The sequence below is a fragment of the Bacteroides sp. genome (genome assembly GCF_030151085.1).
Taxonomy (GTDB): Bacteria; Bacteroidota; Bacteroidia; order Bacteroidales; family Bacteroidaceae; genus Bacteroides.
The window spans coordinates 173,015-352,694 of record NZ_JASLER010000056.1 but is presented as its reverse complement, the minus strand read 5'-3'; the positions used below and the strand labels follow the sequence as shown (position 1 = coordinate 352,694).

Sequence of the window (179,680 nt, the reverse complement as noted above, 5' to 3'; positions counted from 1 at the left end):
TGGCACTCGTTCTGAAACCATAATATAGTGCTCCGATACAAACGCAAACAGCAATAGCGATTATTGCTATCCATCTTATTTTCTTTGTACTCCAAGAGTTGGGTTTACTTTTCAAATAACGTTTTAAGCGGTCGATAGATGCATCGAAATATTCATGTCCCCCGGCTGCAATGCTTTGATATTCATTCAATCCTTTCAGCTCTTCCGGCATTACTTGTGGCCATGTAAACCCGTTCAACATCACGGGAATAATGTTTTTGTTATGTTGCATGGCACAAAGCACTTCCAGACGCAGCCAGTCCCCTTCATTGGCACACCGCTCCAGCCCATCTTTAGGAAGTATTAATATAAAGTCCGTGCACTGCTCAATAACCGCATACAATTGCTCATTGAACTTGCCCGAACGCAACGATTCTACATCCAGGAAGACTTTGTAACCAGCGTTTCGCAGTTTCTCGGCTATGAGACTGGCGGTTTCAAAAGCTCCATCACGACGGTAGCTGATGAAAATATTATAGGCTATTATCATTTTTCTGTTGTCTATAAGTGCTTATTATTTGTTGCTTTTCGTTTTCTGATATAGATCGGATATCAATACCATACTTTATATTTTTATCATTTGGCAAATTTTCAATAATTTCCCCATTTAACATTAAAAGTATATCCTGAAATTCGTCAGTGGTGGTAGCTATATAGGGGAATAAACTATTCTCACTTTCACAATCCCAATCTTTATATTTGAGTATATAATATATGTTGTTGTCATAAACTGTATTGTCTTTTCTTTGTAGTGTTAAAGTGAAAATTATGTTTTCTTGTATAGGAATTTGTTTGAATGAATTGTTCCTTATTTTATTACTGATTTGCTCTAAAGTATTTAAGAAATCTTTGCTTGTAGTGATGGTATATAAAGGAGAATCTTTTAAATTATCACCTACGGTTCCAAGAGCATCACAATAGTAATTTATTGCTTTTTCATATCCTCCTAACTTGAGATAAGCATTTGCTATATTTTCATAAACCGCTATAGTATTAGGGTTGTTTTTCAATTTGGAACTACAAATTTGTATTGACTTTTTGTAATACTCTATAGCATCTATAATGTTGTTGTTTTTATAATAAATATTTCCTATATCATTATATGTAAAAGCATTTTCTATATTCATAGTATCTAAAAAGTTCTCGCGTATTTTTAATGCCATTGAATAGTTCTTCAGCGCTTCTGTATAGTTCCCTTGCATAGAATAAACTGAACCTATGTCATCATATGTTGCTGCGATATTGGAATGGAAAGTTCCTAATTTTTTCTTTTTTATTTGTAAAGATTCAGTGTAATATTGTAAAGCTTCATCATATTTTTTTAATGTATAAAGTTCTTTTCCTATATTATCCAATAAAATGGCTATATCAAGATGATCAGTACCTAAATATCTTTTTTTTATTGTTAATACATACTTATACAGATCTAATACCTCTCTTTCCTGTAACTGATAAATTGATGCTAAAATTCCGCAAATATTTGCAATTTTCAAGTTGTTATCAGTAACTCTTATGCTATCAATTTTTATTTCTTGATTGCCCCATACTTTATATAAGTGTATAGAGTCTTTTAGTGCTTGCTTAAAATAGACGGCACTTATATTACTACCTGTAAATATTCTGTTATTTTCATTGTGTTTCATTTCAATGATTTGCTTATTTTCAATGATTGATAGCTTTGCATTTTGTTGTGGAGTGTATTGATATTCTTTTTCTTGAATCTTTTTTTTAAGAATATTCTCTGATATTTCTGAAGCTTTATCAAAGTATTCCAGCGCTTTTGTATAGTCTCCACTGCTGTGCAAAACATTTCCAATATTACTATAGGTAATAATGATATTTATATAAGGTAATGTAGAGTTACTTTTCAATTCATGTAATACTTTATTGTAATAAGATAAAGATGTTGAATTATTTTTGTCTAAGTAGTAGCAATATGCTAGCTTATCATAAAGTTCTATGATGTGTTGTTTACTTAAATGCTCTGTAACTAGTTTTGTTTTTGTTAATAAACATGTATATGTATTTATAGCTTCCTTAAAATTAGAAGTGTTATTGCACAACCAATCAGCATAGCTTATGGAATAATCATAATTATCGGGGTCTAAAATTACTCGTTTTTTTAGATAAGTGGTAACAGAATCGTTAATATATTGTAATGCAAAACCGTCTGCAATATTTTTGTAGCGTTTAATCAGAAAATTGCGATACTCCTTTTGTCTTTTGAATTTTGTTTTTTCTTTTTGTAATGCAATTTCTAAAGTGTTAATATTCCCTTCCAAAAGATTAATGTTGTCCGTAATCTTATTTATAATTTTATCTTCATATTGTGGTAAGAATATTTTGTTTAATTCTACTAATTCCCTTCCTTTCCCGGCTTTACGAAGTTCAATGCTTTTTAGCTCTATGGAATCTAAAGATTGATAATCTGTACGAGCTAATTCTTCGGCTTCCTTCTGGATCAGCTTATCAGATTGGTAATATTGTGCAGAGAATTTTAGGTATGCAGTATAAATACTATCACGTTCATTTAGTAAAATTCGGTAATGCTTATTCTTATCTATCAATTGTGATAGAATTGAATCTTTCTGATGAATCGTTTTAAGATACTCATTAATTTCTTTTTGTTTCTGATTTCGAATTGTTTCTTCTATCCGTAGTCGTTCTTCATACAAATCTTCATTCCTGGCCAAGATGATTTCTGTTTTTGTTTTGCTATTTAAAGGAATTGCACTTTGAAGTTGAGGGGCGACAAGTGTGTATCCTGTTTTTATTATATAGTCGAATGTAAATGTATTATTTTTGTTATAGGCGATACTTAAAAGAAAATTACCGTTTTCATCACTTTCTGTCTCTACTTCTGCTTTAATCCTTACTCCTTTAATAGGTTGATTTTTATGCTGTTTACTATAAGTAATAGTACGTACAAATCCATGTTGTCTAACGGCTTCTTGCTGATACTGAGCAAATAAACTTAGAGAAAATGATATTAATAAATTTAAGCAAATTATTCTGTGCATAACTATTCAATATATAAGGTGTTTATTCTTATTTCATCATTCAATGTCGGATATGTATCTCTTGGAATTTGGTATGTCTTGTTTTTCCATTTTAGAATAGTTTTATATCTCCTTTTTTGTAAGGCAACTGGAATACATAATTCAAAATAGCCATTTTTGTTTGTTTTTGTTGTCTGATTTTCAATGTATACCGTTACATCTTCAAGAACTTTGTCTGTTTTTAGATTCTTTATATAGCCTCTTACTTTACTATATGCATTATTTCTTCTAATATTTATATTCATATTAGGAAGTAATTGCATTACTGTATCTATATTTTCATATCCAGGCATTGTAAAAAGAATGTGGTAATTATGTTTCCTATATTTACCAGCAATATTATTGAAATATACAGTTTGTTTATAATCAGTGATAGAATGCATAATAGTTTCTTTTTCAATAATAAGAGTAATATTGCCACCTTCGAACGGTAGGTTTGCATTATGGTCAGTTGTTTCATATACTTTTACCTGTGCATCAAATGGTTGATTAATGAACCATATCAACACCAGTGCAAAAATAAGACTAAGAGCAAGAATACCATATGAAATTACTTTTTGTATGAAGTTACGACGGTATCGGTTCCAAAGACTATCAAAACTCAGATTTAGCATCCCAGCTATTACTCTGATAAATGCTTTCTCTCGTTTTATTAGTACATTTTCATTTCCCTCTTCATGTATATTAGCTCCCAGAATTTCTGGAAAATGTTTTTTGATTACAGAATGGCAACATTCTGTTTGGATATGATTACTGTAAGGAATACCATCAATAATAAACAAGATTATCTGTTCCTTTTTGCCCATTGCAATAAACTCTTCAATTTCTTTACCTACCCAATCGGATTGAGCAGAATGAGGCGAACATACGACAATCAGATACTTCGACTTTTCCAGTTCCTCATGAAGAATCTGTTGTAGGGAAGTACCTATACGTATATCCGTCCCATCCCTGAATATCTTGAGTTTCTTAGGAATATCAGGATACTGCTTTCTTACTATACTTGGAAGGCGATAGGATTCTAATTTTCGTTGAAGCCATTTAGCCCATTTCTTATCATCCCAACTATAGCTGATAAAGGCATAATATTCGTAATCTTGTTTCATTTCAATTTACAGCTTATTCCCGCATCCACAGCAAAATACCGCATCCGCCACATTCTCCTTCCCGCATTTTGTACAGAATTTGCCTTTTGCTTTTCCACCCGAATTACCACCATTCTGATAACTTTCACGTGCAATTGTATCACCGGCTATTTCCATTACCCGATCATCCATTTTAGCCTGTGAGATCATGCCTGATATTTGTGTAATAAGTACCGGCCAGAAGAAAAACATGGATATGACGGCAGGAATAGCTTGCTGGCCAAAGATTCCGATACCGGCATTAATCTGAATGTAATTCCCGCTGGGCAGGATCTCTACTTTTAAAGCAGTTTTCATGCCTAATACAGCTTTGAATACTCCGCCTTTGGTAATGGATATATCATATCCGCCGCTTAGCAGATTGTCCGATTGTACCTGATAGCCTTCATTGGAGAAAATGGTACTGATATCTTGTGCGATAGTCGGTATTAATGCCGGCGATGCGAAAAATGTCTTGGTAGATTTAAATGTTCCCATGATGATAAACAATTAATTAGTGACGTAACTCTTGTAACTCCTTATATTGGTTGGCGGCATACAAAACACTGGTTTCCGCTAGTAATTCTTCCACTTGTTTCAATTGTTCCGGCGGAAATGTTTCTTCTATACGTTTCAGTATAGATACTACTAGGTTTGCCTGCTCTTCCAATTCGGCATCTGTTACTACTTGGTCTTCCATAATTTTTTTGAATGTGGGTCGCTCTGCAACCGCTTCGTCTAAACGTAACATTCCATTTTCATCGAAAAACATACTTGTTCTATTTATTTAGGATTATACTTATTTCAATTTATACCCGCACTCTTTGCAATAGATCCATGATTCTTCTACTGCTTTGTTGCAATTAGGACAGATCAATCCTTTTTCTTCCAACTGAACAATATCTTTTATTCTGTGCCATTGTTCGGTTTTCCCCCATTTTAAAATCTCTCTTACCCGAATGGCGGCATAAGGGTGACTGGATTCTAGGATAGACCAATTCTGAAGGAATTTATCCCAATTATTATCTTGCAAAGTATCGTAATAATCTGCCTGTTTTACAAATTCGTCAATATTTACGTCTTTTGTAATGCTTGCAGGACCACCAGCCAAACGAATTTGTACTTCTACCATTCTTTCGATACTGCCAAGAGCTACAGCTCCGGCTCTATCTGCCGATAGCTCACTTCTTCTGCTCCAATACTGCAATGCCCAGAATATGGGCGTGATGGCATCTCCCAAAAGCCCCATATTGTTGATGTTTTGAAGAAGTAGTTGCGCCATAGTGTAATACAGCATGTGGCGGCAGGCAATATGTCCGCATTCATGTGCAATAACGGCAGAAACTTCTTCATCTGTAAGATATTCTAATAATCCGGAAGTGACTGTTATCATAGTGCGTGTATCTCCCATAGCGTATGCATTAGGGAAAGGGCTCATTTCCAGATAAAACTCCGGCTCTTTAATACTTAGCTTTTTGCAAATAGGAGGGAGTTTCTCATAAATTTTAGGCAATTGTTTGGACGAAAGCCTGATTTTATTGGCCATATTAAGCCCGTGAAATAATTGCTCACTGTAGTAGCGCATGAACAGTTTCATTGCTGCAGCAAAACCGGGAATAGCTTCCATATTTCTTCTGGCAGCTTCATCTTCGGGATGGATGTATTCGATAGGTCGTATCATTTCTATAAGTATTAGTAGTTGTTAATCAAAAGAAAAAGCCGGGAGTAATAATCATTCCTACAAAAATAAGTTATTTTCCTGTAAAAAAGAAATATACTAATTCTAATAAATTGCTATAGAACTGTATTTATGTGTTATTGGGCTGAAATAGCGAACTATTCTGCTGAATTTAACTTCCATAAATAAATTAGGAACGAATTATAAACTTTTGGTTCTATTTCCCCCACTTTTATTCCCTAATTCCCTGAATTTAACTACCTTTGTCAGCGATAATACTTCGTATAACAATTGTCTACTTTTCGTATGATATATGTCATACGAAAATAAGACATACGTCATACGAAAAGTAGACAACTGTTATACGAAGTAAAAGTCCTACTTTACTATTTATAAGTCCCAAGTTATTAACTTAATATTGCCACTATATACCTTAAATATCCATGAGTGCATACTATGATTTATACCAAACGCCCGATCCTTCGGGCGAAGAAGACAAAAAGAAACTGCATGCCCGTATCTTGCCTAAGGGAACGATCACTGCGGATAAGTTTTTTGAGATAGTACATAATGCTACAGGTTTCAGTCAGGCTATACTGGACGGAACCCTGCAAGCCATCACAGACGAGTTGCAACGTTGGTTGGAAGATGGTTGGATTGTAGAGGTAGGCGAACTGGGTTTCTTTTCCGTGTCTTTGAAATGTGACCATTATGTGCAAGATCCTAAAGATATACGTTCTCCTTCCATAAAGTTTCAAAATATGAATCTGCGCATAAGCAGTAAGCTACGTAAACGCTTTGTTACGATGGCATTAGAAAGAAAGGCATCTCCGTATATATCCCATTCTTCCTTGTCTGTAGAGGAAAGACGTAAACGGTTGCAACAACATTTAGATAAATATGGTTGCATAACTCGCGCAGATTATGAAGTATTGACCGGAAAAACCAAACAGCAAGCTGTAGCTGACCTGAATAAATTTGCAGAAGAAGGCGTCGTACGCAAATATGGCAGTGGACGGACAGTAGTTTATTTGAAAGGAAGCGGGATATGAAAAAGATAGCAATTGTTCTTATAATTCTGATTACCTGCACCTATTGTCAGAAGAGAGAAACGGATATATCCGAAGCTCAAGCTTTCGAAGCTTTCTACCGTGCGAATGGTGATTCAGTTGCCCTTGCTCCCCGCAAGGTGAGGGCAGAGGCTTTTCAAAAAGTGAAAGAAGTAAAAGATAGTCTGGTGAAGTATCGCTACTTGTCTATGACTTTGAAAACCTATCTGATTACCTCGGAACTAGATTCGGCAAGGATTGTTATCCGCCAGATAGAAAATTTTATAAAGAAACAACCTGCGTCAGAACGAGATGCCGATTTGACGTCGGAATGTTTCAATATGAAAGGAAATATATTTGCGCGGACCGGATATTTGGATTCTGCGGAAGTTAATTTCAGGAAAGCATACGAGCAAAGGATGCAGGGTACAAATATGGAAGTTGTACCGGATATTCTGATGAATCTGGCTGATGCCAATAATCGACTGGGAAAACTGGATGTGGGAGCTGCTTGGTATCGAAGGGCATTATTGCTATGCGATTCTCTGAATCTGACCTCGGCAAAGAAACCTCCTATTTATTACGGGCTGGCACAAATCTATGTCACTATGCGTGATTTTGAGCAATGTGATTATTACTACAATCTTGCTGCTAAGAGTTTTGCAGAAATGCTGCCATACGAGAAATATATTTATTTGAACAATAGGGGAACTTCTTACTATTATCGCGAAGATTATCAGGCGGCAATGGGGTACTTTAAAAAAGTGCTCGACTTAACAAAAGGATACCCTGATATGAGCTTTGAACAGAATCTGAGCAGACTGAATTTGGCAGATTGTTATCTCCAGTCGAATGAAGGGGATTCTGCCGCCCAATGTATTGATAAATGCAAACTTTTCTTCGAAGAAATGGGAGTGACCACTGCCTTATATTACATTGATACACAAAATATAGAGCTGGCTTTGTTACAAAAAGACCTTTCCAAAGCACGTCGTTTACTGGCAAAGAGCGTTACTCCTCGGGATATTGATCCTGATATGGTGCATATCCGTAATAAATACCTTCAACAATTCCATGAAGAGGCGGGTGATTATAAGCAAGCTTATTTCTATATGAAAGAGAATAATCAACTGGATGACTCCATTCGTAATGAGCGTGTTAAAATGCGAACTGCCGATCTTGCTTTGCGCTACCAACAAGACTCCACAGTGATGGCACAGAATGTTTTTATCCAAAAGAAAGAAAATGAAGTGCTTGAACTACAACAAACCAGGACACTATGGATTGCGCTTTTTATTATAACTTTTCTGACTGTTGTCTTTGTTTATATGTATAGTAAGAAGAAACGTGCTTTGCTGCTTGCCAAGAATCGGCGTACTGTTTCAACACTTCGTTTGGAGAATATCCGTAACCGTCTGTCTCCTCATTTTATATTTAATGTTCTCAATCAAGAAATGGCGGGGCGAAAAAATGAGGAGCAGTACGAACTGTCATCTTTGGTTAAACTGATGCGTCGCAATCTGGAACTAGCGGAACAACTGTGTGTCACGCTTACCGAAGAACTGGATTTTGTAAAGACTTATATTGATTTGGAGCGCCGTTCACTAGGTTCAGCTTTCTATTTAGTGATCGAGATAGGAGAGAATGTTTATCCTGACAGGACACTATTACCCTCCATGTTAATACAAATTCCTGTTGAAAACGCAGTGAAGCATGCTTTGAGAGACAAAGAAGGGGAACGGAATTTATGGATAACGGTATCTCGTCAAGAAAATAGTACCTGCATTAGGATAACAGATAATGGTGGAGGATATCGTCCGAATAGTTCGCATCGAGGTACCGGTACTGGTATGAAAGTTATTATGCAGACTATCCAGATTCTGAATATGAAAAACAAAGAAGCTATTGACGTTTCCATACATAATATATCTTTACCAAGTGGAGAAACTGGATGTCAAGTAACATTCTTATTACCTGATAAATATAATTATGAAATTTAAGAATGACTACTTAATCTCGTTTTTTATGAGGATAAACCTCTAAATGGTACAAATGGTACATAAATAGGCTATACCTGTTTTGTATAGAAAGAAGATAATCCCTATATTCGCAAAGAAAACATAAAATGACATGGATAAGTACAAGGTTGTCATAGTTGATGATGATGAAGTGGCTCTTGAGAATCTGAGCTTCGAATTAAATAAAGATGCTCGCTTCTCATTGGAAGGGACTGCTCGGAATGGTAAGCAGGGAAAGAAACTTATAGCTAAAGTACAGCCTGATTTATTGTTTCTGGATGTTGAAATGCCGGATACTACGGGCATGGAGATGCTGCAGGATATACGTGATAGTATATCATGGAGTATGCGGGTAGTCTTCTATACGGCATACGACAAATACATGGTACAAGCTATTCGTGAGGCTGCGTTCGATTATATGCTGAAACCTTTTGAGGAACAAGACCTGAAAGATATTCTTGCACGTTTTGTGAAACAAGTGGAAGCAGCGCAACGTGTACCGTTATCGGTTGGATTGCCTTTGCACACAGGACAGACTTTTATCGTATTTACACCAACGAATGACATGCGTGCTTTACGTCCGGCTGAAATAGGTTTTTTCCGTTATTGTTCCGATCGTAAGCAATGGGAAGTGATATTGAATAACCAACCACCATTGGTATTGCGTCGTGGAATGACTGCCGAGCAAATAACCCAGTATTCACCTAGTTTTGTGCAGATACATCAATCCTATATTATCAATATTGACTATTTGATGCTTATTAAAGATAACAAATGCATCTTATATCCACCTTTTGATAAAGTTACGGAATTGCTTGTTTCAAGAAAATATAAAAAAGAATTACAAGACCGATTTTGCTTGTGAAAGTAGAGGGACTAATATAAAAACTGGTTAGAGAGTTGGCATCGTATAACTGGCGGTGTTGACATAAAAGAAGGGCATTGAATATAGATTCAGTGCCCTTTTTATCAATTAGTGAAATACGAATTTCGCATTTAATCAGAAGTGAAATTTATTTCACTTCGATACCTTTGTTCTGCAAGGTAGCATTCAATACTCTGGCATAATCAGCGTACTGCTTTTCGCTCAAAGTCTGCTTCATCAACTTTAAATTTCCGTAAACTGCATTGCGAAGAAGTTTCTCTTGGTCTTTTCTTGACTTTGTAGCGCGTTCCATCTGCTGATCGAAGTATTCGCAAATGTTAGCGACTTCTTCATGCTGACCAGCATTTAATTTCAAATATTGACTCAACTTAGTTACGTTGATGTTACCTTCCCATTTTGCAGTTGTAGGTTGGTTCCCTGCTGCGAATGTCGTAGCGGTCAGACACAATGCTGCCACTAAAGTTAATCCTAATCTTTTCATAATACCTACTTTTTTAATTTGTTATTCCTAAAAACTAATCTAATATATAAGCTAATACCTATTGAAAACTATCAAAGCATTTAGCTTTTCTTTTTACCTATGCAAATATAGAAATATGTTTTATAACACAAAAATAAATAATATAGAAAGTGTATTATCTACTCTCATTTCTTGATTTAGATCAATTTTTAGGTGTGAAAATGACTGTTTTATTCCATTTATGTAATACGAATGTAATATTTAGTAGGTTTAAAATTGTTCATTCTGATAGGTTAAATGATGTTTTGCAGACAAAAAGATATAGTAGAATGGTTCTCGTTAATCCCAACGTGACTTTTCCGGAAACTCCATATTTACTTTTGCTTGGGCTGAAATTCCTACAAAGCCTAATCCACCTTCGACGTTGGATGGGAGACTGACAGGTTCCATGAGTGTGGTATCGTAATCGTCATCGTCCATGCAGTTAAGTCCCTTCAAGTAGAGATACTCTTCTTTGCTGATACTAAGCAGACGTACAGTCAGGGATAGGAGGGTTGAATGTACACTATCGTATCCGCTTAAGTAGTCCAGACTGAGTGCGGTATACACTTTTAGCGTAGCGGAAGAATTGGTGAATTGATTGTCTGTGAAGATGTTGTACTTGTTGCTGATGCTAGGAAACATTTCATTGTCTTCATCTTGATCGGAGTGAGAGATGTGACCATCTGTCAGGATAATGTCTTCACGGTTTATCAGTTCACGATCTGTATAGTTGAAGACAGTGTCTTTGTACCAATAAAGGAACGAGCCGTCTTCATCGGTTTTTTGGCTTCCATCTTCGTTCAATGAAGGAAGGGGGTATCTGGCATTTACATGATAGTTATTCTGTATATCTAGGCGATAGCAATTTTTCTCATTTGGAAGATCGTTCAGGGTAACCAGTATTCTACGGTAGCTTCTCATGCTATTCCATTGGAAAATCTTTGTAATGCATGTATCTACCTGTATATTTAGTACCGGTTTGGGAACGACAACTTCGGAGCTGACCTTATATTCCCCATCTTCGGCTGTAGCTTCCAGACGGATGTGGTCACCAGGCTGGAACTGTGTACGTAAGCGAAACTTTTTGAATTTGATATTTTTAATTATTTGTTCATATATGTCTTTACCGTAGCTTTCTTCGCTCAGGCCTTCGTAGATTTCTTGAGGAGTCATCGGTTGAGGTTCTTCCGTTAGCTGCCCGTTTACGTAGAGAGAAAGTGTGGCTCGGTTTACTCGTCCGATGCTGTTGCCTTCGCTTAGATGGAGATATACAAAGTTTTCTGTCTCTCCCGCATCAAGCAGTGCGTTCATCACGATTAGTGGCTTCCGGTTCCCGGAGTTATAGGGAATCTCATTCTCGCAGCTCGTTAGTAGCAGAGCGGCTACTGCATACATATATATAATAAGGTGTAATTTTGCTTTTCTTGTTTTCATATCTTGTATAAACTTTATCTGTATCTTTAGAACCTGTAAGTATATGTCACGGACGGTATGCAAGGTAATATTGTCAGTTTCTTGACAACGCTTTTGCCTTCTTCACTTATTTGTGGAATGTCTCCCGGTTTCCCATTGTAGTAGTTATTGTAATAGCCATTCAGGTAGTTGCTCGTTGTTTGCCATTTGCTGTACACGATATTCGGATTCATTGCGTTGTAGGCGTTGTATACGCTGATATTCCAGGTCCGAATGCCATGCTTTGTTTTTTTGTTGAAATTGATACCGATGTTCAAGCGATGGCTGGCGGGTAAGCGGTAGTTGTTTCGTTGTGAAATATAAGCTCCTGATTCTGTGCTGCCATCGGGGCGGATGATGATGGTAGTCCGTTCGGGTACGGTGATGCAGCCCCCGGTATTGAAAATCCAAGAGGCGCCTACGTCTATGCGTTCGCTGAACTTATGGTTCAGGCAAAGACTGATGCTGTGACGGCGATCGTATTTATAAGGAAACCAGCGTCCTTGATTGATGCTCCCATCCGCAAAACGATGTTCGGTTCTCGATAGCGTATATGCTAGCCAGCCGGTAGTACGTCCTATATTTTTTTGCATCATTATCTCTAAACCGTATGAACGTCCCTGGCCGGTTTCTACCTTCTCTTCCCAATTGGTGGAGGTTCCGAAGAAAGATACACCATCTTGGTACTCCAGTATGTGCCGCATTTGCTTGTAATAGCCTTCTACGGAGAATTCCCAACCAGGTAATCCTGTATAGTAGCTGCCTACGGAGTATTGATTGGCGTACATCGGGCGTATATTTTTCGTAATGGGTACCCAAAGGTCAGTAGGCATGGAAAGAGGAGTAGATGAAAGTAGATGTACATACTGGCTCATGCAAGTATAAGAGGCTTTTGCCGAAAATCCACGTCCCAGGTCATAGCGAGCTGACAGACGTGGCTGGGCTGAAAAGTAGCTCTTATCCTGTGTGTGAAACATTGAGAATCTTACTCCGGCATTCAGACTAAGACGGTCGCTGAGAACAAAATTGTCTTCGGCGTATACAGAGAGCTCCTGTCCATTCATATCGCGGCTGGTACTGGTGTTGTAGAGGGTATCGGTCTGTGCTATGCCATTTTCTACTTCCTGCATCTTCGACGTAGACACGCCAGGACTGAATGTATGATAAATGAATTCTCCTCCAAACTTTATATGGTGTTCCGGCACAGGTGTGTAATCGAAGTCCATCCGGGCACTCCAGTCACGAATACCCGAATAGAATTTCGAGGCGTAGTGGTTGCGGTCCTGCAATACGTTGTTCCTGTGTGTCACATCGTCCATGCTACCTGTCAGTGTCATTTGGTAACTGTTGTAGGAGACGGTTGTATTGCCGAAGAGTTGATTATTGAATACATAGTTCCAGCGAGCATAGCCAATCATATTTCCCCAATTCAGGTGACTTTTGCTGTCATAGTATCGCACTTCTTTATATCCGGAATTATCGGGATAGTCATCTCGTGTGTCCATGTGATAATGATCTTTGCCCCGGTAGAAGCCGAGGAAAAGACGGCTGCGATCGTTGAATTTGTGATTCAACTTGGCGTTCATATCATAGAAGTAGTAGTTGTATTTGTCAGCGTAATGTACATTAGGCGAATCATCATCCTTGTCTACGATGAGATTCTTGAAGAAAGCAGTAGGCATAGCCCGTGCGCTGAGGCTGAAAGATGTTTTCCCTTTTATGATAGGACCTTCTATATGCAGCTTGTCCGTTAGCAGGCCTATGCTGATTGCGCCGTGATACTTTTTCATGTCTCCATCATTGGTCCGTACATCCACTATAGACGAAAGACGCCCGCCGTAGCGGGCGGGAAAGCTGCTTTTAAACAATGTTACGTTCTTCACTGCTTCGGGTGTGAAGATGGAGAACACCCCCAACAAGTGATCGGCATTGTAAATAGGGATTCCATCCAGTAACACAAGGTTTTGGTCGGGTCCTCCGCCACGTACGTACATGCCGGAAAAGCCTTCCATGCCTGCTTGCACACCAGGCATCAACTGGATGGTTTTAAGCAAATCAGCTTCACCAAGAATGGAGGGGGTATTCTTAATTTGTGCTATTGGAATTTCATTGGCTCCCATGGTGGTACTCTCTATGCCTGCTTCCCGTTTATCGGAAAGCACCACCACTTCTTCCAGCTGATTATTACTATTCAGACGGATATTGAGTAAAGTATCTCTGTCCAGTTCGAACAGTTTGTGAAGAGTTTCGTAACCGAGATAAGAGAAGGTTAGTTCGGCATTTCCTTCGGGCAAAGTAAGCGTATAGAAACCGAAAGGATTGGTGGCAGTACCTGTGGAACGACGACTCTCAAGGATATTGGCACCAATCAGCGTCTCGGAAGACGCCCCGTCTGTCACGTATCCGCTGATCGTGAATTTTCGGCTTGCGGATTTCTTCGGCGTAAGCCGCTTGTAAAGTAGAATATGCTTTCCGGAAATCTCAAATCGGATGGGTTCATTCTCGAAGGCTCGTCGCAGTATTTCATAAATTGTCTGCTTCTTAGCCTCAAAGGTGATGCGGCGGGATAATTTCACTTCTTCTCCATAGATAAAAGAGAAGCCGGTGGCATTTTCCAGTTGCTTGACAAAGCTTTCCAGGGTTGCATTACGGAAATTCAGGTTTAGGCGTGCTTCTTTATTTTGCGCATAAAGCGAATTGGTTAAAAGAACCACACACATCAGAAGTGTGACTCTGATGTGGTGGTGTGAACAGCTTGTAGAATAGTACATAGTAGTTTAGTTAAGCTTAGTAATGGTAATAGTTTCGTTTGTTTTAGTATAAGTAAAGTTACCTGCTGCATTTTTCAGCAGATCGAGGATTTGAGTCAGCTCTTCACCATCCTGGAAGGTAGCGGTCATGCGATAGTTCTTCAGACTTTCGTCTTCAATGCTAATCTTCGTATGGAATCTTTCGGAAAGTTGACGGACAATTTCCTGAAGCGGTTGTTGACGGAATACCAAAGTATCGTGGTGCACAAGTGGTGCTACGATATGGGTATCGGCAGGTGCCGGTGCAGGTTTGGGTGCTGTAGGAAATATGGCATAATAGGCTGCCCAACTTGCTACGCACAACACGACTACAGCGGCAGCACTGGCGGCACGCAACCAGAATCTACGCAGGCTACGGTGTCTATGCATGTGTGCTTCCAATTGTTTCCAACTGTTTTCTGCCAAGTAGCGTCCGCGTGGCGAGCGGGTAGACGCAATCAGCTTATTTAGTACCTTGTCAATATCCTCGTTGTTAACTTTCATCTTTTTTTATTTAGCCACTAACCTTAGTGTTAGCCGGGATTGTTTTACCTCTTTATCGTTAGGTGAACAGATCAGATATATTTCACTGGAATTCTTTATCATCTTTGGATAAACACGGATGCGGACAGTGGCTGACTTCTTTTTTGCCGGAATTACCACTTTTGTATCCAGAAGTTTGAATACTGGTTTTTCTTCAGGATTCCATTTACCTGTGAGACTCACTTCTCTATCCACATCTTTCTTATCGGCAGCGATAATCTTAATACTGATATCCTGTTCATCTACCTTTTTATCCAGAGCATAGTTTTCTTCGATTTTGTCGAAACCTACGTATCCATCCGGATATTTGTCGTTACTGTTACTACATGCACTCAGGCAGAGCAGGAAAAGCAATAAGCTTCCTCCTTGTTTACAAATCATTTTCATAAGTCTAGTTCGTTTAGTTTTCATAGGTAAAGACAGGAACATTTGAGAAACTCCCTACGCTTATGTTGCAAAATAATGTTAAAGATAAATTGGACCTCATACAATGTCCAAAGTGATGAGCAATGTAAATTTAGTCCGTGAGAAGTATTTCTTTCAGTCGGGTAATCGCTTTTTGTAGTTGGGCATCTACGGTTTTTACGCTGATTTCTAACTCGTCCGCTACTTGTGCATAACTTTGTTTTTCTTCACGTATGCGGATGAATACTTCACGACAACGTTCGGGCAGACGGTCGAGAGCTTTAACATAGCGTGCAAAAAGTTCTTCGCTAATAAGGACTTCTTCCGGAGAGTTAGCCTGATCAGGAGGTTCGGGAAGTTGTTCGGAAGGTTGTGTGGTATGTCTGCTCTCTTTTTCCAGATAGTTGAGTGACGCATTTTTGGTCAGGATAAAGCAATAATCTTCTATATTATTAATTTCCGGTAATTTAGTGCGTTGTTCCCACAGACGCATAAAAACATCGAGTACAATTTCTTGTGCCCAATCTTCATTTTTTACATAATAATATGAAATACGGAATAAACGGTCATAACATAGGTTGTAGAAATCATGAAAAGCTCGTTCAGAGTCTTCCTCTTTCATTTGACGTAAATATCGTCTGACTTCTTGTTCGGTCATGTTACTATTCTCTGATTGTGGGCAAAGATAGAATTTATTCTTCAATAAACATCAGGTCGCTCATAATGTCGTCAGAAACGAAAACACCTTTGCGGGTGAGGCAAAAATGGTCGTTTTGTATTACTAATCTGCCATTGTGAAGGTGTGGCGTAGTCATCTTTTGAAAGTACTGCCAGAGTTTAACGCCGAAGTTTTGTTTTATATGTTCGGTAGAAACACCCCATACGGTACGCAATGAGGTCATGATATACTCGTTATAGCGGGTGTTTAGATGCAACTCTTCTATTTCGTAGGAACGATTTCCTGTTTCGATGGAGGTTATATATTCTTCCAGTGAAGACACATTCCATTCTCTTGTCATTGTGTCGAAAGAGTGCGCCGAAGGTCCGCAACCTAGATAGGGAATACCTTTCCAGTAAGAGGTATTGTGGCGGGAGTACATGCCGGGCTTGCAGAAGTTGGATATTTCGTAATGTTCGTAACCGGCGGCACTAAAAGTATCTATCAGAGTGGAGAAGAAGCGGACACTACTGTCTTCATCTACCTCACGAATGTGATGGGCTTGTAACATTTCATAGATGCGGGTTCCTTTCTCGTAGGTCAGATGATAAGCAGAGATATGCTCTATGTCGAGGCTGACGGCTTGATTGAGGTCGCGCTGCCAACGCTCGTCTGTTTCACTCGGAAGGCCGTAAATAAGGTCGATACTGATATTCTGAAAACCCGTTCGACGGCAACGTTTTACTGCTTCTATGGCTTGCTTGGCGTTGTGCCGGCGATTCAACAACTTTAAAGTAGAATCATCAAAAGTCTGAATACCCATGCTGATACGGTTGAAAGGCAGGGTGTGCAGCATATTTACATACTCTTCCGTTAAATCATCCGGATTGGCTTCGAGAGTGATTTCTTTAGCGGTGTCCATTCCATAGACCTCTTGAATGGTTTCAAATACTTGCCGAAAGTCCTCTTCAGCAAGTTGAGAAGGAGTGCCGCCACCAAAGTAGATGGTTTCTATGGGTTCGCCTTTCAGATAGTCTTTACGCGATAGCAATTCCTGGCACAAAGCATTGATGTAACGCTGTTTCAGTTCGCTACGCGTGGTAGAGTAGAAGTCGCAATAAATGCAACGTGTCTTACAGAAAGGAATATGGATGTAGATGCCTGCCATAAGTAATTATGTATATAGACTGCAAAAGTAAGCTTTTGATAGTAGAAAGAAACTGATTTCAGAACTTTTACGTATATTTGCCATCATCTAATACACATCTTTTAGCTAAACAGCTGCACTATGAAACAGAAAATCTGGATCGCTTTCTTTGGAATCCTAATCTCTATGGTATGTCAGGCTACCGTTTTACCACAATCTTTGTCGGGTACGTTCAAGACTTTGCCAGCTCTGAACAATCTGCCAAGTAAAGATGTGCAGTCCATTTATCAAGATCGGGATGGCTATATATGGATATCTACCCGCAACGGACTTTTTCAATACGACGGTTATTCTATTACTTCTTATAAATCTAATCTTTACCGCCCGGACTTACTCACTAATAATAATATCTTTTGTACTGCCGAAGATGCTGACCATCACCTATGGATTGGTACTTATAGTGGGTTAAATGTGCTCGATAAGCGTACTGGAGTAATTCGTAAACTCGATAAACCAGAAATGGTAGGTAATGGTGTATCTGCCATTGCCGTAACAAGAGACAATCGTATTTGGCTAGGAACGGAGCGTGGATTATATGAGTATCTTGCAGACCGTGACAGTTGCTTGCTTTATGAATTGGAAAATACGAATAACATCTTACCTTACACTACTATTAAGTCATTGTTTGAGGATGATCGTGGCGATATTTGGATTGGTACATGGGATAAAGGACTATACCGATATGAGTATAGCACTGGTAAATTCATCAAATATCCTCAAATGAATTCAGGTAACTCTGCACACGTTATTTTTCAGGATAGTAATAAGAATATATGGATAGGTACCTGGGGAGCAGGATTGCAATTATTGCATAATGCATACGAACCTTCGAAAGTCAGCTGGACTACCTTTACACACGATGAGAACCATACAGCCAGTATCTCGGACAATTTGATTTATGCCATCTTTGAAGATATAAACAATCATACTTTATGGGTAGGTACGCGTAGTGGGCTTAGTGTGCTTCCCTTGAATCAGAATTATACCTCTGCCTCTTCTTTCAATAACTATTATTCCGATGAAACTGACCGTTCCATTACCAGTAGTGAAGTAGCATCATTGATGCGTGATCGTCAGGGTATTCTTTGGATAGGCATGATTGGCGGTGGAGTTAATATGGTGAATACACGTAAACCTGATTTTTATCTGGACCCTTTGACAGATGCGAAGCAAAGTTTGAAAACAAACTCAGTCCGTAGTATGATGGTGGACGATGAAGGATTGCTATGGTTGGGTATAAGTACTTACGGTTTTGGTGTAAAAGACCGGAAAACAGGCAAGTTCACCCACTTTACTCAAATGCCGGAGTTTGCTTCTTATAAAGGAGTTTCTTCTGTAATGTCTATTCTCCAGTCGCCTACAACGCATCACATTTGGTTGGGTGTGTATAACGGAGGTGTATATGAGTACAATAAAAAAGCTCCAGTTGGACAACGAGTGAGATTATATAATGCAGAGAATACTCCCTGGCTCACTAATTCGTGTGTCTATCATATCTTCGAAGATTCTCGCCGGGATCTTTGGTTTGCTACGCGAGCCGGGATTTCGATGCGCTTGGCTGATGGCACAGCTTTGAGATTCGACTCCTTACAAGTAGTAGACAATGTCATAATGAAGGATGTGGTTGCCATGCAGATTGCAGAAGGGAATAAAGGTGAAATGTGGGTGGCTTCCAATACGCACGGGATTATCCGCATTCAAGGTCATGGCAGCAAATTGAGTGGATATAAACTTTCAAGCTATTCATCTTCTAACGGTAAATTGAATGGAAATTATGCCAACTGTGTCTATAAAGATATTGATGGACGAATTTGGGTAGGTACGGGAAGTAATGGGCTGAACTTGTATGATGAAGTAAATGATACATTTCTGTCAGTGCATGCTACCTGGAATTTACCAGGCGATGTTGTTAACAGTATTTTGGGGGATATGAACGGTAACCTTTGGTTGGGTACCAATGTCGGATTGGTGAAACTTTCTGTTCCACTTGATTTTGAACATATCAGTTTCCGTTTATATACTACAGCCGATGGATTGCAGGATAATATTTTTGTTCGTGGTTCTTCTACAGCAACACTCGATGGTGAATTACTGTTTGGGGGACATAGAGGCTATAATAGCTTCTATCCGGCAAAACAGAAGGATCAGGATTTCTCTACTCCGGCAGTTATTACTGATATAAAGATATTCAATCAGTCGTGGGATAAACTTCAGGGTGGTGAGCGTGAAGAAGTTTCCTTGTTGTCTCCCGGTTTCACTGATGAAGTCAGACTAGACTATCGCCATAATAACTTCAGTATTGAGTTCTCGGCATTAGAGTACGCCAACCCGGAGCGTAACCGCTATGCTTATAAGCTGGAAGGATTTGATGCTGACTGGCAGTATGCTGATGCTGCCAAACGTTTTGCTTATTATAACAACTTGAAGCCGGGTACTTATACCTTCTATCTGAAAGCTTCCAATTCCAACGGAATCTGGAATGATGAAACTCGTAAACTGCAAGTCGTGATATTGCCTCCACCTTGGCGAACTTGGTGGGCTTATACTATTTATATAGTTTGCTTTCTGGCGGTTGCCTATTACGCTTATTGCTTGGTGCGTAATCGCATCCGCCTACGTAATGCCCTGCATCTGCAAGAGATGGAGAAAGCGAAAGTGGAAGAAGTGAATCATGCCAAATTACAGTTCTTTACTAATATTACTCACGAATTACTTACTCCGTTGACCATTCTTTCGGCCTCAGTAGACGAAATGAAACAGATGGCTCCGGGTTATAAGGATCAGTATAAGGTAATGGCTAATAATATTAACCGATTGATACGACTGTTGCAACAAATACTTGAATTCCGCAAAGCAGAAACAGGTAATCTGAAGCTAAGGGTATCAGAAAGTGATTTGAGTCAGTTTGTACAACGAAGTATCGAAAGTTTCCGCCCATTGATGAAGAAGAGGGATATGCAGTTCAGTCTGTCTTGCTCTCTACACCCATTCATGGCATATTTCGATCCCGATAAAGTGGATAAAATATTGTATAACTTGTTGTCCAATGCTTCGAAATACAATCGTCCGGGGGGAATGGTCGGTGTAGAATTATCCGGAGAAATAGAAGGCTTTGCCCGACTGGTGATAAAGGATAATGGTCCCGGTATTTCACAGGAAGCTCAGAAGAATCTGTTTAAACGTTTCTATGAAGGTGATTACCGGAAATTCAAGACAATAGGTACAGGCATTGGTTTATCATTGGTGCGCGATCTGGTACTGCTACATCACGGAACTATTACAGTAGAAAGTGAAGAAGGGCAGGGAACGACCTTTATCGTCACCTTTCCTATTCTGGCATCATCTTACGAAGCCGAAGAAATAGAAGTAGGAGGAACTACTACCGAAGAATCAAATCTTCCAACTTCTTTTGTTGAGACTGCCGAGAGAGATGATACTGTTATTAGTGAATTTGAAGATGTGGAAGGCGAAAATATAATAACCGAAAGCCAACATACTTTATTAATAGTAGAAGATAACGAGGACTTGCTGCAATTGATGGTGAAGCTCTTGGGCACAGAATACGAAATATATACGGCAACCAATGGGAAAGAAGCACTGGAAGTAATAGAGCAGGAAGAAATCGATTTGATAGTCTCCGATGTAATGATGCCCGAGATGGACGGCATCGAGCTCTGCCAATATATCAAAAATAATATAGATACCAGTCATATTCCCATTATCCTCCTCACTGCCAAGAATAAAGAAGAAGATAGGGTTGAGGCTTATGAATCGGGTGCCGACGGCTTTATCAGCAAGCCTTTCAATCTGAGTGTGCTACATGCACGTATCAGTAATTTGCTACGTAGCCGCCTGCGTATAATGAAGGACTTTAAGAAGCAACTGGTCTTCGAAGCAAAAGATTTGAATTATACAACTCTTGATGAAGAATTTTTGCAGCATGCTATAGAATGTATCAACCGTCATTTGGATGATGCCGACTATGATCAAACCCGCTTCCTCGAAGAGATGCACACCACGAAGTCTACCTGTTTCCGTAAACTGAAATCGCTTACCGGTTTGACGTATGTGTCGTTCATCCGTAACATCCGCATGAAAGCTGCCTGTCGCATTATGGAAGAAAAGAAGAATCTTCGCATCTCTGATTTGGCTTACGCAGTTGGATATAATGATGCACGATATTTCAGCAGCAGTTTTAAGAAAGAGTTTGGTATGCTGCCTTCGGAGTATATGGAGCGGTTTACTACAGAAGGGGGAACTGTGGAAGGATAATAATCTCTGGTTCCAAAGTCCCATTTGCTTCAAAGTTGTCATCTACCTTCATCAGCAGTTAGAAAAGAGTATATCGGATTATCTTAAATGATTAACAAGATTATAATTGTGCCACCCTATAGTAACAAGTAAGTCTATTGGGTGGCACATTTGTGTGTAATATGTAGAAAAATCATTCAAACAATGTGGATGAATGTTTCATGCACTAATTTTCTACATGTTTGAAACCTTAGATTCAGGTTACTATAATTCATTGTTTTATGTTTGCGGTGCGAACAGAGATAACGCATGCACATCTTGTTTCGCAATGAGTGTTATTTTGTGATTTATTAATTATCTTAAATTTATATGATGGAAAAACAGAAGATTTCTGCAAGGGCAGGGATGAGTCGGGTACTTTATACCTTAGCTATCTGCATGGCTCTTATCCTGAATGTTCAGTTCGTGAACGCTCAGAAAACTACTATCAATGTAAGAGGTGTGGTGAACGATGCAATGGGACCGGTTATCGGTGCTAGTATTGTGGAAAAAGGTAACACCGGCAATGGAACAATTACCGATATGGATGGTAATTTCTCTCTCAAGGTGCCTTCAAACGGTGCAATTATCGTTAGTTTTATTGGTTACAAAGCGCAGGAGATTCCTGTAAATGGAAAAACGTCATTTAATGTCAATTTGAAAGAAGACAGTGAAATGCTTGAAGAAGTGGTGGTAGTAGGTTATGGTACCATGCGCAAGAAAGACTTGACAGGTTCTGTCGTTCAAATCCGTCCTGACAAACTTGCTAATGAAGCCCCAAAAACCATACAAGATGTATTGCGTGGTACTCCAGGTTTGAATATCGGTTACAATGCTGATGCCAAGGGTGGTGGCACTATGATGGTGCGTGGACAGCGCTCTGTTTATGTGACCGATAAAGATAATCCTGCAAATGATACGCACAACACACCGCTGATTATCCTTGACGGTATGCAGTTCTATGGTGAACTTTCTGAAATCAATCCCGAAGATATTGGTCAGATAGATGTATTGAAGGATGCTTCTGCTTCTGCTATTTATGGTGCTAAAGGTGCCAATGGCGTTATTGTAGTAACTACAAAGAAGGGTAAGATGGGTAAGCCGACTATCAATGTCAGTGCAACACTCGGTATCAATACGAAGAGTGCTTACCGCGATGTATTCAATGCTTCTGAATACATGCAGTATCGTGAAGATTGGTATAAAGTATCTACGTATGGAGTGAATCCTACAACAGGTAAGTATGAAGCTTACCAGACTGGTAAGACAAGTCCTGGCTATTACGATCGTCCGGACAATTTGAGCGGTTATGGAATAACACAGGATCAATGGATGGCTTATAGCAAAAATGAATCAGGAGAATCAGCTCTTAGCGTTTACGCCAAGCGTTTAGGATTGGAAGATGCTGTGTTGCGCAACTACTTATCAGGAAATACACACGATTGGTATGACCAAACTTTCCGTACCGGTATCAATCAAGATTATAATGCCAGTGTATCCGGTGCCAGCGATCGTATGAGCTATTATATGTCTTTCGGTTACCAGAAGAATGAAGGTGCTGTGAAGGGTAATGACTATAGTGCGATGCGTGCCAATTTGAAAGTTTCGGGAAAAGTGACTAACTGGTTGGAAATTGGTGCTAATGTGAACTTCCAGGATCGTACAGATGGTGATATTACCGTTAGTTTAGGTACTAACTACTGGGATGCAAATATGCTTCGCAACAGCCCGTATTCCAATTACCGTGAAGAAGATGGTAGCCTGTCGCAGTATCCAATGGGTACTATTGTAAAGCGAGGTTACAACTATGAGTTCGATCGCCAATATCTTGATTTGGATAAAGGTTACACGGTATTGAATACTATATTTAATGCTAAGGTAAAGTTACCGTTTAATATTACGTATGACTTTAACATTGCTCCACGCTATGAGTTTTTTCATAACTACTATTTTATGTCGGCCGAATTACCGGATAGTAGCCCTACAAGCCGTGGTGTAGACCGTGAAAGCCGTAAACGCTTTGATTACTCACTGAATAATACCATTACTTGGGATCAGACTTTTGCTGAAAAACACCACGTAATGTTGACATTGGCGCAGGAAGCTGAAGAACGTCGTTACTGGAGTGATAAAATTGAAGCTCGTAATATCTTGCCTTCAGATGCATTGGGTTTCCATAATACTCAGAATGGAACAAAGGATAACAGCAGCTTTAATACAAATGATACACATGAAACGGCTGCCGCTTATCTGGGACGTTTGTTCTATTCTTACGATGATCGGTATATGTTTACTGGTACTGTACGTCGCGATGGTTATTGTGCTTTCGGTGCCAATAATCCATGGGCTACCTTCCCGTCTCTTTCTGTGGCATGGTCATTTGTTAACGAGAAGTTCTTCAAGTGGGAGCCGATGAGTACCGGTAAATTACGTATATCTTGGGGTAAGAATGGTAACCGCCAATTGGCAAACCCTTATCTGGCTTTGGCAAACTTGGCTTCCGGTACGGGAGGAACGATGGGCTATTACACTGGTTCGGATTATGTTGATATGAAATACCTTAGCGTAGATCGTTTGGCTAACGCCAACTTACGATGGGAAAAAACTTCTTCCTGGAACTTCGGACTTGATTTTGGCTTCTTAAATGACCGTATCAACGGTAGTTTGGAGACTTACTTCATGAGCACCAAGGATATGATTATGAGTCAACGCCTGCCTGGTTTCTGTGGATTCGGTGAAGTAACAACCAACTTGGGTGAAGTACAGAACAATGGTTTTGAATTCTCTTTGAATACAGTTAATATCATTAATCGGAATTTTGAGTGGCGTACAACTTTTGGTTTTGCTTATAATAAAAATCAGATTAAACACCTCTATAATGAATATGAAGATGTTTTGGACGAAAACGGTAATGTTATCGGTCGCAAGGAACAAGATGATACAAGTAATAATTGGTTTGTAGGTAAACCTATTGGCGAAATCTGGAACTATAAAGTTACAGGCATTTGGCAAACAAATGAAGTCGAAGAGGCAGCTAAAGTAGGTCAAAAGCCTGGTGATCCCAAAGTTGAAAACTATTATACAGCCGATGACAAGATTAATGCTGATGGTAGCCGTACACCGGTGTATAACGATAAAGATAAGCAGTTCTTGGGGACTACGAATGCTCCTATTCGTTGGTCATTGCGTAATGAATTTACTATCCTGAAGAATATTGATTTCTCTTTCAATCTTTATTCTTATATGGGACACAAGAGTCTTGAAGGCTACTATCTGAATGGCGACAATGGTGGCTCATTGATGACTTACGGATTCAATACCTTCAAGAAAGAATATTGGACACCAGATAATCCAAGTAATACTTATGCACGTCTTGAGGCACAAGGTCCCGATGGTGCAGGTAGTCCAAAGCGTCTGTATAACCGCAACTTCATCCGTCTGGATAATATTTCACTAGCTTATACGTTGCCACAAAAGTTAACCAAGATGTGGCAGATTGATCGTGTGAAACTGTATGCTACCGTACGTAATGTAGCAACTTGGGCTGCTGATTGGGAATATGCTGATCCTGAAACCGGTGGTTTGGCTACACGTACCTATACTTTCGGATTAAACTTAACCTTCTAAAAACTTGAAACAATGAAAAGTTATATCAAAAATAAACTCTCTAAGGGTATCTTGATTCTTACAGGAGCTGCACTATTGTCGGCTTGTACAGATGATTTCTTGAAACCTGACCCACTGTCGTTCTATGAACCGGAAACGACGTTTGCAACCGAATCCGGTCTGCAATCTGTATTAGCTATGTGTGACCGTCACCTGCGCTTATACTGGACCAATTACGAAGCCAACAATATCCGTGTACCTATCGGAACCGAATATTTGTTTTCGGATGTTGCTATTTATGGCAAAACGGATAATGTAGGTGGAGCTTATGGTACATGGGCTACGCGATTGACTCCTACAAGTGGTATAGCCAATGGAGATGATAACCAGATTAAATATTTCTGGGATCAACATTACTCCGGTATCAAATATGCCAACACAATATTGAGTTATATTGATGCTGTAGAAGGGATGGATGAAGGTGTAAAGCAAGAATATAAAGGTCGTGCTTACTTCCATCGTGCTTATCGTTATTTGGCTCTTGTATTTCAGTTTGGAGATGTTCCTTTGGTAACAAAGATTCTGGATGGCCCGAAGCGTAACTATAAATCTACCAAGAAAGAAGCTATTTTGGAGATGATTACTCAAGACATGGAGAAGGCTGTAGAATGGGTACCGGAACAAGCAAAAACGAAATATATTGGTATGGTGAATAAAGGGGCATGTCGTCAGTTGCTCATTAAGTGCTACTTGGCAACCGGTCGCTTTGCAGAAGCGGAAGCACAAGCAGACATCTTGATCAATCAGTCGGGTTACTCATTGATGCAATCAACTTTTGGAACTTTCAATGATGGTGGAGAACCGGAAACCTGGAAAATCACGGATAATGTGATTTGGGATTTACATCGTCCGGAAAATAAACTGATTACTGCAAATAAGGAGCTGATTATGGGAATGCCTAATAATACGGTAGATTCTCACACTGACTTTTTGACAATGCGTATCTTTGGTCCTATGTGGAATGATAATTCTTATCTGAAAGCTCCTGACGGAAAATCCGGTGCAATGAACTATGCACGTAATAACAGCAACTATGACAAGAGTCTTGACCTTGTACGCGCTTTTGGTCGCGGTATTGCTACCGTCAGTGGTGCCACTGACTTTCAGCAGCACGGCATGTGGGTAGTGAATGGTGTAGAAGATACAGAAGACCTGCGACACAACCATGAGGTGGGTAACTGGGTACGGATGGAAGATATGAAGTACAACAATCCGGAATCAGAGTACTATGGCAAGAATTTCCAACTCTATGATGATGAGGGTAAAGTTCTTTGTACAAACCAAATTCGTGACTGGTTCGACTATCCACACTATAAAATCTTCTTGGATGATGCGACAGCGGAGGCTAACCAAGGTGCCAATCAGTTTAATGGTGCGACTACTGGAAGTAATGCAAACTGGTACCTCTATCGTCTGGCAGAAACCTATTTGCTACGTGCCGAAGCCAAGTATTATCAAGGAAAGGATGCTACATCGGATGTAAACGAAGTACGTATGCGTGCTAAATGTTCACAACTTTATACTTCTGTGACTATCGGTGATATCGCTACCGAACGTGCTCGCGAACTGTATCTTGAGGAGTGGCGTGCTATGGAATTAAAGCGTATCTCTTATTGTCTTGCACTGAGTGGTAAAGTTGATGAGTGGGGAAATACATATAGTAAAGACAACTGGGATATGCAGTCGGGCACTGACGCAACAGGCGGTAGCTATTGGTATCAACGTTTGACGCACTATGCTCCATACAACCAAAATCCTAATGGCATTACGTCTGGTCCGAATACTTTGTATTTCACCTTGGATAAGCGCAATGTTTACTGGCCGATACCTAATGATGCTATTACTGCGAATAATAAAGCTCAGTTAGCTCAGAACTACGGTTACGACGGCTATGATGCTAACATTTCAGTGTGGGATAACTGGGAAGATGCTGTTGCTGATGAAAATAAGACTGAATAGGGAATTTGTGATTAAGTCTTTCATTTCTCAATAGGTAGATATAATTTGAACCCACTCTTTAGATAAGAAGGGTGGGTTCTTTGTATTTTGAAACTTAGTAAGTTATGGAAAAACTGTTTTGCTTTATCTTGGTATAAGATATTCAAGGAAATACTTTTCTTTAGTAAAATACACAAATTATTTGCGTATGAAAAATTTGAAATTGTTTTTCGTTCTGCTTTTTGCTTTGGGAACGACATTGGGACTTTCCAGCCAAAATACCGAATCAGCAGAAGATATTATAGGTATTATTCATAAAGTAAACCGTTACTGGCAGGAAAATAATTCGCCGCAAGTACGTTCTTTTTGGGATAATGCAGCCTATCATACAGGTAATATGGAAGCTTATACTTTGACAGGGGATAAGAACTATTTGAAGTATTCTATTGATTGGGCGGAATATAATCAATGGAAAGGTGCTACCTCTGATAATAAGGCTGAGTGGAAATATAAGTATGGTGAAACCCCTCAGTATGTACTCTTTGGAGACTGGCAATGCTGCTTCCAAACTTATGCTGATTTGTACAATCTAGCTCCGGCTGACTATAAAATAGCACGTGCACGTGAAGTAATGGAGTATCAGATGAGTACGGATAATAATAAATATTGGTGGTGGGCTGACGGATTGTATATGGTGATGCCTGTGATGACTAAGCTATATAAGATAACTGGAGATTCACTTTATCTGGATAAGTTGAACGAGTATTTTTCGTATGCTGATAGTGTGATGTACGATGCAGAGGTCGGTTTGTATTATCGGGATGGAAGCTTTGTATATCCCCAGCATAATATCCTGGGAGGCAAAAAAGACTTTTGGGCACGTGGTGATGGATGGGTTTTTGCTGCTTTTGCCAAGGTGTTGCAAGACTTGCCCGGCAAAGACAAACACTGCGAACTATATACAGATCGCTATTGTGCCATGGCTAAAGCATTGGCTCAGTGCCAGCATCCTGATGGTTACTGGACACGTAGCTTGCTTGAACATAATTTTGCTCCCGGCCCTGAAACAAGTGGTACAGCTTTTTTTACCTATGGCTTGCAATGGGGAATCAATAATGGGTTACTTGACTGGGCAGTTTATCAACCGGTTGTGGATAAAGCTTGGAAATATCTTACGACTATTGCTTTGCAAGCTGATGGTAGAGTAGGATATGTTCAACCTATAGGAGGAAGTGCTATTCCTGATCAGGTTCTAAGTTCTAACTCTACTGCTAATTTTGGTGTGGGTGCATTCTTGCTGGCTGCTTGTGAGAGATATCGTTATCTCAAGAATAACTGGACGGACGTAGATGGAAATTACATCAATGCCCATGGTGGTGGCATTCTCTCATACAATGATAAGTATTATTGGTTTGGCGAGCATCGTCCCGACAAAGGTTTCTCCACCCAAGTTGGTGTGACCTGCTATTCATCGTCCGATTTGAAGAATTGGAAATATGAAAGTGTGGCTTTGGCTGTTTCCGAAGAAGAAGGTTCGGATATAGAGCGCGGTTGTATCATGGAGCGTCCCAAGGTGACATACAATAAGAAGACTGGTAAGTTTGTAATGTGGTTTCATTTGGAATTGAAAGGGAAAGGTTACGGGCCGGCACGTGCGGCGGTTGCGATCAGTGACAAGATCGAAGGCCCTTACCGCTTATTGAAGTCGGGGCGTGTCAATCCGGGAAAATATCCGCAAAATATGTCTGAAAAAGAGCGGAATGCAGTTTGGAATGATGATAAATATAAGGAATGGTGGACTCTTGAATGGCGGAAAGCTGTGGAGCAGGGGATGTTTGTGAAACGTGATATGAAAGGTGGGCAAATGTCTCGTGATATGACTTTATTTGTGGACGATGATGGTAAGGCTTATCATATTTATTCGTCAGAAGAAAACCTTACTTTACAGATTGCCGAGTTAACGGACGATTATATAAGTCATACGGGGCGATATATCCGTGTTTTTCCCGGTGGTCATAACGAAGCACCTGCTATTTTTAAGAAGGGAAAGACCTATTGGATGATAACTTCCGGTTGTACCGGTTGGGATCCTAATGCAGCACGTTTATTTTCAGCTTCTTCCATTTGGGGACCGTGGAAGCAATATCCTAATCCTTGTAGGGGAGAAGGGAGTGAAAAAACGTTCAATGCCCAAAGTACGTATGTACTTGAACTTCCGGGAGATGAATTTCTCTTTATGGGCGATATTTGGAAGCCTAAAAGCCTGATGTATTCGGGGTATCTCTGGCTTCCTATCCAGTTTGATGAAAAAGGAATACCGTATCTGGAACAGAATAATGACAGATAATTACTCCTTTTTGAGACATTTGTATCCGTTGTCCTATTCGAAAACGGGATATATTTGCAACAATGAAAAACTAAAGAATATCATGAAAACAAAAAGTTATATAGGGCTGCTTTTAATAGTAGCCATGTTGATACCCATTCAAGCGGTATCAGCCAAAAAAAAGATTGAAAAAGAAGTATCCGACCGTGAGTTGTGGGCAGGAGTACTTTATCAGATGGCTGCTCCGGTACTTAGCAGTATGAGTGAAGGAAAGTTACAGGAGAATATGCTGGTAGAACTAAGCCCTACGTGGGACGGACGTGACAAACGAGTGACTTATATGGAATGTTTCGGACGATTGATGTCCGGTCTGGCTCCTTGGCTATCGTTACCCGATGATGATTCATTGGAAGGAAAACAACGGAAGCAGTTGCGTGAATGGGCTTTGAAGAGTTATGCACAAGCTGTTGATCCGGAGAGTAAGGATTATCTGTTATGGCGTAATGAAGGTCAGCCATTGGTAGACGCTGCTTATGTTGCCGAAAGTTTCTTGCGGGGATATGACGCTCTTTGGTTACCATTAGATAGTGTGACAAAACAACGGTTTATAACCGAATTTACCCAACTGCGTCGTGTAGACCCTCCTTATACCAATTGGTTGCTTTTTTCATCTACAGTTGAATGCTTTTTGAGAAAAGCAGGTGCTCAGGCTGATAATTATCGGATTACCTCTGCACTACGTAAAGTAGATGAATGGTATGTGGGTGACGGATGGTATAGTGATGGCCCTGGCTTTGCCTTTGATTACTACAATAGTTTTGTTTTGCATCCGATGTATGTAGAATGCCTCGAAGTCATGACAAATGGTGGCAAGAATAAAATATGGAATGTAAGTGGTGGTGATTTTGCCAAAGCAATGAAGCGTATGCAACGCTTCGGAATGATACTTGAACGTTTTATATCTCCGGAAGGAGCATTCCCTGTATTTGGACGCTCCATTACTTATCGTACGGGTACGCTTCAACCTCTAGCCATGCTGGCTTGGCGTGAATGGTTACCGAAAGAATTGCCTAACGGACAAGTACGTGCAGCTATGACCGCCGTAATTAAACGAATGTTTGGTGATAATCGGAACTTCAATGAAAAAGGCTTTCTTACCTTAGGCTTTAATGGCTCACAACCTAAAATATCCGATTGGTATACTAATAATGGTAGCCTTTACATGGCATCATTGGCGTTTTTACCGTTAGGATTACCTGCCGACCATCCATTCTGGACGGATGCTCATCAAGCATGGACTTCTAAAAAGGCTTGGGACGGTGAAGACTTTCCTAAAGATCATGCTTTCTATGAATAAATAAAGAATACGGAATGAAAGAATCTGCAAAACGCTTAGGTTTGTTCGTTGGGTGTATGGTAGTTTGTAGTGTAGCACTGTATGCCCAAAATATCACCTCTTTTTCTCCTAAGTCCCATTTAGTTGAGGTAGGGAAGGGGTATAGTCAAACCTCTGTCAATACTACCGTTTTTCGTAATAACTCATTGGTGACACAAGGAGACGAACAATACATCAGCTATTATGATACAGATAGTTTTCTTGTTCTTGGAAAACGGAATTTGAATGCAGAACAATGGACTTTGCATCGCACACAATATAAAGGAAATGTAAAAGATGCCCATAATATTATCAGCATGATGCTGGATGGAGCAGGTTATATTCACGTTGCTTTCGATCATCATGGCAATAAACTGAATTATTGCCGGAGTATTGCTCCGCACTCTTTGGAGTTGGGAGAAAAAGAAGCGATGATAGGAGAAGGTGAAGAAGACGTGACTTATCCGGAGTTTTATCCATTGACAGGAGGAGATTTGCTATTTGTATATCGCTCGGGCGCTTCAGGTCGGGGTAACTTGGTAATGAACCGTTATTCTGTAAAAGATAAAAAATGGATGCGTGTGCAAGATGTATTGATTGATGGTGAGAATAAACGTAATGCTTATTGGCAACTGTATGTAGATGAACAAGGTACGATACATTTATCTTGGGTTTGGCGTGAAACATGGTTGGTTGAAACTAACCATGATTTATGCTATGCCCGCTCGTTCGATAATGGAATCACTTGGTATAAATCGAACGGAGAGAAGTATGTATTGCCCATCTGTCTTGCTAATGCAGAGTATGCATGTACTATTCCACAGAATTCAGAATTGATAAATCAGACCAGCATGAGTGCCGATGCAAAGGGTAATCCGTATATTGCTTCTTATTGGCGCGATGCGGATAGTGACGTTCCTCAATACCGTATTGTTTGGAATGATGGGAGTAAGTGGCATAGCCGCCAGGTGTCCGAGCGTAAGAATCCTTTCTCCCTAAAGGGAGGAGGAACGAAGATGATACCGGTGTCCCGTCCTCGCATTGTAGTGGATAATGGAGAAATATATTATGTCTTTCGGGATGAAGAACGGGGCAGCAAGGTGTCTTTGGCATATACAAAGGATGTAGCGAATGCCCAATGGACTACTACCGATTTGACTGATTTCCCGGTAGATGCTTGGGAGCCTTCGCACGATACCGAACTTTGGAAACAGAGAAGAAGCTTGCAACTATTTGTGCAACATACCAAGCAAGGTGACGGTGAACGAACGGTAGAGTTTGAACCTCAACCGGTATATGTATTAGAAGTAATTAAATGAAGCTTTAATCAATAAAGAAATGAAATTAAAATACTTTATTCTGATGCTTTGTGTGAACTTCGTCTCATGCACAGCCCAAAAACCGAAAATAGAAGATGTTATCGGCATAATAAGTAAGGTGAATAATTATTGGCAACAGACACACCCTGAACACGAACGTGCCTTTTGGGATAACGCTGCCTATCATACCGGTAATATGGAAGCGTTCTTCCTGACCGGTAATTCCGATTATTATGACTATTCCGAAGCATGGGCCGAACACAATGAATGGAAAGGTGCCAAGAGTGACAATAAATCGGAATGGAAGTATAGCTATGGCGAAAGCGATGACTATGTTCTTTTTGGTGATTATCAGGTATGCTTCCAGGTTTATGCTGATTTATATAACGTGAAGCCCGATTCTCAGAAGATAGCCCGTGCCCGTGAAGTTATGGAATATCAGATGAGTACAGATAAGAATGATTATTGGTGGTGGTCAGACGGCCTTTACATGGCTATGCCGGTAATGACGAAGCTGTATAAATTGACTGATAATCCGCTTTATCTGGAAAAGATGCACGAATATTGGACGTATGCCAACGGCATTATGTATGATGCCGAGGCTGGTTTGTACTATCGTGATGCCAAATATGTCTATCCCAAACACAAGAGCGTGAATGGTAAGAAAGATTTTTGGGCACGTGGTGATGGTTGGGTACTTGCTGCATTAGCGCGGGTATTGAAAGACCTGCCCGAAACAGATCCGCACCGGCAGGAATACATAGAACGTTTTCAAACATTAGCCAAAGCAGTAGCTGCCTGCCAACAACCCGAAGGTTACTGGACCCGCAGTATGCTTGATCCTGAACATGCTCCGGGGCCTGAAACCAGTGGTACCGCTTTCTTTACTTACGGTCTGCTGTGGGGAATGAATAATGGATTATTGGATAAGGCAACTTACCAACCGGTTGCTCTGAAAGCATGGGACTATCTGACTACCGTAGCCTTGCAACCCAACGGACGCATCGGTTATGTGCAGCCCATCGGTGAAAAAGCGATTCCCGGTCAAGTTGTTGATGCCAATTCTACCTCGAACTTTGGTGTAGGTGCTTTCTTGCTTGCATCTTGTGAGATGGTGCGTTTTTTGAATTAACATTAATCTAAGGTGATAAATAAGTGTATATGTTACACAACATATACACTTTTATTGTATAATACCTGATAAAGTGTTATTTTTACACCATCTAATTAGTTTAATATAAAAAGATTATGATTATTAGAATGAAAAACACTTTTCAGATGAGTTTTCTGGCAATAGTATTGTCATTGTTTTCACTTCGCGGCTATTCTCAGCAGATGCCTTTCCCCGAGAAGGATTATGTAGCATACTTGTTCACTTATTTTACAGGTAATCATATAAGTGAAGAAGCTGTTTGCTATGCAGTTAGTATGGACGGATATACGTACTGGGCATTAAATAATAACAAACCTATACTCGACTCCAAAGTGATTAGTTCGACTGGCGGAGTACGCGATCCGCATATCTTGCGTTGCCAGGATGGTAAAACTTTTTATATGGTGGTGACCGATATGGTTAGCGACAATGGCTGGGATTCTAACCGGGCTATGGTATTGCTGAAATCTACTGACTTGGTGAACTGGTCACATTCGGTTGTCAACATGCAGAAACGTTATGCCGGACAGGAGAAATTAAAACGTGTATGGGCACCACAGACTGTATTCGATCCCGAAGCAGGAAAATACATGGTCTACTGGTCAATGAAATATGGAGACGGTGCGGATGTAATTTATTATGCTTATGCAAACGAAGACTTTACCGACCTGATAGGTGAACCTAAACCTCTCTTCTTGCCCGAAAATGGAAAATCGTGTATCGATGGCGATATAGTATATAAGGACGGTGTTTTCCATTTGTTCTATAAGACAGAAGGACATGGCAATGGCATTAAGGTGGCTACCACCCGTTCGCTTACCTCGGGCAAGTGGACAGAAGAACCCGATTACAAACAACAAACCACGGACGCTGTAGAAGGTGCAGGTACCTTTAAACTTATCAATCAAGATAAATATATATTGATGTATGACGTATACATGAAGGGCAAATATCAGTTTACTGAAACTACCGATTTGCAAAACTTCAAAGTCATAGATGCCGACGTGAAGATGAACTTCCATCCACGTCACGGAACTATTATTCCTATTACACGTGCTGAATTAAAACGTATTACCGACAAATGGGGCAAACCGGCTGAATTAGGAGAAATTCCTAATAATCCTGTATTGCCGGGCTTCCATGCCGACCCTGAAATATTGTATTCACACCAAACACAGAAATATTATATATATTCCACTACCGATGGACAGCCGGGCTGGGGTGGATGGTACTTCACTGTGTTTTCATCTCCCGATTTGAAGGAGTGGACGGACGAAGGTATCATGTTAGATCTTAAATCCGAGCAAGTGCCTTGGGCGGATGGTAACGCATGGGCACCTTGCATTGAAGAAAAGCTTGTTGATGGTAAATACAAGTATTTCTTCTATTATAGCGGCAACTGGACCGAAGGCGGAGGCAAGCAGATAGGAGTGGCTGTGGCCGATTCTCCTACCGGACCTTTCGTTGATTTGGGACATCCCATCATTACAAAGTCCCCCGCTGGCGGAGGGCAACAAATTGACGTGGATATATTTACCGATCCGGTATCAAAGAAGTCTTATCTGTATTGGGGCAATGGCTATATGGCTGGTGCCGAGTTAAATAAGGATATGCTTTCTATCAAAGAAAAGACAATTAAAGTAATGACTCCGCAAGGAGGAACATTGCAGGATTATGCCTTTCGGGAGGCTGCATACGTGTTCTATCGCAACGGACTTTATTACTTCCTGTGGTCGGTAGACGATACGGGGTCGCCCAATTATCATGTGGCATACGGCACTTCCAAATCTCCATTAGGACCGATTGAAGTAGCAGAGAAGCCTGTTATCCTGATTCAAGACCCGGCAAAAGAGATATATGGCCCTGCGCACAATGCAGTTTTACAAATTCCGGGAACGGATGAGTGGCTCATCGTTTACCATCGTATTAATAAAAACTACTTGAAGGATAGTCCCGGCATTCATCGGGAAGTGTGTATAGATCGTATGGAGTTCAATACGGACGGCACAATAAAACCGGTAGTACCTACACGTTAAAATACAAATCTAAAAAACTTTATAGTATGAAAAACAAACTTACAGGACTTGCTTGTTTAATGCTGATGGCAGTGATGCCGCTTGCAGCACAAAACGTAGTAGTGAAAGGACCTGATGGAAAATTACAACTTACAGTATCATGCCCGGAGAGTGGAGAGGCATCATACACTATTGATTACAATGGCAAACAAATGTTGGCATCCTCACCGTTGGGGCTGGAAACGAATGTTGGCGACTTTGCCAAGTTCCTGAAACTGACCGGACATACCGAGAAGGCGATAAACACTGTTTATAATCAGTCGCGCATTAAAGTATCTCAGGTACATTATACGGCTAATGAGTTGGTATGTTCCTTTGCCAATGCCGCAGGCCAGAAGATGGATGTAACCTTCCGCATAAGCAATAACGACGTAGCATTCCGCTATACCTTGTCCCGCCAGGGCGAACGTGGTAGTGTAACGGTGAACCAGGAAGCAACCGGTTTCCGTTTTCCGCAGCAGACTACTACTTTCCTTTGTCCGCAAAGCGATGCCATGATAGGCTGGAAGCGTACAAAGCCCAGTTACGAAGAAGAATACAAAGCAGATGCACCGATGAATGTGCGTTCGCAGTACGGACATGGATATACTTTCCCTTGTTTGTTCCGGATAGGAGATGATGGTTGGGTGTTAATTAGTGAAACCGGTGTTGACAGCCGTTATTGTGGTTCACGACTGAGTGATGCACAAGACGGCATGTACAACATCGCTTTCCCTATGCCCGAAGAAAATAATGGCAATGGAACCTCTGCGCCCGCTTTCTCACTGCCGGGTTCTACACCTTGGCGCACGATTACAGTAGGCGAGACTTTGAAACCGATTGTGGAAACTACCGTCCCCTGGGATGTGGTGGAACCACTTTATACGACACAACACGACTATAAAATGGGACGTGGTACATGGAGCTGGATTCTTTGGCAAGATAACAGTATCAATTACGATGACCAGGTGAAATACGTAGACTTGGCAGCTGCTATGGGTTATCAATATGTATTGATAGACAACTGGTGGAACACTAATATCGGTCATGAACGCATGACGCAATTCATTAAATATGCCAATTCCAAAGGTGTGGATGTATTCTTGTGGTACAGTTCGAGCGGTTACTGGAACGACATCGTGCAAGGACCTACCAATATGATGGACAATGCCATTGTGCGCAAACGTGAGATGAAGTGGCTGCAACAACAAGGTGTAAAAGGTATCAAGGTCGATTTCTTCGGAGGTGATAAACAGGAGACGATGCGCCTCTACGAAGATATTTTGAGTGATGCCGACGACCACGGTCTGATGGTGATTTTCCACGGTTGTACCATTCCTCGCGGGTGGGAGCGCATGTATCCCAATTACGTGGGCAGTGAAGCCGTCTTGGCATCGGAGAATATAATCTTCAACCAACACTTTTGCGATGAAGAGGCTTTCAATGCTTGCCTGCATCCTTTTATCCGCAATACAATAGGTAGTATGGAGTTTGGCGGTACTTTCCTGAACAAACGTATGAACCGTGGTAATGATGGCGGAACAACCCGACGCACTACAGATGTATTCCAGTTGGCAACTGCCGTCCTTTTCCAAAACCCGATTCAGAATTTTGCTTTGGCTCCTAATAACTTGACGGACGCACCGCAAGTCTGCCTCGACTTTATGAAACAAGTACCCACTACATGGGATGAAACTCGCTTTATCGACGGTTATCCCGGCAAGTATGTGGTTCTTGCCCGCCGCCATGCCGACCGTTGGTATATAACTGCTGTAAATGGTAGCAAAGAAACTCTGAAACTAAAACTCTCTTTGCCTATGCTGGCAGGAAAGACGGTTTCTTTCTATAGCGATGACAAGCAGCTCCAACCGCAGATGAAATCACAGAAGATAAAGGCTGATGGTAGCTTCCAATTGATGATACAACCGCAAGGCGGAGCAATACTTGTTGCTGACTGATATAGTATATATATTTTACTTCAAATACCGAATAAGCACCATGAATAAGTTATTTTACTTCTTTGCTACCTGTTTGTTTCTATCTTGCACCACGATGTTGCAAGCTAAGACAACCAAAGTAACGAATGAACCCGATTCCGTTTTCTTCTTCTCTTACGCTGATGCAGAAGGACAAAGTGGACTACGATTTGCCTGGAGTCCGGAAGGTACTCAATGGTTTTCCATTGCCGATGGCTACGATTATGTAAAATGTGATTTCGGTCCTTGGGGACGCCAAAAGAAGATGTTTCGTCCGCAATTAATGCAGAACCGTGCCGACGGTCATTGGCATTGCCTTTGGACAGCCACCCAAAGTGGAGAAGTATTGGCACACGCCGCTTCTGCCGACCTGCTGAAATGGGGACCGCAGAGTTATTTCACATCAGCAAACCGTGCCCGGTATTTGCCTTCAAGTATTATTCCCGCTATTGAAAAGAAAGTCATAGTGAATGGTAAAGAAGAGAATGGCTGGATGCAGCGCGTACCTTATTCTACCATCGAGCAACTGGTTCGCTTTGCCGAACATAGGAAATATCGCCAGTCGCTTTATGACGAACGTACCGAGCAAGATCCCGTCCGCTTTGCCGGATTGAAACCGCTCGAAGCTACTATCAACGTACAAACCTCACAAGCAAAACCTATCAGTGAGCATCTCATTGGTGTGTTCTTCGAAGATATCAACTATGCAGCCGATGGCGGACTATATGCAGAGCTCATACAGAACCGCGACTTTGAATATTCCTCAAAAGACGGTTCCCGCGAAGGTTGGGATAGTAATTATGCCTGGTCAGTGCGGGGTGACGATGCTACATTTACCATTGCCACTGCGAATCCTATCCATGAGAATAACCCTCATTATGCTGTGCTCAACATCGCCAAACCGGGTGCATCGTTTCAGAACCCCGGTTTTGACGGCATCACATTGAAGAAAGGTGAGAAGTATGATTTCTCCCTCTTTGGTCGAGTATCCCAGGGCAGTAAGGGCGGCAAGGTACTTGTGAAACTGATTAATCATGATGGTAGCGAAATAGCTTCTTCATCTGTAAATGTATCTTCTAAAGAATGGAAAAAATACAGTACTGTACTTACCGCTAATGCAGATGTGCGTTCTGCCGAACTGGCGCTTGTGCCGCAGGTGCCCGGTACCTACGAGCTCGATATGATTTCCCTCTTCCCTCAGAATACTTTCCGTGGACACAAGAACGGATTACGTGCCGACCTTGCACAAACACTTGCCGATATGAAGCCCCGCTTCGTCCGTTTCCCCGGTGGTTGTGTAGCTCATGGCGATGGGGTAGACAATATCTACGATTGGAAAGGCTCCATCGGCCCGCTCGAAGCCCGCAAGCCTTTGCGTAACCTATGGGGTTATCATCAGACTCGTGGACTGGGTTACTTTGAATACTTCCAGTTCTGTGAAGATATGGGTGCCGAACCTGTGCCTGTACTAGCTGCCGGCGTGCCTTGCCAGAACTCCGGTTCTTGCAGCCACCACTCCAAAGGCGAACTGGGATGCAACGGTCAGCAAGGAGGTATCCCGATGGAAGAAATGGGAGCTTATATACAGGATGTGCTCGACTTGATAGAATATGCCAACGGCGATGCTAAGAAAACAGTATGGGGACGAAAACGAGCCGAAGCCGGACACCCAAAGCCTTTCAACCTGAAGTTTATCGGCATTGGTAATGAAGATTTGATAACCGATATTTTTGTAGAGCGTTTCACGATGATTTTCAATGCCGTCAAAGAGAAATATCCCGAGATAACGGTGATTGGCACTGTAGGTCCTTTCTACGAAGGTACTGATTATGACGAAGGTTGGGCACTTGCTTCCAAACTGAATATACCAATGGTGGACGAACATTACTATGTTGCTCCGGGCTGGCTCATTCATAATCAGGATTATTACGACCGTTACGACCGCAATAAATCAAAAGTATATCTAGGTGAATATGCAGCCCATCTGCCCGGTCGTCCTAATAATATAGAAACGGCATTGGCAGAGGCTTTGTACCTCACTTCTGTAGAAAGAAACGGTGATGTGGTATCCATGACTTCATACGCTCCCTTGCTTGCCAAAGAGAATCACACGCAATGGACTCCTGATTTGATCTACTTCAACAACGAGGAAGTGAAACCTACCGTCGGTTACTATACCCAGCAGATGTACGGTCAGAATGCAGGTATCGAGTATGTTGCTTCCTCAGTCAACTTGAATAATAATGGAGACGCAGTGAAGAAACGTGTCGGTGTTTCGGTAGTGAAAGATGAACTTACAGGCGATTATATTGTGAAATTAGTAAACCTGCTTCCGGTAGAAATCACTTCTCAGATAAAACTGGATGGCGCTGCTTTAGTAAATCCTACGGCTACGAAGACTATTTTGTCGGGTGATCCGAAGGATAAGGAAGCTAAATCAGTCTCTTCTGACTTTGAAGTGAAAGGAAATGACTTCCCTTATACAATGCCGGCTTACTCGTTTACGGTGATACGTATTCATCAAAACATAGCAAAGAAGAAGTAATCTAGAAGATAATAACCATGAAAACATTAGTAACCTTGGCGCTTGTCGCCACTTTCGCGGGTAGTATGTCGGCTCAGAAAAAGCAGACTATTCATTCGGGATATCCTATTGATCCCGTATCTTTTACCGCAGTTAAAGTAACGGATGGCTTTTGGGGTCAACGTCTCGACGCCAGTCGTAAAGTAACTATTCCTCTGGCCTTCAGCAAGTGTGAAGAGACTGGCCGTTATGAGAATTTCATAAAAGCGGCTCATCCCAGTGATGACTATAAGGTCGAAGGATTTTCCTTTGATGATACCGATGTGTACAAGACAATTGAAGGTGCCAGTTATTCTCTTCAGACTTATCCGGATAAGAAGTTGGAAAAGTACATCGACAGTGTATTGGTAATTGTAGCCGGGGCACAGGAACCGGATGGCTATCTTTATACAGCTCGTACTATGAATCCTAAGCATCCGCATAACTGGTCGGGACCGGAACGTTGGTCGGAAGTGGAGAACCTGAGTCATGAATTCTATAACTTAGGTCACATGGTCGAAGGTGCAGTAGCCCATTATCAAGCTACCGGCAAGCGTAATTTCCTCGACATCGCCATCCGCTATGCCGATTGCGTATGTCGGAATATAGGCGAAGCCAACGGGCAGAAGCGAGTTATCCCGGGGCATCAGATTGCAGAAATGGCATTGGTGCGCCTTTATACGGTGACGGGAGATAAGAAGTATCTCGATCAGGCCAAATTCTTCCTCGATGCACGCGGCACTACGGCACGCAAGGATATGTATTTGCAGTCGCATAAGCCGGTATTGGAGCAAGACGAAGCAGTAGGTCATGCCGTACGTGCAGGTTATATGTATTCCGGCATGGCGGATGTAGCTGCCATCACGGGTGATAGCTCCTATATCAAGGCTATTGACCGGATTTGGGAGAACATTGTCGGCAAGAAGATATACATTACCGGTGGTATCGGTGCCCGACATGAGGGTGAAGCCTTCGGTGACAACTACGAGTTGCCCAATCTGACCGCTTATAACGAAACTTGTGCCGCCATCGGCAATGTTTATATGAACTATCGCCTCTTCTTGCTGCACGGTGACGCTAAATACTTTGATGTACTGGAACGTACTCTTTACAACGGTCTTATTTCCGGTGTATCGCTGGATGGCGGGAAGTTCTTCTATCCCAATCCGCTGTCATACGACGGTAAGTATCACTTCAATGCCGACCATACGATAACGCGTCAGCCTTGGTTCGGCTGTGCTTGTTGCCCCAGTAATATCAGCCGTTTCATTCCTTCCTTGCCGGGTTATGTCTATGCTGTAAAGGATGACCGTGTCTATGTAAACCTTTTCCTCTCCAACCGTGCGGAACTGAAGGTAAATAATAAGAAAGTAACGCTTCAACAAGAAACTGCCTATCCTTGGAATGGAGATATCCGTTTGACAGTAGCACAGGGTAATGCACCGTTTACGATGAAGATTCGTATTCCGGGATGGGTACGTAATAACGTATTGCCAAGTGATTTGTATGCGTATGCCGACAATCAGAAACCTACTTACCGTGTTCGTTTGAATGGTCAGGAAGTACAGGGGAAACTGACGGATGGTTATCTGGATATCAACCGCAAATGGAAGAAAGGAGATGTTGTAGAAGTGCACTTCGATATGCTTCCCCGTGTAGTAAAAGCGAATGATAAGGTAGAAGCCGATAAAGGTCGTGTAGCCGTTGAACGGGGTCCTATTGTATATTGTGCCGAATGGCCGGATAATAACTTCAATGTGAATACTGTCTTACTGAATCGTAATCCTCAATTCAAGGTCGTTGAAAAACCTGATATGCTTTACGGTATCAACGAACTTGTAACGGATGCTCAATCTTTGAGTTATAATGAAGCAGGGAAGTTGGCTGCGAAAGATGTTCAATTGACATTGATACCTTATTATGCTTGGGCTCATCGAGGTGAAGGCAATATGGATGTTTGGTTGCCGATGGAGGTAAGTGCTGCTTCCGCTATGCCTCAAAAGGGCGAATAAGCAGGAGGACAACGGGTTCTTTAAAAAATTAGAAAAGATAAATATATCAAAAAGAGAATTCTTAAAAACGTCTTGCTTGGCAAGTATGTGCTTTTGCGGGTTTGGACGACTTATGGGAGCCGAGAACATTCAATTGAACAACTCCGATGGGGCTGATACATTAACTTCAATGTCTAAAGGATGGATTAAGGAACTTTTGACAAATCTTGATACTAACCTGAATGAAGAACAGCTTCGACTATTGGTGAAATCAGCATCAATAGCACATTTTAATTTGCTTGAAATGGAAACTAAATTAATTCCTTTTAAAGGTAAACTAAATGAGTATATAGCCTATATTGAAAAAGAGTGGGGGTGGAAATGCCATTTTGAAGACGCAGGTAAGGTTCTAATAGCAGATGAAGCAAAGCCTTATTGTGTCTGTCCGTTGATTGATCAAGAATCTAATAAGCATTTACCTGCTCTTTGTTATTGCTCAGAAGGTTTTGCTGAAAGGATGTTTTCAGTAGTATGTGCACACCCCGTCAAAGCTCGAATAATTTCTGCTGTATTGCGCGGAGATGATAGATGTATGTATCGAATAGAATTATAACAAAATAAAAGATGAAACAATGAAAAAAATAACCACCTCTTTACTGGTATTATCCCTTACCTTTGGCATGCAAGCCCAGCAGCATATAATGACGGTAGACGTCGCAAAGCCAATAACCAAGATTAATCCTGCTATGTATGGCATCTTCTTCGAAGATATTAACTTCGGAGCTGATGGCGGACTGTATGCCGAACTTGTGAAAAACCGTTCTTTTGAGTTTCCTCAATCTTTTGTAGGTTGGGTACCTTTTGGAAATGTGACGGTTAATGAAGAAAATCCTTGTTTTGACCGTAATCCGCACTATGTACGTGTTGTTAACGACGGTCGTTTGCTGCGTGCCGGACTTGATAATGAAGGTTTTCGTGGTATTGGCTTAAAGCAAGGGGAAGATTACCATTTTTCCGTTTATGCCCGTACTCCGGATACCAAGCCGATGAAACTTTCCATTGAATTGGTAAACTCCAACGGTCAGAATCTTTTAAAGAAGGAACTCGAAGTCAGTGGCAATAACTGGCAGAAGCTCACTGCTACTTTGAAATCTCCTTTCACCGATGCCCATGCCCGTCTGCGTGTTGTATTATCGACGAAAGGTACCGTGGACATGGATCATATTTCCCTATTCCCTGCCAATACCTGGAAACAGCGTGAGAATGGTTTGCGCAAAGATCTTGCCCAAGCGCTCTATGACCTCAACCCCGGCGTATTCCGTTTTCCCGGTGGCTGTATCATCGAAGGTAACAATCTGGCTACTCGCTATCAGTGGAAGAACAGTGTGGGTCCCGTAGAGAATCGTCCTTTGAATGAGAATCGTTGGAATTATACTTTCACACACAAAGCATTCCCCGACTATTTCCAAACACTCGGTCTGGGCTATTACGAATACTTCCTCTTAAGTGAAGACCTTGGTGCAGAACCTCTGCCTGTATTAAGTTGCGGACTTTCTTGCCAGTACGAAAGCAATGAAATAGTACCTATTGCCGAGCTTGATCCGTATGTGCAAGATGCTCTTGATCTGATAGAGTTTGCCAATGGTCCTGCTACCTCTAAATGGGGCAAAGTACGCGCCGATATGGGACATCCGGCTCCCTTTAACCTCAAAATGATTGCTATCGGCAACGAGCAATGGGGTGAAGTTTATCCCGAGCGTCTCGAAGTATTTATAAAGGCTATTCGTGCCAAATATCCTACTATGCAGATCATAGGTTCTGCCGGTCCGAATGCCGATGGCGATAAATTTGATTATCTCTGGCCCGAAATGAAGCGTCTCGGTGCGGACTTAGTGGATGAACATTATTACATGGCTCCCGATTGGTTCTTTGCCAATGCCGCCCGTTATGATAACTATGACCGCAAAGGTCCGAAGGTGTTTGCCGGTGAGTATGCTTCGCACGACCATCCTACAGGTAAAGCCAATAACTTCCTCGCTGCTCTGTCCGAAGCCGCCTTTATGACGGGACTTGAACGCAATGCCGATGTTGTTCGTCTGGCTACATACGCTCCGCTCTTTGCCCATGTAGACGCATGGCAATGGAACCCTGACCTGATATGGTTTGATAATCTTCGTATGATGCGTACACCTAATTATTATGTACAACAGATGTACGGCATGAACCCCGGAACCGACGTGCTCTCTTTAAAGATGAACGGTAAGCCTGTGACCGGACAAGACAGCCTCTATGCAACTGCTGCACTGGATGCTCCGACAGGAGAAATCATCTTGAAGCTTGTCAATGCAAGCGCTCAGCCTGCAAAGATAAAGATTGACTTCAACGGATTGAAGAAGCAACAAATCGTATCGGGTACTTGTACTTATTTGCAGAATTGTGATTGGAAGGCGATCAATACATTAGATCAAGAAACAATAGTGCCTCGTGTCCGTCCGGTAGATATAAATGCTACTTCTTTGGAATTAGAGGTACAACCACGTTCATTCGGGGTGTATCGGTTACAAATGAGTAAATAGCCGCCCTTTTTGAACGATAATTCCTCTTGAATACGTTATAACTTTTCTATCTTTGTAGCGGTATGTGAGCTTCGTTTGCATGCCGCTACAAACATTTCATAAACATATTACCATGAAGAAACATCTCCTTACCGGACTGTTTGCCGCTCTGGCTCTTACTGCCAACGCACAGTCCTTTAATGAATGGCAAAACCCTGAGGTCAATGCCATGAATCGTGCCCCGATGCACACAAATTATTTCGCCTACGAATCGGCTGATGCAGCCGCCCGTGGTGTAAAAGAACAATCTTCCAATTTTATGACGCTGAACGGTACCTGGAAGTTCTTTTGGGTACAAGATTCCGATTCCCGTCCTACCGACTTCTGGAAAGTTGGTTACAATGACAAAGGTTGGAGCGAAATGCCTGTTCCCGGTGTTTGGGAATTGAATGGCTTTGGCGATCCTATCTATGTGAATGTAGGCTATGCATGGCGCAATCAGTTCAAAAACAATCCTCCGCAGGTGCCCACACAAAATAACCATGTAGGCTCTTATCGTCGTGAAATCACGGTTCCGGCTGATTGGGGTGGCAAGGAAGTCATCGCACACTTTGGTTCTGTTACCTCTAATATATACCTGTGGGTAAACGGCCGTTACGTGGGTTATAGTGAAGATAGTAAGCTCGAAGCTGAATTCAATTTGACTCCTTACTTGAAAGCAGGTCAGAAGAATCTGATAGCCTTTCAAGTATTCCGTTGGTGCGACGGTACCTATCTCGAAGATCAGGACTTCTTCCGTTACAGTGGTGTAGGTCGTGATTGCTACCTTTATGCCCGCAATAAAAAGCGCATTGAAGACATCCGTGTTACTCCTGACTTGGATGCCAATTATCAGAATGGTTCATTGCGTGTAGCGCTCAGCCTCAAAGGTAGCGGTAATGTCAACCTCGAATTACTTGATGCAGCAGGCAAGTCTGTTGCCACAGAAACTGCCCACGGCACTGGTACAGTCGTAATTAATATCGAGAATCCTCAAAAGTGGACTGCTGAGACTCCTTACCTCTATACTTTGCGTGCCACTCTTCAGGGCAGCAATGAAGTTATCCCCGTTAAAGTAGGTTTCCGCAAGATCGAACTAAAGAATTCTCAGATATTAGTGAACGGTCAACCCGTTCTCTTCAAAGGTGCCGACCGTCATGAGATGGATCCGGATGGCGGTTATGTGGTATCTCCCGAACGTATGATACAGGATATTCAAGTGATGAAGCAATTCAACCTGAATGCTGTACGTACTTGTCACTATCCGGATAACAATCTGTGGTACGACCTTTGCGACAAATATGGTATCTACGTCGTTGCTGAAGCAAATATTGAATCCCATGGTATGGGTTATGGCGATGAAACGCTTGCTAAACGTGCCGATTACAAGAAGGCTCACTTGGAACGTAACCAACGTAATGTACAACGTAGTTTCAATCATCCTAGCATAATCTTCTGGTCACTCGGTAATGAAGCCGGATATGGATCTAACTTTGAGGCTGCTTACGATTGGGTGAAAGCCGAAGACGGAAGCCGTGCCGTTCAGTATGAACAAGCTCGTAAGGATGGCAAGACTGATATTTTCTGCCCTATGTATTATGGTTATAAGGCTTGTCAGGATTATTGTGAAGATGCTTCTATGACCAAACCTTTGATTCAATGTGAATATGCGCATGCTATGGGTAACTCGCAAGGTGGCTTCAAAGAATATTGGGATTTGGTTCGTAAATATCCTAAGTTCCAAGGTGGTTTCATTTGGGATTTCGTAGACCAATCCGTGCGCTGGACAGGCAAGAATGGCAAGACGATTTATGCATACGGTGGTGACTTCAACCGTTTTGATGCCAGTGACGGTAACTTCTGTGACAACGGACTTATCAGTCCCGACCGTGTTCCTAATCCGCACATGTACGAGGTAGGTTATATCTATCAGGACATCTGGACAACTCCCGCTGATCTTCAGAACGGAGAAATCAATGTATATAATGAGAACTTCTTCCGCGATCTTTCTGCCTACTATCTGGAGTGGGAAGTACTGAAAGGTGGTAAAGTAATTCGTACCGGTCGTGTAGAAAATCTGAATGTTGCTCCTCAACAAACAGTCAAATTGAAACTGGATTTAGGCAAGACTTGCCAATGCGCAGAATGGTTACTGAACGTAGCCTACAAGCTGAAGAATCGTGAAGGCTTGTTGCCTGCCGGTTATGCCGTAGCTAAGGATCAGCTTACATTGGTTCCTTACAAAGCAGCTGCCATGGATTTGAAGAACCTGGAACAAAGCAATATTGCTGTTACCGCTCCTGCCGTACAAGAAAATGACTGGACATTCCTTATTGTTACCGGCGATGCTTTCCGTCTTGAATTTAATAAGCACAATGGCTTCTTGTCTAAATATGATGTAAACGGTCAGGATCTTATCAAGGAAGGTGAAGCCCTGAAACCTAACTTCTGGCGTGCACCTACCGATAATGACTTTGGTGCCGGTCTTCAACGTAAGTATGAAGCATGGAAGAATCCCGAAATGAAGTTGACTTCCTTCAATCAACGTACTGAGAACAATCAGGTAATTGTAGAAGCTGCTTACGATATGCCTTCTGTATCTGCCAAACTGAATCTGACGTATGTTATCAATAACGAAGGTGCTATCAAAGTCACTCAGAAACTGACTGCTGATAAGGATGCCAAAGTAGCTAATATGTTCCGCTTCGGTATGCAAATGCCTATGCCTCGCAGTTTTGAGATTGTAGAGTATTATGGTCGTGGTCCGGTTGAAAATTACAGTGACCGTAATCATTGCACTGATCTGGGTATCTATCGTCAGAGTGTTGCCGAACAATTCTACTCTTATATCCGTCCGCAAGAGAATGGTACTAAGACTGATATTCGTTGGTGGAAGATGTTGAGTCCGATGGGCAGTGGTATCAAGGTGGTATCTGCCGCTCCGTTCTCTGCATCAGCATTGCACTATACTATCGAGTCTTTGGACGAAGGTTGGAACAAGCAGAACTGGCACTCTCCCGAAGTGGAAGAGGCTGACTTGACTAACTTCTGTATTGACAAAGTACAAACTGGCTTGGGTTGTGAAGATAGCTGGGGACGCATTGCCCGTCCGGAATATCAAGTGCCATACGGTGATTATGAGTTTACATTCATTCTCTCGCCGGTAGAACAGGGTATTGATATAGAGTAAAGAGATTAACTAAGTGATTTTTAGGCATGGATTATACGGAGTCCACGGATATTTAGTAAGATAAGGTCTGTGAAATCCGCATAATTCGTGCCTAAACAATTTTATATCTAATAGAAACACATATGAAAATACTATGAGAAGAAAAGAATTCCTTTTATTGTTTTGTCTGTTATTCCCTATTTTCTTGTCGGCTCAACAAAAAATATCCGGTCGTTTTCGTATCAATATACCATTAGATTCTATTCGTCTGAGCGATCCTTGTATCCTTGCCGACAAGAATACTAACATGTACTATATGACTGGTACCGGTGGACTGTTGTGGAAAAGTCCGGATCTTGCTTCATGGGAAGGCCCTTACTGTGTAACAGAGATTGATACCACTTCTTGGATGGGACATAAACCCGAAATCTGGGCAACTGAGTTGCACGAATACAAAGGCAAGTACTACTACTTTGCCACTTTCACAAATAATGCCATCCGCATAGATTCGGTAAAAGGAAATGTAATACCCCGTCGCGCTAGCCATGTGCTGGTAAGTGATGCTCCCGATGGTCCTTATAAACCCATGAAAGATCCTGCTTATCTTCCTGCAAATATGCCTACTCTCGATGGAACTTTTTGGGTGGATAGTGATGGCAAGCCTTATATGGTATATTGCCATGAATGGCTACAGAATTGGAATGGTACTATCGAAAAAATAGAATTGAAACCTGATCTGAGCGGATCTGCTGGGAAAGGGCAGATTTTGTTTCGTGCCAGCGATTCCCCCTGGAGTCGTGAGATGGTGGATGGCAAGGTACAACCGAATCGTGTGACCGATGGTCCCTGGTTATTTCGTACTGCTACCGGACGTTTGGGCATGATTTGGACAAGTTGGATATATTCTACCTATACCCAAGGGGTAGCCTATTCTGTGAGTGGGACTTTAGATGGTCCGTGGATACAGGAAGCGTCTCCGATTACTCCGCCTGACTTCGGCCATGGGATGCTGTTTCAAACCTTGGATGGTAAATGGTTGATGTCCGTACATAGCCATAAGGATGTGAACGGCCGATATATCCGTATTCCACATTTATTCGAAGTGGACTTGTCGGGCGATAAATTAGTAGTAGGCAAGTCTTTATAGAACATACATAACTATGTAAAACTAGAGTAAAATAAGATGATGAAAAAAAGAAATATACTGTTATCTATCTGCTTGTTGTGCACTGTATTTGTATCTGCCCAGCAAAAGCAGATCCCTTCAGAAAAAGATATGGGGGCCTATCTGTTTGTATTCTTCAGTGATCCTACCCATAGTCTTTTCATGGCAACGAGCCATGATGGCTATACTTTTACTGCGGTTAATGACGGTCAGCCCATCATTGCTGGAGATACGATTGCCGAACAACGTGGTATTCGTGACCCGCACATCACCCGTGGTCCTGACGGTGCATTTTATCTCTGTATGACCGATTTGCATATCTTTGCTAAGCGTGTAGGGCTTCGTGATACGGAGTGGGAGCGCGACGGAGATAAATATGGTTGGGGAAACAATCGTGGTTTGGTACTGATGAAATCTGTAAACTTCCAATCACCTAAACATGGCTCGGTAATTCAGATTACAAAGGATGAAGCGGAAAACTTGGAGAAGCATTGGAAAAAATAAGAGCAATGAATAAAACAATTATCCTTCTTTTATTAACCTGCTTGCTGGTGGCTTGCTCCGATGGTTCGGTAAGTTATTATTTGGATGCTACTAACGGTAATGATAGTAATAGCGGAATGTCATCGAAAGAAGCTTGGCAAAGTCTGGATAAGTTGAACCGGGCAGTATTGAATCCCGGAGATAAAGTCTTATTGAAACGTGGTGATGTTTTCAATGGTGAGTTAGAAATCTCGGCACAAGGTACACCCGAACGTCGCATCTATGTGGAAGCGTATGGTGAGGGAGATGTGAAGCCTTGTATTGTAGGTCATGATACGTCGATGTATGCTGCCCGTATTTATAACTCAGATTATGTGACATTCCGGGATATTGAGATAATCAATACCGGAAAGCAACCTGTACCTTCTCGTTCGGGCTTGAAAATAGAGTGTACGAATTATGGTATTTCGCATAATATTGTAATTAATAATGTTACGGTAAGAGATGTGAACGGTTCGCTGGTAAAAGAAAAAGGTGGTGGGTGTGGCATCTATGTAGTCAATAGTGGTAAAGATCAAGTTTCGGTATTCGATAGTTTGACGATAGAGAACTGCCATATTCTACGCTGCACTCGTAACGCTATGATTTGGTCAGCATATAGCAGCCGTGGAGATTGGCATCCCAGTACGCATACTTTGATACGGGGAAATCTGATAGAAGAGGTTCCGGGCGATGGCATTGTGCCTATTGGTTGCGACAGTACGGTGATAGAATACAATGTGATGCGTAATTGTCCTGAATTACTTCCCGAAACCGAAGCTGCTGCGGGCATCTGGCCCTGGAGTTGTGATAATACGTTGATTCAGTTCAATGAAGTGAGCGATCATAAGGCTCCTTGGGATGCGCAAGGCTTTGATTCGGACTGGAATTGTACAGGTACAGTGATTCAATATAATTACAGTCATAACAATTATGGAGGACTGGTACTTGTCTGCAACTCAGGAGAATCATCCGCTTCTTTCAATATTGGTAATGTGGGAACACAAGTACGTTACAATATTAGTATCAATGATGGTATCCGTCCCGGTCCGACACGTGCCGGAATGTTTTCACCTATTATCCATGTGGCTGGTCCGGTGAAGGATACACACATCAGTCGGAATATTATACATGTTAATAAAAAGCCGGCAGCAGATATTGACCGCACTATGATGATGTTCGATTCATGGGGAGGATATTCCGATAGTACATTTGTTTCGGATAATGTATTTTATACTCCCGAAGAAAACTGTTTTAACTTAACTAAGTCTACGAATAACTTCTTCAATGGAAATTATTATCTAGGCAAATTCAATACATTGCCCGAAGATGGCAAAGCCCGTTTGGTCTCAGATATTTATATAAATAAGATCTTGCTCGTTGATGAATCGGGATTTGGTGGCTTGGCACAGTTAATGGACACGGTGGAAGTTGCCGGAACGAAAGGAGTATTTGTTAATAAAGAAGCAATCGAGGCCTTTTTCAACCAAAAAGACATATAATTCTCCCTCTTATAACCGGAAACTCACTATTTTTGTCTTCATCCAAAAGTCTAATGATATGAAGAGAATAGAGAGTTTCCTTTTTTATATATATATTGTTTGGTGTGTATTTTTCTCTATAGCAGCAAAAGCGACAAATACAGACATCATTTCACATCTGAACTTCAAGCAAATAACCACTTTCAATGGACTCCCCACTGATGAAGTCCAGAAGATCTATCAGGATAAGGAAGGATTTATCTGGCTAGCTACCCGCTATGGACTTGCTAAGTATGACGGTTATCAGGTTACTGTATATAAATCCAATCTGGATACTCCAGGATTGCTTACGAATAATAATATTTACTGCTTGGCCGATGATTATGATGGTAATTTATGGATCGGCACACAAGAGGGCTTGAATAGGCTCAATAAAAAGACGGGCGAAATGCATCCCTATAGTTTGCCCATTATTCCTAATAATACTGTTTCTTGTTTACTTGTTACAAAAGACAATATGGTGTGGGTGGGTACCGATTATGGATTATGTAGATATTCCCCTACCAATGACTCTTTTATTGTATATGACAATCTACAGGATAATGGTGAATTGGCGCAGGCAGCCATTAAATCTTTATTCGAAGACTCCGAAGGAGACTTGTGGATCGGCACTTGGTCTAGCGGACTTTACCGTTACTCTCCTAAGGAAAATAAGTTTTATGCTTATCCCAGGATAAACGAACGCAATTCGGCACATGTCATTTATCAGGATGCCGACGAACGCATTTGGGTTGGAGGCTGGGACTGTGGTCTGTTCCTGCTGAATCATCCTAAAGATTTGCTGAAAGTTTCTTATACCCGCTATGCCCATAAGTCCGGAGATGACTCTACTCTTTCGGATAATATAGTTTATGATATTGTAGAAGATTTGAATACCCATACTTTGTGGGTTGGTACCCGTTCGGGATTAAGTATCATGGAGCATGATAAGCCGGGAAGGTTTGTTAATTATAAGTCGAGACGTTCGTCCTACTACCTACCGTACGACGAGATAAATTCATTGTTGCGCGACCGCTTTAATAATATTTGGTTAGGTTCTATTGGTGGAGGCGCTCTGATGGTAGATACGGAGCAACCGCCCTTTACCAGTCATTTACTGAATGTAAAAGAAGATGATGTGCCCACTACTGCCGTGCGTGCCGTCTTTGCTGATTCGGATAATGACCTTTGGCTCGGAACGGGCAGCTATGGTGTGGCTCGTAAAGACTCTAAGACCGGTGAGCTAACCTTTTATACCCGTATTCCCGAATTTTCTGAAGTGAAGAGCGTTCCTACCGTCAATATGGTTATTCAGCGTGCTAATGGAGAACTTTGGTTTGGTACTTACGATGGTGGTATCCTCATCTATCGCAAGGGAGAGAAGGTAAAATTACTGACGGATGCTGACACTCCTTATTTATATTCTGTCTGTGTGTCGGCATTGTGTGAAGATAGCCGGAAGAATTGTTGGGTAGGATGTCGCGGAGGAATGGGAGTAAGTCTGGCAGGTGGTGGTTATCATAAATTCAGTGTACTGTCTTTTGAGAATGGTGGCGTTGCCGACTGGTATCATGTGAAAGATATCCTGGAGGATATTGATGGCAGCATTTGGCTTGCTACAGCCAACTGTGGTATTATACATATTCGAGGTAATGTAGCCCAAACCGAAACACTGAAATATAATAATTACAGCCTGAATAACAAGCAACTGGCAGTAAACTCCGTCTTATGTATGCATGTTGATAAGTCCGGCAGGCTGTGGGCAGGAACGGAAGGGGGAGGGCTGTATCTTTATGACCGCAAGCAAGACTCTTTTGTAGAAAAGAACCATTCTTACAACATTCCCGGTGACTTGATAGGCTCTATCGAAGAAGATAAACAGGGAAAATTATGGATGGGAACGAACGTTGGTTTGATACAGTTAAATGTTCCGGTAGATGAATCCTTAACTACAGTCCGTGTATTTACTACAGCGGACGGACTGCTTGACAACTTTCTTTTAGCACTATCTTCGTGCAGCCGGGGCGATGAACTTTTCTTTGGAGGAAATAAGGGATATAATAGTTTCTTCCCGGCTTCTCTGACGAACACCAACAAGAAAGTACCTTTTCTGATTACAGATATAAAGATATTCAATCGTTCTTTTGCTTCACTTGATCCCGAAATTAAAACTGAGATTTCTACTGTGATGCCTTCGTTTACCGAAAGAATCGAACTACCTTATTCCTACAATAATTTCAGTATCGAGTTTGCTGCGTTATCTTTTAAGAATCCGGAGTTGAACCGATATGCTTATCAGTTGGTGGGCTTTGATGACGATTGGCAATACACCGATGCCGGACGACGATTTGCATACTACAATAATTTGAAGAGTGGCACATACAAATTCCGCCTTAAGGCTACCAATGAGAATGGTATATGGAGCAGTGAGATACGTGAACTGACTGTAGTCGTTTTGCCTCCTTTCTGGGCTACATGGTGGGCGTACGCTATCTACACCCTGATTCTTGCCACGTTATTGTATTTCATTTATCGCACAGCCCGCAACCGTATGGTATTGCGCAACGCCCTGCGCCTGCGCGAGATAGAAAAGTCGAAAGCCGAAGAACTGAACCATGCCAAATTGCAGTTCTTTACTAACATTACCCATGAATTACTGACACCGCTCACCATCATTTCGGCTACGGTGGACGAACTGAAAATGCAAGTTCCCGGTTACGATGACCTTTATACGGTGATGACTAACAATATCCGCCGTCTCATCCGTTTGTTGCAGCAGATACTGGAATTCCGCAAAGCAGAGACGGGCAATCTGAAACTACGTGTCTCGCCCGGTGATGTGGCTGCTTTTGTGAAGAATGAAGCTGAATCCTTCCAACCGCTCATCAAGAAACGTAAGATTCACTTCTCTGTGCTTTGTGACCCGGAGTCCATTGCTGGTTACTTTGATACTGACAAGCTTGATAAGATATTATATAATCTTCTGTCCAATGCGGCGAAGTATAACAAGGAAGGTGGCTACATACAAGTAACGCTTTCGTATGCCGAAGATAAAGACTTCATCCGCTTGCGTGTAAAGGATAACGGTTGCGGCATCTCCAAAGAAAAGCAGAAAACTCTCTTCAAACGATTCTATGAAGGTGATTACCGCAAGTTCAATACTATAGGGACGGGTATCGGTCTTTCGTTGACCAAGGATTTGGTAGAGTTGCACGGTGGAAATATCTGTGTAGAGAGTGATGTAGACCAAGGTGCCGAGTTCATCATAACCTTGCCTATCGACCGTTCCTACTTTACCGGAGAACAGATTGATGAAGAGGCTGTATTGCCGGTGCAGAAAACTATTACATACGACGGCAACTCAACTACAGATTATATCAGTAATCAATCTATGGAGGAAGCTAAGCAGCATACCCTTCTGGTAGTAGAAGATAACGAAGAATTGCTTCAATTAATGATGCGCTTGCTTCAACGCGATTATAATGTATTTACTGCCGAGAACGGACAAGAAGCTGTTACGATAGTCGATAATGAGGATATTGACTTGATAGTGACTGACGTTATGATGCCCGTAATGGATGGCATCGACTTGTGCAAGTATGTAAAGACCAAACTCGAAATCAGCCATATTCCTGTTATTCTCCTCACTGCCAAGAACAAGGAAGAAGATCGTGCTGAGGCTTATGAAGTGGGAGCTGATGCTTTTATCAGCAAACCTTTCAACTTGGCTGTGCTTCATGCCCGTATCCGCAATCTGCTGAAGACCAAAGAACGTACAGCGCACGATTTCAAGAACCAACTGGTTTTTGAAGTGAAAGACATGAACTTTACGAGTCTTGACGAAGACTTCATGCAGCGTGCCATTGATTGTGTGAACCGTCACTTGGAAGACAGTGAATTCGACCAACCTCAGTTTGTAGATGAGATGGGTACCAGCAAGTCTACTCTTTATAAAAAACTCAAATCTCTTACCGGGCTGAATACTTCAGCTTTTATCCGAAATATCCGTTTGAAAGCTGCCTGCCGCATCATGGAAGAGAAAGGCAGTTCCGTTCGTATTTCCGATTTGGCTTATGCCGTTGGGTTCAATGATCCGAAATACTTCAGCTCCTGTTTCAAGAAGGAGTTTGGTATGTTACCTACTGAGTATGTAGAACGGTTTGCACAATAAAACTCAAGACACGAATCAAATATCCCTATCCTTGAGGTAGAATTATGCATCAAACATGTCTGAAAACTATAATTCGACCAAGCGGAACTATTATTGGAGTCATGTTTATTGGTTGTACTCTTATATTTGCATTGGTATTCACGACACGATATAACGTGAACTTATAATATACTAATGTTTAATCTTAAATGATGTTTGTACAATGAAAAGACAGAGATTCGTTGAAGAACTCGGACTGAAAACGTATAGCGCTTTGGCAGTTTGTTTGATTCTTCTGTTGAATGTTCAATTCTTGAATGCTCAAAGTTCGACAATCCAGGTAAAAGGTGTAGTTAACGATGCAATGGGACCGGTGATTGGTGCCAGTATCGTGGAGAAAGGCAAGGCTACCAATGGAACCATTACCGACATGGACGGTAACTTCTCATTAACCGTTCCCGCAAATGCAACCTTAACGGTCAGTTTTATCGGTTACAAAACACAAGATGTGCCTGTTGCCGGAAAAACATCTCTTAGTATTGCTTTGAAAGAAGATACGGAGATGCTGGACGAAGTGGTAGTAGTAGGTTTTGGTACACAGAAGAAAGTGAACCTGACAGGTTCCGTAGGTATAGCTACCGCTAAAGAAATTGAGTCACGTCCGGTAGCAAACGCTACACAAGCCTTGCAAGGTTTGGTTCCGGGTTTGCAAATCACAACCAATACCGGTGAATTGGACAAGAACATGTCCATTAATATTCGTGGTAATGGTACCATCGGTGATGGTTCGAGCGGCAGTCCGCTGATTTTGATTGACGGTATGGAGGGTGATATTAATACGGTGAACCCGCAGGATATCGAAAACATCTCCGTACTGAAAGATGCTGCTGCATCTTCTATTTATGGTTCGCGTGCGCCATTCGGTGTTATTCTGGTAACTACAAAGAAAGGTCGCTCAGGCAAGGCAACTATCAATTATAACAATAGCTTCCGTTTCAACAGTCCGGTGAATCTGCCGCAATCAATGGACTCTTATACTTTTGCCAATTACTTCAACGAAGCTGCTCGTAATGGTAATCAGGGGCAACAATTCTCTGATGCCGTGATGCAGAAGATGCTTGACTTCCAGGCAGCCGGTGGTACCAACACAGGTGGTTTGCCTACCGACGGCAATGTATGGGGTAAGCCAGCCGGCGACCCTTATACCGAGGCTTATGCCAATACCGATTGGTTCTCAGAATTCTACAAGGATAGCAGTTTTTCACAGGAACATAATCTCAGTATGAGTGGGGGGGGAGATAAGTACAATTATTATGCTTCATTGGGTTATTTGGATCAGAACGGATTGTTGCGCCACGGTTCCGATGAACTATCACGCTTCAATGCTACGGCAAAGTTTGGTGCTGAACTGACTAAGTGGTTACGCTTCAACTACAGCTTGCGTTATGTACGCCAGGATTTGTCACGCCCCACTGCTTTCGGTGGCGGACTGTACGAGAGTATCGGACGTCAGACGTGGCCCAACCTCCCGGTTTACGACGAAAATGGATATTATCATAACAGTAACGGCGGTGGTCCGGCTATGTCTCTTGCTTTGGGCGGTGATCGTGGTGTACAAACCGACAAGACCTACCAGCAGGCAAGCCTTGTATTCGAGCCAATTAAAAACTGGATTACCAATGTTGAGTTCAACTATAGTACCAATACTATAGATACCCGTGAAGTATCTCTTCCTTACTACAATCATGATGTGAATGGTAATATTGTAGATACGAATGGGGATACCAGTCTCTATCAGGACTTCAAGAAAGAGAACTATATGAACTGGAATATCTATTCAACCTATGGATTCTCCATCAACGATGCTCATAATATTAAGGTAATGGCAGGTTTCCAAACCGAAGAAATGCGTCAGAAGTTCTTCAGTGCCAAAGGCTACGGCTTGCAGGTAGAAGATTTGCCGGAACTGGACTTGATTTCCAACATTGACGGAGCAGGTAAAGACAAAGTTCCTGAAGTAGGTGGGTATCGCAACGAATGGGCAACTGTCGGTTTCTTCGGTCGTGCCAATTACGACTACTTGGGTCGTTATCTGGCCGAATTCAATCTTCGTTACGACGGTGCATCCCGTTTCCGTCGTGGCAATCGCTGGCAACTTTCTCCTTCGTTCTCTTTAGGCTGGAACGTAGCACAAGAAAACTTCTGGGAAGACTTCGCTGATGTTTGCAACCAATTTAAACTCCGTGCTTCTTATGGTGAATTGGGAAATATGAATACCAACGAGTGGTATCCCACCTATCGCTCCATGACATTGGGACAAGCCAATGGTAAATGGTTACAAAATGGTCTTAAACCGAATACTGCTTATGTAGGTGGCCTTATCAGTACTGCTCTGACTTGGGAGAAAGTACGTACCTGGAACATCGGTGTCGATCTGGGTTTCTTTAATAACCGTTTGACGGCTTCATTCGATGCCTATGTACGTTATACCGATAATATGGTCGGACCTTCTGTAGAACTTCCCGCTACTTTGGGTATTGCTTCTCCTAAAACAAACAACTGTGACTTAAAGACCAAAGGTTGGGAACTCACCCTCGGTTGGCAAGATCAAACAAGATCGGGCTTTGGTTATGGAGTGAAGTTTAATCTGGCAGATGCCCGTACATACATTGACAGCTATCCCGGTAATCCGACAAATTCTATCAGTACCTACATTGCCGGTCGCGAAATCGGTGAGATATGGGGATTTGAAACTGTAGGCATCGCCAAGACGGATGCTGAAATGCAAGCGCATCTTACTAATGTCGGAGGTCAGGACGCTCTTGGAAATACATGGGCAGCGGGTGACATTATGTATGCCGACCTTGATGGCAAACCGGGTATTACGAAAGGTGCACAGACTTTGGAAGATCATGGTGACTTGAAGGTAATTGGTAACAACACCCCTCGCTTCCAATTCGGACTAGACTTGAATGCGAATTATAAAGGTTTCGACGTACGTCTCTTCTTCCAAGGAGTAATGAAACGTGACTACTGGCAAGGCTCCAACATGTTTTGGGGAGTAGGTCAGTGGGGCATGTGGTGGTCAATGGGCTTGAAAGAGCACGAAGACTACTTCCGTAGCGAACCTATCGGACTTTCCGGTCACGAGATAGCTGCTAATACAAATGCTTATTATGCACGTCCGCGTTTTGATAGCACACAGAATCAGGAAACACAGACCCGTTATTTGCAGGATGCCAGCTATATCCGTTTGAAGAACTTCCAACTTGGTTATACTCTTCCCAATGCGCTTACTCGTAAGATCGGTATCAACAATTGCCGTATCTTCGTATCCGGCGAGAACTTGTGGACAGGTACGAAACTATCCAAGTTGTTTGATCCTGAAACCATCAATGGAGGTAACACCGATACTAATGGTTCTGCACCTATCAAGAGTGGCGGTAACTCTTACCCGCTTTCAAAAACTTGGTCTGTAGGACTCAGCGTTTCACTTTAAACCCTTAAAAAGAATAATCATGAAATCGAAATATATAGTCAAAGCTTTCCTTGCGGCAACCATTGCCGTTGGAACTACTTCTTGTGAAGATTTTCTCGATAGAGAGCCTATGTCAAAAATCTCTCCCGAAACTTATTATTCAACGGCAGCCCAGTTGGAAGCCAACCTGAATGATGAATATCCTAATATACTTCCTTCGTACGGACAATGGACATACGGTATCTTCGGCGAAGATAAAGGAACCGACAACCAGATAGAGGTGAATGCCAATGACCGCTATACCGCCGACCGATGGAAAGTAGCGCACAGTGAGAGTGACAATTGGAAGTTCGAACGCATTTATCGTGTTAACTTCTTCTTATCCGAAGCACTGCCTAAATTCGGTGAAGACATGAGTGGAGCACAAAATACAATATCCGGTAGTGTGGCAAATATCAAGCATTATATAGGTGAGATGTACTTCCTTCGTGCTTATGAATACTTCAAGAAGCTTCAGCTTTTCGGAGATTTCCCTATCATAGATAAACCGCTTACAGACGATATGGCGGCACTTCGCGAAGCCAGCAAGCGTTCACCGCGCAATGAAGTGGCACGGTTCATTCTTTCGGATCTTGACAAAGCTTATGCTTATATGAGCGATGTAGATATGGCAACTACACGTATCAATAAAGATGCTGCGATGTTGATTAAATCACGTGTGGCACTGTTTGAAGCCTCTTGGTTGCAAAACTTTAAAAGTACGGCATTTGTACCTGCCGGTGAAGGTTGGCCGGGGGCTGCCTTGTACAGCGGTTATCAGTATCCTAGTGGAAGCATTGAAAATGAAGTGAAATATTTTTTGGAACAAGCTACGGAAGCTGCTAAGATCGTTGCCGATAAATACAAGGGAAGTTTGACTGTGAACACTGGAGTAGTACAGCAATCTGCTACGGATGCTGCCAATCCTTACTTCGATATGTTCGCCCAAGAAGATCTCTCAAATGTTCCGGAAGTACTTTTGTGGCGTCAATATGCCCGTGGTCTTTCTACCCATAATATCAACTCGGCTGCCGGTCGTGGTAACTACCGTATCGGTCTGACCCGTGGATTTGTACAAAACTTCCTGATGAAAGATGGTACTCCGGTATATGCTCATGGCAATTATGCCGATGGTGATGGCTACTATATGGGTGACAAGACCATTGCTGATGTGCGTGCCAATCGTGATCCTCGTCTGAGCATCTTCTTGAAAGAACCGGGACAGAAGAACATTCTTTTTGAAGTGGATAATAATGAAGGTACTGAGGTGGTAATGGAAGAGCCTTATCCTTCTATTACCAATGGCGATGGTGAACGTGGATATGCTACCGGTTATGCCCTTCGCAAAGGAGGTTCGTTCAACCGCAAGTACTATGCTAATGGTGGCGGATATACCGCAGCCGTATGCTTCCGTGCTGCCGAAGCTCTGCTGAATTATATGGAAGCGAGCTATCTGCTTAATGGATCATTAGATGGTACTGCCCGTGATTATTGGACTATCCTTCGTCAGCGTGCTGGTATCAGTACTGACATCGATAAGACAATTGCTGCTACAGATATGAGCAAGGAAGCGGAAAACGACTGGGGAGCTTATACTGCCGGCACTATCCTTTCGGACAAGACACTTTATAATATCCGTCGTGAACGTCGCAGTGAGTTCCTAGCCGAAGGACTTCGTTACATGGACCTTTGCCGCTGGCGTTCAATGGATCAGCTTATCACTACACCCAGCCACATGGAAGGTATGCATTTGTGGAACACACCTATGGAAAGCTGGTATCTGGATGATAAAGGAACGACAACATTGGTTGCCGATGGTTCAGACAAGTCGAATGTGTCTCCCAAAGATAAGAGCGAATACCTCCGTCCTTTCGAAAGAACCAGTTCACAAGCCGGTTATAACGGTTGTACATGGAAGATGGCGCACTATCTGAATCCTATTATGGTGAAACAGTTCCAGTTGACGGCAACTTCGGGCGCAGATGTATCTACTTCGATACTCTATCAAAACCCGTTCTGGCCTGTTGTAGCGGATCAACCTGCTGAGAAATAGAAGTATCGTTCAATAGGTATTTACTTAAGGGGACTAGGATACACTTTTCAGTGAGAAGACATCCTATCCCCTTTTTATATATAATTAAGATATAAACATGATGAACATTAATTTTAGAATGATAGTTGTCTGGCTTCTTTGTTCTTTTGTAATCAGCGCACAGGCACAAGACAAGTTTAAAAAGAAACAGGTAGAGATTGTCCCTTCCGGAGTGTGGAATGATGTGAACGGTGAATATATCAATGCACATGGTGGTGGCATACTTACCTATGGGGACAAGTATTATTGGTTTGGCGAGCATCGTCCTTCAACAGGTTTTGCCACAGAAGTAGGGGTGAGTTGCTATTCTTCTACAGATTTGTGCAACTGGAAATATGAAAATGTAGCTTTGGCTGTATCACAGGAGCCAGGAAGTGAAATTGAGAAAGGATGTATTATGGAACGTCCTAAAGTGATCTATAATAAGAAGACGGGGAAATTTGTATTATGGTTTCATCTCGAACTGAAGGGTAAAGGATATGAAGCGGCGAGGGCAGGAGTTGCAATTAGTGATACTCCGACGGGACCCTATCGTTTTGTTCGTTCCATGCGTCTCAATCCGGGGATTTATCCGTTGAATATGTCGCAGGAGGAAAGAAAGATGCAATGGGATTGGGATAAATACAAAGAGTGGTGGACTTCCGAATGGCGGAAAGCTATAGCCGAAGGATTATTTGCGCAACGTGATTTAAAAGATGGCCAGATGTCTCGTGACATGACTCTGTTTGTTGACGATGATGGCAAGGCCTATCATATCTATTCTTCTGAAGAAAATCTAACCTTGCAGATTGCCGAACTGACTGATGATTATCAAGCTCACTCTGGAAAGTATATTCGTATTTTCCCCGGAGGACATAATGAAGCTCCAGCACTTTTCAAACACAACAATATATATTGGATGATAACCTCCGGCTGTACCGGCTGGGCGCCTAATGAAGCACGTATGTTTTCGGCTCCTTCCATTTGGGGACCTTGGACACAGCATCCACATCCGTTTGTCGGACCGGGAGCTGAAAAGACATTTGGCGGACAAAGCACTTATGTTCTTTCTTTGCCCGAAAACAAGTACATTTTTATGGCGGATGTATGGGAGCCGGATAGCCTGATGTATTCGCGCTATGTTTGGTTGCCTATCGACTTTGATAAAGCCGGAATGCCCGTAATCGAGTGGAAAAATAGTTGGAAACCCCCATTTTGATTGTGATTTGTGCTTTTTTATGACGGAGTTACGGTATGATTAAATAGCTATATTACTGTGTCTTTGAACTGTTAATAGTATGTAGGTTATTAAAATAAAGGTATAAGTTAGGGTATAGAAAGATTGTTTTTAAGAGGAACTTATTCCGTGATGGGAGTAAGCTCCTTTTTTCATATATAAAGCAGATTTGTATGAGACATTCGTGAGTGTCTGTTCTCTAATACAAGCGGATTTACTATCTTTGCGCTCTCTTTTTAAAATAATGTCATTATGACACAACTGAAACTAACTATTCTCTTTCTTTTCCTTTGTCTTTTGACAAGCTGTTCTAAAGATACAGTCATTAACTATATCGATCCTCCCGCACCCGAAGATCGCATTCAGGGAGTAATAAGGGTAACAGCCGAAGACTACACGCCGGATGTATCTATATTGATGCTGCAAGATGATGAGCCAGAAGAGGTACGCTTTGATGCTACTAAACGGAGCTTTCGTGTCAATGTCCCATTGCAGGTATCTATTAATGAGAAGCAGGAATTATTTATCCGCTTCTTCTGTCCGCGGGCCATCAGCAATGTAAAGATATGGGGAACGATTACGGGTTATGAGGAAGAATTTCTGTTGGCCGATTTTGCAACTATCCCAGGCTTCGTAGAGTTTCATAAAGTACTTCCAATGGTGTTTGAAGATAAGGAATATAGAACGGCTTCCGGCAAAACCATCGTGATAAAGGCTAATTCGAATATAAGTGCTACCGACTTGAGTCTCAGAATTGATTGTGATGATCTGCTTTATAAGAAGATGATCAGTGTGATTCCTGCTTATAAGATATCTTTCTCGGCTTATAGTCGGGACGGTAGTTGGGCATATCCCATACGTCCTGCGCATTGTCGGGAAGCAGTGGCTTTAATACTGAATTTGGCTTATGCTTTTTCTACACAGGAGTTCACCGATGAACTAGAGAAGTATAGAGGCAAACTGCACAGTGACAACAATAAAACCATCGTAGATGTCGATAAACTGAAACAACAGGTGTTGACGCATGGTGCCTATATGTTCGGGCATGTCAGTGGGGTGAACGGACTGGGAGGAGGTGCTACTATGGGATTGGCAGAGTGGTGTTTCTTGCAGCACTATCCCGATGATGAATACAATATACATACGGTTTTCCATGAAATGGGACATTGCCTGGGCTATGGTCATGCGGGCAATATGACATACGAGGAGACAGGACCCGGATGGATTACTTTAGGACGTGCCGTTTATCAGAAGTTGGCATTGGAAAAGCGCTTGCCTGTTTACTCCCGTCGCTTTATGCAAACTCGTAAGACAGCTACCACCCTTTATGGCAGTGCTCCTTATGTAGCATCCAGCTTTATTATTGAAGACCCTGAACTGGACGCTATCGATGGCGGCTTGGGCTTTCATCCCGTAGAAGATAGTGAAGATACCGGTGCAGGTACTCCTTTATCGTTTTCACTGACGGCTTCGGATGTACCGGGAGCTACGGCAACTACTTTCACTCCCAAGGACGTCATGGCTTATAATAACCGCATCTATGTGGTAAACAATGCCACCGGAAACTACAGTGTGGAAGTCTTCGATGAGAAAGGAGGAAAATTGACTCATAGTGGAAGTATCAAAACATGGACTCGTGCAGGTAAATCGGAATCGTTTGCCGGAGAACCGAATGGCATTACTGCTGCTCATGGAAAAGTCTACGTTACCAATACCGGTAGCCGGACGGATGTGTTCGATGCTTCTTCACTCGATTTCGTTACTTGCATTGGTACCGGGCAATGGGGAGAGGGCAGCTATCAGACGGTGCATGCTTTTGAAACATTGATCCGGAACGGTGCCGTGTTTATCCGTGACAAACGTCGTGTATGTGTGTTTATGGAGAAAGATGTGACAACTGCCAATGCCATGCGAATTCCTAACTACTGCCGTTTCAAAGGTTTTGGTGAATCGATGGGCACTTACGGGCTAGCCATTGACAAAGACAACATACTTTATACTACGCATATAAATATCAGTGAAATATATGCCTATAATCTGGCCGATATGCGTGAACAGACCTCTTTGACCCCCATGCGTACCTTGCAACTACCGGCACCGGCATACGATGTTGTTTCCTTCGACGGGCGTATGTTCGTTACATTGAAACGGAAGACGGGCTGTTTTGTAGAAATCAATCCGCAGACCGGAACCATCGTGAAGGACTTCTCCGATCTGAAAGGCGGTATCTTGAAAACTCCCGAGAAGATAGCTTTTGCCCGTCAGACCCTCTTCATTGTCGACCGGGGGACAGGAACAGTTACAGGCATACCCGTAAAAGACTTAAAATAGGAGGAAAAAGAAGATGATGAAACTTATCTATATAGCGGCAATGACAGCACTTCTGGTTGCCTGCACAAAAACTGAGTATCAGGATGTGATTCGCGAAGTGGAACCGGAGAAACCTTCGGCTGTGCATTATTACTATTCATACAAAGCAGCAGAGGTCGTCGATGCTGTAAAACTGGGATATGCTTCGGATGAATTTATCCCCGGTTCTACCTATATATATGGAGATACACTGTTTATAGCCAATACGCAAGCGAAGCATTTCAGTGTGGAACTTTACAGCCTGTCTACCCGTAAAAAGATAGGTTCACTGAGCCAGTGGACGTATAAGGACGAGACGCAGGTATTCAATAATTATGTAGAAGCCATTACGGTATCAGACGGCAAGTTGTTCCTGGCAAATATCGGTTCGTGCATCGATGTTTTCGACGTAAGTACTTTGGAGTTTGTCACCCGCATGGGCAATAGGAATTGGGGAGAAGGCAATACACAATTCCTGCATACACATGCCATGGCAATTGTGGGAGATTACATCGTTGTGCGTATGAAGAATCGTCTGCAAGTAATGCTGAAGAGCTCGGTTGTTGCTGATAAATATCAGAATATCCCTTTCTTCTCTCGTGGCAGTGCTGCCGGTTTTGATACAAACAATGGTTTCTATTCGCATCAAATGGCAGTAGATTCATTAGGCACTATCTTCTTGGCTGATTATGGGCAGTATGGCAACCATAAGATTCAGGTGATAGATACAATTCTTATAAAGAAAGGGGATAATATCGTGATGACCGATGACCAACGAACAATGTCTCTCGACTTCAATCCAAGAGGAATTGCTTTATACAAGAATATGATGTACATCTCTGCTTCCGACGGTAGTATTCGCATCTATGACAGGAAGAAGGAGAAGTTCTTGCAGACAATCCAGTCGGTCATTGGATATACTTTCCGTGGTGCTCAAAAGATGTCGGTGAAGGGAAGCAGGCTTTGGGTAACGGATGTTGTTACCAAAGAGGTGGTCGGGGTGGATATTATTCAGAATGTGATAGAAGAGTATAACTGATTCGTGCAAATGCAAGGGTTACTCGCTAATACGTCTGATGCGATATGATGAAATCTACATTCTTTTAGTATTCACTATATTTGGTGCCCACCGATTTTAATAAAGCAGGAATGCCCGTTGTTGACTGGAAAAACAGTTGGAAACTCGTATTTTGATTGAATTGTGCTCATTTATGACACAAATGTGGCATAAATGAATATCATTGTTGTCGTATCTTTGTAACATTGATAATGAATTAATAGAAAGGTTAATTAGAGCATTGTTATTTGGATGTTTTCAATAGGTTAAAAAAGGAGAGGAGCTTGTACCAATGATGGAACAAGCTCCTCTTGCTATAAATATCTTGCTTAGTATTTAAAGTTCTGCTGCTTCACATAAACCTTAAAGTCCTTGATACCGCCCGGAACTTCACTTTCCATTCTGGGTAAATATTGCAATCCGGTTAATGTATGTGTACCGCCTAGGTCAATCACAATCGCATGTGGATATTTACTGTCTTTCGACGTGCTCCAATAGGTGGATTCTTGTAAGTCGAATATCTTGTCGGCTGAGCAGTTGGCACGGGATACATCCTCGCTATCGGCATAGTTCACAATCCATGGTTCGCGTGACAGACGTTCGTTATTCTCGTTTACGAGATACATTTCAGCGATGCAAGCCAGATCTTTACCATCAATAGCATTGAGGGCTTCGAGGCAGACGTAACGACCTGTAACCGGTTGGTCGAACTTGACTTCTTGCCAGCCGTTACCCGGCTTGAAACTGCCTGAGATGACTTCCTTTTCAGATGATAAGTTCAACTCTTGACCTTCGGAACGATGGATAAGAGGTTTGGTTACAAGTAGTTGGTCAAGCAGAGGTTGTTTCAGACCTTCGGATTTGGCTTCACGAGGACCGATAATGTCGAATACCAGTACTTCGTTCTCGCCTTTATTCAACCAACAGCCGGGTATGTAGAGTGTTTGCTGCGGGCCGATTTCCCAAATACGTCCCATAGCATGGCCATTGACGTATACCAGTCCTTTACCCCATGTTTCGAAGTTGAGGAAGGTATCACTTGGCTTGTTCACCTTGAAGGTTGCACGGTAACAACCCGGAATGCGTTGTCCAAGTTCGTCTTTCAGCGACTGGATGGGCTGAAATTTCATACCTTTATAAAAGTCGTAGGTATCTTCGAGGTTAAATACTTCCCAGTCTTTCAAGTCGCAAGTAAAGGGACGACCTTCTACGTCGATGGTGAGTTGTACGTTTTCGGTGATACCTTTAAAGTCTTTAATAGCACGTCCAAAGTTGATGCGTCCCATGGCTTCGACGAGGATGTCAAGTTGTGCACCCTTGCGGCAGGCGGGGAATGCCAGTTGTTTTTCCCCATTGCGGCGATCTAGTTTGCCGATGTATTTGCCATCGAGGAATATCTGTGCAAAGTCGTGTGCATCGTTTACGGTGAGTACTGAGGCCGACTTCATTTCGGGCAAGGTAGTGCGGTAGAGGATGCTTCCGAAACCTTGGTCGTACTCTTCCATGGTGCGGATGTTGCGGTCTTTCTTGGCAGCCGGCAGGTTTTGGAATAGCGGAGCCATTTCGGTAAATTGGAAAGCTGGAATGCTGATGGGTTTAATCAAAGCCGGAACTTTGGCCATCTTCTCGCCATTCATATACTTCTCCATTGCTTTGCGGAGTTCCCAATATTTGGGGGTAGTTTGACCAGATTCACTGATCGGGGCGTCGTAGTCGTAAGAGGTTACGTCCGGGGCAAAGCCGGGAGAGTTGGCGCCTGCCCAGTGTCCCCAGTTAGTACCGCCGTGAGTCATGTAGAGGCTGAATGATATATTCTTGGATAACATCTCGTCGATACCTTTAATCATATCGGCAGCAGGGCGTGTTTCGTGGTTGGCACCCCATTTGTCGAACCATCCGCTCCAAAATTCCGAGCACATCAAGGGGCTGTCCGGACGGAGTTTCTTGAGTGGAGCGAACTGCTGGTCTACATTAGCGCCTGTACCGAAGTTCATCGTCCAAACCAGATCATGAAGCCCGTTTTTGGTAAAGTTCGATGCCCAGTCGCATTGGAAGAGGGTCATTCCCGGGTAGTTAGCACGTATCATGTCGCGAATCTGCGATACATAACCTTTATCTTCGCCGTAAGAACCGTATTCGTTTTCTACCTGCACCATGATGATGGGGCCACCGTTCTGAATAGCCAGATCGGCCACTTGCTCCGCTACAGCCTTTTCGAAGATGCTAACTCGCTCTATAAAATAAGGATCGGATTCGCGCAGGCGTATATCCTTCTTCTTGAGTAACCACCAAGGCAGACCGCCCATTTCCCACTCAGCACATACATACGGACCGGGACGAAGGATGACGTACATGTCGTTTTCTTTGCACAGACGGCAGAATTCTGCCAAATCGTTCTGTCCCTCGAAGTTGAACTCTCCCGGACGGGGCTCATGGGCATTCCAAAATACATAGAGACAAACGGTGTTCATCCCCAATGCCTTACACAGTTTGATACGTTGATCCCAGTATGCTTTCGGTATACGGGGATAATGCAGTTCAGCAGCTTTCACTACGAACGGCCTACCATTGAGCAGATAAGTACCTTTTCCGGCAGTGAAGTCACCTTGCCCTTCCCATTGGGTAAGAGGGCTCCAGCTTTCACGCCAGGGAATTGTGATCTTTCCGTCTTTGCCGAACTCCAAGGGGAGCCATACGTAACGGGAATCTTCGAGATCCTTCTTCTTCCAACGGTCGAACATAGCGATGTAGGCGTTGCCTTTACCTTGAACCTGCTGTACGTAGGTGCTTTGGGCATAGAAAGTTTTATCGGCATCAAGCCCTGTGCAGGGATTACCAATGGTTTTCCATTCACCCATGATGGAGTCGGCTACGGCTAGCTCGGCTACGTTAGGATCCCAACCGGTGCAGCCGGATGAAAGTAAATAATATTTGCCGTTGAATTTGAACACTGCGGGGGCTTCACGGCTCATCTTTATGAAATTGCGGGTGAAACGTCCGGTGGTATTCAGATAATCGTCGGTCAACTCATTAATATATAAAGTGGCATTGTGCTCAGCTGAGGCAAATTGATAGGCCCTGCCGTCATCATCTACAAAGACGGTTTGGTCGCGGCTCATGGCTCCGTTGGGACGGAAGCTGCCTTGATAGGTGAATGGTCCGGTAGGGGAGTCGCTAACGGCTACTCCGGCACAGGCTTTGCTATAGTCGGCACTCTCTACGTGAGCCCACATTACGAATTTCTTCGTTTTGGTATTATAGATAACTTTAGGACGTTCCAGTACTTTGCTGGGATGAAGGTCATGTTGGACGTCATCTTTCACGGCAGGCAGGACAATACCTTCGAACTTCCAGCTCAATAAGTCTTTGGAAGAGTAGCAACTGACACCGGTTACGTCGGTGCGGTAACACTCCCATGTGGCCCATTCGGGTAACACGGTTTTACCTTTTTTGTATTCGCCGTACCAGTAGTAAGTACCTTCGTGGTAAAGCAGACCACCACCGTGAGCGTTAATGGGATTACCATCGGTGTCTTTCCATACCTCCCCGGGTACGATCGCATTTTGGGATGTTTGTGCTTTGGCGGAAGACAAACAGAGGAGGCAAGCTACTAGGGCGAGACTCCAGATAAATTTTCTTCTCATTTGAATAATTGGCATTAGAAATTAATATTCAGTTTATGTTTGACAGCAAAGTTAAGCGAAAGTAAAATACTTGAAGGTAGGTAAATGTGTCAAAAAGGAGAGATTATAGCTCTAATCCCTCCTTTTTATGATGTTTTTCTGTCAGATCTATTTCGTTTGTACTTGTTTCATGACCCGAAGGAAATTTCCGCCCCAAATCTTGGCAATATCTGTCTCTGTAAATCCATGCTCTAGCAAGCGGGCAGTTATATTGATGAAATCATTGTCTCCGTTACACCCTTTCACGCCGCCACCGCCGTCAAAATCGGAACCGATACCAACATGGTCTATACCTGCCACTTCAATCATGTGAAGTAGGTGATTCATAAAATCGCTGAGGCTGGCATTCTTTGCAACCGGATTTAGAAATTCATCTACCAGACATGCTTGTGCTACTCCACCATGGGCAGCAAGGGCACGTAGCTGTTTGTCAGTTAAGTTGCGGTCGTGTTTATAAATAGCACTTGCAGAGGAATGGGAAGCTATGATTGGTTTTTGGGAATATTTCAGGGCATCCCAAAAGGTACTTTCTGCTGCGTGAGAAAGGTCGATCATAATACCCAGACGATTCATCTCTTTTATGACTTTCTTCCCGAAAGGACTGATTCCTTTCCATAAAATTGTGCTATCTGATGAACTGTCGCAAATATCATTATTACGGGTGTGGCACAGAGTGATATATGTTACGCCTAAATGATGAAAGCGCTCTATGTTTTTTATGTCTTTACCAATACCGTAACCGTTTTCAATACCGATATAAAATGCCTTTTTACCTTCTGCCTTGAGTTTGGATAAATCATCGGGAGTACGGGCAATAGCGCATTTTTCATTGTTTATTTCTACTTGATGGTAAATACCACGTAATAGTTCATCCACCCGGTCTACTGCTTTTTGGCTGTTTGCTTCATCGCAAAGGTCTTGGCGAACCCAACATGCCAGATATTGTCCGTCTAGTTTTCCTTCCTCCATTTTAGGTAGGCAAACTTGGCTTTTCGCGCGCGTACCTATATTATAGTTAGCATCAAAATCAAGTGGAGTATCTGTGTGCGTATCAATTGAGAGAATCCGTTTATGAATTTCTTTAGCCTGGTGATAAGTGTTTGCCTTTTGAACCAGAAAATGGAAAAACTTAGCGAAAGTACTATTACCTGCTACAGTCAGTATTTCAGGATGAAACTGGACTCCCCATATAGGATATTCGCAGGTAGATTCAATTGCTTCCGGAATGCTATCTTTGGCCCATCCAGTTACTCTGAAACCGGGAGCCACTCGTTTAACTGCCTGATGATGATGACTATTAGTGAACAGTTGTGTTTGACCGGTTATTTGAGCAATTGCAGATCCCGGCAATAAGTTGACCACATGTGTAGGAATATGACCTGGTTCCTTTTGTCCATGCTGGATAGTAGTGTCTGGATACTGACTGGGGATATCCTGGTACAGGGTACCGCCAAAAGCCACATTTATTAATTGTTCGCCTCGGCATATACCCAACATTGGTATATTGCGATTGGCAGCCATACGTATAAGTGATATATCATAAATATCACCCAATGAATCGGCTATTCCTGATTGTTCGATAGGAGATTCATTATAATAAGAGGGAGCAATATCACCTCCGCCAATCAGAATGATACCATCCAGACGGTTGATGATGTCTGTTAAGACAAGGCTGTCAGCAGTTATCGGGATAAGCATTGGTGTTCCGCCTGCTTGGATTACAGACTCCGTATAAGTCATTCGGGTGGATGAATAATCATCCGGATGTGAGCAAGAGACACCAATAAGAGGGTGGCTTTTATAAATTCTTGGACCTGATTGTCCCATAATGAAATATGGGCAGAGTGTTAGTAGAACAGTAAATAATAGTTTCAACATTATTTTGACGGTTATATTTTGCGGGATAAAATTAATAAATTCTTTTAAAAGTGACTTGTCTTTTCGGGAGAAATATAGCTCTGAGTGAGTATATAAAATATCAATGTGTTACATAACATTGTTTAGTAACACTGCCGATTAATTGCTTTTCTTTTGATTAATGTCTAATTTGCGCCTCACAAAAGTTAATGGCATCCGCAAGCATGCTTAGTTATTCACTTTAAATCCTAAAATATCATGAAAGTATATCAGACGAATGAAATCAAAAACATTGCCCTCCTTGGCAATGACGGCTCGGGTAAAACCACTCTCACAGAAGCGCTGCTCTTTGAGAGTGGTATTATAAAACGTCGTGGCAGAATTACTGCCAAGAATACAGTCAGCGATTACTTCCCGGTGGAGCAAGAATATGGCTATTCTGTGTTTTCCACCGTTTTCCATGTGGAATGGAACGGAAAAAAGCTGAATATTATCGACTGCCCGGGTAGTGATGACTTCGTAGGAGCTGCTATGACAGCACTCAATGTAACTGATACTGCTATCTTATTATTGAATGGACAATATGGTCCTGAGGTAGGTACGCAAAACCATTTTCGCTATACGGAAAAGTTGGGTAAACCGGTTATCTTCCTGGTAAACCAACTGGATCATGAAAAGTGCGATTATGATATGGTATTGGAACAGTTGCAGACAATTTACGGTCCCAAGGTAGTACCCGTGCAATATCCGTTGGCTACAGGACCAAACTTTAACTCGTTGATTGATGTACTTCTGATGAAGAAATATTCGTGGGGTCCCGAAGGTGGTGCACCAACGATAGAAGATATTCCTGCTGAAGAAATGGATAAAGCAACCGAGCTTCATAAAGCATTGGTTGAAGCTGCTGCTGAGAATGACGAAAGTTTGATGGAAAAGTTCTTTGAACAAGATTCTTTGACTGAGGATGAGATGCGTGAAGGTATTCGTAAGGGGTTGGCTTCTCGTGGCATGTTCCCGGTTTTCTGTGTTTGTGCAGGCAAAGATATGGGTGTACGCCGTCTGATGGAATTCTTAGGTAATGTTGTTCCGTTTGTAGATGAAATGCCGGCGGTACATAACACACGTGGGGAAGTGGTGAAACCTGATGCTAATGGTCCTACTTCTTTATATTTCTTTAAAACAGCTGTTGAACCTCATATTGGGGATGTTCAGTATTTCAAAGTTATGAGTGGTAAAGTACATGAAGGCGAAGATTTTACCAATGCCGATCGTGGTTCAAAGGAACGTATTGCGCAGATTTATGCTTGTGCTGGTGCCAATCGTATTAAAGTAGAAGAAATGATTGCCGGTGATATTGGTTGTACCGTGAAATTGAAAGATGTACATACTGGTAATACTTTAAATGGAAAAGGTACTGAAAACCGTTTCAACTTCATTAAATATCCGAATTCTAAATATTCACGTGCTATCAAACCGCTCAATGAATCTGATACAGAGAAGATGATGGTTGCTTTGAACCGTATGCGTGAAGAAGATCCGACTTGGGTAGTAGATCAATCTAAAGAATTGCGTCAGACTATTGTTCATGGACAAGGTGAGTTCCATCTGCGTACATTGAAGTGGCGCTTGGAGAATAATGAAAAACTCCAGATTAAATTTGAAGAACCAAGAATCCCCTATCGTGAAACTATTACAAAAGCTTCTCGTGCAGATTATCGCCATAAGAAGCAATCCGGTGGTGCCGGTCAGTTTGGTGAAGTACACTTGATTGTAGAACCTTATTATGAAGGTATGCCGATGCCTGATACTTATAAATTTAATGGTCAGGAGTTCAAGATAAACGTCAAAGGTACCGAAGAAATTCCATTGGAATGGGGCGGTAAACTGGTATTTGTTAATAGTATTGTAGGTGGTTCTATCGACCTCCGTTTCTTACCGGCTATCCTGAAAGGTATTATGGCGCGCCTGGAGCAAGGTCCGTTGACTGGTTCGTATGCCCGTGATGTACGCGTTATTGTATATGATGGTAAAATGCACCCGGTTGATTCCAATGAAATATCTTTCATGCTGGCAGGACGAAATGCATTCAGTGAGGCATTTAAGAATGCCGGTCCGAAGATTTTGGAACCGATTTATGATGTAGAAGTATTTGTTCCGTCAGACAGAATGGGTGACGTAATGGGTGACTTGCAAGGACGCCGTGCTATGATTATGGGTATGAGTAGCGAAGCCGGTTATGAAAAATTGAGTGCTAAAGTACCTTTGAAAGAGATGTCTTCGTATTCTACAGCCCTTAGTTCATTGACTGGTGGACGTGCTTCGTTTATTATGAAATTTGCTAGTTATGAGCTTGTTCCATCTGATGTACAAGACAAGTTGATTAAGGAATTTGAAGCTAAGCAAACCGAAGAATAAAGATTTCACTTCGTCTGTTTTTATAAATTGTTAAAGCCGTTGTTACCTCATAATGGGGGAATGACGGCTTTTTTTATTAACGCTGATTAAGAACATAAGGAATTGTGAATGTGAATGATTAATTTTTTATTAAATTTGCAAACCAAAGGTCTTTCTTTTTGTTATAATGCTCGTAATACAACTTAAAAAAACGCCTTCGGTTAATTAACGAGAACGTCCGGTTAAATCAGGTTAATTTGTTAGGAGTGTTAATTAGGGAGTGTTAATTTTGTGACTATGAAAAAGTCAACTATATGGATATTAGGCATCGTGATGGGTCTTTCCTTCCTTAGTTTGCTGTATTTGCAAATCAGCTACATAGAGGAAATGGTGAAGATGCGTAACGAGCAGTTTGATGAATCTGTGAAGCGTGCATTGATGGCTGCTTCGAAAGATGTGGAATCTGCGGAGGTTGAACGCTGGTTAAAGGAGGATATCTCCGATGCAGAAAAGAAGGCATGGGAACAATCTCAAGGCGGAAGTGGAGTGGTACAGACACAACGTTTTGTGATGACATCGCCTGATGGTTCTGTCAGTTCTTCTGCAGAACTGAAGATTTATGGAAATGAGCCTTCGGAACTGCCCAGAGCAATGATTTCACGCAAACATGGAGCGAAAACTATTCCTCAAACTTCACGCACACAGGTAGAGATGTTAAAGAATCGTTATCTCTATCAGCGTGCATTGATGGACGAGGTGGTTTTACAAATGGTTTATTATGCCAGTGACAGACCGGTAGAGGAGAGGGTTAATTTTAAAAATTTAGACCAGTATCTTAAATCGGGTTTGATTGACAATGGTATTGACCTGAATTATCATTTTAAAGTGATTGACCGTAATGGTAGGGAAATTTACCGATGTTCGGATTACGTTGATGAAGGGAACGAAAGTTCCTATTCGCAGCCTCTATTCTTGAACGATCCTCCTGCCCGCATGAGTATCGTAAAGATACACTTCCCGGGTAAAAGAGATTATATTTTCGACTCGGTCAGGTTTATGGTGCCATCGATGATTTTCACTTTTGTGCTGTTGATAACTTTCATCTTCACGATTTATATCGTGTTCCGTCAGAAGAAGTTGACGGAGATGAAGAATGACTTTATCAATAACATGACGCATGAGTTCAAGACACCGATATCAACGATTTCGTTGGCGGCACAGATGTTGAAAGATCCAGCTGTAGGCAAGTCGCCGGCTATGTTCCAACATATATCGGGTGTCATCAATGATGAAACGAAGCGGTTAAGGTTCCAAGTCGAGAAAGTGCTTCAGATGTCGATGTTCGACCGTCAGAAGGCTACTTTAAAAATGAAGGAACTGGATGCCAATGAGTTGATTACAGGGGTTATCAATACGTTTACGCTGAAAGTGGAACGTTATAACGGTAAAATTGAGTCAGAGCTTAATGCAACCGATCCGGCTATCTTTGCTGATGAGATGCACATTACCAATGTTATCTTCAATTTGATGGATAACGCAGTGAAATACAAACGTCCGGATGTAGACCTGCAATTGGTGGTGAAAACCTGGAATGAGCCGGGTAAACTGATGATTTCGATTCAGGATAATGGTATTGGTATCAAAAAAGAGAATTTGAAAAAAATATTTGAAAAGTTCTATCGTGTGCATACGGGTAATCTGCACGATGTAAAAGGCTTCGGCTTGGGATTGGCTTATGTAAGAAAAATCATTGTGGAACATAAGGGAACCATCCGGGCAGAAAGCGAACTTAACGTAGGAACTAAATTTATAATTGCATTACCTTTATTAAAAAATTGATTGATATGGACGAGAAACTGCGTATTTTATTGTGCGAAGATGATGAAAATCTTGGCATGCTTTTAAGAGAATATTTACAGGCTAAAGGTTACGCTGCTGAGTTATTTCCTGATGGAGAGGCTGGATACAAGGCTTTCCTGAAGAATAAGTATGACTTGTGTGTATTCGATGTGATGATGCCGAAGAAAGACGGTTTCACATTAGCACAAGAAGTGCGTGCAGCAAATGCTGAAATACCTATTATCTTCCTGACTGCAAAAACGTTGAAAGAAGATATTTTGGAGGGATTCAAGATCGGTGCTGATGATTACATTACTAAACCGTTCAGCATGGAAGAGTTGACTTTCAGAATTGAAGCTATCTTGAGACGTGTTCGTGGCAAGAAAAACAAAGAAAGCAATATCTATAAGATTGGTAAGTTTACATTCGATACTCAGAAACAGATTTTGTCTACTCCTGACAAGCAGACTAAGTTGACAACTAAAGAATCTGAGTTACTTGGCTTACTTTGCGCTCATGCAAATGAAATTTTGCAACGTGACTTCGCTTTGAAGACTATTTGGATTGATGATAACTATTTCAACGCTCGTAGTATGGACGTGTATATCACAAAACTGCGTAAGCATTTGAAAGAAGATGAATCTATTGAAATCATCAATATACATGGAAAAGGATATAAACTGATTACTCCGGAAGTTGAGTCTTGATAAGGCTCGATCCTTTGGAGGAAAGAAATAAAAAAGGCGGTTGTGTAATGCAACCGCCTTTTTTATTTCTTGCTTTTTGATATCAATCTGCAATTCTTTTGTTAATAGCAATGTAGCTGATTAATCCTACAACAATTAAAGCGGCTGAACCACCTAAAATAGTATTGTTGTTAACATTACCGGTAGCAGAACATGCAACCAGAACTACAGCTCCTACTAAGATTAATATCAATCCCAGATTTTTTAATAAGCCTTTCATGTGTGTGTATTTTAATAGTTATTATATTCTTTCATATTCTTGTCACAAAGAAAAGCATAATTCTTTAACAAGCGAAATTATTTTTGCAAAAAAACTATTATTCAACTTAAATAGTTGGTTTAATAGTCTTTCTATAGATTGTTTAAGTTAATCTTTAGTATTGAAGAATATTTTTCGTAGTACCTCTTGGCTTATACTTAATTCTTCAACAGTGATACCATGCAGAGCCTCTTTGAGGGTTTGATTGGCAATGACACGTGCTCGTTCTTCTAATTCCTTTCCGTCTTTAGTGAGATGAATCAAATTGGTGCGGCGGTCTTTTTTGTCAGAGATACGTACTACGTAATGCTGGCGCTCCATATTGTCGATGAGGCGCGTCATGCTGGGTTTGTCTTTAAAAGTTGCATTACACAACTCTTGTTGTGTAACACCATCCTTTTCCCATAAGAATATAAGCACAGTCCATTGTTCCGGGGTAATTTCCAAGCCATTCTGACGGAAGTTACGGGACAGTTTACGGTTTATAGCAGCCGATACTTTACCATTTAGTATGGCAAATATGAGTCGGATGTCAAAGTTGAATTGCTCTATCATGAAATTATTGTTTAAACAACTTTGCAAATATACTATAAGCAAAAGACAATACAAAATAAGCTGGCATATTTTTGTAGTTCAAAATAAAATGCCTACCTTTGCACCGCATTTTAAAAAAGAATAATTTATTTATTTAATTAAATGAGTATGAATCATTACGAAACCGTTTTCATTTTGACTCCCGTTTTGTCTGATGTTCAGATGAAGGAAGCGGTAGAAAAATTCAAAGGCATCCTCACAGAAGAAGGTGCTGAAATTGTAAATGAAGAAAACTGGGGACTGAAAAAGCTGGCTTATCCAATCCAGAAAAAGTCAACCGGTTTCTATCAACTGATTGAGTTCAATGCAGAACCTACTGTTATTGAAAAGTTAGAAATTAACTTCCGTCGTGACGAACGCGTTATCCGCTTCTTGACTTTCAAACAAGACAAGTATGCTGCTGAATACGCTGCGAAGAGAAGAAATGTGAAATCAACTAAAAAGGAGGATTAATCATGGCACAACAAGTTCAATCAGAAATCAGATATTTAACTCCGCCCTCAGTAGACGTTAAGAAGAAAAAATACTGCCGTTTCAAAAAAAGCGGTATTAAGTACATTGATTACAAAGATCCTGAATTCTTGAAGAAATTCTTGAATGAGCAAGGTAAAATCCTTCCGCGTCGTATTACCGGTACTTCTTTGAAGTTCCAACGTCGTGTAGCTCAAGCTGTGAAAAGAGCGCGTCACTTGGCGTTGCTTCCTTATGTAACTGACATGATGAAATAATAGGAGGAGGAAAGTATGGAAATTATATTAAAAGAAGACGTAGTAAACTTGGGTTATAAGAACGACATCGTAACTGTTAAGTCTGGTTATGGTCGTAACTTCCTTATCCCGACTGGAAAAGCTGTCATTGCTTCTCCTTCTGCAAAGAAAATGTTGGCTGAAGATTTGAAGCAACGTGCTCACAAACTGGAAAAAATCCAAAAGGATGCTGAAGAATTGGCTGCTAAGTTAGAAGGTGTATCTTTGAAGATCGCTACTAAAGTTAGCTCAACCGGTACTATCTTTGGTTCTGTTGGTAATATCCAGATTGCTGAAGAATTGGTTAAATTGGGTCACAACATTGATCGTAAGATTATCGTTGTTAAAGATGCAGTAAAAGAAGTTGGTAGCTATAAGGCTATCGTTAAACTTCACAAAGAAGTTTCAGTAGAAATTCCTTTTGAAGTAGTTGCTGAAGAAGCATAATCAAAATATTCCTAATATATTAAAAGCCCGGTTTCTTATGGAAGCTGGGCTTTTTTGTGCTCTCATGATATGTTACATTCTTTTTTTTAGAAATGATTCTATTGTTTAGACATTTTCTCTCTTGATGAAATTGATTACTTCATTGATGTGTTTCAGGCGGTTCTGGTATATTTCGATACTTTGTATTTCGGGTATTCTTTGTACAAGCTGAATACCTTCGGGGTATTTGAAGTAAAACTTCCAAATATCTCTGATATTTGTCTTTTGGGTATTCCAATGCATGATGTTTGGGATATTGTCTAAATTCTTTTGAAGTTCCTTTTTTGTTTCTGTGTATGCAGAAAAGGCTTTCTCGACTTCTTGGATTTCGGTATAGATAGTGAGGATTTGTAGAGCAAGCTCTTTATTTTCTATTTTTTGGATTAGTCCCGATGCCTTTAGCATCTCCATGGCATTGTTGCTGAAGGTGATATTTATAAACTGCAAGGGGAGGTTTGCATATTTTTTTAAAGAATCTATGGGCATTTCATTAATTCTGTCTTTGTATTCCAGTAAATATTTGGCACTTTGCTGTTCTAGTGTAATACATTCTATCAACTTTTGTATTGTCTCCCGGTTTGTCTGCATTTCTACATTTACTAGCTGCAAGGCATCTTTTATTTCTTTCTTTGTCTTTCGATTTTCCATCCAGTCGCTACCGGCAAAGGTGATGGCAATACCCAATATTACGGCGAGGAAGTTGCGGAAGAAATCTCCGATTTTGTATTCTGTACTTATTTGCTTTATCTTTTCTATCGTTTTCATATCTTAGTGGTATATAAGATTGCTTAGTCAAAGATATAAAAAAGAATGTAAATGTCAAAAGAGGTATAACCTGTATTTAGATTATACCTCTTTTTATTCTCAGTCAATAAGCACTTTTTAGTTTTTGGGCAGCGCTTCTTTTACTACCATTTGACGGCCTACATATTCGGATCCGTTCAATTCGGTGATTGCGTGTTGAGCTTCAGAAGCTTCCGGCATATCTACGAAGGCAAAACCTTTTGATCTTCTAGTATCACGGTCAACAATCAGTTTCACGGTTTCTACTGTTCCATACTCTTCCATTACTTGTCTCAAATCTGATTCCTTAACATTATAGCTAAGGTTTCCAATATACATATTCATAAATAAAAAAAATAAAAAATTGATAATTCAATAATGGGGAATCTTAGGAAATTGTAGTCAGAAATGAAAATTCTTAATGTGGTTAATCAAGTAGAAACATTATGAAAAGCAGATCATAATAAACCTCTTATTGTTTTGTTGATGCAAAGTAAGGGCTTTAATTCGGATATTGTACTATACTTTGTTTCTTTTCTTTCGGTTTATACTCTTTTTTGCGAAATAAGGTCAATACTTAACATTTATATGGGCATAAAAAAAGTCTGGTGTGCTTTCGCACGTCAGACTTTCAATTCTCTCAGTGTGTTGTTCTGAAATTATTCAGCTACAACTGCTACGCTATCAGCTACTACAGTATCTGCTGCTGCGGCTGCTGCTGCTTCTGCTGCTGCTGCTTCTACAGCTGCGATTGAGTCAGCGATACGGATTGAATCTTCCTGAGCTTTTGCTGCGTCAGCTGCTTTGTTACCACAAGATGCGAATGATACTGCTACGATAGCTACGGCCATCAAAACTAATTTTTTCATTTTCTTTACTTTTTAAAACGTAATACAATCAATTGCTTTATTAAAACGATGCAAAGGTATGTACTTTTTCAATATGTTGTTCTCGAAAACCCAACTTTTTTTATATTTTTTTTTGAGGATAGGTACTTTTTGTACTTATTTATATGTTTTACAGCATGTTATTCTTCGGCGATGCTATTGTATAAATACCTCTTTATACTTCTTTTCGGGGTTTTTTCGAACTCAGTAGGATAAAGTTGGATTTGACTTACTTTCTCATAAGCGGCAACACTATTGTTCAGGTTCTTAAGATTCTCGTCCATAATGGTTTTCAGATTATCCGATTGATTCAATCCTAAGGAGTCCAAAGCCTCATAATCGGCATAAACCAATGCTACTAATTTTTTGTTACGCTCAATCACCAGACTTTCCAGAACAAAAGGCATGTTGTTAAGGCGGGCTTCTAATTCTTCGGGGAAGATATTTTGTCCACTAGAGCTGAGAATCATAGTTTTACTACGTCCACGAATAAAGAGATTGTTATTTTCGTCTAATGTGCCCAAATCGCCGGTACGCAGCCATCCATCTTCGGTGAAGACCTCTTTGGTAGCTTCGGGATTTTTGTAGTACCCTGCCATTACATTTTCACCACGTACTTGTATTTCACCAAGTTTATCTTCCGGATTCTCTTTATAGATGCGGGCTTCCATAATATCGAGCACACGTCCGGAAGAAGTTGGTACAAACTCATTCCAAGGTGCATAACTGATTAGCGGGGCGCATTCGGTCATACCATAACCTATTGTGAACGGAAATTTAATACGATAAAAGAATTCTTCCACTTCCGGATTTATTGCCGCACCTCCAATAATAACTTCTTTGAAACGTCCTCCCAAGGCATCAATCAGCTTTTTGCGTATCTGCCCGTAAATCTGTCCATCCAGTAAAGGGATGCTGAGAGCCCATTTCATGGACTTCTTATTAATGATAGGTTGGATTACATTCTTATATATCTTTTCGATAACAAGTGGAACGGTAATTATTAAGTTTGGTTTTACTTCCTCAAAGGCTTTCATCAGAATTTTGGGAGAAGGAACTTTTCCTAATAGGGTGACATGTGTACCTACGGCAGTGGCTGTCAGAAAATCGAATGCACAACCGTAAGCATGCGCCAAAGGTAGGAAGGAAAGAACTTTATCTCCTTTCTTTAGTAATTCTGTACGGATGCCGAAGGTGACATTTCCTGCTAGGTTGTTTCCGGTCAACATGACTCCTTTGCTGAATCCGGTAGTGCCGGAAGTATAATTCAGCAACATAACCTTATCGTTGGAAAGATTTGTATAGACTACATCCTCTTTTTGGAAGCCTTTGGGATAGAGTGTAGATATTTCCCGGTCCCAGCGCATGAGGAAGCGTTGGATGGTTTCTCCATCACGTTGATAGAGGCAGCGGAAGTCTGTAAGAGAAAATACACCGCGTAAGCCAGTGAGGCGTTCTTCTTCCAGATGTTCCCAAATGGCGTCACTGGTAAAAAGAAATACCGATTCGGAGTGGTTTACAATATGGTGGACATCGTTGGGATTGAAATCTTGCAAGATGGGGACTACAATGCCGCCATACGTGATTGTAGCCATATATGCAATGCACCAACGGGCATTATTTTTGCCGATAATCGCTATTTTATCCCCCCGGCGCAGGCTGCAATATTTGAATAGAAGATGCAATTTTGCAATCTCTTGCGCTACCTCACCGTATGTATAACTTTCGTTATCTTCATAATCGGTGTAACAAGGGAGGTCCCAATTTTCGCGAAAACTATTCTCATATAGTTTGATGAAATTCTCTTGTATCATTGCACGTTTTTTGATGATTTGTGCAAAAGTAGGAAATTTCTAATAATATGCGTAACTTTGCATCGTAAAATGTGTTTATAAACTCATGATAGATACCAATATATTTCAAGATAAGACGGCGGTTTACTATACGCTGGGGTGCAAACTGAACTTCTCAGAGACCTCCACTATAGGTAAGATTTTGCGGGAAGCAGGCGTGCGTACGGCGCGTAAGGGAGAGAAAGCGGATATTTGTGTGGTTAATACTTGTTCGGTAACAGAGGTCGCAGACAAGAAATGCCGGCAGGCTATCCATAAACTAGTGAAACAGCATCCCGGAGCTTTTGTGGTAGTAACCGGTTGCTATGCCCAACTTAAGCCGGAAGCCGTTGCAAAGATAGAAGGTGTCGATGTAGTGTTGGGTGCAGAGCAGAAGAAGGATTTACTCCAATACCTTGGCAATCTGCAAAAACACGACGTAGGAGAGGCATATACTTCAGCTTTAAAAGATATACATTCATTTGCCCCTTCTTGTTCGCGGGGCGACCGGACTCGCTTCTTTTTAAAAGTGCAGGATGGTTGTGATTACTATTGTTCTTATTGTACTATACCCTTTGCCCGTGGTCGTAGCCGTAACGGAGATATTGCTTCCATGGTAGCACAAGCTCGCCGGGCGGCTGCTGAGGGTGGAAAAGAGATTGTCCTGACCGGAGTTAATATCGGAGATTTCGGTAAAACTACCGGAGAAACTTTCTTTGACCTGGTTAAGGCACTGGATGAAGTAGAAGGCATTGAGCGTTATCGTATTTCTTCCATAGAACCTAATCTGTTGACGGATGAAATTATAGAATATGTGTCTCATTCACGCCGTTTCATGCCTCATTTCCATATTCCATTGCAGTCGGGCAGTGATGAAGTCTTGAAATTGATGCGTCGTAGATATGATACGGCTTTATTTGCTTCGAAGATAAAGAAGATAAAAGAAGTAATGCCCGACTCTTTCATTGGCGTGGATGTTATAGTTGGTACTCGTGGCGAGACGGAAGAATATTTTGAGCAGGCATACCAATTTATAAAAAGCCTGGATGTTACGCAACTCCATGTATTCAGTTATTCCGAACGCCCCGGTACGCAAGCTTTGAAAATAGATCATGTGGTTACTCCTGCAGAGAAGCATCTTCGGAGCCAGCGATTGTTGGAAATCTCGGAGGAGAAAACACGGGCTTTTTATTCACGGCATATAGGTCAAACCATGCAGGTTTTGTTAGAACGGTCTAAGCCGGGTATGCCTATGCATGGTTTTACTTCAAATTATATTCGTGTGGAAGTGCCGCATGACGATGCTCTGGACAATCAAGTTGTTGCAGTTCGTTTGGGCGATTTCAATGAAGACGGTTCGGCACTTTCGGGTCTTGTAATTTGTAACTCGTAATTTGTAATTGAAAAGTGAAATCAAAGATTATCTATTGGTTAACCTATGCGGGCATGTGGCTTTTGGCACTGCTGCCATTCAGGATGATGTATATCCTTTCTGATGGTTTGTATTTCCTGATGCGGCATGTGGTGCACTACCGGAGACGGATAGTTCGTCGTAATCTTCATAATTCTTTTCCGGAGAAAACGGAGGCGGAGTTGCATGAGATAGAACGAAAATTCTATCATTATATTTGTGATTATATGCTCGAAGAGGTTAAGATGCTGCGAATGTCTTTCGAGGAACTTTGTAGTCGTATGGAGTATGACAATACCGAGGAGTACCTTGCGATGACTGAGAAACATGGGGGGATTGTTGTACTTATACCCCACTACGCTAATTTCGAATGGCTGATAGGCATGGGGAGTATCATGCGTCCCGAAGATATGCCGGTACAAGTTTACAAACCCTTGCGCAACGTATATATGAACGAGATGTTCAAATTGATTCGCGCCCGCTTTGGCGGATATAACGTGCCGAAACACTCTACTGCCCGTGAAGTAATCAAGTTGCGTCGTGAGGGGAAGCGCATGGTTGTGGGATTGATAACCGATCAGTCGCCCAATATCAGCGAAGCCCACCATTGGACTACTTTCCTTCATCAAGATACGGTGTTCATGGATGGCGGCGAACGTATAGCCAAGTTGATGAACTTCCCGGTCTTCTATTGCGAGCTGCAAAGAACGAGTAGGGGACATTGTAAAGCCAGTTTCGAATTACTGACCGAGACACCGAAGCAAACAGCTGATGGCGAGATCACCGAACTCTTTGTCCGTCGCTTGGAACAAACCATTCGTCGTGAACCTGCTTACTGGTTCTGGTCTCATAAACGTTGGAAAATAAAACGTGAAAATACAGTGCTACATGGATAAAATAGCCGTTGTCATATTGAATTGGAACGGATGCGAAATGCTTCGCTCCTTCTTACCTTCTGTTGTACGCTTTTCTGAGGCTGATGGCGGCGTTGTGTATGTAGCCGATAATGGTTCTACGGATGCTTCTGTAGAAATGCTTCGTCGTGAGTTCCCATCTGTACACCTTATTGTTTTAGAGAAGAATAATGGTTTTGCCGACGGATACAATCTCGCATTGAAGCAGGTGAATGCCGAATATGTTGTGTTACTAAACTCCGATGTCGAAGTGACAGAGCACTGGCTTGCACCGCTTGTTGACTTTATGGATATTCATCCCGAAGTAGCAGCCTGTCAACCGAAGATACGTAGCTGGCGGCAAAGAGAACAGTTTGAATATGCGGGAGCTGCCGGCGGATTCATTGACCGTTACGGATATCCCTTCTGCCGTGGACGTATTCTTGGGGTAGTAGAAACTGATAAAGGGCAATATGATACAGTGATACCGATCTTTTGGGCCACGGGTGCTGCCCTGTTTATTCGTTTAAAGGATTATTGGGAAGCGGGAGGATTGGATGGTCGATTCTTTGCTCACATGGAAGAAATAGATTTATGTTGGCGACTTCGTTCCCGTGGGCGCCAGTTGGTATGTGTACCTCAGAGTGAAGTATTCCATGTAGGTGGAGCTACTTTGAAAAAGGAAAATCCGCATAAGACCTTTCTTAATTTCCGAAATAATCTTGTAATGCTTTACAAGAATTTGCCGCAAGAAGACTTGCTTCCGGTTATGCGTATGCGTGCTGTACTAGATTACATTGCGATGTTAAGTTTTGTACTGAAGGGGCAGATTCCTAATGCTTTAGCAGTGCTTCGTGCATGCCGTGATTACGCATCTCTTAGACCTTCCTTAACTGCATCCCGTGAAGAGAATCTTAAAAAAACTTGCCTTACTGTGATACCCGAACGGACAAAAAGTAGTATCTTGGCACAGTTTTATTTGCATGGCAAGAAGTTCTTTTCACAATTATAAGAACTCTTGCTTGCTTCAGATTGTTTACCTTTAAAGGTATTTACTTATGGAAAAATTAGTTAGAAAAATTGGATTAGTGGCACATGATGCCATGAAGAAAGACCTTATAGAATGGGCACTTTGGAACTCGGAATTATTAATGGGTCACAAATTTTATTGTACAGGTACTACGGGTACTCTTATCCTTGAAGCTCTTAAAGAAAAGCATCCTGATGTAGAGTGGGACTTCACCATTCTGAAATCCGGTCCTTTGGGTGGTGACCAGCAGATGGGTTCGCGTATTGTAGATGGAGAGATTGATTATCTTTTCTTCTTTACCGATCCGATGACCCTCCAACCACACGATACGGACGTAAAAGCCCTGACCCGTCTTGCCGGAGTAGAAAATATCGTTTTCTGCTGCAACCGAAGTACGGCTGACCATATCATCTCCAGTCCATTGTTCGTTGATCCTGCTTACGAACGTACTATTCCCGATTATACCAGCTACACCAAGCGTTTTGCAAACAAACCGGTGGTTGCCGAAGCGGTAGAATCAGCGAAGAAGAAGAAAAAGAAGAAATAAGTTTTTATATTCAGAACAAAGCGAGGCCCTTTTTGGGTAAAGGTGCTTCACTCTGTTCTGAATACTTTAGTCTAGTCGTTTTTTAGTTTAGAACAGATAGCCTACAGATAGTTGGTAACCATAATTACGCAAGCCGCATTGCTTTTGAACTTTCATTATAGATTCATAATATTGCAGGGAAACAGTGTAATGACTGGCTATCACAGCTTTTACGCCACCTATGGCTCCATAAGACCAATCCCGAAAGGCATTTAATTTTGCTTCATAGTCATGAGGGAGGTCAGACGGAACGGTATAAGAATACCCATTCATCGGCTTCCATTTATCCGATATATTTCCTGATGTTGCTTTTAGTGAACAATTTCCTGCACTGAAGTTAAGCGAACCGTATATTCCGATGAAAGGAATCAGATTTATGTTCTTGCAAAGTGGAATGTCATAACCTACTTTAATCGGTATGAACAAATGATTTAACTTGATTTCAGTATTAGGAAAGTAGAATACAGAAGCATCTATGAGTTCCATTTTACTTTGAGTTTGCATAAAAGACACTCCTGACATTAACATCCAATGGTGCTTGAACTCGTAATCTACCGTTCCTCCGATTTGGAAGCCTGCTCCCATGCCACCTTCCTTTTGAGCATGATTTTTGCTACTTTTATAGTGCGATAGGTTAGCACCTGCTTCTACGCCAAACTTTACTTGCTGGGCAGAAGCCGGAATGTTGAAGATGAGTATAGATAAAACTATTGTGACGATTGCTTTCATATTCCAATTGTTTTATTGATTTATGTCGGCAAAGTTAGGGCGAATAAATGTTATGGGAAAGGATTTATAATCACACTTTGTTTCTGTAATTAATTGATTATTAATTATATATTACTGAATCAAGTCACACTTTACATATTTGCTCTATTCATTCTTTCTTTTATTCTATATTTCCGTTGATTAATGGTGTGTGTGTCATGGTAGCCGAAGCAAAGAGCAATAGTTTGTGAGTTTACCTGAGCTTCTTGCAAACAAAGATAAAGTAAATCATCTTCTACTAACTTTGGATATTGTTCTTGCATCTGCATAATATAGTCGGCGTAGATGTCGAATATGGTTTCCTTAAGCTTCTTTAGTTCAGAGTTTGTCATCACTTTCATTTCCTTTTTGTCGGATGCATTTTGCTTAGAAAGAGTAACAATATTTTTATAAATGTCACTCTGGGTGAAAAGCCAATTTCTTAGTGCTTGCTTTTCCATGCTTAATTTTTCTATGATGCTTTCCCTATCTTCAATCTCTTTAGATTTATCTTCTTTTTCTTGCATTAAACTGTCATGTTCCTTTCGTAGAAGAGAGATAACATGTAGGCTTTCTTCCATTTTCTTTTGCATGGAGAATAGTTTGCTCTGAGTCTTATTTAAAGTTTGTTGATAAATAAGCTGGGATTTCTTTTTCTTATTTATACGATATTGATAGTATATTACAAGGAAAGAACAACCGAAAATAAAGTAGGTAATGGCTAATCGCATCTGGCGGCGTCCTTTACGTTTCTCTTTTTTGATTTGTTTTTCTGTGTTGTAGTCATAAATAAGCTGTTGTATCTCAGTGGCCTTCTCGGCAGCCACTATAGAGTCCATATTGGCAATGTACTCCTCTAAATAGTGGTGGGCTGCTTTAAAATTTCCTTTTTCTTTTTCGAGATCGCTTAGGCTGAGCAGAGCCGTAAATCTTCCCGTAAAGGATGAATCTTCCATACATTTGTTTATGCAAAAGATTATGCTGTCTCTGCTGATTTCCGTTTCTAGTAACAAGCTCGCCAAGTTGTTGTAATATCTGCCTTTAGGCTCTTTTTGTGGTGCGTAAACAAGTGCTTTCCGGGCATAATACAGTGCCGAGTCATTTTTGTCGAAATCGTAGAAACTAAGACTTAATCCTAATATGGAAGCAGCTATTTGTACGGAATCTTTTGATAAAAATGCGTATTCTATAGCTTTGCGTTGCGTTATAATAGTCGAATCTTCTGCTTCCGTCATGCAATAATAGGCACTGATGCCATTCAGCGCAATGGATTTGTCTTTGTCCGTCACGCAACAATCGTATAATTCCGTGCACATTTTGAAAGACTCTTCATAATACCTCGCATTAAAATACAAATTTCCCAGTGAACTTAGTATAAGTCTGCGGGTTTCAATCTCTTCAGGGAAATTACTGAGTATGCTAAGTCCTTCTTGTAAATATGCGATGGCATTCTCTGGATTATTCATTTCTTCTTCCAGCCGTCCTTTATACAGCAATCCTACGGCTCGTTCTTTATCATCTTTGTCATAATATTGTAGTGCTACATTCAAAAGTGAATCACAGGGAAGCAATGGCTTCACTGCTTTGTCCGTTGCACGAGCTAGAAGTAGGGCATAGCGTGCACACTCTTTTTGAAAGAGGTCTTGCAGATGGGGCAAAGAATGGAGCAACTGCAGTGTACTGTCGGGATATTCTTCTATGATCGATTCGGCTTGCAGAAACAATGTTTCAGTCTGCTTATCGGGAGTACAGGAGGAATGTAAAAGTATATATAGGAATAGAATAATATAGCTTTTGTTCATGGGTCACACTTTTTCATTGGTTGACTTGCGCTGCAAAGGTAACTAAAAAGTCTTTGATATAATAGTCAAAAGCTATATCATGTTTTGAAAAGCAAGTGCTTTGGTTGCTAATAATATAAGCTTTTCTTCTTTCAAAGGTTTAGTCAACCTAGAATAGAGATTAACGAAAACTGAGTCAACCTGAGTCAGGAATAGTAAATCATAAGGTCAACCACTGCTAGGGTTAGTAATCTTTCAAGTCAACCTATAGCAACAATAAGAAATAAGCAAGTCAACTGTAATCAGAGAAGTACAGCATTATCCGATTAAGAAATTGCATTTATTAAGAGCTTACAATAGTTAGCCTTTAAGCTTACAATAATCAATAGATAGGCTGACTAATGTGAACATAAAGGCTGACAATTGTAATTATACAATTGGAAACGGGGATTTATCGAATGATATGTATGGCTTTTAAGTACTTTGCACAAGGCATTGTCGTATCAAACACAGTCATGGGAGATATTGAACTCAGGGGAGGCAGTACACATTCATAATCAAAATGATACAAACCCATTAACTTGTTTTCGGGTCGATACAGTGGGTGTAGGCAAATTTTGCCTACACCTTTTTTATTTGCTTACACTATATCTGTAATGCCTATGAATAGGGGAATGTGTAAAACTGGTGGCAGAGTGTAGGCAGAACGCACAAAACTCTGTTTAGTTTTTATTTTAAAAGGAATGTTTTTAGAAGGGCAGTCCGGTTTTAGGGTCTATGTATGGTCTTGTACTTTTTATTTCCACACCAGCTGCTTCTATATCCGCTCCCATAGGAGGGTTACGCTTCATCAGCTTCATTTTGATTTCTTCTATCTGTGGGAAGTCTTCGAACAATCGATTCATAATACGTCCGCTGACGTGCTCCAACAACTTGGAGGGAACTGACATCTCTTGTTTTACAGATTCGTAAATATCGGCGTAGCTGACAGTATCTTCTACGTTGTCCGTCTGCATGGCTTGTTCTATATTCACCTTCAAACGAAGACTGACGGTAAATTCATTGCCGACTAGGGTTTCTTGTGCGCCTACGCCGTGACGGGCGAAGAAGCGGAGATTATCTAAAAGAATATAACTTTTCATACTATGGGGATTTGTCTTTTGTGCAAACTTACTGATTATTTGCCTATTCGACAAGTTTAAAGAAAAAACAAAGGGAAACGCATCATCAATCTGTGCGTTTCCCTTTCTATAAATTATTTTAGTTACTTTTCTTCTTATCGTCCGGTTTGCTCAATCAATCCTTTGATCTTCTCATTCATGCTTTCTGCTTTCATCAATTGTTCCAGCGTGAGATGCATGCGCCAACGCCAATAGTGTCGTGGGTTAGCCGGAATATTGATACGCTCTTCCTGTACATTCGGGTTACGCCATTTGCCATCTATCGACAACCAATCTTGCAAAGACAGAATGCAGAGCATGGAGTTACTGCTGAGGTGTTTGCGTACAATCTCCTCGCAAATTTCCGGTGTCGCTACGGCTGGTGCAGCACCGTAATGCCCGAGTACTGCATTGAAATATCGCTGTGTCTGCTGGAAATCTTCTTCCCACCAACCACGCAACGTTGACATATCGTGTGTGGAGATGGTACAAACAGAACGGTATGGGTACCAGTCAGGATAACCGAATTCTTGAGTCGGGTCTTTGGGCATACGTTGTATTTCCAATGAAAGGATACGCAAGTCGTTCATAACCCATGCTACACAATCGGGTATCATACCTAGGTCTTCACCACATACCAACATGCGTGTGGATTGTGTTAATTGGGGTAACTTCTTCATAGCTTGTTGTCCCCAGAAGTCATTGTGACGATGATAGTAATATTGGTCGTACAGACGATTGAAAGCAGCTTTTTCCCAATCGTTTAGTGCACGATAGACGTAATCGTGTTGTACACCGATACGTGGATGATATTTATTCGCATCGTGGCGATCGGGTACAAACAATACATTGCTGATAAGGGCGTACAGGCCATCTCGAATCCAAATACTATCTTCATCGGTTTTTCTGGCAAAGTAAGCTTCTACTTTGCGTTGAGTGTCGAATTCGGGACGCATGCGGTAGATTTCCCAAGTTCCGGTTGGTTCAATGAATGTCTGTTTTACAGTTTCGGTATGCGGACCGAACATCTGTCCCAGGAAATACTCATGAATATAAGGTTTCAAGAAGAAATCTTCACGAAACGCCAGCCCGTAATTTTCTATCTCTTCGCACGTCATAGGCAGGGCGGGAACGAATTGTCCCAGCAAGCCATGTACTGCATGCATCGGTATTTCCCAAATACGGAAGAAACCGAGAATGTGGTCTATGCGATAGGCATCGAAGTATTCGGACATTTTGCGGAAACGCTTCATCCACCAGGCATAACCATCTTTCTCCATTACGTCCCAGTTGTAGGTGGGGAATCCCCAGTTCTGACCATTTACAGAGAAGTCATCGGGTGGTGCACCGGCTTGACCGTTCAGGTTGAAATAATGCGGTTCTTTCCATGCTTCTACGCTGTTGCGGCTGATACCGATAGGTATATCGCCTTTCAATACTACACCATTTGCACGCGCATGCTCGGTAGCGGCAAGCAGTTGCAGGTGGAGGTTGAATTGGATATAATAGTAAATAGCGATGTGCGGATAGTCGGCAGAGTCGGGTTGACAAAGCTTTTCTATCTCTTTGGCATTGTAAGCGGTGTATTTAGGCCATTCGCGGAAATTCGGAGTCTTGTAGACATCGCGTAGATAGCTGAATACAGCGTAAGGTTGTAGCCATTCTTTGTTTGCCTCGAAGAAATCGCGGAAAGCATCCGATGCTAATACTTTTTCTCCTTCTTGCTTAAAGATAAGATGGAAATACTCCCATTTAATTTGGTTGACAGCTTCGTAATCTACGGTAGGCAGTGCATTCAACTCTTTCTGACGCTTATTGAAATCTGCCATCAGTTTTTTATCCTTCAAGGTGCCCAACTGCTTCAGGTCGGTGTACATCGGATGGAAAGCATAAATGGAGATGCTGTTGTAAGGATAAGAATCCGTCCATGTATGCGTCATGGTCGTGTCGTTGACAGGAAGAATCTGAACGGCTTTTTGATGAGTGGCGCTTGCCCAGTCTATCAAACGTTTCAGGTCGCCAAAGTCACCTACGCCAAAGCTCTTTTCAGAACGCAAGGAGAATATGGGAACTGCTACACCGGCACCTTTCCAACCGGGAAGGTCGAAGTAAACATAACGGTCGCCTATGACAAGTGTCTCATTCGAACCGATTTGTGGGTCTGCCATATAGCGGTTGGGGTTATTTTCCCACGCTACAGTGCACTTCTCTTTCTTATTATAAAGAACGAATTTATATTCCAGCGGGAAATTGATCTTGGTGGCATCTAGCTCTACTTGCCATTCAGGGAAATCCGCATCGCTCATCAATATAGCTTTTTCGGGATTCCAATCGCCTAATGCTTTTTGATTTCCACATATAGCCAGGCAATGATCACTGTCAATGCAAGGTGCGTATGCTTTTATTGATAAGCCTTTCTTATAACTTTTAGGGGCGGCACTGCGTTCGCGATGCGCCAGTAAAGATTCGGTAAATGCTGAGGTGTAGAAATACTGTTGTTCGGGTAAGTTCTTCCAGCAATCTTCTATACGATAGCTCTTTTTAGGGTTATCTGCTACGTATAGGGTGCGGGGGAAACTGTTCCATTCTGTACGTATGGATTTTCCGTCGCGATAGATGTGGTAACTGTAATGTATGTTTCCATTTTCCGGCATTTGTACGTCCACTTCTGCTGTCCAATGAATTCCGTCTACGGTATGCAGGGGAGTGGCTTTGTCGGACTGGTTATTGCCAAGTTCGGGAATGGAGCCCGATACCCTGACTTCTTCGCCCCAACTGGTGCGGTACTCGATATTAAATAGTAGTATCATATATATTAGATTTAGAAATAGCTGCAATGATTATGCAAGTATAGAAAATATTCCTCATAATCATGCAGCTATCAATATCTAAGTCATTTAAATTCCTATGCAAACGTTTGTGCTTGTTGCAATCTTATCCGCAACGCGAGGCTCCACATGTTTTGCAGATAAGGCAACCTTCTTGATAAACAAGGGTTTCGTTACCGCAATTCGGGCATTTCTTGCCTTTGGCTTCTGTGCCGTCAGTTACATATTTCTTCAAAGCACGCTCTACACCGTTCTTCCAAGTGTTGATGTTTTCGCTGTCCAATTGCAGAGAAGCTACTAGCTTCATTACTTGCTCGATAGGCATACGATAACGCAACACACCTGAAATCAGTTTGGCATAATTCCAGTATTCTTTATTGAACTTCTCCGACAGACCTTCGATGGTAACCTTGTATCCGCGTTTGTTCTCGAATTGGAAGTCATAACGTTTGTTTCCATGTTCATCTACATTCTTGATGATATGACCGGAAGTTACATTCTTCGGCAATATGATTCCTTCATCATCATCCAGCACACCGGTGAAGATTTCATACGGATGATTATCCAGAAGACCGACAAATGCTACCCACTTCTCTTTGTTGTTCTGGAAGCGTACAATGTCTGCATCCAAAACTCTGGGGCGAGTTTCAACAACCGTAGGTGGTTTGCATGGAGGAAGATCTTCTTTCTTGTCACTCTTTGTTGAGATAAGCACGCCTGAACGAGAACCGTCACGATACACTGTACATCCTTTACAACCGGACTTCCAGGCTTCTACATATAAACGGTTCACTAAGTCTTCATCGACATCATTCGGTAAGTTGATGGTCACACTGATAGAGTGGTCCACCCATTTCTGAATGCGTCCCTGCATCTTGACTTTCATCAGCCAGTCTACATCATTGGATGTTGCTTTATAATAAGGTGACTTTTCTACCATGGCATCCACTTCTTCCTGAGAATATTTCTTTGCAGGATTGTAGCCTTGTGCTTCCATCCAGGTTACAAACTTGGGATGGAATACGATGTATTCTTCAAAAGCGTCACCGGTTTCATCAACGAAATCTACATGAACGTTCGTGTCGTTCGGATTTACTTTACGACGACGTTTGTATACAGGCAAGAATACCGGTTCGATGCCGGAAGTTGTTTGAGTCATCAAACTGGTGGTTCCGGTCGGAGCAATAGTAAGACATGCAATGTTACGACGACCATACTTCTTCATATCTTCGTACAATTCCGGATCAGCTTCACGCAAACGGTTGATGAAAGGATTCTCCTTTTCGCGATCTGTATCGTAGATTTCGAAAGCACCGCGTTCCTTGGCCATTACTACAGAAGAACGATAAGCGTTCAAGGCAACCGTCTTGTGTACTTTTTCAGAGAATTCGGTTGCTTCTTCGGTACCATAACGCAAACCCAATGCTGCAAGCATGTCACCTTCGGCAGTGATACCAACACCGGTACGGCGTCCCTGACCACTCTTCTTATATATCTTCTGCCACAAAATACGCTCGGTATGTCTTACGTCTTCACCCTCCGGATCAGAATCAATCTTATCCATGATACGTTCGATCTTCTCCAACTCAAGGTCGATGATGTCATCCATGATGCGTTGTGCCAAAGCTACGTGCTTGTTGAATAGTTCGAAATCGAAATAAGCATCTGCCTTAAATGGATTGACTACATACGAATATAAATTGATAGCGAGCAAGCGACAAGAGTCGTACGGACACAACGGAATTTCTCCACATGGATTAGTAGAAACTGTACGATAGCCTAAATCTGCATAACAATCGGGCACGGATTCTCTGAGGATGGTATCCCAAAAGAGAACACCCGGTTCGGCTGATTTCCATGCATTGTGTACGATCTTTTTCCACAAATTAGCTGCATCGATCTCTTTCTTGAAAGTGGGTTCCGCTGCATCAATAGGATATTGTTGTACAAACGGTTTGCCTGCAATAGCCGCTTCCATGAAAGCGTCGGCTAACTTTACAGAAACATTAGCGCCTGTAACTTTGCCTTCTGTCATCTTGGCATCAATAAATGCTTCAGAATCAGGATGCTTGATGGAAACACTCAACATTAATGCGCCACGACGTCCGTCTTGGGCAACTTCACGGGTTGAATTCGAATAACGCTCCATGAATGGTACCAGACCGGTAGAGGTCAATGCAGAATTCTTTACCGGAGAACCCTTGGGGCGTATGTGTGACAAGTCATGTCCAACACCACCACGGCGCTTCATTAATTGTACTTGTTCTTCGTCTACTTTAAAGATAGCACCGTAAGAGTCAGCTTCACCATCCACACCGATTACAAAACAGTTGGATAGAGAGGCTACCTGATAGTTATTACCAATTCCAGTCATCGGACTTCCTTGCGGAACGATGTACTTAAAATGATCAAGCAAACCGAAAAGTTCCTCTGAACTCAATGGATTGGGATACTTAGCTTCAATTCGAGCTACTTCATTGGCAATTCTCCAATGCATGTCTTCCGGAGATTTCTCATATATATTTCCGAAAGAATCTTTGACTGCGTATTTGTTTACCCAAACTCTGGCAGCCAACTCGTCACCTTGGAAGTATCGTAAAGATTCTTCGTAGGCTTCGTCATAAGAATAATTTTTCTTTTCCACGATGCTGAAATTCTTAGATTTAGTTGCAAATAAGTAAATTTGTAGAAGTCATACTTATCGTTAACAAATGAGATTGCAAAGCTAGGAAGGATTTTCAATTTGGCAAAATAAAAATGAAGGTTTTTATTAACCGATTGAAAGTTTTCTAGTTTTAGTTGTTAATTAGTTGTCTTCTAGTAAATTGTACTTTTTGAAAAACAAGAAAGTTTCCCAAAAAGTATTTTATGAACAAATAGCGACTGGAAAAAGTTTTCTCGATAATGAAAAGTATACTCTATTTTTATAGAGTACTTAAATGACAAATTGTGATTCTTTTCATATATTTGCAGAAAAAAGAAAGAATGGAAAGCTTGAAACAAAGGAGAACTATCCGAAAGTATCAGCAGAAAGAAATTTCTTCTGATTTGTTAAATGATTTGCTCGAAACATCTTTCCGGGCTTCTACAGTTGGAAATATGCAAATCTATAGTGTGATTGTAACCCGTGATGCAGAGCGCAAAGCAAAATTAGCTCCGGCACATTTTAATCAACCGATGGTGCAAACGGCTCCGGTAGTGCTTACTTTTTGCATTGACCTACGCCGATTCAGTAAATGGTGTGAACAGCGTAAGGCGGAACCGGGATATAATAATTTTGAGTGGTTTGTAACAGGTTCCGTGGATACTTTGTTAGTTGCCCAGACTTTTTGTGTTGCAGCAGAAGAAAAAGGATTAGGCATTTGCTATTTAGGAACCACCACTTATAATCCTCAAATGATTATTGAAGCTTTAGAATTGCCGGAACTAGTCTTTCCTATTACCACAGTGACAGTAGGATGGCCTTCCGAAGTTCCGCCCCAAGTAGATCGTTTGCCTTTGGAGGCTATTGTTCACGACGAAACTTATCATGATTATACTCCTGAGGATATCGATCGCCTGTATGCTTATAAAGAATCATTGCCCGAGAATATACAATTTATCTTAGAAAATAATAAAGAGACATTGGCTCAAGTTTTTACGGATGTTCGCTATACAAAGAAAGATAGCGAAGCTATGTCGGAAAACCTTTGGCTAGTTATGAAAAAACAAGGATTCTGAGTTAGTGATTAGATATTAGTGATTAGTGATTTGCTTGTGTTTGTCTTTGATAAGCAAATTACTAATCATTAACCGCTATTTTTTCAGTGTTGCTTGAATCTCATCAATTTCCGACCGGAAAGATTTATCGACTTCCCTCAGTTCCTTAATGGTCTTACATGCATGCAATACGGTAGCGTGATCTTTGTTGCCAATCATAGCTCCGATTTTAGATGTAGACAATTCTGTGTTATTCTTGGCTAGGTACATAGCTATCTGTCTGGCTTGTACTACTTCTCTCTTTCTGGATTTGGTATGAATGGCAGCATTCTCTAAGCCGAAGTGTTTACATACAGTCTTTATGATGTCATCAACGGTAACCGATTTACTTTCACTGTTAATAACTTTACGGACGATACGCTGTGTAAGTTCCAGGTCAATCTCCTTATTGTATATGGTAGAGTGCGCCATAATGGAGATAACTATACCTTCTAAATCGCGTACACTGTCTCCTACATTCTCTGCAATATATTCGATTACTTCTGGCGGGAACTGTAATCCATCACGATTTATCTTGTTGCGCAAGATGTTTTTACGAAGTTCTACTGTCGGCTTTTCTAATTCGGCAACCATTCCCCATTTAAAACGGGTTATTAATCGCTCTTCCATACCTTGAAGTAACACGGGTGCACGGTCGGAAGTCAGAATAAGCTGTTTTCCGTTTTGGTGTAAATGATTGAAGATATGGAAGAATGTATTTTGGGTCTTAGTAACGCCGGCAAATTCTTGAATATCATCAATAATCAATATATCAATGGTTTGGTAGAAGTTGATAAAGTCGTTAGTGGTATTATTGCGCACAGAGTCAGTGTATTGCACTTGGAATAAATGTGCAGAAACATATAGAACTCTTTTGTCTGGATATAATTCTTTGATCTTTGTTCCTATAGCATTGGCAAGGTGAGTCTTGCCTACACCGGAAGCGCCATACAGAAATAACGGATTGAATATGGTTTTAGCCGGGTTAAGAGCAACAGCTTCTGCCACACTACGCGACAGCTTGTTGCTATAACCTTCAATGAATGTTTCAAAATTATATTCAGGGTTCAAGTGCGGATCAAGCTCTGGAACCGGAATCTGCGGGATCTTTTTATCGATCACCGGTTTTTGTGGAATAATAGTACGATGAGTTGATTCGTAATTAACGGTTTTCTCAGGGCGGGAACTCTTATCCACCATGACATTATACATCAATTTCGTCCCGTCACCTATTACCTTATAAAGAGTTTTACGCAATAAGTCCACAAACTTATCTTCCAAAAACTCATAAAAGAACTGGCTGGGCACTTGTACGACCAGCGTTTTGTCCTCATATTTTAAAGGCATGATGGGAAGAAACCATGTTTTATATGTCTGCTCCGGAACATTGTCTCTGATAATTTCAAGGCAGCGGTTCCATAGCCCGACATGATCTATTTCACTCATAACGGCTCTAAATACATTTATTAATTAAGCAAAACTTCTACGATTGCAAAATTCGCAATCTTATTCGAAAAAAACAAATCCTTTTTTTCTTGCGTTTCTCCAAAAAGTAATAAGCACTTTACACTCAGTAACTTATCGAAATGACTAAGAATAGCCCTTGTATAGGACTATTGTGTTTATGTAATTGCTTGATAACTAATGTGTTTTGTTTATTTCTTATCTCGAATACTCTTCGTGTATCGAAGTGCGAAAAGTACTCTCTAACTCTCTAAATAGAGTTGTTAAGGGCTTTTCTTTTATTTTATTTCTTATCCGCTTATTTAGACGAATTCTATTTAATGGATATTTTCTCCTTATCTTTCTTTCCAAATAAAGAGAAATGAACGTACCTTTTTGGGTGCGATTTTAAGTCTTCTAACAGGCTTGCGGCATTGTATGTCGTCGCATTTAAATTATTATAAAGAGACGGATCATTTAGCAAGAGACCGATAGTGTTATCTTTCTGGTTCAATTTATCTGTAATCATTTTTACATTTGCTAACGTTGAGTCAACCTTTTGCATGGCGGCAGCAAAGTTTATTTCTTTTAAGTTGTTGGAAACGAGTATGAAGTTGTCTCCGATGGTATTTAACTTGCCTGTTAATTGGGGGATGTCTTTTTTCATGAGCGTTTGCAATTGATGGCTACTCACAGCCATGCTTGCAGTTAGATCTTGCAGATTATGCAATGTTGCAGGTATAGCAGGGTCCGCCATCACTGTGTTCAATGAAGCGAGAATTGAGTCCAACTTCGGGAGTATCTTTTCTATTTCCGGCATCATATTGGCTACTTTTTCCATCATACCATTGTTGAGTATTCCAGGGATAGTATCACCTATCTGGTATTTTTCACGAGGATTATTGGCAAGCAATAAATTCATTTTTACTCCTCCTAACATTTCAGCGGTTAGTTCGGCAGTACTTCCTTTTGGAATGCGCAAATCCGGATTTACGTCTATTTCGGCAACTACTTTCCCCGGTTGTGTATAATCATAATATAAATCACGCACAATACCTACGCGGAAACCATCGGCAAATACCGGGCTCGACTTGGTCAAGCCATTTATATTTTGAAACTTTACATAGAAATAACTGGAAGGCTTAAACATATTAATGCCTTTCAGGTAATTGATGCCATATACTAATATGCAGAGGGCAGCAATGCCCGCAATTCCTATTCTGACTTCTTTAGTGATATACTTCATGATGTATCTTGTTGTTATTTGTTTCTTTTTCTTTTAAACTCATCGATAGCAACGTTGACATTCATCTTTTTGCCATCTTTGAATGCGATGATGAAAGCATCTTTGAATTGAGCTGCAATGTTACGCTTAGTGCGCAATACATTGTTATAATCAGACGAATCACCATAAGTGTATTTATATATGCCGCCTTCCTTATAATAATCTACACCTTTCAGCCCTTTTAATCTTTTGTCATTTTGGGCTAATGGTCTGGAAGAAGTAAGTATTTGTATTTTAAACACGATACCACTACGTTCTGTTTGAGAAGTTACTGCTTTTTCTACTTGTTGAGGACGTTGGGGGGCTTTTGAAACTACTTCTTTAGGTGATTCTTCATTTTCCAGAGTTTCATTACTCGTAGTATCTATTGTTTCTTTCTTAACCGGATCTGGTACATCTTCCGGCAAAATGGTATTGCTGCTTCCGTTCTGGCGAATTTCCTGTTCACGCTTGTAAGCAAGGAATGCACGGAAAATTCCGTCGGCTAGAGTGGTTGTTCCGGTTTCAGAGTTTAAATAGCGTTCTTCTTCCGGCGTAGAGATGAATCCAAGCTCAACTAATATGCTGGGCATGGCACTGGCTTTTAATACAAGGAAACCAGCCTGATGTACTCCTCGGTCAACACGTTGGCATGTATTGCGAAAATGACGCTGTACAAGTGAAGCTAAATGTACACTCTGTGACATGTATTTGTCTTGCATGAACTCGAAGATAATATAAGACTCTGCAGAATTAGGATTAAAACCAGCGTAGCGGGTCTTGTAATCGCTTTCATATAGAATAACGGAGTTCTCACGTTTTGCCACTTCTAGATTAGCATCAGATTTGGCTAGACCTAATGTCCAAGTAGAAGCTCCTTTTGCCACCCGGTTATTGGCTAAGGCGTTGGTATGAACAGAAATAAATAAATCTGCTTTTGCATCGTTTGCTATCTCAGCACGTCGGTCCAAAGGGATAAACACATCGCGTTCCCGAGTGTAGACTACTTTTACATCGGGACAATTCTTCTTGATTTGTTTGCCTAGTTTCAGGGCTACATTCAGATTGATATTCTTTTCTTTGGAGATTTTACCAACTGCACCCGGATCATGGCCGCCGTGACCAGCATCGATTACGACAACAAAATCTTTAGCTATAGCACTGCTGATACCAAAGGGAGAGGTAAGCAGCCCTAAGCATATACTTATAAATAATATGTAGCGTCTATATAGTTTCATATAAAAATTGTTGCAAATGTAGTAGAAATTTATAGAAAACTCATGCTTTGTATTTAAGTTTTGTTTATTTCACGGTCATTTTTGGCGGTTTTAGTCTCGAAAGATACTTTATTTCTATTCTAACCATTTATTTATTGATACGGTTCAACTTATTGATAATATAAGTAACTTTGCATCGAGTTAATTTTAAAAGTAGATAGGTATGATTCTTCGTTTCTTGAAGAACTGGACGTTGCCTTTGGCAATGATTGCCGGCACTCTGGGATATTTTTTCTTTGCAAGGATTCCTTTCTTGGCACCTGCTAAACCTTGTATAAATGGCTTGGTGGCTTTTCTTACTCCAACTTTAATCTTTGCACAACTGCTACTTACGTTTTGTAAGGTAGAGATGCATGAGTTAAAACCAAAAATATGGCATGCGTGGCTACTGATAATTCAAACGATTTCTTGTCTGATTGTAGCAGTTTTATTGGTCTATTGTCCTATGGAAGAAACTTATCGTGAAGTTTTTGAAGGGGCTATGGTCTGCCTTATCTGTCCTACTGCCACTGCTGCTGCTGTTATTACAGGAAAGTTAGGAGGAAGTGCATCCAGTTTAACTACTTATACATTGTTGTCCAATCTTCTAGCTGCTGTGGCTGTTCCAATAGTTTTTCCAATGGTGGAACCTCATGCTGATATTACTTTTATTGCTGCTTTTCTGAAAATTCTAAGTAAAGTATTTCCGTTACTACTTTTCCCTTTCTTTTTAGCTTGGTTTCTACGTGCCTTTGTGCCGAAAATACATCATCTTTTATTAGGTTGTCGGGATGCAGCTTTTTATTTATGGGCAGTGGCACTTGCCATCGTTTCCGGGCAAACGGTACGTTCTTTGATTAATAGTGATGCGTCAGTATTTGTAGAAGTCCTGATTGCTCTTGCCGGTTTGATTACGTGTTGTATTCAATTCTATTTAGGTAAAAGAATTGGCGGTCACTATCAGGAACGTATTAGTGGAGGTCAGGCATTGGGTCAGAAGAATACTGTATTGGCTATATGGATGGCATATACGTATTTGAATCCATTATCGTCTGTAGGCCCAGGTTCGTATGTACTGTGGCAAAACATTATCAATAGTTGGCAGTTGTGGAAAAAGAGGAAGAAAGAGGATGAAATGTCCGAATATTAAAGTAGAATAGATATATGAAATACAAGCATATCATATTTGATATTGATGGAACAATGTTAGATTCAGCTTATGCTGATCTTACTGCACTACAAAGAGTTATTCTTGAGTTGCAGAATAGGAATTATCCAATCAGTGATTTACACTTTGCATTAGGTATTCCGGGCGAAGTGGCATTAAAGCAATTGGGTATTAATGAGGTATCAATGGCTAATCAGCTATGGAATAGCTACATGAAAGAGTTGTCATATACAATGAAACTATTTGATGGCATAAAGGAATTGCTTCTTGAACTTAAAACCAGAGGTTTTAAACTTGGGATTATCACCTCTAAGAATAAAAAAGAATTTCATAATGATTTTACTCAATTTGGTATTGATACATATTTTGACACAGTTATAACTGTTGAAGATAGCATTACTCCCAAGCCATCTGCTGAGCCAATGTTGGCTTACTTAAACAAAACGGGGGTAAAACCACACGAAGTGATTTATATTGGAGATACAGTTTATGATAAGGAGTGCGCTGCACATGCCGGAGTTGATTTTGGTTTAGCTATGTGGGGCTGTCATTCTGTAGAACAAATTCATGCCACTTATTATTTTAAAACTCCCAAAGAGGTTCTGAACTGGCAAAAGAATGAATGAAGTTTATGAACGTAATAATAATTCCTCCTCATTATAGCGTGGGCGGTCTTTCACTTCTATGTATATCTTTCCGATATATTCTCCAACAATGCCAAGCGAAATGAGTACTACTCCGCCTACCAACCAAATGGAAATCATTAAAGAAGACCATCCGGGGACAGTGCTATGCAGGAAATAAGAATGGAGTGTCCATGCTGTAACGCATAATGCTATCAAGATGAATATGCAGCCTAACCAGAAAATCATACGAACAGGCTTTACAGAGAAGGAAGTGATGCCGTCAATAGCAAAATTGAGCATCTTTTTGAATGGGTATTTAGATTCTCCTGCAAATCGTTTGTCGCGATTGTAATAAACAGATGTTGTTTGGTAGCCAACAAGAGGTACTAACCCACGCAAGTACAAATTGCGTTCACGGAAGCGGCATAAATATTGCAATGCTCTTTGACTCATCAAACGGTAGTCTGCATGATTGTAGACCGACTTCACACCCATGGCTTTCATTAGACGATAAAAAGCCAAGGCGGTACTTCTCTTGAAAAAAGTATCGGTATTGCGCTCTTTGCGTACGCCATATACAATATCATTTCCGGCTTTATAAGCATCTATCATCTCAGGAATCACATGGATGTCGTCTTGTAAATCTGCATCAATTGAAATAGCTACATCACAACGCTCTTTCACTGCATTCAGACCGGCTAGCAAGGCATTTTGATGTCCTACGTTTCCTGCAAGATTTAAGCCACAGGCATAGGAAGTATGCTCATGGAGATCTTTAATAATGGGCCAGGTTTGATCTGTACTCCCATCATTTACATAGAGTATATAGCTTTTGGGAGAGATTTGCTGCTCATGAATTAGTTTATCAAGCAAAAGAGAAAGTCTTTTGTGAGTTTCAGGTAATACAGCCTCCTCTTTATAGCAAGGTACGACTATGGCAAGTATGAGGGATTTTTCCTTTTCCATAAATATAGATGTTTCTGCAATGTTCGTAAGAAATTGTGAGAAAAGCAAATTATCAATCTTTTCTTTTGAAAACAAATCGAACTAATAAAAAGTTGACCGGTATGGCTATTGCAAAAACCGGAATGGGTGCCAGTGGCTTGGATACTCCTAACCATAAGAACAAGTTCAAAAGGCCCATGTGCAGTAAATAATTACAGAGATGAGCTCCACCGAAACCAAAAGCCCTGCTCCAGGAAGGTTTTCTTCTAAACGTAAAATAGGCGGAAAGATAGAAGTTGGCAGTGAAGCTACATGCATAGCCTAGTGTATAGGCTATATTCACATTTATAATTTGTTGCAATATAAAATACAGCCCGTAGTGTATGATGGTGGCAACGACACCTACCATAGCGAAACGGATAAATTCAGGAAATTGTTTTAGTTTAATCATCATCATAGTTTTATTGTATTGCGCATGCAAAATTAGGTATTGTTGCAGAATAATTTGTACTTTTGCCCAGCGAAAACATAAAAACGGATAAAATTATGTCAGACAGGAAGAAAGCGTTCTGGTTTATTGCGCTATTGAGCGTACTTGTGGTTGTTCCTTTTTTGGGAGAAACTATCTTTTATTCTAAGGGTGAGCCTCGTGAGGCCATTGTTGCTTTCTCTATGCTGGAGAGTGGAAATTGGATTCTCCCCTTTAATTATGGAAGTGATATTGCTTATAAGCCTCCATTCCTTTACTGGGCGATTGCTTCTTTTTCCTATATCTTTGGAGGATTGACGGAGTTTTCATCACGGTTGCCGTCTGCGTTGGCATTTTTAGCTATGCAGTTAGTGTTTTTCTCATTTATAGCCAAGCGTAAAGATGTAAAAACGGCGGTACTTTCTTCCATACTGTTATTAACCTCTTTCGAAGTGCATCGTGCTGCAGTTGCTTGTCGGGTGGATATGCTACAAGTCTCATTCATTGTAATGTCGCTATGCCTGCTTTACCGCTGGGATGAAAAAGAATGCCGTGGGATACCTTGGGTGGCAATACTTCTGATGGGAGGGGCTTCACTTACTAAAGGACCTATAGGCTCTATTTTCCCTTGTTTGATAATTGGTATTTATCAATTGATGCGTGGACGTTCATTTGTCAAGGCTTTCTTCTCTTTGGCGGGAATCGGTTTGCTTTCGCTCATTCCGTTGTTGGCATGGTATCTGGCTGCTTTCCAGCAAGGTGGGAAAGAGTTTATGGATTTAGTGTTGGAAGAGAATACCGGGCGTTTCCTTGGCAAGATGACTTATGAATCTCATGAAAATCCTATTTGGTATAATTTCCTGACTTTAATTTGGGGATGGGTGCCTTGGACGTTGGTCTTGGTTATTTCTTTGTTTGGTTTGAAATGGAAGAACATGCAGTTCTTGCCACAAGGGAATGGAATGGTACAGCGGTTGAAGAAAGGGTGGAATACTTTCTGTAATCAATCGCCCATACAGTTGTTTGTTTGGTTGGTTATATTGATAATCTTTATATTCTATTGCATTCCAAAGAGTAAAAGAAGTGTCTATTTACTTCCTATCTACCCATTTATGGCAGTGTTGATTGCCGAATATTTGTTAGCTTTGGCACAACGTGGAGCTAAAGTCTTTAAAATTTGTGCAATCATCTTTGCTTCTCTTGGATTGTTATTAACTTTAGTGTTTCTTTCTGTTCGTTGTGGCTTGATCCCTGATAGTATTTGGGGCAGTGGACGTCATGCTGCCGAAAATATAGAATTTATGCGTGTATTGGAAAAAACTTCTTTATCCATACCCAAATGGTTCCTGATTGTGCTTCCTGTAATAGCTTCTGTTTGTACGCTGCAAATGGTGGTTAAGCGTGCTGATACGCGCTCCTTGTTATATGGTATTGCAGGGTGCATGCTTTGTATGTTTATTGTTTTGGATGGTGTATATCAACCAATTGTGTTGCCGGTAAAATCAGATAAGTATTTAGCGGAACAAGTAAAAACAACTGTACCTGAAGGTCCTGTTTATTCTTATTCGTCTATGAGTTTCTATTGTACAAATTTTTATTTGGATGATCGTATGAGACATATAGAGGTAGAACAACCTGCCGAAGGTTATTTGTTGGTGCCAGAAAAGGAAGAACAAAAGATGTTGGTTGAATTAAGTAAAACATATCAGCTGGAAAAAATGTTTCGTACAGATAAACGTAGTTGTGATATGCGTGATGAAGTATGCATGTATAAATTTAAACGTAATTAATTGAAAATTCATAAATCGAAGTGAATCCAATTCATATTATAGATAAATATTATCCGGAAGATAATGAGTTGAAGCATATTCTGCTAACTCATAGTCATTCAGTCGCAGATAAAGCATTGAAGATTGCTGATCATCATCCGGAACTTGCGTTAGACAAGGAGTTCTTATATGAGGCTGCCATGTTGCATGATCTCGGTATTTTTCTTACTGATGCTGAAGGTATTTATTGTTTTGGTGACAAACCCTATATTTGTCATGGATATTTAGGAGCTGACATAATGCGTGAGGAAGGATATCCTCGTCATGCGTTGGTTTGTGAGCGACATACGGGTGCAGGACTTTCATTGGAAGAGATTATTGCTCAAGGTTTGCCTATTCCACATCGTGAAATGGTTCCGCTGAGTCTGGAAGAACAAGTCATTTGCTTTGCCGATAAGTTCTTTTCAAAGACTCGTTTGGATAAGGAAAAGAGTATAGAAAAAGCGCGCAAAAGCTTGGAGCGCTATGGCGATGCCGGCTTACAACGTTTCGATTGTTGGTGCGAACAGTTCTTGTAGCAATCTAAATTTCTTTAAAAAGGGAGATTATCCGTATAAAATACGTACTTTTGCCCCTTCAAGCGTAAACTATAAGTTAATGACGCCATTGAAAGCAAATACATTCATATCATTTATACTACTATTTGTCTTACTCCTACTTTCCGGTGAGGCTGTGTCTCAGCGTCGAGGAAGGGGAATGATACCGCGAAGTCAGCAGCCGGATTCTTTACAGAACGGAGACGCACTGCTGAATGATTCGTTGCGGAAAGATTCTATTACACCTCCTCCACCCAAGAAAGATGGTTTGGATGCTCCCGTTACATACGAAGCAACTGACTCTATTGTGTTTACCCAAGGTGGTTATGCACATCTGTATGGGCAAGGAAAAGTGAATTACGAAAAGATAGAATTGGCTGCCGATGTTATTACCATGAATATGGATAGTAGCACAGTTTATGCTCATGGAGTGGAAGATTCTTTAGGAGTAATGCAAGGTACTCCGGTATTTAAGGATGGTGAAACTCCATACGAAACTAATACTATCCGTTATAATTTCAAAAGTAAAAAAGGTCTTATCAGCAATGTCGTAAGCCAGCAGGGCGAAGGGTATGTTACCGGTAACAATGCAAAGAAGGGATTGAATGATGAACTTTATATGAAAAGCGGTCGTTATACAACTTGTGACCATCACGATCATCCTCACTTCTATATGCAGATGACTTATGCCAAGGTACGCCCAAAGAAAAATGTGGTGACGGGTCCTGCTTATTTGGTAGTAGAAGACGTGCCATTGCCTCTTGCTGTTCCATTCTTTTTCTTCCCTTTCTCAAGCAGCTATCAGTCCGGTTTTTTGATGCCTACCTATATGGATGATTCAAACCGTGGTTTCGGTTTGACTGATGGAGGTTACTATTTCGCTATCAGTGATCAGATGGATTTAAAATTAAGAGGTGATATCTTTACGAAAGGTTCTTGGGCTTTGAATGCGGAAACTAATTATGTGAAACGATATAAATACTCAGGAACGTTGCAGGCAAACTATCAGGTAACCAAGACCGGTGATAAGGGATTACCCGACTATTCGGTTGCCAAAGACTTCAAGGTGGTATGGTCGCATCGTCAAGATCCTAAGGCTAGTCCGAATTCAACATTCTCGGCCAGTGTGAACTTTGCTACGAGTAGTTATGAACGTACCAATATTGGTAATATGTACAATGCGCAGGCAATGTCACAAAATACAAAAACATCTAGTGTCAGCTACTCGCGTAACTTCCCTGACCAACACCTTAGTATTTCTGCCTCCGGTAATATTGCTCAGAATATGAAAGACTCTTCCATTGCTGTGACGTTGCCGGATTTGAATATTTCTTTAAGTACTATTTTCCCTTTCAAGCGGAAACATCCAGTTGGTAATGAACGCTGGTATGAAAAGATTTCAGTGCGTTATACCGGTCGTTTGAAAAATAGTATTACGACTAAAGACAATATGATATTTAAGAAGAGTTTAGTGCGTGATTGGGATAATGGTATGCAGCATGATATTCCTATCAGTGCCACTTTTACTCTGTTCAAGTACTTTAACCTGACTCCTTCAGTCAATTATACGGAGCGTTGGTATACACGGAAGATTAAGCAGGATTGGGACACCCAACATGAGGCTATAGCAAGAGATACAACGTATGGTTTCCATCGCGTATATAACTATAGTGCCAGTTTAGGGCTTAATACAAAGATTTATGGTATGTATAAGCCTATATTCTTTCCTAAGAAAGCGATACAGATTCGTCATGTCATCACTCCATCCGTTAGTATTAGTGCAGCCCCCGACTTCACGTCGTCACGCTATGGCTATTATGACTCTTATATCAAAGAAATGAAAGATGGTACACGTGATACGGTGAATTATTCTTATTATGCCGGTCAGGCATTTTCTCCTCCCGGTGGAGGTAAGCAGGGGAGTGTAAACTTTAGCATCTCCAATAACCTTGAGATGAAGTACAAAGATAAGAATGACTCTATCCGTAAAGTTAGTTTGATTGATGAATTGGGGGCAAGTATCTCTTATAATATGGCGGCACAGACTCGTCAATGGAGTGACTTGCAGTTAAACCTTCGTATGAAGTTCGGTAAGAACTATACATTTAGTATGGCTTCTACTTTTGCTACCTATGCTTATGAATTTGATAAGAATGGAAAGGTATATGTCGGTAATCGTACGGAATGGTCTTACGGACGTTTTGGTCGTTGGTCCGGTTACGGAACTTCTTTCAGTTGGACATTGAATAACGATACCTGGAAAAAAATATCCAACTTCTTCTCCGGTAATAAGGATGAAGATAATGATAAAGACAAGAAGAAAACTGATGAATCCGCCGGTGAGGAAAATGGTGAGAATACAGATGAAACCGACAATGGTACTTCCAAAAAGAAAACGGAGAAAGCTGCTGTAGATTCAGATGGATATCAAGTATTCAAAATGCCTTGGTCTATTAATTTTAGTACAGGTTTCAATATAACGGAGGATAATACTAAGCCTATTAATCGTGAGAATATGCGTTATCCTTATAAAGTTAGTTTGAACTCACTTGGAATTAATGGCAATATTAAAATCAGTAATAAGTGGGCTGTCAGCTTTAACTCAGGTTACGACTTTAATGCGAAAGAAATCGTACAGACCTCGTTCAATATAACCCGTGACTTACACTGTTTCAGTTTGTCTGCTGCACTTTCTCCATTCGGAAGATGGAAGTACTATAACTTCACGATTCGTGCCAATGCAAGTATCCTGCAAGATTTGAAGTGGGAGCAGAGAAGCCAGACGCAAAGTAATATTCAGTGGTATTAATAGTAGTAATAATAAAAAATGGTAGAGTTTAAACTCTACCATTTTATTTCTTGTTCCCCATGTTCTTTCAGATAATCATTGGTTTTACTGAAATGCTTGTTACCGAAGAAGCCGTTGTAGGCAGAAAGGGGAGAAGGATGAGCAGAGGACAAAACTAAATGTTTACTGCGGTCGATAAAGGCACCTTTCTTTTGTGCGTATGCTCCCCAAAGAATGAAAACCAGATGTTCTTTCCCTTCGGCAAGTGCACGGATAGCGGCATCTGTAAAGGTTTCCCAGCCACGATTCTGATGAGAACCGGCTTGATGAGCACGTACGGTAAGAGTGGCGTTGAGTAATAATACACCCTGTTCTGCCCAACGGGTGAGATTACCTGTTTGAGGTGCATCTGTTCCTATATCATTCTTGATTTCTTTAAAGATATTGAGCAAAGAAGGAGGGAAAGGTACGCCATCATTTACAGAAAAGCAAAGTCCGTGAGCTTGTCCGGGACCATGATAAGGGTCTTGACCGATAATCACTACTTTTACCTTGTCGAAAGGACATAAGTTGAAGGCGTTGAACATTAACTTCCCCGGAGGGTAAATGGCATATTTCCCATATTCATCACGAACAAACTCTGTTAGTTTCTGGAAGTAATCTTTATCAAATTCGGGTTGTAAATGTGCCTTCCAGCTCTCTTCTATTTGAACATTCATAATTTGTTTTGTTAATTGTTTCGGATGCTAAAGTACAAAATAAAAAATAAAGTTCAACCTTTTAAGGGGTTGAACTTTATACAGTATAGTTGGATAAGTATATCTTAGATCAAATGTATGTTGTGCTCTTTGCATTCTTTGCGCATGTCTTCGGGCCAAATACTAGCTTGTATCTCTCCGATATGTGCTTTGCGCAAATAAGTCATACATAGGCGTGATTGACCGATACCGCCACCTATAGAGAGGGGAAGGGTATCACTCATCAAGCGCTTATGGAAGTATAGCTCCATACGTTGCTCTTCTCCTTCTTGTTTGAGCTGGCGTAAAAGGGTCGCTTTATCCACACGAATACCCATGGAAGACAGTTCGATGCTACGTTGTAGTACATGATCCCAAAGTAATAAGTCGCCATTCAAGCCTGGTAGGTCATTTAGTCCGGGAGTGGTATAATCATCATAGTCAGGAGCACGTCCATCGTGTTTTTTACCATCACTCAGTTTGCATCCGATACCGATGATAAAGACGGCACCGTATTTTTTACAGATAGCATGTTCACGACATTTGGGTTCCAAATCCGGATAGAGCTGACGCAATTCTTCTGCATGGATGAAGTGCAGTTTTTGTGGTAAGCACGGCTTGATTTGCGGGTACATTTCATATACCATATATTCGGTACGTACCATGGCAGCATAAATACGATTGACTATCTCTTTCAGAAATTCGATATTACGGTCTTCGGCAGTGATAACACGTTCCCAGTCCCATTGATCCACATAGAGGGAGTGAAGATTGCCCAACTCTTCGTCGGCACGGATAGCATTCATATCTGTATAGATTCCATAACCGGGTTCTATGCGATATTCGGCAAGAGTCAACCGTTTCCATTTGGCAAGGGAATGTACGACTTCTGCTTGTGCATCACCTAAATCTTTGATAGGGAAAGAAACTGCACGTTCCACACCATTCAGGTCATCATTAATACCCATACCTTTTAATACAAAGAGGGGGGCGGTGACACGACGCAAACGCAATTCAGACGAAAGGTTCAATTGGAAGAACTCTTTAATCTGTTTAATTCCTAATTCAGTTTGCTTTAGATCAAGTAAAGGTTTATATCCTTCAGGTTTTATTAAGTAGCTCATAAGTTTACACCATCAATCTTCTATTAAATTGTTCGGCAAAGATAGGAATAATATTAATACTTGCTTGTTTTTTAATTAAAAAAATAACAAAATGTATATAGATATAGAAGTCATATACTCAAAATAATAATAGTGGCAACTGAATGAATTTGCTTGAAAAAACTCTGTATTGTTAGGAATATGCTAATATTTTTTATACTTTTGTTCCGCGTTTGGCTCCGTAGCTTAGTGAATAGAGCGTCAGATTCCGGTTCTGAAGGTCGTGCGTTTGAATCGCACCGGGGTCACTAAACATGAAACTCCCTCTGCATGAATGATTTGCAGAGGGAGTTTTTGCATTAAGGTTTCAAATCAATATCTTATCGTTGTATCTTCTTATTAGGGCTTTTGAGCTGAGTTCACTTTTGATTAAGAGCTTGAAATAATTCTTCCCAACTATCACAGAATGCTTGCATAGAAGGAAAAAGGACATTGGCACCTGCATCTAACAGAACTTTATCGTCAATCGGACCGGTATTGACGGCTACGGTAAATATACCTGCAGCTGCTCCAGCTTGCACGCCAATAGGCGCATTTTCCACTACAATGGCTTCATTGGCCTTTACACCTGCTTTTTCTAATCCCATCAGATAAGGTTCGGGATGGGGTTTACCATACTTTACGTCGAAAGCAGTCACCATACGGTCGCGTTCGAATGTGGCGGGGAAGTTATGGGCCAGGCGATCTAGCAGAGAATGTTGTCCGGAGCCGGTTACAAGAACGGGGATAAGCCCTTCGGACTTTACTTTTTGCAATATTTCCCATGCGCCGGGCATTGGTTCCGGTTCCGGGTTATTGTTGAACTCTGCACTTTTCTCGGCATAGATACTCTCTATCATTTCGGGAGTGGCTTCTTTGCCAAAATGTCGTTGGTAGACAATATTCACTGTGGAGGCACCCGTGCGTCCTTCGTGCATATAAGCCTCTTCGCGGCTGAGGTGCAGGCCATGGCGTTTCATCACTTTGTGCCATGCATCGGCATGATAGGGCATGGAGTTGAACAGCACGCCGTCCATATCGAAGAGAACTGCTTTCAATTGAATGTGGGAATGCCCATGCTTTTGCAGATAACGGGCAATGGATTCTTCAAACATATATACCTATTGTTATTACTAATTGGCGATAAAGGTACAAAAAACGACTCGGACTTAACCTAGATTTCATCGATTTAAAATTTTGGATGAAATCATACACATAGTTGCGTAGTCTCGCACGGATATAAATGTTAGACGATGCGCCTAAATGTTTAGATCTACGTACTTAGGTACGTAAAAACTTGAGGTACTGTACACTGATTTTTTTGTTCACCTCCTGTCAAATCATGAATATTTTCATAAAGCAATTCTGTTTTAGCATACAACTTATATTAAAATTCTATAGGGAGTGAGACTTTGTGATAAAACTGAAGAATTCTTGGTTGCATTATATTGTAAATATATGGACTTGGGTATAGAGTGATATGAGAAATTATACAAAAAAATGGAGAAATTATTATCATTAATAGTGTATTGAATCAAGAGATTATTCTGTGTAAAATTCCATATAGCAATTATTGTGATTTACTTGTCCTGAACCTTGTGATGCTTTAATCAGAAATAAGCGCAATTAAAGGATATTAAATATGAATTAATATTTATATTTGCATGGCAGTAAATAATCAGCAACTATAAGACTATGTTACCTATACTGAAAAAAAATATTTGTCATAATGTTTTTTTATGGCTAATACTTCAAATACTTATTTGTATTCCATTGTATGTCAGAGCTAACCAGAGCATTACATTTACAAAGGACTATTTGTTGGTTTTGAACAGCTATACTTCCGATGCAGCATGGAGCAATACCCTCATTACTCCACTACAGCAACAAGTCTCTGCAATTGCCGAGTTGGATTTCTATGTCGAACACATGAACATGTTGATGATAGATGACTCTACAAAATTGGCTGGATACAAGAAGGATTTCTTTGAGCAATATTCATATCCCCCGAAGGCAATCGTCATGTTGGGAAGTTCTGCCTGTCTATTAATCCGAGAAATTAAAGAACATTGGGGAGATATACCTCTAATTCTGTGCAGCGAGTTGGAATATCTGTCGCCTGACGATGCTTATATCCGAAAATATCCTATTTCAGATGTAGAAAAAATTCCCTTTAGCAGTTTGGCGAAGGAGTATAATCTAACGATGCTTCAAACGAAGAATTTCTTGAATGAAAATATTTCTTTGATGAAGAAAATGGTTCCAGAAATGAAATCATTGATATTCATTGGAGATGGTCGCTACATCAACCAGCAATTGGATTTAGACTTGCGTTCTTTCTTGAAGAAGATGTATCCGCATCTTGACTACAAATTCCTTTCGGCTCAAAATTTGGTAACCGATTCTTTGCTGCAACAACTGAACGAGGTTGATGTAAATACTACCGGAGTCCTATTCTCCTCCTGGTTTTCACGGCGTACTTTTGCCGGTAACGACATGCTGATGGCAAACTCTTTTCAGATAATATCCAATGCAGTAGTGCCTATTTTTACGCTTGGAATTGCCAATATGCAGACTAGCAGGATGATTGGAGGATACTTCTATCAGCAAAAGTCATTCAATGAGCATTTATTAGATGCCTTGAACCGTGTTCTTGCTGGAACTGCACCGAGAGACATTCCATTCTATGTGCCCCAGGGCTATCCAATTTTTGATTATTCGTCACTTTTGCAGAAAGGTATTTCTGTAGATTTGTGTCCCTCAAACAGCATTTTCTTGAATCGTCCTCAGTCTTTTTGGGAGAAGTATCGATTCTTTCTGATAGGAGGGGCAATCTTACTACTGGGATGTTTAGTGTATCTGTATCAACGCAATCGCATAAAGGCGTTAAACGCTTTGCGCGAAGCTGAACGGAAAGAGTTTGAAGCGACTGCCGAACTTGCCACTCTATTTGAAAGTATGCCGGTCTCTTACAGTAAAGAGAAACTGGTGCGAGACGAAAAAGGTGAGATTGTGGATGCCATTATCTATAAAGTCAACCATCACTATTTTGGCACGATGAACCGGGAAGAAGATGTTGTCGGCAAGAAATTGAGCGAGTGCGCCGGTGAAGAGCTGTCCATCTTTGTGCATTTTTTCCGTATGATGGATAAAGAGAAGAAGATGATTAGTTTCACTTACTACCAAAAGCATTCTGGCTCATACATTAATATTGTACTGACATTCTCCACACAGCCCGACCATGTCGATATTTTCGGTATGGATAGCACCGAACTGCATATGGCACAAATGCAACTCAACTCAATTAATCATAAACTGGCAATGGCACTCGATGTGGCCAATATCACTCCGTGGAAATGGAACTTGTGCGACCATACCATCCTCTGTGATGTTAATCGACCGATAGAGTTGAGCAACGATTACGAAAGAGTCAGTGAAGAGCAACTGTCGGTTCCCGAAGTACAGTATTTCTCAAAGATCATAAAAGAGGATCGTCAACGGGTGAGACAGGCTTATCTGGATCTGATTGAAGGAAAGTGCACTAAGGTGAGAGAAGAGTATCGGGTTGTCAACCATAGTCCTGAAGGAGTGCGGATGGACTGGGTAGAAGCACAAGCAGTTATAGACAGTAGAGATGAAAACGGAAAACCGCTTTCGCTCATCGGCTCGTCGTTAGTGATTACTCAGCGCAAGAAGATGGAAGAAAACCTGATTGCCGCTAAAAGCAAAGCAGAAGAATCGAATAAACTGAAATCGGCTTTCCTTGCCAATATGAGCCACGAGATTCGTACTCCGCTCAATGCTATTGTTGGTTTTTCGAGTCTGCTTCCTACAGTGGTAGAATCTGCCGAACAGAAAGAATACGTCAATATCATTGAGAACAACAATGAACTGTTGCTGCAACTTATCGGAGATATACTCGATCTGTCGAAGATAGAAGCCGGAACGATAGAGTTTATCTACACCGAGTTCGAACTCAATGCTTTGATGCGCGAGTTAGAGAAGAGCCTGCGCTTGAAGGTAACCTACGAAGAGGTAATTCTGAACTTTGAGCAAGCATTGCCCGAATGTTATATTCGTTCGGAGAAGAACCGTCTTTCTCAATTGGTTATTAATATGATAACCAATGCTATTAAATTCACTGATGTCGGAACTATCAAATTCGGATATGAGGTGAGAGGCAAGATGCTTTACTTCTATATAGAAGATACCGGAACAGGAATACCGAAAGATAAGCAGGACGAAGTGTTTGGTAGGTTTGTTAAGCTGAATAGCTTTGCCCAAGGCACGGGACTGGGGCTTTCTATCTGCAAGACGATTGTAGAAGCGATGCAGGGTGAAATAGGTTTGGAGTCAGAGGTAGGCAGAGGAACCAAATTCTGGTTTACATTACCCTATGAACCAGTGAAGAAGATTGAAATAACAGAAAAAGAGAAGCAGGTAAAAGAAGGTACTAAAAACTTGACCATCCTGATAGCCGAAGATAATGATAGCAACTACAAGCTATTTGATACGATATTGAAGGATGAATACCGTTTGCTACATGCTTGGAATGGGAAAGAAGCTATCGAGATATTCCAGTCAGAAGTTCCCGATATTGTATTGATGGATATCAATATGCCTGTAATGAACGGGTATGAGGCTATACAGGAACTTCGGAAGATAGCTCCACTGACCCCAGTTATTGCTATCACTGCCTTCGCCTATGCTGCTGACGAACAACGAGTGTTGAACAATGGTTTTGATGGTTATATGTCGAAACCTATTCAGGCAAAGAAATTGAAAGCGCAATTGACGGCTATTATTCAGTCGCGGCTTATTCTGTTATAGCAGATTATAGAATACTTGTTTAAAATCGAAATCCCCCCGTTGCACAATTGTAACGGGGGGATTTTGATTTCTATTTTAGGGAGGCTTTTAATCCCCTCTTATATAGCTTACAGTCTTGCCTGAATAGCTTTGGATTCAGCTTCGTAACCTGGCTTGTTCAGCAATGCAAACATATTCTTCTTATATGCTTCTACGCCTGGTTGGTCAAACGGATTAACGCCGAGAACATAACCACTGATGCCACAACCTATTTCAAAGAAATACAGCAAACCGCCGATGGTTTCTTCGTTCAGGGTAGGGATTACGATACGCATGTTAGGTACACCACCGTCTACGTGAGCGAGTTGTGTTCCCAGTTCAGCCATCTTGTTTACTTCGTCTACACGCTTGCCGGCCAGGAAGTTCAAACCGTCGAGGTTAGCTTCATCGCTAGGCACTTGCAACTTGTGGTTGGTCTTTTCTACAGAGATAACGGTTTCGAAGATGGTGCGTTCACCTTCCTGAATCCATTGACCCATAGAGTGAAGATCAGTTGAGAAGTCAACGGCAGCAGGGAAGATACCTTTGTTTTCTTTACCTTCTGATTCTCCGTAAAGCTGTTTCCACCATTCGCTGACATAGTGCAACTTGGGGTTGAAGTTTACGAGGATTTCAATCTTCTTGCCACTCTTGTAAAGTTCGTTACGGGTAGCGGCATAGATAGCAGCAGGGTTTTCAGCAAACGGAACATCTTTTCCACAAGCTTTCTCCATGTTGGCAGCACCGGCAACTAACTTTTCGATATCAAAACCGGCAATTGCAATCGGCAACAGACCTACCGGAGTAAGTACAGAGAAGCGACCACCTACATTATCGGGGATGATGAATGATTTGTAACCTTCGTTGTTAGCAGTTACGCGGGCAGCACCCTTCTTGGCATCTGTGATAGCAACGATTACCTTCTTTGCCATATCTTTGCCGCGTTGGTCTTCGCATTGCTTCTTCAGCAGACGGAAAGCCAAGGCTGTTTCGGTGGTAGTACCTGACTTGGAGATATTGATAACACCGAACTTCTTGTCTTTCAGGAATTCAGTGAGTTCATACAGATAATCTTCACCAATATTGTGTCCGGCGTAAATCATGACCGGAGCAGTTTTTTTATCTTGCAACCAAGTAAAGCTGTTTGATAAAGCTTCGATAACCGCACGTGTGCCGAGGTAGCTTCCACCGATACCGGCAACAATTACAACTTCGCAATTATCACGCAATACTTGTGCAGTAGCTTTCAGGTCAGCCAAATGCTCTTTTGTTATGGAGGAGGGGAGGTGTAACCAACCTAAGAAATCATTACCCTTGCCTGTGCCATTTTCTAATGCCTCCTGTGCAGCCTTTACTTGGGCTTCATAGGCGAAAACGTTTTCTTTTGAGATGAATCCGAATGTTTTCTCAATGTCTAATTTAATCATATTCATTATTATATTAAAGGGTTAAAGTCTTATGTTATCATTCTATTTTAAGGTGTCGGTTAGCGGAATGAATCCGTCAGCAACTTAATCTCTATCATTGGCGAGATGCGTTCGTACAGAATATTGTACACGGCATCTACTATCGGCATGTTGACGTGATGATGCTTGTTGATCTCTTTGATACACTTGGTACCGAAGTAACCTTCAGCAATCATTTCCATTTCTATCTGTGCACTTTTTACGGAGTAACCTTTGCCAATCATGGTACCGAATGTACGGTTACGGCTGAAATTGGAATATCCGGTTACCAGCAAGTCGCCCAGATAAACAGAATCGTTTACATTCCGGTTCAGCGGATGCACTGTCTGCAAGAAACGGTTCATCTCTTGTATAGCGTTGGACATGAGTACAGCTTGAAAGTTATCTCCGTACTTCAAACCGCTACAAATACCGGCTGCTATGGCATATACGTTTTTCAACACCGAACTGTATTCAATGCCTGCAACGTCGTTGCTGACAGATGTCTTGATGTACGAACTTGCCAAATTACGGGCGATAGTGCATGCTTTGTCGGTGTCCGGACAAGCTATGGTTAAATAAGAAAGGCGTTCCAAGGCTACTTCTTCCGCATGACAGGGGCCTGCCAGTACGGCGATGTTTTCAGCCGGTACGCCATATTCTTTGGTAAAGTACTCCGAAACAATCATGTTATCGTCGGGTACGATACCTTTAATTGCTGTGATGATGAATTTATCCTTTATTTTCATCTTCAACTTTTTCAAGTGAGATTTCAAATAAGGTGAGGGGGTCACGAATATAAGCGTGTCAGAGTCTCTCACTACATCGTTGATGTTGGAGTTGAAATTAATGCGCTTAGTATCGAACTTGACGCCCGTCAAGTAGGCAGGATTATGTCCAAGTCGTTTGAAATCGGTAATACGATCATCTCGCCGCATGTACCAATTTATTGACTCCGCTTGAGAAAGTACCATTTTAGCAATGGCAGTTGCCCAACTTCCTCCGCCCATGATGGCTATCTTACCGGGTAGTTTCATGATAATTAATAATTAAAAATTAAAAATTAAAAGGGGCAAAGGTTTATCTTCTTCCCTTTTATCTTTTAATCATGCTTATCTGGGTTTTAATTTTTAATTCTTAATTTTTGATTGAACTGATCCAGGCAGTAACGTCGTTCACCGTCGGGGCTGTCAGTTCCAGTTTATATTTCTTGTTGATACCACAGATATCCATGTGTAACTTCTGCGGATTCACATCTTTCATGTCGCTCACCAAGTTGTAACCGGCCTTTTGGATGACGGCTACCCACTCTTCGGGAATACCCAGTTCCATGAATTTGGCGGGAGTATCTTTCGGAGTCACTTTCTCCGGGCGCATTTGCGGGAAGAAAAGTACTTCTTGAATGAATGCTTTGCCGGTCATCAACATAGTCAGCCGGTCAATTCCGATGCCGATACCTGATGTAGGAGGCATACCATATTGCAGTGCTTTCAAGAAATCCTGATCGATAAACATGGCCTCGTCATCTCCCTTTTCGCTGAGGCTTAACTGGTCTTTGAAGCGTTCTTCCTGGTCGATGGGGTCGTTTAGCTCGCTGTAAGCGTTAGCCAACTCCTTGCCGTTTACCATGAGTTCGAAGCGTTCGGTCAATCCGGGTTTGCTGCGGTGTATCTTGGTCAGCGGACTCATCTCTACAGGATAGTCGGTGATGAAAGTGGGTTGTATAAAAGTACCTTCGCAGAACTCGCCGAAGATTTCGTCTATCAGCTTGCCCTTGCCCATGGTGTCGTCGATTTCCATTTTCAGTTCGCGGCAAACTTGACGAATCTCGCCTTCGTTCTTACCTTCGAGGTCGTAACCGGTCTTTTCCTTGATTGCTTCCAAGATGGGCAGACGGCGGTATGGAGCCTTGAAGCTGATGGTTTTGCCATCTATCTCGGTTTCGGTGCAACCGTTTACGGCGATACAGATGCGTTCCAGTAATTTCTCGGTGAAACTCATCATCCAGTTATAATCCTTATATTGTACGTAGAGTTCTACGCAAGTAAATTCGGGGTTATGGTTCTTGTCCATACCTTCGTTGCGGAAGTTCTTTCCGATTTCATATACACCTTCGAAACCTCCTACAATCAGTCGCTTCAGATAAAGTTCGGTAGCTATGCGCAGGTAGAGGCCCATATCCAATGAGTTATGGTGTGTAATGAAAGGACGTGCACTTGCTCCACCGGGGATGGACTGCAAGATAGGAGTTTCTACTTCGGTATATCCGGCTTCATCAAGAACGGAACGCATGGTTTTGATGATGGTGGCACGTTTTTGGAAAGTCTCTTTTACTCCGTCGTTTACAATCAGATCGACGTAGCGTTGGCGATAACGGAGTTCCGGATCTTCGAAAGAGTCGTAAGCTACTCCATCCTTATATTTAACGATGGGCAGGGGTTTGATGCTCTTTGAAAGTACGGTTATTTTCTTGGCATGGATACTGATTTCGCCCATTTGGGTACGAAATACAAAACCTTCGATACCGATGAAGTCACCTAAGTCGAGCAAACGTTTGAACACGGTGTTGTACATCTCTTTGTCTTCTCCGGGGCAGATGTCATCGCGGGTAATATAAACCTGGATACGTCCTTTGGAATCCTGTAATTCAATGAAGGAAGCTTTTCCCATGACACGACGGCTCATCATACGTCCGGCTACAGACACTTGGCGAGGCTCTTCGTCGTCTTTGAATTCAGTTTTAATATCGGTAGAGAAAGCATTGGTTACATACTCTGCTGCGGGATAGGGTTCGATACCCATCGCGCGAAGTTCATTCATACTATTGCGACGAATGATTTCCTGTTCACTTAGTTCTAATACGTTCATTTCGCTATATTTCACTCAATTTGGTGCAAAAGTACGAAACATTTTTCAGATAGCGTTATATTTTCTATAAATAAAGCTAATAGGGCTGTTATGCTCAAACTGAATTGTATTGGGAAAATCTGCTTCATTATAAACCATTGCAACCATCATAGACTTTTTTTTGTAAAAGTATCTATCATGCTATCACATTATAGGATATATCTATCAGAATATTAGTGGATTGAAGCGTGATAGATAGGTGTGATAGATCGACTTTCTCGCAACCATCTATCACAGATACATCCAAAGACCGTAATTAGAATGTACTTATTTATTGTTCAATTAAGAAATAGTTATTTTGTTAGTTCTCAGCATGAAACTTTTAGTTTCAATGTTCAAAACTAAAAGTTTCAACAGTCTAAACTAAAGGTTTCAATAGTCAAAACTATTAGTTTCAATTAGCAAAACTCCTAGTTCCAATTAGCAAAACTCCTAGTTCCAATGCATAGAAACTATCATAAGAACCTATATGAAGCATTCCAAACCAAAGTCTTTTTGAAAAGAAATGCATGATTTTCGACCGATAAACACTAGATTATGTTATCGAAAATCGTAATGCCGCATCTTCTTGTTGCTTTGACAAAAAATGAGTACCTTTGCACCCGCAAAAAGAAATAGGTATTAAGTATGGCAGGACAAAAGACACCCACAGCGTTGGGTACAGAGAGTATTGGGAAACTACTAATGCAATATGCCGTTCCGGCAATTATCGCCATGACAGCATCTTCCTTATATAATATGGTAGACAGTATCTTCATCGGTCACGGAGTGGGTACGATGGCAATCTCAGGATTGGCACTGACTTTTCCGCTGATGAATCTTGCAGCGGCATTCGGCTCGCTGGTGGGCGTAGGTGCGGCAACATTGGTGTCTGTCAAGTTGGGGCAAAAGGACTATGACACAGCCCAACGAATATTAGGAAACGTATTGATACTTAACATTATTCTTGGTCTGTCGTTCTCTGTAGTAACATTAATATTTCTTGATCCTATCTTATATTTCTTCGGTGGTAGTGATGAAACAGTGAAGTATGCCCGTGAGTTTATGCAGATTATTTTGTTGGGAAATGTGGTTACCCACATGTATCTTGGACTAAATGCAGTACTTCGTTCTGTGGGACATCCGCAAAAGGCCATGTATGCAACGATTGCAACGGTGGTTATTAATACGATTCTTGCTCCGATATTTATTTTTGGCTTTGGCTGGGGCATTCGGGGAGCGGCTATAGCTACGGTTACTGCACAGGTCATTGCGCTGATGTGGCAGTTTAAACTATTCTCCAACAAAGAGGAATTACTTCATTTCCGGAAAGGTATTTTTCGTTTGCGCCGTAAGATTGTAGTCGATTCGCTGGCTATCGGAATGTCTCCTTTTCTTATGAACCTGGCAGCATGTCTCATTGTGGTACTTATCAATCAAGGATTGAAGCATTATGGTGGTGATTTAGCTATCGGAGCATTTGGCATTGTCAACCGACTGGTCTTTGTTTTTATTATGATTGTCATGGGACTTAACCAAGGTATGCAACCCATTGCAGGCTATAACTTCGGTGCAAAGCAATACGCACGTGTAACGAAGGTACTGAAACTGACCATTGTTTTTGCTACGGTTGTGACAACTACCGGATTCCTGATAGGAATGTTTCTTCCCGAACTGGTGGTGAGTATTTTTACATCCGATGCAGAGTTGATTGATATTTCATCCAAAGGTCTGCGTATAGTGGTCATGTTCTTTCCGATTATCGGCTTTCAGATGGTGACTGCCAACTTCTTCCAAAGTATAGGAATGGCGAGTAAGGCTATATTTCTTTCCCTTACCCGCCAAATGATTATTTTGGTTCCTTGTTTGCTGATTCTACCTCGATACTTCGGGGTAGCCGGCGTATGGTACAGTATGCCGGTGGCAGATGTCTGTGCTTGTTTGATTGCACTCGTAATGCTGACTTGGCAATTCCGTAAATTCAAAGCGGCTGAGCTGCACGCCAAATAATTTTATTTCCTGGAACTTTCTTCATAACCTGCAAGGTTGTAGCAAACCGGAATGGTACTATTTCCTACGCGGTAAATGCCGAATTTGAAGTAGTACCCTTCTTCGTCATTGCGGCCGATTAGAATCTCTTCGTTGTCAACGATATGCTTTTTAATCTCTTTGCCGGATTGCGGGTAAGTCATTACTACATCTAGCATGCCGGGTTTGAGGATGGTTTCTTGCTCTCTTCCGTACACAGTCCAGTCAATATCTATGTTGAAGGTTACCCAGCAGTCTTTGGGAAAACTGTCGAATGGCATCTTGCAGGCTATTGTAGAGGCTTTATAGGTGGAGGTGACGGGTTTCATTACCTCTGTTTTGTCGGGATTGGCATTGCATCGGTCTGTTTTATCGGTCAGCCATTTCCGGTCAGAATTCGATTTGATGTAGAAGTAACCTTGCGAAAAGCCGAAGGCGAGTGGGGGATAGCCTCCTTGCTCTATCAGCCATCCGTTGGCTTTTCCAGCTTTATAGATGGTATCTCCTTTGGCATTGGTTTTCATTACCTTGTCGTATGCGGTATCTTTCTTGAAGATCATTCGCTTTTCCACTTCCAGAAATTCTTCTGTGCTGAGTCTCATTACTTTGCCGCTAGGGTCTGATACTAGCGTCCGGCTAGGCATACCGTGCCATTGGGCGAAGATGGTAGATACTTCTTTGTCCAAGGTATCGGGGATGTAAACAGAAAATGTATAACTCATGGATGAACCTTGCGGGCAGCTGCCTTTTCCGTAATGATATACGGTCTTCATCTTTTGGGCACTGGAATAATCTGAGGCAGATTGATTATGGAAATCATTGGCTGTGGCATAACAATAGCAGAGCTCGACGCGGCCTTTGGTTTCTCCTGCTGAATACCCTTCGAGTGTATTATCTTCTTGTTTCAGTTCGAAACGATAGGAAGGCATGCCCTGAAAGGGGCGGGTGTAATCCAATTGGAGCGTATGAGGTTTTCCGGTGCCTACAGCTACCCAACGACCGTCTATAATCTGATTGGTGCGCGCAGAGTCGGCTTGTACGTTGACACGCTCTTTCAGAGGCACTAATTTATTGGATTGTGCATGAATGGGGCTTGCTGCACTCAGGGGCAGAAGGCATAAAGCGATTAATACAGTTGTTCTCATTCTTTATCAATATTATGATTGCAAATTAGTTGGGTAGCGGAACCATAAGCCTACGTCCGTGGTTCAGCTTTAATCCTTGTTTGTAGGCTTCGGGACCGTGCAGGTCTTTGATGTCCATTTCACCCAGATTCACAAGAATACCACGTGCCATCAAACCGGCATCTTCATTTTCAAGACGTGGCAGGGTTTCTGCTGCTTCCTTCAATTGTGGAAGGAAGGGACGGATATAATCACGCATTTCAGGGTCTAAAGATATACATTCCAATGAGGAGTAACCTATTTTCCGGTCACTTTCCTGAATAGGGGTAACAAGACGGGTAATTCCTTCTTGCGCTTTACCCAGATAGGCAGCAGCATAAGCAGCTTCGGAGGCAATATATGGGTTATTATCTTGCAGAAGCATCAATAACGCTTGCGGACAAGTACTGATTTGTTTCTCTCTGGCGAGTTTGGCATATCCTACAGCACCCCAGAATCTCATTTCGGTAAGGGGGCTGGTAATGGCTTTCTCTAATATCGGAAGATTGGCTGTAGTAGCGTTTCCTGCCAACTCTACAAGGTTATAAAGTTCTTCTAGTGGATACTTTTCTTTGCGTACTTTGTCATAAAGGATATGTCCGGTACGCGAATCGGGCAGGAAGAAGCCCAAGTCTACTGTAGAACGGACATGGCTGGATAATGCCTGACGCATCTTGGAAAGCACTTCTGAGTATTCGGGAGAACCGGATAAATCGTGCAACTCACTTGGATCTTTTTCCAGATCGAACAGCATGTCTGCCGGATGGGCTTCGAAAGTCAGTGCCCATTCAGGATTTGTATTGTGTCCTCCCAATACGAGTTTATCCCATGCTTTATTAGACGGCATACCCCATTGGTAATAGTTGCGCAAAGCGAACTGGCGGTAAGGGATATAGCTGCGGATATATTTGAAATGCCCATCGGTAACCGCACGTACCGGCATGAAGTGATGCAATTGGTTGGCTGCCAGTGCAAACTGAACTTCGCGCTTCTCTTTACTGGAGAATTTCCCGTAAAGAGCTTTGCCCTGCATGTGCTTGGGAGGCTTTATACCTGCCAAACTAAGTACAGTGGGTCCCAAATCGGTGAAGTTTACCAAACCGTTCTCTTTACCTTTTGCACCATTGGCCAGATGTTGCCATTTCGGAGGAAAGTAGGCTAACATAGGAACTTTTAGTCCGCTTTCATATAGATAACCTTTACCGCGTGCCACACAACCGCCATGATCGCTGAAAAAGAAAATGATAGTATTATCGTCCAATCCTTTTTCTTTTAAATCTTTCAGGAAGATTCCTAGCCAGGTATCCACATCCTGAACAGCTTCCAGATGTCCTGAATAATCCGACCGTACTTCCGGCAAATCGGGCACGTATGAAGGTAACGTAAGTTGTTGCGGATAAATGCCTTCTTGGGTGTAATCCCTGCGTCCGTCGGTGTGAAACGTACGAACACGTCCCATGTGCGAAGTTACTGTATTGTATACCGCAAAGAAGGGTTGGTCTTTCCCGCGTTTAGTACTGTTATAGGAAGCCTTGTTGTTACATTCGTCCCAGCAGCTTTTATTATCTGTAGTAGAATTATAATGAGTCTTGCTGTTGTTTGTACAGTAATACCCGGCTTCACGCAATCTTTGAGGGAAAAATATGTCGGCAGGAGTATCGTATGAAACAGGGTGTATATCCATTCCATACGTGGAAGAATAGCATCCGGTAATAAGAGACGAACGGGCTGCCGAACTTTGTGGAGCCACAGACCATGCATTCATAAACTGTATGCCGCTAGCTGCAAGGCTGTCCGCATTAGGCGTATGTACATCATTATTGCCATAGCAACCGAATTCGTAAGCACTGGTATCTTCGAAAGTTAACCAAAGGATATTAGGTCTTTCGTTTTTTTTGTCGGCTGCCTCGGTTTGTGCGGAATACAAACCGCAACAAGCAGTGCACATTAATAAGGGTAAGTGTCTCATAAAATAGTATGTTTTAAGGATGATTTTTTCTGGAGGCTAAAGTAGGGTGTTTCTGAATAGCAAGTACTTCCATCTGTTGAAAAGAGTGCTAATATTGTTTTGATGGGCTATAATTCGACAATATTAGCAGTGTTTCAACAATATTACGCTTGCCTATAGACGAATGTGGATAGGATATTATATAAAAGAGGTGGAAAGACTGGAAACAAACCCCTACTTTTGAGGAAGTAATCTAATCTGAAAAACATGAGAAACTTAATCATTGTACTGCTGCTGTTAAGTGCGTCATTCTTATCTGCACAAGAGACTAAAAGCAAGACTCTTTCATTTAATAATTCTTTACGTATCGAATCGGAAAAGTTGCTGACGGAGTGGATGGATACATTCCTGACTTATCAGCTCGACAATCTGTATCCCTCTCTCTATGGTGGCGTTCTATGTCCTGCCTGTGCCCGTATTCATGGTCGTATCGGAGACGCTGTACTCCCTTTGATGTATCTGGCGGAAAAGACCCGTAATGACAAATATCTTAGTGCCGCTAAACGCCTGATGGCATGGATGGAAAACGTGCATCTTCTTAATGGCTCCTGGATGAACGATGTACATGTTTCCGATTGGAATGGTACGACGGTCTTTGCGTCCATCGCTCTTTATGAAGCACTGCACTATCATGGTCATTTGTTAGACGATTCCACCCGGAACCATTGGAAACAAAGGCTGATAGAAGCCGGTGAATTTATGATGGCAACTCCTTTTATATATAGCCGTAAACGGGATGGTATGCGAAATATGAATGTGAACTATCAAGCTTCGGCTACCTATGCCCTGTATGCCATAGGTGAGATGTGCAATCGACCTGATTTTCAGAAAGAAGCCCGTCAGGTAGCTGACGATTTAAAAAGCTTTTTCACTGAAAATGATGCTTTCCTGTTTGGTGAAGGTCCTAACGTATGGTCAAAAACCAGAAACGGGTGTCTGCCAATAGACTTACTTTATAATGTAGAAGAATCTTTGCCGAACATGGTATATTACGGCATTATGGCGAAAGATACTGAACTGCTGGCTTTAGTAGACCGCTCGATGGCTACTCATTTGGAATTCATGTTGCCCGATGGTGCTTGGGACAATAGCTGGGGAACCCGCAGTTTTAAATGGACTTATTGGGGTGGACGTACCAGCGATGGTTTCATGGGAGGTTATTATGCGATGGCCGCCCAACATCCTGAATATCTCGAAGCAATCCGCCGCAATGTACAGTTGTTGAAAGAGGCTACTTCAGACGGATTACTCTACGGTGGTATGCATTATCGTGCTTGTGGTATTCCTCCCTGCATTCATCATACATTCGGTCATGCCAAGGCAATTACTTCTTTTTTAGAATTGCCTTCTTTGAATGTTACTTCTTCTAAAGAACTTCCCCGTGACAAAGCCTATGGTATGAAATACTTCAAGGATATTCATACCTGGCTCATTTCCCAAGGCGCTTGGCGCGCTACATTCACCGGATATGATGCAGAGTATAAGACAAAAGGTACTCACCCGATGGGAGGTGCACTCTCTATGTTGTGGCATGCACAGGCAGGGCCTATATTTGCTGCCACTATGAACCAATATCAATTGATTGAAGCTCCCAATATGCAGAGCAATAGTCGCGAATACATCATGGGCGGTACACCACGAATAGAGCTCATGCAAAATGGAAATGTATATAGCAATCTCGATGACCTCAATACCGATATTATCTGCCATACCGAAAAGAATGGTTATCGTTTTGCCGTGAATACCCATTTAGTCGATATAAATCAAAAATCTCCCTCTCAAGGAGAAATTCCAATAACACTAGACTATACCTATACAAAACAAGGTATCGGAATAATTGTGGATAACTGTTATGAGGGTGCATACTTTATGTTACCGGTTATTGCATCTCCAACCGAAGAGGTGAAAGTAACTTCAAGAGAAGCATCTATAAAGAAGAGAGGAGGCATTTTATCTATAACTTGTACAGCCGGATGCATAGAAGTTGCTCCTACCGATAAAGATGGACGAATTTTCAATCCTGTTCCCGGTTTTTCCTTTGTGCCTTTGCGGGTAATTCCTGATGGTGCAGAGAAGAAAATTTGTATAAATATTCTTTTTCGTTAATATATTTTGTTTATTTGTCTCATAATAAGATATTACTATGAAAATAAAACAAATTTTGTTAGTACTTTTAGGAGCGCTATTTCCATATATATTAAATGCCGGAATAACGGAAGATATCTATTTTTCCCATATCGGCATGGAAGAAGGCCTATCGCACAGCACGATATTTGCAATTAATCAGGATAAAGAAGAAAATTTATGGTTTGCAACGTACGATGGTGTGAATAAGTACGATGGTTACAATTTTACTGTGTATCGCCATGAATATACAGATTCTAATAGCATTGCCAGCGATATAACCCGATGTATAGCTATTGATGATTCGGATCAGATATGGGTGGGCACCCGTGAAGGCTTATCTTTCTACAATCGCCGTAAAAATACTTTTTCCAATTACTTTTATAAGAAGAATGGCACCAATGTGCCCATCAACAGCATTACACCCATTAAAGAAGACTGGCTGATGTTGGGTACAACAGAAGGTATTCTGCTTTTTGATATAAAGAAAGAACGCTTTCTGAATGACACCTTGTTATCGTTGCATTCACTGAAGCCTACAGTATTAGTCCGTCAGGGGGATTGTATTTATATCGGTGCAGAAGAAGGGTTATATACTTATACTCTATCTGGAGGCAAACTTGAAAAATTAGTAAGTATACCTGCCGATGTACGAATACATGCGGTTTTGTGCCAGATGTTCAGCCGGATATGGATGGCAACCGAAGGAAATGGCTTGTATATGTATGATACTAAGACCAAGGAATTGAAGAACTACCGAAGTGAAAATGGGCAGTCGGGATTGATTTCTAATTATGTACGCTCACTGGAATTGGATACAGAAAATCGTTTATGGGTAGGGACTTATAGCGGACTGAATATCTATAAAGAAGTAACAGACAATTTTTCTTCTATAAAAAGTTCCGAGATACAAGAAGGAAGTTTGTCTCAAAATTCGGTTCGAAGCATCTTTCGAGATTCACAAGGCGGCATGTGGCTGGGTACATACTGGGGTGGATTAAACTATTACCATCCTCTCTGCAACCGTTTTCAGCGTGTTAAGCATGTTCCTTTTCTGAATTCACTTAGCAACAATGTCGTGAGTTGCATTGTGGAAGACAACGGGCATAACCTGTGGATTGGAACAAGCGACGGTGGATTGAATTTTTATGATTCTACCTCGAAATTATATAAGAATTATTTGTTTCAGTCGGGTGCGTTGGATGTACCTTTCAAAGATATTAAAACCGTATATGTAGACGAGGCGCATGATAAAATTTATGTAGGAGCCCATGCCGGAGGTATGATGGCGCTTCATCGTAAATCGGGGCAAGTAGAATACTTCAATCGTCAGAATAGCAACTTGCCTAGCAATAATATCTACTCTATCATCTCGGATGAAAATGGAGGCCTTTGGATAGCTTCACTGGAATATCTGTTGCATTTCGATATAAACAAACGCAATTTTACAATTGTCAATAAAGACAAGAACGGACGTAAATTGCAGCAATATAATCGCCTGCTGTTCCGCGATTCTAGAAAACGTATATGGGTAGGGGGTGAAATGGGCGTTTCGGTCTATAATCAAATAGGATCTGATTTCCTGATTAATACGGATTTTCATATAGCACCAATATTGCAGCAGGCATTTGTGAACTGCTTTTATGAATCTGCGTCTGGATATATCTGGATAGGGACACGAAGCGGACTTTTTGCAATGAAAGAAGGCGACCAAAAACTATTGCAATATACCACGGCAGACGGCTTGCCAAGTAATGTCATTTATGGTATCATGGAAGATGCCTATGCCCGTTTGTGGATAAGCACCAATCAGGGACTGAGTTGTTTGAATCCCGAAAATGGAAAGTTCCGTAATTTCACTATACTGGATGGTTTGCAGGGCAATCAGTTTAATGCCGGTTCTTATTGTCGTAAAGATAACGGCTATATGTTATTTGGTGGTGTTAACGGTATTACATTGTTCCGCCCGGAAACCTTGATTGATAATCCATACGCTCCTAGACCGGTAATCAATAAACTATTTGTTTATAATAAGGAAGTTCTGCCTAATGACGAAACCGGTATTTTAAGTGAAACAATTGAATATGCGGATCATATCACTTTAACTTCTTCACAAAACTCATTTGCCATATCTTTTGTGGTGTCTAATTACATTGCCGGTAAGCACAATACTTTCGCCTATAAACTGGAAGGATATAATGATGAATGGTATAAACAGAATGACATCAGTCCGGTTTCGTACTCCAATTTGCCGGCAGGAGACTATACCTTTTATATAAAGGCGGCGAATAATGACGGCAAATGGAATGAAGAACCTACTGTGCTGCATATTCGTGTTCTGCCTGTTTGGTATTGTACCTGGTGGGCGCTTTCTTTATTTGCTTTGTCCTTCTTACTGGTGGTATTTGGCATTGTTCGCTATTTCTGGTTGCGCAAGAGCATGCAGGCAGAAATCCTTATGGAGAGACTGGACAAGGAGAAACGGGAAGAAATCAGCCAGATGAAGATTCGTTTTTATGTCAATATCTCGCATGAGTTACGCACTCCTCTTACTCTGATAGTGGCACCTTTGCAAGAGTTGCTAAGCCGTATATCCGGGCATTGGGAACATGAACAGTTGCTCTATGTACAAAGAAATACAAACCGTTTGTTACATTTGGTCAACCAGTTGATGGATTACAGACGTGCAGAACTTGGTATCTTTGAACTCAGACTGGTGTGTGCTAATGCCTACAAGCGAGTTTTGAATAGCTTTATGAACTATGAAAGTCTGTCTAAGAAAAAAGATATAGATTATAATTTCTATACGGAGCTGCAAGACAAGGAACTGCTATTCGATGAAAACTATCTGGATCTGATTGTTAACAATTTGCTATCGAATGCTTTTAAATATACCGAAGAGGGCGAAAGTATTACGGTAAAACTATATCAGGAGGCAGGAGAACTAGTGCTGCAAGTAATAGATACAGGCATTGGTATTCCCAAAGAAAAACAAGCGAAGATTTTTGAACGCTTCTATCAGGTGGAAAGTGGGCGCGAAGGCAGCGGTATTGGTCTCTCCCTGGTACAACGATTGGTTGAATTGCATCATGGAAGGATTACATTGGAAAGCACACCCGGCAAAGGCTCCACTTTCTCCATTTACCTGCCGCAGGATAAATTAGCATATACTCCTGAAGAACTGCTTGGCGGACAAGAAAATGCAGAAAATCAACGGGTATATTCTACGAATGCGCATGATGTGTACATTGGCGATGAGGAAGAAGCGGAGGTGAAAAATGAAGCGGATGAAGATACTAATAAACGCGGAACCATCCTTGTAGTAGAAGATAATAAAGAGTTGAGGAAATATTTGGTGAATGGATTGTCCGACTTGTTCAATATGCTGGAAGCTGAAAATGGACAAAAAGCATTGGATGTTCTGAAAGAACAGGAAGTTGATTTGATTATCACGGATGTCATGATGCCCGTCATGGATGGAGTAAAATTATGCAAGTTGGTAAAACAAAACTTGCGTACCTGCCATATCCCGGTCTATATGCTTTCTGCCAAAGCTGATATTAAATATCAGTTGGAAGGATTGCAGGTAGGAGCAGATGATTACATAGCCAAACCCTTCTCATTGGCAGTTTTGAAAGCCAAGATTATGAACATGCTGCGTACGCGTCATCGCATTTTTGAACACTACTCCAATGCGACGGAAGTAGAGCCGGAGAAGCTTACTAATAACACGATGGATGAAGAACTGCTGAGAAAAGCCATTGCCGTGATCGAGAAGAATATGGATAATGTGGAATTCTCTACAGAGCAATTTGCACGTGAGATGAACATGAGCCGTTCCAATCTCCACTTGAAATTGAAAGCAATAACAGGTAAGTCAGCTATTGATTTTATCCATAAAATACGTTTTAACCGCGCATGCCAACTTTTACAGGAAGGAAAGTACAATGTATCTGAAATCAGTTTTATGGTGGGATATAATACTCCTTCTTATTTTGCTGCACGCTTCAAAAAGTACATCGGTTGTTTACCAACAGAATATGGAAAGAAATAAGTTATGAGGAAACATTGTATTTGGATCTTGCTGATTGTCTTGCCTTTGTTGGTTGCATGCAAGCAAACTAAAACATTGGCTCTTTCTGTTTCCGAAATTGCGCAAATTGAGAAAGATGGCAAACCCGTCAGGCTTTTCAACTTGACGAATAGGAATGGTATGACGATCAAAGTCACCAACTTTGCTGCAACGTTGACGTCTGTATCCGTGCCCGATAAAAAGGGAAATTTTGAACAAGTAGTACTAGGTTTCGATAGTTTGGAAAATTATCTAGGGCGGCAACCTAAGTTTGGTGCTACTGTAGGTCGGTTTGCCAACAGAATCAAGAATGGGGAGTTTTGTTTGGATAACCAAGTCATTCAGCTTGAAAAGAACAGTAAAGGAAATTCTGTTCATGGAGGAAGTCGGGGATTCAATACACAGGTTTTCGAAACAGATACCTTTTATGTGGTGAAAGACACGGCAGTGGTCGTCTTTTCCTATAAAAGCATCCATCTTGAAGGAGGATTTCCCGGTAATCTTAAACTGACAATCGCTTATAAACTGACCAATCACAATGAGGTCATCTTAGATTATACCGCAACCACTAACCATCCTACCGTTGTGAACTTTACCAATCACAGTTATTTCAATCTGACCGGTTGCAAGGATCCTGTATTGAATCATCTTTATACGCTTTATGCAGACTCTATTACTCCGACTGATTCAGCAGGAATTCCTACAGGAGAATTGAAGCCCGTTGCAGGAACTGAGTATGACTTCAGAACTCCGCAAACAGCCGAAAAGCAAATCCGCCGGATGGAAAAAACGTATGATATCAATTATAAACTAAACAAACGTCCGGATTCTTTGGAGCTGGTAGCTATCGTTACAGAACCTATCTCAGGACGAGTACTGAAAGCCTATACCACTGAACCCGGAATGCAGTTTTATATCCCGAGTTCCAATATGGATTATCTAAATGGGCATGGCAATAGGAGGTATGGCAAATACTATGGATTTTGCCTCGAAATGCAGCATTTTCCCGATTCTCCTAATAATGCCCATTTCCCTTCTACCGTATTGAGACCGGGCGAAACTTATCGGCAGGTCACGGTATACAAGTTTGAAATTTTATCAGAATAATATATTAAATCCACTAAAAACTATTGATTATGAAAATGAAAGCATGGAAGAAGTGTGTATGTACGATGGGTGTTTCAATCCTGGCAATGACTAATATATTCGCTGCCCCAGCCAATGAAGCTCCTGAAAATCCTGTAAAGAAAACAAGAAGCGAGACCTTTGTTTATGAAAAGGACAAAGAGTGGGAACCAGCCGGTGAAGGTGTAACGAGACAGATAATGGGCTATGACGGGCAAGTAATGTTAGTCAAAGTAAAATTTGAAAAGGGAGCCATAGGCACTCCTCATACCCACTATCATACACAAACTACTTATGTAGCGAGTGGTAAGTTTGAGTTTACAATAGGTGACGAAAAGAAAATAGTTCAGGCGGGTGACGGTCTTTATATGGAACCTGACGTTCTGCATGGATGCGTTTGTCTGGAGCCTGGAGTTCTTATTGATTGTTTCGCTCCGATGCGGGCAGACTTCCTTCATTAACCCCATCTGTATAGGGTTGTGTGGCCTGTTTTACACAAAAATATCCTAAGGTGAACAATATTGGCATGGAAAAAACGTAAAAGTGGGAGCATAAAAAACAATACTATCTCACTTTTTTTTGCGCTTGCAGTAAGTTTGCCGCCACAAAATTATCTCTAAAGTTAAACCTTAGATTTATTTATTATGTTCAAATTAAAAGAATCAATTTTAATGTTTGTCCTCGCTTTGGTCAGTATGACTGCATACGCGCAAAGTCTGACAGTTACCGGTAAGGTAGTTGATAGCGAAGGATATGAAGTTATTGGAGGTAGCGTTACTATTAAAGGAGCTGCCGGTATTGGAACAGTTACTGACATAGATGGTAAGTATTCGCTGAAAGTGAATGACGCATCTAAGGATGTATTGGTCTTTTCGTATGTGGGTATGACTTCTCAGGAAGTGAAAGTCAACAAGCAGAGTGTTATTAATGTAACGTTGCAGGCAGATGCCGTACTGCTGGATGAAGTGGTAGCTATCGGTTATGCAACTGTGAAACGTAAAGACTTGACTGGTTCTGTTGCTTCAGTGAATAGCAAAGAACTCTCTAAAGTTCCTACCAGTGATATTACGCAAGCCCTTGCCGGACGTATGGCAGGTGTGCAGGTAATGCAAAGCGAAGGTGCTCCCGGAGCTTCTATCTCAGTTCGTGTTCGTGGTGGTATCTCTATTACTCAAAGTAACGAGCCTTTGTATATCATCGACGGTTTCCCCAGTGAAGATGGTATGTCTACCCTTGATCCTGCCGAGATTGAAACAATCGACATTTTGAAAGATGCTTCTGCTACGGCTATCTATGGTGCCCGTGGTGCGAATGGTGTAGTTGTTATTACTACCAAGAGCGGTGGTAAGGACGGAAAAGCTACTGTTACTTTTGACAGCTATGTAGGTTTTAAGAAAATCGCCAAGAAGCTGGATGTACTTTCTACTTATGAGTTTGCCATGTTGGATTATGAACGTCGCGTTTATGATGCTACTACTCCGGATGACTGGGATAAAGACATCAAGAAGTTCACTGAAATCTATGGCAATTATAATGACCTCGAAAAGAACTATGGTAACCGTAAAGGCTTGGATTGGCAAGACGAGACATTGGGACGTACAGCAATTACACAAAACTATCGTGTAGGTGTTTCCGGTGGTACTGATAAATTGAACTACAACTTGGCATACTCTTATTATGATGAAGAGGGTGCAATGGTGTATAGCGGAAACAAGAAGCACAATATTTCATTTAATATGAATCATAAAGTGAATGACCGCTTGGACGTTACAGCCCGTATCAGTTATGACCAAATGAAGATTTCCGGTATGGGTACTTCTGATGGTGGTGACCGCTTTAATAAGATGCAACACATTTTGCAGTATCGTCCTACAGTAGGTATCAACGGAACCGACGATTTGCTGTTAGGTGACGAAGACCCTATCTTCTTGGATGACTCGGGTAACGTAATGCAGAACCCTTTGCTTTCTGCTGCTGAAGAAACGAACGACCGTGAATACCGTACTTTCCAGGCCAATGGTGGTTTTACTTTTAAACTGTTCAAGGGTCTGACTTTCCGTAACACAACAGGTATGCGTTATCAGACACGCCGTAATGATGTTTTCTACGGAGCCAAGTCTATTACAGCAAAGCGTTCAAGTATCAATGGTAGCATCCAGAATTTGGAAAACGGTAGCTTCCAGACTTCAAATGTATTGAACTACAACTGGTCGGGTAAAGGTCATGATGTGACTGCTATGGTAGGTCATGAGTATGTAGACCGTTGGGAACGTAACTTCAAGGCAGCAGCATCTAACTTCCCGAATGATGATATCGGTTTGGCTGACCTTTCACTGGGTCTTCCTACAGCTGTTCAGTCTGCTGAAAACTATGATGACAAATTGCTTTCATTCTTTGGTCGTTTCAACTACGGCTACAAAGATAAATACTTGTTTACTGCTTCAGTTCGTGCCGACGGTTCTTCTAAATTCGGTAAGAATAATAAATGGGGATATTTCCCTGCATTCTCAGCAGCTTGGCGTTTGGGAGAAGAAGAGTTTATCAAGAACTTGGATATCTTCTCTGACCTGAAAGTTCGTTTAGGCTATGGTATGGCTGGTAATAATCGTATCGACAGTTATCTTGGTTTGGCTATCCTGAATTCAGTAACCTATCCTAATGGAGATTCTACTCAATCGGGTTACGTTTCCAAACAGATTCCTAACCCCGATTTGAAGTGGGAAGCTAATAAAACCTTCAACTTTGGTCTTGACTTCGGTTTCTTCAACCAACGTTTGACTATCTCTCCTGAGTTCTACATTAACCGTAGTAGTAACTTGCTGCTGAATGCTAAATTGCCTACTTCATCTGGTTACAACAGCATGGTTATTAATGCTGGTGAGACAGAAAATAAGGGTATTGACTTGACTATCAATTCAACCAATATCATGAACAAGAGCTTTAGCTGGAATACATCTGTAACTTTGTCTCACAACAAGAATTCTGTTAAGAAGTTGACTGGTGAGGAAGTACAGTTGTGGGAAGCTAACTTCGGTTATAGCCAGAATACACACATTATTGGTGTGAACCAACCTTTGGGTCAGATGTATGGATATGTAACAGACGGTCTGTACCAGGTATCTGACTTTAATTACGATGCATCTACTCAAACTTATACTTTGAAAGACGGTATTCCGTATGCAGGTGAAAAAGGTAACGTAAAACCGGGTATGTGGAAGTTTAAGAATATAGATGGCAGCGAAGACAATAAAATTACAGAAGCTGACAAAACTGTAATCGGTAACGCTTATCCTAAACTTTATGGTGGTATCAACAATACCTTTACTTATAAAGATTTCGATTTGAGTATTTTCTTTACTTACAGCATCGGCAACGACGTATTCAATGCAACCAAGCTGACTAATACAAAAACTGCTTTACAGAACAAGAACGTTTTAGCAGTAGCTGATTCTAAGAACCGTTGGGTCTTGGTTAATAAATCTGGTGAACTGATTACTGATCCTCAGGAAATGGCAGAAATCAACAGAGGCAAAACAGTAGCCGCTATCTATGACAATGAAGTAGGTGATACTTATATTCACTCTTGGGCTGTGGAAGATGGTTCATTCTTGAAGTTGAGCAATATTACTTTAGGTTACACTTTCCCCAAGAAGATGCTTAGCAAAGCTGGTATCAGCAAATTGCGTCTTTATGCTACAGGTTCCAACCTGTTTACCTGGACCAAGTACACTGGCTTCGATCCTGAAGTTTCTACAATGGGCAGTGGCTTGACACCGGGTGTTGACTTTGGTGCTTATCCTAAGAGCCGCTCGTTTGTTTTCGGTATTAATTTAGCTTTCTAATGAACTTCAAAAGGAGAATACAATGAAAAAATATAAAGTGATTGCGCTAAGCGCACTGATTGTAGCAGGATTCACCTCTTGCGACCTGACTGAGAAACCTACTTCTTACTACGAGAAGGACACTTACTTTCAAACTAATGACCAAGCTAAAATGTCGGTAATAGGTGTTTACGACTGTCTGGCTATAGACAAGCATTACGGACAGTTTGAAATGGCTATGCCTTCTTCAGACGATACCTATTATATACAGGGTACAGGTACAGATAACACACGCCGTGATATTTCTCACTATATGGTGAAATCGACGAATGACTGGGTTGCTTCTTTGTGGGAGTACAAGTACATGGGGATAGATCGTGCCAACTTTGCCATTGCAGGTATTGAGAAAATGGCAGAATATGAAGGCAGTACTTATTTGAAGGATTTAGTGGCTCAGGCTCGTTTCCTTCGTGCATTCCTGGGTTTTGACCTGATTAAGTATTGGGGAGATGCTCCCTTCAAAGCTACTTATTCATCTGGATATGAAGATGCTTTTAACGGTCGTGTAAGCCGTGAAGAAATCTATGACTTGATTATTGCTGACTTGGATTTTGCTAAAGAAAACTTGCAGAAAGGAAATGCATCACTTTCACCGGAAGTACCTTCACAAGGTGCTGCTCATGCATTGTTGATGCGCATTTACTTACAACGTGCCGGCTATAGCTTACAGCAGGATGGTAAATTGACTCGCCCGGATGAGGCTAAGAGAAAAGAATATTTTAATGCTGTAGTTACTGAATGGACTGCATTTAAGAGCAAAGGTTACCACGGATTCTATGACGGTGGTTTCAAACAGTTATTTGTAGGTTATTCAGCAGGTACTTTGAATTCTAAAGAGAGCTTGTGGGAAATAGCTTTCAATCCTACAGGAACTGGCTATAAGGATAACTCAGGAACTTGGGGCACTTATAACGGACCATTGGTTGAAGCACCGGGTAAGAATGCTACTTCAACTTCTATGGGACGTGCTAATGCTTTTTTCCGTGTATTACCGGCTTGGAAGGATTTCTTTGAAGGAACGGATGAGCGGAGAGATGTAATGGTATGTACTTATCAGCTTAAGTGGAATGCGGATAAAGCTAACCATGTACCGGTAGAAAATGAGAAGTTGACAGACTGGTATCCGGGCAAGTGGCGCAGAGAGTGGATGCCTGGTGGTTTTGTTGATCCTAACAATACAGGTGTAAACTACTGCCCGTTGCGCTATGCTGATGTAGTATTGATGGCTGCTGAGGCTTATAACGAAATTGGTAATACTCCGGAAGCCTGGGATTTGTTGAATACGGTACGTACACGTGCGAAGGCAACTCCTATCACTGACGCTAATTACAATAGCTTATTGAAAGCTCCGAAAGTTTACAATCTTCCATATATCCAGGATAATGATGCAGCCGGTAAATTCCGTACAGCTCTTTACTGGGAACGTGGTTTCGAGTTGGCTTTCGAAGGTCAACGTAAATACGACTTGCTTCGTTGGGGTATCTTGGGTGAATCTCTGAAGTATTTCCAGGACAATATGGACAAGTCCCTCAAAGGCAAATATGTAGCTGGTGAGAAATTTGTGAAGGGGCAACACGAGCTCTTCCCGATTCCATTGGGTGAATTGCAATCTAATCCTGCTTTAGGAGGCAAGAATAATCCGGGTTACGAATAAATAATTAGAAGTAAGTAGTCAGGTAGTAAGTAGTTAAGTACTACTTGACTACTTAACTTCTTGTTACTGATACTAACTTATAAAACTTATTTTATGAAGAAATTTTTGTTGTTTTGTTGCGCAATTGTTACGATGTATAGTTTTTCGGGTTGTGCTTCCAATCAATCAAAAGGAGAATATACCTGGTTGAAGCAGGCGATAGATGTATCTGCAGCGCAGTTGAAAGAAACGGTAGCCGATGTAGGTGATTCAGTATTGTTACCTCGCGCTATCTGGACGGGATATGATATGGATTTTCTCTGTAATCAACTGCAAAGAGATCCGGCTACTTTTAAAGATTCTTTGCGGGTAAAGCCTATAAAAGATGCGTTGGGTACCCGTCGGTATTGCTCTTCCATCTACGATTGGACAAGCGGATTCTTTCCGGGTAATTTGTGGTATGCTTACCAGTTGACAGGTGATGAAGATTTAAAGAAAGATGCCGTTAAGTTTACCAATTATCTGTATCCGGTGAAAGACTATAAAGGTACACATGATATCGGATTTATGATGAATTGCAGCTATGGCAATGCCAATCGTTTGTTACCGGCAGATAGTGCCCGTTTGGCTTTGGTACAGACTGCTGATAATTTGTGTGGACGTTTTAATGATAGCATTGGATGTATTCGCTCTTGGGATTTCGGGAAATGGAACTTCCCCGTAATCATAGACAATATGATGAACTTGGATTTGCTGTTCTATGTAAGTCATCTGACAAATGATCCTAAATATAAGGAAATAGCATTGAAACATGCTGAAACAACTTTGAAGAATCATTTCAGACCCGATCATAGTTCTTACCATGTAGTAAGTTATAATAATGACGGTACGGTAGAACTGAAATGCACGCATCAGGGAAAAAATGATGAATCTGCATGGGCACGTGGACAAGCTTGGGGTGTATATGGTTATACTTCTTGTTACCGCGAATCAAAAGATTCTGTATTTTTGCAACAGGCTAAAGATATTGCCGAGTTGATAATGATACGGGTAAAGACTGATGATGCCATTCCTTTGTGGGATTTTGATGCACCCGAAACGCCGCAAACTCCCAGGGATGCTTCTGCTGCTTCTATTACAGCTTCTGCATTGATAGAGCTTAGTACATTGGTAGAAGACGGGCAAGTTTATTTTGATTATGCTGAGAAGTTATTGAAATCACTTTCTTCCGATGCATATTTGGCCAAAGTAGGTACGAATCAAGGATTTATTTTGATGCACTCTACTGGCTCATTGCCCAATGGCTCTGAAATTGATACACCTATCAATTATGCCGATTATTATTATCTGGAGGCATTGGCTCGTTACATGCAAGTAAAAGGACTTGATTATAAATCGCTTTAATCGAAAATAATATACCATGAAAATAGCAAAGTATCTTTTAAGTTTCACTTTTTTGTTGGTTGTCATTTGTGCGGAAGCACAGCAACTCAGAAAGGAAGCTTTTGATCTCTTGAATCTGGATTATCCGGGTTTGGAGAAAGTGAAAGCTGCCTATGACCGTCAGCAATGGAATGAGGCTGCTCAGGCTTTATTGGATTATTACCGTCAGCGTGCCGGCATAGAGCATCCTGATATTGATATGAAAAATATCAAAATATCAAAGGAAGAGCAAAAATGGGCGGACGATGCACTTGAACATACATTCTTTGTGCATAAAGGTTATCAACCTTCCTATAATTATGGCAAAGATATCAACTGGCAATACTGGCCGGTACAAGATAACGAATTGCGCTGGCAGTTGCACCGTCATAAATGGTTTACCCCGATGGGGAAAGCATACCGTATTTCGGGTGATGAGAAATATGCCAAAGAATGGGCTTACCAGTATATAGACTGGATTCAAAAGAATCCGTTGACTCAGGTAGAGAAAGAGGAATACGAGCTTGTCAGTGCAGGTGAAGTTAAAGGAAATGCGGAGAATGTACGCTTTGCCTGGCGTCCGTTGGAAGTGAGCAACCGCTTGCAAGACCAGACGCTGCAATTCCTGCTATTCGTTCCTTCGCAGGCATTTACACCGGAATTTCTGACAGAGTTTCTGGTGAACTACCATCGTCATGCATTACATATCCTGGGCAATTACTCAGACCAGGGCAATCACTTGCTGTTTGAAGCACAACGCATGTTGTATGCCGGTGCATTCTTCCCCGAATTCAAGGAAGCAGCTGGCTGGAGAGAGAGCGGAATTAGTATCTTGAATCGCGAAATCGGTAAGCAGGTTTATGCTGACGGCGGACAATACGAATTGGACCCTCACTATCACTTGGCAGCAATCAATATCTTCTGCAAAGCTCTTCGCATGGCAGACGTTAATGGTTTCCGCAAGGAACTGCCGGCTGAGTATGTGAATACGGTGAAGAATATGATTGAGTTCTACTCAAATATTTGTTTCCCTGATTATAGTAACCCTTGTTTCAGCGATGCTAAGTTGGGTGACCGCCCCGAAGAAATCCGCAATTATCAGGATTGGCTCAAAATCTTCCCGGATTGCGAATGGATACGTTATTATGCAACAGAAGGTCGCGAAGGTAGTCCTCTGCCAAATCTCTCTTATGGAGCGTTGACTTCCGGCTTCTTTACTTTCAGAAACGGATGGAAACAAGATGCTACGGTCATGGTGTTGAAAGCTGGTCCTAAGGGCGAATGGCACTGCCAGCCGGATAACGGTACTTTCGAACTTTGGTTTAATGGTCGGAATTTATTCCCGGATAGTGGCTCGTACGTTTATGCCGGTGACGATGAAGTAATGAAACTCCGTAACTGGTTCCGTCGTACATGCTCTCACAATACATTGACATTGGACGAGAAAAATCTACAGACTACACAATCGGTTACCAAGCTTTGGAAACCGGAGGGCAGTGAACAGATTCTTGTAACAGAGAACCCGCACTATGACGGATTGAAGCACAGACGTTCTGTATTCTTTGTAGACCAGTCTTATTTTGTAATCGTAGACGAGGCGGTTGGTGATGCCAAGGGTACAGTGAACTTGAACTATAATCTGTGCGAAGGTACTGTGAATGTAGATGCAAAGAACAACACTTTGACTACTGCCTTTGAAGGTGAGAGTAACGTAAAACTTCAATGCTTTCCGGAGAAGAAAAGTTCTTTGAAAGAAAAAGAAGGCTGGCGTTCTACCGCTTATCGTGTACGTGTTCCCCGTACGGCTGTTTCTTTCGATGTAGAAAAGAATACACCTGAAGCAGTGCGCTACATAACCATTATTTATCCATCGAAGAATGCTGCTTCATTCCCGGCTTTCAAGGCTAAGTTCCTGAATAAAGCTTTTGATGAGAATGGGGTGAAAGTAGAAGTATCTGTTGATGGAAAGAAACGTCAATTAGAGTATAAACTATAAGAAGACATTCAACTATGAATCGCATCTCATTTTTATTTCTGCCTCTCACTGCTATTGGAGTGTCTGCTTGCAGCTCCAGTAAACCCAAAGAGGAAGTGAAACGTCCGAACATCATCTTTATGATGACGGATGACCATACTACGCAAGCAATGTCATGTTATGGCGGACGTCTCCTCCAGACTCCTAATATGGATCGCATTGCCAGTGAAGGCGTTCGTATGGATAATTGCTATGCGGTCAATGCTTTATCCGGTCCGTCAAGAGCCTGTATCTTGACGGGCAAGTTCAGCCATATCAATGGATTTACTGATAATGCCAGTACTTTCGACGGTAACCAGCAGACATTTCCTAAATTGTTGCAGGCAGCAGGTTATCAGACTTCAATCATTGGTAAATGGCATTTGATAACTGAACCTCAGGGATTTGATTATTGGTGTATCCTGACCGGCCAACATGAACAGGGAGACTATTATGACCCCGATTTCAATGAGAACGGAAAGCAGATTGTAGAACAAGGCTATGCCACTGATATTATTACCGACAAGGCTATCGAATATCTGGAGCATAGAGACAAGAACAAACCTTTCTGCATGATGTATCACCAGAAAGCTCCGCACCGCAACTGGATGCCTGCTCCCCGTCATCTGGGTATGTTCAACAATACCACTTTCCCCGAACCTGCTACGCTTTTCGATAATTACGAGGGCAGAGGCTCCGCAGCCCGGGAACAGGATATGTCTATTGAACATACGTTGACCAATGACTGGGACTTGAAGTTGCTGACTCGTGACGAAATGCTGAAAGATACGACTAATCGCCTCTATCAGGTTTACAAACGTATGCCGGCTGATGTACAGGATAAATGGGATTCAGTGTATGCCCAACGTATTTCAGAATACCGTAATGGTAACTTGAAAGGCAAAGAATTGATTAGCTGGAAGTACCAGCAATATATGCGCGATTATCTGGCAACCATTGTTGCTGTAGACGAGAATATCGGTCGCCTGCTCAATTATCTGGAGAAAATCGGTGAGTTGGATAATACGATTATTATCTATACTTCCGACCAAGGTTTCTTCTTGGGTGAACATGGCTGGTTCGATAAGCGCTTTATGTATGAAGAGTGTCAGCGGATGCCATTGATTATCCGTTATCCGAAAGCCATTAAAGCCGGAAGTACCTCGAACGCCATTGCCATGAACGTGGATTTTGCGCCTACTTTGCTTGACTTTGCCGGAGTAGATATACCGTCGGATATTCAGGGACAATCTCTTAAGCCGATTTTGGATAATGAAGGGAAGATACCGGCTGACTGGCGGAAGGCTGCCTATTATCATTATTATGAATATCCGGCAGAACATTCTGTGAAACGGCATTACGGCATTCGTACAGCTGACTTTAAGCTGATGCACTTCTACAATGATGTGGATGAGTGGGAAATGTACGATATGAAGAATGACCCCAACGAATTGAATAATGTATTTGGTAAACCGGAATATGCCGCTAAACAAGCGGAATTGATGTCACTACTGAAAGAAACTCAGAAGCAATATAAGGACGATGATCCTGATGAGAAAGTGAACGAGTTGTTCAAAGGTGACAGACGGTTGATGAAGAATAGATAATCTTAAATTGATACCATGGATAGAAGAAGTTTTTTAAAGAATACAGGCTGGTCCTTTATCGGACTGGCTGCTTCCGGTAGTTTATTGTCTGCATGCCAGCAGGGAACTGCCGCAGGAAAGAAAGTGATGCCCTCTGCCAGTAATCTGAAATACTACTGGGGAGACTTACATAACCATTGTAATATAACCTACGGTCACGGCGATATGCGTTCGGCATTCGAAGCTGCCAAAGGACAACTGGATTTTGTTTCTGTTACTCCGCATGCCATGTGGCCGGATATTCCGGGAGCAAATGATCCTCGCCTGAAATGGGTGATTGATTATCATACCGGTGCTTTCAAGCGTTTGCGTGAAGGCGGCTATGAGAAATATGTGGCAATGACCAATGAATACAATAAAGAAGGTGAATTCCTGGCTTTTGTAGGTTATGAAGCTCACAGCATGGAGCATGGCGACCATGTAGCATTGAATTACGACCTGGATGCACCTCTGGTAGAATGTACTTCCATTGAAGACTGGAAACAAAAGGCACGTGGTCATAAGGTGTTCGTTACTCCGCACCACATGGGTTATCAGACAGGTTATCGTGGTTATAACTGGGATTTCTTTACCGAAGGAGATCAGACTCCGTTTGTTGAGATGTATTCCCGTCATGGATTGGCAGAGAGTGACCAGGGAGATTATAACTACCTGCATGATATGGGCCCCCGCCAGTGGGAAGGTACTATTCAATGCGGACTGGAACAAGGAAAGAAGTTCGGTATCATGGGTTCTACCGACCAGCATGCCGGATATCCCGGTAGCTATGGTGACGGACGTATCGGTGTCCTGGCAGAGTCATTGACTCGCGATAAGATTTGGGATGCCATGAAAAATCGCCATGTATGTTGTGCTACAGGTGATAAAATCAATATAGATTTCCGTCTGAACGATGCTCTCCCGGGCGATGTAGTACGTGGAAACAGTCGCCGCATCTATTTGAATGTAGAAGCAGGCAGTTGCATTGACTATATAGACATTGTCAAGAACAGAAAGTGTATTGCCCGTCTGAGTGGGCCGCTTTTGCCGGAAATGCCGGAAGGAGATATGGTACGCTGCAAGGTAAAGATGGAATTCGGCTGGAACCGTGAAGAGGCGTATGTGCATTGGCAAGGTAAATTGTCTGTCAATAAGGGGACAATCAATGCTGTAGAACCCTGTTTCCGTGGTGCTGCTTTCACCTCTCCGCAACCCGGAGAACCAGAGTTTGAGACGAAGGTAAATCGCATTGTATCTGCTACGGACAAGGAAACAGAACTGGATATGTACAGTTCAAAGAATCCGAATACCACAACACCTGCTATGCAAGCGGTTATTTTGGATGTGACTATGCCGAAAGATGGTGTGATTACCGCAGAATTCAATGGCAAGAAGTTTGAGCATTCATTAGGTGAACTTTTGGAAGGCTCCTGTTCTCATTTCATGATTGGATGGCTCAGTGAAGCGATTCTGTTCAATCGTGCCATGCCCGAAAATTGCTTTGTGGTTGAACACTACATGGAAGATAAAGAGCCCGAAAGAGAGACGGATTATTACTATGTAAGAGTTCGCCAACGTGACCAGCAATGGGCATGGAGTTCCCCAATCTGGGTAGAAAGAACCTAATAATAACTGATAAAATGGAAAAGAAATACGCCATTGGCATCGACCTTGGTGGTACTTCCATAAAGTATGCATTGATTACCAATGACGGTGAATTCCTTTTTCAAGGAAAGTTACCGTCATTGGCGGATGTATCTGCGGAAGCTGTCATTGGTCAGTTGGTTAAAGCGGTGGAAGCTGTGAAAGGCTTTGCTGCAACGGAAGGCTACGAGGTAATGGGCATCGGTATCGGTACTCCGGGAATTGTAGACGTAACTTGCCGTATCGTACTGGGAGGTGCTGAGAACATCAAAGGTTGGGAACAACTACCTCTTGCCGATATATTGGAAGCATCTGTCGGAATGCGTGTGCTTTTAAGTAACGATGCGAACTTGATGGGCTTGGGTGAAACGATGTACGGTGCCGGAAAAGGTGCTACGGATGTTGTTTTCCTCACAGTAGGTACAGGTATCGGTGGTGCTGTCATTATTGATGGTAAATTGTTTTTCGGTTTCGGAGGTCGTGGTACGGAGTTGGGACATGTGCCTCTCATTGCAAACGGAGAACAATGTGCCTGCGGTTCAGTGGGATGCCTGGAACATTATGCTTCTACTTCTGCTTTAGTACGTCGGTTCGAAAAACTAAGTATGGAAAACGGACGCACTTATCCCGGAAAAGAGATGAATGGTGAACTCATTGTGCAACTTTATAAAGAAGGAGACCAGCTTGCCACTGAATGTTTGGAAGAACATTGTGATTATTTAGGTCATGGCATTGCCGGATTCATCAATATCTTCAGTCCTCAACGTATAGTTATAGGAGGAGGATTATCGGAAGCCGGAGACTTCTACATAGAGAAGGTTAGCAGTTATGCGAAACGTTATGCCATACCAGATTGTACAACCAATACGCTAATTATGGCTGCCCATTTGGGGAATAAAGCCGGTAGTATAGGGGCTGCATCACTTGTATTTAATTCCTTTATACCCTAAAGAGGGTTAATCAATTTACTTATGAAAACAAAATACTTCCTATCGATTGTCCTCATACTTATGGCAATCGGAACAATACATGCTCAGAGTAGCCAGTCTTCATGGAAAACGGTGGACGGAATTTCTATCCCTGTTCCTCCTAAAGAACATCCTCGTCTTTATTTGCGTTCGGGAAATATTCCTGATGTAAAAGCTCGTATGAGCGATCCTGCACTGGCAAAGGTGTGGAACGAATTACAGGCGATGCGTCAGGACTGGAAGCCCGAAGACATTCCTGTCAAGAAAGATTTCCGTTATTACTTCAATCAAAAAGGTGTTACGGTTCGCGCTGAACTAGATGCTTTGGACTATCTGGTTAGTAAGAATAAGAAGAAAGCCCGTGGTGCCATCGTTGCCATGCTCGATACGCTTGAAAATGCCAAGTTCCCGGAACATGGAGGCGATATTGCCCGTGGTGTCGGACTGCTTATGATTAGCGGTTCCATGGTCTACGACTGGTGTTACGACCAACTGACTGCCAAAGAGAAGCAACGTTTTATCACCTCTTTCGTCAACCTTGCCAAACAATTGGAATGTGGATATCCCCCAAAGAAACAGGGTTCTCTTGCCGGACACTCCTCCGAGTGGATGATTATGCGTGATATGCTTTCTACCGGAATTGCCATCTATGATGAATTTCCCGAAATGTATGAATTGGCGGCAGGACGTTTTTTCAAGGAGCACTTGCCGGCACGCAACTTCTTCTATCCTTCACACAACTATCATCAGGGGACTTCCTATTTCAACGTCCGCTTTACAAACGATTTGTTCCCTCTTTGGATATTTGACCGCATGGGCTTTCCTAATATCTATCACACATCCCAGCAGTTTGTAATGTACGATGTCCTTTATCGTCGCCGCCCGGATGGTCAGGTACTCTATTCCGGAGACGAGAATCCTACCCGTCGTCGTGACAAGACTTATTCTCTGCCTGCTATGCTGGCTTCCTCTTATTATAAAGATGAATATATCAATTCCGAATTCGAACTGAAACCTGATGTAGAAGCTCATTGCAAGATATTTGAATTCTTATGGAGGGATACCAAACTGGGTGTGCGCAAACCCGATGATTTGCCGTTGAGCCGTTACTCCGGTACTCCTTTCGGTTGGATGATTGCCCGTACCGGTTGGGGAGACGAGAGTGTGATAGCTGAAATGAAAGTGAACGAGTATGTGTTCAACAATCACCAGCACCACGATGGCGGAGCTTTCCAAATCTATTATAGAGGACCTTTGGCTATTGATACGGGCACGTATCAAGGTACTTCGGGAGGATACAATAGCCCTCATAACAAGAACTACTTTAAACGCACCATTGCCCATAACAGCCTTTTAATATTCGATCCCGAAGAGAAATTCCCTTCTATGGGTTACGGTGGGGGAGACAAGACCCCGTTTGTAGAGAACGAAGGTGGTCAACGTCTTCCGGGTAAAGAATGGGGTGAATGCAGTACGTTGAATGACTTGCTGAATACCAACTTCAAAGTAGGACAAGTATTGGCTCAAGGATTCGGTCCCGACCAGCAGACACCGGATTATACTTATCTGAAAGGTGATATTACCGAAGCCTACAGTGTCAAAGTAAAGGAAGTGAAGCGCTCGTTTGTTTTCCTGAATCTGAAGGATAAAGCGATTCCTGCCGCTATGATTGTTTTCGACAAGGTGGTTTCTGCTAATCCTGATTTCAAAAAGTTCTGGTTACTTCATAGTATGGAAGAGCCTGCAATAGAAGGTAATCAAACGACTATCAAACGTACTAAAGACGGTGATTCCGGTATGCTGGTAAATACAACTTTGTTGCCCGACCTGGCAAATGCCGATATTGTTTCTGTAGGAGGTCCCGGCAAAGAATTCTGGGCGTTCGGCAAAAATTATCCGAATATTCCTGCTGCGGATGACGAGAATCAACGTGGTTCATGGCGTATTGAAATATCTCCTAAGCAGCCGGCTGCGGAAGATTATTACCTGAATGTTATCCAGATAACCGACAATACACAAAAGACATTGCACAATGTCCTTCGCCTGGATGGAGACAAAACAACAGGTGTCCAAGTATCTGATCGTGTAGTTGTATTCAGTAAAAATGCAATGCCGCTCGAATCTCCTTTCACTGTTTCAGTAAAAGGAACAGGAAGCTTTAAATTCCTGATTACTGACCTTCGTCCGGGCAACTGGCAAGTATGGAAAGACGGCAAGCTGTTCAAACCGACCGTTTACGTTCGTTCGGATGATGGTGCACTCTCTTTTGAAGGAGAAGCCGGTGAATATAAATTCTTACGATAGGAGCATAATCAGATGAAAAGAAATATTGGAATGCTGGCGCTCATCATGGCGTTTTGGTTCACTATATCATTTATTACTAATATCCTGGGACCGCTGATACCGGATATCATTCATAATTTCAACCTCAGCGACCTGGCTATGGCGGGCTTTATTCCCACCTCTTTCTTCCTTGCGTATGGCATCATGTCCATTCCTGCCGGAATACTGATTGATCGCTATGGAGAAAAGCCGGTACTTTTTTGTGGTTTCCTGATGCCGTTCATCGGAACCATTCTCTTTGCTTGTATACCAGTTTATCCTATTTTGTTGGCTTCGTCCTTCATCATCGGACTAGGAATGGCAATGTTGCAAACTGTAATAAACCCGTTGCAACGCACCGTGGGTGGTGAAGAAAACTATGCTTTCATTGCCGAGCTTGCGCAATTTGTATTCGGTGTTGCTTCTTTCCTGAGTCCGTTGGTTTACACCTATCTGATACGGGAACTGGATACCCATACTTATACTGCCGGGAAAAACCTGTTTGTAGATGTGCTGGCAGATATTACTCCGCATGAAATGCCTTGGGTATCACTCTATTGGGTGTTCTCTGCTTTGTTGTTGGTGATGCTATTGGCGGTAACGTTCTCCCATTTTCCAAAGATTACTCTGCAAGAAGACGAGAAGGCTGGAGCCAAGAGCTCTTATTTGGAATTATTCCGTCAAAAGTATGTGTGGCTGTTCTTCTTGGGCATCTTCTGCTACGTCAGTACGGAACAAGGAGTATCTATTTTTATGAGTACCTTCCTGGAGCAGTATCATGGTGTCGATCCGCAGACTGTGGGTGCGCAAACTATTAGTTATTTCTGGGGCTCTATGACTGTCGGTTGCTTGTTCGGTATGATTTTGCTGAAGTTGATAGATAGTAAACACTTGCTGCAAGTCTCTGGAGTACTTTCTATGTGCCTGCTGCTTACGGCACTTTTCAGTCCTGCTGAAATTGCGATATGGGCATTTCCGGCAATCGGCTTCTCTATTTCCATGATGTATTCCATTGTGTTCTCTTTAGCATTAAATACCGTCAAACAAAACCACGGTTCTTTTGCCGGAATACTTTGCTCGGGAATTGTAGGAGGTGCTGGCGGCCCGTTGCTTGTTAGCCTGGTATCTGATGCCACTTCTTTGCGTGTAGGGATGATGCTGGTTCTTGTATTTATGGGATACATTACTTTTATCGGCTTTTGGGCACATCCATTGATTAATAATAAGACTGTAAGCCTGAAAGAACTGATTACTTTCAGGAAACAAAAATAATATTCTGTAGTCGGGTTCTAGTCTGATTTCAGGATATAGAATATTTCAGGATGGCTAGAGATGGTGGGTAGGGGCATATAAGTTGCCTTGCCCACCATTGTTATTATAAGGCTATGCTTTATGTGTGAACAGAGTCTTTGTCATTGAATTGCCGACTTTTACACACTTAAGTGCGTAGGCTTACACTTATAGGAGCATTACCTCACACTTATAGGAGTATGAGGCAACGCACTTATATGTGTGATTTCATGCAAAAATCATTTCTTTCTGACGGGTTTTGAGCTAAATAGTCATTTAGTTCATGTATCTACCGAAATAAACACACTCTATTGAACAACCTTACCATACAATTAGCATTTGATTGCAATACATTATTGGGTAACGCAGGCATAATGATTACTTTTTATTGATATTGTTCGTTTCTGTGCGGACAGTTGTCCGAAAGCGGACATAGCTTCGTTTTATATAATTATTGATAATCAGCTGATTAAGAGTTTGGCACGCGAATTGACTATATATAGGCGAAGGCGGTTGACAAAAACACCTCTTCATAAAACGAAGTAATAACAATAAAAAAATAACGATTATGAAAACGAATTTAATCTCCAAAGCAGTTGTAATGTTAGCAGTAGTAATGGCAAGTGTAATGAACTTCTCAGCAAGTGCAGTCAACCCTACCCAGTATGTAACCAACAATGAGATGACCGGCGAGTTGATAACTGCCAAGAATATCTTCCGTAATGAAGACGGTCACTTGTTCCGCCACCTGCGTTACACTTATACTTACGACAACGAAAACCGTGTGACCAGCAAAGAAGCCTCCAAGTGGAACAGCGAGAAAGAAGCCTGGGTTCCTTATTTTAAACTCGACGTAGAATACTCTGATAATGAAGTTGAACTGAACTACGCTTGCTGGAATAGCAAGAGCAATGCTTACGACAGCAATGTACAGAAGACTGTATACGAATTGAACGACAGCAGTGTCAACATGATGCTTGCAAGCACAAAATAGGTATAAGAATAATCAAGAGAAGCCGGCTATCTGGAGTAAAATCCAGGTAGTTGGCTTTTTTAATAGCGTTTTAAATCAAGCAATTCTATCTTTGAGAAGGCCATGTGATAATGTTTAAATTTAATCAAGTTCTCTCTCTAATGAGCCATCCCCCGTCAGAGTACCTCCTGGGTAGGGTGTTTCTCCGGCACCGAGGAAGGTGGGGTTCGGCACCGAGGAACCCCTTGCTCGACACCGACGAACAAGACCTTCCTCGGTGCCGGAAAAAAACAAGGATGAGCATGGATGCTTAAAATGTAAAGTATTCACACGGTTTTCACCTTTCCCCTAAGAAGAATAAAGGTGATAGTTTATCATTTTCCATTCTTCGTTATCGACTAAATTTTATAATTTTGTATTTCATTTTAAAATGCTACGATGTGAAATACAAACGTTTGATTTATTTAGTTGTCACCTTCCTTATAATAATACTAGGGCTCGCTTCCCGAAAATATGGTGACATGTTGCCCGAGTTTCCGGCAGAATACTCCGGTGATACTCTTTGGGCAGCTATGGTATATTTCGGACTACGTTTTCTTTTTCCTTCGGTATCTATACTTAAAGCAGCTGCAATCTCTTTGCTATTTTCCTATTGTATAGAGATCAGTCAACTGTATCAGGCAGATTGGGCGAATAGCGTGCGGAACACTACACTTGGAGCACTAATCTTTGGGCATGGTTTTCTGTGGTCGGATATGGTATGTTATACCGTTGGGATATTGCTGGTATCTGCTATAGATTATTGCTTTTCCTTTTCTCGAGGAAGCAAATTCTGAATCCAGGGAAGATTTTTGCTCAATTAGTACGGATATTCCATAAGAATAATTATTTTTGCTATTACAACTAATAAGATAAACAGGTATATGGATAATAAATTCGTAGTAAATATAGGTCGCCAGTTGGGAAGCGGCGGACGGGAGATCGGAGAAAAACTAGCTGCCCGTTTGGGAATTGCTTTTTATGATAAAGAATTGATAGGACTGGCATCCGAAGAAAGCGGACTTTGTCGTGAATTCTTTGAAAAGGCCGATGAGAAAGCTTCTCAAGGAATTATGGGCGGTTTGTTCGGCATGCGTTTTCCTTTTATCAGTGAAGGTGCAATACCGGCAAACAATTGTTTGAGCAATGACGCCTTGTTTAAAGTACAAAGCGACGTTATTCGCCGGTTGGCAGAAGAAAAATCCTGTTTGTTTGTAGGGCGTTGTGCCGATTATATTCTTCGTGAACATCCTCGATGTGTTAATGTATTCATTTCTTCCTCTCCCGAATCCCGTATTGAACGACTTTGCAGGACGCATGGCATCTCAGAGGAAGAAGCAGAAAATATGATGAACAAAGCAGATAAAAGACGCTCTGAGTACTACAATTATTACAGTTTTAAAACTTGGGGAGCGGCTGCTACTTACCATCTCTGCATAGATTCATCCGTATTGGGTATTGAGAAAACACTCGATTTTATAGAGGAATTTGTCAAGCAGAAAATAGAACAGTAATCTAGGTTACAGGGCATAGTCTCTCTTTTTTGAAATCTAATTAGTAAAACATTTGACTAATTACGGGTAAATATCTACCTTTGTGCCCGAAAAAGAAAGGAGAGACTTATGGGAAATTATGAACCTGCCCGTGAATTGATGCTGCAATTACTGAAAACTCGAATGGCTTTCCGCCAAGCCTTGCAGCGGGTCTTGAAGCGGAATAATATCGACATGACGTTTGAGATGCTCCAGATTTTGAGCAGTCTCTGGTACCAGCAAGGTATCAGCCAGCAGTTTTTGGCAGAAAAAACAGCGAAAGACAAGGCGTGTCTGACAAATCTGATGGGTAATCTTGAAAAGAAAGGTTGGATTGTACGTCGCGAAGACCCTGCCGACCGCCGTAACCGTCTAGTATATCTTACTTCCGAAGGTGAAGAAATTAGTGCCCGTGTCCGTCCGTTGGTTTACGATGTGTACACACAAGCTGGTGCTATCATGGGAGTTGACGAAATCAATGAAAGCGTTCAAAAATTGAGGAAGTTGGATGAGATATTCTGTCAGTTATAAGAAATACAGGCTTTTTCTGGGATTATTGTTGTTAGCGACTTCATTGAAGATGGCTGCGCAACAACCTGCCCGTGTACTTCCTGTCGATGATCTTTTCCGTTTAGGCATTGAGAATAGCCTCCAACTGAAAGCCGACCGGATAGGGGAAATCATTTCCAATGATCAGCAAAAGACTGCCTATACTAATCGCCTGCCTACTGTGCAAATAGGTGCGACTGCCGGAGTTATCGGGCAACCTGTTGTCTTCCAACGAGGACTGGCACATCCTACACGTCCTGACGTACCGAACTGGTCGCAGAATTATAATATAGAGCTGACCCAACCGCTCTATCAGGGTGGTAAGATACACCATACTATCCGAAAAACAGATATACAGAGACAAATTGCTTCCTTGAGTACAGCTAATGATGAGGCCGGTATAAAACTGGCATTGCTGGGGCAATACATGGAATTATTCAGCTATTATAAAGAGCGGGAAGTCTTGGCGCGGAATATCGAAGAATCTGAACGACGATTGAAAGATATCAGCCGAATGAAGAAAGAAGGACTTGTCACCCGGAACGATGAAATACGCAGTGAACTACAGTTGACGAACGACCGGCTAGCCTATCAGGAAGCAGAAAATAGTATTTCCATAGCTTCGCAACAACTGGATATATTGTTGGGATTGGATGAATCGCTGTTGATTGTACCTGATTCTACCTTATTATATACTACTATTGATTTGCTGGATTATGAAACCTATGTCCAGCTTGCCTACGAGAATTATCCCGGTATGCAGATAGCCCGGCAGAACACCCGGCTGGCGGAGAATGATATTAAACTGACGAAAGCAAATTATCTGCCCAATGTGCTGCTGCATGCCGGAAATACGTTGGCCCGTCCGCTGAGCAGTACTATGGCCGATCTATATAATAATAACTGGAATCTAGCTCTAAGTCTTTCCTATAATCTTTCTTCCCTTTATCAGAACAAGCACCGGATGCATGAGGTGAAACAGATAGTCCAATTGCGGCAGAATGCAGAAGAACAACTGATGCAAGATATCCGTATCAATGTACGCGCCGCCTTTACCCGGCACAAAGAAGCATTGGATAGGGTAGAGGCATTGAAACTATCCGTCAGGCAAGCCGAAGAGAATTACAGGATTGTTCAGAACCGTTATCTGAATCAGTTATCTATCCTGACCGACCTTCTGGACGCAAGTAGCGTAAGACTGACGGCAGATCTGCAACTGACTGTTGCCCGCAGCCAGACCGTATATACTTATTATGAACTGCAACGTGCGTGCGGAAATCTTTAACTTCATTAAAGCGATCGATATATGTCTAGTTTAACAAAGAAACATAAGCAGCTGAAGAGACTTAAAATCAGAAATATAACCCTGAATACCGTTTGCATTCTTCTGGTATTGAGTGGCATCTCGTGGACGGTCAACTATTTTTGGCGTTATTTCAATTACGAGATTACCAATGATGCCATGGTGGACCAGTATATTGCTCCGCTCAATGTTCGTGCCTCGGGCTATATCAAAGAAGTCCGTTTCACCGAACACCAGCAGGTGCATGCCGGAGATACGCTTCTCATTTTGGATAACCGTGAATATCTTATCAAAGTGAAAGATGCCGAAGCCGCCCTAATGGATGCGAAGGGCTCTAAAGATGTTCTCCATTCCGGTATTCAGACTTCACAGGTGAACATTGCTATACAAGATGCGAATATTGCCGAAACCAAAGCCAAACTTTGGCAACAAGAGCAGGAATATAAGCGATATGCCAATTTGCTAGCAGAAGAATCGGTTTCACAGCAGCAGTACGAACAAGTGAAGGCAAGCTTTGAAGCTACCAAAGCCCGTTATGAGGCACTTCTTCAGCAGAAAGAAGCAGCAAAGTCCCAGTATTCAGAAACAAATAAGAAATCTACCAGCGTAGAAGCCAATATCTTGCGCAAGGAAGCCGACCTCGATATGGCTAAACTGAATCTTTCCTACACCGTCCTCATTGCTCCATACGACGGATTTATGGGAAGGCGTACGCTCGAACCGGGGCAATTCGTTCAGAACGGACAAGCCATTTCTTACCTTGTAAGGAGTAATGACAAATGGATAACCGCCAATTACAAAGAAACACAAATTGCCCATATCTTCATCGGACAGAAAGTGAAGATAAAAGTTGATGCATTCCAAGGTAAGATATTCAATGGTACGGTGGCGGCTATATCCGAAGCTACCGGTTCGAAATATGCGTTGGTACCTACCGATAACTCTGCCGGAAATTTTGTGAAAGTACAGCAACGAATTCCGGTTCGTATAGAATTGAATGATGCCACCCCTGAAGAGATGGCAAGTCTGCGTGCAGGTATGATGGTAGAGACGGAAGCGCTCAGAAACTAATACGACGCATGTTGAAACTGAATCTTCCTATTCGTCCCTGGGTTCCGCAATGGTTAGGTATTGTCACTATGTTTGTGGTGATGCTACCTGTAATTATGCTGAATGGAGCTTATACGGGGAGTATGGTCGAAGTCAGTAATACACTAGGGATATTGAGCGAAGACATCACGATGGGGTATTATGCTGCTTCCGTCGGCATGGCAGTTGCCTATCCAATCGTACCTAAAGTGCTAGCAGTGGTAACTCCAAAAACATTGTTACTGACCGACTTATTTTTACAGATTCTCTTTGGTTTGTGGTGTGCTCATACCGGAAATATAGATATTATTATTGTATGTAGTTTCTTTATCGGTTTCCTCAAAGCATTTATCATGCTGGAATTTATCATACTGATAAAGCCACTGTTTAGTCCCAAGAATGTACGTAGCGAATTCTATGCTTATTTTTATCCGATTGTATTTTCCGGCGGACAAATATCCTTAGTTCTAACGGCGCAACTGGCTTATTATTACCAATGGCAATACATGTATTACTTTACTATCCTGCTGATGTTGGTAGCTATGATATTTATATTGTTGTTCTTCCGATATGCCAAGCGGCCCATCAGTTTTCCTTACCGAGATATCGATTGGAAAAGTATCTTGCTCATAGCAAGCGCATTACTGTTCAGTATTTACGTCTTTACATATGGCAAAACGCTGGATTGGTTTGCATCGCCCAAGATTGTGATTTATGTGGTGGCTACTCCCATTCTCATTTATCTTTTCCTGTATAGACAAAAGACATCGGAGAAACCTTACATCAGTCTGAAACCGATGAAACATCATAAATCGGTCATAGGTTACTTCTTTATGATATTGGTGATGTTTCTTTCAGCTACCAGTTCGCTGGTTACTAACTATATGAATAGCATTATCCGCATAGATAGCGTGCATGCCAATGGGTTGAATCTGTTTTTATTACCGGGATTTATAGTAGGTGCTATCATCTGTTTCTGGTGGTTTCGCTGGCAACAGTGGCGGTTCCGGTTTCTGATTTCGGGAGGGATGATGTGTTACGTCATCTATCTGAGTATTCTTTATTTTGGGGTCACCCCATACAGCACTTATGAAATGCTTTATCTTCCTATGTTCTTTCGTGGGTTGGGTATGCTGACGTTGTTTATTGCTTTCGGTGTTTATGTGGTCGAAGACCTTGACCCGAAACTAATGTTGTCCAATGCTTTCTTTCTGATTTCTTTCCGTTCGGTTCTTGCTCCGGTTATCGGTGCCTCCTTCTTCAGTAATATGCTCTATTATCTTCAGATGAAGAATATGAATATCCTTTCCGAGAATATTTCCCTGACTACTCCTCTTGCAGCAGACCGATATAATCAGGCTTTGAAAAGTGCCATCACTCAAGGTTATGAGTTCAGTGAGGCAAGTCAGATAGCTACCAATAATCTTTATTCCGTTCTTCAGCAGCAAGCCCTTTTGCTGGGAATTAAGGAAATCTTAGGGTATGTATTGATAGTTGCATTGATTATTGCAGTAATTTGCTGCTTCATTCCATTCCATAAAACAATAAAAGTAGCGGTTGTGAAGACGGGCGACGATATGGTGTAGCCCACTTTCGGACTTTTCTTGCAGTGTTTCGGACTTTAGAGATAGTCCGTTGGACATTACGAATAGTGTTACGGACAATCTTTTCTGCCTTTCCCCACTCATACGGTTACTTTTGCGGTAGTCTAATTCAAAAAGAAAACCGCATGAGAAACATTTTTATTCTTCTTTTTGCTCTTGGTGTGAGTCATCTTTCTGCTAAAGAGTATATAGTAAAATCACCCGACGGACGTATCGCTGTCAATGTCGAGACAGGAACTTCTACTACTTATTCCGTCGATTTTAATGGTAAGAACGTGCTTGCGTCTTCCGCCTTGTCTATGACTTTTGATAATGGTACTGTTATCGGACAGAATATGAGGGTTAATAAGGTAGAACGCCTCTCTGTTGACCGCATTCTAAAGCCGGTTGTTCGTCAGAAATGTGCCGAGATTCGTGATCAATACAATGAAATGATTCTGAAGTCTTCCGGTTACGATGTGCATTTCCGTGTATATAATGATGGAGTAGCCTATCGTTTCCACACTGATTTCGGCCGCCCTCTGAAAGTAATGAGCGAAGAGGTTACATACGCTTTTCCCGAAGATTATAATACTCTTTTTCCTGAAGAACGCACTATGCTTTCTCCACAACAGCCACTTTTTCCCGAGAAGAAGTTGTCCGAGATTGCCACGGATAAATTCTGTAGTACCCCTATGTTGGTGAAAGTAGATGAAAAGACCCGCCTTTTTATTAGTGAATCGGATTTGGAAAACTATCCGGGTATGTTCCTGCAAAAGCAAGGCAAGAATGAATTAGGTGGAAAGTTTGCTGCTTTCGCTCTGGAAGAGGAGAAAACTGAAGGTCGCCAATGCTTCCCTACGAAGCGTGCCAACTATATAGCTAAGGTAAACGGTACGCGCAATTATCCGTGGCGTGCTATGATTATAGCCGAAGATGACGCTAACTTGATAACCAATCAACTGATCTACAAACTTGCTCCTGAAGCTGAAGGCAAAGATTATTCTTGGGTACGTCCCGGTAAGATTGCGTGGGACTGGTACAACGCATGTATCTTATATGATGTAGACTTTAAAGCGGGCATTAACACCGATACCTATAAATATTATATAGACTTCGCCTCCTGCTATGGCATCGAGTATGTAGTGATTGACGATGGATGGTCGGAAGAATGGGATGTTACGAAGACTATTCCCGCAATTGATTTGGAAGAACTGGTGGCTTATGGAAAGAAGAAGAATGTAGACCTTATTCTGTGGGTTTCCTGGGTCCCTTTTGAGGAGAAGATGGACGAGGCATTTGCACAATACAGCAAATGGGGCATCAAAGGCTTGAAGATTGATTTTATGAATCGTGACGACCAACGTGTAGTCGATTTCTACTACCGGGTGGCACGAAAAGCATACGATTACAAAATGTTGGTTGACTTCCACGGAGCGTATAAGCCTACCGGATGGAGCAGGACTTTCCCTCACGTACTTACATCGGAAGGTGTTGCCGGTCTTGAGAACCATAAATGGGCAAGTTATGTGACTCCTAAACATAATGTAACCTTGCCGTTCACCCGTATGGTTGCGGGTCCTATGGACTATACACCGGGCGGAATGTTCAATTTGCACGAGAAAGACCATAAGATATGGTTCAATCTGCCTGCTACTATTGGTACTCGTTGCCATCAGTTAGGCATGTACGTAGTCTATGAAAGTCCGTTGCAAATGTTGGCCGATTCTCCTTCAAGCTACTACCGAGAAGAGAAGACGATGGATTTCTTAAGTCCGGTGCCAGTGGTTTGGGACGAAACACGGGTACTGAAAGCATCAGTAGGCGAATACATTGTGGTTGCCCGTCGCAATGGTGATATTTGGTACATTGGTGGTATGACAGGTGAGAAAGGACAAACGTTCGAGATATCACTCGATTTCATTGAAGGCTCCAAGACTCTGACCAGTTGGGAAGACGGTATCAATGTAGACCTCAATGCACGTGACTTTGCCAAGAAGACCCGCATGGTGAAGCAGGGCGACAAGATTACCGTCAAGATGTATGATGGCGGTGGGTATGCTGCTATTATCAAATAGAGTTGTTACGCAAACAACATATAAACCTAATGTTATACTTAAATTAAGAATCTAACTTATGAAACATGCAGAAAAAGCAATGCATAGATTGTACTCCGTCGGGAGAAGTCTATTCGCCATTCTAATTCTCTTATTTTGTTCTTTACAGGTCTTTGCACAAGGGCTTGTGGTAAAGGGTGTGGTAAAAGACGCTACTGGTGAGCCGGTGATAGGCGCCAATGTACTTGAAAAAGGTACAACAAACGGCATAATAACCGACATTGATGGTGCCTATACCCTTAATAACGTAAACCCAAAGGGTACGTTGATAATCAGTTTTATTGGTTACACACCGGTTGAAGTTGCTGTGAACGGTCGCAAGGTAATTGATGTGACCATGAAAGAAGATGCTGAGTTGCTGGACGAAGTAGTGGTTGTGGGCTATGGCGCTCAGAAGAAAGCCTCGGTAACAGGTTCTGTGGCTGCCATGAAAGGTGATGACTTGAAACTCTCTGGTGTAACCAACGTTTCAAATATGTTGAACGGGCGCCTTCCGGGCGTGATTGCAAGTAATCGTTCCGGTGAACCGGGTGCCGACTGGTCGGATATCCTGATTCGTGGTAAGGGCACATTGAACAGTACTGCTCCACTCATCGTTATTGACGGTGTTGCCAATCGCAGCGGCATGGAACGTATGAACCCGAATGATATTGAATCAGTATCTGTATTGAAAGATGCTTCCGCTGCCATTTATGGTGCGCAAGCTGCCAACGGTGTTATTTTGATTACTACAAAAAAAGGTACATCCGGTAAACCGACCATAAGCTATGATGGTTCTTACAGCATGTCACAAAATACGCGTAACCCGAATTTGATGAATGCGTATCAATATATGACTTATGCCGATGAACGTAGAAATCACCTTAGCCGTCCTGATGGTTCAGTTCTTGATGTAGAGAATGAAATAGCAGGCGACAATAATTTGAAGAATTATGGTGATTTTGTCAATATTAAGAAAGGGTATTTAGATGGAACCATTGATCGGAATATGTATGGAGACACTGATTGGATTGATGCCGTGTTCCGTCCATTCGCTCCACAAACACGCCATTCCTTGTCTGTAAAAGGTGGAAATGAAGCCGTGAAATATTATATTTCAGGTGACTATAGTTATCAAGAGCCAGGTTATAAAAATACAGTTTATAACTTCCAAACAGCACAAATGCGTGCCAACATTGAAGCACAGATAAGTAAAAATTTTAGTATAGGGTTGGAAGCTTCGGGACGTAACGAGCAACGTAATAATTCTCCGTACTCCACTGGAACAATGTTTTGGGAGTTAATGATGGCTTATCCATACCTCTATGATTATTATCCTAACGGCCTACCGGGCCCAGGATTACAAGGTGGAAACAACCTTGCTATTTTGGCATCTGGCAAAGATATCGGTTATAACCGTATCAATGATTTCTTTGTTGATTCTAAAGTAAATTTCGAATGGAAATTACCTTGGATTACACAAGGGCTCTCTCTAGCGGGCTATGCAGCTTTCGATATGCGTTTCAATAATAATAAGGGGTTCTGGGATGTTTGGGATACTTATAATTATGATCCTGAAAATAAAGAGTATATCAAGCATACCAGCAATATGGATACTGGTTTTATTAATCTGAATCAATCGTCAGACAAAAACAGTTCTACCACTTTGCATTTCCGTATTAATTACGACCGTACTTTCGGTGATCATCATGTTGGTGCGTTTGTTGCTTACGAACAAAATAAATTTGAAGGTGAAGGTTTCTGGGCTTGGAGAAATTATTTTATGAGTAACAAATTGGATTATCTGGATTTCGGTGGCGAACAAGACAAAACAAACGGTGGTAATGGTTATGTTTCTGCACGCCAAAATTTGTTCGGACGTTTCAATTATTCATATAAAGATCGTTATTTGTTTGAATTTACTATACGCCGTGATGGTTCTATGAACTTTGCCAGCAATAAACGTTGGGGCACTTTCCCGGGATTGAGTATAGGTTGGAGAATTGGTGAGGAATCTTTCATTAAGGATAACCTGCCTTTTGTTAATGACTTGAAATTGCGTGCTTCATGGGGTAAGCTAGGTAATGACTTAAGCACTGCCAAGAATTGGCGAGATTATCAGTTCCAATATTTGAGCACCTATAATATGGGTGATGGCGCTATCTTGGGAAATAATCCACAATTGGGTAAAGGATTTACTCCTGGTCGTATTGGTAATCCGGATATTACTTGGGAAAAAGTAGACACAAAGAATATCGGTCTGGAAGGTACGCTATGGAATGGGTTATTGGGATTTAGTGGTGAATATTTCTACCAGATTCGCAAAGACATCTTAACTCCCAAACAGGCTTCTATCCCGTCATATACAGGTTTGTCATTACCTAATCAAAATATCGGAGAAGTAAGTAATCAGGGATTTGAACTTGCATTGACACATCGTAATAAAATAGGTAGTGTCAATTACAATATAGGATTCAACATGACATATACGAAGAACAAGATTATCTTTTTCGATGAAGCCGCCAATGTACCAGAATGGCAACGACGCACCGGTCATCAGATTGATTCATGGTTAATGTTTAAAACTGATGGTATTTATAAAAATTGGGATGAAATCGAAAACTCAGTACACTTCCCCGGAGCCAAACCCGGTGATATTAAATATGTTAATGTAGATGGTGATGATGTTATGAGCGACAATGATAGAGTACGCGACTACACCAGTAATGTACCTGAAATTGTATACGGTATTAACTTTGGGTTGGATTGGAAAGGTATTGAATTCAGTATGTTATGGACAGGACAAGGTAAAGCAACTCAAATGATTGTACCTTACTCCTTCAACCAAGATGTAGATTTTTATAATAATCGTTTCATTTCTGAAGAACTGACACCTAATGCCAAGTATCCGGCAGCATTCAATAAAGATGATCCTATGAATATTCGCTGGTCCGATTTTTGGTTATACAATGCCTCATTTATCCGTTTGAAGAATGTACAAGTAGCATATACATTACCAACTAAATGGACTTCTAAACTCGGCATACAAAACGTGAGAGTTTATGTGGCGGGAGATAATTTGTTTACTATTGATCACATTAAGTTGCAAGATCCGGAGTCAAGTGCTTCTTCCGCTAACCAGTACTATCCGCAGCAACGTACTTATACGTTCGGTTTGAACCTGAGCTTCTAAGTTATCATCATTAAAAAAGAAAAGTTATGAAAAATAATAAACTAAAGAAACTAGTAGCAATTGTGTTGTTAGGTAGCCTTTCGTCTTGTGATTTTTTAGACATTGCTCCATTGGACTCGTATACAGAGGATAATATATTCTCCGATGCCGCATTAACGGAGGCTTATGTTAAGAAGAACTATGTATTACCTCGTACAGGTTGGGGACAAGCGGCGTTACGTTTTGTTTCAGACGAGAGTATGAATAACTTCAGTTGGCAGGATTCTTGGACTATCAATAATGGTGGTATGACTCCCGATAACATGGGTGGCTTGAGTACTTGGAACGACTATTATTGGAACATCAAGAACTGCAATATCTTCTTCAGCAATGAAGAAAAATTAAATCTCATCCCTGAAGAGACACGCAACATATTAATAGGTGAAATGACATTTTTTCGTGCTTACTATTATCTAGACTTAGTGAATAAGTTTGGTGGTGTACCCTTGATTACAAGAACCTTTGCATTGGATGATCCGGAAATGATGGTAAAACGAAATACTTATGAAGAGTGCGTGGACTTTATACAAAAAGAATTCCAAAAAGCAGCTGACCTGCTTCCAAAGCAATGGAGCGGGGATGACTTTGGGCGGGTTACTAAAGGAGCCGCACTGGCCATGAAAGCACGTATTTTACTTTATGCCGCGAGTCCGTTGTGGAATACATCCGATGACAAGCAAAAGTGGCAAGATGCATCTGATGCTGCCCAAGCTGTAATGGCTTTGGGATATACTTTAGATCCCGATTACGGTGGATTATTTTTGAATATGTATAGCCCGGAAATTATTTTCCACCGCCTATATGATAAAGAACACGGTCACTGGTTTGACGGAGAGAATTCCCCTAATGGATATGGTAAAGGTGGATACTCTGCCACGTGTGTATTGCAAGATATGGTGGACAGTTATGAAATGGAAGACGGTACAATGCCGAACCCCAATATATATGCAGCAGCTACATCTGATCCGTGGAAAGGTCGTGACCCACGTTTGTATGCTTCTGTAGTACTTGACGGATATCAGTTTCGTGATCGTCCAGCAGGATTCTATTTAAGTGAGACGAAAGATAAAGATGGTAATATTCAAATTGTATCAGGTGGAAAAGACAGTAAATTCGGAGAAGGTTGGTGGAATACCACTAAGACTGGATATACTCTACGGAAGTTTATGGATGAAAGTTTGAATGTATGGTACGATAGGGGTAGCCAACCATGGATATATTGCCGGTTGGGAGAAATATATCTGAATTATGCCGAAGCCCAATACCATTTGGAACATGAGGATGTGGCTCGCGAATACGTAAACTACATACGCAAACGCGCTCGTGGTAATCGTGCAGATATTTTGCCCGATATTACAGAAAGTGGCGAAGCATTGCTGAAACGTATTCAGCATGAACGTAAGATTGAATTAGCGTTTGAAGAACACCGCTTCTTTGATGTACGCCGCTGGAAAATTGCTGAAGAATCAGATAATGTGCCGGGACGTGCTATTGAAATTATCAAAAAACTCGATGGTACTAAGTCATACAATATCTTTACCATACAGCCTGACCGTAAGTTTATAGCTCCAAATCATTATTTACTGCCTATTCCACAATATGAGCGTCAGAAGAATCCTGATTTGGAACAGAACCCGGGATACAGTAAACAATAGGTAGAGGTATTAGTATATATGTAAGAATTTCGGGAACATGTTTTAATGTTCCCGAAGTTTTAGTTTATTTGTAGAAAAAAGAACTATGCATCACATGAAAAAGAATCTTTTAGCGACATTACTATTGGCAGTTTCCTACTCTTTAGGTATAGTTGCCCAGCAACCTCGTTGGCAAATGCTGCCCGACGGGGCAATTGAATGGAAAACAGAAGTACATGCACCCCACTATGACCATCTTGAAATGAGTGGTAAGCAAGTTTCGGTGGTGCTGCGCTACGGCATTGACTATAATGGAGCTTTTACCGTGAATAAAAGTATGGTGTGGCCCCTGCTGCGCACTATCCCCAATAACACGCATGCCAGTCTGATGCGGCGTTACGACTGGAATCCGCTGGATGTAATAACGGTAAATGGACGTGCTTTCACGGACGAAAAGGTCGATAATATCCGTCAGAAAGGGATACTGACAGTAGAAAGCTCTTACGACTGGGGTGGATATGGGAAATGTAAGTTGTTGCGACAATACTTCCCATCAACAGACCTTCCTGCTTTGGTTGAAAACTATGCATTGGTGAATACTGGTGGGAAAATACTCTCGGTGGAAATTCCGACCACCAAGAATGAAACATTAACTGATCCGAAATTTGGAGTAAATGGTACATATCGCATCGAATCTTCCATTGACCGTGACGGATGTTTCTATGTGCAACCCGGTGATACTTTGCATTTCACTGCTTACATTGTCGGTTACAAAGAAGGACAGCCGGAACTGAGAATAGACGGACAGAAAGAAATGCAGAAAAGAACTGCTGTTGTAAACCAGTGGATGAACAACTTAGTGCTCGAAACTCCCGATCCGATAATCGACCGCATGTTTGCTTTCTCCAAGATACGTGCCTGCGAAAGTATTTACGAAACCCAGGGCGGACCTATGCACGGTCCGGGAGGAGAATCCTATTATGCTGCCATTTGGGCAAACGACCAGGCAGAATACATCAATCCCTATTTTCCTTTCACAGGCTATCAGTATGGCAATGCTTCTGCGTTGAATTCCTTCATGCACTTTGCCCGCTTTATGAACGATGAATGGAAACCTATTCCCAGCTCTATCGTTGCCGAAGGACTTGATATCTGGAATGGAGTAGGCGACCGAGGAGATGCTGCTATGATTGCATACGGTGCGTCCCGTTACGCATTGGCACGTGGCAGCCGTGAAGAAGCCCGCCAATTATGGCCGCTTATCACTTGGTGTTTGGAATATTGCCATCGAAAACTGAATGCGGAAGGTGTAGTAGCTTCGGATACCGATGAACTTGAGAATCGGTTCCCGTCGGGCGAAGCCAATCTGTGTACTTCTTCTCTTTATTATGATGCTTTGAATTCGGCAGCCTATTTGGCTAAAGAATTGGGCGAAAAAGCAACGGTAAGTAATACATATCGTAAGCAAGCAACGGAACTGCGCAAAGCCATTGAGAATTACTTTGGTGCAGAAGTCGAAGGTTTCGATACTTACGCCTATTATAAAGGTAATGACATCTTGCGCTCCTGGATATGTATTCCTTTGACTGTAGGCATAGACGAACGTGCCGATGCAACCATCGACGCATTGTTTTCCCCCAGATTATGGACTGACAACGGACTGCTGACACAAGCCGGCAGTGAAACTTTCTGGGATCGCTCCACACTTTATGCTCTTAGAGGAGTATATGCAGTAGGTGAAACCAAGAAAGCAACCGACTTCCTGCATCGGTATTCTGCCACTCGTCTCTTGGGCGAACATGTACCATACGCCATTGAGGCATGGCCCGAAGGCGGACAACGCCATCTTTCTGCCGAGAGTGGACTGTACGGTCGTATTATTACAGAAGGACTTTTCGGTATTCGTCCTACCGGATTCAAGACCTTTAGTCTGACACCGCAGTTGCCCGAAGAATGGAATGAGATGAAACTGAAGAATATTCACGCTTTTGGTTCGGATTTTGATGTAGAAGTAGTACGCATGAGTCCTCAAAGTGTAAAAGTCTACATCACCTCTAATGGTAAGAAACAAACTAAAACAGTAAAAACAGGCGAAACAGTTAGTATCACTTTGAAATGACAACAATGAAAGCGATCACTTATTTATTTCTGATTACTCTGCTGGCATCGGGATGTATTTCCAAGAAGCCGGAACCTTCTGTTGCCAAACTCCCGCAAGCAGATATTGCAGTCTTTACCTCTACCGATAAAGCACTGGAAGATGCATACGAATGGGCACGGAAAACTGCCTTGGGGTACAGCCATGACGGTACCGATTCCGTAGGATATTGGTACGAGGCAGCTCTGCCGCAGCGGGAGGCTTTCTGTATGCGCGATGTCTCCCACCAGTCGGTGGGTGCCCAAGTGCTTGGACTGACCGATCATAACCGGAACATGCTGATGCGTTTTGCTGAAAACATCTCCGAGAGTAAGGATTGGTGTACCTATTGGGAAATCAACCGTTACAATTGTCCGGCTCCTGCCGACTATACCAACGACAAGGAGTTCTGGTACAATCTGAATGCCAATTTCGATGTTATCCAGGCGTGTTGGAAGATGTACCAATGGACGGCGGACAGTACTTATCTGCACGATCCCTGTTTCACAAACTTCTACGATAAGTCGCTGAACGAGTATATCGTTCGCTGGAAGTTGCAACCGGATAGCATCATGAGCCGTCCACGACTGATGAATATATCCGATAATTTCGATCCGCATAATAATTTCCATACCTGCCGTGGTTTGGCTTCCTACGTAGAAAACTTTGCAGGGCTGGCAACCAGTGCCGATTTAGTAGCGACGCTTTATGCCGGTTATCAGGCTTCCGCCCAAATGGCTTCTGCACAGAATAATTCAGCTAAAGCGCAGCAATACATGGCTATTGCATCGCAGTACCGTAAACTGTTGGAAGAGCGTTGGTGGAGCAATGATCTTAATTCTTACCATACCTTTTGGACAGAAGAAAAGAAATTCTATAAGGGAGAAGGAGAATCTTTTGTCATCTGGTTCAAGGCGACCGATGATGCCGAGCGTATCCGGGCAACTGTGCATAATCTGCTGAACCATGAATGGAATGTAGAAACTCTTTCTTACTTCCCAACTTTACTATATCGTTACGGATATGACTATGAAGCATATAACAAACTGACCAGTCTGCCTCGCATGAACCGTGCGGAATATCCGGAGGTGTCATTCGGCATTGTAGAAGGTGTGGCAGGCGGAGTAATGGGTATAGAACCCTCAGCCGTAGAAAAGCGGATTACTACTTTCTCGCGCTTACCTAAGCAGACAGATCATGCGATGTTGAGTAATGTTCCCGTATTCGGAGGATACATCACTGTAGAACATGATGGACGTAAGAAAAGCCAATTTACTAATCATACAGGGAAAACAGTGGTGTGGCGAGCTGCTTTTGATGGTAACTATCCGTCAATCAAATCTAAAGGCAAAGAGCAAAAAGCCAATTTATCCGTTGATGTACTTGGTAACGAAACTTCTTATGTTGATATTGAAGTACTTGCTAATGAAACCAGGAGTGCAGAACTCTAAATCTATTACCTCCGTTTTGAAACGGAGGTGATGCATTTCCAAACAAATATCTTGCAAAGTATCTTTCCTTTTTCTTTGTTATTTTTTATCCATTCTCTATCTTTGGATGGAAAACATAATCTGCTATGAATATTACACCTATCCGACACTATGTCCTAACCTTCTGCCTGCTTTTATGGCCAGCCTTGCTTGTAAAATCATCTTCGCACTATTTCAGGCAATACACCATCAACGAAGGATTATCTAACAATGCTGTATACAGTATTTTTCAAGATTCCAAAGGTAGAATGTGGTTTGGAACCATTGACGGTTTGCATAGCTTCGACGGACAGCGCATTAAAGTGTGGCGAAATGATTCGGAAGATCTTTCTTTAGGAAATATTATCTATTCCATTGCAGAGGATAACCAGCAACGGCTTTGGATTGCTTCGGATGCCGGATTGGCCCTGCTGAATCTTCGTACAGAAGAATTTATACCTTTTAAAACATCGACCCATGCAGGAAGCAGCATCCGGTCGTGCGCCAGTGATGTCTATCTGGATAGCCGTAAAAACATGTGGGTTGGCACCGTCGGACAAGGTGTGTTTTGCTATAATCTGACAAGTGGCATCCTGCGTCAGTTTACTGCTCCCAACCAGCTTCCTTCCGATCGTATCAAGGATATCATGGAAGATAAAAGTGGAGAGATATGGATTACTACATTAGATAATGGTATCTGCTCTTACAATCCGGCATCCGGCAAATTCAAACGCTATCAGGGTGAAAAATGCGGACGTAATCTGATTCTATTTGAAGATTCACACGCCAATCTTTGGGTGGGTAATGCCGGACAAGGGCTATTTCTGCTGGATAGAAAAACCGGTCGATTTGAACAAAAGATAAGACCGGAGAGCAACCAAACTCTACTACAGATTCGCAGTATCGTGGAGTGGCATCCGGGAATCTTGTTGTTAGCTTCCGATGAAGGTATGATAGCCTACAGAGTGTCGGACAATACCTGGAAAGTAACCAAATCATCGAATGGATATTATGGCGGACTGAATGATAACTACCTCCATTATCTGTTCATAGATCGTGAAAATGGTCTGTGGGTAGGTACTTACTTTGGTGGAGTGAATTATATGTCACCTACTAACAGTAATTTTACTTATTATAATACCACAAACACTGCTCTCAATGGAAAAGTAATCAGTGCTTTCGCCCGGGACCCGAAAGATAATCTATGGATAGGCACCGATGATGCCGGCTTCTTTTATTGGGATCGAAAAGAAGACCGCTATCTATCCTATAAACCTAAGGGCGATAACCATACGCCTACCTATCAAAATATTCATGCCCTTCTGCAAGATAATGATCATCTATATATAGGTATGTATATGGGAGGATTGGATATTCTTGATCTGAAAACAGGGATATTCCGGAATTACAATACCAGTGAATCTCTTAATTCTCTCTACTCTTCGGGTGTTTATGCCTTGTATAAAGATAGTTACGGTGATATATGGATAGGCACTACTTTGGGACTGAACCGCTTCCAACCGAAAACCAATGATTTCGAGCGTGTCTTTGAAGTTCATCCGGCTGATGTCACCTGCATCGTAGAAGATCGTAAAGGCTACCTTTGGGTAAGCTCTTCGAACAAAGGAGTATTCAGATATGATCGAAAGACCGGAAAATGGAAAAACTACCGGCATGTGGCGGGAGATGCCCGCTCACTTCCCACAGACAAAGTGTTCACTTTAAGTGTAGATTATAATCAGCGCTTGTGGTTGGGAACGGATGGAAAAGGCTTATGTCGTTACGATTACGAAGCAGATAATTTTGAAAATATTCCCTTTTCTGATCTTTCTATCCGGGTAATTCATCGGATCTTGCCGGATAATGAATATCTTTGGGTCACTACCAGCAAAGGTTTGTTGAAGTTTCAGCCTGAACAAGGTACCTTGAAGGTTTATAATAAATATGATGGATTGCAAGATAACCAGTTTTCACCGAATGCCGGAATCAGAATGGATGACGGAACCATGTACGTGGGGGGAATTAATGGTTTCAATGCTTTTCGCCCGGCAGAAATGATACAGAACAACGAGGTGCCCACAGTGATACTTACAGACTTCCTGCTATTTAACAAGCATGTGAATACTTCAACCGAAGGCTCTCCGCTTTCAGCCTCTATCACTTATACGGACAAGCTGGTATTGAATAAATCCCATTCTATTTTCAGTCTGGAATTTGCCGTTTTAAGCTATACCGGTGCCGAGAAGAACCGCTACAAATATAAACTGGAAGGCTTTGAAAAAGAATGGACTGAGTTGACCGGAGAGCCTCGTGTAACTTACACTAACCTTTCTCCCGGAAATTATGTTTTCCGCGTGATGGCTTCCAATGGTGATGGTGTTTGGAATGAAGAAGGCATCCTGTTGCCCATTAAGGTTTTGCCACCTTGGTGGCTTTCATATCCGGCTTTAGCAGGCTATTTCCTTCTGTTTATCGGGCTGATCTATTACTCATTCTATCGCATGCGGCGCCAGCACAAAAAGAAACTCGCCTATATGGCTGCTCAGAAAGACAAGGAACTGTATAACTCTAAAATAGATTTCTTTACCCACATTGTTCATGAAATCCGTACTCCGCTCACACTTATTCTTGCTCCTTTGGACAATATCATGAAGTCAACCAGAACCGTGAAGGAAGCATTGCCGCAACTGCAAGTCGTGGAAAGAAACGGCAAGCGATTGTTGACACTGGTGAATCAGTTAATGGACTTCAGAAAGGTGGAAGAAGGGGGAATGGAGATACACTGCCGGGTGACAAATATCAACCGCCTGCTCGAAGATGTTTACAAACGTTTCAAGCTTGCTGCCGAGCTGAAAAATATACGTGTATCCCTGGATATGCCTTCTGAGGAGTGTTTGGTTAGTATTGATCCTGAAGCATTTACCAAAATAGTAAGTAATCTCTTATCCAATGCCTTGAAGTTCACTACCGACTTTATAGAAATTACACTGAAATTGGATGTAGAAAAACAAAGGGCTGAATTGAGTGTGAGTGACAATGGTTGTGGTATCAACATCAAGGAGCAGCAAGAAATTTTCAAACCTTTCTACCAAGTGAAAGAAGACAGACCGAGCGACTGTATAGGAACAGGTATTGGTTTGTTGCTAGTAAAGAAGTTGGTAGAAATGATGCAAGGGGAGCTAAGGTTAGAAAGTGAGGTGGGAAGTGGTTCTGCCTTTATCGTTACTTTCGCTACGACTACCGCAGAGGTAGGAGTGGTGAAGCAAAATGAGGTTATTCCTGAGGAAACTGAGATGTCTCCTGAAGTGATTCTTCCTTTAAAGCAAAACAATACATTATTGATTGTGGATGATAATCAAGATCTGCTATCATTCCTTCATGATCTTTTTAACCAGGACTATAAGGTGATTTGTGCATCAAACGGGCAGGAGGCATTGCAGTTACTGGCAGATGATTCTGCCGATTTGATAATCAGTGACGTCATGATGCCGGGCATGGATGGGTTTGAGTTTTGCGGTAGAATAAAAAATAACCTTACTACCAGTCATATCCCCGTTATATTATTGACAGCCAAAGTGGCGATGGAAGATCATATCGAAGGTTTGGAAACCGGAGCCGATATCTATGTAGAGAAACCTTTTTCGGCAGAGGTATTGAAAGCACAAGTCCGCAGTTTGTTGGATAATAGGGAGCGTTTGCGCAGAAACTATTCGGATACCCCATCCATGCCTATCGCCTCAGTAGCTACTTCACGCATGGACGAAGAGTTTTTGGCACGTATGTCCGCTATTATCGAACAGAATATGACGAACCCCGATTTTACAGTCGAGACGTTAGCGCAGGAGCTATGCATGGGACGCTCTAATTTCTTTGCCAAAGTGAAAGGTATCTCCGGCATGACTCCTAATGACATGATTCGGGTAATTCGTCTGAAAAAAGCCGCCGAACTGTTTGCAAGTGGTGAAAATTGTATTAGCAATATCTGTTTCAGAGTAGGTTTTTCCTCTCCATCTTACTTTGCAAAATGTTTCCAGATACAATTTGGAGTGTCTCCAACGGAATTCTTAAAGAAAAGATTACGCTCTTAGACATGAATAAGGCGGATGATGTGGATTTTGACTTGCTATATCGCAATCTTTAAATCCGTGTCATCCGCCTTAATTTTATATTTGAGGATTAATTTATTATTCCTACATCATCGTCAGTAATATCATCTGCCCTGCAAGGATACGGAGGAACATAGTCAAAGGATAAACTGTGGAGTAACCTACTGATGGAGCGTCATTGCCTGAAACCTGATTGGCATAAGCCAATGCGGGAGGGTCTGTATTACTACCGGCAATCAAACCCATCAGAGTGAAGTAATTCACTTTATAATATAAGCGAGCAATAGCACCGATAATCAATAGTGGGATAACTGTAATAAGGAAACCATAACCTACATATAATAGTCCGTCACCCTCAACTACTGTCTGTACGAAATGCTGACCCGCCTCGATACCAACACTGGCAAGGAAGAGAACAATACCTATTTCGCGCAACATCAGATTAGCACTCATTGTGGTATAAGTTACTAATCCTAATTTATGACCGAAACGACCGATAAGAATTGCTACTACCAGCGGTCCGCCAGCTAAACCCAACTTAACCGGAGTAGGCATGCCGGGGAATGCAAATGGAAGGCTACCTATCAAGATACCCAAGAATATACCGATAAAGATAGTTGCTATATTAGGATGATCAAGACGTTTCAACTGATTTCCCAATACGTGTGTTACACGTTCGATAGCATCTTGCTGACCCACCACCATTACACGGTCACCTACTTGCAATATCAAATTAGGATCGGCAAACAAGTCCATACCAGAACGGTTGACACGCGTAACATTTACTCCAAATAAACTGCGGAAGTGCATGTCACCAAGTTTTTTACCATTGATTTCCGGTTTGGTAACCAAGATACGACGCGATACCATTGGCATATCTTGTTTTTCCCAGTCTACTTGAACTTCTTTTCCGATGAAAGCTATAACTGCTTCTGCATCTTCTTCGGAGCAAACAATGAATACCTGGTCACCAGTGTGAAATTCCGTTTCGTGGTTTGGAATGCTTACGTGCCCTTCATGGCAGATGCGAGAGCAAACAAATGAACGTCCTAAGAACTCTTTTATTTGGAGAAGTCTCTTTCCATCAATCGATTCATTGCGCACTTCCAGCGTGAGCATGTGCGGTTGATGCTTCATGTCACCTCCCTGACTTTTGAGTTCTTCCTCTTCTTTTGAAAAGTTAACTCGGAAAATATAACGAATGGCAATAATGGAACCAATGATACCGACAACTCCCAAAGGATAAGCGCAAGCATATCCCAATGCAATAGGTTGCCCCGAATAACTGAGCTGATTCAATGCCTCTTGTGCGGCACCAAGACCCGGAGTATTGGTGACGGCACCATAAAGAATACCTACCATCATCGGCAATTCAATCCGGCCGTTAGCAATAAAGTAAATACCTAGCGCTACAGCAATGTTCAATACTACAATACCAACAGCCAACAAATTCAGCCGCATTCCTCCTTTCTTGAATGAAGAAAAGAACGACGGTCCAACTTGCAGACCAATACAGAAAACAAAGAGAATTAATCCGAATTCGCGGATGAAATGCAGAATGTGTGTTTCACCTGTAAAACCGAAATGTCCCATTAGGATACCAGTAAAGAGTACAAATGTTACTCCTAAAGATATTCCAAAAATTTTAATCTTACCCAACAACACGCCCACTGAAATGACGAATGCATACAAGCAAACGATATGGGCTACGGAAGCGGGGTCCCATAACAAACCTTCTAACCAATCCATAGTTACCTTTTGTGTGATTTTTTATTTATTTTTTAGAATTTTCGTGCAAAAGTAGTCAATCGTAGTCAGGTGGCAAAGGAAAACCCCTAGAAAAATAGTATGTTTGTCACGAAGTCACTTATACATGCAATTTTTCCCTAAAAAATCTTTTCGTTTTAAGTTATTCTGTATATTTGCAAGTCTCTTAACGACAAAGTGAATACATTATTCATCATATTCTAATTTTATAATAAACTATGGCAGACAGTAAAGAAAAACTCTTCTCAAGCTTTGCACCCGCTACAACCGAACAGTGGATGGACAAAGTAACAGCTGACCTTAAAGGCGCTGACTATGAGAAGAAACTCGTTTGGAAAACAAACGAAGGATTCAAGGTGAAACCTTTCTATCGCATGGAAGACCTCGAAGGATTGGCCACTACCAATGCCCTTCCCGGTGAGTTCCCTTACTTGAGAGGTACTAAGAAAGACAACAACGAATGGTTGGTTCGTCAGGAAATCAAAGTAGAATGCCCTAAAGAAGCTAATGCAAAAGCATTGGATATTCTGAATAAAGGTGTTGACTCACTTTCTTTCCATGTTAAAGCCAAAGAACTTGATGCAGCTTATATTGAAACTCTGCTCGAAGGCATTTGTGCTGAATGTGTAGAACTGAACTTCTCTACTTGCCAAGGTCATGTAGTGGAGTTGGCGGAAATTCTGGTTGCTTACTTCCAAAAGAAGGACTACGACTTGACAAAACTCCAGGGATCTATCGGTTATGATTACTTCAACAAGATGCTAGCCAAAGGCAAAGAAAAGGGTGACATGGTAGCTACTGCCAAAGCTTTGATCGAAGCTACTGCTGCACTGCCCAAGTATCGTGTTCTGAATGTTACTGCTTTAACATTGAACAATGCCGGCGCTTACATCTCTCAGGAACTGGGTTATGCATTGGCTTGGGGTAACGAATATATGAATCAACTGATTGAAGCCGGACTTCCTGCTGCTCTCGTTGCCAAGAAGATTAAATTTAACTTCGGTATCAGTTCCAATTACTTCCTTGAAATTGCCAAGTTCCGCGCTGCCCGTATGTTATGGGCTAATATCGTGGCATCTTATAGCCCCGAATGCTTGCGCGACTGCGATAACAAAGGTCCGAAAGGCGAATGTCGTTGCGCTGCCAAGATGAAAATCCATGCAGAGACTTCTACATTCAACCTTACTTTGTACGATGCACACGTAAATTTGCTCCGTACGCAGACTGAAGCTATGAGTGCTGCTCTTGCCGGTGTTGACTCAATGACTGTTACTCCGTTCGACAAGACTTACACTACTCCTGATGCTTTCTCTGAACGTTTGGCTCGTAACCAACAATTATTGTTGAAAGAAGAATCTCATTTCGATAAAGTAATTGACCCGGCTGCCGGTTCTTATTATATTGAAAATCTTACAGTATCTATTGCTAAGCAAGCTTGGGAATTATTCCTCGCTATTGAAGAAGAAGGTGGCTTCTATGCTGCCGTGAAGGCTGGTAAAGTACAGGCTGCTGTAAACGAAAGCAATAGTGCCCGTCATAAAGCTATGGCTCAACGTCGCGAAGTATTGCTGGGTACTAACCAGTTCCCTAACTTCAATGAAATAGCCGGCGATAAGAAACCGGTTGAAGCTACTTGCTGCTGCGGTGGTCATGACACTTGCGAAAAAGACGTGGCTACATTGAACTTTGATCGTGCTGCCAGCCAGTTTGAAGCATTGCGTCTCCAGACGGAAGCTGCCGCTCATCGCCCCAAAGCATTTATGCTGACTATCGGTAACTTGGCTATGCGTCAGGCACGTGCACAGTATTCATGCAACTTCTTGGCTTGTGCCGGATATGAGGTGGTTGATAATCTCGGTTTCCCCACTGTAGAAGAAGGTGTAGAAGCTGCTATGGCTGCCAAGGCTGACATCGTGGTACTTTGTTCCAGCGATGATGAATATGTAGAATATGCTGTTCCTGCCTTTAAAGCTGTAAACGGTCGCGCTATGTTTATCGTAGCTGGTGCTCCTGCTTGCATGGACGACTTGAAAGCTGCCGGTATTGAGAATTTCATTCACGTCCGTGTCAATGTACTCGATACATTGAAAGAGTTCAACGCTAAATTATTGAAGTAAGATGAGAAAAGATTTTAAAAACTTAGATATATATGCTGCTTTTCAGCCGGTTGATGGCGCTGAGTGGCAAAAGGCTAACGGCATCCACGTTGATTGGAAAACGCCGGAACACATTGAAGTGAAGCCTGTTTATACACAAGAGGACCTCGAAGGAATGGAGCATCTTGGCTTCGCTGCCGGTCTTCCTCCGTATTTGCGTGGTCCATACTCAGTAATGTATACTCTTCGTCCTTGGACTATCCGTCAGTATGCCGGATTCTCTACTGCCGAAGAATCAAATGCATTCTACCGTCGTAACCTGGCTGCCGGACAAAAAGGTCTGTCTGTAGCTTTCGACTTGGCTACTCACCGTGGTTACGACCCTGATCACGAACGTGTAGTAGGTGACGTTGGTAAGGCCGGTGTATCTATCTGTTCACTGGAAAATATGAAGGTTTTGTTCGATGGTATTCCTTTGAGCAAGATGTCTGTTTCTATGACTATGAACGGTGCGGTACTTCCTATTCTTGCATTCTACATCAATGCAGGTTTGGAGCAGGGTGCTAAACTCGAAGAGATGGCTGGTACTATCCAGAACGATATCTTGAAAGAATTCATGGTGCGTAATACTTATATTTATCCGCCTGCATTCTCAATGAAGATCATCTCTGATATTTTTGAATACACTTCTCAGAAGATGCCTAAGTTCAACTCTATTTCTATCTCCGGTTACCACATGCAGGAAGCTGGTGCTACAGCAGATATTGAGTTGGCATATACGTTGGCTGATGGTCTCGAATACCTCCGTGCCGGAACAGCCGCAGGTATTGACATCGACGCATTTGCACCTCGTTTGTCTTTCTTCTGGGCTATCGGTACCAATCACTTCATGGAAATTGCCAAGATGCGTGCTGCACGTATGTTGTGGGCAAAGATCGTGAAAGAGTTCAACCCGAAAAACCCGAAATCACTGGCATTACGTACCCACTCTCAGACTTCAGGTTGGTCATTGACCGAACAAGATCCGTTCAACAACGTAGGACGTACTTGTATTGAAGCTATGGCTGCTGCACTGGGTCACACTCAGTCATTGCATACCAATGCATTGGATGAGGCTATCGCATTGCCGACCGATTTCTCCGCACGTATTGCACGTAATACTCAGATTTATATTCAGGAAGAAACTTATATCTGCAAGAATGTTGACCCATGGGGTGGTTCTTACTACGTAGAAACATTGACTAACGAGTTGGCTCACAAAGCTTGGGAGTTGATTCAGGAAGTAGAAAAACTGGGTGGTATGGCTAAGGCTATCGAAACCGGTATTCCTAAGATGCGTATCGAAGAAGCTGCTGCTCGTACACAGGCTCGTATTGATAGTGGTTCTCAGACTATTGTAGGTGTGAACAAGTATCGTTTGGAGAAAGAAGATCCGATTGATATCCTGGAAGTAGATAATACGGCTGTTCGTAAACAACAGATTGAAAACTTGAAGACTTTGAAAGAAGGTCGTGACGAAGCTGCTGTTAAGAAAGCTTTGGAAGCTATCACTAAGTGTGTAGAAACCAAGGAAGGAAACTTGTTGGAATTGGCAGTAGAAGCTGCTCGTGTTCGTGCCACTTTGGGAGAAATCTCATACGCTTGCGAACAGATCGTAGGACGTTATAAAGCTGTAATCAGAACTATATCAGGCGTGTATTCATCAGAAAGTAAAAATGATAGCGACTTCAAACGTGCTTGTGAATTGGCCGAGAAGTTTGCAAAGAAAGAAGGACGTCAACCACGTATCATGGTTGCCAAGATGGGACAGGACGGTCACGACCGTGGTGCTAAGGTAGTTGCAACAGGTTATGCTGATTGTGGTTTCGACGTAGATATGGGACCGTTGTTCCAGACTCCGGCCGAAGCTGCCCGCGAAGCTGTTGAAAACGACGTTCACGTTGTAGGTGTTTCTTCATTAGCTGCCGGACACAAAACATTGGTTCCGCAGATTATCGAAGAGCTCAAGAAACTGGGTCGTGAGGACATCGTAGTTATTGCCGGTGGTGTAATCCCTGCACAGGACTATGACTTCCTGTACAAAGCTGGTGTTGCTGCTATCTTTGGTCCTGGTACTCCGGTTGCCAAAGCTGCCGGTCAGATTTTGGAAATCTTGATGGACGAAGAATAAGCCGCATAAGTTTTATTTATATAGAAAGAGAGGTTTTGCCAAAAGAGCAAAACCTCTTTTTGTTTTATATAACCTTTGCAAAAGGTATTAATTCTATACTTTTTTTTATCTTTGTGCACTTTCTAATTAGACAAACAATTAAGGTTGATATGGTGCGCTGTTTCATGATAATTCTATTTTTCTCCCTATTTCATTTAGAGGTTCTTTCAAATGGAAATAAGGTTTTGGTCGTTAGTTCTTATGGCACTGACTATCAATGGAGCAATACAATTATGAATACCATTGGTAAGCAATTGAAAGAAAAGCATCCTTCCATTGAATTCAGCCGCGAATTTCTTTCATCGGAAATGTTGGAAGACTCGGACAGCTGGGGCAACAAGATGAGTGTGCTATTAAGTAATTATAAAAAGAAGCCACCTTTGGCTATTATTCTTGTTTCCGATGAAGCTTGGATGGGGTATCAAGATGCAGATGTAAGTGCCTTCAAAGATGTTCCCTTGATTTTATGTGCTGTAAAACCTCATTCTATTTCCATATCTGACTTTGCTGCTAAAAGAGACAGCCTTCATTTATCTGATTTTACTCCTACCATCGAACTAATGAAGAAGTATAGAGCAACCGGTGTCATACGGGAAATGAATGTACCGGGCTATTTGTCGTTAATGGAAAACTTGATATCCGATTTAAATAGATTTGTGTTTATTACGGACAGTCGTTTTTATGGAGTTTATACTCACTTGTTGCTCCAACAAGAGGCTGAACGAAGTTATCCGAAAATACCTGTTGAGTCTATTGATGGTCGGTTTGTTAATACTGATTCATTACTGTCCCTGCTTCCTACTATTCCTTCTACTGCCGGCGTATTGCTTACTTCGTGGTTGACCGGTGAGTATGGTTTTGAATTCTCGAAGGATTATTTGTATAGTAGTATGGAGAATAAATTAGCTACTCCTATTTTTATTACTAATGATATAGGTCTGGAAAAAGAAAACTTTGTAGGGGGATATTATAATGATGCATCATTTTGGGGATATAAAACTGCCGATCAGTTACTGGCTGTTATAAATGGAGCGATGCCCGAAAATTTGAAACCTGAGATATATTATGATAGTCAATGCCAAATAGCCTGGAAAGTCTTTCAACACTATGGTTTGGATTCTAACAAGCTTCCGGCGAAGGTTGATTTTTTTAATGCTCCTGAACCGTTCTGGTCAATCTATAAATACTATATAGTAGCTATAATCTCAGTCTTTTTAGTCATTTTGCTTTTTTATTATTATACACTAAGAAGCAATTTCAAATTACAGCAAGCCCAACGGCTCTTATTAAACTCTGTAAATGAGTCTGAGGCAGCGAACGATAAATTGAAGAAGACACAAGATGAATTGATTGTGGCACTTCATAAAGCTGAGGAATCGGATAGACTTAAATCTGCCTTTGTGGCAAATATGAGTCATGAGATACGTACACCGTTGAATGCGATTGTCGGTTTTTCAGGAGTACTTGATGAGGTGGATACGAAAGAAGAACGTGAAGAATACGTTGATCTTATCCGCCGAAACAGTGATTTATTATTGCAACTTTTATCTGATATCCTGGATTTGTCGCGAATAGAAGCCGGGGTATTAGAGTTTACTTTTGGCAAAACAGATGCCCACAAGGTATGTAATAATGTAGTTGTTTCGCTTGCTAACAAGTGCCGATCAGGAGTAAAGCTATATTTGGATCCATCTGTTGATTCAATGCCACTTAGTACGGATGTGAACCGACTGATGCAGGTACTCATTAATTTAGTGAATAATGCGATTAAGTTTACTTCGAAAGGCAGTATTGAAGTAGGATATTTCTCTTATAACGACGAATTGGTAGAGTTTTATGTAAAAGATACCGGTATTGGTATTGCTCCTGATAAGCAGGCAGTTATATTTGACCGCTTTACGAAGTTGAATAACTATGTAGAGGGCACCGGATTGGGGCTTTCTATCTGCCAAACCATTGTCAGTCTACTCGGCGGAGAGATGGGACTTGAATCCGAAGAAGGGGCTGGATCTCGGTTTTGGTTTAGAATACGGAAGAATCAAAATGCGGTAGAGCATAAATGCTAAAAAGTTCATGATACCGGTCAATAATGTTTTGTTCCCAGCCTGCATTATAGCAAGGTAGTATAATGTCAATTGTTTTCTGTTTTTTGGGATTCAGTCAAAGACTGAGGATAACTCTGTTGGTAATTTTGCGTTAATTGTTCCCAAATGATTTTTAGCCAGATTAAAAAGCAAGGAAGAGCCTTGAGAGAATAGGGCACTATATAATTGAGACGAATATTTTTATGAGTGAACTCACTTGACAATATGATGGTTAATAGTATGCAAAAACCAAGCAAAACAGCATTTAACTTTGGAGTTGTATGGCGAGTAGGGGTACTTACAAACCAAATGCCAATTGCTACTAAAGCAGTGATATATCCACATACCTCGGTACTGGTACTGAATAGTACCATAAATATAAGTGCCGAAGATAAAAAAGAGAGTCTGAATGCCTTGTAGTCATATTGATTGATGCGGAAATAGGGTGCTATAAATAAAATCAGTCCAGGAATAATAATCAATAAGTCACTATAACTAGCAATACCTGTTGTTTTCCGAATCATTCCAAGTAATGAAATATTGGTATAACTGCAAAAAGTATTTAGTTCGTTTTTAGAACTTAATGTTACTAGCCATTCTTTGTAAGAATCAATAACAAATTGCGGTGAAGAGTAAAGCATCGGCAAAATAAAGAGTAGTGCTCCCCAACAAAACATTCCCCAAAGTAAATGTAGTTTTTTCTTTGAAAAGAAAAAGAAGGCGAGTCCTACTATACCATATACTTTAGTCATTAATCCTAGCATGATTGGTAAAGCAGCCCAAAAGTCTTTCTTCTTCTCAATTAGTGTGAAAGTGAGAATGATTAGCGCTGCTATTCCAATGTTATATTGCTGAAAATAAACCGACTCATAAAGGTCGTATGCAGATAACAATATTATGATAGCAAATTTCCATTTCTCTAATTCAAGTGACTTGATGGCCCAAAATAGAAGATAGCAATTGCCCAAGCACCAAAGTATCATTCCTATTCCAACAGGTAATAAAGAAAAAGGTGCAATTAAAGCACTGAAGGGGATGCCATAAAGGAATTGGTCACCGTATTCGTCAGGATACCAATTATATAAAGGTGATTGATTTAGAGTGTGCCAAAAAGATTGACTAAAAATCAGGTAATTATTATAGCGTCCTTTAGATAGTCTAAAGAGAGAACATGCTATAGTGATACCAGTCCAAAGGATAAACAATAGTTTAGTATTCTGGAGGATAGTGGTTTTTATTCTGTATTTCAAAATCATTCTAATTTATATATTGCTATCTTCTTTATGAAATTTGTAAATCGTGCAAAGATATAGTATTCCTCTTAAAATACTTGATAAATGAATCTAATCTTTTCTTGGCGATAGCCATTCACTGTTCTTCCAATCATGTT

The 179,680-nt window shown here is 41.6% G+C and carries 113 protein-coding genes, 1 tRNA gene and 1 pseudogene; 74 read left to right on the top strand and 41 right to left on the bottom strand.

What is annotated here, in order from left to right; genetic code table 11:
• From Q1W14_RS12045 to Q1W14_RS12020, 6 genes are all read right to left on the bottom strand, one after another.
• Positions 1-529: toll/interleukin-1 receptor domain-containing protein (locus tag Q1W14_RS12045; protein WP_300701756.1), on the bottom strand; the 529-nt coding region annotated here is incomplete at its 3' end.
• Positions 513-3,059, bottom strand: a complete 2,547-nt coding sequence (locus tag Q1W14_RS12040) for a tetratricopeptide repeat protein (protein ID WP_300701755.1) — start codon at positions 3,057-3,059, stop codon at positions 513-515. The genes Q1W14_RS12040 and Q1W14_RS12045, both read right to left, overlap by 17 nt.
• Positions 3,060-3,061: 2 nt before the next feature.
• Entirely contained in the window at positions 3,062-4,204 is a 1,143-nt protein-coding gene (locus Q1W14_RS12035; protein WP_300701754.1) for a toll/interleukin-1 receptor domain-containing protein, read from the bottom strand.
• Positions 4,205-4,210: 6 nt separating this feature from the next.
• Positions 4,211-4,720, bottom strand: a complete 510-nt coding sequence (locus tag Q1W14_RS12030; RefSeq protein WP_300701753.1) for a zinc ribbon domain-containing protein — start codon at positions 4,718-4,720, stop codon at positions 4,211-4,213.
• 16 nt (positions 4,721-4,736) lie between these two features.
• A complete protein-coding gene (locus tag Q1W14_RS12025) occupies positions 4,737-4,922 on the bottom strand; it encodes a hypothetical protein (protein ID WP_300701752.1) in 186 nt (61 codons plus the stop codon).
• Between the two features lie 99 nt (positions 4,923-5,021).
• Complete coding sequence (locus Q1W14_RS12020; protein ID WP_300701751.1) at positions 5,022-5,903, bottom strand: M48 family metallopeptidase; 882 nt, start codon at positions 5,901-5,903, stop codon at positions 5,022-5,024.
• Positions 5,904-6,343: 440 nt separating this feature from the next.
• Here Q1W14_RS12020 and Q1W14_RS12015 point away from each other — a divergent pair, with 440 nt between their 5' ends.
• The 3 genes from Q1W14_RS12015 (at position 6,344) to Q1W14_RS12005 (ending at position 9,832) form a co-directional block, all read left to right on the top strand.
• Entirely contained in the window at positions 6,344-6,952 is a 609-nt protein-coding gene (locus Q1W14_RS12015; RefSeq protein WP_300701750.1) for a DNA-binding protein, read from the top strand.
• Complete coding sequence (locus Q1W14_RS12010; RefSeq protein ID WP_300701749.1) at positions 6,949-8,949, top strand: histidine kinase; 2,001 nt, start codon at positions 6,949-6,951, stop codon at positions 8,947-8,949. Before Q1W14_RS12015 ends, Q1W14_RS12010 begins: the two co-directional genes overlap by 4 nt.
• Before the next feature lie 130 nt (positions 8,950-9,079).
• On the top strand, positions 9,080-9,832 hold the full coding sequence (locus Q1W14_RS12005) for a LytTR family DNA-binding domain-containing protein (RefSeq protein WP_300701748.1): 753 nt from the start codon (positions 9,080-9,082) through the stop codon (positions 9,830-9,832).
• Positions 9,833-9,980: 148 nt separating this feature from the next.
• On the opposite strand, the gene Q1W14_RS12000 is transcribed toward Q1W14_RS12005, so the two are convergent.
• From Q1W14_RS12000 to hemW, 7 genes are all read right to left on the bottom strand, one after another.
• Positions 9,981-10,334: a hypothetical protein gene (locus Q1W14_RS12000; protein WP_300701747.1), complete on the bottom strand. Its 354-nt coding sequence runs from the start codon at positions 10,332-10,334 to the stop codon at positions 9,981-9,983.
• 318 nt (positions 10,335-10,652) lie between these two features.
• Complete coding sequence (locus Q1W14_RS11995) at positions 10,653-11,789, bottom strand: DUF4249 domain-containing protein (protein WP_300701746.1); 1,137 nt, start codon at positions 11,787-11,789, stop codon at positions 10,653-10,655.
• A 26-nt stretch (positions 11,790-11,815) separates the two neighbouring features.
• Positions 11,816-14,527 (bottom strand): TonB-dependent receptor, encoded by a 2,712-nt coding sequence (locus Q1W14_RS11990; RefSeq protein ID WP_300701770.1) that lies wholly within the window; start codon positions 14,525-14,527, stop codon positions 11,816-11,818.
• A gap of 57 nt (positions 14,528-14,584) precedes the next feature.
• Positions 14,585-15,100, bottom strand: a complete 516-nt coding sequence (locus Q1W14_RS11985; protein WP_300701745.1) for a DUF4974 domain-containing protein — start codon at positions 15,098-15,100, stop codon at positions 14,585-14,587.
• 6 nt (positions 15,101-15,106) lie between these two features.
• The gene (locus tag Q1W14_RS11980; RefSeq protein WP_300701744.1) at positions 15,107-15,526 is read right to left on the bottom strand and encodes a hypothetical protein; all 420 of its coding nucleotides are present in this window, start codon (positions 15,524-15,526) and stop codon (positions 15,107-15,109) included.
• Positions 15,527-15,656: 130 nt separating this feature from the next.
• Positions 15,657-16,202, bottom strand: a complete 546-nt coding sequence (locus Q1W14_RS11975) for an RNA polymerase sigma-70 factor (RefSeq protein WP_300701743.1) — start codon at positions 16,200-16,202, stop codon at positions 15,657-15,659.
• A 34-nt stretch (positions 16,203-16,236) separates the two neighbouring features.
• Positions 16,237-17,370, bottom strand: coding sequence for a radical SAM family heme chaperone HemW (hemW, locus tag Q1W14_RS11970; RefSeq protein ID WP_300701742.1), 1,134 nt, complete (start codon positions 17,368-17,370; stop codon positions 16,237-16,239).
• A gap of 120 nt (positions 17,371-17,490) precedes the next feature.
• Here hemW and Q1W14_RS11965 point away from each other — a divergent pair, with 120 nt between their 5' ends.
• The 23 genes and pseudogenes from Q1W14_RS11965 to Q1W14_RS11850 all read left to right on the top strand — a co-directional run bounded on the left by Q1W14_RS11965 (position 17,491) and on the right by Q1W14_RS11850 (position 65,393).
• Positions 17,491-21,681 carry a two-component regulator propeller domain-containing protein gene (locus Q1W14_RS11965; RefSeq protein WP_300701741.1) on the top strand — a complete coding sequence of 1,397 codons (4,191 nt, stop codon included), beginning with the start codon at positions 17,491-17,493 and terminating at the stop codon, positions 21,679-21,681.
• 351 nt (positions 21,682-22,032) lie between these two features.
• The gene (locus Q1W14_RS11960; protein WP_300701769.1) at positions 22,033-25,326 is read left to right on the top strand and encodes a SusC/RagA family TonB-linked outer membrane protein; all 3,294 of its coding nucleotides are present in this window, start codon (positions 22,033-22,035) and stop codon (positions 25,324-25,326) included.
• 12 nt (positions 25,327-25,338) lie between these two features.
• Positions 25,339-27,324 (top strand): RagB/SusD family nutrient uptake outer membrane protein, encoded by a 1,986-nt coding sequence (locus Q1W14_RS11955; protein WP_300701740.1) that lies wholly within the window; start codon positions 25,339-25,341, stop codon positions 27,322-27,324.
• Positions 27,325-27,511: 187 nt separating this feature from the next.
• Complete coding sequence (locus Q1W14_RS22015; RefSeq protein ID WP_366945758.1) at positions 27,512-29,650, top strand: glycoside hydrolase family 88 protein; 2,139 nt, start codon at positions 27,512-27,514, stop codon at positions 29,648-29,650.
• A gap of 82 nt (positions 29,651-29,732) precedes the next feature.
• On the top strand, positions 29,733-30,986 hold the full coding sequence (locus Q1W14_RS11940) for a DUF2264 domain-containing protein (protein ID WP_300701739.1): 1,254 nt from the start codon (positions 29,733-29,735) through the stop codon (positions 30,984-30,986).
• Positions 30,987-31,042: 56 nt separating this feature from the next.
• Positions 31,043-32,323, top strand: coding sequence for a BNR repeat-containing protein (locus Q1W14_RS11935; RefSeq protein WP_300701767.1), 1,281 nt, complete (start codon positions 31,043-31,045; stop codon positions 32,321-32,323).
• A gap of 43 nt (positions 32,324-32,366) precedes the next feature.
• Complete coding sequence (locus Q1W14_RS11930) at positions 32,367-33,455, top strand: glycoside hydrolase family 88 protein (protein WP_300701766.1); 1,089 nt, start codon at positions 32,367-32,369, stop codon at positions 33,453-33,455.
• Positions 33,456-33,583: 128 nt separating this feature from the next.
• Positions 33,584-35,512: a family 43 glycosylhydrolase gene (locus tag Q1W14_RS11925; protein WP_300701738.1), complete on the top strand. Its 1,929-nt coding sequence runs from the start codon at positions 33,584-33,586 to the stop codon at positions 35,510-35,512.
• Between the two features lie 26 nt (positions 35,513-35,538).
• Positions 35,539-37,488 (top strand): glycoside hydrolase family 97 protein, encoded by a 1,950-nt coding sequence (locus tag Q1W14_RS11920; protein WP_300701737.1) that lies wholly within the window; start codon positions 35,539-35,541, stop codon positions 37,486-37,488.
• A 94-nt stretch (positions 37,489-37,582) separates the two neighbouring features.
• Positions 37,583-40,051, top strand: coding sequence for an alpha-L-arabinofuranosidase C-terminal domain-containing protein (locus tag Q1W14_RS11915; RefSeq protein ID WP_300701765.1), 2,469 nt, complete (start codon positions 37,583-37,585; stop codon positions 40,049-40,051).
• A gap of 17 nt (positions 40,052-40,068) precedes the next feature.
• Complete coding sequence (locus tag Q1W14_RS11910) at positions 40,069-42,081, top strand: glycoside hydrolase family 127 protein (RefSeq protein ID WP_300701736.1); 2,013 nt, start codon at positions 40,069-40,071, stop codon at positions 42,079-42,081.
• A gap of 169 nt (positions 42,082-42,250) precedes the next feature.
• Positions 42,251-42,673 (top strand): hypothetical protein, encoded by a 423-nt coding sequence (locus Q1W14_RS11905; RefSeq protein WP_300701734.1) that lies wholly within the window; start codon positions 42,251-42,253, stop codon positions 42,671-42,673.
• Between the two features lie 19 nt (positions 42,674-42,692).
• Positions 42,693-44,636 carry an alpha-L-arabinofuranosidase C-terminal domain-containing protein gene (locus tag Q1W14_RS11900; protein WP_300701732.1) on the top strand — a complete coding sequence of 648 codons (1,944 nt, stop codon included), beginning with the start codon at positions 42,693-42,695 and terminating at the stop codon, positions 44,634-44,636.
• Positions 44,637-44,748: 112 nt separating this feature from the next.
• Positions 44,749-47,844 carry a glycoside hydrolase family 2 TIM barrel-domain containing protein gene (locus tag Q1W14_RS11895; protein ID WP_300701731.1) on the top strand — a complete coding sequence of 1,032 codons (3,096 nt, stop codon included), beginning with the start codon at positions 44,749-44,751 and terminating at the stop codon, positions 47,842-47,844.
• A gap of 133 nt (positions 47,845-47,977) precedes the next feature.
• Positions 47,978-48,970, top strand: coding sequence for a glycoside hydrolase family 43 protein (locus Q1W14_RS11890; RefSeq protein ID WP_300701729.1), 993 nt, complete (start codon positions 47,978-47,980; stop codon positions 48,968-48,970).
• Between the two features lie 111 nt (positions 48,971-49,081).
• Positions 49,082-49,405: pseudogene (locus Q1W14_RS11885) on the top strand (beta-xylosidase); the annotation flags it as partial.
• A gap of 92 nt (positions 49,406-49,497) precedes the next feature.
• Complete coding sequence (locus Q1W14_RS11880; RefSeq protein WP_300701728.1) at positions 49,498-51,012, top strand: right-handed parallel beta-helix repeat-containing protein; 1,515 nt, start codon at positions 49,498-49,500, stop codon at positions 51,010-51,012.
• Between the two features lie 58 nt (positions 51,013-51,070).
• Positions 51,071-55,201, top strand: coding sequence for a hybrid sensor histidine kinase/response regulator transcription factor (locus tag Q1W14_RS11875; protein ID WP_300701727.1), 4,131 nt, complete (start codon positions 51,071-51,073; stop codon positions 55,199-55,201).
• A gap of 202 nt (positions 55,202-55,403) precedes the next feature.
• Entirely contained in the window at positions 55,404-58,679 is a 3,276-nt protein-coding gene (locus Q1W14_RS11870; protein ID WP_300701726.1) for a TonB-dependent receptor, read from the top strand.
• A gap of 19 nt (positions 58,680-58,698) precedes the next feature.
• Entirely contained in the window at positions 58,699-60,750 is a 2,052-nt protein-coding gene (locus Q1W14_RS11865) for a RagB/SusD family nutrient uptake outer membrane protein (protein ID WP_300701724.1), read from the top strand.
• A gap of 97 nt (positions 60,751-60,847) precedes the next feature.
• Positions 60,848-61,987 (top strand): glycoside hydrolase family 43 protein, encoded by a 1,140-nt coding sequence (locus tag Q1W14_RS11860; RefSeq protein WP_300701722.1) that lies wholly within the window; start codon positions 60,848-60,850, stop codon positions 61,985-61,987.
• A gap of 270 nt (positions 61,988-62,257) precedes the next feature.
• The gene (locus Q1W14_RS11855; RefSeq protein ID WP_300701720.1) at positions 62,258-64,336 is read left to right on the top strand and encodes a hypothetical protein; all 2,079 of its coding nucleotides are present in this window, start codon (positions 62,258-62,260) and stop codon (positions 64,334-64,336) included.
• Positions 64,337-64,349: 13 nt separating this feature from the next.
• The gene (locus Q1W14_RS11850; protein WP_300701718.1) at positions 64,350-65,393 is read left to right on the top strand and encodes a hypothetical protein; all 1,044 of its coding nucleotides are present in this window, start codon (positions 64,350-64,352) and stop codon (positions 65,391-65,393) included.
• Between the two features lie 347 nt (positions 65,394-65,740).
• Here Q1W14_RS11850 and Q1W14_RS11845 read toward each other — a convergent pair whose 3' ends face one another.
• Positions 65,741-69,055 (bottom strand): beta-galactosidase, encoded by a 3,315-nt coding sequence (locus Q1W14_RS11845; protein WP_300701716.1) that lies wholly within the window; start codon positions 69,053-69,055, stop codon positions 65,741-65,743.
• 147 nt (positions 69,056-69,202) lie between these two features.
• Positions 69,203-70,972 (bottom strand): gamma-glutamyl-gamma-aminobutyrate hydrolase family protein, encoded by a 1,770-nt coding sequence (locus Q1W14_RS11840; RefSeq protein ID WP_300701714.1) that lies wholly within the window; start codon positions 70,970-70,972, stop codon positions 69,203-69,205.
• 237 nt (positions 70,973-71,209) lie between these two features.
• Between Q1W14_RS11840 and Q1W14_RS11835 the strand changes: the two genes are divergently transcribed.
• From Q1W14_RS11835 to Q1W14_RS11825, 3 genes are all read left to right on the top strand, one after another.
• Positions 71,210-73,366, top strand: coding sequence for a translation factor GTPase family protein (locus tag Q1W14_RS11835; RefSeq protein ID WP_300701712.1), 2,157 nt, complete (start codon positions 71,210-71,212; stop codon positions 73,364-73,366).
• A 276-nt stretch (positions 73,367-73,642) separates the two neighbouring features.
• Complete coding sequence (locus tag Q1W14_RS11830) at positions 73,643-75,184, top strand: HAMP domain-containing sensor histidine kinase (protein ID WP_300701710.1); 1,542 nt, start codon at positions 73,643-73,645, stop codon at positions 75,182-75,184.
• A 5-nt stretch (positions 75,185-75,189) separates the two neighbouring features.
• A complete protein-coding gene (locus Q1W14_RS11825; RefSeq protein ID WP_300701709.1) occupies positions 75,190-75,891 on the top strand; it encodes a response regulator transcription factor in 702 nt (233 codons plus the stop codon).
• Between the two features lie 82 nt (positions 75,892-75,973).
• On the opposite strand, the gene Q1W14_RS11820 is transcribed toward Q1W14_RS11825, so the two are convergent.
• Together Q1W14_RS11820 and Q1W14_RS11815 are read right to left on the bottom strand one after the other, a co-directional pair.
• Entirely contained in the window at positions 75,974-76,150 is a 177-nt protein-coding gene (locus Q1W14_RS11820; protein ID WP_300701707.1) for a hypothetical protein, read from the bottom strand.
• A gap of 147 nt (positions 76,151-76,297) precedes the next feature.
• Positions 76,298-76,744, bottom strand: a complete 447-nt coding sequence (locus Q1W14_RS11815) for a MarR family transcriptional regulator (RefSeq protein ID WP_300701705.1) — start codon at positions 76,742-76,744, stop codon at positions 76,298-76,300.
• A 147-nt stretch (positions 76,745-76,891) separates the two neighbouring features.
• Between Q1W14_RS11815 and rpsF the strand changes: the two genes are divergently transcribed.
• Genes rpsF through rplI form a run of 3 tightly spaced genes read left to right on the top strand, consistent with a single transcriptional unit; the run spans position 76,892 to position 77,976 of the window.
• Positions 76,892-77,236 carry a 30S ribosomal protein S6 gene (rpsF, locus tag Q1W14_RS11810; RefSeq protein WP_300701703.1) on the top strand — a complete coding sequence of 115 codons (345 nt, stop codon included), beginning with the start codon at positions 76,892-76,894 and terminating at the stop codon, positions 77,234-77,236.
• Between the two features lie 2 nt (positions 77,237-77,238).
• Entirely contained in the window at positions 77,239-77,511 is a 273-nt protein-coding gene (rpsR, locus tag Q1W14_RS11805; protein ID WP_004288442.1) for a 30S ribosomal protein S18, read from the top strand.
• Between the two features lie 15 nt (positions 77,512-77,526).
• On the top strand, positions 77,527-77,976 hold the full coding sequence (gene rplI / locus Q1W14_RS11800; RefSeq protein ID WP_300701701.1) for a 50S ribosomal protein L9: 450 nt from the start codon (positions 77,527-77,529) through the stop codon (positions 77,974-77,976).
• Positions 77,977-78,081: 105 nt separating this feature from the next.
• On the opposite strand, the gene Q1W14_RS11795 is transcribed toward rplI, so the two are convergent.
• The 4 genes from Q1W14_RS11795 to Q1W14_RS11780 form a co-directional block, all read right to left on the bottom strand.
• On the bottom strand, positions 78,082-78,780 hold the full coding sequence (locus tag Q1W14_RS11795; RefSeq protein WP_300701699.1) for a hypothetical protein: 699 nt from the start codon (positions 78,778-78,780) through the stop codon (positions 78,082-78,084).
• Positions 78,781-78,897: 117 nt separating this feature from the next.
• The gene (locus Q1W14_RS11790; protein ID WP_300701697.1) at positions 78,898-79,143 is read right to left on the bottom strand and encodes an RNA-binding protein; all 246 of its coding nucleotides are present in this window, start codon (positions 79,141-79,143) and stop codon (positions 78,898-78,900) included.
• A 314-nt stretch (positions 79,144-79,457) separates the two neighbouring features.
• Entirely contained in the window at positions 79,458-79,667 is a 210-nt protein-coding gene (locus tag Q1W14_RS11785) for a hypothetical protein (RefSeq protein WP_300701695.1), read from the bottom strand.
• Between the two features lie 158 nt (positions 79,668-79,825).
• Positions 79,826-81,499 carry a long-chain fatty acid--CoA ligase gene (locus Q1W14_RS11780; protein ID WP_300701693.1) on the bottom strand — a complete coding sequence of 558 codons (1,674 nt, stop codon included), beginning with the start codon at positions 81,497-81,499 and terminating at the stop codon, positions 79,826-79,828.
• Between the two features lie 85 nt (positions 81,500-81,584).
• Between Q1W14_RS11780 and mtaB the strand changes: the two genes are divergently transcribed.
• Genes mtaB through Q1W14_RS11760 form a run of 4 tightly spaced genes read left to right on the top strand, consistent with a single transcriptional unit; the run spans position 81,585 to position 85,398 of the window.
• On the top strand, positions 81,585-82,910 hold the full coding sequence (gene mtaB, locus Q1W14_RS11775; protein WP_300701691.1) for a tRNA (N(6)-L-threonylcarbamoyladenosine(37)-C(2))-methylthiotransferase MtaB: 1,326 nt from the start codon (positions 81,585-81,587) through the stop codon (positions 82,908-82,910).
• 14 nt (positions 82,911-82,924) lie between these two features.
• A complete protein-coding gene (locus Q1W14_RS11770) occupies positions 82,925-83,824 on the top strand; it encodes a lysophospholipid acyltransferase family protein (RefSeq protein WP_300701689.1) in 900 nt (299 codons plus the stop codon).
• Positions 83,817-84,833, top strand: a complete 1,017-nt coding sequence (locus tag Q1W14_RS11765; protein WP_300701687.1) for a glycosyltransferase family 2 protein — start codon at positions 83,817-83,819, stop codon at positions 84,831-84,833. Before Q1W14_RS11770 ends, Q1W14_RS11765 begins: the two co-directional genes overlap by 8 nt.
• A gap of 46 nt (positions 84,834-84,879) precedes the next feature.
• Positions 84,880-85,398 carry a methylglyoxal synthase gene (locus tag Q1W14_RS11760; RefSeq protein WP_300701685.1) on the top strand — a complete coding sequence of 173 codons (519 nt, stop codon included), beginning with the start codon at positions 84,880-84,882 and terminating at the stop codon, positions 85,396-85,398.
• 87 nt (positions 85,399-85,485) lie between these two features.
• Here the strand turns inward: Q1W14_RS11760 and Q1W14_RS11755 are convergent, their stop codons facing one another.
• From Q1W14_RS11755 to Q1W14_RS11735, 5 genes are all read right to left on the bottom strand, one after another.
• Positions 85,486-86,166 (bottom strand): porin family protein, encoded by a 681-nt coding sequence (locus Q1W14_RS11755; protein WP_300701683.1) that lies wholly within the window; start codon positions 86,164-86,166, stop codon positions 85,486-85,488.
• Between the two features lie 131 nt (positions 86,167-86,297).
• Positions 86,298-87,986: a hypothetical protein gene (locus tag Q1W14_RS11750; protein ID WP_300701681.1), complete on the bottom strand. Its 1,689-nt coding sequence runs from the start codon at positions 87,984-87,986 to the stop codon at positions 86,298-86,300.
• Between the two features lie 728 nt (positions 87,987-88,714).
• Positions 88,715-89,107, bottom strand: coding sequence for a dihydroneopterin aldolase (folB, locus tag Q1W14_RS11745; protein WP_300701679.1), 393 nt, complete (start codon positions 89,105-89,107; stop codon positions 88,715-88,717).
• Positions 89,108-89,241: 134 nt separating this feature from the next.
• Positions 89,242-91,935 (bottom strand): 4-alpha-glucanotransferase, encoded by a 2,694-nt coding sequence (locus tag Q1W14_RS11740; protein ID WP_300701677.1) that lies wholly within the window; start codon positions 91,933-91,935, stop codon positions 89,242-89,244.
• Between the two features lie 124 nt (positions 91,936-92,059).
• Positions 92,060-94,597, bottom strand: coding sequence for an adenosylcobalamin-dependent ribonucleoside-diphosphate reductase (locus Q1W14_RS11735; RefSeq protein ID WP_300701675.1), 2,538 nt, complete (start codon positions 94,595-94,597; stop codon positions 92,060-92,062).
• 341 nt (positions 94,598-94,938) lie between these two features.
• Here Q1W14_RS11735 and Q1W14_RS11730 point away from each other — a divergent pair, with 341 nt between their 5' ends.
• Positions 94,939-95,673, top strand: coding sequence for an NADPH-dependent oxidoreductase (locus tag Q1W14_RS11730; RefSeq protein WP_300701673.1), 735 nt, complete (start codon positions 94,939-94,941; stop codon positions 95,671-95,673).
• A 75-nt stretch (positions 95,674-95,748) separates the two neighbouring features.
• On the opposite strand, the gene dnaA is transcribed toward Q1W14_RS11730, so the two are convergent.
• The 3 genes from dnaA to Q1W14_RS11715 all read right to left on the bottom strand — a co-directional run bounded on the left by dnaA (position 95,749) and on the right by Q1W14_RS11715 (position 99,636).
• On the bottom strand, positions 95,749-97,137 hold the full coding sequence (gene dnaA / locus Q1W14_RS11725; RefSeq protein ID WP_300701672.1) for a chromosomal replication initiator protein DnaA: 1,389 nt from the start codon (positions 97,135-97,137) through the stop codon (positions 95,749-95,751).
• Between the two features lie 331 nt (positions 97,138-97,468).
• Positions 97,469-98,380 carry an MlaD family protein gene (locus Q1W14_RS11720; protein ID WP_300701670.1) on the bottom strand — a complete coding sequence of 304 codons (912 nt, stop codon included), beginning with the start codon at positions 98,378-98,380 and terminating at the stop codon, positions 97,469-97,471.
• 14 nt (positions 98,381-98,394) lie between these two features.
• Positions 98,395-99,636 carry an N-acetylmuramoyl-L-alanine amidase gene (locus tag Q1W14_RS11715; protein ID WP_300701669.1) on the bottom strand — a complete coding sequence of 414 codons (1,242 nt, stop codon included), beginning with the start codon at positions 99,634-99,636 and terminating at the stop codon, positions 98,395-98,397.
• 202 nt (positions 99,637-99,838) lie between these two features.
• Here Q1W14_RS11715 and Q1W14_RS11710 point away from each other — a divergent pair, with 202 nt between their 5' ends.
• The gene (locus Q1W14_RS11710) at positions 99,839-100,804 is read left to right on the top strand and encodes a transporter (RefSeq protein WP_300701667.1); all 966 of its coding nucleotides are present in this window, start codon (positions 99,839-99,841) and stop codon (positions 100,802-100,804) included.
• A 14-nt stretch (positions 100,805-100,818) separates the two neighbouring features.
• On the top strand, positions 100,819-101,448 hold the full coding sequence (locus Q1W14_RS11705; protein ID WP_300701665.1) for an HAD family hydrolase: 630 nt from the start codon (positions 100,819-100,821) through the stop codon (positions 101,446-101,448).
• Between the two features lie 3 nt (positions 101,449-101,451).
• Here Q1W14_RS11705 and Q1W14_RS11700 read toward each other — a convergent pair whose 3' ends face one another.
• Both Q1W14_RS11700 and Q1W14_RS11695 read right to left on the bottom strand, forming a co-directional pair.
• On the bottom strand, positions 101,452-102,414 hold the full coding sequence (locus tag Q1W14_RS11700) for a glycosyltransferase family 2 protein (RefSeq protein WP_300701663.1): 963 nt from the start codon (positions 102,412-102,414) through the stop codon (positions 101,452-101,454).
• A gap of 52 nt (positions 102,415-102,466) precedes the next feature.
• Complete coding sequence (locus Q1W14_RS11695; protein WP_300701764.1) at positions 102,467-102,844, bottom strand: GtrA family protein; 378 nt, start codon at positions 102,842-102,844, stop codon at positions 102,467-102,469.
• Between the two features lie 95 nt (positions 102,845-102,939).
• On the opposite strand from Q1W14_RS11695, the gene Q1W14_RS11690 reads away from it, so the two are divergent.
• The 3 genes from Q1W14_RS11690 (at position 102,940) to Q1W14_RS11680 (ending at position 108,036) form a co-directional block, all read left to right on the top strand.
• Complete coding sequence (locus Q1W14_RS11690) at positions 102,940-104,652, top strand: glycosyltransferase family 39 protein (protein WP_300701661.1); 1,713 nt, start codon at positions 102,940-102,942, stop codon at positions 104,650-104,652.
• Between the two features lie 20 nt (positions 104,653-104,672).
• Entirely contained in the window at positions 104,673-105,209 is a 537-nt protein-coding gene (locus Q1W14_RS11685) for an HD domain-containing protein (protein ID WP_300701658.1), read from the top strand.
• Between the two features lie 79 nt (positions 105,210-105,288).
• Positions 105,289-108,036, top strand: a complete 2,748-nt coding sequence (locus tag Q1W14_RS11680; protein ID WP_300701656.1) for a putative LPS assembly protein LptD — start codon at positions 105,289-105,291, stop codon at positions 108,034-108,036.
• Positions 108,037-108,071: 35 nt separating this feature from the next.
• On the opposite strand, the gene Q1W14_RS11675 is transcribed toward Q1W14_RS11680, so the two are convergent.
• Together Q1W14_RS11675 and asnA are read right to left on the bottom strand one after the other, a co-directional pair.
• Positions 108,072-108,734, bottom strand: coding sequence for a uracil-DNA glycosylase (locus Q1W14_RS11675; RefSeq protein ID WP_300701654.1), 663 nt, complete (start codon positions 108,732-108,734; stop codon positions 108,072-108,074).
• 104 nt (positions 108,735-108,838) lie between these two features.
• Positions 108,839-109,876 carry an aspartate--ammonia ligase gene (gene asnA, locus Q1W14_RS11670; protein WP_300701652.1) on the bottom strand — a complete coding sequence of 346 codons (1,038 nt, stop codon included), beginning with the start codon at positions 109,874-109,876 and terminating at the stop codon, positions 108,839-108,841.
• Between the two features lie 214 nt (positions 109,877-110,090).
• On the opposite strand from asnA, the gene Q1W14_RS11665 reads away from it, so the two are divergent.
• Positions 110,091-110,163 (top strand) — tRNA-Arg (locus Q1W14_RS11665).
• A 111-nt stretch (positions 110,164-110,274) separates the two neighbouring features.
• On the opposite strand, the gene Q1W14_RS11660 is transcribed toward Q1W14_RS11665, so the two are convergent.
• Positions 110,275-111,009, bottom strand: a complete 735-nt coding sequence (locus Q1W14_RS11660) for an HAD-IA family hydrolase (RefSeq protein WP_300701650.1) — start codon at positions 111,007-111,009, stop codon at positions 110,275-110,277.
• 703 nt (positions 111,010-111,712) lie between these two features.
• Here Q1W14_RS11660 and Q1W14_RS11655 point away from each other — a divergent pair.
• Positions 111,713-114,724, top strand: coding sequence for an ATP-binding protein (locus Q1W14_RS11655; protein ID WP_300701648.1), 3,012 nt, complete (start codon positions 111,713-111,715; stop codon positions 114,722-114,724).
• A 107-nt stretch (positions 114,725-114,831) separates the two neighbouring features.
• Here the strand turns inward: Q1W14_RS11655 and Q1W14_RS11650 are convergent, their stop codons facing one another.
• From Q1W14_RS11650 to lysS, 3 genes are all read right to left on the bottom strand, one after another.
• The gene (locus tag Q1W14_RS11650) at positions 114,832-116,169 is read right to left on the bottom strand and encodes a glucose-6-phosphate isomerase (protein WP_300701646.1); all 1,338 of its coding nucleotides are present in this window, start codon (positions 116,167-116,169) and stop codon (positions 114,832-114,834) included.
• 59 nt (positions 116,170-116,228) lie between these two features.
• Positions 116,229-117,224: an NAD(P)H-dependent glycerol-3-phosphate dehydrogenase gene (locus Q1W14_RS11645; protein WP_300701644.1), complete on the bottom strand. Its 996-nt coding sequence runs from the start codon at positions 117,222-117,224 to the stop codon at positions 116,229-116,231.
• A 100-nt stretch (positions 117,225-117,324) separates the two neighbouring features.
• On the bottom strand, positions 117,325-119,055 hold the full coding sequence (lysS, locus tag Q1W14_RS11640; RefSeq protein ID WP_300701642.1) for a lysine--tRNA ligase: 1,731 nt from the start codon (positions 119,053-119,055) through the stop codon (positions 117,325-117,327).
• Positions 119,056-119,721: 666 nt separating this feature from the next.
• On the opposite strand from lysS, the gene Q1W14_RS11635 reads away from it, so the two are divergent.
• Positions 119,722-121,083: an MATE family efflux transporter gene (locus Q1W14_RS11635; RefSeq protein ID WP_300701640.1), complete on the top strand. Its 1,362-nt coding sequence runs from the start codon at positions 119,722-119,724 to the stop codon at positions 121,081-121,083.
• A gap of 2 nt (positions 121,084-121,085) precedes the next feature.
• Here the strand turns inward: Q1W14_RS11635 and Q1W14_RS11630 are convergent, their stop codons facing one another.
• Entirely contained in the window at positions 121,086-122,246 is a 1,161-nt protein-coding gene (locus Q1W14_RS11630; protein ID WP_300701638.1) for a heparin lyase I family protein, read from the bottom strand.
• 25 nt (positions 122,247-122,271) lie between these two features.
• On the bottom strand, positions 122,272-124,233 hold the full coding sequence (locus Q1W14_RS11625) for a sulfatase (protein WP_300701637.1): 1,962 nt from the start codon (positions 124,231-124,233) through the stop codon (positions 122,272-122,274).
• 246 nt (positions 124,234-124,479) lie between these two features.
• Between Q1W14_RS11625 and Q1W14_RS11620 the strand changes: the two genes are divergently transcribed.
• From Q1W14_RS11620 to Q1W14_RS11495, 26 genes are all read left to right on the top strand, one after another.
• Positions 124,480-126,378: a hypothetical protein gene (locus Q1W14_RS11620; protein ID WP_300701635.1), complete on the top strand. Its 1,899-nt coding sequence runs from the start codon at positions 124,480-124,482 to the stop codon at positions 126,376-126,378.
• A 37-nt stretch (positions 126,379-126,415) separates the two neighbouring features.
• Positions 126,416-130,450 carry a two-component regulator propeller domain-containing protein gene (locus Q1W14_RS11615; protein WP_300701633.1) on the top strand — a complete coding sequence of 1,345 codons (4,035 nt, stop codon included), beginning with the start codon at positions 126,416-126,418 and terminating at the stop codon, positions 130,448-130,450.
• A 3-nt stretch (positions 130,451-130,453) separates the two neighbouring features.
• Positions 130,454-131,575, top strand: a complete 1,122-nt coding sequence (locus tag Q1W14_RS11610) for an aldose epimerase family protein (RefSeq protein WP_300701631.1) — start codon at positions 130,454-130,456, stop codon at positions 131,573-131,575.
• An 86-nt stretch (positions 131,576-131,661) separates the two neighbouring features.
• Complete coding sequence (locus Q1W14_RS11605; RefSeq protein WP_366945759.1) at positions 131,662-132,054, top strand: cupin domain-containing protein; 393 nt, start codon at positions 131,662-131,664, stop codon at positions 132,052-132,054.
• 183 nt (positions 132,055-132,237) lie between these two features.
• Positions 132,238-135,435, top strand: a complete 3,198-nt coding sequence (locus Q1W14_RS11600) for a TonB-dependent receptor (protein ID WP_300701628.1) — start codon at positions 132,238-132,240, stop codon at positions 135,433-135,435.
• A gap of 22 nt (positions 135,436-135,457) precedes the next feature.
• Positions 135,458-137,128 (top strand): RagB/SusD family nutrient uptake outer membrane protein, encoded by a 1,671-nt coding sequence (locus tag Q1W14_RS11595; protein ID WP_300701626.1) that lies wholly within the window; start codon positions 135,458-135,460, stop codon positions 137,126-137,128.
• A 93-nt stretch (positions 137,129-137,221) separates the two neighbouring features.
• Complete coding sequence (locus Q1W14_RS11590; RefSeq protein ID WP_300701624.1) at positions 137,222-138,511, top strand: DUF4995 domain-containing protein; 1,290 nt, start codon at positions 137,222-137,224, stop codon at positions 138,509-138,511.
• 16 nt (positions 138,512-138,527) lie between these two features.
• Positions 138,528-140,525 carry a heparin-sulfate lyase HepC gene (gene hepC, locus Q1W14_RS11585; protein ID WP_300701622.1) on the top strand — a complete coding sequence of 666 codons (1,998 nt, stop codon included), beginning with the start codon at positions 138,528-138,530 and terminating at the stop codon, positions 140,523-140,525.
• Between the two features lie 14 nt (positions 140,526-140,539).
• Positions 140,540-142,150 (top strand): sulfatase, encoded by a 1,611-nt coding sequence (locus Q1W14_RS11580; protein ID WP_300701620.1) that lies wholly within the window; start codon positions 140,540-140,542, stop codon positions 142,148-142,150.
• A gap of 15 nt (positions 142,151-142,165) precedes the next feature.
• Positions 142,166-143,794: a Tat pathway signal sequence gene (locus tag Q1W14_RS11575; RefSeq protein ID WP_300701619.1), complete on the top strand. Its 1,629-nt coding sequence runs from the start codon at positions 142,166-142,168 to the stop codon at positions 143,792-143,794.
• Positions 143,795-143,808: 14 nt separating this feature from the next.
• Positions 143,809-144,762, top strand: coding sequence for an ROK family protein (locus Q1W14_RS11570; protein ID WP_300701617.1), 954 nt, complete (start codon positions 143,809-143,811; stop codon positions 144,760-144,762).
• Positions 144,763-144,783: 21 nt separating this feature from the next.
• Positions 144,784-147,084 (top strand): heparin/heparin-sulfate lyase HepB, encoded by a 2,301-nt coding sequence (gene hepB / locus Q1W14_RS11565; RefSeq protein WP_300701615.1) that lies wholly within the window; start codon positions 144,784-144,786, stop codon positions 147,082-147,084.
• 12 nt (positions 147,085-147,096) lie between these two features.
• Positions 147,097-148,374: a sugar MFS transporter gene (locus tag Q1W14_RS11560; protein ID WP_300701613.1), complete on the top strand. Its 1,278-nt coding sequence runs from the start codon at positions 147,097-147,099 to the stop codon at positions 148,372-148,374.
• A gap of 586 nt (positions 148,375-148,960) precedes the next feature.
• Positions 148,961-149,386 carry a DUF3836 domain-containing protein gene (locus tag Q1W14_RS11555; RefSeq protein WP_300701611.1) on the top strand — a complete coding sequence of 142 codons (426 nt, stop codon included), beginning with the start codon at positions 148,961-148,963 and terminating at the stop codon, positions 149,384-149,386.
• Between the two features lie 419 nt (positions 149,387-149,805).
• Positions 149,806-150,201 (top strand): DUF2809 domain-containing protein, encoded by a 396-nt coding sequence (locus Q1W14_RS11550; protein WP_300701609.1) that lies wholly within the window; start codon positions 149,806-149,808, stop codon positions 150,199-150,201.
• Between the two features lie 87 nt (positions 150,202-150,288).
• Entirely contained in the window at positions 150,289-150,918 is a 630-nt protein-coding gene (locus Q1W14_RS11545) for an AAA family ATPase (RefSeq protein ID WP_300701607.1), read from the top strand.
• 108 nt (positions 150,919-151,026) lie between these two features.
• The gene (locus tag Q1W14_RS11540; RefSeq protein WP_300701605.1) at positions 151,027-151,467 is read left to right on the top strand and encodes a MarR family transcriptional regulator; all 441 of its coding nucleotides are present in this window, start codon (positions 151,027-151,029) and stop codon (positions 151,465-151,467) included.
• The gene (locus Q1W14_RS11535; protein WP_300701604.1) at positions 151,445-152,770 is read left to right on the top strand and encodes a TolC family protein; all 1,326 of its coding nucleotides are present in this window, start codon (positions 151,445-151,447) and stop codon (positions 152,768-152,770) included. The genes Q1W14_RS11540 and Q1W14_RS11535 overlap by 23 nt, the downstream gene beginning before the upstream one ends.
• A gap of 21 nt (positions 152,771-152,791) precedes the next feature.
• Positions 152,792-153,859, top strand: coding sequence for an HlyD family secretion protein (locus tag Q1W14_RS11530; protein ID WP_300701602.1), 1,068 nt, complete (start codon positions 152,792-152,794; stop codon positions 153,857-153,859).
• An 8-nt stretch (positions 153,860-153,867) separates the two neighbouring features.
• The gene (locus tag Q1W14_RS11525; protein ID WP_300701600.1) at positions 153,868-155,463 is read left to right on the top strand and encodes an MFS transporter; all 1,596 of its coding nucleotides are present in this window, start codon (positions 153,868-153,870) and stop codon (positions 155,461-155,463) included.
• A 143-nt stretch (positions 155,464-155,606) separates the two neighbouring features.
• Positions 155,607-157,538, top strand: a complete 1,932-nt coding sequence (locus Q1W14_RS11520) for a glycoside hydrolase family 97 protein (protein WP_300701598.1) — start codon at positions 155,607-155,609, stop codon at positions 157,536-157,538.
• Positions 157,539-157,596: 58 nt separating this feature from the next.
• On the top strand, positions 157,597-160,749 hold the full coding sequence (locus Q1W14_RS11515) for a TonB-dependent receptor (protein WP_300701596.1): 3,153 nt from the start codon (positions 157,597-157,599) through the stop codon (positions 160,747-160,749).
• A gap of 26 nt (positions 160,750-160,775) precedes the next feature.
• Positions 160,776-162,443 (top strand): RagB/SusD family nutrient uptake outer membrane protein, encoded by a 1,668-nt coding sequence (locus Q1W14_RS11510; protein WP_300701595.1) that lies wholly within the window; start codon positions 160,776-160,778, stop codon positions 162,441-162,443.
• A gap of 94 nt (positions 162,444-162,537) precedes the next feature.
• Positions 162,538-164,541, top strand: coding sequence for a hypothetical protein (locus Q1W14_RS11505; protein WP_300701594.1), 2,004 nt, complete (start codon positions 162,538-162,540; stop codon positions 164,539-164,541).
• Positions 164,538-166,010, top strand: coding sequence for a hypothetical protein (locus Q1W14_RS11500; RefSeq protein ID WP_300701592.1), 1,473 nt, complete (start codon positions 164,538-164,540; stop codon positions 166,008-166,010). The genes Q1W14_RS11505 and Q1W14_RS11500 overlap by 4 nt, the downstream gene beginning before the upstream one ends.
• Positions 166,011-166,135: 125 nt before the next feature.
• Positions 166,136-170,116, top strand: coding sequence for a hybrid sensor histidine kinase/response regulator transcription factor (locus Q1W14_RS11495; protein ID WP_300701590.1), 3,981 nt, complete (start codon positions 166,136-166,138; stop codon positions 170,114-170,116).
• A gap of 102 nt (positions 170,117-170,218) precedes the next feature.
• Here the strand turns inward: Q1W14_RS11495 and Q1W14_RS11490 are convergent, their stop codons facing one another.
• On the bottom strand, positions 170,219-171,883 hold the full coding sequence (locus tag Q1W14_RS11490) for a putative transporter (protein ID WP_300701589.1): 1,665 nt from the start codon (positions 171,881-171,883) through the stop codon (positions 170,219-170,221).
• Between the two features lie 236 nt (positions 171,884-172,119).
• Between Q1W14_RS11490 and mutA the strand changes: the two genes are divergently transcribed.
• From mutA to Q1W14_RS11475, 3 genes are all read left to right on the top strand, one after another.
• Positions 172,120-174,018, top strand: coding sequence for a methylmalonyl-CoA mutase small subunit (gene mutA / locus Q1W14_RS11485; RefSeq protein WP_300701587.1), 1,899 nt, complete (start codon positions 172,120-172,122; stop codon positions 174,016-174,018).
• Position 174,019: 1 nt separating this feature from the next.
• A complete protein-coding gene (gene scpA / locus Q1W14_RS11480; protein WP_300701585.1) occupies positions 174,020-176,167 on the top strand; it encodes a methylmalonyl-CoA mutase in 2,148 nt (715 codons plus the stop codon).
• 272 nt (positions 176,168-176,439) lie between these two features.
• Positions 176,440-178,272: an ATP-binding protein gene (locus Q1W14_RS11475; RefSeq protein ID WP_300701583.1), complete on the top strand. Its 1,833-nt coding sequence runs from the start codon at positions 176,440-176,442 to the stop codon at positions 178,270-178,272.
• Positions 178,273-178,337: 65 nt separating this feature from the next.
• Here Q1W14_RS11475 and Q1W14_RS11470 read toward each other — a convergent pair whose 3' ends face one another.
• Positions 178,338-179,540 carry a glycosyltransferase family 87 protein gene (locus Q1W14_RS11470; RefSeq protein ID WP_300701581.1) on the bottom strand — a complete coding sequence of 401 codons (1,203 nt, stop codon included), beginning with the start codon at positions 179,538-179,540 and terminating at the stop codon, positions 178,338-178,340.
• Between the last annotated feature and the right edge of the window lie 140 nt (positions 179,541-179,680).

What these genes read in the sequence shown, in the direction of transcription:
- Q1W14_RS12040 (WP_300701755.1), bottom strand. Translation starts at nt 3,059, where the DNA reads ATGCACAGAATAATTTGCTTAAATTTATTAATATCATTTTCTCTAAGT.
- Q1W14_RS12035 (WP_300701754.1), bottom strand. Translation starts at nt 4,204, where the DNA reads ATGAAACAAGATTACGAATATTATGCCTTTATCAGCTATAGTTGGGAT.
- Q1W14_RS12030 (WP_300701753.1), bottom strand. Translation starts at nt 4,720, where the DNA reads ATGGGAACATTTAAATCTACCAAGACATTTTTCGCATCGCCGGCATTA.
- Q1W14_RS12025 (WP_300701752.1), bottom strand. Translation starts at nt 4,922, where the DNA reads ATGGAAGACCAAGTAGTAACAGATGCCGAATTGGAAGAGCAGGCAAAC.
- Q1W14_RS12020 (WP_300701751.1), bottom strand. Translation starts at nt 5,903, where the DNA reads ATGATACGACCTATCGAATACATCCATCCCGAAGATGAAGCTGCCAGA.
- Q1W14_RS12015 (WP_300701750.1), top strand. Translation starts at nt 6,344, where the DNA reads ATGAGTGCATACTATGATTTATACCAAACGCCCGATCCTTCGGGCGAA.
- Q1W14_RS12010 (WP_300701749.1), top strand. Translation starts at nt 6,949, where the DNA reads ATGAAAAAGATAGCAATTGTTCTTATAATTCTGATTACCTGCACCTAT.
- Q1W14_RS12005 (WP_300701748.1), top strand. Translation starts at nt 9,080, where the DNA reads ATGGATAAGTACAAGGTTGTCATAGTTGATGATGATGAAGTGGCTCTT.
- Q1W14_RS12000 (WP_300701747.1), bottom strand. Translation starts at nt 10,334, where the DNA reads ATGAAAAGATTAGGATTAACTTTAGTGGCAGCATTGTGTCTGACCGCT.
- Q1W14_RS11995 (WP_300701746.1), bottom strand. Translation starts at nt 11,789, where the DNA reads ATGAAAACAAGAAAAGCAAAATTACACCTTATTATATATATGTATGCA.
- Q1W14_RS11990 (WP_300701770.1), bottom strand. Translation starts at nt 14,527, where the DNA reads ATGTGTGTGGTTCTTTTAACCAATTCGCTTTATGCGCAAAATAAAGAA.
- Q1W14_RS11985 (WP_300701745.1), bottom strand. Translation starts at nt 15,100, where the DNA reads ATGAAAGTTAACAACGAGGATATTGACAAGGTACTAAATAAGCTGATT.
- Q1W14_RS11980 (WP_300701744.1), bottom strand. Translation starts at nt 15,526, where the DNA reads ATGAAAATGATTTGTAAACAAGGAGGAAGCTTATTGCTTTTCCTGCTC.
- Q1W14_RS11975 (WP_300701743.1), bottom strand. Translation starts at nt 16,202, where the DNA reads ATGACCGAACAAGAAGTCAGACGATATTTACGTCAAATGAAAGAGGAA.
- hemW (WP_300701742.1), bottom strand. Translation starts at nt 17,370, where the DNA reads ATGGCAGGCATCTACATCCATATTCCTTTCTGTAAGACACGTTGCATT.
- Q1W14_RS11965 (WP_300701741.1), top strand. Translation starts at nt 17,491, where the DNA reads ATGAAACAGAAAATCTGGATCGCTTTCTTTGGAATCCTAATCTCTATG.
- Q1W14_RS11960 (WP_300701769.1), top strand. Translation starts at nt 22,033, where the DNA reads ATGGAAAAACAGAAGATTTCTGCAAGGGCAGGGATGAGTCGGGTACTT.
- Q1W14_RS11955 (WP_300701740.1), top strand. Translation starts at nt 25,339, where the DNA reads ATGAAAAGTTATATCAAAAATAAACTCTCTAAGGGTATCTTGATTCTT.
- Q1W14_RS22015 (WP_366945758.1), top strand. Translation starts at nt 27,512, where the DNA reads ATGAAAAATTTGAAATTGTTTTTCGTTCTGCTTTTTGCTTTGGGAACG.
- Q1W14_RS11940 (WP_300701739.1), top strand. Translation starts at nt 29,733, where the DNA reads ATGAAAACAAAAAGTTATATAGGGCTGCTTTTAATAGTAGCCATGTTG.
- Q1W14_RS11935 (WP_300701767.1), top strand. Translation starts at nt 31,043, where the DNA reads ATGGTAGTTTGTAGTGTAGCACTGTATGCCCAAAATATCACCTCTTTT.
- Q1W14_RS11930 (WP_300701766.1), top strand. Translation starts at nt 32,367, where the DNA reads ATGCTTTGTGTGAACTTCGTCTCATGCACAGCCCAAAAACCGAAAATA.
- Q1W14_RS11925 (WP_300701738.1), top strand. Translation starts at nt 33,584, where the DNA reads ATGAAAAACACTTTTCAGATGAGTTTTCTGGCAATAGTATTGTCATTG.
- Q1W14_RS11920 (WP_300701737.1), top strand. Translation starts at nt 35,539, where the DNA reads ATGAAAAACAAACTTACAGGACTTGCTTGTTTAATGCTGATGGCAGTG.
- Q1W14_RS11915 (WP_300701765.1), top strand. Translation starts at nt 37,583, where the DNA reads ATGTTGCAAGCTAAGACAACCAAAGTAACGAATGAACCCGATTCCGTT.
- Q1W14_RS11910 (WP_300701736.1), top strand. Translation starts at nt 40,069, where the DNA reads ATGAAAACATTAGTAACCTTGGCGCTTGTCGCCACTTTCGCGGGTAGT.
- Q1W14_RS11905 (WP_300701734.1), top strand. Translation starts at nt 42,251, where the DNA reads ATGTCTAAAGGATGGATTAAGGAACTTTTGACAAATCTTGATACTAAC.
- Q1W14_RS11900 (WP_300701732.1), top strand. Translation starts at nt 42,693, where the DNA reads ATGAAAAAAATAACCACCTCTTTACTGGTATTATCCCTTACCTTTGGC.
- Q1W14_RS11895 (WP_300701731.1), top strand. Translation starts at nt 44,749, where the DNA reads ATGAAGAAACATCTCCTTACCGGACTGTTTGCCGCTCTGGCTCTTACT.
- Q1W14_RS11890 (WP_300701729.1), top strand. Translation starts at nt 47,978, where the DNA reads ATGAGAAGAAAAGAATTCCTTTTATTGTTTTGTCTGTTATTCCCTATT.
- Q1W14_RS11880 (WP_300701728.1), top strand. Translation starts at nt 49,498, where the DNA reads ATGAATAAAACAATTATCCTTCTTTTATTAACCTGCTTGCTGGTGGCT.
- Q1W14_RS11875 (WP_300701727.1), top strand. Translation starts at nt 51,071, where the DNA reads ATGAAGAGAATAGAGAGTTTCCTTTTTTATATATATATTGTTTGGTGT.
- Q1W14_RS11870 (WP_300701726.1), top strand. Translation starts at nt 55,404, where the DNA reads ATGAAAAGACAGAGATTCGTTGAAGAACTCGGACTGAAAACGTATAGC.
- Q1W14_RS11865 (WP_300701724.1), top strand. Translation starts at nt 58,699, where the DNA reads ATGAAATCGAAATATATAGTCAAAGCTTTCCTTGCGGCAACCATTGCC.
- Q1W14_RS11860 (WP_300701722.1), top strand. Translation starts at nt 60,848, where the DNA reads ATGATGAACATTAATTTTAGAATGATAGTTGTCTGGCTTCTTTGTTCT.
- Q1W14_RS11855 (WP_300701720.1), top strand. Translation starts at nt 62,258, where the DNA reads ATGACACAACTGAAACTAACTATTCTCTTTCTTTTCCTTTGTCTTTTG.
- Q1W14_RS11850 (WP_300701718.1), top strand. Translation starts at nt 64,350, where the DNA reads ATGATGAAACTTATCTATATAGCGGCAATGACAGCACTTCTGGTTGCC.
- Q1W14_RS11845 (WP_300701716.1), bottom strand. Translation starts at nt 69,055, where the DNA reads ATGAGAAGAAAATTTATCTGGAGTCTCGCCCTAGTAGCTTGCCTCCTC.
- Q1W14_RS11840 (WP_300701714.1), bottom strand. Translation starts at nt 70,972, where the DNA reads ATGTTGAAACTATTATTTACTGTTCTACTAACACTCTGCCCATATTTC.
- Q1W14_RS11835 (WP_300701712.1), top strand. Translation starts at nt 71,210, where the DNA reads ATGAAAGTATATCAGACGAATGAAATCAAAAACATTGCCCTCCTTGGC.
- Q1W14_RS11830 (WP_300701710.1), top strand. Translation starts at nt 73,643, where the DNA reads ATGAAAAAGTCAACTATATGGATATTAGGCATCGTGATGGGTCTTTCC.
- Q1W14_RS11825 (WP_300701709.1), top strand. Translation starts at nt 75,190, where the DNA reads ATGGACGAGAAACTGCGTATTTTATTGTGCGAAGATGATGAAAATCTT.
- Q1W14_RS11820 (WP_300701707.1), bottom strand. Translation starts at nt 76,150, where the DNA reads ATGAAAGGCTTATTAAAAAATCTGGGATTGATATTAATCTTAGTAGGA.
- Q1W14_RS11815 (WP_300701705.1), bottom strand. Translation starts at nt 76,744, where the DNA reads ATGATAGAGCAATTCAACTTTGACATCCGACTCATATTTGCCATACTA.
- rpsF (WP_300701703.1), top strand. Translation starts at nt 76,892, where the DNA reads ATGAATCATTACGAAACCGTTTTCATTTTGACTCCCGTTTTGTCTGAT.
- rpsR (WP_004288442.1), top strand. Translation starts at nt 77,239, where the DNA reads ATGGCACAACAAGTTCAATCAGAAATCAGATATTTAACTCCGCCCTCA.
- rplI (WP_300701701.1), top strand. Translation starts at nt 77,527, where the DNA reads ATGGAAATTATATTAAAAGAAGACGTAGTAAACTTGGGTTATAAGAAC.
- Q1W14_RS11795 (WP_300701699.1), bottom strand. Translation starts at nt 78,780, where the DNA reads ATGAAAACGATAGAAAAGATAAAGCAAATAAGTACAGAATACAAAATC.
- Q1W14_RS11790 (WP_300701697.1), bottom strand. Translation starts at nt 79,143, where the DNA reads ATGAATATGTATATTGGAAACCTTAGCTATAATGTTAAGGAATCAGAT.
- Q1W14_RS11785 (WP_300701695.1), bottom strand. Translation starts at nt 79,667, where the DNA reads ATGAAAAAATTAGTTTTGATGGCCGTAGCTATCGTAGCAGTATCATTC.
- Q1W14_RS11780 (WP_300701693.1), bottom strand. Translation starts at nt 81,499, where the DNA reads ATGATACAAGAGAATTTCATCAAACTATATGAGAATAGTTTTCGCGAA.
- mtaB (WP_300701691.1), top strand. Translation starts at nt 81,585, where the DNA reads ATGATAGATACCAATATATTTCAAGATAAGACGGCGGTTTACTATACG.
- Q1W14_RS11765 (WP_300701687.1), top strand. Translation starts at nt 83,817, where the DNA reads ATGGATAAAATAGCCGTTGTCATATTGAATTGGAACGGATGCGAAATG.
- Q1W14_RS11760 (WP_300701685.1), top strand. Translation starts at nt 84,880, where the DNA reads ATGGAAAAATTAGTTAGAAAAATTGGATTAGTGGCACATGATGCCATG.
- Q1W14_RS11755 (WP_300701683.1), bottom strand. Translation starts at nt 86,166, where the DNA reads ATGAAAGCAATCGTCACAATAGTTTTATCTATACTCATCTTCAACATT.
- Q1W14_RS11750 (WP_300701681.1), bottom strand. Translation starts at nt 87,986, where the DNA reads ATGAACAAAAGCTATATTATTCTATTCCTATATATACTTTTACATTCC.
- folB (WP_300701679.1), bottom strand. Translation starts at nt 89,107, where the DNA reads ATGAAAAGTTATATTCTTTTAGATAATCTCCGCTTCTTCGCCCGTCAC.
- Q1W14_RS11740 (WP_300701677.1), bottom strand. Translation starts at nt 91,935, where the DNA reads ATGATACTACTATTTAATATCGAGTACCGCACCAGTTGGGGCGAAGAA.
- Q1W14_RS11730 (WP_300701673.1), top strand. Translation starts at nt 94,939, where the DNA reads ATGGAAAGCTTGAAACAAAGGAGAACTATCCGAAAGTATCAGCAGAAA.
- dnaA (WP_300701672.1), bottom strand. Translation starts at nt 97,137, where the DNA reads ATGAGTGAAATAGATCATGTCGGGCTATGGAACCGCTGCCTTGAAATT.
- Q1W14_RS11720 (WP_300701670.1), bottom strand. Translation starts at nt 98,380, where the DNA reads ATGAAGTATATCACTAAAGAAGTCAGAATAGGAATTGCGGGCATTGCT.
- Q1W14_RS11715 (WP_300701669.1), bottom strand. Translation starts at nt 99,636, where the DNA reads ATGAAACTATATAGACGCTACATATTATTTATAAGTATATGCTTAGGG.
- Q1W14_RS11710 (WP_300701667.1), top strand. Translation starts at nt 99,839, where the DNA reads ATGATTCTTCGTTTCTTGAAGAACTGGACGTTGCCTTTGGCAATGATT.
- Q1W14_RS11705 (WP_300701665.1), top strand. Translation starts at nt 100,819, where the DNA reads ATGAAATACAAGCATATCATATTTGATATTGATGGAACAATGTTAGAT.
- Q1W14_RS11700 (WP_300701663.1), bottom strand. Translation starts at nt 102,414, where the DNA reads ATGGAAAAGGAAAAATCCCTCATACTTGCCATAGTCGTACCTTGCTAT.
- Q1W14_RS11695 (WP_300701764.1), bottom strand. Translation starts at nt 102,844, where the DNA reads ATGATTAAACTAAAACAATTTCCTGAATTTATCCGTTTCGCTATGGTA.
- Q1W14_RS11690 (WP_300701661.1), top strand. Translation starts at nt 102,940, where the DNA reads ATGTCAGACAGGAAGAAAGCGTTCTGGTTTATTGCGCTATTGAGCGTA.
- Q1W14_RS11680 (WP_300701656.1), top strand. Translation starts at nt 105,289, where the DNA reads ATGACGCCATTGAAAGCAAATACATTCATATCATTTATACTACTATTT.
- Q1W14_RS11675 (WP_300701654.1), bottom strand. Translation starts at nt 108,734, where the DNA reads ATGAATGTTCAAATAGAAGAGAGCTGGAAGGCACATTTACAACCCGAA.
- asnA (WP_300701652.1), bottom strand. Translation starts at nt 109,876, where the DNA reads ATGAGCTACTTAATAAAACCTGAAGGATATAAACCTTTACTTGATCTA.
- Q1W14_RS11660 (WP_300701650.1), bottom strand. Translation starts at nt 111,009, where the DNA reads ATGTTTGAAGAATCCATTGCCCGTTATCTGCAAAAGCATGGGCATTCC.
- Q1W14_RS11650 (WP_300701646.1), bottom strand. Translation starts at nt 116,169, where the DNA reads ATGATTAAATTAGACATTGAGAAAACATTCGGATTCATCTCAAAAGAA.
- Q1W14_RS11645 (WP_300701644.1), bottom strand. Translation starts at nt 117,224, where the DNA reads ATGAAACTACCCGGTAAGATAGCCATCATGGGCGGAGGAAGTTGGGCA.
- lysS (WP_300701642.1), bottom strand. Translation starts at nt 119,055, where the DNA reads ATGAACGTATTAGAACTAAGTGAACAGGAAATCATTCGTCGCAATAGT.
- Q1W14_RS11635 (WP_300701640.1), top strand. Translation starts at nt 119,722, where the DNA reads ATGGCAGGACAAAAGACACCCACAGCGTTGGGTACAGAGAGTATTGGG.
- Q1W14_RS11630 (WP_300701638.1), bottom strand. Translation starts at nt 122,246, where the DNA reads ATGAGAACAACTGTATTAATCGCTTTATGCCTTCTGCCCCTGAGTGCA.
- Q1W14_RS11625 (WP_300701637.1), bottom strand. Translation starts at nt 124,233, where the DNA reads ATGAGACACTTACCCTTATTAATGTGCACTGCTTGTTGCGGTTTGTAT.
- Q1W14_RS11620 (WP_300701635.1), top strand. Translation starts at nt 124,480, where the DNA reads ATGAGAAACTTAATCATTGTACTGCTGCTGTTAAGTGCGTCATTCTTA.
- Q1W14_RS11615 (WP_300701633.1), top strand. Translation starts at nt 126,416, where the DNA reads ATGAAAATAAAACAAATTTTGTTAGTACTTTTAGGAGCGCTATTTCCA.
- Q1W14_RS11610 (WP_300701631.1), top strand. Translation starts at nt 130,454, where the DNA reads ATGAGGAAACATTGTATTTGGATCTTGCTGATTGTCTTGCCTTTGTTG.
- Q1W14_RS11605 (WP_366945759.1), top strand. Translation starts at nt 131,662, where the DNA reads ATGACTAATATATTCGCTGCCCCAGCCAATGAAGCTCCTGAAAATCCT.
- Q1W14_RS11600 (WP_300701628.1), top strand. Translation starts at nt 132,238, where the DNA reads ATGTTCAAATTAAAAGAATCAATTTTAATGTTTGTCCTCGCTTTGGTC.
- Q1W14_RS11595 (WP_300701626.1), top strand. Translation starts at nt 135,458, where the DNA reads ATGAAAAAATATAAAGTGATTGCGCTAAGCGCACTGATTGTAGCAGGA.
- Q1W14_RS11590 (WP_300701624.1), top strand. Translation starts at nt 137,222, where the DNA reads ATGAAGAAATTTTTGTTGTTTTGTTGCGCAATTGTTACGATGTATAGT.
- hepC (WP_300701622.1), top strand. Translation starts at nt 138,528, where the DNA reads ATGAAAATAGCAAAGTATCTTTTAAGTTTCACTTTTTTGTTGGTTGTC.
- Q1W14_RS11580 (WP_300701620.1), top strand. Translation starts at nt 140,540, where the DNA reads ATGAATCGCATCTCATTTTTATTTCTGCCTCTCACTGCTATTGGAGTG.
- Q1W14_RS11575 (WP_300701619.1), top strand. Translation starts at nt 142,166, where the DNA reads ATGGATAGAAGAAGTTTTTTAAAGAATACAGGCTGGTCCTTTATCGGA.
- Q1W14_RS11570 (WP_300701617.1), top strand. Translation starts at nt 143,809, where the DNA reads ATGGAAAAGAAATACGCCATTGGCATCGACCTTGGTGGTACTTCCATA.
- hepB (WP_300701615.1), top strand. Translation starts at nt 144,784, where the DNA reads ATGAAAACAAAATACTTCCTATCGATTGTCCTCATACTTATGGCAATC.
- Q1W14_RS11560 (WP_300701613.1), top strand. Translation starts at nt 147,097, where the DNA reads ATGAAAAGAAATATTGGAATGCTGGCGCTCATCATGGCGTTTTGGTTC.
- Q1W14_RS11555 (WP_300701611.1), top strand. Translation starts at nt 148,961, where the DNA reads ATGAAAACGAATTTAATCTCCAAAGCAGTTGTAATGTTAGCAGTAGTA.
- Q1W14_RS11545 (WP_300701607.1), top strand. Translation starts at nt 150,289, where the DNA reads ATGGATAATAAATTCGTAGTAAATATAGGTCGCCAGTTGGGAAGCGGC.
- Q1W14_RS11540 (WP_300701605.1), top strand. Translation starts at nt 151,027, where the DNA reads ATGGGAAATTATGAACCTGCCCGTGAATTGATGCTGCAATTACTGAAA.
- Q1W14_RS11535 (WP_300701604.1), top strand. Translation starts at nt 151,445, where the DNA reads ATGAGATATTCTGTCAGTTATAAGAAATACAGGCTTTTTCTGGGATTA.
- Q1W14_RS11530 (WP_300701602.1), top strand. Translation starts at nt 152,792, where the DNA reads ATGTCTAGTTTAACAAAGAAACATAAGCAGCTGAAGAGACTTAAAATC.
- Q1W14_RS11525 (WP_300701600.1), top strand. Translation starts at nt 153,868, where the DNA reads ATGTTGAAACTGAATCTTCCTATTCGTCCCTGGGTTCCGCAATGGTTA.
- Q1W14_RS11520 (WP_300701598.1), top strand. Translation starts at nt 155,607, where the DNA reads ATGAGAAACATTTTTATTCTTCTTTTTGCTCTTGGTGTGAGTCATCTT.
- Q1W14_RS11515 (WP_300701596.1), top strand. Translation starts at nt 157,597, where the DNA reads ATGAAACATGCAGAAAAAGCAATGCATAGATTGTACTCCGTCGGGAGA.
- Q1W14_RS11510 (WP_300701595.1), top strand. Translation starts at nt 160,776, where the DNA reads ATGAAAAATAATAAACTAAAGAAACTAGTAGCAATTGTGTTGTTAGGT.
- Q1W14_RS11505 (WP_300701594.1), top strand. Translation starts at nt 162,538, where the DNA reads ATGAAAAAGAATCTTTTAGCGACATTACTATTGGCAGTTTCCTACTCT.
- Q1W14_RS11500 (WP_300701592.1), top strand. Translation starts at nt 164,538, where the DNA reads ATGACAACAATGAAAGCGATCACTTATTTATTTCTGATTACTCTGCTG.
- Q1W14_RS11495 (WP_300701590.1), top strand. Translation starts at nt 166,136, where the DNA reads ATGAATATTACACCTATCCGACACTATGTCCTAACCTTCTGCCTGCTT.
- Q1W14_RS11490 (WP_300701589.1), bottom strand. Translation starts at nt 171,883, where the DNA reads ATGGATTGGTTAGAAGGTTTGTTATGGGACCCCGCTTCCGTAGCCCAT.
- mutA (WP_300701587.1), top strand. Translation starts at nt 172,120, where the DNA reads ATGGCAGACAGTAAAGAAAAACTCTTCTCAAGCTTTGCACCCGCTACA.
- scpA (WP_300701585.1), top strand. Translation starts at nt 174,020, where the DNA reads ATGAGAAAAGATTTTAAAAACTTAGATATATATGCTGCTTTTCAGCCG.
- Q1W14_RS11475 (WP_300701583.1), top strand. Translation starts at nt 176,440, where the DNA reads ATGAATACCATTGGTAAGCAATTGAAAGAAAAGCATCCTTCCATTGAA.